223 protein-coding genes and 1 pseudogene (1 of these 224 only partly in view) are annotated in these 222,780 nt (G+C 69.8%); 117 read left to right on the top strand and 107 right to left on the bottom strand.

The window, feature by feature from the left end; genetic code table 11:
- The 10 genes from BM228_RS04910 to pobA form a co-directional block, all read right to left on the bottom strand.
- On the bottom strand, positions 1-150 hold the beginning of the coding sequence (locus BM228_RS04910; RefSeq protein ID WP_092037720.1) for an amidase. It extends 1,260 nt beyond the left edge of the window; 150 of the gene's 1,410 nt are visible here — the first part of the coding sequence; its start codon is at positions 148-150; the stop codon falls past the left edge of the window.
- Positions 151-294: 144 nt separating this feature from the next.
- The gene (locus tag BM228_RS04905; RefSeq protein WP_092037719.1) at positions 295-978 is read right to left on the bottom strand and encodes a type 1 glutamine amidotransferase domain-containing protein; all 684 of its coding nucleotides are present in this window, start codon (positions 976-978) and stop codon (positions 295-297) included.
- 77 nt (positions 979-1,055) lie between these two features.
- On the bottom strand, positions 1,056-1,289 hold the full coding sequence (locus tag BM228_RS04900) for a hypothetical protein (RefSeq protein ID WP_092037717.1): 234 nt from the start codon (positions 1,287-1,289) through the stop codon (positions 1,056-1,058).
- A gap of 132 nt (positions 1,290-1,421) precedes the next feature.
- Positions 1,422-2,024 (bottom strand): TetR/AcrR family transcriptional regulator, encoded by a 603-nt coding sequence (locus BM228_RS04895; RefSeq protein WP_092037715.1) that lies wholly within the window; start codon positions 2,022-2,024, stop codon positions 1,422-1,424.
- A gap of 162 nt (positions 2,025-2,186) precedes the next feature.
- Complete coding sequence (pcaDC, locus tag BM228_RS04890; protein WP_092037713.1) at positions 2,187-3,380, bottom strand: bifunctional 3-oxoadipate enol-lactonase/4-carboxymuconolactone decarboxylase PcaDC; 1,194 nt, start codon at positions 3,378-3,380, stop codon at positions 2,187-2,189.
- Positions 3,371-4,750, bottom strand: a complete 1,380-nt coding sequence (locus tag BM228_RS04885) for a lyase family protein (protein ID WP_092037711.1) — start codon at positions 4,748-4,750, stop codon at positions 3,371-3,373. Before BM228_RS04885 ends, pcaDC begins: the two co-directional genes overlap by 10 nt.
- Positions 4,747-5,460 (bottom strand): protocatechuate 3,4-dioxygenase subunit alpha, encoded by a 714-nt coding sequence (gene pcaG, locus BM228_RS04880; RefSeq protein WP_092037709.1) that lies wholly within the window; start codon positions 5,458-5,460, stop codon positions 4,747-4,749. The genes BM228_RS04885 and pcaG overlap by 4 nt, the downstream gene beginning before the upstream one ends.
- 1 nt (position 5,461) lies before the next feature.
- Positions 5,462-6,169, bottom strand: a complete 708-nt coding sequence (gene pcaH / locus BM228_RS04875) for a protocatechuate 3,4-dioxygenase subunit beta (protein ID WP_092037707.1) — start codon at positions 6,167-6,169, stop codon at positions 5,462-5,464.
- Positions 6,170-6,213: 44 nt separating this feature from the next.
- Complete coding sequence (locus BM228_RS04870; RefSeq protein WP_167367651.1) at positions 6,214-7,584, bottom strand: MFS transporter; 1,371 nt, start codon at positions 7,582-7,584, stop codon at positions 6,214-6,216.
- A complete protein-coding gene (pobA, locus tag BM228_RS04865) occupies positions 7,581-8,789 on the bottom strand; it encodes a 4-hydroxybenzoate 3-monooxygenase (RefSeq protein ID WP_092037705.1) in 1,209 nt (402 codons plus the stop codon). Before pobA ends, BM228_RS04870 begins: the two co-directional genes overlap by 4 nt.
- Positions 8,790-8,922: 133 nt before the next feature.
- On the opposite strand from pobA, the gene BM228_RS04860 reads away from it, so the two are divergent.
- The gene (locus BM228_RS04860) at positions 8,923-9,786 is read left to right on the top strand and encodes a helix-turn-helix domain-containing protein (protein WP_092037863.1); all 864 of its coding nucleotides are present in this window, start codon (positions 8,923-8,925) and stop codon (positions 9,784-9,786) included.
- Between the two features lie 76 nt (positions 9,787-9,862).
- Here BM228_RS04860 and BM228_RS04855 read toward each other — a convergent pair whose 3' ends face one another.
- Complete coding sequence (locus BM228_RS04855; protein ID WP_092037703.1) at positions 9,863-10,240, bottom strand: hypothetical protein; 378 nt, start codon at positions 10,238-10,240, stop codon at positions 9,863-9,865.
- Between the two features lie 133 nt (positions 10,241-10,373).
- On the opposite strand from BM228_RS04855, the gene BM228_RS04850 reads away from it, so the two are divergent.
- Positions 10,374-10,751 carry a PH domain-containing protein gene (locus BM228_RS04850; protein WP_092037701.1) on the top strand — a complete coding sequence of 126 codons (378 nt, stop codon included), beginning with the start codon at positions 10,374-10,376 and terminating at the stop codon, positions 10,749-10,751.
- A gap of 480 nt (positions 10,752-11,231) precedes the next feature.
- Here BM228_RS04850 and BM228_RS04845 read toward each other — a convergent pair whose 3' ends face one another.
- From BM228_RS04845 to serA, 3 genes are all read right to left on the bottom strand, one after another.
- Positions 11,232-11,792 (bottom strand): cytochrome b, encoded by a 561-nt coding sequence (locus BM228_RS04845; RefSeq protein WP_092037699.1) that lies wholly within the window; start codon positions 11,790-11,792, stop codon positions 11,232-11,234.
- Positions 11,789-12,844 (bottom strand): catalase family peroxidase, encoded by a 1,056-nt coding sequence (locus BM228_RS04840; protein WP_092037697.1) that lies wholly within the window; start codon positions 12,842-12,844, stop codon positions 11,789-11,791. The genes BM228_RS04845 and BM228_RS04840 overlap by 4 nt, the downstream gene beginning before the upstream one ends.
- Positions 12,845-13,058: 214 nt before the next feature.
- On the bottom strand, positions 13,059-14,282 hold the full coding sequence (gene serA / locus BM228_RS04835; protein ID WP_092037695.1) for a phosphoglycerate dehydrogenase: 1,224 nt from the start codon (positions 14,280-14,282) through the stop codon (positions 13,059-13,061).
- A 536-nt stretch (positions 14,283-14,818) separates the two neighbouring features.
- Here serA and BM228_RS04830 point away from each other — a divergent pair.
- The 6 genes from BM228_RS04830 to groL all read left to right on the top strand — a co-directional run bounded on the left by BM228_RS04830 (position 14,819) and on the right by groL (position 20,200).
- Positions 14,819-15,847 carry a taurine ABC transporter substrate-binding protein gene (locus BM228_RS04830; RefSeq protein WP_167367650.1) on the top strand — a complete coding sequence of 343 codons (1,029 nt, stop codon included), beginning with the start codon at positions 14,819-14,821 and terminating at the stop codon, positions 15,845-15,847.
- Positions 15,844-16,623: an ABC transporter permease gene (locus BM228_RS04825; RefSeq protein ID WP_208611981.1), complete on the top strand. Its 780-nt coding sequence runs from the start codon at positions 15,844-15,846 to the stop codon at positions 16,621-16,623. The genes BM228_RS04830 and BM228_RS04825 overlap by 4 nt, the downstream gene beginning before the upstream one ends.
- A gap of 3 nt (positions 16,624-16,626) precedes the next feature.
- On the top strand, positions 16,627-17,448 hold the full coding sequence (locus BM228_RS04820; protein WP_208611980.1) for an ABC transporter ATP-binding protein: 822 nt from the start codon (positions 16,627-16,629) through the stop codon (positions 17,446-17,448).
- 137 nt (positions 17,449-17,585) lie between these two features.
- A complete protein-coding gene (locus BM228_RS04815; protein WP_092037691.1) occupies positions 17,586-17,858 on the top strand; it encodes an usg protein in 273 nt (90 codons plus the stop codon).
- A gap of 393 nt (positions 17,859-18,251) precedes the next feature.
- Entirely contained in the window at positions 18,252-18,542 is a 291-nt protein-coding gene (groES, locus tag BM228_RS04810; protein WP_092037690.1) for a co-chaperone GroES, read from the top strand.
- A 35-nt stretch (positions 18,543-18,577) separates the two neighbouring features.
- Positions 18,578-20,200 (top strand): chaperonin GroEL, encoded by a 1,623-nt coding sequence (gene groL, locus BM228_RS04805; RefSeq protein ID WP_092037688.1) that lies wholly within the window; start codon positions 18,578-18,580, stop codon positions 20,198-20,200.
- 193 nt (positions 20,201-20,393) lie between these two features.
- Here groL and BM228_RS04800 read toward each other — a convergent pair whose 3' ends face one another.
- From BM228_RS04800 to BM228_RS04780, 5 genes are all read right to left on the bottom strand, one after another.
- Positions 20,394-21,395 (bottom strand): 4-hydroxyproline epimerase, encoded by a 1,002-nt coding sequence (locus tag BM228_RS04800; protein ID WP_092037687.1) that lies wholly within the window; start codon positions 21,393-21,395, stop codon positions 20,394-20,396.
- 10 nt (positions 21,396-21,405) lie between these two features.
- Positions 21,406-22,662 (bottom strand): NAD(P)/FAD-dependent oxidoreductase, encoded by a 1,257-nt coding sequence (locus BM228_RS04795; protein WP_092037685.1) that lies wholly within the window; start codon positions 22,660-22,662, stop codon positions 21,406-21,408.
- Positions 22,663-23,059: 397 nt separating this feature from the next.
- Positions 23,060-23,458, bottom strand: coding sequence for an MliC family protein (locus BM228_RS04790; protein WP_092037684.1), 399 nt, complete (start codon positions 23,456-23,458; stop codon positions 23,060-23,062).
- Between the two features lie 307 nt (positions 23,459-23,765).
- Positions 23,766-23,951 (bottom strand): hypothetical protein, encoded by a 186-nt coding sequence (locus BM228_RS04785; protein ID WP_092037682.1) that lies wholly within the window; start codon positions 23,949-23,951, stop codon positions 23,766-23,768.
- Positions 23,952-24,648: 697 nt separating this feature from the next.
- The gene (locus BM228_RS04780) at positions 24,649-26,124 is read right to left on the bottom strand and encodes a protein adenylyltransferase SelO (protein WP_092037681.1); all 1,476 of its coding nucleotides are present in this window, start codon (positions 26,122-26,124) and stop codon (positions 24,649-24,651) included.
- A gap of 11 nt (positions 26,125-26,135) precedes the next feature.
- Between BM228_RS04780 and BM228_RS36060 the strand changes: the two are divergent.
- Both BM228_RS36060 and BM228_RS04775 read left to right on the top strand, forming a co-directional pair.
- Positions 26,136-27,032: pseudogene (locus tag BM228_RS36060) on the top strand (PAS domain-containing protein); the annotation flags it as partial.
- Positions 27,024-28,700: a PAS domain-containing hybrid sensor histidine kinase/response regulator gene (locus BM228_RS04775; RefSeq protein WP_425284904.1), complete on the top strand. Its 1,677-nt coding sequence runs from the start codon at positions 27,024-27,026 to the stop codon at positions 28,698-28,700. The pseudogene BM228_RS36060 and the gene BM228_RS04775, both read left to right, overlap by 9 nt.
- Before the next feature lie 10 nt (positions 28,701-28,710).
- Here BM228_RS04775 and BM228_RS04770 read toward each other — a convergent pair whose 3' ends face one another.
- From BM228_RS04770 to BM228_RS04750, 5 genes are all read right to left on the bottom strand, one after another.
- A complete protein-coding gene (locus BM228_RS04770) occupies positions 28,711-29,766 on the bottom strand; it encodes a zinc ribbon domain-containing protein (protein WP_092037858.1) in 1,056 nt (351 codons plus the stop codon).
- Positions 29,767-29,849: 83 nt separating this feature from the next.
- Complete coding sequence (locus BM228_RS04765) at positions 29,850-31,163, bottom strand: MFS transporter (protein ID WP_092037678.1); 1,314 nt, start codon at positions 31,161-31,163, stop codon at positions 29,850-29,852.
- A gap of 410 nt (positions 31,164-31,573) precedes the next feature.
- Positions 31,574-32,068: a Ros/MucR family transcriptional regulator gene (locus BM228_RS04760; protein ID WP_092037677.1), complete on the bottom strand. Its 495-nt coding sequence runs from the start codon at positions 32,066-32,068 to the stop codon at positions 31,574-31,576.
- 335 nt (positions 32,069-32,403) lie between these two features.
- Positions 32,404-32,700, bottom strand: coding sequence for a hypothetical protein (locus BM228_RS04755; protein ID WP_092037675.1), 297 nt, complete (start codon positions 32,698-32,700; stop codon positions 32,404-32,406).
- Between the two features lie 60 nt (positions 32,701-32,760).
- Positions 32,761-33,132, bottom strand: a complete 372-nt coding sequence (locus tag BM228_RS04750) for a hypothetical protein (RefSeq protein ID WP_208611985.1) — start codon at positions 33,130-33,132, stop codon at positions 32,761-32,763.
- A gap of 248 nt (positions 33,133-33,380) precedes the next feature.
- Here BM228_RS04750 and BM228_RS04745 point away from each other — a divergent pair, with 248 nt between their 5' ends.
- Positions 33,381-33,701: a hypothetical protein gene (locus tag BM228_RS04745; RefSeq protein ID WP_244537019.1), complete on the top strand. Its 321-nt coding sequence runs from the start codon at positions 33,381-33,383 to the stop codon at positions 33,699-33,701.
- Between the two features lie 9 nt (positions 33,702-33,710).
- On the opposite strand, the gene BM228_RS04740 is transcribed toward BM228_RS04745, so the two are convergent.
- Positions 33,711-33,944, bottom strand: a complete 234-nt coding sequence (locus tag BM228_RS04740; protein ID WP_092037671.1) for a DUF2171 domain-containing protein — start codon at positions 33,942-33,944, stop codon at positions 33,711-33,713.
- Between the two features lie 156 nt (positions 33,945-34,100).
- Between BM228_RS04740 and BM228_RS04735 the strand changes: the two genes are divergently transcribed.
- The gene (locus BM228_RS04735) at positions 34,101-34,343 is read left to right on the top strand and encodes a hypothetical protein (protein WP_208611979.1); all 243 of its coding nucleotides are present in this window, start codon (positions 34,101-34,103) and stop codon (positions 34,341-34,343) included.
- Positions 34,344-34,436: 93 nt separating this feature from the next.
- On the opposite strand, the gene BM228_RS04730 is transcribed toward BM228_RS04735, so the two are convergent.
- A complete protein-coding gene (locus BM228_RS04730; protein ID WP_244537018.1) occupies positions 34,437-34,775 on the bottom strand; it encodes a hypothetical protein in 339 nt (112 codons plus the stop codon).
- Between the two features lie 147 nt (positions 34,776-34,922).
- On the opposite strand from BM228_RS04730, the gene BM228_RS04725 reads away from it, so the two are divergent.
- Complete coding sequence (locus BM228_RS04725) at positions 34,923-35,279, top strand: hypothetical protein (protein WP_092037669.1); 357 nt, start codon at positions 34,923-34,925, stop codon at positions 35,277-35,279.
- A gap of 76 nt (positions 35,280-35,355) precedes the next feature.
- Positions 35,356-35,637, top strand: a complete 282-nt coding sequence (locus BM228_RS04720) for a hypothetical protein (RefSeq protein ID WP_092037667.1) — start codon at positions 35,356-35,358, stop codon at positions 35,635-35,637.
- 22 nt (positions 35,638-35,659) lie between these two features.
- Here BM228_RS04720 and BM228_RS04715 read toward each other — a convergent pair whose 3' ends face one another.
- Both BM228_RS04715 and BM228_RS04710 read right to left on the bottom strand, forming a co-directional pair.
- Positions 35,660-36,400: a DUF4336 domain-containing protein gene (locus BM228_RS04715; RefSeq protein ID WP_092037665.1), complete on the bottom strand. Its 741-nt coding sequence runs from the start codon at positions 36,398-36,400 to the stop codon at positions 35,660-35,662.
- 106 nt (positions 36,401-36,506) lie between these two features.
- Complete coding sequence (locus tag BM228_RS04710; protein WP_092037663.1) at positions 36,507-37,085, bottom strand: YgjV family protein; 579 nt, start codon at positions 37,083-37,085, stop codon at positions 36,507-36,509.
- A 456-nt stretch (positions 37,086-37,541) separates the two neighbouring features.
- Between BM228_RS04710 and BM228_RS04705 the strand changes: the two genes are divergently transcribed.
- Together BM228_RS04705 and egtD are read left to right on the top strand one after the other, a co-directional pair.
- Positions 37,542-38,492 (top strand): methyltransferase, encoded by a 951-nt coding sequence (locus BM228_RS04705; RefSeq protein WP_092037661.1) that lies wholly within the window; start codon positions 37,542-37,544, stop codon positions 38,490-38,492.
- Complete coding sequence (gene egtD, locus BM228_RS04700; protein ID WP_092037660.1) at positions 38,489-39,433, top strand: L-histidine N(alpha)-methyltransferase; 945 nt, start codon at positions 38,489-38,491, stop codon at positions 39,431-39,433. The genes BM228_RS04705 and egtD overlap by 4 nt, the downstream gene beginning before the upstream one ends.
- A 220-nt stretch (positions 39,434-39,653) precedes the next feature.
- On the opposite strand, the gene BM228_RS04695 is transcribed toward egtD, so the two are convergent.
- The 5 genes from BM228_RS04695 to BM228_RS04675 form a co-directional block, all read right to left on the bottom strand.
- Positions 39,654-39,884: a BrnA antitoxin family protein gene (locus tag BM228_RS04695; protein WP_092037658.1), complete on the bottom strand. Its 231-nt coding sequence runs from the start codon at positions 39,882-39,884 to the stop codon at positions 39,654-39,656.
- Positions 39,871-40,146, bottom strand: a complete 276-nt coding sequence (locus BM228_RS04690; RefSeq protein WP_092037656.1) for a BrnT family toxin — start codon at positions 40,144-40,146, stop codon at positions 39,871-39,873. Before BM228_RS04690 ends, BM228_RS04695 begins: the two co-directional genes overlap by 14 nt.
- 738 nt (positions 40,147-40,884) lie before the next feature.
- The gene (locus BM228_RS04685; RefSeq protein WP_092037654.1) at positions 40,885-41,118 is read right to left on the bottom strand and encodes a hypothetical protein; all 234 of its coding nucleotides are present in this window, start codon (positions 41,116-41,118) and stop codon (positions 40,885-40,887) included.
- Positions 41,119-41,197: 79 nt separating this feature from the next.
- Entirely contained in the window at positions 41,198-41,944 is a 747-nt protein-coding gene (locus BM228_RS04680) for a Crp/Fnr family transcriptional regulator (protein WP_092037652.1), read from the bottom strand.
- A 352-nt stretch (positions 41,945-42,296) separates the two neighbouring features.
- Positions 42,297-43,256: a helix-turn-helix domain-containing protein gene (locus BM228_RS04675; protein WP_092037650.1), complete on the bottom strand. Its 960-nt coding sequence runs from the start codon at positions 43,254-43,256 to the stop codon at positions 42,297-42,299.
- A 329-nt stretch (positions 43,257-43,585) separates the two neighbouring features.
- Here BM228_RS04675 and BM228_RS04665 point away from each other — a divergent pair, with 329 nt between their 5' ends.
- The 3 genes from BM228_RS04665 to BM228_RS34485 all read left to right on the top strand — a co-directional run bounded on the left by BM228_RS04665 (position 43,586) and on the right by BM228_RS34485 (position 46,396).
- Entirely contained in the window at positions 43,586-45,574 is a 1,989-nt protein-coding gene (locus BM228_RS04665; RefSeq protein ID WP_092037648.1) for an OPT family oligopeptide transporter, read from the top strand.
- A gap of 178 nt (positions 45,575-45,752) precedes the next feature.
- On the top strand, positions 45,753-46,244 hold the full coding sequence (locus BM228_RS04660; protein WP_092037646.1) for a DUF2243 domain-containing protein: 492 nt from the start codon (positions 45,753-45,755) through the stop codon (positions 46,242-46,244).
- Positions 46,241-46,396 carry a hypothetical protein gene (locus tag BM228_RS34485; protein ID WP_167367649.1) on the top strand — a complete coding sequence of 52 codons (156 nt, stop codon included), beginning with the start codon at positions 46,241-46,243 and terminating at the stop codon, positions 46,394-46,396. The genes BM228_RS04660 and BM228_RS34485 overlap by 4 nt, the downstream gene beginning before the upstream one ends.
- A gap of 3 nt (positions 46,397-46,399) precedes the next feature.
- Here the strand turns inward: BM228_RS34485 and BM228_RS04655 are convergent, their stop codons facing one another.
- The 3 genes from BM228_RS04655 to BM228_RS04645 form a co-directional block, all read right to left on the bottom strand.
- A complete protein-coding gene (locus BM228_RS04655; protein WP_092037645.1) occupies positions 46,400-47,155 on the bottom strand; it encodes an amino acid ABC transporter ATP-binding protein in 756 nt (251 codons plus the stop codon).
- On the bottom strand, positions 47,152-47,832 hold the full coding sequence (locus tag BM228_RS04650) for an amino acid ABC transporter permease (protein ID WP_092037643.1): 681 nt from the start codon (positions 47,830-47,832) through the stop codon (positions 47,152-47,154). Before BM228_RS04650 ends, BM228_RS04655 begins: the two co-directional genes overlap by 4 nt.
- A 399-nt stretch (positions 47,833-48,231) precedes the next feature.
- Positions 48,232-49,008 carry an amino acid ABC transporter substrate-binding protein gene (locus BM228_RS04645; protein WP_092037642.1) on the bottom strand — a complete coding sequence of 259 codons (777 nt, stop codon included), beginning with the start codon at positions 49,006-49,008 and terminating at the stop codon, positions 48,232-48,234.
- A 662-nt stretch (positions 49,009-49,670) separates the two neighbouring features.
- Between BM228_RS04645 and BM228_RS04640 the strand changes: the two genes are divergently transcribed.
- Positions 49,671-50,597: a dihydrodipicolinate synthase family protein gene (locus tag BM228_RS04640; protein WP_092037641.1), complete on the top strand. Its 927-nt coding sequence runs from the start codon at positions 49,671-49,673 to the stop codon at positions 50,595-50,597.
- Positions 50,598-50,729: 132 nt separating this feature from the next.
- Here BM228_RS04640 and BM228_RS33580 read toward each other — a convergent pair whose 3' ends face one another.
- Both BM228_RS33580 and BM228_RS04635 read right to left on the bottom strand, forming a co-directional pair.
- On the bottom strand, positions 50,730-51,185 hold the full coding sequence (locus BM228_RS33580; protein ID WP_139234042.1) for a hypothetical protein: 456 nt from the start codon (positions 51,183-51,185) through the stop codon (positions 50,730-50,732).
- 690 nt (positions 51,186-51,875) lie between these two features.
- Entirely contained in the window at positions 51,876-53,084 is a 1,209-nt protein-coding gene (locus tag BM228_RS04635; protein WP_092037640.1) for a pyridoxal phosphate-dependent aminotransferase, read from the bottom strand.
- Positions 53,085-53,320: 236 nt separating this feature from the next.
- On the opposite strand from BM228_RS04635, the gene BM228_RS04630 reads away from it, so the two are divergent.
- Genes BM228_RS04630 through BM228_RS04615 form a run of 4 tightly spaced genes read left to right on the top strand, consistent with a single transcriptional unit; the run spans position 53,321 to position 56,513 of the window.
- Complete coding sequence (locus BM228_RS04630) at positions 53,321-54,739, top strand: cytochrome ubiquinol oxidase subunit I (protein ID WP_092037639.1); 1,419 nt, start codon at positions 53,321-53,323, stop codon at positions 54,737-54,739.
- Positions 54,740-54,746: 7 nt separating this feature from the next.
- Entirely contained in the window at positions 54,747-55,754 is a 1,008-nt protein-coding gene (gene cydB, locus BM228_RS04625) for a cytochrome d ubiquinol oxidase subunit II (protein ID WP_092037638.1), read from the top strand.
- On the top strand, positions 55,754-55,876 hold the full coding sequence (locus BM228_RS04620) for a DUF2474 family protein (protein WP_007569138.1): 123 nt from the start codon (positions 55,754-55,756) through the stop codon (positions 55,874-55,876). The genes cydB and BM228_RS04620 overlap by 1 nt, the downstream gene beginning before the upstream one ends.
- 58 nt (positions 55,877-55,934) lie before the next feature.
- Positions 55,935-56,513, top strand: a complete 579-nt coding sequence (locus BM228_RS04615; RefSeq protein WP_092037636.1) for a GbsR/MarR family transcriptional regulator — start codon at positions 55,935-55,937, stop codon at positions 56,511-56,513.
- A 15-nt stretch (positions 56,514-56,528) separates the two neighbouring features.
- Here BM228_RS04615 and BM228_RS04610 read toward each other — a convergent pair whose 3' ends face one another.
- Both BM228_RS04610 and BM228_RS04605 read right to left on the bottom strand, forming a co-directional pair.
- Positions 56,529-57,221 (bottom strand): GntR family transcriptional regulator, encoded by a 693-nt coding sequence (locus BM228_RS04610; protein WP_092037634.1) that lies wholly within the window; start codon positions 57,219-57,221, stop codon positions 56,529-56,531.
- A 592-nt stretch (positions 57,222-57,813) separates the two neighbouring features.
- Entirely contained in the window at positions 57,814-58,734 is a 921-nt protein-coding gene (locus tag BM228_RS04605) for a LysR family transcriptional regulator (protein ID WP_092037633.1), read from the bottom strand.
- A 123-nt stretch (positions 58,735-58,857) separates the two neighbouring features.
- On the opposite strand from BM228_RS04605, the gene BM228_RS04600 reads away from it, so the two are divergent.
- From BM228_RS04600 to BM228_RS04580, 5 genes are all read left to right on the top strand, one after another.
- Positions 58,858-59,784, top strand: coding sequence for a ring-cleaving dioxygenase (locus BM228_RS04600; RefSeq protein WP_092037631.1), 927 nt, complete (start codon positions 58,858-58,860; stop codon positions 59,782-59,784).
- 216 nt (positions 59,785-60,000) lie between these two features.
- On the top strand, positions 60,001-60,645 hold the full coding sequence (locus BM228_RS04595; RefSeq protein WP_092037630.1) for an alpha/beta hydrolase: 645 nt from the start codon (positions 60,001-60,003) through the stop codon (positions 60,643-60,645).
- Positions 60,646-60,681: 36 nt separating this feature from the next.
- On the top strand, positions 60,682-61,089 hold the full coding sequence (locus tag BM228_RS04590; protein WP_092037628.1) for a DoxX family protein: 408 nt from the start codon (positions 60,682-60,684) through the stop codon (positions 61,087-61,089).
- Between the two features lie 32 nt (positions 61,090-61,121).
- The gene (locus tag BM228_RS04585) at positions 61,122-61,943 is read left to right on the top strand and encodes an alpha/beta fold hydrolase (protein ID WP_092037626.1); all 822 of its coding nucleotides are present in this window, start codon (positions 61,122-61,124) and stop codon (positions 61,941-61,943) included.
- A gap of 88 nt (positions 61,944-62,031) precedes the next feature.
- A complete protein-coding gene (locus BM228_RS04580; RefSeq protein WP_092037624.1) occupies positions 62,032-63,009 on the top strand; it encodes a Gfo/Idh/MocA family protein in 978 nt (325 codons plus the stop codon).
- 38 nt (positions 63,010-63,047) lie between these two features.
- On the opposite strand, the gene BM228_RS04575 is transcribed toward BM228_RS04580, so the two are convergent.
- Genes BM228_RS04575 through argJ form a run of 3 tightly spaced genes read right to left on the bottom strand, consistent with a single transcriptional unit; the run spans position 63,048 to position 65,436 of the window.
- Entirely contained in the window at positions 63,048-63,476 is a 429-nt protein-coding gene (locus BM228_RS04575) for a (deoxy)nucleoside triphosphate pyrophosphohydrolase (protein WP_092037622.1), read from the bottom strand.
- Positions 63,473-64,189 (bottom strand): SIMPL domain-containing protein, encoded by a 717-nt coding sequence (locus tag BM228_RS04570; RefSeq protein WP_092037620.1) that lies wholly within the window; start codon positions 64,187-64,189, stop codon positions 63,473-63,475. Before BM228_RS04570 ends, BM228_RS04575 begins: the two co-directional genes overlap by 4 nt.
- The gene (argJ, locus tag BM228_RS04565) at positions 64,186-65,436 is read right to left on the bottom strand and encodes a bifunctional glutamate N-acetyltransferase/amino-acid acetyltransferase ArgJ (protein ID WP_092037618.1); all 1,251 of its coding nucleotides are present in this window, start codon (positions 65,434-65,436) and stop codon (positions 64,186-64,188) included. Before argJ ends, BM228_RS04570 begins: the two co-directional genes overlap by 4 nt.
- A 230-nt stretch (positions 65,437-65,666) precedes the next feature.
- Here argJ and BM228_RS04560 point away from each other — a divergent pair, with 230 nt between their 5' ends.
- Positions 65,667-66,104: a response regulator gene (locus BM228_RS04560; protein ID WP_092037616.1), complete on the top strand. Its 438-nt coding sequence runs from the start codon at positions 65,667-65,669 to the stop codon at positions 66,102-66,104.
- A gap of 404 nt (positions 66,105-66,508) precedes the next feature.
- Positions 66,509-68,512: a HAMP domain-containing methyl-accepting chemotaxis protein gene (locus BM228_RS04555; RefSeq protein WP_092037614.1), complete on the top strand. Its 2,004-nt coding sequence runs from the start codon at positions 66,509-66,511 to the stop codon at positions 68,510-68,512.
- Positions 68,513-68,538: 26 nt separating this feature from the next.
- Here BM228_RS04555 and BM228_RS04550 read toward each other — a convergent pair whose 3' ends face one another.
- The 7 genes from BM228_RS04550 to BM228_RS04520 form a co-directional block, all read right to left on the bottom strand.
- On the bottom strand, positions 68,539-69,345 hold the full coding sequence (locus BM228_RS04550; RefSeq protein ID WP_092037612.1) for a TetR family transcriptional regulator: 807 nt from the start codon (positions 69,343-69,345) through the stop codon (positions 68,539-68,541).
- A gap of 94 nt (positions 69,346-69,439) precedes the next feature.
- Positions 69,440-70,270, bottom strand: coding sequence for a pyrroline-5-carboxylate reductase (gene proC / locus BM228_RS04545; protein WP_092037610.1), 831 nt, complete (start codon positions 70,268-70,270; stop codon positions 69,440-69,442).
- Entirely contained in the window at positions 70,267-70,776 is a 510-nt protein-coding gene (locus BM228_RS04540) for a type III secretion system chaperone family protein (protein WP_007569163.1), read from the bottom strand. The genes proC and BM228_RS04540 overlap by 4 nt, the downstream gene beginning before the upstream one ends.
- Positions 70,777-71,065: 289 nt before the next feature.
- Positions 71,066-71,350, bottom strand: a complete 285-nt coding sequence (locus BM228_RS04535; RefSeq protein WP_092037608.1) for an accessory factor UbiK family protein — start codon at positions 71,348-71,350, stop codon at positions 71,066-71,068.
- A gap of 145 nt (positions 71,351-71,495) precedes the next feature.
- A complete protein-coding gene (locus BM228_RS04530) occupies positions 71,496-71,717 on the bottom strand; it encodes a hypothetical protein (RefSeq protein WP_092037606.1) in 222 nt (73 codons plus the stop codon).
- 132 nt (positions 71,718-71,849) lie between these two features.
- Positions 71,850-72,566, bottom strand: a complete 717-nt coding sequence (locus BM228_RS04525; protein WP_092037604.1) for a PhoH family protein — start codon at positions 72,564-72,566, stop codon at positions 71,850-71,852.
- Positions 72,567-72,996: 430 nt separating this feature from the next.
- A complete protein-coding gene (locus tag BM228_RS04520; protein ID WP_092037602.1) occupies positions 72,997-75,354 on the bottom strand; it encodes an ATP-dependent helicase in 2,358 nt (785 codons plus the stop codon).
- A 175-nt stretch (positions 75,355-75,529) separates the two neighbouring features.
- Here BM228_RS04520 and BM228_RS04515 point away from each other — a divergent pair, with 175 nt between their 5' ends.
- Positions 75,530-78,976, top strand: a complete 3,447-nt coding sequence (locus tag BM228_RS04515; protein ID WP_092037600.1) for an AsmA family protein — start codon at positions 75,530-75,532, stop codon at positions 78,974-78,976.
- Between the two features lie 110 nt (positions 78,977-79,086).
- Here BM228_RS04515 and BM228_RS04510 read toward each other — a convergent pair whose 3' ends face one another.
- The 3 genes from BM228_RS04510 to BM228_RS04500 all read right to left on the bottom strand — a co-directional run bounded on the left by BM228_RS04510 (position 79,087) and on the right by BM228_RS04500 (position 83,255).
- Positions 79,087-79,725: a VOC family protein gene (locus tag BM228_RS04510; RefSeq protein WP_092037598.1), complete on the bottom strand. Its 639-nt coding sequence runs from the start codon at positions 79,723-79,725 to the stop codon at positions 79,087-79,089.
- 80 nt (positions 79,726-79,805) lie between these two features.
- Positions 79,806-80,765: an aminoglycoside phosphotransferase family protein gene (locus BM228_RS04505; RefSeq protein WP_092037596.1), complete on the bottom strand. Its 960-nt coding sequence runs from the start codon at positions 80,763-80,765 to the stop codon at positions 79,806-79,808.
- A 354-nt stretch (positions 80,766-81,119) separates the two neighbouring features.
- On the bottom strand, positions 81,120-83,255 hold the full coding sequence (locus tag BM228_RS04500; RefSeq protein ID WP_092037594.1) for a S9 family peptidase: 2,136 nt from the start codon (positions 83,253-83,255) through the stop codon (positions 81,120-81,122).
- 395 nt (positions 83,256-83,650) lie between these two features.
- Between BM228_RS04500 and BM228_RS04495 the strand changes: the two genes are divergently transcribed.
- From BM228_RS04495 to BM228_RS04485, 3 genes are all read left to right on the top strand, one after another.
- On the top strand, positions 83,651-84,064 hold the full coding sequence (locus BM228_RS04495) for a Ros/MucR family transcriptional regulator (RefSeq protein ID WP_244537016.1): 414 nt from the start codon (positions 83,651-83,653) through the stop codon (positions 84,062-84,064).
- A gap of 115 nt (positions 84,065-84,179) precedes the next feature.
- Positions 84,180-84,392 (top strand): hypothetical protein, encoded by a 213-nt coding sequence (locus BM228_RS04490; RefSeq protein WP_092037591.1) that lies wholly within the window; start codon positions 84,180-84,182, stop codon positions 84,390-84,392.
- A 91-nt stretch (positions 84,393-84,483) separates the two neighbouring features.
- Complete coding sequence (locus BM228_RS04485; RefSeq protein WP_092037589.1) at positions 84,484-85,332, top strand: DUF6456 domain-containing protein; 849 nt, start codon at positions 84,484-84,486, stop codon at positions 85,330-85,332.
- A gap of 200 nt (positions 85,333-85,532) precedes the next feature.
- Here the strand turns inward: BM228_RS04485 and BM228_RS04480 are convergent, their stop codons facing one another.
- The 4 genes from BM228_RS04480 to BM228_RS04465 all read right to left on the bottom strand — a co-directional run bounded on the left by BM228_RS04480 (position 85,533) and on the right by BM228_RS04465 (position 88,256).
- Positions 85,533-85,964, bottom strand: a complete 432-nt coding sequence (locus BM228_RS04480; protein WP_092037587.1) for a SufE family protein — start codon at positions 85,962-85,964, stop codon at positions 85,533-85,535.
- A 111-nt stretch (positions 85,965-86,075) separates the two neighbouring features.
- Positions 86,076-87,167, bottom strand: coding sequence for a sensor histidine kinase (locus tag BM228_RS04475; RefSeq protein WP_208611978.1), 1,092 nt, complete (start codon positions 87,165-87,167; stop codon positions 86,076-86,078).
- Between the two features lie 408 nt (positions 87,168-87,575).
- The gene (locus BM228_RS04470) at positions 87,576-87,941 is read right to left on the bottom strand and encodes a response regulator (protein ID WP_092037585.1); all 366 of its coding nucleotides are present in this window, start codon (positions 87,939-87,941) and stop codon (positions 87,576-87,578) included.
- 21 nt (positions 87,942-87,962) lie between these two features.
- Positions 87,963-88,256: an STAS domain-containing protein gene (locus tag BM228_RS04465; RefSeq protein WP_092037583.1), complete on the bottom strand. Its 294-nt coding sequence runs from the start codon at positions 88,254-88,256 to the stop codon at positions 87,963-87,965.
- Between the two features lie 447 nt (positions 88,257-88,703).
- Here BM228_RS04465 and BM228_RS04460 point away from each other — a divergent pair, with 447 nt between their 5' ends.
- The 9 genes from BM228_RS04460 (at position 88,704) to BM228_RS04420 (ending at position 101,752) form a co-directional block, all read left to right on the top strand.
- Positions 88,704-89,828 (top strand): methyl-accepting chemotaxis protein, encoded by a 1,125-nt coding sequence (locus BM228_RS04460; RefSeq protein WP_092037581.1) that lies wholly within the window; start codon positions 88,704-88,706, stop codon positions 89,826-89,828.
- A gap of 399 nt (positions 89,829-90,227) precedes the next feature.
- On the top strand, positions 90,228-92,273 hold the full coding sequence (locus tag BM228_RS04455; RefSeq protein ID WP_092037579.1) for a chemotaxis protein CheA: 2,046 nt from the start codon (positions 90,228-90,230) through the stop codon (positions 92,271-92,273).
- Positions 92,273-92,734, top strand: a complete 462-nt coding sequence (locus BM228_RS04450) for a chemotaxis protein CheW (protein WP_092037577.1) — start codon at positions 92,273-92,275, stop codon at positions 92,732-92,734. The genes BM228_RS04455 and BM228_RS04450 overlap by 1 nt, the downstream gene beginning before the upstream one ends.
- Positions 92,735-92,752: 18 nt before the next feature.
- On the top strand, positions 92,753-94,921 hold the full coding sequence (locus BM228_RS04445) for a HAMP domain-containing methyl-accepting chemotaxis protein (RefSeq protein WP_092037575.1): 2,169 nt from the start codon (positions 92,753-92,755) through the stop codon (positions 94,919-94,921).
- Between the two features lie 168 nt (positions 94,922-95,089).
- A complete protein-coding gene (locus tag BM228_RS04440; protein WP_244537015.1) occupies positions 95,090-97,027 on the top strand; it encodes a methyl-accepting chemotaxis protein in 1,938 nt (645 codons plus the stop codon).
- A 69-nt stretch (positions 97,028-97,096) separates the two neighbouring features.
- Complete coding sequence (locus BM228_RS04435) at positions 97,097-99,175, top strand: HAMP domain-containing methyl-accepting chemotaxis protein (protein ID WP_092037573.1); 2,079 nt, start codon at positions 97,097-97,099, stop codon at positions 99,173-99,175.
- Between the two features lie 138 nt (positions 99,176-99,313).
- Complete coding sequence (locus tag BM228_RS04430) at positions 99,314-99,787, top strand: chemotaxis protein CheW (RefSeq protein ID WP_092037570.1); 474 nt, start codon at positions 99,314-99,316, stop codon at positions 99,785-99,787.
- Positions 99,788-99,809: 22 nt separating this feature from the next.
- Entirely contained in the window at positions 99,810-100,655 is an 846-nt protein-coding gene (locus BM228_RS04425; protein WP_092037568.1) for a CheR family methyltransferase, read from the top strand.
- Positions 100,652-101,752 (top strand): protein-glutamate methylesterase/protein-glutamine glutaminase, encoded by a 1,101-nt coding sequence (locus BM228_RS04420; protein ID WP_092037566.1) that lies wholly within the window; start codon positions 100,652-100,654, stop codon positions 101,750-101,752. The genes BM228_RS04425 and BM228_RS04420 overlap by 4 nt, the downstream gene beginning before the upstream one ends.
- Before the next feature lie 14 nt (positions 101,753-101,766).
- Here the strand turns inward: BM228_RS04420 and BM228_RS04415 are convergent, their stop codons facing one another.
- Complete coding sequence (locus BM228_RS04415) at positions 101,767-102,657, bottom strand: LysR family transcriptional regulator (RefSeq protein ID WP_092037564.1); 891 nt, start codon at positions 102,655-102,657, stop codon at positions 101,767-101,769.
- A gap of 125 nt (positions 102,658-102,782) precedes the next feature.
- Here BM228_RS04415 and BM228_RS04410 point away from each other — a divergent pair, with 125 nt between their 5' ends.
- Positions 102,783-103,169, top strand: a complete 387-nt coding sequence (locus BM228_RS04410; RefSeq protein WP_092037562.1) for a DUF4260 family protein — start codon at positions 102,783-102,785, stop codon at positions 103,167-103,169.
- Between the two features lie 27 nt (positions 103,170-103,196).
- Here the strand turns inward: BM228_RS04410 and BM228_RS04405 are convergent, their stop codons facing one another.
- Complete coding sequence (locus BM228_RS04405) at positions 103,197-103,502, bottom strand: hypothetical protein (RefSeq protein WP_092037560.1); 306 nt, start codon at positions 103,500-103,502, stop codon at positions 103,197-103,199.
- Positions 103,503-104,199: 697 nt separating this feature from the next.
- Here BM228_RS04405 and BM228_RS04400 point away from each other — a divergent pair.
- The 8 genes from BM228_RS04400 to BM228_RS04365 all read left to right on the top strand — a co-directional run bounded on the left by BM228_RS04400 (position 104,200) and on the right by BM228_RS04365 (position 110,845).
- Complete coding sequence (locus BM228_RS04400; RefSeq protein WP_208611977.1) at positions 104,200-104,442, top strand: hypothetical protein; 243 nt, start codon at positions 104,200-104,202, stop codon at positions 104,440-104,442.
- On the top strand, positions 104,439-104,726 hold the full coding sequence (locus BM228_RS04395; protein ID WP_092037555.1) for a DUF3761 domain-containing protein: 288 nt from the start codon (positions 104,439-104,441) through the stop codon (positions 104,724-104,726). The genes BM228_RS04400 and BM228_RS04395 overlap by 4 nt, the downstream gene beginning before the upstream one ends.
- A gap of 112 nt (positions 104,727-104,838) precedes the next feature.
- Entirely contained in the window at positions 104,839-105,501 is a 663-nt protein-coding gene (locus BM228_RS04390; protein ID WP_092037553.1) for a hypothetical protein, read from the top strand.
- A complete protein-coding gene (locus BM228_RS04385; protein WP_208611976.1) occupies positions 105,467-106,771 on the top strand; it encodes a DNA-packaging protein in 1,305 nt (434 codons plus the stop codon). The genes BM228_RS04390 and BM228_RS04385 overlap by 35 nt, the downstream gene beginning before the upstream one ends.
- Positions 106,772-106,875: 104 nt before the next feature.
- On the top strand, positions 106,876-107,130 hold the full coding sequence (locus BM228_RS04380; RefSeq protein ID WP_092037551.1) for a hypothetical protein: 255 nt from the start codon (positions 106,876-106,878) through the stop codon (positions 107,128-107,130).
- Between the two features lie 655 nt (positions 107,131-107,785).
- Complete coding sequence (locus BM228_RS04375) at positions 107,786-108,973, top strand: phage portal protein (protein ID WP_092037549.1); 1,188 nt, start codon at positions 107,786-107,788, stop codon at positions 108,971-108,973.
- Between the two features lie 64 nt (positions 108,974-109,037).
- Positions 109,038-109,553 (top strand): HK97 family phage prohead protease, encoded by a 516-nt coding sequence (locus BM228_RS04370; RefSeq protein ID WP_092037547.1) that lies wholly within the window; start codon positions 109,038-109,040, stop codon positions 109,551-109,553.
- Positions 109,550-110,845 carry a phage major capsid protein gene (locus BM228_RS04365; protein WP_092037545.1) on the top strand — a complete coding sequence of 432 codons (1,296 nt, stop codon included), beginning with the start codon at positions 109,550-109,552 and terminating at the stop codon, positions 110,843-110,845. Before BM228_RS04370 ends, BM228_RS04365 begins: the two co-directional genes overlap by 4 nt.
- A 328-nt stretch (positions 110,846-111,173) precedes the next feature.
- On the opposite strand, the gene dps is transcribed toward BM228_RS04365, so the two are convergent.
- From dps to BM228_RS04350, 3 genes are all read right to left on the bottom strand, one after another.
- Entirely contained in the window at positions 111,174-111,704 is a 531-nt protein-coding gene (gene dps, locus BM228_RS04360) for a DNA starvation/stationary phase protection protein Dps (protein WP_092037543.1), read from the bottom strand.
- Positions 111,705-111,884: 180 nt separating this feature from the next.
- Positions 111,885-112,790 carry a S1 family peptidase gene (locus BM228_RS04355; protein ID WP_092037541.1) on the bottom strand — a complete coding sequence of 302 codons (906 nt, stop codon included), beginning with the start codon at positions 112,788-112,790 and terminating at the stop codon, positions 111,885-111,887.
- Positions 112,791-113,176: 386 nt separating this feature from the next.
- Entirely contained in the window at positions 113,177-113,914 is a 738-nt protein-coding gene (locus BM228_RS04350) for a trypsin-like serine protease (RefSeq protein ID WP_092037540.1), read from the bottom strand.
- Between the two features lie 28 nt (positions 113,915-113,942).
- Between BM228_RS04350 and BM228_RS04345 the strand changes: the two genes are divergently transcribed.
- The 7 genes from BM228_RS04345 (at position 113,943) to BM228_RS04315 (ending at position 117,192) form a co-directional block, all read left to right on the top strand.
- Entirely contained in the window at positions 113,943-114,503 is a 561-nt protein-coding gene (locus BM228_RS04345; RefSeq protein WP_092037844.1) for a head-tail connector protein, read from the top strand.
- 41 nt (positions 114,504-114,544) lie between these two features.
- A complete protein-coding gene (locus BM228_RS04340; protein WP_092037538.1) occupies positions 114,545-114,898 on the top strand; it encodes a head-tail adaptor protein in 354 nt (117 codons plus the stop codon).
- A complete protein-coding gene (locus BM228_RS04335; protein WP_092037537.1) occupies positions 114,895-115,311 on the top strand; it encodes a DUF3168 domain-containing protein in 417 nt (138 codons plus the stop codon). Before BM228_RS04340 ends, BM228_RS04335 begins: the two co-directional genes overlap by 4 nt.
- Positions 115,312-115,537: 226 nt before the next feature.
- Positions 115,538-115,948, top strand: a complete 411-nt coding sequence (locus BM228_RS04330) for a phage major tail protein, TP901-1 family (RefSeq protein WP_092037535.1) — start codon at positions 115,538-115,540, stop codon at positions 115,946-115,948.
- A gap of 3 nt (positions 115,949-115,951) precedes the next feature.
- The gene (locus BM228_RS04325) at positions 115,952-116,284 is read left to right on the top strand and encodes a gene transfer agent family protein (RefSeq protein ID WP_092037534.1); all 333 of its coding nucleotides are present in this window, start codon (positions 115,952-115,954) and stop codon (positions 116,282-116,284) included.
- Between the two features lie 5 nt (positions 116,285-116,289).
- Positions 116,290-116,511 carry a phage tail assembly chaperone gene (locus BM228_RS04320; protein ID WP_092037532.1) on the top strand — a complete coding sequence of 74 codons (222 nt, stop codon included), beginning with the start codon at positions 116,290-116,292 and terminating at the stop codon, positions 116,509-116,511.
- Positions 116,512-116,613: 102 nt separating this feature from the next.
- The gene (locus BM228_RS04315; RefSeq protein ID WP_092037531.1) at positions 116,614-117,192 is read left to right on the top strand and encodes a phage tail tape measure protein; all 579 of its coding nucleotides are present in this window, start codon (positions 116,614-116,616) and stop codon (positions 117,190-117,192) included.
- Between the two features lie 7 nt (positions 117,193-117,199).
- On the opposite strand, the gene BM228_RS04310 is transcribed toward BM228_RS04315, so the two are convergent.
- The gene (locus tag BM228_RS04310; RefSeq protein ID WP_092037529.1) at positions 117,200-118,108 is read right to left on the bottom strand and encodes a TauD/TfdA dioxygenase family protein; all 909 of its coding nucleotides are present in this window, start codon (positions 118,106-118,108) and stop codon (positions 117,200-117,202) included.
- 240 nt (positions 118,109-118,348) lie between these two features.
- On the opposite strand from BM228_RS04310, the gene BM228_RS04305 reads away from it, so the two are divergent.
- The 3 genes from BM228_RS04305 to BM228_RS04295 all read left to right on the top strand — a co-directional run bounded on the left by BM228_RS04305 (position 118,349) and on the right by BM228_RS04295 (position 120,648).
- Entirely contained in the window at positions 118,349-118,990 is a 642-nt protein-coding gene (locus BM228_RS04305; RefSeq protein ID WP_092037527.1) for a DUF2460 domain-containing protein, read from the top strand.
- A 297-nt stretch (positions 118,991-119,287) separates the two neighbouring features.
- Positions 119,288-120,163: a DUF2163 domain-containing protein gene (locus BM228_RS04300; RefSeq protein ID WP_092037526.1), complete on the top strand. Its 876-nt coding sequence runs from the start codon at positions 119,288-119,290 to the stop codon at positions 120,161-120,163.
- Complete coding sequence (locus BM228_RS04295; protein ID WP_092037524.1) at positions 120,160-120,648, top strand: NlpC/P60 family protein; 489 nt, start codon at positions 120,160-120,162, stop codon at positions 120,646-120,648. Before BM228_RS04300 ends, BM228_RS04295 begins: the two co-directional genes overlap by 4 nt.
- A gap of 150 nt (positions 120,649-120,798) precedes the next feature.
- Here BM228_RS04295 and BM228_RS04290 read toward each other — a convergent pair whose 3' ends face one another.
- A complete protein-coding gene (locus tag BM228_RS04290; RefSeq protein WP_092037522.1) occupies positions 120,799-121,080 on the bottom strand; it encodes a helix-turn-helix domain-containing protein in 282 nt (93 codons plus the stop codon).
- Positions 121,077-121,430: a type II toxin-antitoxin system RelE/ParE family toxin gene (locus BM228_RS04285; protein WP_244537014.1), complete on the bottom strand. Its 354-nt coding sequence runs from the start codon at positions 121,428-121,430 to the stop codon at positions 121,077-121,079. The genes BM228_RS04290 and BM228_RS04285 overlap by 4 nt, the downstream gene beginning before the upstream one ends.
- 84 nt (positions 121,431-121,514) lie before the next feature.
- Between BM228_RS04285 and BM228_RS04280 the strand changes: the two genes are divergently transcribed.
- The 3 genes from BM228_RS04280 to BM228_RS36055 all read left to right on the top strand — a co-directional run bounded on the left by BM228_RS04280 (position 121,515) and on the right by BM228_RS36055 (position 126,841).
- On the top strand, positions 121,515-125,411 hold the full coding sequence (locus tag BM228_RS04280; RefSeq protein WP_092037518.1) for a baseplate multidomain protein megatron: 3,897 nt from the start codon (positions 121,515-121,517) through the stop codon (positions 125,409-125,411).
- Positions 125,412-125,585: 174 nt separating this feature from the next.
- Positions 125,586-126,596, top strand: a complete 1,011-nt coding sequence (locus BM228_RS04275; protein WP_244537013.1) for a DUF2793 domain-containing protein — start codon at positions 125,586-125,588, stop codon at positions 126,594-126,596.
- Complete coding sequence (locus BM228_RS36055; protein ID WP_425284903.1) at positions 126,497-126,841, top strand: gp53-like domain-containing protein; 345 nt, start codon at positions 126,497-126,499, stop codon at positions 126,839-126,841. The genes BM228_RS04275 and BM228_RS36055 overlap by 100 nt, the downstream gene beginning before the upstream one ends.
- Positions 126,842-127,032: 191 nt before the next feature.
- Here the strand turns inward: BM228_RS36055 and BM228_RS04270 are convergent, their stop codons facing one another.
- Positions 127,033-127,602 carry a GDSL-type esterase/lipase family protein gene (locus BM228_RS04270; RefSeq protein ID WP_244537011.1) on the bottom strand — a complete coding sequence of 190 codons (570 nt, stop codon included), beginning with the start codon at positions 127,600-127,602 and terminating at the stop codon, positions 127,033-127,035.
- 45 nt (positions 127,603-127,647) lie between these two features.
- Between BM228_RS04270 and BM228_RS04265 the strand changes: the two genes are divergently transcribed.
- From BM228_RS04265 to BM228_RS04170, 21 genes are all read left to right on the top strand, one after another.
- A complete protein-coding gene (locus BM228_RS04265) occupies positions 127,648-128,193 on the top strand; it encodes a phage tail tip lysozyme (RefSeq protein ID WP_092037516.1) in 546 nt (181 codons plus the stop codon).
- Positions 128,190-128,819, top strand: a complete 630-nt coding sequence (locus BM228_RS04260; RefSeq protein WP_244537010.1) for a hypothetical protein — start codon at positions 128,190-128,192, stop codon at positions 128,817-128,819. The genes BM228_RS04265 and BM228_RS04260 overlap by 4 nt, the downstream gene beginning before the upstream one ends.
- 360 nt (positions 128,820-129,179) lie before the next feature.
- Complete coding sequence (locus tag BM228_RS04255; protein ID WP_244537009.1) at positions 129,180-129,500, top strand: hypothetical protein; 321 nt, start codon at positions 129,180-129,182, stop codon at positions 129,498-129,500.
- A complete protein-coding gene (locus BM228_RS04250; RefSeq protein WP_092037514.1) occupies positions 129,497-129,697 on the top strand; it encodes a hypothetical protein in 201 nt (66 codons plus the stop codon). The genes BM228_RS04255 and BM228_RS04250 overlap by 4 nt, the downstream gene beginning before the upstream one ends.
- 213 nt (positions 129,698-129,910) lie before the next feature.
- Positions 129,911-130,282: a PepSY domain-containing protein gene (locus BM228_RS04245; protein WP_092037512.1), complete on the top strand. Its 372-nt coding sequence runs from the start codon at positions 129,911-129,913 to the stop codon at positions 130,280-130,282.
- A 35-nt stretch (positions 130,283-130,317) separates the two neighbouring features.
- Complete coding sequence (locus tag BM228_RS04240) at positions 130,318-130,995, top strand: response regulator transcription factor (RefSeq protein WP_007565778.1); 678 nt, start codon at positions 130,318-130,320, stop codon at positions 130,993-130,995.
- 5 nt (positions 130,996-131,000) lie between these two features.
- Positions 131,001-132,155: a 2-methylaconitate cis-trans isomerase PrpF family protein gene (locus BM228_RS04235; RefSeq protein ID WP_425284899.1), complete on the top strand. Its 1,155-nt coding sequence runs from the start codon at positions 131,001-131,003 to the stop codon at positions 132,153-132,155.
- 14 nt (positions 132,156-132,169) lie between these two features.
- Positions 132,170-133,588, top strand: a complete 1,419-nt coding sequence (locus BM228_RS04230; RefSeq protein WP_092037510.1) for an ATP-binding protein — start codon at positions 132,170-132,172, stop codon at positions 133,586-133,588.
- Between the two features lie 105 nt (positions 133,589-133,693).
- Entirely contained in the window at positions 133,694-134,212 is a 519-nt protein-coding gene (locus BM228_RS04225; RefSeq protein WP_092037508.1) for a hypothetical protein, read from the top strand.
- Between the two features lie 38 nt (positions 134,213-134,250).
- Positions 134,251-134,424, top strand: coding sequence for a hypothetical protein (locus BM228_RS34480; protein WP_167367648.1), 174 nt, complete (start codon positions 134,251-134,253; stop codon positions 134,422-134,424).
- 190 nt (positions 134,425-134,614) lie between these two features.
- Positions 134,615-136,084, top strand: coding sequence for a c-type cytochrome biogenesis protein CcmI (gene ccmI, locus BM228_RS04220; protein WP_092037506.1), 1,470 nt, complete (start codon positions 134,615-134,617; stop codon positions 136,082-136,084).
- A 146-nt stretch (positions 136,085-136,230) separates the two neighbouring features.
- Positions 136,231-136,737 carry a cytochrome c maturation protein CcmE gene (gene ccmE, locus BM228_RS04215; RefSeq protein WP_092037504.1) on the top strand — a complete coding sequence of 169 codons (507 nt, stop codon included), beginning with the start codon at positions 136,231-136,233 and terminating at the stop codon, positions 136,735-136,737.
- Positions 136,738-136,746: 9 nt separating this feature from the next.
- Positions 136,747-138,753, top strand: a complete 2,007-nt coding sequence (locus tag BM228_RS04210; RefSeq protein ID WP_092037501.1) for a heme lyase CcmF/NrfE family subunit — start codon at positions 136,747-136,749, stop codon at positions 138,751-138,753.
- 152 nt (positions 138,754-138,905) lie between these two features.
- Positions 138,906-139,406, top strand: coding sequence for a cytochrome c-type biogenesis protein (locus BM228_RS35250; RefSeq protein ID WP_280142313.1), 501 nt, complete (start codon positions 138,906-138,908; stop codon positions 139,404-139,406).
- Between the two features lie 96 nt (positions 139,407-139,502).
- Entirely contained in the window at positions 139,503-140,159 is a 657-nt protein-coding gene (locus tag BM228_RS04200) for a glutathione S-transferase family protein (protein WP_092037836.1), read from the top strand.
- 257 nt (positions 140,160-140,416) lie between these two features.
- On the top strand, positions 140,417-140,902 hold the full coding sequence (locus BM228_RS04195; protein WP_092037497.1) for a formate dehydrogenase subunit gamma: 486 nt from the start codon (positions 140,417-140,419) through the stop codon (positions 140,900-140,902).
- Positions 140,899-142,458, top strand: a complete 1,560-nt coding sequence (locus tag BM228_RS04190) for a formate dehydrogenase beta subunit (RefSeq protein WP_092037495.1) — start codon at positions 140,899-140,901, stop codon at positions 142,456-142,458. The genes BM228_RS04195 and BM228_RS04190 overlap by 4 nt, the downstream gene beginning before the upstream one ends.
- A 10-nt stretch (positions 142,459-142,468) precedes the next feature.
- Positions 142,469-145,330, top strand: a complete 2,862-nt coding sequence (gene fdhF, locus BM228_RS04185) for a formate dehydrogenase subunit alpha (protein ID WP_092037834.1) — start codon at positions 142,469-142,471, stop codon at positions 145,328-145,330.
- A gap of 4 nt (positions 145,331-145,334) precedes the next feature.
- Positions 145,335-145,628, top strand: a complete 294-nt coding sequence (locus tag BM228_RS04180) for a formate dehydrogenase subunit delta (protein WP_092037493.1) — start codon at positions 145,335-145,337, stop codon at positions 145,626-145,628.
- 135 nt (positions 145,629-145,763) lie between these two features.
- Positions 145,764-147,425 carry an OFA family MFS transporter gene (locus BM228_RS04175; protein WP_092037491.1) on the top strand — a complete coding sequence of 554 codons (1,662 nt, stop codon included), beginning with the start codon at positions 145,764-145,766 and terminating at the stop codon, positions 147,423-147,425.
- Between the two features lie 82 nt (positions 147,426-147,507).
- Positions 147,508-148,431, top strand: a complete 924-nt coding sequence (locus BM228_RS04170) for a LysR family transcriptional regulator (protein WP_092037489.1) — start codon at positions 147,508-147,510, stop codon at positions 148,429-148,431.
- A gap of 7 nt (positions 148,432-148,438) precedes the next feature.
- Here BM228_RS04170 and BM228_RS35780 read toward each other — a convergent pair whose 3' ends face one another.
- The 7 genes from BM228_RS35780 to BM228_RS04140 all read right to left on the bottom strand — a co-directional run bounded on the left by BM228_RS35780 (position 148,439) and on the right by BM228_RS04140 (position 154,247).
- Complete coding sequence (locus BM228_RS35780) at positions 148,439-148,567, bottom strand: hypothetical protein (protein WP_280142311.1); 129 nt, start codon at positions 148,565-148,567, stop codon at positions 148,439-148,441.
- Positions 148,568-148,793: 226 nt separating this feature from the next.
- Complete coding sequence (gene rpmG, locus BM228_RS04165; protein WP_007565747.1) at positions 148,794-148,961, bottom strand: 50S ribosomal protein L33; 168 nt, start codon at positions 148,959-148,961, stop codon at positions 148,794-148,796.
- Positions 148,962-149,067: 106 nt separating this feature from the next.
- Complete coding sequence (locus tag BM228_RS04160) at positions 149,068-150,258, bottom strand: MFS transporter (protein WP_244537006.1); 1,191 nt, start codon at positions 150,256-150,258, stop codon at positions 149,068-149,070.
- Positions 150,255-151,004, bottom strand: a complete 750-nt coding sequence (locus BM228_RS04155; protein WP_208611975.1) for an NUDIX hydrolase — start codon at positions 151,002-151,004, stop codon at positions 150,255-150,257. The genes BM228_RS04160 and BM228_RS04155 overlap by 4 nt, the downstream gene beginning before the upstream one ends.
- Positions 150,955-151,425, bottom strand: a complete 471-nt coding sequence (locus BM228_RS04150; protein ID WP_092037487.1) for a DUF983 domain-containing protein — start codon at positions 151,423-151,425, stop codon at positions 150,955-150,957. Before BM228_RS04150 ends, BM228_RS04155 begins: the two co-directional genes overlap by 50 nt.
- Before the next feature lie 23 nt (positions 151,426-151,448).
- Positions 151,449-153,770 (bottom strand): ribonuclease R, encoded by a 2,322-nt coding sequence (gene rnr, locus BM228_RS04145; protein WP_092037485.1) that lies wholly within the window; start codon positions 153,768-153,770, stop codon positions 151,449-151,451.
- Between the two features lie 138 nt (positions 153,771-153,908).
- Positions 153,909-154,247: a hypothetical protein gene (locus BM228_RS04140; protein WP_092037828.1), complete on the bottom strand. Its 339-nt coding sequence runs from the start codon at positions 154,245-154,247 to the stop codon at positions 153,909-153,911.
- Positions 154,248-154,362: 115 nt separating this feature from the next.
- Here BM228_RS04140 and ydiJ point away from each other — a divergent pair, with 115 nt between their 5' ends.
- Together ydiJ and BM228_RS04130 are read left to right on the top strand one after the other, a co-directional pair.
- Positions 154,363-157,449, top strand: a complete 3,087-nt coding sequence (ydiJ, locus tag BM228_RS04135) for a D-2-hydroxyglutarate dehydrogenase YdiJ (protein WP_092037483.1) — start codon at positions 154,363-154,365, stop codon at positions 157,447-157,449.
- Positions 157,446-158,342 carry a ketopantoate reductase family protein gene (locus BM228_RS04130; protein WP_092037481.1) on the top strand — a complete coding sequence of 299 codons (897 nt, stop codon included), beginning with the start codon at positions 157,446-157,448 and terminating at the stop codon, positions 158,340-158,342. The genes ydiJ and BM228_RS04130 overlap by 4 nt, the downstream gene beginning before the upstream one ends.
- A gap of 76 nt (positions 158,343-158,418) precedes the next feature.
- Here BM228_RS04130 and BM228_RS04125 read toward each other — a convergent pair whose 3' ends face one another.
- The 5 genes from BM228_RS04125 to BM228_RS04105 all read right to left on the bottom strand — a co-directional run bounded on the left by BM228_RS04125 (position 158,419) and on the right by BM228_RS04105 (position 164,039).
- The gene (locus tag BM228_RS04125; protein WP_092037479.1) at positions 158,419-159,384 is read right to left on the bottom strand and encodes an alpha/beta fold hydrolase; all 966 of its coding nucleotides are present in this window, start codon (positions 159,382-159,384) and stop codon (positions 158,419-158,421) included.
- A gap of 133 nt (positions 159,385-159,517) precedes the next feature.
- Positions 159,518-159,832 carry a plasmid stabilization protein gene (locus BM228_RS04120; protein ID WP_092037477.1) on the bottom strand — a complete coding sequence of 105 codons (315 nt, stop codon included), beginning with the start codon at positions 159,830-159,832 and terminating at the stop codon, positions 159,518-159,520.
- Between the two features lie 17 nt (positions 159,833-159,849).
- Positions 159,850-161,466, bottom strand: a complete 1,617-nt coding sequence (locus tag BM228_RS04115) for a hybrid sensor histidine kinase/response regulator (protein WP_092037475.1) — start codon at positions 161,464-161,466, stop codon at positions 159,850-159,852.
- A gap of 132 nt (positions 161,467-161,598) precedes the next feature.
- Positions 161,599-163,572, bottom strand: a complete 1,974-nt coding sequence (locus BM228_RS04110; protein WP_092037473.1) for an AI-2E family transporter — start codon at positions 163,570-163,572, stop codon at positions 161,599-161,601.
- 86 nt (positions 163,573-163,658) lie between these two features.
- Positions 163,659-164,039: a response regulator gene (locus tag BM228_RS04105; RefSeq protein WP_058192055.1), complete on the bottom strand. Its 381-nt coding sequence runs from the start codon at positions 164,037-164,039 to the stop codon at positions 163,659-163,661.
- 240 nt (positions 164,040-164,279) lie between these two features.
- On the opposite strand from BM228_RS04105, the gene BM228_RS04100 reads away from it, so the two are divergent.
- Positions 164,280-164,927, top strand: coding sequence for a glutathione S-transferase family protein (locus BM228_RS04100; RefSeq protein WP_092037471.1), 648 nt, complete (start codon positions 164,280-164,282; stop codon positions 164,925-164,927).
- Positions 164,928-164,934: 7 nt separating this feature from the next.
- Here BM228_RS04100 and BM228_RS04095 read toward each other — a convergent pair whose 3' ends face one another.
- Together BM228_RS04095 and BM228_RS04090 are read right to left on the bottom strand one after the other, a co-directional pair.
- Positions 164,935-165,852, bottom strand: coding sequence for a pyridoxamine 5'-phosphate oxidase family protein (locus BM228_RS04095; RefSeq protein ID WP_092037469.1), 918 nt, complete (start codon positions 165,850-165,852; stop codon positions 164,935-164,937).
- A gap of 8 nt (positions 165,853-165,860) precedes the next feature.
- Positions 165,861-166,487 (bottom strand): glutathione S-transferase family protein, encoded by a 627-nt coding sequence (locus tag BM228_RS04090; protein ID WP_092037467.1) that lies wholly within the window; start codon positions 166,485-166,487, stop codon positions 165,861-165,863.
- A gap of 98 nt (positions 166,488-166,585) precedes the next feature.
- Between BM228_RS04090 and BM228_RS04085 the strand changes: the two genes are divergently transcribed.
- The 3 genes from BM228_RS04085 (at position 166,586) to BM228_RS04075 (ending at position 169,877) form a co-directional block, all read left to right on the top strand.
- Entirely contained in the window at positions 166,586-167,485 is a 900-nt protein-coding gene (locus tag BM228_RS04085) for a LysR substrate-binding domain-containing protein (protein WP_092037464.1), read from the top strand.
- A 162-nt stretch (positions 167,486-167,647) separates the two neighbouring features.
- Positions 167,648-168,559 carry an amino acid ABC transporter substrate-binding protein gene (locus BM228_RS04080; RefSeq protein ID WP_092037462.1) on the top strand — a complete coding sequence of 304 codons (912 nt, stop codon included), beginning with the start codon at positions 167,648-167,650 and terminating at the stop codon, positions 168,557-168,559.
- A 76-nt stretch (positions 168,560-168,635) separates the two neighbouring features.
- The gene (locus BM228_RS04075; RefSeq protein ID WP_092037826.1) at positions 168,636-169,877 is read left to right on the top strand and encodes an MFS transporter; all 1,242 of its coding nucleotides are present in this window, start codon (positions 168,636-168,638) and stop codon (positions 169,875-169,877) included.
- A 10-nt stretch (positions 169,878-169,887) separates the two neighbouring features.
- On the opposite strand, the gene BM228_RS04070 is transcribed toward BM228_RS04075, so the two are convergent.
- Both BM228_RS04070 and BM228_RS04065 read right to left on the bottom strand, forming a co-directional pair.
- Entirely contained in the window at positions 169,888-171,129 is a 1,242-nt protein-coding gene (locus BM228_RS04070) for an NAD(P)/FAD-dependent oxidoreductase (RefSeq protein WP_092037460.1), read from the bottom strand.
- Positions 171,126-172,067: a LysR family transcriptional regulator gene (locus BM228_RS04065; RefSeq protein ID WP_092037458.1), complete on the bottom strand. Its 942-nt coding sequence runs from the start codon at positions 172,065-172,067 to the stop codon at positions 171,126-171,128. The genes BM228_RS04070 and BM228_RS04065 overlap by 4 nt, the downstream gene beginning before the upstream one ends.
- 182 nt (positions 172,068-172,249) lie before the next feature.
- On the opposite strand from BM228_RS04065, the gene BM228_RS04060 reads away from it, so the two are divergent.
- The 6 genes from BM228_RS04060 (at position 172,250) to BM228_RS04035 (ending at position 176,748) form a co-directional block, all read left to right on the top strand.
- Entirely contained in the window at positions 172,250-173,305 is a 1,056-nt protein-coding gene (locus tag BM228_RS04060) for a class 1 fructose-bisphosphatase (protein WP_092037456.1), read from the top strand.
- A gap of 21 nt (positions 173,306-173,326) precedes the next feature.
- A complete protein-coding gene (locus BM228_RS04055) occupies positions 173,327-174,187 on the top strand; it encodes a phosphoribulokinase (protein ID WP_092037454.1) in 861 nt (286 codons plus the stop codon).
- A 287-nt stretch (positions 174,188-174,474) separates the two neighbouring features.
- The gene (locus BM228_RS04050) at positions 174,475-174,888 is read left to right on the top strand and encodes an NUDIX domain-containing protein (protein WP_092037452.1); all 414 of its coding nucleotides are present in this window, start codon (positions 174,475-174,477) and stop codon (positions 174,886-174,888) included.
- Between the two features lie 76 nt (positions 174,889-174,964).
- On the top strand, positions 174,965-175,651 hold the full coding sequence (rpe, locus tag BM228_RS04045; RefSeq protein WP_092037451.1) for a ribulose-phosphate 3-epimerase: 687 nt from the start codon (positions 174,965-174,967) through the stop codon (positions 175,649-175,651).
- The gene (locus BM228_RS04040) at positions 175,645-176,394 is read left to right on the top strand and encodes an HAD-IA family hydrolase (protein ID WP_092037450.1); all 750 of its coding nucleotides are present in this window, start codon (positions 175,645-175,647) and stop codon (positions 176,392-176,394) included. Before rpe ends, BM228_RS04040 begins: the two co-directional genes overlap by 7 nt.
- Before the next feature lie 105 nt (positions 176,395-176,499).
- A complete protein-coding gene (locus tag BM228_RS04035) occupies positions 176,500-176,748 on the top strand; it encodes a hypothetical protein (RefSeq protein ID WP_092037448.1) in 249 nt (82 codons plus the stop codon).
- Between the two features lie 48 nt (positions 176,749-176,796).
- On the opposite strand, the gene BM228_RS04030 is transcribed toward BM228_RS04035, so the two are convergent.
- On the bottom strand, positions 176,797-177,894 hold the full coding sequence (locus BM228_RS04030) for an SDR family oxidoreductase (protein WP_280142310.1): 1,098 nt from the start codon (positions 177,892-177,894) through the stop codon (positions 176,797-176,799).
- Positions 177,895-178,075: 181 nt separating this feature from the next.
- Between BM228_RS04030 and BM228_RS04025 the strand changes: the two genes are divergently transcribed.
- Positions 178,076-178,822, top strand: a complete 747-nt coding sequence (locus BM228_RS04025) for a YebC/PmpR family DNA-binding transcriptional regulator (RefSeq protein WP_092037444.1) — start codon at positions 178,076-178,078, stop codon at positions 178,820-178,822.
- A 7-nt stretch (positions 178,823-178,829) separates the two neighbouring features.
- On the opposite strand, the gene BM228_RS04020 is transcribed toward BM228_RS04025, so the two are convergent.
- Complete coding sequence (locus BM228_RS04020; protein ID WP_092037442.1) at positions 178,830-179,819, bottom strand: alginate O-acetyltransferase AlgX-related protein; 990 nt, start codon at positions 179,817-179,819, stop codon at positions 178,830-178,832.
- Between the two features lie 168 nt (positions 179,820-179,987).
- On the opposite strand from BM228_RS04020, the gene ada reads away from it, so the two are divergent.
- The gene (gene ada, locus BM228_RS04015; protein ID WP_092037824.1) at positions 179,988-181,052 is read left to right on the top strand and encodes a bifunctional DNA-binding transcriptional regulator/O6-methylguanine-DNA methyltransferase Ada; all 1,065 of its coding nucleotides are present in this window, start codon (positions 179,988-179,990) and stop codon (positions 181,050-181,052) included.
- Between the two features lie 8 nt (positions 181,053-181,060).
- Here the strand turns inward: ada and BM228_RS33565 are convergent, their stop codons facing one another.
- Positions 181,061-182,389, bottom strand: a complete 1,329-nt coding sequence (locus tag BM228_RS33565) for a DUF5666 domain-containing protein (protein ID WP_139234039.1) — start codon at positions 182,387-182,389, stop codon at positions 181,061-181,063.
- An 11-nt stretch (positions 182,390-182,400) separates the two neighbouring features.
- On the bottom strand, positions 182,401-183,246 hold the full coding sequence (locus BM228_RS04005; RefSeq protein WP_092037441.1) for a DUF6502 family protein: 846 nt from the start codon (positions 183,244-183,246) through the stop codon (positions 182,401-182,403).
- Positions 183,247-183,491: 245 nt separating this feature from the next.
- Here BM228_RS04005 and BM228_RS04000 point away from each other — a divergent pair, with 245 nt between their 5' ends.
- From BM228_RS04000 to BM228_RS03995, 3 genes are all read left to right on the top strand, one after another.
- Entirely contained in the window at positions 183,492-183,728 is a 237-nt protein-coding gene (locus tag BM228_RS04000) for a hypothetical protein (protein WP_092037823.1), read from the top strand.
- Positions 183,725-183,859: a hypothetical protein gene (locus BM228_RS35775; RefSeq protein WP_280142309.1), complete on the top strand. Its 135-nt coding sequence runs from the start codon at positions 183,725-183,727 to the stop codon at positions 183,857-183,859. Before BM228_RS04000 ends, BM228_RS35775 begins: the two co-directional genes overlap by 4 nt.
- 305 nt (positions 183,860-184,164) lie before the next feature.
- The gene (locus BM228_RS03995) at positions 184,165-184,557 is read left to right on the top strand and encodes a phospholipase A2 family protein (RefSeq protein WP_092037439.1); all 393 of its coding nucleotides are present in this window, start codon (positions 184,165-184,167) and stop codon (positions 184,555-184,557) included.
- Between the two features lie 13 nt (positions 184,558-184,570).
- On the opposite strand, the gene grpE is transcribed toward BM228_RS03995, so the two are convergent.
- From grpE to BM228_RS03980, 3 genes are all read right to left on the bottom strand, one after another.
- Positions 184,571-185,185 (bottom strand): nucleotide exchange factor GrpE, encoded by a 615-nt coding sequence (gene grpE / locus BM228_RS03990; protein ID WP_092037821.1) that lies wholly within the window; start codon positions 185,183-185,185, stop codon positions 184,571-184,573.
- A 103-nt stretch (positions 185,186-185,288) separates the two neighbouring features.
- On the bottom strand, positions 185,289-188,081 hold the full coding sequence (locus tag BM228_RS03985) for a [protein-PII] uridylyltransferase (RefSeq protein ID WP_244537005.1): 2,793 nt from the start codon (positions 188,079-188,081) through the stop codon (positions 185,289-185,291).
- A gap of 129 nt (positions 188,082-188,210) precedes the next feature.
- Entirely contained in the window at positions 188,211-189,635 is a 1,425-nt protein-coding gene (locus BM228_RS03980) for a TAXI family TRAP transporter solute-binding subunit (RefSeq protein WP_092037436.1), read from the bottom strand.
- A 155-nt stretch (positions 189,636-189,790) separates the two neighbouring features.
- On the opposite strand from BM228_RS03980, the gene BM228_RS03975 reads away from it, so the two are divergent.
- The 6 genes from BM228_RS03975 to polA all read left to right on the top strand — a co-directional run bounded on the left by BM228_RS03975 (position 189,791) and on the right by polA (position 197,246).
- Complete coding sequence (locus BM228_RS03975; protein WP_092037435.1) at positions 189,791-190,387, top strand: RecX family transcriptional regulator; 597 nt, start codon at positions 189,791-189,793, stop codon at positions 190,385-190,387.
- Positions 190,388-190,486: 99 nt separating this feature from the next.
- The gene (locus BM228_RS03970; protein WP_092037433.1) at positions 190,487-191,698 is read left to right on the top strand and encodes a putative DNA modification/repair radical SAM protein; all 1,212 of its coding nucleotides are present in this window, start codon (positions 190,487-190,489) and stop codon (positions 191,696-191,698) included.
- A gap of 89 nt (positions 191,699-191,787) precedes the next feature.
- The gene (locus tag BM228_RS03965; protein ID WP_092037431.1) at positions 191,788-193,317 is read left to right on the top strand and encodes a UdgX family uracil-DNA binding protein; all 1,530 of its coding nucleotides are present in this window, start codon (positions 191,788-191,790) and stop codon (positions 193,315-193,317) included.
- Positions 193,318-193,434: 117 nt separating this feature from the next.
- Positions 193,435-193,731, top strand: coding sequence for a nucleotidyltransferase family protein (locus BM228_RS03960; protein WP_092037429.1), 297 nt, complete (start codon positions 193,435-193,437; stop codon positions 193,729-193,731).
- Positions 193,712-194,071, top strand: coding sequence for a HepT-like ribonuclease domain-containing protein (locus BM228_RS03955; protein ID WP_092037427.1), 360 nt, complete (start codon positions 193,712-193,714; stop codon positions 194,069-194,071). Before BM228_RS03960 ends, BM228_RS03955 begins: the two co-directional genes overlap by 20 nt.
- A gap of 22 nt (positions 194,072-194,093) precedes the next feature.
- Positions 194,094-197,246: a DNA polymerase I gene (gene polA / locus BM228_RS03950; RefSeq protein ID WP_092037425.1), complete on the top strand. Its 3,153-nt coding sequence runs from the start codon at positions 194,094-194,096 to the stop codon at positions 197,244-197,246.
- A 27-nt stretch (positions 197,247-197,273) separates the two neighbouring features.
- Here polA and BM228_RS03945 read toward each other — a convergent pair whose 3' ends face one another.
- Complete coding sequence (locus tag BM228_RS03945) at positions 197,274-197,798, bottom strand: GrpB family protein (protein ID WP_092037423.1); 525 nt, start codon at positions 197,796-197,798, stop codon at positions 197,274-197,276.
- Between the two features lie 95 nt (positions 197,799-197,893).
- On the opposite strand from BM228_RS03945, the gene BM228_RS03940 reads away from it, so the two are divergent.
- The 3 genes from BM228_RS03940 (at position 197,894) to BM228_RS03930 (ending at position 202,911) form a co-directional block, all read left to right on the top strand.
- A complete protein-coding gene (locus tag BM228_RS03940; RefSeq protein ID WP_092037422.1) occupies positions 197,894-199,981 on the top strand; it encodes a hybrid sensor histidine kinase/response regulator in 2,088 nt (695 codons plus the stop codon).
- 67 nt (positions 199,982-200,048) lie between these two features.
- The gene (locus tag BM228_RS03935) at positions 200,049-201,020 is read left to right on the top strand and encodes an NADPH:quinone oxidoreductase family protein (RefSeq protein WP_092037420.1); all 972 of its coding nucleotides are present in this window, start codon (positions 200,049-200,051) and stop codon (positions 201,018-201,020) included.
- Positions 201,021-201,228: 208 nt separating this feature from the next.
- Entirely contained in the window at positions 201,229-202,911 is a 1,683-nt protein-coding gene (locus BM228_RS03930) for a methyl-accepting chemotaxis protein (protein WP_092037419.1), read from the top strand.
- Between the two features lie 9 nt (positions 202,912-202,920).
- Here the strand turns inward: BM228_RS03930 and BM228_RS03925 are convergent, their stop codons facing one another.
- The 8 genes from BM228_RS03925 to BM228_RS03890 all read right to left on the bottom strand — a co-directional run bounded on the left by BM228_RS03925 (position 202,921) and on the right by BM228_RS03890 (position 211,709).
- Positions 202,921-203,934 (bottom strand): adenosine kinase, encoded by a 1,014-nt coding sequence (locus tag BM228_RS03925; RefSeq protein ID WP_092037418.1) that lies wholly within the window; start codon positions 203,932-203,934, stop codon positions 202,921-202,923.
- A gap of 52 nt (positions 203,935-203,986) precedes the next feature.
- Positions 203,987-204,541 carry a Uma2 family endonuclease gene (locus BM228_RS03920; RefSeq protein ID WP_244537004.1) on the bottom strand — a complete coding sequence of 185 codons (555 nt, stop codon included), beginning with the start codon at positions 204,539-204,541 and terminating at the stop codon, positions 203,987-203,989.
- A gap of 88 nt (positions 204,542-204,629) precedes the next feature.
- Positions 204,630-205,160, bottom strand: coding sequence for a Uma2 family endonuclease (locus BM228_RS03915; RefSeq protein WP_244537003.1), 531 nt, complete (start codon positions 205,158-205,160; stop codon positions 204,630-204,632).
- A gap of 66 nt (positions 205,161-205,226) precedes the next feature.
- Positions 205,227-206,636: an MFS transporter gene (locus tag BM228_RS03910; protein ID WP_092037413.1), complete on the bottom strand. Its 1,410-nt coding sequence runs from the start codon at positions 206,634-206,636 to the stop codon at positions 205,227-205,229.
- A gap of 77 nt (positions 206,637-206,713) precedes the next feature.
- On the bottom strand, positions 206,714-207,643 hold the full coding sequence (locus BM228_RS03905) for a glutaminase (protein ID WP_092037412.1): 930 nt from the start codon (positions 207,641-207,643) through the stop codon (positions 206,714-206,716).
- Positions 207,644-207,667: 24 nt separating this feature from the next.
- The gene (locus BM228_RS03900; RefSeq protein ID WP_092037819.1) at positions 207,668-209,437 is read right to left on the bottom strand and encodes an ABC transporter ATP-binding protein; all 1,770 of its coding nucleotides are present in this window, start codon (positions 209,435-209,437) and stop codon (positions 207,668-207,670) included.
- A 203-nt stretch (positions 209,438-209,640) separates the two neighbouring features.
- Positions 209,641-211,011: an MFS transporter gene (locus BM228_RS03895; RefSeq protein ID WP_092037410.1), complete on the bottom strand. Its 1,371-nt coding sequence runs from the start codon at positions 211,009-211,011 to the stop codon at positions 209,641-209,643.
- Positions 211,008-211,709 (bottom strand): PRC-barrel domain-containing protein, encoded by a 702-nt coding sequence (locus BM228_RS03890; RefSeq protein ID WP_092037409.1) that lies wholly within the window; start codon positions 211,707-211,709, stop codon positions 211,008-211,010. The genes BM228_RS03895 and BM228_RS03890 overlap by 4 nt, the downstream gene beginning before the upstream one ends.
- A gap of 320 nt (positions 211,710-212,029) precedes the next feature.
- Here BM228_RS03890 and BM228_RS03885 point away from each other — a divergent pair, with 320 nt between their 5' ends.
- Positions 212,030-212,431 carry a hypothetical protein gene (locus BM228_RS03885; protein ID WP_092037407.1) on the top strand — a complete coding sequence of 134 codons (402 nt, stop codon included), beginning with the start codon at positions 212,030-212,032 and terminating at the stop codon, positions 212,429-212,431.
- A gap of 311 nt (positions 212,432-212,742) precedes the next feature.
- Here the strand turns inward: BM228_RS03885 and BM228_RS03880 are convergent, their stop codons facing one another.
- The 3 genes from BM228_RS03880 to BM228_RS35770 form a co-directional block, all read right to left on the bottom strand.
- A complete protein-coding gene (locus BM228_RS03880; protein ID WP_092037405.1) occupies positions 212,743-213,177 on the bottom strand; it encodes a PRC-barrel domain-containing protein in 435 nt (144 codons plus the stop codon).
- Positions 213,178-213,262: 85 nt separating this feature from the next.
- Positions 213,263-213,748: a DUF2721 domain-containing protein gene (locus BM228_RS03875; protein ID WP_092037817.1), complete on the bottom strand. Its 486-nt coding sequence runs from the start codon at positions 213,746-213,748 to the stop codon at positions 213,263-213,265.
- 50 nt (positions 213,749-213,798) lie between these two features.
- A complete protein-coding gene (locus BM228_RS35770; RefSeq protein WP_280142308.1) occupies positions 213,799-213,921 on the bottom strand; it encodes a hypothetical protein in 123 nt (40 codons plus the stop codon).
- Positions 213,922-214,165: 244 nt separating this feature from the next.
- Here BM228_RS35770 and BM228_RS03870 point away from each other — a divergent pair, with 244 nt between their 5' ends.
- Positions 214,166-214,528 (top strand): SWIB/MDM2 domain-containing protein, encoded by a 363-nt coding sequence (locus BM228_RS03870; protein WP_092037403.1) that lies wholly within the window; start codon positions 214,166-214,168, stop codon positions 214,526-214,528.
- Between the two features lie 97 nt (positions 214,529-214,625).
- Here BM228_RS03870 and BM228_RS03865 read toward each other — a convergent pair whose 3' ends face one another.
- From BM228_RS03865 to BM228_RS03845, 5 genes are all read right to left on the bottom strand, one after another.
- The gene (locus tag BM228_RS03865) at positions 214,626-215,423 is read right to left on the bottom strand and encodes an SDR family NAD(P)-dependent oxidoreductase (protein ID WP_092037401.1); all 798 of its coding nucleotides are present in this window, start codon (positions 215,421-215,423) and stop codon (positions 214,626-214,628) included.
- Between the two features lie 85 nt (positions 215,424-215,508).
- Entirely contained in the window at positions 215,509-216,906 is a 1,398-nt protein-coding gene (locus tag BM228_RS03860; RefSeq protein WP_092037399.1) for an MFS transporter, read from the bottom strand.
- Positions 216,907-217,068: 162 nt separating this feature from the next.
- Positions 217,069-218,415 (bottom strand): ATP-binding response regulator, encoded by a 1,347-nt coding sequence (locus BM228_RS03855; RefSeq protein ID WP_092037397.1) that lies wholly within the window; start codon positions 218,413-218,415, stop codon positions 217,069-217,071.
- Positions 218,412-219,629, bottom strand: coding sequence for an FIST signal transduction protein (locus BM228_RS03850; RefSeq protein WP_092037395.1), 1,218 nt, complete (start codon positions 219,627-219,629; stop codon positions 218,412-218,414). Before BM228_RS03850 ends, BM228_RS03855 begins: the two co-directional genes overlap by 4 nt.
- 147 nt (positions 219,630-219,776) lie before the next feature.
- Positions 219,777-220,370, bottom strand: a complete 594-nt coding sequence (locus BM228_RS03845) for a c-type cytochrome, methanol metabolism-related (RefSeq protein ID WP_092037393.1) — start codon at positions 220,368-220,370, stop codon at positions 219,777-219,779.
- A gap of 262 nt (positions 220,371-220,632) precedes the next feature.
- Between BM228_RS03845 and BM228_RS03840 the strand changes: the two genes are divergently transcribed.
- Both BM228_RS03840 and BM228_RS03835 read left to right on the top strand, forming a co-directional pair.
- Positions 220,633-221,325 (top strand): transglutaminase-like cysteine peptidase, encoded by a 693-nt coding sequence (locus BM228_RS03840; protein WP_092037391.1) that lies wholly within the window; start codon positions 220,633-220,635, stop codon positions 221,323-221,325.
- 152 nt (positions 221,326-221,477) lie between these two features.
- Positions 221,478-221,795, top strand: coding sequence for a hypothetical protein (locus tag BM228_RS03835; protein ID WP_092037390.1), 318 nt, complete (start codon positions 221,478-221,480; stop codon positions 221,793-221,795).
- Between the two features lie 672 nt (positions 221,796-222,467).
- On the opposite strand, the gene BM228_RS03830 is transcribed toward BM228_RS03835, so the two are convergent.
- Positions 222,468-222,780, bottom strand: a 313-nt coding sequence (locus tag BM228_RS03830; protein WP_139234037.1) for a transposase, incomplete at its 5' end; no start/stop codon positions are given.

Below are 222,780 nucleotides of genomic sequence, written 5' to 3'. Positions count from 1 at the left end.
CTCCGCCACGGTGACCATGGCGTTGACCTTGGGGTCGACCGCGGCGATGCGGTCGAGATGGGCCTGCACGACCTCCACCGGCGAGACCTGGCGGGTGCGGATCAGTTCGGCGAGTCGGGTCGCGTCTGAGAAGACGATGTCGGTTGTCATGGGTCGGTGTCCTTCGCGATGATTGCCGAGGGCAGGACGCCTCCGGGTTGATCCGGGCGTCTGTCGGACCGCCGGCCCAGGGGAGGCTGCCACCGACCGCGCGGATGCCCGGTCTGTGGTGTTCAGGGGCGGCTGACGGAGACGTCAGCCGTTCGCGAGATGCCCGAGGAGCCGCTCGGCGGCGGGCCTGGACGAGGCCGGGTTCTGACCGGTGATCAGCAGGCCGTCGGCCACCACGTAAGGCGCCCAGTCGTCGCCCCTGGAGAACCGGCCGCCGTTCCGCCGGAGTTCGTCCTCGACCAGGAAGGGCACCACCGCGGTGAGGCCCACGGCCTCCTCCTCGGTGTTCGTGAACCCGGTGACGGACTTGCCCTGGACAAGCGCCGTCCCGTCGGGGGCCTTCGCGCGGCGGAGGACACCGGGGGCATGGCAGACCAGGGCAACGGGCTTGCCGGCCTCGAGCGTGCTCTCGATCAGCGTGATCGAGACAGGGTCCTCGGCGAGGTCCCAGAGCGGACCGTGCCCGCCCGGATAGAACACCGCGTCGAACGCCTCGTGGGTGACGGCATCAAGCTTGGTCGTGTTCGCCAGCGCCGAGACGGCCTCCCCATCCGCCTCGAACCGGCGCGTCGCGTCGGTCTGAGAATCCGGCTCGTTGCTCTTCGGGTCCAGGGGCGGTCGGCCACCCTGCGGCGAGGCGAGCACGATCTCCGCACCCGCATCCTTGAACGCGTAGTAGGGCGCGGCGAGCTCCTCCAGCCAGAAGCCGGTCCTGCGGCCCGTGTCGCCGAGCCGATCGTGCGAGGTCAGCACCATCAGGATCTTCATCGTCGCTCTCCGTGGTTTCCAGGGTCAATCGGGTTGGGTGACGGGCGTCGGGTGGGGTGCGGAAAGACGGGGCGGCGTTACTGCGCCTTCGACGGGCGCTCCACGATCTGCTCGCGTGCGGGCCTCGTCGCCACCGACCGGATTTCCGGGTTCGCGCGGCGGATCTCCTCGGCCCTGGCCATGCGGACGGCGCCGATGGTTTCCAGGGTGATCCTCTCCTGCGCCGAGGCAGCAGGGGGGCCGAGCAGGGCCGCCCCCAACCCGGCGATGCCGAGGAAGGGGATGGCAAACGTCGTCGTGCGGTACGGCATGAGCTTTCTCCTTGTTGAGTTCCGGGTTCCTCGCCGACCTCGGCAAGGCGTCGTCGAACGGCTGTGAGTAGACCAGTCGTCTTGAATTCGAGTACAAGCGTGCTGGGTCCGGTGCTTCCCTTCTGCTTCGGGTTAGCGAGAGGAAAGCCCGAGGATCTGTCGTGTCGTTGCCATCGCTGCGTCGAACGGTGCGTCGGTCCGCACGATCTTCGCCATCAGGCTCGCGCCGAGCCAAACGTGATAGAGTGTCTCGGCGGTCGTATGCGGCTCTCCGGCAACGGTAAGCGAGCCTTCCGCAACGCCCGCTTCGATCGCCCGGGCCAGCCGCTCGATGATCCCGGCGGTCCCGCCCTTGAGGGCGCGACGCATGGTTTCGGACAGGTCCGAGACTTCCGCGGCGAGCTTCACTGCCAGGCACTTGCGCTGGTAATCGGCGCTGCCCTGCGTCGCCTGCCATTTCCGCCAGTAGTTCATCAGGCGCTCGGCATGGCTCAGGCCCAACTCGGCGAGAGTCGTGTCGAGATCGGCAAGATAGGTTTCGAAGTAGTCGTCGAGCAGCGCCTCGCCGAAAGCCTCCTTCGAGCCGAAATAGTGATAGAACGACCCCTTCGGCACCCCGGCCGTAGCCAGGATCTCGTTGAGCCCCACGCCGGAAAACCCCTTCGCCCCCACCAGACCATAGGCGGTGTCGAGGATCTCCTGCCGGGTGTCGGTATGTGCGTTCGGGCGTGCCATGACGCTGAGATAGACCTGATTAGACCGGTCGTCTAGTGGCGGACGGCAAATTTTTGGCCTGCAATCCAAAATGGACCGCAGGCGATGTCCGTGTCCAATGCACGTTCGCGCGCCGGACCGATCCGCCGCGCAGCGGCAGTCCGCCCGCCCTGTCCCTGCTCCTCAGGTCGTCGGGACATCCCGAGCGTCGGTGCCCAGCGTGTCGCGCACCCAGCGGAACGCACCGTTGGCGGCCGGTACGCCAGCGTAGATCGCGATCTGCAGGAGCAGCGCCTGCAACTCCTCCAGATCGACACCGTTGGCGAGCGCGGGGCGGATATGGAGCTTGAACTCTTCCTCGTGCCCGAGGGCCACCATCAGCGCCAGGGTCACGAGCGAGCGCGTCTTCCAGGGCAGGCGCGGGTCGCCCCAAACCTCGCCCCACGCGGTCCGAGTGATGAAATCCTGCCACGGCCCGGCGAAGGCCCCCGCGTTGGCGAGCGAGCGCTCCACATGCGACTCGCCGAGGACGGCCTTGCGGTTGGCGAGGCCGGTGTCGAACGGCACCGCTCCGGCCGATGCGGTTGCGCCCTGATGGCGGTCGAGGAAGCCCAGCAGATGGGCCGCGGCCGCCTCCGGGTACTCGACCGCCAATAGGTGTGCGGCCCGAGGAATCAGCACCAGCTCCGCCTGGGGGATGCCTGCACAGATCTCCTCGGCCATCGCCGGCGGCGTCGCCGGGTCGTCCCGCCCGGCAATCACCAGCGTCGGCGCCGTGATCCGGCCGAGCACCGGCCGCAGATCCATCCGGCCGATCGCCCCGCAGGCGACCGCGTAGCCGGCCCGATCGCAGGCCGTGAACGCCTCCCGGATCGGCGCCACCACCGTCGGCGCCCGCTCGGCGAAGCCGGGGGTGAACCAGCGCCCGAGCGTCGCGTCGACGATCGCCGCCGTGCCCTGTGCGCGCACCGTGGCGGCCCGCTCGTTCCAGCTCGCCTCGCTCGGCATGTAGGCGGCGGTCGCCATCAGGGTCAGGCTCAAGACCCGATCCGGCGCCGCGGCGGCCAGGGCCTGCACCGTCATGCCGCCGAGCGAGAGCCCGACGAGATGAGCGCGGTCGACGCCGAGCCCGTCGAGGAGGCCCAAGAGGTCGCCCGCGAGGTCGGCGATTTCGGCCGGGGCATCGCTTGTGGCCGAGGCGCCGTGGCCGCGGGTGTCGTAGCGCAGCACCCGATAGCGCCCGCGCAAGGCGGCAGCCACGCCGTCCCACATCGCCCGGGTCGTGCCGAGCGAGTTCGAGAAAGCGACCACCGGCGCGCCGCTCGGGCCGGTGAGGTCGTAGGCGATGTCGAGGCCGTTGACGGGGATCAGGGGCATGTCGGCTCCGGGGTCGAAGGGGTGAGGCGGGCGGCGAGCCGGTCGAGCTGCGCCAGCGCCCGATCGGTCGCCGCGGCGGCGGCCGCGACCGGGCGGTCGATGTCGAAGGCGCGGTCGAGATCGACGCCGCTCGTCTCCGGCATCCCGGCCAGGACGCTGCGCAGGTCCCGGCTGGTGTCGCGGACCTCTCCGGCCGCGCGCTCCACCAGGGCGTGGGCCGCCCCGGCGCCAAGCGTCCGGGCGCAGGCCGCGGCGGCCGCGTCGGCGAAGAGCAGGCCGCGGGTGAGGTCGAGATTGGCGGCCATGCGCTCCGGCGCGATCACCAGGCCCTCGGCGAGGCCGCGCGCCTCGCGCAGCGCGCCCGAGGCGAGGCCGAAGAGCTGCGGCAGGGCGTGCCACTCCGCATGCCAGGGGCCGGCCGCGCGCTCGTGGGCGCTCGCCATCGCGTCGAGCAGCGTCGCTGCATGGCCCTTGGCGGCACCGAAGGCGGCCAGGATCACGGTGGCGGAGACCGGGTTGCGCTTGTGCGGCATCGCCGAGGAGCCGCCCCGGCCCGGCACGTGCGGCTCCAACACCTCGCCGACCTCGGTCGAGGCGAGGTGGGCGACGTCGCCGGCGAGTTTCGCCAGGCTGCCGAGCAGCCGGGCGAGCCAGGCGCCCGCCTCGGCGATGCGGGCGCGGCGGCTGTGCCAAGCCACGGTCTCGGGGGCGAGGCGGAGATGCGCGGCGTAGGACAGAGCCACCGCCTCGGCCTGCCCACCGAGGCCCGCCAGCGTGCCGACCGGGCCGCCGAGCGAGGCGGTCAGCAGGCGCGTGCGCAGCTCAGGCAGGTGCGAAAAAACCTCGGCGAGGCCGAGCGCCCAGGTCGCCGCCTTGTAGCCGAAGCTGATCGGCGCCGCGTGCTGGCCGTAGGTGCGCCCGGCGCAGGGCGTCGCGCGATGCGCCTCCGCCATCCGCCGGAGGCCGGCGACCACGGCGGCGCTCTCGACCGCGATCAGGTCGAGGCCGTCGCGCATCTGCAGGACCAGCGCGGTGTCGGCGATGTCCTGGGTCGTGGCGCCCTTGTGGAAGCCCGCTTCCAGCTCGGCCGGCAGCAGCTTGCGCACGGCCGACACGAAGGGGATCACCGGCACGCCCGCGAGCGCGGTGCCGGCGCCGAGGGCCTCCAGGTCGAGCGCCGCGGGCGTGAGTGCGTCGAGGGCGTCGGCGAGGGCGGCCGGCACGAGGCCGGCCTCCGCTTCCGCCCGCGCCAGGGCCGCCTCAGCCCGCAGCATCGCGGCGATGCGCGCCTCGTCGGAGAACACGGCGCGCATCGCCGCGGTGGCGAAGAGGGGCCCGAGCAGGCCGGAATCGAGGGCTGAGAAGGTCATAGGTCGAAGAACACGGTCTCGCCATCGCCGCTCAGGACGATATCGAACCGGTAGGTCGGCGGATCCTCACTGACGCGGGGCGCGACCAGGGTCTGCCGGCGCGCCTCGGGAACGAGGGCGAGGATCGGATCCTCGTCATTCGCGTCGGCATCGGCGAAGTAGACGCGCGTGACGAGTCGCTTGAGCAGGCCGCGCCCGAACACGCCGACGGCGAGGTGGGGAGCCTGCCAGCGGTTGCCGCCGACCTGGATCGGCACCGGGCCCGGCTTGACTGTGAGGAACCGGAAGGTGCCCTCGGCGCTGACCGCGGCCCGGCCGAATCCGATGAAGCCAGGATCGAGCGCCACGTCCGCGCGGTCGTCGGCCGCCCCGTGATAGCGCCCAGCCGCGTTGGCACCCCAGATCTCGATCATCGCGTCGGGGACCGGCCGGCCCTCGCCGTCGCGCACCGTGCCGACGAGCGCGATGGTCTCCCCCCGCACCGGTCCACGTGGTGGAGCGAGGTGAAGGACATCGTGCTCCTCCGGGAACAGGTCGGTGCGCGCGCCGATGTCGCTGCCGCCGACGAGGTCGGCACCGCCCTTCCAGGGCAGGCCGTAATGGAAGAACGGGCCGACCGTCTGCCAGGGCGTCTGGCCGAACAGGGCCGGATCCTGGTTGTCGGGCCGCGGGTCCGGGTTGTGGGGCAGGCCGATGGGATCGTCGGTCATCTCAGGGCTCCCAGGGCGTCGCGTCGCGCCCGCGCAGGACGATGTCGAAGACGTAGCCGAGGGCGTGGTTCGGCTCGGTCGTGTCGATGTCGAACCGCGCCACCAGCCGGTTGCGGTAGGGCAGCGGCACGGCGTTGGCGATCGGATCGATCTCGATGAGCGGGTCGTCGGGGAAGTAGAGCTGGGTCACCAGACGGGTCGCGAAGGCGGGGCCGAGCAGCGACAGGTGGATATGGGCCGGCCGCCAGGCGTTGCGATGGTTGCCCCACGGATAGGCGCCGGGCCGGATCGTGGTGAAGCGGTAGCGACCCTGTGCATCGGTGACCACGCGGCCCGTGCCGGTGAAGTTCGGGTCCAGGGGGGCGTTCCACTGGTCGTTGCGGTGGATGTAGCGCCCGGCGGCGTTGGCCTGCCAGATCTCCACGACGGTGTCGGGCACCGGCCGGGCGTCCTCGTCGAGCACCCGGCCGGAGACGATGATCCGCTGCCCGATCGCCTCGCCCAGGCCGCGCGCGTGGCAGGTGAGGTCAGCGAGCGCCGGCCCCATCAGCGCCTCCCAGGTGCCGGCCGGCCCGGTGATCTCCGTGAGCGTCTGCGGCACGCGCACCAGCGGCTGGCGCGGGCTACGCAACGCCGTCGAGCGATAGGGCGGGAACAGCGAGGGCGGCTGGCCCGGATCCTCGGCTCTGTAGGGTCTGGCATCCGGCATGAGAATCCTCCTGTCCGGCGGGTGGTGCGAGGGATGATGTATTCTCAGTGGCCGAGCGCGTCGGCCGGCCCGGGGGCCGCCGCGTTCGGGCGACCGCCGGCGAGACGCTTCACGACGATGGCCAGGGTGGCGAGCACGGCCGGGATCGCCACGACCGCGAAGGTCGCGCTCAGGCTCCAGTCGGATAAGCCCCCGACCAGGAAGGAGCCGGCGATGCCGCCGAAGCGGCCGAGCCCCAGCATCCAGGCCACGCCGGTGGCCCGGCCCCGCGTCGGGTAGAACGCCGCCGCGAGGGCGGGGAGCGAGGATTGCGCCATGTTCATCAAGGTGCCGGCGACCAGCACCGCCGGGATCAACAGGGCGAGATGCCCGACCGCCTGCCCGATCAGCGCGACTGCGAGGGCGGTCAGCGCGAAGGTGGTCGCCACCACGATGTCGGCGTCGAGCCGGTCCATCAGCGCGCCCAGCAGGACGGCCCCGACGCCACCCAGCGGGAACAGGGCCGCGATCAGGGCCGCCGAGCGCGGGTCGAGGCCGGTCTCGCGAAAGAGGATCGGCATCCAGTTGACCAGGGCGTAGAAGATCGTGAGGCCGCAGAAATAGGTGATCCACAGCATCACCGAACCGAGGCCGTAGGCCGGCGAGAGGACGAGGCGCAGACCGCCCGGCCCGTCCGCGGCGGCTCCGCCGGGTGTGGCTTCGCCGAGCGTGTAACGGCTGGCGGGGGCGATGCCGGGCACCACCCGCCGCAGGATCGCCGCCACGCGCTCCGCCGGTGCCCCATGGGCCACGAGGTGGCGGATCGATTCCGGCAGGAGCGCGCCGAGCAGCAGGGCCAGCAGCAGGGGCGCAACGCCGCCCAGGACCAGGACGCTGCGCCAGCCGAAGGCCGGGATCATCCAGGCGGCGAGAAAACCGCCGAACGCCGCCCCGAGGGGGAAGCCGGAGAACATCAGGTTGATCAGGAGCGCCCGGCGGCAAGCCGGGACGTACTCACTGGTCAGCGTCACCGCGTTCGGCATCGCCGCCCCGAGGCCGAGGCCGGTCAGGAACCGCAGGAGGCAGAGCCAGGTGATGTCCGCCGCGAAGGCGGAGGCGAGGCAGGCGGCCCCGAGCTCCGCGACCGCGGCGACCAGGACGGCCTTGCGGCCGTAGCGGTCGGCGACGGGGCCGGCCGCCAGCGCCCCGAGCGCGAGGCCGAACAGGGCCGCGCTGAGCACCGGCGCCAGCGCCCCGCGCGGCACGCCCCACTCGGCCATGAGCGAGGGCGCGACGTAGCCGATCGCGGCGGTGTCGAACCCGTCGAGCAGCACGATCAGGAAGCAGAGGCCGAAGGTCAGGCGTTGCAGGCCCGAGACCGGGCTCGCGTCGATCAGGGCCGGCACATCAATGGCCGGTGCCATATCGCGGATCATGGGCGCGCCTCCGTCGAGAGCCGTCCGGTGCTCTGATCGAGCGGCAGGCCGATATAGTTCTCGGCAAACGCCGTCTGGGCCGCGCGCGAGGTCCGCAGATAGGCGAATTCGGCCACCTGCATGCGGCGGTCGAAGCCGGTCGCCTCGGGGAAGCGGTGGGTCAGCCCGGTGAACCACCAGGAGAAGCGTTCGGCCTTCCAGACCCGGGCCAGCGCCCGCGCCGAGTAGCCGTCGAGGCCGGATCGTTCGTTCCGGGCGTAGAAATCTTCCAGGGCTTCGGCCAGCATGAGCACGTCCGACACCGCGAGGTTCATGCCCTTCGCGCCGGTGGGCGGCACGCTATGGGCGGCGTCGCCCGCCAGGAACAGGCGGCCATATTGCATCGGCTCGCCGACGAAACTGCGCAGCGGCGCGATGCTCTTCTCGAAGGCCGGCCCGCGCACGACGCCTGCGGCGGTCTCGGACCCGAGGCGCAGGCACAACTCGTCCCAGAAGCGCGCGTCCGGCCAATCCTCAATGCGCTCCTCGATCCCGCACTGGATGTAGTAGCGGCTGCGCGTCGGCGAGCGCATGCTCGACAGCGCGAAGCCGTTGGCATGGCTGGCATAGATCAGCTCGTGCGCCGCCGGCGGCACCTCGGCCAGGATGCCGAGCCAGCCGAACGGATAGACCCGCTCGAAGGTCTTTCGGACGGCCTCGGGGATGAATTGGCGGCAGATCCCGTGGGAGCCGTCGCACCCGGCGACGACATCGCAGGCGAGATGCTGCGGGCCGGCAGCGGTCCGGTAGCTGATTGACGGGGACGCGCCGTCGATGTCGTGCAGTTGCACATCCGCCGCCTCGAAGACGATCGGCATCCCGTGCGTCTCGGCCGCGTCGAACAGATCGCGCATCACCTCCTGCTGGCCGTAGATCGTGACGGCGCCGCCGGCGAGGTCGGCCATGTCGATGCGAAAGGTCTCCCCGTCCATGGCGAGAGTCGTGCCGGTATGCACCAGGCCCTCGGTGCGCAGACGCCGGTCGAGACCGAGCCGGGCGAGCGCCGCGACGGTGCCCTGCTCCAGCACCCCGGCCCGGACGCGGCCCTCCACGTAGTCGCGCGTGCGACGCTCGATCACCACGCTCGCGATGCCCGCCGCGCGCAAGAGATGCGCGAGGACGAGACCCGCCGGCCCGGCGCCGACGATCGCCACCTGCGTTCGCATGGTTCCTCCCGATTCGTGCCGATCTCTGACGGATCGGTCTCCGGCTTCATCCTGCCGGGGCGGGCGGCCCTTGGGGATGGAGACGCGTGCGATTCCCTTGTACTTTTTTACCGATTCCAACCGCGCCGCACCGATGCCGAGACCCCTCGTCCCGCACTATTTCCTCTACGGCGAGCCGCCCCAGGCGCCCGACGATCGCTTCCTGCACGTCGAAGACCTGGACGATCGTAGCCGGGCCGCGGCGTGGCGGATCACGCCGCACGCCCATGCGGACCTGCACCAGGTGTTCCTGATCCGGCACGGGCATGGAACCGTGACCGCGGAGGGGGAGGCGACCGCGTTCTCGGCGCCCTGCGCGCTGATCATCCCGGCCGGCGTCGTGCACGGCCTCGTCTACGAGACGGTCAGCGCCGGCCGGGTCGTGTCCATCTCCGATACGTTTCTGCACGCGCTGACCCGCGAGGAGCAGGCCCTGTCGGGCCTGTTCGGTTCGGTGCGAAGCCTCGCGCTGTCGCCGCAATGCCCGCTCGACGCCGCGATCGAGGCGCTCTGGGCCGAGCAATCCAGGGTGGCACCGGCCCGCAGCGCGGCCGTGGCGGCCCGTCTGACGCTGCTTCTCATCGAGATGGCGCAGCTGATGGACGAAGCCGGCGCCGGCGTGCCGACGCAGCTCGCCGCCCAGACGCGGATCGTGGCCCGTTTCCGCAGGGAGATCGAGACCAGCTTCCGGACCGGCATTGATCTCAAAACCTACTGCGACCGGCTCGGCACCACCCCGGGCCGACTGCGCGCGGCTTGCCGGTCCGTCGCCGAGACCACGCCGGGCCAGCTCATCACGGACCGGATCGTCCTCGAGGCCAAGCGGGGCTTGCGCTACTCGACCCTGCCGGTCTCCGAGATCGCCTATGCGCTGGGCTTCCAGGATCCGGCCTATTTCTCCCGGTACTTCGCCCGCGTCGTCGGCATGCCCCCCTCGGCCTTCCGCAACGCCGCGTGAACGCGCACCGCCGGTCCCAAACAGGCGGCCGTCGCCATGGTGGCGAGGCCGTGTCAGGGCACGCGCCTCCGTCGCGTCATGCGGCGACGGGCCTGACCACCACGTCCTCGGCGTCGACAAAGGTCGCCATGACGCCGGACTGGATCCGAGCGAAGACCTCATCGAGATCGCCCGTGCTCTGCATCAGCACGGCGCAGGAGAGGGCGATGACGTGCGGAGTGCGGTCAGGCCCTTCAGCGAGGAACTCACGGATCGCCTCGGCCAGGGATGCGTTCGGATCCTCCTCCGGCAGAGTGCTCAGGACATGCGCGCAATCCTGCCGCAGCGATGCCATCTCGGTGTCCACGACCGAAACCCAGTGCCGGGCCTCGTCATAGATGAGCCAGCGCACCGAGCCAGGAGCCACCGGGGCCAGTCCCGCGAGATAGCGCCGAGCGGATGCATCGTCGAACATGCCATGGGCTTTAGCGCCGGTCCTCCGAAACGCCAACGCGTCGGATGGCCGGTTCGGAGCGCGCCCTGTTGCCGGCGCGGAACCCGGACGGCATGGTGCCGGCCCCGGAACAGGCGAAGCGAGCGTGCGAGCCATGGGTTTGCTGGACGGATTGCTCGGCCATGGCAGCGAGGTCGACGCCGCATCCCTCGAGCGGCGGCTCGCGGGCATCCTGATCGAGGGCGAGACGGCGCGCTTGGCGTTCAAGATCATCCGGGACGTGTTCGTGTTCACGGAGCGCCGGATCATCCTGATCGACGTGCAGGGCGTCACCGGCAGCAAGGTCGAATTCACCTCGATCCCCTACCGGGCGGTGGTCCGCTTCTCGGTGGAGACGGCCGGCACCTTCGACCTCGATGCCGAACTCAAGATCTGGGTCTCGGGCACGCCCCAGCCGATCGAGCGCACCCTGAAGAAGGGGGCCGACGTGCGCGGCATCCAGCGCGCCCTGGCGGAGGGCGTGCTGCGCTAGTGGTCAAAATCTAACGGATGGAACCCGCCAACAACGTCCGAGAAGGGTGGAAAGCAATTATTCGCTCTTTTAAGGAAGATTATGTTCGAAGCTCTGTCTGTGCTCGTTGCGCCGCCGGTCCTGATCCTCGCATCCGCTATCGGACTGCGTTACAGATGGCCGGTTCTACCCACTGTCGCCTTCGACGGCGTTATAGTTGCTATGGCTGCGTATTTTCTCTACGGGGGAGTTCAACAGAGTTGCCGCATAAACGAAAGTGAGTGCATCGGCGCAACGGCTACCGCTTACATTATCTTGCTCTTCTGGTTTTTGGCAATTGGAGCACTAATTGTCAGCATTATCCTGACCATGAGAGAACGGCGTAAGCACACTGCACGCAGACCCTAACTGTCTGCCATGGGCCGGAAGTTGACCCAGAGCATGGGTTTGATCCGTCAGATTTCGACCACTAGAGCCTCGTCCCGACCGCCGGACGCCGGCTCACCGGGACGGCGTGCCGCTCCGCGATCCGACGGGGGCCATCGCCTCGAACACGCCGTCCCGGCGCACCAGCGCGTGGAACAGCGCCGCCGCGACATGGGTCAGCACCAGGGCAAAGAACGCGAAGGCGAGGTAGGAATGCGCGTTCCAGAGCAGCGTATGGAGCGCGGCGTTCTGCGGTAGGATCGCGGGCAGCCGGATGTCGCCGTAGAGCACGACCGGGTAGGCGCCAGCCGAGAGCATCGCCCATCCGAGCAGCGGCATCGCGAACATCAGCCCGTAGAGCCCGTAATGGGACAGGTGCGCGGCGAGCCTCATCGGAGCCGGCAGGTCGGCCGGCAGGGGCGGCGTCCCGCTTCGCGCCCGCACCGCCAGCCGGACCAGGGCGAGGACGAAGATCGCGACACCCAGGGTCTTATGGGTCGCGAGCAGCGGCACGTATGTCGGCATGATCGTCGAAACCATGCCGACCCCGATGAAGAACATCGCGATGATGCACACGGCCATCGCCCAGTGCAGGAGCCTCTGGCCGCCCGTGAAGCGCTTCCGGTCGGTCGTCATCGCCCCGCCTCCGAGGTGCGCTTGGGATAATCCTTCGCCTCCGCGGTGCGCAGATCGTAGGATCGCGCGTAGGCCGCCGAGCGCGCCGCCGGGAATGGGTCGTCGGAGACCCGGATGCCGTCCGGTAGGATTGTCGGATCGAAGTTGATGTCGCGGCACGGGCCGTCCGCCTCGGGCTCGATGCGCTCGACCACCAGGGTGCCGGCCTCGACGCTGCGCCGTCCCTCCGGCCAGGCGCGGCTCGGATCCGCGGTCGGGTCGCCGGGGTCGGCGACCGTGAGGATCAGGCTCCAGCGCTGCGGCGCGGCCGCGACCCGCTCGGTGATCTCCCGCTCCAGATAGGCCTCGCCGCGCTTGGCGAGGTCCTCGGGCGTGATCCGCTCGGCCTGCGCCTGCGGACGGAACGACCAGCGCACCGCCTGCTCCGTGCCGGACGCGTTGGTGAACAGGAAGGCGTTGAGGCCGTTGTAGGGCTCCTGCGCGTAGCTCGCGGTCCAGTCGGGGCTCTTGGCCCAGGCGCCGAACGGGGCGAATTCCGGATGCGCGGCGACGAAGGTCGCCATTGCGTTCGGCTCCTTGCTCGCCGGGACCCGCAGGAGCTCGTAAAACGCCGCCGGGGTGGCGACCGGGAAGACCGGCGCGTTGATCATGGCGGCGCGCCACACGGCGCCATCGTCCGTCGCGATCTGCAGGCCTAAGCCCCGCACCCTGACGGTGGCGTCCGCCGCGCCGGGATTGGGGGTGCCGAGGTTGAACCGCCCCAGGGCCGGATGGCGCCCGGTTGCGAAGGCCTTGGCGCGTGAGAGCGCGGCACCGTTGCCGTTGGCCTCGAAGACGCCCGTGAAGCAGATGCCCTTGGCGTGGTTGCGTCGATACCCGGGAACCGGCCCCGTCGGCGGCGCGAGGGCGTCGACGAGCTTCGTGGGCGTCAGGCGGTCGGGCGAGAGCCAACCTGCCGTGTAGGCGAACGCCCCGGTGGCGCCGATGCAAACGGCGCCGATGATGGCGAGGGAGGCCAGGGTCGAGCGTGGCCCCGACGGCGGAAGCGGCATACGCGGATACTCCCTTGGCCGTCGCCCGGCGCCAGCCGAGGACGGCCAAAGCGCGGCGACGAACGATCCCGGTTTCGACCGCCGGCAAGAACGAATCTGCCAGCGTTCGAGGCCTCGTAGGCTGCCAGAAATTTTGAATTCAGGAAAGCAAAGCTTCAGAGCCCCGTCGAATACGGGCCGCGGTCGCGGAAAGACGGGTTTTGGCCCGCGCCGCTCAGGCCGCCCGTTGCGCGAGGTGCCGCGCGCGCACGGTGCCGTCGATGCTCCGAAGCGCCTGGAGAACCGCGTCCGCCTCCGGCAGCTGCACCGACGCGTCCACGACGACGTAGCCGAAATCGCCGTCGGTCTGCAGGTATTGCGCATCGATGTTGAGCGCGCGTCCCGAGAAGATCGCGTTGATCTTGCCGAGCACGCCCGGCACGTTCCGGTGCACGTGGAGGAAGCGCGCACCGGACAGGCGCGGCGGCAATTGCACCTGCGGGAAATTCACGGCGCCGAGGGTGGAGCCGGTCTGCGCGTAATCGACCAGCTTGCGGGCGACCTCCGCGCCGATGCGGTCCTGCGCTTCCTCGGTGGACCCGCCGATATGCGGGGTGAGGATGACGTTCGGGAGGCCCTGGAGCGGCGAGACGAAGCGCTCTGCGTTGGATTTTGGCTCGACCGGGAAGACGTCGATCGCCGCGCCGCCGAGACGGCCGTCCCGCAACGCCTGCGCCAGAGCCTCCAGATCCACCACCGTGCCGCGGCTGTTGTTGATCAGATAGGCTCCGGGTTTCATGGACCGGATGCGGTCCGCACTCATGAGCCCGTGCGTCGCAGGCGTTTCCGGGACGTGCAGGCTGACGACATCGCTGGCGGCGAGCAGGCTGTCCAGGCTGTCCACGGGCTCGGTGTTGCCGTGGCGGAGCTTGTCGGTCAGGTCGTGGAAGATGACCCGCATGCCCATCGCTTCGGCGAGATTGGACAGCTGCGAGCCGATATTGCCGTAGCCGACGATTCCCAAGGTCTTGCCGCGGACCTCGAAGGATCCCGAGGCCGATTTGTCCCATCCGCCCTCGTGGGCGGAGGCCGAGCGGGGCAGGATGCGCCGGAGCAGCATGACGATCTCGCCGATCGTCAGTTCGGCGACGCTGCGCGTGTTCGAGAACGGCGCGTTGAAGACCGGCAAGCCGCGGGCGCGGGCGCTCTCGAGATCGACCTGATTGGTGCCGACGCTGAAGCAGCCGATCGCGGTCAGGTTGGGCAGCGCGTCGAGAAGTTCGGGGGTGATCTTCGTCCGCGAGCGGATCCCGAGCACGTTGGTGTCGGCGATGCGCGGCGCATCGGCGACGCCGATGGCGTGCGACAGCTGCTGCACAGCGTCGAGGCCCGCCTGCGCGAAAACCTGACGGGCCGTGGCGGCGATATTCTCGGTCAGGACGATACGATCCGTGGGCAAAACCGGTACCTCTGTGGACGGGGGGCGCAGATTATCACGTTCCCGGCGCTTGGCTTCGCCGGCAATTTTCTTCCAATAGGCGACAGGAGCCGGTTATAGGATCACTGTGCTTCTCAGTTGTATGATCGCATTGATGTGATCGGTGTCGCTAAGATCATCCGGCGGTGGAGTTATCGGTGAGGTTTGACGACTCAACGACGGCACAGATCCGCGTCCGCACCGTAACGTGGCGCTGGAAGAAGGACATGCCAAATGTATGTCCGGACGGGACAGAGATTTTCAGCTTGGTCGTTTGATACGAAGAACACATTCTGTTGACCTGGGGGGTGGTTGGGCGAGAATGCCGCCGATGCCTCCCCGCGCTTTCTTCCGCAGCAAGGCCCCTTTCTTCGGGCTCAACCGATTGCAGGATCGGGATTGCTGAAAGCAGCCGGTCGAGCGTCGGCATTCCGGTTTTTTCGCGCCTTCCGAGACCCCGGCCTCAACGGACAGACGCGCTTGCGCATCCAAGGCAGCTCCCCATGACACGTGATCGCATGAATCTGTCCCGCCGGCGCGTGCTGGCGCTCGGCGCGGGCGCGCTCGGGACCGTGACCCTTCCGGGCACCGGCGGCGCTCAGCAGGGTGCGAAGCCTTCTGTCGTCCGGATCGGTTACCTCACGGCGCCCCGGGCCTGGGTGATCGGCAAGCATGACGGCGCGTTCGAGACCGCCCTCGGCACGCGGGTCGAGTGGATCCCGTTTCCGTCGGGCGGGCCGGCACTGCAACTGCTCGCCGCCGGGAAGCTCGACCTCGCGATCTTCGGCAGCACCCCGATCGCGGCGGGCATCTCTCGCGGGCTGCCGATCCAGATCCTCGGCTCGCCGGAGGTGGTGGCGACCAGCGAACGCCTCGTGGTCAAGCCCGAGATCACGGAGGTCAAGCAGCTCGAGGGCAAGCGCATTGCCGTGGCGCCGTCCTCCACCATGGCCTTCGCCCTGGAGGCGGTGATCCGGATCAACCGGCTCGATCCTGCGAAGGTCAAGCGCCTGCCCCTCGGCCAGCCCGAGACGATCGCCGCCTGGAAGCGCGGCGACATCGACGGCACCTACATCAACGGGCCGTTCTGGGGCGACCTGCTCGGCTCGGGCGGAAAACAGCTCCTGGTCTCAGGCGATCTCCAGCCGCACGGCTTCTTCTTCTGGAACTCCGCGGTGGTGCGGACGGACTTCGCCCAGCGCTACCCCGAGACCGTGGTCACGTGGCTGCGCACCGTGCAGGCCCAGTTCGAGCGCTACAGGGCGGATCCCGAGGGCGTGGCCCGAACCCTGGCCGAGGATTTCGGCGCGCCCTTCGAGGCTGTCCGGGACACGCTGGTCGGCCTGTCCTATCCGACGTTCCAGGAGCAGCTCGGCCCGAAATACTGGGGCCGCACGGCCAAGGCGAGCGACGCGCCGTTCCTCAAGGCGCTCTCGGACACCGCCGACTTCCTGGCGGAGACCGGCGAGATCAAGCGCGGCGGCATCCCGGCCTCCTTCGGGCCGTTCGTGAACTACGATTTGCTCAACCGCGCCTTTCCCGCGTGAGCCGGCTCTCGCTTCCCCACCGCGCCCTGCTGGGTGCGGTGTCGGTGCTGCTGATGCTCCTGGTCTGGGAGGCGGCCTCCCGCCTGTCGCTGGTCGATGCGCTGCTCGTGCCGCCGCCCTCGGAGATCTTCGCGACGGCGGCGGACCTGATGCGCGACGGCTACCGGCAGACGCCCCTCTGGGACCATGTGCTGCTCAGCCTCGCGCGGTCGCTCGCCGGCTTCGGCGCGGCGATCGTCATCGGCATCCCGCTCGGCATCGCCATGGGCATGGCGCCGGTCTTCGGCGCGCTGATCGACCCGTTCGTCCAGTTCCTGCGCCCGCTGCCGAAGCTCGCCCTGATCCCCCTGGTGGTGCTCTGGTTCGGCATCGGCGAGACCTCGAAGATCCTGCTGATCTACCTGTCCACCGTCCTGACGATCGTCGTCGGGGCGGCGGCCGCCGTGAGCCAGGTTCGGCGACAGCAATTGCGCGCCGCCCGTGCCCTGGGTGCGCGCGGCTTCACGATGTTCCGGTTCGTGATCCTGCCGGCGATCCTGCCCGACCTGTTCGTGACCGTTCGGCTCGCCTTCGGCATCGGCTGGACCACCCTGATCGCCGCCGAGATGATCGCCTCCGAAGCGGGCCTGGGCTGGATGGTCGTCAATGCCGGCGCCTATCTGCGCACCGACGTGGTCATGCTCGGCATCGTGCTTCTCGGCGCCACCGGCTACGCCCTCGATCTCGCCCTCGTCGGGCTCCAGCGCTGGGCCACGCCCTGGGCCGGCAGGAGCTGATCCGTGACCGTGCACATCCTACCGCCCGACCTTCAGGCCACCCGGCCGCCGCCGTCGCCTGACCCGCTGATCGTCGTGGAGGATGTGGCGAAGCGCTTCGTCGACGGGCGGACGGGGCGCGTCACCGCGGCCCTGGAGCACCTCTCCTTCGCGATCCGGGAAGGCGAGTTCGTCTGCCTGCTGGGACCCAGCGGCTGCGGCAAGTCCAGCGTGCTGGATCTGCTCTGCGGCTTCGAGCAGCCCAGCGCAGGGCGCATCCGCGTCGAGGGCGGTCCGGTCCGGGAGCCCGGGCCGGATAGGGGCATCGTGTTCCAGGAGGCGTTGCTGTTCCCCTGGCTCTCGGTGCTCGACAACATCACCTTCGCGCCCCGCCTCGCCGGCGTGCCGGCCGCGCTCTACCGTCCCCGGGCGGCCCGGCTGATCGCCCTGATGGGCCTCGACGGTTTCGAGAACCACGCCCCCTACGAGCTGTCCGGCGGCATGCGGCAGCGGGCGGCCATCGCCCGGGCCTGGATCTCGGAGCCGCGCATCCTGCTCATGGACGAGCCCTTCGGCGCGCTGGACGCCCAGACGCGGCTCGGGATGCAGGAGCAATTGCTGATCGCCCGAGAGGCCACGGGCGCGACGGTGCTGTTCGTCACCCACGACATCGAGGAGGCGCTGTTTCTGGCCGACCGCATCCTCGTCCTGAGCGGCCGGCCCGGCCGCGTCGCCCGGGAGATCCCGGTGCCGTTCGGCCGGTCGCGACGCTATTCGGCGCTGCTGACCGACGAACGCTTCGGCCGGCTCAAGCGGGAGATCGTCGAGGAGTTCCGCGCCGGCTGACGGAGGCCGTGCGCCGGGCCTTCCCGGTGGCACAAGCATCTGTCGACACGCGGGAATATGGCGAACCGTTTCCTTGAGGCGGCAAATCGCTCGGGTTAGCTTACTGTCTCGGTCAACCGGCTTCAGTGAGTTGGGTGATGGTGACCTCGAAAAAGCGTCCTTCCTGGATCGAAGGCTACAGTCTGACCACGGCGGAAATTTTTTATCACCTCCCCGATTATCCGCATCTCCTCCAGACCTTCGTCTGGCAGCAGCTGGACCTGTTCCCCCATCTCCCCGAACTGAAGAAGTTCCTGGCCTTCTGGCAGGACCAGCTCGACGGCCCCGTGCATTCCGTGAAGGTCATGCATTGCCAGCTCCTGAAGCCGGCCGAACTGCGCGCCGTCTCCGGAGATTTTTTGCTTCACTGAGAGCTTGTTCGACGGTCTGGCCCGTCCTCATCCTCAGCCCGGCGTGCTGCGCTGAAGCCTCCTTCGAGGCCGCGGCACAGCGTGTCGCCTCAGCGATGAGGGCAGCATCGGGATCTCCGTCGAGCAGGATTACCATGCGATTGCGATCGCGCAGTCGAACAGGCTCCGAGATCCGGATGTGAAGCGCGGCACGAACCGCGTGCATGGGTAGAGGCGGCTGCGGGAAAATATTTCCGGTCCCATCGGCTTTGCTGTTCGAACACTCTGCCGAAGCGCGTTCTTTTAAAAGAACATCTCCGTTGACAGAAAGAACGTCTCTGGACACCTTATTCGGTGTCGGCGCGCCGGGATCAGGGCGCGCCTGAGGCTCGTCAGACTGGAGATTCGATCCCGATGGCCCTTCGACCCCTGCACGATCGCGTGCTGCTGCGCCGCGTCGAGAGCGACGAGAAGACCAAGGGCGGCATCATCATTCCGGACACCGCCAAGGAGAAGCCGCAGGAGGGCGAGGTCGTCGCCGTCGGCCCCGGCGCCCGCGACGAAACCGGTCGCGTGACTCCGCTCGATGTCAAAGCCGGGGACCGCGTCCTGTTCGGCAAATGGTCGGGGACCGAGATCAAGGTCGATGGTGAAGACCTCCTGATCCTCAAGGAATCCGACATCCTCGGCGTCATCGCGGCCTGAACAGGCGTCGCAACCTTAGACTTGGGAGATTGGACATGGCTGCAAAGGACGTGAAGTTTTCCGGCGATGCGCGCGAGCGGCTGCTGCGCGGGGTCGATATCCTGGCCGATGCCGTGAAGGTCACGCTCGGTCCGAAGGGCCGCAACGTCGTGATCGAGAAGAGCTTTGGCGCCCCGCGCATTACCAAGGACGGCGTCACCGTCGCCAAGGAGATCGAGCTGGAGGACCGCTTCGAGAATCTCGGCGCCCAGCTCCTGCGCGAGGTCGCCTCGAAGACCAACGATCTGGCCGGCGACGGCACCACCACCGCCACCGTGCTGGCCCAGGCGATCGTCCGCGAGGGCGCCAAGGCGGTCGCCGCGAACTTCAACCCCCTCGACCTGAAGCGCGGCATCGACCTCGCCACCGCCGCCGCCGTGAAGGACATCACCGAGCGCGCCCGCAAGGTGACGGCCTCCGACGCGATCGCGCAGGTCGGCACGATCTCGGCTAACGGCGACAAGGAGATCGGCCGGCTCATCGCCGAGGCTGTGCAGAAGGTAGGCAACGAGGGCGTGATCACCGTCGAAGAGGCCAAGACCGCCGAGACCGAACTCGACGTGGTCGAAGGCCTGCAATTCGACCGCGGCTACCTCTCCCCGTACTTCGTCACCAACGCGGAGAAGCTGATCGCCGAGCTCGAGGACCCGTACATCCTCATCCACGAGAAGAAGCTCTCCACCCTCCAGCCGTTGCTGCCGATCCTGGAAGCGGTGGTGCAATCCGGCCGGCCGCTGCTGATCATCGCCGAGGATATCGAGGGCGAGGCTCTGGCGACCCTGGTGGTGAACCGGCTGCGCGGCGGCCTCAAGGTCGCGGCCGTGAAGGCGCCGGGCTTCGGCGACCGCCGCAAGGCGATCCTAGAGGACATCGCGATCCTCACCAAGGGCCAGACCATCTCGGAGGATCTCGGCATCAAGCTCGAGAACGTGACGCTGCCCCAGCTGGGGCAGGCCAAGCGCGTCCGCATCGAGAAGGAGAGCACCACGATCGTCGACGGTGCCGGCGACAAGTCGGACATCGCCGGCCGGATCGCGCAGATCAAGGCGCAGATCGAGGAGACGACCTCGGATTATGACCGCGAGAAGCTCCAGGAGCGCCTGGCCAAGCTCGCGGGCGGCGTCGCGGTGATCCGTGTCGGCGGCGCGACCGAGGTCGAGGTCAAGGAGAAGAAGGATCGGGTCGACGATGCGCTCAACGCCACTCGGGCGGCAATCGAGGAGGGCATCGTCCCGGGCGGCGGCACCGCGCTGCTGCGCGCCAAGGCGGTGGTCTCCGCCATCAAGACCGACAATGCCGACGTGAAGGCCGGCATCGCCATCGTGCTCAAGGCCCTCGAAGCACCCATCCGCCAGATCGCGGCCAATGCCGGCGTCGAGGGTTCGATCGTGGTCGCGAAGGTCATCGAGAGCGGCTCCGACACTTACGGGTTCGACGCGCAGACCGAGGTCTACGGCGACCTGATCGAGGCCGGCATCGTCGATCCGGCCAAGGTGGTGCGCACCGCCCTGCAGGACGCGGCCTCGGTGGCCGGCCTGCTCGTCACCACGGAAGCCCTTATCACCGAGCGGCCGAAGGATAAGACCCCGCTCCCGGCCCCGGCGGGGGCGGATTTCTGATCCCCACGCCATAGGCCGGCGCGTTCGGCAGACCCCGGACACGGCGACCGCCCCCTCACAGGTTCGAGGGGGCGGTCGCGCTACGAGACGGAGGGGGCTTGCCACCTCGCGGGATCTGTTGCCGTCGTTCGTGCCCTTCCGATCGGAATCGCTTTTTTGCCGAAAGCCGGCCGTCCCCTATCGAATCGCCGCGCTACGCCACGACGAAGCCGTGTGCGAACGGATCGCGATCGTCGATGAAGATCGTGTTGATGCCGGTCTGGCGCGCCCAGCCCGCCACCGAAGGCACGATTGCCGGCTTGTCGCCCAGCGTCGTGGCAGCTTCGACCCGGCCGCGGAACAGAGAGCCGATGATCGATTCGTGCACGAAATCATCGCCGACCTTCAGCCGGCCCTTGGCGGCGAGCTGCGCCATCCGGGCTGAGGTGCCGGTGCCGCAGGGCGAGCGGTCGATCGCCTTGTCACCGTAGAACACGGCGTTGCGGGCCTGGGCCTCGGGATGGCGCGGCGCGCCGGTCCACAGGATGTGGGACAGGCCCCGGATCTCCGGGTGCTCCGGATGGACGAAATCGTATTGGGCGTTGAGCGCCGCCCGCAGGCGCGGCGACAGGGCGATGAGCTCGCCGGCGGAATAGTCGGCCATGTCCCGGAAGTTTTTTTGCGGCTCGACGATTCCGTAGAAATTGCCTCCGTAGGCGACGTCCACCGCGATCTCGCCGAAGCCCTCGACCTGCGCGGTCAGCCCTTCGGCGTGGAGATAACCCGGCACGTTGCGCAGCCGCACCTCCTCCACGAAGCGGCCCTCCTGCCGGTAGGTTACGTCCACCTTGCCGGCCGGCGCATCGATGGCGAGTCGGCCCGGCTCCCGCGAGGTGACCAAGCCGTTCTCGATCGCCATCGTGACCGTGCCGATTGTGCCGTGGCCGCACATCGGCAGGCAGCCGCTGGTCTCGATGAACAGGATTGCGACATCGCAATCGGGCCGGGTCGGCGGATACAGGATCGCGCCCGACATCATGTCGTGGCCGCGCGGCTCGAACATCAGTCCGGTGCGGATCCAGTCGAAGGCGCGCAGGAAATGGGCGCGCTTCTCCAGCATGGTCGTGCCTTCGAGGATCGGGCCGCCGCCCGAGACCAGGCGGACCGGGTTGCCGCAGGTATGGCCGTCGAGGCAGGAGAAGGTGTGGTTGGCCATGGTCAAAGCCCTATCGGAAGCGCTGGGGCGAGAACGGCGCGAGGTCGATCGCCGGCGGCGCGCCGGTGACGAGATCGGCGACGAGGCGGGCGGTACCCGCCGACTGGGTCAGCCCGAGATGGCCGTGCCCGAAGGCGTAGACGATCCGGCGCGTGGCCGCAGCATGGCCGATCGCTGGCAGGGAATCGGGCAGCGACGGGCGAAACCCCATCCAGGGCCGGCCGCCCTCGGTGTTCAGGCCAGGCAGGAAGCTTTTCGCCTTGCGCAGCATCGCCGCCGAGCGCCGGAAATCCGGCGGCCGGTCGAGGCCGCCGAGTTCCACCGCACCGCCGACCCGGATGCCGGACGACAGGCGCGTCACCACGAAGCCGTGGCCGCCGAAGGTGATCTGCGTGCGCAGGTCGAGGGCGCCCGCGGGCAGGGTCGTGTTGTAGCCGCGCTCGGTCTCCAGCGGGATCTGCTCGCCGAGGCTGCGGACGATCCGGTGCGAGAACGCCCCGGCCGCGACCACCACCTGGGCGGCCCGGCGGGTCCCGGCTTGCGTCAGCAGGGCGACGCCGTCCGCTGTGGGCCGGAGCGCCGTCACGGCGGCGCGCTCGATCGTGCCGCCCTCGGCCCGCAGGCGCTCGGCCAGGGCGAGCACGTAATCTTTCGGGTCGGCGATCGAGAACCAGCCGGGGGTGAACGTCCCGTGCGTAAAGCGCGATGACAGGCCGGGCTGGATCGCCGCCATGCCGGCGGCGTCGAGATGCGTGAAGGCGATGCCGTGATCGGCCCGCACCTGCCAGCCGGGCAGGGTGGCCTCGAACTCTGCCTGCCCTTCGTAGACCTGAAGATTGCCGTCCGTGCGCAGCATCGCCCGGGTGCCCGTGGCGTCGAGAAACGGCTCCAGCGCAGCCCGCGACAGATCCATGAGCACGGACTGGGCTTCCGTTGCCCGGCGGACGCGCTCGGGCGCGCAGGCCCGCCAGAAGCGCAGCATCCAGGGCAGGATCCGCGGGGCGTAGGCTGGCGGCACCGAGAGCGGCCCGAGCGGGTCGAGCAGCCAGCGCGGCGCCTTCCGCAGGGTGCCCGGCGAGGCCAGGGGCAGGATGTCGGTGAAGGCGAAGGCCCCGGCATTGCCCGCGCTCGCCCCGGCTGCCGGGCCCTCGCGGTCGAGCACCATGACGGACAGGCCCCGGGCGCGCAGGGCGAGCGCGGCGGACAGGCCGATGATTCCTGCGCCAATGACGACCACGTCGGTCGGTTCGGAGAGGGAGGCGCCCATTTCTAGCGCACCGCTGCCGGGAGCCGGCGTGTCCTGCAGGGCATGATTCCGGCCGTGACACCCCGGTGGAAGATGATCATTGCGTCCGTCATGCAGATCGTCAGGTCTCTGAAGGTTCAGGACGCATATTCTGGGCCGTCGGAGGCGTCCGGATCGCATGCGCCTTCTGTTCGGGGCAAGTTGTTTTTATGTCAAAGATTTTTTGGGATATGTAGGACAGATAGATCTGCAAAATTGCCTTTGTGGTTGCTTGTTTAAGTTATATATTTTGACGTGAAATACTTACGATGGATGTTTTTTAGCTTCGCGGCGATCAGAAGCACGCCTCCGTTCTAAGTGGTTTAATGCCGCCTGCGAGCGCAGAGACGTTCGCGCCCATGCCGGCCAGAGGGGAGCGCTATCGCGGTGCCGTGCCGGAGGGGGCCGACATCTGCTCGGTGCACACGATCGGGCGCTTGGACGCGTCGGTCCAGATCACCTCCTGGCCCTTGCCGCGCAATTCGTGCGTCTCGTCCGCATAGCGGAAGCCGGAACCGCTCGGCTTGATCGGGAGCGTCACGCTGGGGCCGCTCGGCGGCTGGACAACGGCTTGCTCCGCTTGGCCTACAGTGACGAACGCCACGCTCAAGGTCTGGTCCCTGGGGCAGGAGAAGACGACCCGGTGCGGCTGGGCCGGTTCGGGGCGCGCCATGTCGTTCTGTGCCTGCGCGGGCTCTTCGGCGGCGAGCGCTCGGGTGGTGCCGGTCCAGGCCGATACTTCGAAGAGAAGGCATAGGGCTTGCGCGATTCTTCGCATCGCCAGATCTCCTGCGCGCGGGGTTCAAGGCCTGCGGGTGAACGCGCGGGATCGCAATTTCGCGGCACCGGCCCGTCACGCGATCGGCTGCCGGGCGAAAGCCTACGCTCGTCAGGCATCGAAACTGGGCGGGACAAGCGAGAGGTGCATACCGGTTGTCAGTCGATCGGGGATCCTTCCGGTCGGCCGAGGGCCGCAGGCGCCGGGTTTCCCGCCGTTCACCGCGATGCAGACCGGGACGCCGAGCTAGTCCCCAGCGGCGCGCGGATGCGGATCGAGCTTCACGAAGCGGAAGCGCCCCCGTGTCTCAGCGTCGGGGGTCGGCGTGCTCCTTCAGCTCGCCCAGCAGGGCCAGGATCCGGCCCAGGAGGGCCCGCGCATGAAGGGCGACGCCGCTGCCGGTGCGGTCCTCGGCCTGGCCCGCGCTTGCCTCGTAGGCCGCCCGCAGGGCGGCAAGCTGGCGAGCGCGCAGCTCGGGATTGTCGGAGCCCATGGGCTTCCTCGCCGACAGGCCGATGTCTGCGGTGCGTCCCCGCGGACATGCCTCCTCAACCACCCTAGTCGGGGAGTTGGAAAACCGTGTCTGAACGGTCCCTACGACCTTTAGTGTCGGAACACCTGGACATACGCCGCAGGCTCCCCGACCACGCGGTCAAGGATTCCGGTGCCATCGCGGTTGGCACCAAACCGTCAGACAAGGGGTTTCCACGCCCCGGAGCGGCACGTTACCGCCCCGGGCGGGCGGGTAGCCCATTCTAGGAAGCAAATCCAGGCCGATGTGCGCGTTTCGCCGATGCGACGTGCGGGTGATCCGCTGGCGTACAGACGTGCCATGCGATCAATAAAATGTCGAACGCGATCTCAAAGTCTGCGCTCTCTGACTTCTACAAGCGATGAGCAAACGCGATCTGATCGAGATCTGATCTTGGAAATTATGTCGATTGAACAAAAATTATTGGCACAGGGCGGCGCGAAGCGTCCCTGTCCGACGAGGCCGTGTCGCTGCGCGGCGCATCGGTGGCGGTATTCCGGGTCAGCTTCCAGGAAGGTTGCACGCATCTGGAAAGGGGCCCCGTTTCGTAGGCCCGGGACCGCGAAGTCGGTCGCAACGCCTGCCGTCCCGATCCAAGGTCTCGGCTGCATCGTCACGACGCGCTGAGCGAAATGGCCCGAGGCCGCGCGAGACCGCCTCAGGTGCCGCAGAAGGTCCGGTAGCCGACTCCGCCGCCCTCGGGCGCCTCGGCGTAGTGGGCCATGGCGGGCTGGTCGTCGTAGGGGCGCGACAGCACCGCCAAAAGCTCCTCGAACGGCCCGAAATCGTTGTGGTCGACTGCCGCCGCGATCATCGCCTCGACGCGATGGTTGCGCGGGATGAAGGCCGGGTTGGCTCGGCGCATCGCCGCCTCCGTCGCGGCCGGGTCGCGGGCCTCCTGGGCGAGGCGCTGGCGCCAGGTCTGGGCCCAGGCGTCGTAGGCGGTCGGATCGACGAACAGGTCGCGCACGGCGCTGTCGGCCTCCGGGTTCGCGGCGGCGGCGCACAGGGCCCGGAAGGTGCGGGTGAAGTCGGCCTGGTTCTCGGCCATGCGCTTGAGGAGGTCGCCCGCCAGCGCCGGGTCGCCGTCCCGGAGATCGGTGAGCCCGAGCTTGGCGTTGAGGCCGGCATGGTAGGCGGCCTCGAAGCGCGGCGCGTAGCCGGCGAGCGCGGCCTCGGCCTCGGCGACCGCCTCGGTCTCGTCGGCGGCGAGCAGCGGCAGCAGGGTCTCGGCCAGGCGCGTCAGGTTCCACAGGGCGATGCGCGGCTGCTCGCCGTAGGCGTAGCGCCCGTGCTGATCGATCGAGCTAAACACCGTCCGGGGATCGTAGGCGTCCAGGAAGGCGCAGGGGCCGTAATCGATCGTCTCTCCGGCCACCGACATGTTGTCGGTGTTCATCACCCCGTGGACGAAGCCGACCAGCAGCCAGCGCGCCACCAGGGCGGCCTGGCGGGCGACGATGCCTTCGAGCAGCGCCCGATAGGGCTTCTCTGCGCCGGCCGCCTCGGGATAGTGCCGGGCGAGCACGTGATCGGCGAGCGCCCGTAGGCCCTCGACATCGCCCCGGACGGCGAAGAACTGGAAGGTGCCGACCCGGATGTGGCTCGCGGCCACACGGGTCAGCACGGCGCCGGGCAGGAGGGTCTCGCGTATCACCGGCTCGCCCGTCGCCACGGCGGCGAGCGCCCGGGTGGTCGGGATGCCGAGCGCCGCCATGGCCTCGCTGACGAGGTACTCACGCAGCACCGGCCCGAGCGCCGCGCGGCCGTCGCCCCGCCGGGAGAACGGCGTCGGGCCCGATCCCTTCAGCTGGATGTCGCGGCGCTGTCCCGACCGGTCGACCACCTCGCCCAAGAGAATCGCCCGGCCGTCGCCGAGCTGCGGCACGAACTGGCCGAACTGGTGCCCGGCATAGGCGGCGGCCAAGGGCGTCGCGCCCTCGGGAACCTGGTTCCCGGCCAGCGCCGCCACCCCCTCGGGGCCGGCGAGCCAGTCCGGATCGAGGCCGAGGTTTTCGGCGAGCGCCCGGTTGAGCCGGATCAGCCGCGGGGCCGCCACCGGCGTCGGTGCCCGGGCGGCGTAAAAACGCTCCGGCAGGCGGGCATAGCTGTTGTCGAAGGGAATCGGGGTCATCGACGCCATCTATGAACGCGCCCGGCGACCAGCAAGCGCGGCCGCCATCCAGAGAAGACGGTTCAGGCCGCGCGGCGTTCCCCTCAGGGGTCATGATGCCCCCGGCACAGTCAAGGCACCGAACAGCCGGCGAGTTTTGCGACCGAAACGCCGGGATGCGCGTTCGCTCCAGGCATAGGGCTCTCCGCATCCCATCCGGAGCCGCCGATCCGCACTGTGGCAGGCAGGTCTCAGAATGGTGTCTCTGGACGGAAACTTGCCGGCACGGCCGACCGGATGCTTGTAAGACTTGTCCCCACAGGCGATGCCGCTCCCATGGCTATGCCCGGACCTGTATCGATCTTGCCGAAGCCCGTATCGTGGGCGGCACTGCATGGCCGCGAGACCCGCGACCGGGTGCGGGCGGCCGCGCGATCGCGTCGGCCAAGCCAGCCATGAGCGTCACGGCCGCATTTCTGCCCGGGGGCGGCGAACTCGGCGCGATCGTCCGGGCCTATGACTGGGCGACCACGCCGCTCGGCCCGATCGACACCTGGTCCCAGAGCCTGCGCTCGGCGGTCGGCACCGTGCTGCTGTCGCCGGTGCCGATCGTGCTGCTCTGGGGGCCGGACGGCATCATGATCTACAACGATGCCTACTCGGCCTTCGCGGGCGGCCGGCACCCGCAACTCCTCGGCTCGAAGGTGCGCGAGGGCTGGCCCGAGGTCGCCGATTTCAACGACAACGTCATGCGGGTGGGGCTCGCCGGCGGCACGCTGTCCTACAAGGACCAGGAACTCACCCTGCACCGCTACGGCCGGCCCGAGCAGGTCTGGATGAATCTCGATTACTCGCCGGTGCTCGACGAGGCCGGGCAGCCGGCCGGCGTCATCGCCGTCGTGGTCGAGACCACCGAGCGGGTGCTCGCCGAGCAGCAGCTGAAGGCGAGCCAGGCGCTGGCCCAGCTCTACGCCGACCGCATCCAGCTCGCCCTGTCGGCGGGCGCGATCATCGGCACCTGGGTGTGGGATCTCCAGGCGGACGAATTCACGGTGGACGAGGCCTTCGCCCGCAGCTTCGGCCTCGACCCGGCCCTCGGGCGGGTCGGGCTCAGACTGGAGCAGGTGATCGCCACGGTCCATACGGAGGACCGGCAGGGCCTGATCGCGGCGATCAACGAGGTGATCGCCCGCGGCGGCGCCTACGCGCACCAGTACCGGGTCCGGCGCACCGACGGAAAATATTACTGGATCGAGGCCAACGGCCGGGTCGATCTCGCGCCGGACGGGACGCCGCTCAGCTTCCCGGGGGTGCTGATCAACGTCGAGGACCGCCGGGCCGTCGAGGCCGAGCGCGACCGCGCCATCATGATGCTGCGCACCCTGACCGACACGCTGGAGCAGCGCGTCGCCGAGCGGACCAGCGAGCTGATGCGGACCGAGGACGCCCTGCGCCAGTCGCAGAAGATGGAGGCGGTCGGCCAGCTCACCGGCGGCGTCGCGCATGATTTCAACAACCTGCTGACCATCATCCGCTCCTCCGTGGACTTCCTGCGCCGGCCCGACCTGCCGGAGGCGCGCAAGGCCCGCTACCTCGACGCCGTCTCCGACACGGTGGACCGCGCCGCCAAGCTCACCGGCCAGCTCCTCGCCTTCGCGCGCCGGCAGGCGCTGAAGCCAGAGGTGTTCCATGTCGGCCAGAAGGTCCGCGGCATCGCCGACATGCTCGACACGGTAATCGGCGCACGGATCCGGGTGGTCGCCGAGGTGTCGGACGAGCCCTGCTACATCCGGGCCGATGTGAGCCAGTTCGAAACCGCCCTGGTCAACATGGCGGTCAACGCCCGGGACGCCATGGACGGGGAGGGCACCCTGACCCTGCGGCTGGCGGGCAACCGCACCATGCCGGCGATCCGGGGCCATGCCGGGGCGGACACCGCCTTCGCGGCGGTGTCGCTGACCGATACCGGCGCTGGGATCTCGCAGGCCGATCTCGGCCGCCTGTTCGAGCCGTTCTTCACCACCAAGGAGGTCGGCAAGGGCACCGGGCTCGGCCTGTCCCAGGTGTTCGGCTTCGCCAAGCAATCGGGCGGCAACGTCGACGTGACCAGCGCGCCGAGGCAGGGGGCGACCTTCACCCTGTATCTCCCGCAGGTCGACGTGGACCGCGCGACCGACGCGGCCGAGACCGCCCCGGCGCCGACCCTGCCCCTCGGCGCGGGGCAGCGGGTCCTGGTGGTCGAGGACAATGTCGAGGTCGGGCAGTTCGCCACCCAGATCCTGCAGGATCTCGGCTACGAGACCGTCTGGGCGGCCAATGCCGAGGCGGCGCTCGACCTGCTCGGCCGGGACGGCGGCGGGTTCGAGGTCGTGTTCTCGGACGTGGTCATGCCCGGCATGGGCGGCCTGGCGCTGGCCCAGGAGCTGGCGCGCCGGCTGCCGGACCTGCCGGTGCTGCTGACCTCCGGCTACAGCCACGTCCTGGCCCAGGAGGGCACCCACGGCTTCGAGCTGCTGCACAAGCCCTATTCCGCCGACCAGCTCGGGCGGGTGCTGAGCCGGGTGGTCGGACGGCCGGCGCCGGCCTCCGCCGAGTGACGGCTTCGCCCTAGGCGGCCGGCACCGCGGCGCCCGCGCCCGGGGTGCCGCAGGTGTGGCAGAACCGCTCGAAGGTGCTCTTGCGCTGCGTGCAGGCCGGGCAATCCTCGAACAGGCCGAGCCCGCAATGGGGGCAGAAATTCGTGTTCGGATCGCCGAGCGCCACCGGCCGTTCGCAGCCCGGGCAGACCTTCTTGGCGAGCCGCGCCAGAGCCTGATCGGTGGCGATCTCGGTGCGGCGCTCCGCGTCGGGCCGCGCCTCGACCTGCGCCTGGCGCGCACGGTAGGCGTGGAGCGCGTTGATCGCCGCGCGCCCGCCCACCAGCGTGACGATCACGCCGACGCCGTACTGCACGTAGCCGCCGTAGCTCGGCATGTACGGCACCAACTCGACGAAGAACGCGAAGGCGGCGGCGAAGGCGAAGCCCCAGACGAACGGCCAGTTGCGCGTGTGCCGCCGCTTCATCAGCAGCCATCCGGCGAGCGCCAGCAGCGGCAGCGTCAGGGCGAGCCGGTAGCCGAACACCCGTAGCTCCTGGCTCCGCTCGGCCGCATCCAGCTTTTGCTGGGCCTCCATGCGTTCGGCATCGTCCGCGCGGATCTGGTCCCGCTCCCGCTCGGACAGGTCGGCTTGCGCTTGGGCCAGCTCGGTCAGCCGGTCCTCCACCGCCCGCTCGGCGTCCTTGAGGGCGTCGAGCTGCTGGGTGCGGGCGATCAGGCCGGGATCCTGGTCGACGCGCTGCGTGGCGTCCCGGGTCTTCAGCCAGTTGGCGAAGGTCTCGCGGGCGCCCTCGGTCGCCCCCTGGGCCGCGTCGAGGGCGAGCCGGTCCTGCTCGATCCGGCGCCGGTTGTCGTCCATCGCCCGGCGGATCTGCTTGAGCGTTTCCGCCGAGGTCCGGGCCTGGTCGGGCTCCAGGAACTGCTCGAGCGTGTAGCGCTGCTCCACCTGCGGCAGGTCGCCGACGACCAGCGAGCCCAGTCCGATCAGGAACCACGCGAACAGCAGCGCGACGAGCCAGAGGGCGGCGTTGAACCAACGCTCGGACAATCGGGACCCCGCACGCACGCCGTCACCTCCCCAGAACCCGTTGGCCGCAAGCTCTAGCATAGGCCGGCAGCCGCCGAACCCGGTCGGGTGGCGTATCCGCCTCAGCGGGCCGGCGCGGCCCGCGACGTGGGCGCCGCCGCGCGCACCCGGCCCGGTACCAGCGACAGCCCGGCCGAGATCAGGGCGAACAGGATCAGCGGCGTCAGGGCCAGGGTGAAGCTGCCGGTGCCGTCCTTGATCGCGCCGATCAGGTAGGGGCCGAGGAAGCCGCCGAGATTGCCCACGGCGTTGATCGCCGCGATGCTGGCGGCCGCCGCGGCGGGCGGCAATTCCTCGGTGGCCAGGGCCCAGAACGGCCCTTTCAGCATGTAGACGCCCACCGCCGCCACGGTCAGCGCGCCGACCAGCGGCAGGATGCCGGACAGGACCGTGCCGCCCGCGAGCCCGGCGGCCAGGACCAGGAACGGGATCGCCAGGTGCCAGCGCCGCTCGCCGACCTGATCGCTGTGCCGGCCCCACAAGATCATCGCCACGGAGGCGACGCCGTAGGGGATGCTGTTCAGGAGGCCGGTCTCGACATTGGTCAGGCCGTAGCTCTTGACGATCTGCGGCGTCCAGAAGGTTAGGCCGTAGCTGCTGGCGGTGGAGCCGAAATAGATCGCGGCGAACAGGATCAGCCGCCGGTCGCGCAGCATCGTCCCCAGCGAGGGCGAGCCGGTCCCGCCGGTGCGGGCGGCGTTGCGGGCGGATTCCTCCCGCAGGCGCCCCTCCAGCCAGTCGCGCTCGGCCTCGGGCAGCCAGTTCGCGTGCCGCGGCCCGTCGGGCAGGAACCACAGCACGGCGCCCGCCATCAGGACGGCGGGCAGGCCTTCCAGGATGAACAGCCATTGCCAGCCGGCGAGCCCCAGGCCGTTCAGGCCGAGCAGCGCCCCGGAGATCGGCGAGCCCAGGAACGACGAGATCGGGATCGAGATCATGAAGATCCCGACGATCCGCGCCCGATAGGCCGAGGGGAACCAGTAGGTCAGGTACAGGATCACGCCCGGGAAGAACCCGGCCTCGGCGACGCCGAGGAGGAAGCGCAGGCCGATGAACGACCACGGCCCCTGCACCAGCGCCATCGCCATGGAGATGACGCCCCAGGTCGCCATGATCCGGGCGATCCAGATCCGGGCGCCGAAGCGCTCCAGCATCAGGTTGCTCGGCACCTCCATCAGGAAGTAGCCGAGGAAGAAGATGCCGGCGCCCCAGCCGAACACGGTCGCGGTCAGCCCGACATCGTGATTCATCTGGATAGCGGCGAAGCCGACATTCACCCGGTCCAGGAAGGACACGAAATAGGCGAGGATCAGGAACGGCACGAGCCGCCACCCGATGCGGCGCATCGCCGACCGTTCGAGATCAGATTCGGCCATGGTGATCCTCCTCGTCGGCAGCCGTCTCCGGCCGCTCACGGGTGCGGGCGCAGGCTCCGGGAACGCCGGTTCGGCGATCCGGCGACGAAGATTTGGATATCGGAGTGGGAGGCGGTCGCGTGGATCGCACCGAACAAGGCGGCATGGTCGCCCGCGCCGGGATCGGTTCCGGACGCCATCAGAGGGTCGCCGCGGCGCATCGCGTGCGGATCATCTCGGGTTTCCTCGCGGCCGGTCGGTTCGAATGCCGATCCTGGCCAGCCGATCTACCGCGAATGCCCGATGTTCGGAAGTCGTTACCGGGTGACGACTTCCGATTTGTTTCAGCTTTTCCGGAACGGTGCGCGAAGCGAGCGCGCTCACGCAAGGACTTGAAGGCGAGCCCGGTCGCAACGCGATCGGGAACGGCTCTAGGCGGGCTTGCGGCTCCGGGCCGGCTTGGCCGCAGGAGCCTCGTCGGTCTCGGCGGATTTCGGGGTCGACTTCCGGCGCTTGTGACCGAGGCCCGCGGTCCGAGCGAACTCGGCGCGCATGGCCGAATAGTTGGCCGCCGTGGTCGGATAGTCGCGCGGCAGCCCGAAGCGCTCCCGATAGGTCTCGATGGTGAGGCCGTGCCCGGTGAGGTGCCGCTTCAGGGTCTTGTACGGCTTGCCGTCGATGAAGCTGATCAGCGCGTCGGGGGTGATCGACTTCCGGACTTGGGCGGGGGTGAGCCTCTTGGGCTCCGGATCAGCCGGCGCGCTGGCCTGACCCAGCCCGGTCAGAGCCTCATGAACACGCGACAGCAGGGTCGGCAGTTCCGGCATCGGCACGGAGTTGTTGGACACGTAAGCCGACACGATGTCGGCGGCCAAAGCGATGGCATCGACCTGATTGTCTTGCGGAAACGCGGTGTCGTCTTCCATGGGCGGCTCTCGATGCGGAACTGCGCGATGAACGTCGCTCTGTCTGCCGCTAGTCAAGCACCTATCCGAGCAAAAACAAGTGATCACCCCTGTAAATGGTCAAGGTATCTGTTGAATACCAGCATAAAGTGGTTATCCCGCAACAGCGGCTCCGGCAGAGCGCTGTTCTGCCCATGCGATAGGCAACTCGCGCGGATCGACCGCGCCGCGGCGCCGTTCAGGAAGTCTTAACGGCGCTGTGGTCTCTCGAAGCGTCGCTGCGGCTTCGAGGGGTAGGAAGCCGAACGACAGGCGGGCCGAGCCCTGCCCTTCATGCTCGGCCCGCGCCCTTCGGCTCAGGCGTTGGCGGCGCGCGCGATCGGCGTCGGGATCGCCCCGCGCTTGACCGGCGTCGGGATCGCCTGCGGCGTCGCGCCGGACGCGTAATCCGCCCGGTAGGTGCGCTCCAGGTTCATCAGCGTGCGCATCGGCGCTTCCGCCAGATCGAGCAGCCGCGCGTCGCGCCAGCGAAGCTTGGTCAGAGGCCGGCGGTTGAACCACCGGGGCTTCTCTTCCTCGACGAGCAGGACCAGCTTGCCCGTCCAGGTTCTTCGAAACCAGAACCGCCCCGTGAGCTTGCCTGCGCCGAACATGGCAGCACCTCGCATGAGAGTCCGGGACGACAACGTCCCGGAAGCGCGGCGGTTTCCGCCTCAGCCGCTCGTGCGGGCCTGCAGGTGCCGGGCCGTCCAAGAGGCTATCGCCAGGCCGACGATCCCGCCAGCGACGGCCGCCGCCGCCTTCACTAGGAAATCGTCGAACCGGCCGTGGCGCGTACCGGTCAGCATCTGCCCGGCCTCCAGGCCGCCGGCCAGCAGGACCACGCCGAGTAGGATCCAGGGCCAGCGACGCGGGTAGCCGAGCGTCAGGAGCAACCCGGCCAGCGCGTAGGCGGCCGCCCGCTCGAAACTCGGATTGGCGGTCACCACCGGGCGCAGGCCGATCGGCACCAGCGTGATCGCGACGATCGCCGCGACGAGGATCCAGGCTGCAAATCGCACCAGGCTCAGCACCCACTTGTCCATCATGAGCCTCGCGTCTCGAAACACCGCGCCGACCTCTCCCGCATACAGAACCTGCGGACCGGAAGCTGTTGCAGTTCGGTGGCCCGGACACGGAAAGCCGACGCAGCATCGGCTCGTTGGCGAGTCCGACGTGATCGCAAAGGGTTAGGCTGCGCGGGATCGAGCGGGCTCCCGATCGCGCCACTGTTGCTCGTTCGTTCTAGGCAAAGGATCGGCGAATCGGGCATAAGAACGGGATGCGCAGGCCCGTGCTCAGCTCACTCGCGATACTCGTGCTGATCGATGTCGGGTCGGTCGCGATGGCGGCTGCGCCGGCCGATCCGCGCGCGCTCGAACTGGCCTGGCACCGCTGCCTGCGGGAATCCTACGCCCACCAGCCGCCCGGCCAGAGCCGGGCGGGGGACGAACGCAACGCCCTCGACGAATGCAAGGCCCAGGAGGATGCCTTCGTGGCCTCGCTCATGGCCGCCGGACCCGCGCAGGACGGCCGGACCGGGACCGTCTGGTCCCGGACCTGGGCGGCGTTCGTGGAGCCGCTCACCGCCTGGATCGGCGGCCTCCGGCGCTGACGGCGCCGGTCAGGAGGTCGACCACTCGCGCTTCACCTCGTCGGCCGGCCGGTCGAGATGGACCTTCCCGCCCTCGACGGCGCGGACGAAGTCGAGCGGGATGTAGTGGTGCAGGCCGCCCGCCGCCGCGTCGCGCTTGGTCAGCTTGATTTCGCCTTTGTCGATGTGGTCGACGGTGCCGACATGGGCCCCGTCCGAGCCGACAACTTCGGCGTGTTCCTGAATCTGGGCGGCATCAACCATCGGTTTTCTCCCTGTCGTGCCGCGTCAAACCGCGCGCCGGGCGGCGCAGTTCCAGGTTGCGCCATCCAGACCCAGGCCGTCCAATGAGCCGGGCTCCGCGGCGTCGCACCGCGCGGGCGCCGCTGAACCGGTCCAGGCCCGGATCGTTGAACCGCCATGACCGATTCGACCCCCGCCCCGCTGGACCAAGTCGCCGACGCTCGTCGGCACGAGATGGCAACCGAGCACCTGCTGTTCGGCACGATCCGCTTCCTGGCCCAGCGCCATCCAGAACTGTTGGACGAACTCGACCGCAGCCTGGATCACCTGTGGGACCGGGCCGAGGGTGCGGAGCGGGATGACGAGGCCGTGCGCAAGATCGCTGGCCGCATCATCAAGAGCCTGCGGGCGGAAAGCTAGAGATCTGGCGCGCTCGCCGACGCCGAACCAGTATCCGCTTCGGCGGCGAGCGCTCCAGCAGGACGATCGGATCGCCCTGCATTCCGGAGATCATTAATGGCGTGTGCAGCCGATGCAGATGCCGCGGGTGATCGCGTCGTTGCGCTGCTCGGTGGGGCTGCGGCGCTCGATGCTGCCGGTCTCGTTGGGGCCGAGCGCGCTGGGGTTCGGCACCGTCTGGCCGGTGGCCGCGGTATGAGGCGCCTTCGCGGCCGTGGCCGGGCCGCCGCCGGTTCCCGTCTGACTCACGGATTGGGCCCAGACGGGCTGCGTGCCCAGGGCTAGAACGACGAGCGTGGCGATCTTCAGGGGCGCGCGCATAGTGACCTCCCGGCGCTTTTTATCTGCGTGGAACTGACGCACCTGCTCGTCGAAAGTTCCGGTCTTGCCCATGAGCGGATTGCAAGGATCACCTTCGCGCGGCGCTCGGCTGGCCGGGATTACGGCCCCGCCATCCGGGGTATTGGCTAAGCCCTATTGAGGCTTGCCGGCTAAGCTCGAACGCCGGTTACTGGCACCCTCACGATCGAGGGGCTCACCATGAACCCGACCGTCAAGGCCGTGCTGCTGAACGAGCGCGCCAGCGTCCTGGCCGCCATCGCGGCCCGCGAGGGGACTGTGTCCGATCTGCTGGTTCAGTTGAACGGCGTCGAGAACGACATCTGGCGCCTGCGCCACCGCCTGATCGATCTGGAAGCCTTTTTGGTCGGCCAGCGGATCGACTTGCCGGAGGATGCGTCACTATCGGAAGTCGCCATCGTCGAGGCCCCGAGCGACGCGCCCGGCCTGCCGGCCTGCAAGCCCCTCGACGATTTCGTCCGCCATCGGTCCGGCAAGCGGAAGCTCCTCGCCGAGGCCGCGCCCCGCCGCATCGAGGATGCGCGCCGATCGAGCTGAGCGCGCCGACGGGATTGCCCTGCGGCCCCGTCATGGGGCCTATCTAGACCCCGCAAGGATCCGGAAGGGGTGAGGGATGGGCAACCGGGATGGCGCCGGCGCGTCGAGCGCACGGATCGCAGAAGTCCAGCGCCTCGCGACCGCCCTGGCGGCCCGGGTCCGGTACGCGCAACTGGTCCGGCGGCCGGTCTACGAGGAGCAGATCAACGCCCTGGTCGGCGCCGCGCGGCTCCTCGACGAGGAGAAGGTGCCGTGGCCGCCCATGGTCGAGGAGGTGCTGATGGAGCTGGCCAAGTCGCTGGACGGCTCCGGTGCGGAGGAGGCCGAGGCGCCGGAGTCGGACCGGGGGGACATTTAAGAGGCCGCGAGCCGCTGCGGGCTCACGAAAAATCGCCGAGCCAACGCAGGGAGCCCCGGAGGCGGTCGGTGCCGCCCTGGGCGAACCACAGCCCATGCGCGAAGATCACGACCGCGGGATTCAGCGCGACGAGTTCCGCCGCGGCCCGCGCCGCGTCGCGCCGGCGCAGCTTGATCACGAGCCGCAGATAGGGCGGCGGCTGGCCCTCCGGCGCGGTCATACGGGCCAGGCGCAGCAGCGGCCGCAGGAGCGCCGGCATCTTGGCTGGCTCCAGGTTGAGCACGAGATCGGTCAGCAGCAGCGTCCGGCTGTGCCCGTGGAAGAACGCGACCTCGCGGAAGCCGAGGCCGCCCGGGACCACGATCTGGCGCAGGTCCGCGGCCCATTCGGGCGGCGCCGCGTCCGCGAGCACGCGGTCGATGCGCAGGCCGGCGCGGCGGACCTGGCGGCGCTGGCGCAGGTTCGGGGCGGCCCAGGTCAAGGCCTCCGGGCACTGGCTCTGCCAGTCCTTCAGAAAGGTCCAATGCGCGATGTTGGGCGCGACGAGGTGGCGGATCGGCCCGAGCGCCGCGATCGCCCGGTGCAGGGCTGGGTCGTAGCGCGTCGGCGAGTGGAGCCACAGGCTGCCGTCGCCGAGCCGGACCACCGTCATCCGGACGGGGAGCGGCATCCCGAGGATCCGCAGGGGGCCGCTGTCGACGATCCAGACGCCCTCGGCCACGGGCTTGAGCACGTCGAGCGGCGGATACGTCGCCTCAGACAAATCCCATTCCTCTCGGCTGCCTCCGGCGCCAGGGCCGGAAAGTCAGGCAACCGGCGGCGGGCACAGGGTTTCCCGGATGGATCGCCGCAGCGGCGGTTTCTGTCGGTCAGGCCTGGAGATAGCCGGGCGCGGCGACCGGGCGGGCTGGGAGGGCGCGCCACAGGGCGATGCCGAGGCCCAGGAGGGTCAGGAGATCGCAGGTCAGCCCGAAGACCGAGCCGACCAGGAGGTTGTGGCCGGCCCAGCTCAAGGACGCGCCCAGGAACAGCAGGCGCATCGCCTGGGGCGCCGCCTGCAGGCGGGCCGCCGTGGCCAGCAGGGTGCCGAGCGCCGCGCAGGCCGAGGGCGCGCCGCTCCAGGTGGTGATCGTCAGCCAGGCGGCCAGCAGGGTGGTCGCGGCAAACAGGGGATGGACCCAGCCGCTCCGGCGGGGCGCGCCGATGCAGGTCAGGGAGACCAGGCTCTGCACCACCGAGATGGCGCACATCGCGGTGCCGGTGAGGGCCCCGAGGGTCAAGTAATGCGCGCCGAAACAGGCGGCGCAGGCGGCCGAGCCGGCAAGCATCCACGACCGCCGCGGCATGATTCCGGCCGTAAAACCGAGGGTCAGGCCCAAAGATCCAAAGATGTCGAGATGGGTCCCGGCCAGGTGGGACCAGGTCAATACGGAATCGGCGGCAATCATCGGTCGCGCTCAGGCGGCGCGGAGGGCGCCGTGTCCGCCGAATGCGCTAAGTTCGCATGGTAATCGGAACGTTAACGCCCCGGCGCCGGGCGATCACGACGATGCGAGGGTGGCAGAAGCGCCGCAATGCCCACCGGGTGGCCGATCAGTATTCGGTGGCGGTTGTTGCAAAATAACATAAGTTATTACTACGTCACGCCGATCAATGGCGGGAACAATACCTAGAAAGGTCCGGTTTTCCGGGCGTTCACACCCGGGCGAGGCCGCGGCCGATATCGGCCGTGATCGCGTCCGCCCATGCCGCCTGTCGGCAGCCCCGAGCCCGCGCCGGATTGTGCCGGTCACTTAGCCGAGATGCGGCGTCCCGTGGCCGTTCGCTTCGAAGAGCCGCCGAAGTGAGGGCCTCGAACCGTCGGGGCTCGGTCTTGCGCCGAAGAGATTGTCGAGACCAGGCCGATGACGCGATCAGACCCGTTCCCGCACAACCAGGAGGCGTTGCTGGCCCTCGGCCACGCGCTGCGCGAAGCCGGCTACGGGTTCACCACCGTGACCCCCACCACCCACGCCATCGTCAACGCCCGGTCGCAGAACGCCGAGGCGCACACGTTGCGTGACGTGTTCGGCTGGAGCCGGCCGTTCCGGGCGGATCTGCTCCCCGGGCCGATCTTGGCGCTGATGCGCGAGGCCGGGGCCGTGGTCGCGGACGGCGAGCTTCTGCGCCCGTCCGTCCGGTTCTCCAGCCTCGACGGCGAGCTGTTCGCCCATTCCGCCTACCCGCCGAGCGCGACCGATGCGGTGTTCTTCGGGCCCGACACGATGCGCTTCGTCTCCGCGGTGCTGGCCCATCTCGAGGGGCGGAGAGCCCCGATGCGCCGGGCGGTCGATCTCGGCTGCGGCTCGGGGGCGGCCGGGATCTGCATCGCCAAGCGGTCGCCCGGGGCGGAGGTCGTGCTGGTCGACATCAACCCAGCCGCCCTGCGGGCCGCCGGACTCAATGCCCGGCTCGCCGGTACCGACGGCGTCGCGGCCCGGCACAGCGACATGCTGCGCGACGTCGACGGTGCCTTCGACCTGATCGTGTCGAACCCGCCCTTCATGATCGACCCCGCGGCCCGCGCCTATCGGCATGGCGGCGGACCCCTCGGGGCCGGCCTGCCGCTGGCCGTGGTCGAGCAGGCGATCCCGCGGCTCGCCCCCGGCGGCAGCCTGGTCCTGTTCACCGGCGCGGCGATCGTCGCGGGGTCGGATCCGTTCCGGGACGCGGTGGCGGCGGCCTGCGCCCGGGCCGGCCTGGACTGGACCTATCGCGAGTTCGATCCGGATGCCTATGGCGAGGAACTGGCCCATGCCGGCTACGCCGATGTCGAGCGGCTCGCCCTGGTGGTGCTGACGGTGACGCGGCCATGAGCGACCCCATCGACCCGCGCCGGGAATTCCTGCGCGATGCCCTTTTGGGCCTCACCGCCGAGGCAAAGACGCTGCCGGGCAAGTATCTCTGGGACGAGACCGGCTCCGACCTGTTCGACCAGATCTGCCACAACCCGGATTACTACCCGACCCGCCAGGAGATGGCGCTGCTGCCCCGGGTCGCCGCCGAGCTGGCGGCCCGGGTCCGGCCGGGGGTGACCGTGGTGGAGTTCGGCAGCGGCGCGAGCCGCAAGATCCGCACCCTGCTGGACGCCTTGCCCGAGCCGGCGGCCTACGTGGCGATCGACATCTCGGGCGCTTACCTCGAAGATGCGATCCGCCGGCTGGCGCCGGATTATCCGGACATCGCCATGGTGCCGGTCTGCGCCGATTACACGAAGCCGGTGCAGCTGCCGGTGGCCGCGGGCCCCGGCGGGATCCTGGGCTTCTATCCCGGCACCAGCATCGGCAACTTCGCGCCCCCGGAGGCTGCCCTGTTCCTGGAGCGGGTGCGGGCGACGCTCGGCCCCAGCCTGTTCCTGGTGGGCGCCGACGCCACGGTCGAGCCCGAGCGCCTGCAACGCGCCTATGGCGGCGCCGACGGGCTGATGGCGGCGTTCCACCGCAACATCCTGGTCCGGCTCAACCGCGAGCTTGGGGCCGATTTCGACATCGACAATTTCCGGCACGTCATCGAACTCTATCCCGATCCGCAGCGGGTCGAGGCGCATCTCGTGGCGCTCCGCCCGGCCACCTACCGGCTGGGCGATCAGGCGATCGCGTTCGCCGCCGGCGAGCGCATCCGCACCGACACGTCCCACAAATACGCCCCGTCGGTCTTCCAGTCCCTGGCCAGCCAGAGCGGCTGGCGGCCGCGCACGCTCTGGCAGGCGGAGGAGGGGGACTTCAACCTGCACCTGCTGGAGAGCACGGGCGGATAAGAATTTTTGTCTGCAAGATGGTGGATCGGAAATCGCTGCTTTTTCTGATTTCTCATCTTCCGGACGCACCCGTGGACATTCGGAAGCAAGTCGGTTCGCATGGAATCGTTCACGAGGCGCAGCGAATGCGCCGGTGTCACCGGGATCGCAAAGCCCATTTCGTCTTCCGGCGCGAAACCGCGAAAGTCCGTATCCTCGGATAAAGGAATGTCGCGATCCATCAGATTTGTCCGGCCGCCACCATCCTTTCCAACAGGGCATTGACGCGCGTCTGCCATCCAGGACCGCTGCCTCGCAAATGCTCGACCGTCTTGGCATCAAGGCGGATTTTAATCTCGACTTTGGGAGTGGCCGATTTGGGCCGTCCGCGCCGCGAGGGCTTCATTCCGGCCATGAACGCCGCATCCATCGGCGGGTTGTCGTCGTGAATATCCGGGTCAAATTTGGTCATGATAGAACCTCACCTCGTGCTTTTCTGCCAGGCGCAGGCTGATGGCGCGAATTGCGTCGTCGTGGGAACCTTCGGTGAAGGCCAGCACATGCAGGCGACCACCGATCATCCCCAGGGCGACGAACCGAACCTCTCCATAATCGAAGCGATCATCCTCGCGCTCGAACGCTGTGCCCCAATCGAAACCTTCGGCAGCCTGAAACGACACGCCATGCTTGGCGATATTCCTCGCATCCTTGGCTGGGTCGAACTCGATTTCCATTGCAATCCCGTACACCCATAAAATGAAGGGTGCAAATTTATCGTGCACCCATCAATGGGTAAGAGGCAGCCCTTTCAAGGTGTTTGCAGCGGCGGTCGGTATCGGACCGTCCCGCTTGGCCGGCGCCCCATGGTCCTTGCACAGGCCGATCTGAAAACAACCCCGTCATCCCGGGGCCGCGAAGCGGAGACCGGGATCCAGAACCAGTCTCGGATCAACGACTTGCGCCGTCGGCGGATCTGGATCCCGGGCTCGCCTGCGGCGCCCCGGGATGACGGGGTGGAGGCTGGAGCGTCCGCGGAAACCCGGGATCCGTGGAGGAAGGATAGCCCTCTGCGCCCCATCTTTCGCTTCCGCGCTGCCTTCTCGGCTGTCATCCTGGCGAGAGATGGGCGCATGCCATCGGGCCTAGCCTGTGCGGTCTGAAGCGCTTGATCTCATGGGCAGAACGCTCCGCGCACAACCTGATCCAAACACCTTGAAAGGGCTGGGTAAGAGACCGGAATCGGGATCGTGCTGGCAGTGAGGGCGTTATTGGGTGTCGTTTGCCTGCGTGGCTGACAGCCGCCACCCCGTGCAATCGGTGTGGGCTCGGTCCTGACGCGTGCGATCCCGGGTGCACGGCGGGTGCACGGATTGCGGGTCGGACCCCGCAATCCGTGCAATGATCGCGGGCACGGTCCGCCGATGATTGTGATCCCATGTCCCGATGATTGCCGTTCGCTACAGACAGGCCGTTCACCCCGCCTGGAACGGCTGGTGTTTGTCGTCGGCGGTATCCGTCGCCGCGCCCTTCGGTACGGCGCTGGTGTCGACCATCGTGCGCTGGTCGCGTTGGGGATCCGGGAAATCCGTCAGCGCCCGCCAGGGCGTGGCCGGCACGCCCATCCGGAAGCCGCCCGACGAGCGGAACAGCCAGGCCGCGACCAGCATCCAGGGCACGACGAAGAAGACGAAAGCACTGAGTCCCACGGCGATCCTCCAGGGGCGGCAAGTCCACGGCAAGCCTACTGGAAGAACGCGGGAGGAGCCGCCATCGATCCTGGGCCGCCTAGGAAGGCGCGACCGGGATGCCGCCGTCGTCGCCGAGCCCATCGATCAGGCGGTCATACTCGGCCTCGGCCATGCCGTAGCTGTCGCCCGCGAGGTCGAGCAGCCCCTCCCGGTCGACGATCTCGACGAGGCCGCGGTGCTTGCGCACGAAACCGTCCCGCTCCAGCATTCTCAGGGCAGCGGTCACGCCGGGGCGTTCGACGCCCAGCATCAGCGACATGAACTCGTGCGTGACCATCACGGTGTCGCCGTCGCTCCGGTCCTGGTACATCAGCAGCCAGCGGGCGAGCCGCATGGCGGTGTTGCCGCGCGCATTAGCGAAGGCGGTGTGCGCGGTCTGCGCGAAGTAGGTGTGGATGTAGCGGAGCAGCGGAAGGCGCACGGCCGGGCGCTCCTCCATCACCCCGAGCAACACGCGCGCCTCGATCGACAGCATGAGCCCGGGCGCCTGCACGAAGTGCGTATAGGGGGTGCGGTCATCCCCGAGCAGGATCGGGGCGGCGCCGACCAGGCCTTCCCGGCCGATCAGCCCGATCTCCACGCGGCCGCGCGCGCCGTCATTCGTCACCGAGACGATGCCGGCCTCGAGGAAATGGACGGTCTCGATCGGCGTGCGGGGGGCGATCAGGATCTGCCGGATAGCCATATCGTCCGGGCGCAACGCCGGCTGCAAGGCCGCGAAATCCTCCGGTGCGAGCGCCCGAAGGAGGCGATTGCGCAGGTCGGCCTGCTGAAGCTGTGGCACGGGAGCTCATGCATATCGGGCAAGGGCACAAGCGGTCCCCCAATCGTCAGCGCCCAGGATTTAGCTAACAACGCCTCCCCGATAAGGCATCGGCTCGGGATGTGCCAATATAATATATTTGTCGGCGATGAGACACATTTGCTGTCCTTTCAGAACGTAATTTTTTTACATTCAATGCTTCAGCCGATAAAGAAAATAATGTCCAATTGATCTGAAGGGGATGACCGTATACCGGCGCGCCCGATTTGGCTCGGCACGTCCTGGCTCGGTCGAAGGCACGTTGTCCGCTGGCGCCCCCGGGGTTGGATGTCGCCCGGGCGGACGGCTCGCGCGCGATCGGGCTCGGATCTGCCTACGGCGACTGCGCCTGGGCGGCTTGCCGATACGCGCTCGGGCTCAGGCCGTAGCGCTCCTTGAAGCGACGGGCGAAATGCGCCTGGTTGGCGAAGCCGCAGCCATAGGACAGGTGACCGATCGGGATGTGGGCGCAGCCCGGATCCGACAGGCGCTCGACGGCGGCCTCCAGGCGGCGCTGCCAGATCCAGTCCGAGATGTGCTGGCCGCGCTCGTGAAACAATTCCTGCAAGCGCCGGAGCGAGACCCCGACCGCTGCCGCGAGATGCGACGGGTCCAGGGTCGGGTCACTGAGATTCGCTTCGACGAACGCCTTGGCGCGCTGGACCAGGACGGTGCCATGGAGGGGCCGCGGCACGTCCTGGGCCAGGCGCTCGGCGAGACCTGCTACGATCAGATCGGTGCCGATGCTGGCCATCCGCTCCGCGGAACTGGGCGTGAGCGTCTCGTGAACGCGAACGAGTCCCTCGAAGAACGACCGGATCAGCGGACCGGTGCCGCCTTTGGTCCCGAAGGTCAACGCCGTGAATTGCCGGGTCGGGCCGAGCATGCGCTCCAGCGGCACGACCGGCAGTTCGAGGACGAGGGACCGATCGTTCGCCCCCGAGACGTGCACGTTCGGCCGGTCGGCCAGCAGCACGATCTCGCCGGCCCTCTGCACGGCCTCCCGGCCGTCCTGGACATTGATCGAGCCGCCTTCGAGTTGGATCAACACGAAGACGCTCTGGGTCCGCTCGCGCCGGCGCAAAGTATCGGCCGTTATTTCCGACCGCACGCAGCTTTCCCGGATGCGCGTGATCCGCAGGGTGCCGATATCGGCCGCCTGTATTAATCCTTCGAAAGGCTCATCGGAGAGATGGCTTAGTTCGATCGGGCCCATCCGATCAAACAATACCTCGCGCCAGAGTTTAAAGCGGGATTTTTGATCTGTTTCTCTTGTCGATAGGACTGTATGCAAGGGTCGACAACCTAGATAATCTGGCTCTGTGTGTCCGATGCGACCATCGCAGAAACGATCGGCTTCGCAAGCCCTATAAGAACCTCTTCGACCGGTCGTTCCCCTCTCGCCCTCATCCTGAGGCGGCGTAACGCAGCGGAGGCCTCGAAGGAGTCCTCCAGCCAGCCGCGCGATCCCTGGAGAGCGCCTTCGCAGCTGCTGCGCAGCACCGCGGGATGAGGGAAGCGTGGAATCCACGTCGGTCAGAACACCCCGAACCCGTCGCAACGCCGCAGGCGGGATAGCTTTCGCGACCCGTGCGGTTTGCGAGACGACATCACGGGGGCAGGATGGACGCCCGCAATCCCACAACAGCATTCCAGCAGGCCGAACTGACCCTGCGCGGCATCGTGCTCGGGGCGGCCATCACGGTCGTGTTCATGGCGGCCAATCTCTACATGGGCCTGAAGACCGGGATGACGTTCTCGTCCTCGATCCCGGCCGCGATGATCTCGATGGGCGCGTTCCGGCTGATGGGCGGGGCCGGCATCCTCGAGAACAACATCGTCCAGACCCAGGCCTCGGCGGCTGGCACCCTGTGCAACGTCGTGCTGGCGCTGCCGGGCCTCGTGCTGATCGGCCATTGGCACGGCTTCCCGTTCTGGCAGACCACGGCGGTCTGCGCGCTGGGCGGGCTGCTCGGCGTGGCCTTCTCGATCCCCCTGCGCCGGGCGCTGGTCTCGGGCAGCGACCTTCCCTATCCCGAGGGCGTCGCCGCCGCCGAGGTCCTGAAGACCGGTCAGGAGGAGGCTGGGGGCCACGGCCTGCGCGACTTGCTGGCGGCGGCCGGACTCGCCGGAGCGATCGGGTTCGCCACCACCGGCCTCAAGGTTCTGGGCGACGGGCTATCCGGCGCGATCAGCCTCGGCGGCGCCGCCTTCCGCACCGGCACCGGCTTTTCCCTGGCGCTGGTCGGTGTCGGCTACCTGGTCGGCATCGGCGCCTGCCTCGCCCTGCTCACCGGCGTCGTGATCGCCTGGGGGATCGCGGTGCCCGTGCTCACCGCCCTCGCGCCCGATGCGGGCAAGACCGCCGGGCAGGCCGCCGAGGCGGTCTGGTCCGAGCAGGTGCGGCTGATGGGGGCCGGCATCATCGCGGTGGGCGGCCTCTGGACGGTGGCGTCCCTCGCCCGGCCGATCGCGGCCAGCATCCGCACCGCCCTGTCGAGCACCGGCAGCAGCCTGGGCTCCGATCACCCGCGCGAGGAGCGGGACCTGCCGATCGCCTGGGTCGGGGCCGGGGCGCTCGCCCTGTGCGTGCCGCTGGCGCTGCTGTTCGGCGCCTTCGCCGGGCCGGCCGGGCTCGGCAGGACCCTGACCGTGCTGGCGCTCGCCGCGACCCTGTTTACGGTGCTGTTCGGCTTCCTGATGGCCGCCGCCTGCGGTTACCTCGCCGGGCTGCTCGGCTCCTCGTCGAGCCCGATCTCGGGAGTCGGCATCCTCACCACCATGGCGACGGCGCTGCTCCTGCCGTTGCTCCTCGGCCAGGTCGGCGGGCCGGACGGCGAACGGTTCGTCACCGCCATGGCGCTCCTCCTCACCGCGGTGATCATCACCACGGCCTCGATCGCCAACGACAACCTGCAGGACCTCAAGACCGGGCAGGTGGTGGGTGCCACACCCTGGCACCAGCAGGTCGCGCTGATCATCGGGGTCGGGGTCGGCGCGCTGGTGATCGCGCCGCTGCTGGAGCTGCTCTACCAAGCCTACGGTTTCGTCGGCGCGCCCTCGCGCGAGGGGCTCGACCCGGGAAGCGCCATGGCGGCGCCCCAGGCCGCCCTGATGACCCAGATCGCCAAGGGCATCACGCAAGGCGAACTGCCCTGGATGATGGTGCTGATCGGCGCCGGGCTCGGCGTGGTGCTGGTGGCGGTCGAGGCGTGGCTGCGGCGGCGCGACCTGACCTTCCCGGCGCTCACCGTCGGGATCGGCATGTACCTGCCGCTGTCAGTGGAGATGACCATCGCGCTCGGCGGCATCCTCGGCTGGCTCGCCGAGCGCCGGCTGCGCGCCCGGGTCCCGGGGCCCGAGCGGGAGTCGGTCCTCGGCTCCGCCCGCCGCCGCGGCGTGCTCCTGGCCTCGGGCTTCCTCGTCGGCGAGAGCTGCGTCGGCGTGCTCCTGGCCGGCGCCGACCTGATGGCCGGGCACAGCGGCGCGCTCGCCATCGCCGGGCCGGGCTTTGCCTCGACGGCGACCTGGCTCGGGCTGGCGGTGTTTCTTGGGGGGCTGGGGGTTTATTTTTGGCTGGTGTCTGCGGTGGATGCGGAAGCGCGCGTGTGAGACCGCTGCGCGCTCATGCGTTGCTTCATGAACCGCATCGTCATTGCGAGCGCAGCGAAGCAACCGAGGGATACGCTACGCTCGGAGATCGCGCGCCGCTCTGGGTTGCTTCGCTGCGCTCGCAAGGACGGGTTATGAAACAGGCGCCGTTGTCCCATCCCCGCTCCGGGAGATCGCCATGAGAACGGCCGCATCCGAGACCCGGGCGTTCCCGCTCAGCGCCGGCATCCTGTTCGGGCTGGGGCTCGGCGGGTTCTTCGACGGGATCGTGCTGCACCAGATCCTGCAATGGCACCACATGCTGAGCAGCTGGTACCCGATCGAGTCCATCGCCAATCTCGAGCTGAACACCCGCTGGGACGGGATCTTCCACAGCGCCACCTACGTGTTCGTGGTGCTCGGGCTGTTCATCCTCTGGCGTGCCGCGCATCGCGGGCACCTGTCCTGGTCGAACAAGCTGCTGGCCGGCTCGCTGTTGTTGGGCTGGGGCCTGTTCAACAGTGTCGAGGGCATGATCGACCACCAGATCCTCGGCGTGCACCACGTCAACGAGGCGATGCCCCGGGATCAGTGGATCGTCTGGGATCTCGGCTTCCTGCTCTGGGGCCTCGCCATGCTGATCGTGGGCTGGCTGCTGGTCCGGGCCGGCCGCCGGGAGCGGGCGGCGTGAGGCTTCAGCGTACCGCCCTGCCGGCGTTCGTCCCCTGGCTCGTCCTCGGCGCGGCTCTGGTCCTGGCGACGATGCCGGCCTGGCGGCCCCTGGTCTTCGGCACCGCGCTCACCCTCGACGACCTGCTGAGCCTGCGCTGCCTCTCCGGCTGATCCTCAGGCGCCGACCTCGCCGAGCAGCGTCTGGACGAAGCGGCGGGTGCGCGGATCCGTGGGCCGGGCGAACAGCTCGGCGGGCGGGCCCTGCTCCACGAAGGTGCCGCCGTCGAGGAAGACCACCGCGTCGGCGACCCGGCGGGCGAGGCGCAGGTCGTGGGTCGCCATCAGCATGGTCATGCCCTCGCGGGCGAGGCCGGCCAGCACGTCCACCACCTCGGCGGCGAGTTCGGGATCGAGCGCCGAGGTCGGCTCGTCGCAGAGCAGCAGGCGCGGGGAGGGGGCCAGCGCCCGGGCGATCGCCACCCGCTGCTGCTGGCCGCCGGAGAGGCTCGCCGGCCACGCCTCGGCCTTGTGGGCGAGGCCGACCCGCTCCAGCAGCTCCAGCGCCCGGACCCGGGCCGCCTCCTTGGGCCATTGGCCCACGGTGATCAGCCCCTCGGTGATGTTCTCGATCACCGTGCGGTGGGGGAAAAGCTGAAAATTCTGGAACACCATGCCGGTCTGGCGGCGCACCGCGAGCACGTCCCGCCGGGGCGGCGGCGCGCCGGGCCGGAAGTCGAGGCGCTGGTCGCCCAACACCAGGGTGCCGGCCTGCGGGATCTCCAGCAGGTTCACGCAGCGCAGCAGGGTCGATTTGCCGGAGCCCGACGGGCCGATCAGCGCTGTGACCTTCCCCTCATGCACCGTCAGGTCGATGCCGCGCAGGATCGGGGTGTCGCCGAACCGCTTCTCGATCTTCTGGAGGGCGATCATGCCCGGGCCTCCAGGTAGCCGCCGTAGCGCCCGAGGCGCCGCTCCAGCCCGCTCTGGAGCCAGGACAGGACGGAGCACAGCACGAGGTAGATGAGCGCCGCCTCGACATAGAGGATCAGCGGCTCGTAGGTCACCGCGACGATGCGCTGGGCCGCCTGGAACATCTCCGGCACCGTGATGGCGGCGGCGAGCGAGGTGTCCTTTACCAGGGCGATGAAGGTGTTGGACAGGGACGGCACCGCCACCCGGGCCGCCTGGGGCAGGATCGTGCGGCGCATGGCCTGGGCCGGGGTCATGCCGGTGGCGTAGGCAGCCTCCCACTGCCCCTTCGGGATCGACGCGATCGCGGCGCGCACGATCTCGGACGCGTAGGCGCCGATATTCAGGGTGAAGCCGATCACCGCCGCCGGGAACGCATCGATCAGGATGCCGACGCTCGGCAGGCCGTAGAAGATCACGAACAGCTGGACGAGGAGCGGCGTGCCGCGAAAGATCCAGACATAGGTCCAGGCCAGAGCCGCCAGCGGCCGTGGCCCGAACAGGCGCGTGAGGGCGATCACCAGGGCGAGGCTCAGCCCGAGCACGAAGGCGATCAGCGTCAGCGGTATCGTGAACCGGAGACAGGCTTCGAGCAGCGGCCCGAGCGACTGGAGCATGAGGTCGAGCCAGTGCGGCACGGGACGGTGTTTCCTGCGAGATCGGGCGACGGTCTATACGGCTTTGCGACGCGGATCGCGCGGGGGATTTTTGGCTGGGCTGGTTGGGGATAGGCCGTGGTGCGAAAGGGCGCCCGGTCCGGCGATGCCACGGGCGCTTCCTCACCCCGCATAGAGAACGGACTCACGCACGGCGCGACGCGCTCTCCTCCCCCTTGTGGGGAGGAGTTGGAGGTGGGGGTGGTTCAGAAGGCACCGCGGCGCTCGATCCTGCACCACCCCCACCCCTGGCCCTTCCCCACAAGGGGGAGGGGAAAACGCGTGGTGTTTCCGGTGCTTGCTGCCGAATGCAACGTGTAAATCCGGTCGCCTTTATGGATGGCGCGCGTGTTCAGCCGCTGCCTTCAGGCGAAGACCCGCCTACTTTGAAACGTCAGCCCCAAAATACGTCTGCGCGATCGCCGCGTAGCTGCCGTCGGCCTTGATCTCAGCCAGCGCCTTGTCGATCGCCGCCTTCAGGGCGGGGTTGTTCTTGCGCAGGAGGATGCCGGAGGCGTCCGCGTCGTCCTTCTGGGCGACGATCTTCACCGGCGCGTTCGGCTGCTTCTTGTGGAAGTCGAGGAACGACACGTTGTCGTTGAGGGTGGCATCGGCGCGGCCGGTGACGACCAGCTGGATCGACTGGTCGAACCCGTCCGTGCCGACCAGCTCGGCCCCGGCCTCCTTGGCCAGCTGCGCGAAGTTGCTGCTCAGACTCTGCGCGGCTTTCTTACCCTTCAGGTCGGCGAAGGACTTGATCGCGGCATTATCGGCCCGAGTGATCACCACGGCCCGGGAGCGGATATAGGGCTCGGAGAAGTCGAACTTCGCCTGGCGCTCCTGGGTGATGCTGACCTGATTGATCACCACGTCGTAGCGCTTGGCGTCGAGCCCGGCGATCAGGCCGTCCCATTTGCCCTCGACGAATTGCGGCGCGACGCCGAGCTTCTCGGCGACCTTCCGGCCGATCTCCACGTCGAAGCCCACCAGCGCCCCGGAGGCGTCGTGGAAGCTGAACGGCGCGTAGGTCCCCTCGGTGCCGATCCGCAGGGTCTTGGCGGCCCGGATCGCGTCGAGGTCGTCGGCCCGCGCCGGCGCGCCGAGGAAAAGCGCTGCTGCGGCGAGAACGGCCGCGAAGGAGGCGGAAATACTACGCATCACGATGAACTCCAGATCGATCGTCTTGAACCTCGTCCGGACCGCCTGTCGGAAGGCCGCGAAGACTGGGTCGGGACGGGAAAACGGGGCGGCTCGTCGCCGAGTCGTCACCGAGGGCGCAAAACCAAGGGTCCTATACCAAGCGTGGCCGTTGGCGCCTACGCCGCCCCGGGGCGGGTCCATCGCCGGAAAGCAAGGTCTTCCAAGATGCTGCGGGATTCCCGCGGATTGGTTCTTCCGGCCCGTGAACAGGCCCAGCATTTCGCGTGGGGTGGACCGGCTCGGCAGCTTGAGCTGTCAATGGGGCAAGGCGTTGATCGGCTGATGTTTTCCGAGTGCTGGGCCCCGCTTCGCGATCTCGGATTGACGGGGGATGATCTGGCGTCGATCGAACATTCAAGCTGTTGGTAGGGAATAATATTTCTTGCACCCATTTCGGGTTGTCTTGATGGCGTAAGGCTTGCGCCATCCGTGCCGGCACCGCGCAAACACATCGCGGCTTTTGTCGAGCCCGCGCCGGGACGGGCGTTGATCTCGGATGATCCTTCGGCACAGTGCCGGCGTGTCGCCGATCCGGGGTGGCCGCGTGGCCCCGGAGCCGGCCCGGACCGGTCTATTCCTGTGAGCCGGGGCGTGCGGCCCGCCCCGGCGGAGGATCGCGCATGAGCTTGCCAGCCCAGCCCTACCGGGGCGTCTTCCCGGTCGCCCCCACGGTGTTCGACGCCGCGGGCGCCCTCGATCTCGACGGGCAGCGCCGGGCGATCGACTTCATGATCGACGCCGGCAGCCACGGCATCTGCATCCTGGCGAACTTTTCCGAGCAGTTCGTGCTCACCGACGCCGAGCGCGAGACCGTGATGCACGCGGTGCTCGACCACGTGGCCGGCCGGGTGCCGGTGATCGTGACGACCACGCATTTCGCCACGCAGGTCTGCGCCGAGCGCTCGCGCCGGGCGCAAGACGCCGGGGCCGCCATGGTGATGGTCATGCCGCCCTATCACGGCGCCACCATCCGGGTGCCGGAGCTCGGCATCTACGATTTCTTCCGCGGCGTCTCGGACGCGATCTCCATCCCGATCATGATCCAGGACGCGCCGGTGGCGGGCACGCCGCTCTCGGCCGCGTTCCTCGCGCGCATGGCCCGGGAGATCGCAAACGTCTCCTACTTCAAGATCGAGACCCCCGGAGCCGCGGGCAAGCTGCGCGAGCTGATCGCGCTCGGCGGCGACGCGGTGGTCGGCCCCTGGGACGGCGAGGAGGCGATCACCCTGATGGCCGACTTCGATGCCGGCGCCACCGGGGCGATGACCGGCGGCGCCTATCCGGACGGCATCCGCCAGATCACCGACGCCTACGCGGCCGGCCGCCGGGGCGAGGCGCTCGACGCCTATGCGCGCTGGCTGCCGCTGATCAACCACGAGAACCGGCAATGCGGGCTCTTGGCCTGCAAGGCGCTGATGGCCGAGGGCGGCATCATCGCCCACGAGACCGCCCGCCTGCCGCTCCAGCCGCTCCATCCGGACACGCGGGCCGCGCTGATCGAATTGGCCCGGCGCAACGATGCGCTGGTGCTGCGCTGGGGGCGGTGAACGCAAGATGCCGATGTGCGGCGTCGTTAAGGCGCCTCACAGAACGCCTGTTCTTCGGACGTTCTTCCACCCAATCCGAGTGCGCTTCGATGTCGAGCGAAAAAATCATCTGCATCGCTGCACATCAATCCATCAGAAACCAAAAATTCTTTGACACGCCGACTCCTGCCCGTGAATAAATGGGGCATTATCAAGCATGATGGCGAAATCTTCTGTCGTTTCTAATAAAGAAATCGAATTTTCTTGGATTTTTATCTTCACTGAGCAATTTACTTGCGCATCGTGAGCCGGAACGAACCATATATTTGTAACTCGGAACCCCGCGGGTCCAGTATAGCTTGACTCATCATGTCCAGCGATATGCGCGGTGATTGTCTTTCTCCAGATCGGGTCCCCGTCCTCGCTCTGGCTCGTCGGCGGTCCATATCGATTCTGAAATTCGACGATTGATTTCCCTCTCCACTGATATTCTATTTTACGATATGGAGAAAGTCGAGTAACTTCTATAATATTTACTGCGGCGGCGGCCATGGAGTGGATGGAATTGGTGCTATTGCATGCTGTCATTGGTAAAATGAAAATCGTCATCACGACTTTCGCGGCAAAGTATCTATTTATAAGTTTATTCATTATTTCTGACTCTCAGTCATCATGTAAGTCATAAATCCGGCTGAATATAATTTTGTATTTTTGATATAGCTATGGTTTAAACTTCATGATCTCTTAAAGAACCTTTATCATCGGTAAAAGACGTTTAAATTTTCAGCATTCGAAGTAAAGAGCAAAAATACGCAAATTAATCCCGCTAATCGAATATAGATCTAATATACCGATCAGAAATACAATAGATACGCACCGGTATCAGAACAGAAATACGGTCTGTATTGTAAAAGATCTAGTATAGTACCCCAAACTTTGCTGTGGAAAAATGTTACGTCAGGCGCTCCATCGTCTGACAGAAATTTTGAGCGATCTGACCATACCAATATGGAGCTACGTTCCCTTTCTAATGAAACACAACCGATCCCCAAGTCGGTATCTCCGACGCTATCGCTGTTGTTCATCTTCCCGGCGTTCTTAAACGGATCCGAGACAATGGGCCGTTTACAGGGTGTCAAACGTTGTGCTGTCCGCGACTCACTACGCTTCGCCTCCAGTGTGCTTCTCCGTTAGACGCTCCGCTTTGCGGCCAGAGCGGGTGGGACGATCGCATGACCGCATCATTCCCTGTCTCAGCCTTGTGCGGCAAAGATAAAGTACGCGTACGCGGGGACGGGGTCAGATCCGCCCCAGCACCCGTGTCAGCCGGTCCACCGCCTCGCGTGCCAGCTCCGGGCTGATGGCGAAGCAGATCCGCACCAGACCCTCGCCCTCCGGCCCGAAGGCGGTGCCGGGCGCCACGCCGACCTTCGCCTCCCGCAGAAGGCGGTAGGCGAGTTCGAGGCTCGGCTCGTCGCCGGCGATCCGGGGCATGAGGTAGAAGGCGCCGTCCGGCGGGGCCACCGTCACGCCGGGCAGGCTTGCCAGCCCATCCACCAGGATCGTGCGGGCCTCGGCGCAGCGGTCGACCATGGTGCGGATGAAGCCGTCGCCCTCCTCGAGGGCGGCGACGCAGGCGTGCTGGATGAAGGTCGGGATCGAGGTGGTGCTGTACTGCCCGAGCTTGGCGAAGGTCGGCGCCAGGCCCCGGGGGAAGATCACCCAGCCGGCGCGCCAGCCGGTCATCGCCCAGTTCTTCGAGAAGGTGTTGGTGACGATCAGGCGGTCGTCCTCCGTGCAGATCTGCAGGAAGGACGGCGCGATCTGGTTGCCGTAGGTGAAGTGCGCGTAGACCTCGTCCGACAGGATCCACAGGCCGCGCGCGCGGGCGAGATCGCGCAGAGCCGTCATCTCCGAAAGCGGCATGGTCCAGCCGGTCGGGTTCGAGGGCGAATTGACCATGATCACCCGGGTGCGCGGGGTCAGCGCCGCCTCGATGTCGGCGAGCGGCAGCGAGAACCGCCCGTCCGGCTGGATCCGGTAGGGCACGGTCACCGGCACGCCGCCGGTGATGCGGACTGCCTCGGCGAGGTTCGGCCAGGCCGGGGCGGGGATGAGGATCTCGTCGCCCGGCTCCAGCAGCGCCTGCGCGGCCTGCATGATCGCGTTCATGCCGCCGGCCGTAACGGCGAACCTGTCCGCCGGGACGTCCACGCCCCAGTGCCGGGCGTGATAGGCGCTGAGCGCCGCCCGCAGGGCCGGCAGGCCGAGCGACGTGGTGTAGCGGGTATGCCCGGCCTGCATCGCCCGGTGCGCCGCCTCGACGATGAAGGGCGGCGTCGGCAGGTCGCCTTCGCCGATCCAGAGCTTCACCACATCGGGGTCGTCCCGGCCGCGATCCGCCACCAACCCGATTTGGCTCGTGCCGATCCCGCGGATGCGCTCCGAGAGCGCGGCGGCGAGGTCGACGGGCGCGTCGATGGAGACGGCGGCAACGGGTTCGGCCATGGGGCGACGGGTCTCGTGGTGTCCGGGGAGCGGCGTGTCGCGCGACGCGGTGGCCCGAGGGCGGGCACCGCGCTTGCAAGCTCCCGACCGTACGGGGAATCGCCCCGAACCTGCCGTGTCCGGCCGCGCGCGTCCAGGCCTGCACGGCCGCCGCGACAGCCCTGTGATTATCGACTTTTCAGAAATTTCTGAAATTGCTATAAGTCGAGTCGCAGATCCCGAGCCGGAGATTCGTCGTGCTCGACACCCTCGACCCCCTCATCCTCGCCCGCATCCAGTTCGGCTTCACGATCGCCTTCCACATCGTGTTCCCAGCCTTCTCGATCGGGCTGGCAAGCTTCCTCGCCGTGCTGGAGGGCCTGTTTCTCGCAACCGGCCGGCAGGTCTTCATGGACCTGTTCAAGTACTGGCTGAAGATTTTTGCCATCGCCTTCGCCATGGGCGTCGTCTCCGGCCTGGTGATGTCCTATCAGTTCGGCACCAACTGGTCGGTCTTCTCCGACAAGACCGGACCGGTGCTCGGCCCGATGATGGCCTACGAGGTACTGTCGGCGTTCTTCCTGGAGGCGGGCTTCCTCGGGGTCATGCTGTTCGGGATGAGCAAGGTCGGGCCGCGGCTCCACTTCGCCGCGACCCTGATGGTGGCGTTCGGGACCTTCTTCTCGGCGTTCTGGATCCTGTCGGTGAATTCCTGGATGCAGACGCCGGCCGGCTACGGCACCAACGCCGAGGGCCAGTTCGTGCCGCTGGACTGGTGGGCGATCGTGTTCAACCCGTCCTTCCCGTTCCGCCTCGTCCACATGGTGCTGGCGGCCTACCTGACGACCGCCCTGGTGGTCGGCGCGGTCGGCGCCTGGCACCTGCTGCGCGACCGCACCAACCCGGCCGCCCGGACGATGTTCTCGATGGCGATGTGGATGGCCGCCCTGGTGGCGCCGGTCCAGATCTTCGCCGGCGACGCCCACGGGCTCAACACCCTGGAGCACCAGCCCGCCAAGGTCATGGCCATGGAGGGGCACTTCCAGAGCCATCCGGACGGGGCGCCGCTCGTGCTGTTCGGCCTGCCCGACCAAGAGGCCGGCACGATCCGCTACGCGGTGGAGATCCCGAAGCTGTCCTCGCTCGTGCTCAAGCACAGCCTGGACGCGCCGCTCGCCGGCCTCGACAGCCTGCCGCGCAAGGATTGGCCGCCGGTGCCCATCGTGTTCTGGTCGTTCCGCATCATGGTCGGGCTCGGCATGCTGATGCTGCTCCTCGGCGCGATCAGCCTGCTCGCGCGCTGGCGCGGGGCGCTCTACCGGTGGAGCCCGCTGCACCGCTTCGCCATCGCCATGGGTCCGGCCGGGTTCGTGGCGGTGCTGGCCGGCTGGATCACCACCGAGGTCGGGCGCCAGCCCTACACGGTCTACGGCCTGCTGCGGACCGCCCAATCCGCCTCGCCGCTCCACGGTCCGGCCGTGGCCGCCTCGCTCACCGCCTTCGTGGTGATCTATTTTTCCGTCTTTGCCATGGGGGTTCTGTACATCCTGCGCCTGATGGCCAAGCCGCCCCATGAAGGTGAGAGCGGGATCGAGCCCGGCGTGCCGATCCGCACCGCCGGCATCACCCCCGCTCCCTCGGTCGATCCCGACCGCGCCCTCCAGCCGGCCGAGTGAGGCAGCCATGATCCACAGCGTCGATCTCACCGTGATCTGGGCGTTCGTGATCGCCTTCGCGGTCTTCGCCTACATCGTCATGGACGGCTTCGATCTCGGCATCGGCATCCTGTTCCCGGCCCTGCGGCCGGGGCCGGAGCGCGACACCGCCATGAACTCGGTCGCCCCCGTCTGGGACGGCAACGAGACCTGGCTGGTTCTGGGCGGCGGCGGCCTGTTCGCGGCCTTCCCGCTGGCCTACGCGGTGATCCTGCCGGCGCTCTACGCCCCGATCATCGCCATGCTGCTCGGGCTGATCTTTCGCGGCGTCGCCTTCGAGTTCCGCTGGCGCGATCCCGGCCACCGGGCGGCCTGGGATATCGCCTTCACGGGCGGCTCGGTGGTGGCGGCGCTCGCCCAGGGGATCGCCCTTGGGGCCCTGTTGCAGGGCATCGCGGTCGAGGGCCGCGCCTATGCCGGCGGCTGGTGGGACTGGCTGACCCCGTTCAGCCTGCTGGTCGGCGCGAGCCTCGTGGTCGCCTACGCCCTGCTCGGGGCGACCTGGCTGGTGATGCGCACCGAAGGGCTGCTCCAGATCCAGGCCCGCCGCCTCGCCCAGCGCCTGACCATCGCCACCGTGGCGGCGATCGCGCTGGTCAGCGCCGCGACGCTGTTCCTGCAGGGGCGCTACTTCGAGCGCTGGCTGGCGATGCCGAACGTCCTGGTCTCGGCGCAGGTGCCGCTGCTCGTGGCGCTCGCCGCCGTCGCCCTGTGGCGGACCCTGCGGGGCGGGGGCGAGCGGGCCCCGTTCCTGATCGCACTCGGCCTGTTCGCCCTGTCGTTCCTCGGGCTCGGGATCAGCATCTTCCCCGACGTGGTGCCGGGCCGGATCACGATCTGGCAGGCCGCCGCCCCCGAGGCGAGCCAGGTGTTCCTGCTGGTCGGCGCCTCGGTCCTGGTCCCGATCATCCTGATCTACACCGCGTATTCCTACTGGGTGTTCCGCGGGAAGGTCGACGCGCACGGGTATCACTGATGGCGCCTGCAACCCCGCTCCCCCTCTGGAAACGCCTCGCCTGGTTCGCCGCGATCTGGGCCGGAAGCATCCTCGGCCTCGGCGCCGTGGCGACGCTTCTCCGGTTCTGGCTCAAGAGCTGATAAGCGGGCGACGCCCCCCGCTTTCCCCGGGGCCTGAACCGTTCGACGGATCGCCGCCGTGCACCTGCCTCCCCTGGTCCAGACCTTCGTCCTGCATTTCGGCGAGATGGGCTCGCGCTGGGGCATCAACCGGACCGTGGGGCAGATCTACGCCCTGCTGTTCGTGGCCGAGCGGCCGCTCAACGCCGACGAGATCGTCGAGCGGCTGGGCGTCTCGCGCTCCAACGTCAGCATGGGCCTCAAGGAGCTGCAGGCCTGGAACCTCGTGCGGCTCCAGCACGTGCCCGGGGATCGGCGCGACTACTTCGCCACCCCGGAGGATATCTGGCAGATCGTCCGCACCCTGGTCGAGGAGCGCAAGAAGCGCGAGATTGACCCCACGCTCACACTCCTGCGTGAATTGCTGATGGTGGAGGCCGGGACCGAGGCCGAGCGCCACGCCCAGGCCCGGCTCCGGGAGATGCACGACCTGTTCGAGCTCTTTGCCGGCTGGTACGCCGACGTGCGCCGCCTCGACACCGAGCGCCTGGTCCAGCTCCTCACCCTCGGCTCGAAGGTCCAGAAGGTGCTGGCGATGAAGGACCGCCTGACCGGCCTGCCCGGCCGGCTCGCGGGGCGCACGGACAAGGGCGCGTGAGGGGCAGCTGCCGCCTCACGCGCTGAGCGCACGCCGATAAATCGCGATCAGGGATTGCGCGGCGTGCTCGATATGGCTGCGCAGGTGATCGGCAGCGGCTTCGATCTTCCCGGCCTCGCACAGGGCGAGGATCTCCCGGTGCTCCCGGTCGGCCCGGGCGACGTCCCCGGAGGCCGAGAGCTGGAGCCGGGTCGGGCGGTCGCAATCCTGCAGCAATCCGGCGACGATGTTGAGCGAGCGCGGGCGCTCGGCGTGCTGCAGCAGATCGAGGTGGAAGCGGCGGTTCAGCTCGCCCCAGCGCAGGATTTCCCCGGCCTCAAGGGCGGCGCTGTATTCCTCGGTGAGGCTGCGCAGCTCCAGGATGTTCTCCTCGGAGAAACGCCGCGCCGAGAGGGCCAGCAATTCCGGCTCCAGCTGGACCCGGAGGGTGAAGATGTCTTCCACCTCCTCCACCGACAGGCCCGAGACCACGGCGCCGCGATGCGGCATGATCTTGATCAGGCCGGTGGCTTCGAGTTGCAGCAGGGCCTCCCGGATCGGGATCCGGCTGATCCCGAACTCTTCCGCCAGCGCGTCCTGGCGCAGCTGCGTCCCGGGCGGAAGCTCGCCGATCAGGATCCGCTGCCGCAGCGACTCGGCGACGGCCGCGGCCACGGTCTTGTGAACCAGCCGGTCCGGTGCGGATCGAACATGGGCCGCAGGGGACATCAGGGCCTCGCCGGAGCGGATGAATATGCCCCGAACCGGGCAGTGCGCGCGCCGTCGCCGGGCCGCTGCCCGGTTCGGAGGCGCGTGAAAGTCGACAGGCTCACGAGGGAGCAGCGCAACGCGCGCAGGGCCCGTCTCATCGCGGGACTGCGAGGACGCGCGGCGGCAGCCCTGCCTTCAAGACGGTTCGGGGGTCGATCAAGCAACGTATCCGCCCAGACAAAGCGCCCATCAACTGCCTAGCGGACGCCAGGATCGGACGTAGACCGACCGCTTCCAGACACCGATGCCTATAAGTAACTGAAGGTATATAAGCTTTTACAAGCAGGCCAGATACGATCTGGCAAGTCAAGAATATTTGTATAAAATCATTTGCGGCGTGGGGACGGTACGATTCCGACATAACGGTCGTGCTCCCTCTGGGCCCGGACGGGCGCTGGCTCAGCGCCATCGGCGGGCGGAGACGCGGATCGAACGTCGACAGGATGCGCGCGAGGCCCATCGCTTTCCTCCCTCGCTCAAAGGGGTGCGGCGATGCGTGCACGCCGAGCCGCTGCCGGCGTTCGGCGGCCCTGTCCGAAAACCGCAGCTCCTATCGGTTCGCCGGCCCGGCCCAGGGAGCCTGGGCCAGCGTCTGACCGAGATACAAGATCAGGGCCGTGATCCGGGCCGGCCGTGGCTCGCCGGGGGGCGTCACGAGGTGGAGCGCGATCGGCGGCGGCGACCAGCCGGGCAGGACCCGCTCCAGGCGGCCGGCTTCGAGGTCGTCCCAGATCATGAAATCCGGCTGCAGGGCGAGGCCGAGCCCGGCCCGGAGCGCGGGCGCCAGCGCCTCGGCGTTGTTCGCCCGCAACTGGCCGCCGGGCACGACCACCACCTCGGTGCCGGCCGCGTCCACGAACCGCCAACGATCCGGCGTCGGCAGGTAGGCGTAGCCCAGGCAGGCGTGGCGGGCGAGGTCGTCCGGATGCGCGGGCCGTCCGTGCCGGTCGAGATAGGCGGTCGTCGCCACCAGCGAGCGCCGGATTGCGCAGAGCCGCCGGGCGCGCAGGGACGAATCCGGCAGGGCCGCGATCCGCAGGCCGATATCGAAGCCGCCGCCGACAAGATCGACCACCGCATCCGAGAGATGCAGGTCCACCGACACGGCCGGGTGCTTTCGGAGGAAATCCGGCAGGAGCGGCGCGACATGCATCACGCCGAACGTCATCGGCGCGGCGAGCCGGACCAGGCCGCGCGGCTCCGCGGCGCCCGCGATGGCCAGCGCTTCGGCCGCCTCGCCCTCGGCCAGGATCCGCGCGGCGTTGGCCTTGGCGGCGTGCCCGGCCTCCGTCAGGGCGAGCTTGCGCGAGGTGCGGTTGAACAGCCGTGCGCCGATCCGCGCCTCCAGCCGCCCGACCGCCTTCGAGACGGTGCCCTTCGACAGACCCAGATCCTCCGCGGCCCGGCCGAAGGAGCCCGCCTCCACCACCTTGGCGAAGACCGCCCAGGCCTCGAAATCGGGGAGCCGCATGGGTCGTATTCCGGAAACGATGGGTTTCCATCGTTTCTATTTTCTGGCGCGACGGCAAGGGCCAGATTGCCGTCATCGCAAACGCCCCGCGCCCGGCGCGGCGGCTTCTCGGGAGATAGCGTCATGGTGCAGAGCGGCCTCCATCACGTCACGGCCTTTTCCGGCCCGGCCCTGCGCAACCTCGATTTCCACACCCGCGTGCTCGGCCAGCGGCTGGTGAAGAAGACCGTCAACTTCGACGATCCCGGCACCTACCACCTCTATTACGGCGACGCGGCCGGGCAGCCCGGGACGATCCTGACCTTCTTTCCGATCGAGCACGCGGCCCCCGGCCGGGTCGGGATCGGCGAGACCCAGGAGACCGCCTTCCGGGTGCCCCGCGGCTCCATCGGCTGGTGGACCCACCGGCTGATCGAGAAGGGCGTCGCCCACGAGCCCCTGGTCCAGGTGTTCGGCGCGCCGACCCTGCGGTTCCGCGATCCCGATGGGATGATGCTGGCGCTGGTCGGCATCGACGACGCCGAGGCGGAGGCCGGCTGGGCCTCGGATGAGGTTCCCGCCGAGCACGCGATCCGCGGCCTGCACGGGGTGACACTCCTCCTGGAGACGGCCGATCCCACGGCCGCGATCCTCACGGAGGTGCTGGGCCTGCGCGAGGAGGCCCGGGAGGGCAACCTGATCCGGTTCGCCGGCAGTGCGGGGCTCGGCAGCTTCGTGACGATCCGGGCGGTGGGCGGTTTCCTGCGCGGCCGGCAGGGGGCGGGCTCGGTCCACCACATCGCGTTCCGGGCGGCGGACGATGCCGCGCAGGCCGCGATGGCGGACAAGCTGGCCGCTCTCGGCCTCCAGGTCACCGAGCAGCGCGATCGGCAGTATTTCCGGTCGGTCTACTTCCGCGAGCCCGGCGGCGTGCTGTTCGAGATCGCCACCGACGCCCCCGGCTTCGCCGTGGATGAGCCGGCCGACGCCCTCGGCACCGCCCTGAAGCTGCCCGCCGGGCTGGAGCCGCACCGAGCCCAAATCGAGGCGGTGCTGCCGAAGGTCGCCTAACCGAGGCCTCCGAAGAAGACGCTTTCCCCTCCCCCTTGCGGGGAGGGGGCAGGGGTGGGGGTGGCGCCGGATCAGGCGCAGCGGTGCCTTCTGAGCCACCCCCACCTCCAACTCCTCCCCGCAAGGGGGAGGAGAGCGCGCCTCATGCAGTCGAAGATGAGTCAGTCCGCCGCCCATTAGGGCGAAGATCCCAAGCATTCCACCAGCGAGGTCGCCATGACCCAGGAATCCCTCACCCAAGACGCTTTCACCCTGATCCACCGTTTCGAGCCCGGCGCGGCCGCCCGGCCGTTGCTGCTCCTGCACGGCACCGGCGGCAACGAGCACGATCTCCTGCCGCTCGGCCGGATCGTCGCCCCGGGCGCTGCCCTGCTGTCGCCCCGCGGGGCGGTGTCGGAGAACGGCATGCCGCGCTTCTTCCGGCGCCTCGCCGAGGGCGTGTTCGACGAGGCGGATCTGCGCCGCCGCACCGCGGATCTCGCGGCTTTCGTGGGCGCGGCCCGGGCACGCTACGGGATCGGCGCGCCGCTCGCGCTCGGCTTCTCGAACGGCGCCAACATCGCCGCCGCGCTGCTGATGCTGCACCCGGAGGTGCTGGCCGGCGCCGTACTGATCCGCCCGATGGTGCCGCTGGCCGAGCCGCCCGCTGCCGACCTCGCGGGCAAGCCGGTGCTGATGCTCTCCGGCGCCATGGACCCGATCGTCCCGGCCGAGAATGCGAGCCGTCTCGCCCAGCAGCTCACCGCGGCCGGCGCCGCAGTCACCCACCGGATTCTTCCTGTCGGCCATGGCCTGTCGCAGGCCGATGTCAGCCTCGCGACCGACTGGGTCCGCGGCCTCGCCCTTCCGGACGCGGCCTGATCGTCAAACCTCTCCCTGCTGAATCGGAGTCCCCCCATGGCATCCTCGATCGCCCCCGCGCTGGCGCTTCTGCCCGTGACCGGCCGGGTCCTGATGAGCGCGCTGTTCCTGGTGAGCGGGGTCGGCAAGCTCGCCGCCCCGGCCGCGACGCTCGCCACCATCCGGGCGGCCGGCCTGCCGCTGCCGGAGATCTCCTTCGGCGTGGCGGCGCTGGTGGAGATCGTCGGCGGCCTGCTGCTCATCGCCGGCTACCGGACCCGGCTCGTCGCCTTGGGGCTCGCCGGCTTCGCGGTGGCGACAGCGCTGACCTTCCACACCGCGCTGGCCGATCCGAACCAGATGTTCCATTTCCTCAAAAACCTCGCCCTGGCGGGCGGCTTGCTTCAGGTCGCAGCCTTCGGGGCCGGCCCGTTCAGCCTCGACGCGCGGCAAGGCCGGCCCTGACCGGACGACACCTCCAGCCACAGGAGCGGATCATGCCAACCCACACGACCCAGGACGGCACGCCGATCTATTTCAAGGACTGGGGCAGCGGGAAGCCGGTGGTGTTCAGCCACGGCTGGCCGCTCAACGGCGACGCCTGGGAGGACCAGATGCTGTTCCTGGCCCAGAACGGCTACCGGGTGATCGCCCATGACCGGCGCGGGCACGGCCGCTCCGGCCAGCCCTGGACCGGCAACGACATGGACACCTATGCGGACGATCTCGCCGGGTTGATCGCCGAACTCGACCTGCGGGACGCCGTGCTGGTCGGCCATTCCACCGGCGGCGGCGAGGTCGCCCGCACCATCGGCCGGCACGGCACGCAGCGGGTCGCCAAGGCGGTGCTGGTCGGCGCTGTGACGCCCCAGATGGTCAAGACCCCGTCCAACCCGGGCGGCCTGCCGATGGCGGTGTTCGACGACATCCGCGCCTCGGTCCTGCGCGACCGCGCGCAGTTCTTCCAGGATTTGAGCGGCCCGTTCTACGGCGCCAACCGTCCCGGCGCCGCGGTGAGCCAGGGCCTGCGCGACACGTTCTGGCTGCAGGGCATGATGACCGGCCTGAAGAACGCCTACGATTGCGTCGCCGCCTTTTCGGAGACGGATTTCACCGAGGATCTGACGCGCCTCACCGTGCCGACCCTGATCATCCACGGGGACGACGACCAGATCGTGCCGATCGACGCCTCGGCCCGCGCCGCCGCCAAGCTCGTGCCGACCGCGACGCTGACGGAATATGCCGGCGCTCCCCACGGCCTTGCGACCACCCACAAGGACCGGCTCAACGCCGACCTGCTCGCCTTCATCCAGGGTTGAGCGTGCGGCAGCCTTTCCCGCCTCGGTCCCTATCCCGTAAGGCTGCGGCGGGCGGCCCAGCGGGGCCTGCCAGCACACGGGATCCGGCATGACAACCACCGACGATCGGCTCGCCCTCGGGATCATCGGCGCCGGCATCATGGGCGAGCGCCTGATCGGCGCGATCCACGGGGCGCCGGATTCACCGGTGCGGGTCGCCGCCTTGTGGGATCCGGCTCCGGCGGCGCTCGACCGGATCGGCGCCGCCTTCCCGACGGTGCCGCGCGTCTCGGACGCCGCCGCCGTGGTGGCCGCGAGCGCCTGCGTCTACGTCGCCTCGCCGCCGGCCTCGCATCTCGGCTACGCCCGCGCCGCGCTCGCCGCCGGCCGGACCGTGTTCTGCGAAAAACCCCTGGCGATCGATCGCGCCGAGGCCCGGGCCTTCGTGGCCGAGGCCGGGGCGTCCGGCGCGGTGAATTTTCCGTTCGCCTCGTCGCCGGGCGTCGCGGCGCTGGAGCGCTGGATCGCCGAGGGCGCGGTCGGGACGCCCCGGCGGCTCACCATCGCGGTGGCCTTCGCCCGCTGGCCGCGCCCCTGGCAGGCCGATGCGGCGCGCTGGCTCGACGCCCGGGCCGAGGGCGGCTTCACCCGCGAGGTCGTCTCGCACTTCCTGTTCCTCGCCCGCCGCCTGCTCGGGCCGCTGGACTGGCTCGCCGGCCGGGTGGATTTCCCGGAGGCCGGCCGCTCCGAGCGGTCGATCGACGTGACGCTGAACGCCGGCGGCATCCCCGTGACCCTGACCGGCCGGGTCGGCGGCGTCCCGGAGGACGACCACAACACCTGGACGTTTGAGGGTGAGGCCGGCGCAATCCGCCTGCGCGACTGGGCCATCGCCGAGCGCCTTGGTCCGGACGGCCGCTTCACCCCGGGCCCCGACGCGCTGCCCAACGCCCAGGCCCGCCCGATCGCCCTGCGCCGCCAGCTCGACGGCGTCGTCCGGATGACCCGGGGCGAACCCCACCACCTCGCTACCTTCGCCGAAGCGCTCGCCGTGCAGGAGGTGGTGGAGGGGATTCTTACGCTTTGAAGGGTTCGGCGCGTCCTGCGCGTCATCGCGAGCCCGCCTCAGCTCCCCAGAAGCTCCACCAAAAACGGGATCAGCGGCGCGTCCGCGGGGGGCATGGCGAGGTCGCGCAGGGCTTTTGGGCGGACCCATTTGAGCGCCTGGCCCTCCATCGGGCGGGGCGTGCCCGACCAGCGCCGGCAGACATAGAGCGGCATCAGCAGGTGGAAGTCCGGATAGGCGTGGCTGGCGAAGGTCAGCGGCGCCAGGCACGGCTCCTCGACCCGGATGCCGAGCTCCTCGGACAGCTCCCGGATCAGGGTCTCCTCCGGGCGCTCGCCGGCCTCGACCTTGCCGCCGGGGAATTCCCACAGGCCGGCGAGCTGCTTGCCCGCCGGACGCTCGCTCACCAGCACCCGGCCGTCGACGTCGACCAGCGCCACGGCGACCACGAGCAACAGGCGCAGGGCAGGTGTCTCGGGCCCGCTCACGGCGCCACTGCGAAGGTGGCCGAGACCTCGGAGGCGAGCTGGATCGTGCCGGCCTCGATCGGAACGCGCCGGCCTTTCGCCGCCATCGGGGCCGCGAGGGCGCGATTCTGGATCGGGTACGGCGCCGGGGCGCCGGTGTTGCCCAGGGTGCAGAGCGGCCCGAGCTTGGCGCCCAATGCCTCGGCCAGGGCCTCGGCCCGGGTCCGGGCATCGCGGGCCGCCGCGACCTGGAGGGCCGCCTCGGCCTTGTCGGGATCGCGCAGGCCGAAGCTGACCCCGTCGATCCGGTTCGCGCCCGAATCGAGGGCCTGGCGCAGCAGGTCGCCGAGGCGGTCCATGTCGGCGAGGCGGACGGTCACGAGGTTGCCGGCCCGGTAGCCGTCGGGCTCCTCGGTGACCAAGCCCCCCGGACGGGTCACGCTGCGCGAGCCAGCCTGGAGCGTCACCGCGGCGGTGCCGATATCGGCGGGCGGCACACCCAAAGCGCGCGCCTGGGCCGAGACCCCGGCCACCGCCTTCGAGGCGGCGTCGAGGGCCGCGGCCGGGGTCGCGCCCCGGGCCTCGATCCCGACGGTGATTTCGGCGAAGTCCGGCGCCCGCGTCTCCGCGGCGCGCCCGACGACGCTGATACGCCGCTTGCACTCCGAATCGTCGGCCTGCGCCCCGGCGGGCAGCAGCGCCAGCAGGAGCAGCCCGGCGAGACCGGCCCTCACGAGCGGTAATCCCCGTTGATCTCGATGTAGGCCTTGGTCAGGTCGCAGGTCCAGACGCGGGCCTGACCCGCGCCCAGGCCGAGATCGACCCGGATCTCGATCTCCGGCTCGCGCATCACCGCGCTGGTGGCGTCCTCGCTGTAATCCGGATCGCGGGCGCCCTGGACGGCCACGCGCACGTCGCCGAACCAGATCGCCAGGCGGTCCCGGTCGGCGGGCTCGCCGGCCTTGCCCACCGCCATCACCACCCGGCCCCAATTGGCGTCCTCGCCGGCCACCGCGGTCTTCACCAGCGGCGAGTTGGCGATCGACATGGCGATCTTGTGGGCGGAGGCGTCGCTCTCGGCGCCGGTGACCCGGACGGTGACGAACTTGCGCGCGCCCTCGCCGTCCTTGGCGACGAGCTGGGCCAGCTCGATCAGCAGGCTGTCGAGTGCCGCCGTGAAGCCGGCCAGACGCGGGTCGGCCGCGTCGGCGATCTCGGCATTGCCGGCCTTGGCGGTGGCGAACAGCAGCAGGGTGTCGGAGGTCGAGGTGTCGCCGTCCACCGTCACGCAGTTGAAGCTGGTCTTGGTGCCGGCCGTGAGCAGGGCCTGGAGCGCCGCCTGGGGCAGAGCGGCGTCGGTGAACACGAAGGCCAGCATCGTCGCCATGTCGGGGGCGATCATGCCGGCACCCTTGGCGATGCCGTTGATGGTGACGCGCACGCCGTCGATCTCGGCGGTGCGAGTCGCGAGCTTGGGGAAGGTGTCGGTGGTCATGATCGCCCGGGCGGCCTCGGCCCAGGCGGAAGGCCCGTCCGTTGCGCGGGCGGCGCAATCGGCCAGAACGCCCTCGAATCGCTCGGCCGGCAGCGGCTCGCCGATCACCCCGGTGGAGGCGACGTAGACCTCCCGGTCGCTGCAGCCGGCTGCCTGCGCGGCGATCTGCACGGTCTTGGCGACGGCCTCCCGTCCGAGCCGGCCCGTGAAGGCGTTGGCGTTGCCGGAATTGACCACCACGGCCCGGGCTCCGCCATGCGCCAGGGCCTCGCGGCACCAATCCACCGGTGCCGAGGGGCATTTCGAGCGGGTGAACACGCCGGCCGCCCGGGTGCCCGGGGCGAGATCGACATAGAGCACATCGGTCCGGCCGCTGTAGCGGATGCCGGCCTGGGCGGTGGCGATTCGGACCCCCGGGAGCGGCGGCAGCTCCGGCACCGCGCTCGGCGCCAGCGGGGAGACGGGCGGGGATTTCGCGGACGACATCGGCTGAAAGCTCCGGCAGCGCGCGGGGCCTCCCGCGGCGGCCCGGTGTTGCCCGCGCGACCCCGGCGCCGTCAACCGTGCGCCCACGCTCTGCTCATGTGCGAGGCTGCATGCGCTTTGGGCAAGAGCGGCGCGGAATGCGGCGTCTTCGCGGCGCCGGGCTTGCGCGAGCCTTGCTTCCCGGAATAGCATGCTGCATCGCAAAGCCAGAGCGAAGTCGAGTGCGGACCATGCCCACAACCGACGTCGAGACGGCCTCCAGCACATTGCCCCAGGGCGTCTGCTACCGGATCCAGGTGCTGGTCGTCGGCCGCCACAAGCGCTGGCGCGACGATCTCTCTGCTGAGATCCGGATGCTGGGCTATCAGGTGACCGCCTGCGACCGGGGCGTCGACGCCATGACGGTCCTGGCGCTTGGGCTGCCCGTAGACGTGATGGTGGTGGATGCTGCGCTGCAAGGCGGCAGCCTGTGCTGCGCGCAGCTCGCCGTCGAGGCACGAGCCCTGCGCCCGGGCCTGCGCATCGTCCTCTCCAGCGATCCGTTCGACCCGCCGGAGCAGGAAGCCTCGGTGCTGGTCCCGGACGCGCTGTTCATCCAGCGCGAGCAGTTCCAGACCGGCATGGTCGCGACCCTGATGCGCGAAGCGCTGGCGAATCGCGTGGCCTGAGGATTTTTCTGCCGGGCCAGAGGCGGCGGCTTGAGAGCCTGTGGAACGAGTCTTTCCCATCCTCGCATCTGTGGCCGCTGCGCAGCAGCTCAGGCCGAGGGGCAGGGCTGGGGCATCGGTCGAGCCGCAGCCGTCTCGACCGAAGCCGCCGGACCCACGCCGCCGCGCCGCAGGCGGGGGATCGAGATCTCATCGTCGCGATCAAGTGTTCTGGCCTGGGCGGGTGTTCATGTGCCGCTCTCGAGCCAGTTCATCGTCGCATCATCGTCGCTATAGATCTTGATCGAAAGCTTGTTTTCGAAAAGCATACTTCGCAAAACTGATCGCGTGTTGACATATCGGCGTCATCCAGCGGATTTCTAAAGGCGATGTGCCTGTCGACGGCACGGCCTTGTACGAGTCAGATGTCCGTGAAACTGGGAATTCGCTACCGGCTCTATGCCGGCTTCGCCCTGCTCGTGCTGATTGCCGCCAGCATCGGCGTGTTCTCGCTCTACCAGCAGAGCGTTCTCAACGAGCAATACGCGCTGCGCTCCCGCTTCGAATCGAGCGCGCGGGCGATCCTCACGATCAGCAACCTGGCGGCTCGCCTGACGGCGGCGGCCGAATACTACCGCCTCGATCCGGATCCCAAGCAGATCGTCGAGATGGAGCAGACGCGGGCCGTGATCGAGGAGATGAGCGACTCGTATGTCGCGCGCGCACTGAGCGATGATCGGCGCAAGCTCTACCAAGACATGCGGGACAACGCCCGGGCTCTGAAGCCGGAGCTGGAGCGTCTCACGGCGGCGGCCGGCGACCTGGGCCGAGCCAAGACGGACATGTTCAAGGCCGGCGACGGGCTGACTCGCGCGACGGAGGCCCTGATCGCTGGCGTGCGGGCCCGCGCCGACGACGGACTCCTCTTCCGCGCCCAGGTCATCGAGAACGCCATGCTGCATGCCCGGCTCGCCGCCGCACGCCTGACGATCCGGATGGGGGCAGAAGATCGTGCGGCGTTCCCGCCCAGCATCGACCGGGCCCGCACGGCCCTCGACGCGTTCCGGAAGGGCGAGGGCGGTGCGACCTTCGCAGAGCCGGTCAAGGTCGTCGGCGAGGCGCTGGACGCCTATGCCCACGATATCGGAACGTATGACAAAGCGTTCGGCGCGTCGAAGGCGGTTCTGGAGGCGGGGATCAAGCCGCTCTCCGACACGATCGAGCGTACCACCGCGACGGTGCGCGAGAAGGTTCTGACCATCGTCGCCGACATGTCGGCCGCGACGGCGTCCACGGTGGCGCGTGTCGAGCGGGTGCAGGTCGCGATGATCGGCCTGGCCGTCATCCTCGGCGGTCTGCTGGCCTTCCTGATTGCCCGCAGCATCATCCGGCCCATCATCGGCACGACGAACGCGATGAAGCGCCTGGCCGAGGGCGACACCACGATCGCGGTTCCGGTACCCGAGGTGCGCGACGAGATGCGCGAGATGGCCGAGGCGGTGGACGTCTTTCGCCAGAACGCCATCGCCCGGGCCGAGCTGGAGGCCGCCCAGGCCGCCGAGCAGGCCGCCCGCCGAAGCCGGGCCGAGCGCGTCGACCAGCTGGTCCGTACCTTCCAGCAGAACGTCGCGGCCTCTCTTGAGGTCGTCACCGGGGCCGCCACCGAACTCGACGCGACGGCGCGCTCGATGACCCAGGTCGCCGACGACACCAATAACCAGGCGGTCGCCTCCAGCGCCGCAGCCGAGCAGGCCTCGACCAACGTCCAGACCGTGGCGGCGGCGGCCGAGGAGATGGTGTCGTCGCTGCAGGAGATTGAGCGGCAGGTGATCCGCTCCAACGAGGTCGTCGGACACGCCAGCCACGAGGCCGAGGCGACCAACGCCGCCATGGCCAGCCTGCGGCTCGCCTCCGATCAGATCGGCGCGGCGGTGACGACGATCTCAGGCATCGCCGGCCAGACCAATCTGCTGGCGCTCAACGCCACCATCGAGGCCGCGCGCGCCGGTGAAGCAGGAAAGGGCTTCGCGGTGGTGGCGTCCGAGGTGAAGGAGCTCGCCGGTCAGACGGCCCGGGCCACGGAAGAGATCGGCGGCCAGATCGCAGCCATCCAGGCGGCCACCGGCCAAGCCGCGGAGGCGATCGAGCAGATCGCCCGCACGATCGCGGCGGTGAACGAGATCAGCGGCTCGATCGCCTCGACGGTGGTGCAACAGACGGCGGCGACCAGCGAGATCTCACGCAACGCCGGCGAGGCGGCCCGGGGCACCCGGGACGTGTCCGCCAACGTCGCCCAAGTTCTCGCCTCGTCCAGCGAGACTGGCAGCGCCGCCACGCAGGTGCTGAACGCGGCCTCCCAGCTGGCGACGCAATCCCAGAAAGTCCGGCAGGAGGTCGACGGCTTCCTGCGGGATATCCAGGCGGCCTGAAGCGTGGCCCAACGCCCTGACAGCGATTAGATCGCCGCCGCGGGGTCGGTCTCGTCGCCGTCCGGTGCGCTGCGTCTGCGTGGGCGGCGGTCGAGGAGCGAGCGGCCGAGGGCGCGCAGCGGCGCGGTGAGCCGCCGGGCGTCCTCGGCGCGCTCCATGAGGCGCTCGCCGCTGCGGATCTCCTTGTCGAGTTTGGCCATGGTCCGGGCAAGCGCCGGGTCGTCGTCGTCGAGCCAGACCTGGGTGACGCGGGTGAAGGCGATCACCACGCCCTGGAGCTTGAGCTGGCCTAGCGGCCCCTCGGTGTCGATCCCGGCCGCCGCCAGCATGTAGCGGTGGGAATTCAGCATCACGCCGTTCAAGGCCAGCATCGACAGCGGGTCGCCGCGCAACGCGTAGGCGATCCGGCGCAGGGCCGGCTTGTAGGGGGTCATCGCGTCGAGCCGGCGCATCAGCACGTCGAACAGGCGCTCGCGGGTCGGCTCCTCTTCGAGGCCGGCGCTGTCGCCCTCCAGCACCTTGCGGTCGATGATCCGGGTGAGGCCGCCGAGCACCGCGCCCTTGGAGGGGAACAGGTCGCGCAACTCGGCCAGCGTCAGCCCGGCCTCCCGGGCGATGTCGCCGATCTCGATGTCGTTCCAGGGCTGCTCGGCGGCGAGCCGCATCAGCGCCTCGACCGCGGCCTCGCGGGGCGGCAGCTTCGGCGGGCTCTCGGCCTGTGCCGGGCCTTCTTGCGCCGGACCTTCTTGCGCCGTGCCGGCCTGGATCGCGTCATCCGGCACGGCACCTGCGGCCTTGCGGGTGCGCTTCGACGGGGCTCTGTTCTCGGTCATGGGTCTGTCGCCCGCTCCTGTCGGTCGTCCGCGCCTCATGTAGGGATAGCGGCGGCGATGGGCAGACCCGTCGCGCGGCGATGCCGCACGGATGTCAGCCCGCGAGCTCGGCCGCCCGGCTTTTGGCCGCCGCCACGGCCTCGCGCAGGAGCGGCGCCAAGCCGTCCGGGCGCATCAGCACGTCGAGGGCCGCCGCGGTGGTGCCGCCCGGGGAGGTGACGTTGCGGCGCAAATCGGCCGCTTCTTCGGGGCTCGCCTCGAGGAGTGCGCCGGCGCCCGAGATTGTGGCCCGCGCCAGCGTGCGCGCCACGTCCGGATCGAGCCCGGCGGCGATCCCGGCCTCGGCCAGGGCCTCGACCAGGAGGAAGACATAGGCCGGTCCGGAGCCCGAGACGGCGGTCACGGCATCGATCTGCGCCTCGTCGGCGAGCCAGGCCACGGTACCGTTGGCGGAGAACAGGGCGTCGGCCGCGTCGCGCTGAGCCGGGGTCACCTCTGGGCTCGCACACGCGCCGGTGGCGCCCCGGCCGATGCTGGCCGGCAGGTTGGGCATGGCCCGGACCACGGCCCGCGCCCGGGGCAGCCGGGTGCGCAGGTCCGCGATGGTCTTGCCCGCCAGGATCGAGACGAGGAGCGTGTCGCGGCCGACCAGCCGGTCGAGTCCGGGAGCGGCCGCTTCCAGGCCCTGCGGCTTGATCGCCAGGACCAGCACCGCCCCGGGCACGGGATTCGTCGGGTTGAGCCGGATGCCGCACTGCGTGCAGAGATCGACGATCGCGCGGGCCGGCACCGGGTCGATGATCGTGGTGGAATGGGGATCGAGGCCCGCATCGAGCCAACCCGCCAGCATCGCGCCGCCCATCTTGCCGGCCCCGGCGAGGACCAGGGAGGCGGGCATCCGCGTCACGTCGGGGGCCGCCGTCACGCCTCGCCTTCGGTCTCGAACAGCACGGCGTCCAGCGCCTCCCGGGCGCTCTTGCCGGCCCAGAGCACGAACTGGAACGCCTGGAAGTAGCGCTCGCAGGCATCCACCGCGGTCTTCATCATGGTGGCGCATTGCGGGTGGGTCGGCACCGCGCCGCCGGCCAGCAGCAGCGCGTGCCGGAACATCACCACGCTGTCACTCGACCACAGGTCGAAATGGCCGATCCAGAGCTGCTCGTTGATCATCGCGATCAGCCGCAGCACCTCGGTCCGCTGCCGCTCCGGCACCTTGAGGTCGAAGGCGCAGGCCACGTGCAGGGCCTCCACGTCCTCGATCCAGGTGAAGGCGACATGGTAGTCGGTCCAGCGGCCGGGGCTGGTGATCGACATCTCGTCGGTCTCGGCCCGGTCGAAGATCCAGTCGCGCAGGGACGCCAGACGCTCGACGACGTCGAGCGGATGCTCGTTCCGGTCAGGGTCGTGGAAGTCGACGTGGAGAAGCGGCATGACGATCCAAAAGGACGGCCCGGAATCGACCCGGACCGACGTGACGGGGACGCGAGAAGAGTGTGAGAACACTCCGAGAACTTGATACGACCGGCGAAGACAGGCCGGGGGTGACGCGATCGACTGTCGAAGCTCTGCGGACATCGCCCCGCAGCCGCCGAATCACCCTATGCCTGACTATAGACCGGCCGTGACTCGCGACACAAAGTGCAGGTCATGCTCGGTGAACAGGAAACGAAATCATCGGCTGCGCTTCCTGTGCAAAAGCCTGAAGCGTTGCCGCGGGGACTCAGACCACCTCGCTGAGCCCCGCCGCACCGGCCCCGGCGGTGCCGGATTTCGCCTCCAGGGCGGCGACGCGGGCGGCCAGGGCCTCGTTCTGGGTCCGGAGATTGGTCACCAGGTCGCGCAGCACGTCGAGCTCCTCGCGAGAGGCGATGTCGAGGTCGCGGACGAGGCGCTCGACCTGCGCCTTGACCACCGTCTCCGCCTCGCGGCGCACGCCCTGGGCGGCACCGGCCGCATCGGTCATCAGGCGGGCGAGATCGTCGAACAGTCGGTTCGAGGGGGGCATCGTGGTCTCCCGGATCGGCCGGCTGCCGCTTCGGCCGCCTGACTGCGCGATTCACGATGACGAGATAGGAATCTGCGGGGTGCGGAGCAACGCCCAAAGCGATCTGCACAGGGAAACGGGGCCCGAAGGCCCCGCATCTTGAAAATCACATGCGGTGCATGCCGCGGTGATGCATGCGCCGATGCATCATCCGGCGGTGCATGCGCCGATGCATCATCCGACGCTCCATCGGGTGCATGCGAACCTGCGTGACGGAATCGGGTGCGGAGATCCCGGAGGGCAGGCCGGGGGCGGCGCTGGCCGGCTGGATGAGGGCGGCGCCGCCGATCGAGGCCAGCACGGCAAAGGCGAAGGTCAGTTTCCTCACGAGGAGACTCCAATTCTCTGGTAGCCGGGCGTGGCGCCCGGTTCATCCTCCCAAACGGGAGGTTCGGAGAGTCGTCTCGTGCCGGTGAGGGCACGGCGGACCCGTGAGGGTCCGCCGCCAACAACTTCTGGATTAGAGATTCGTTTCCTCGAACGCCTTCACCCATTCGGCGCAGATGCCGGAGCGGACGATGTCGTCGCGGGTGAACTCGACCACCGGGATCGGCATCATCCGGCTCTTGATCAGGTGCATGACCGTGCGCAGGCCCGAGGTCTCGCGCAGGTCGGTTTGGGAGACGTCGCCGTTGATGATGACCTGGCAATCGTCGCCGATCCGGGTCAGGAACATCTTGATCTCGGCCGTGGTGGTGTTCTGCGCCTCGTCAAGGATCACCAGGCAGTTCTTGAAGGTGCGCCCGCGCATCACCTCGAACGGCACGATCTCGATATCGCCGGTCTTGAGTGCGATCTCGAAGGCGGCCTGGCCCATCCGCTCCTTCATGGCCTCGGTGAGCGGGGCGACCCAGGGGGCGATCTTCTCTTCCAAGGTGCCGGGGAAGAAGCCCAGCGAGCGGCCCGATGGCACGTTCGGACGGGTGATGACGACCTTGGAGATGCGGCGCTGGCGGAGCTGGTCGGCGGCGCGGGTCCCGGCGATGAAGGTCTTGCCGGTGCCGGCGGGCCCGAGGACGATCACCTGGGCGGAGCTGGCCAGGGCGTCGAGATATTCGGCCTGGCGTTCGGTAAGCGGTTGTATGGGGCTGAGGTTGCGCTCTTCGTCGAAGCGGGTGCGATGAATACGGGGCGTACGGTCTTCAACCAGTTCAAGTCGTGTGCGGCGTCTCTTCATGGATCAACACTCCAACGGGACTTGCCAACCTGGATCTGTCGATGAACTACCGTTTACCTAAGTGCTCCCGGATTTATTCTATTGCGAAACTAATTCCGGCGCCATGCCGAAGGTTCCGCCCCGTGCTTGTTCGCCTGTGGAGAGCGTCACGCCGCCTCGCCCGGGGTCGAATACGCAGTGCAAGCGTCGCACCAACGTGATTCGCGACTGACGTTTGCTCGGAGGGTGTGACCAGGGGGTGACGGTTGGTTCTGCGGTGCGGAAAAAGCCCGGAGGCTGGCAAGGCTGCATCAGGCCGAAGGCCGGAGAACTGGCCGGGGACACGGGATGACGCGGCACCCTGCACGACCTCGATCCTCCCCGCCCGCACGGGCGAAGCCGGCCGATCCTGCCGCCCTGAAACGTCCGGGCTTGATCGGCGGGAAAGCTGTCATCCTGGTTGGATGAAGCTGTCGAGAACCATCTTCCGGCCGGCTTTATCGAAGTCAACGGTGAGTTTGTTGCCATCGACGCCGGCTACGGTTCCAGGGCCGAACTTCATGTGGAAGACCCGCTGGCCGTCCTGGAACGCGGAGGGCGCGCCGGTCGATTTGGCGATCAGCTCGCCCTCGATCTGGCGCGGACCGCCGGCCCGGCCGCCCGGCGCGTTGCCGAAGCCGGACCGGTTGCCGGCCCCCGCGGCGGTGTTGGCCTGGGCGCGCTGCCAGCCGGGCGTGCCGTAGCTCGATCCGAACGGCGTCGGATTGCGGTCGAACCGGGAGGCGCCGGCCGAGAAATGCGCGGGCGCCTCGACCACGTCGACGGCCGATTCCGGCAATTCGTCGATGAAGCGCGAGGGAATCGTCGAGGACCACAGGCCGTGGATCCGCCGGTTGACCGCAAACGACAGCTTGGCCCGCTTGCGCGCCCGGGTGAGCCCGACATGGGCGAGGCGGCGCTCCTCCTCCAATCCGGCCCGGCCGCTCTCGTCCAGCGCCCGCTGATTGGGGAACAGGCCGTCCTCCCAGCCGGGCAGGAACACGGTGTCGAATTCCAGCCCCTTGGCGGCGTGGAGCGTCATCAGCGAGACCCGCTCGGCGCCCTCGGCCTCGGAGGCCTCCATCACCAGGGAGACGTGCTCCAGGAAGGCCGCCATGTCGGGGAACTCCTCCATCGAGCGGACGAATTCCTTCAGGTTCTCCAGGCGGCCAGCGGCGTCGGCGGAGCGGTCCTTCTGCCACATCTCGGTGTAGCCGGACTCCTCCAGGATGGTCTGGGCGACCTCGCTGTGCGGCTGCGTCTCGATGAGCCGGGCCCATCGCGAAAAGCTCTCGGTGAGCGCCCGCAGGGTGGCGCGGACCCGGGGCTTCAGCTCGTCGGTCTCGCACAGGCGCTGGGCGGCGATCAGCAGCGGCAGGCGGTTGGCCCGGCCGTAGGTGTGAAGCTGCTGCAGGGTGGCGTCGCCCAGGCCGCGCTTGGGCGTGTTCACGATCCGCTCGAAGGCGAGGTCGTCGCTGACATTCATGGTGACGCGCAAGTAAGCCAGCGCGTCGCGGATCTCCGCGCGCTCGTAGAAGCGCGGGCCCCCGATCACCCGGTAGGGCAGGCCGAGCTGGACGAAGCGATCCTCGATCTCGCGCATCTGCGCCGAGATCCGCACCAGCACGGCGATCTCCGACAGGGGATGCTGCTTGGCCTGGAGCGACTCGATCGACTCGGCGAGCTGGCGGGCCTCCTCCTCGGAATCCCAGGCGCCGGTGACGGTGACGCGCTCGCCCGGCTCGTCCTCGGTGCGCAGGGTCTTGCCCAGGCGGCTCTCGTTCTTGGCGATCAGCCCGGAGGCGGCGGCCAGGATATGGCCGGTGGACCGATAGTTGCGCTCCAGGCGCACCACCACGGCGCCCGGGAAGTCGTGCTCAAAGCGCAGGATGTTGTCGACCTCGGCGCCGCGCCAGCCGTAGATCGACTGGTCGTCGTCGCCCACGCACGCGATATTTTTGCGACTTTGCGCGAGCAGCCTCAGCCACAGGTACTGGGCGACGTTCGTATCTTGATACTCGTCCACCAGGATGTAGCGGAAGCGGTCCTGGTAATTGGCCAGGATGTCTGGGTTCTCGCGCCAGAGCTTGAGGCAGAGCAGCAGCAGATCGCCGAAATCGACGGCGTTCAGGGTCGCGAGCCGGGCCTGATAGGCGGTGTAGAGCGCGCCGCCCTTGCCGAACGCGAAGGAGGTCGCCTCGCCCGGCGGCACCTGCTCGGGGCTCAGGCCGCGGTTCTTCCAGCCGTCGATGGTGTGGGCCAGCGCCCGGGCCGGCCAGCGCTTCTCGTCGATGTTCTGGTCGGCGATCACCTGCTTCATCAGGCGCAGTTGGTCGTCGGTACCGAGGATGGTGAAGTCCGACTTCAGCCCGACCAGCTCGGCATGGCGGCGTAGGATCTTGGTGCCGATGGCGTGGAAGGTGCCGAGCCAGGGCATGCCCTCGCCGGCCGGGCCGATCAGCGCGCCGATCCGGAGCTTCATCTCCCGGGCGGCCTTGTTGGTGAAGGTCACCGACAGGATGTCGTAGGGGCGGGCGCGGCCGGTGGCGATCAGGTGGGCGATCCGGGTGGTCAGCACCCGGGTCTTGCCGGTGCCGGCCCCGGCCAGGACCAGCACCGGGCCCTCCGTCGCCTCGACGGCGCGGCGCTGCTCGGGGTTGAGCCCTTCGAGATAGGCGGCGGCGTCCCGCCGGAGGGCGCCCATGGCGCGGGCGGCGATGGAGGTCGGAGCGCCGTCCCCGGCGGGCTGCGCGTGCGGGCCATTCTGCATTCCGCTTCCCTGGACCAAATCGCGAACGGCGTCGAGGCCATTCGATCCCGGGGCCGCCTCTGGCGCCGTCCGGGACTTATCGTGCTATGGCCCATCTCAGTTTGCCCAGGGGGGCACGCGACGGCGGGGCATCACGGTGCCGCGACCGCGCGGGGTGGTTCGCGGAACGGGTAGCGTGCGTGATCTTCTGACCGCGCTGGCGGGCGCCGTCATCCTGGTTCTCGTCGCGGCTCTGGCCGTCCCGCCCATCATCGATTGGCAGGCCCAGCGCGGCCTCGTCGAGCGGGCGCTCGCCCGGTCCCTGGGCGTGCCGGCCCGGACCGACGGCCGGATCGAGGTCCGGCTCCTGCCTTCGCCGCGGCTGCGGATCGACCGGCTGCATCTGGGCACCGACCCGAACCGGCCGAGCCTGGACGCCCGCTTCGTCAAGGCCGAGATCGCCCTGGCGCCGCTCCTGAAGGGCGAGTTCCGCTTCACCGAGACGCGGATCGGCCGCGCCGAGATCAAGCTCCCGGTGGCCGGCGGCGACGCCCTGCGGATCCCGCCCGAGCTCGGCGAGGCCCTGCGCGCCCGCGACCTCGCCATCGAGGACCTGCACGTCCAACAATTCCTCGTGACCACGCAGGTGCCGGCCACGGGCCGGACCGACCAGCTCTACGTCCAGGACCTGCGCCTCCAGGCCCCCGCCCTGGTCGGGCCCTGGCGGGTGGAGGGCACGACCGGCGGCGTCCCGTTCCGGGCGGTGAGCGGCACACCGGGGGCGGATGGCCGGCTCGCCGTGAAGATCGCGGGCGGCGGCGACATGCATCCGCGCTTCGAGGCGGATGCCCGCCTCGGCCTGGTGCCGAACGAGGCCGACGGGGGCGCGCTGATCGAATCCGAGGGCTCGGCCCGCCTCGTGGTCGGGCCGCCGACCCAGGCGGCGGGTCCCTATCTGCCGTTCTCGCTCGGCGGGACGTTCAAGGCTCGCGGCACGCAGGTGCGGTTCGAGGGCGTCGAGCTCGCGATCGACCCGGGCGGGCGCGCCCTGCGGTTCGCGGGAACCGGCCGGCTCGACCTGCGCCAGTGGCGCGCCGCCCTGAACCTGGACGGCCGCCGCCTCGACCTCGACGCCTTCCTGGCCTCGCCCGAGGGCCAGGCCCTGATCGCCCGCGGCGTCCCGGATCTCGGGCGCGGCCTGCCGGCGATGCTCGACCTCGACCTCGCGGTGGGCACCCTGGTGCTCGGCGGCGAGGAATGGTCGAACCTTGCGCTCGCCGGCACCGTGGAGCGCGCGGGCGGCCTGCTGCTGCGGCGCCTGTCGGCGGTCGGGCCCGGCGACGCGACCCTCACGGTGAGCGGGCAGATCGAGGCGGCGCCGTTCCGCCTCACCGGCCCGGTGGCGCTGACCGCCGCGGATTCGGACCCGCTCGGACGCTACCTGCGCCGGCTCGGCCTGGACGGGCCGCTGACCGCGCTCCTCGACGGGCGCCGGATCGAGGCGGCGGCCGACCTGTCCGCGGCCGCCTCCAGCCTGTCCCTGCGCAACCTGCGCCTCGGCCTGGGGCCGGCGCGCATCACCGGCAATGCCCGCTACACCGCCGCGGAGGCGGGCGCGCGCGGACGCTTCGACGCCCAGATCCGCGCCAGCGGCATCGACATCGCCGCCCTGCCGCCGGTGGGGACGACGCTGGGCAGCCTGCGCGACCACGACCTCGCCCTGACCCTCGAGGCCAAGGACGTGCGCTACGGGCCGGCGGGCTCCGGCAACGGCACGATCGCGGCGAGCATCCAGTCGGACGGGTCGAGCCTCGTGGTCGACAGCCTCGATGTCACCGATCTCGCGGGGGCGAGCGCGAAACTGTCCGGCCGGATCGGTGCGGATGGGACCGGCCGCGTCTCCGGGCGGCTGAAGGCCCCGGTGGCGGCGCCGCTGCTCGGCCTGCTCGAACGGGTCTGGGTCGGCGAGATCCGCCTGCTGCCTGCCTTCCTGCGCGAGGCGCCCCTCGACCTCGCCGTCACCCTGGACCGGGAGGGCGGCGCGGCCGATGCCCTGCGCAGCCAGGCCCGGGGCAATGCCGGCGGCGGCACCCTCGACCTGACGCTCGCGAGCCGCGGCACGCGGATCGAGGGCGGGAGCGCGACGCTCACCGCGCCCCGGGCGGGCGTCTGGTTCGGACGCACCGACATCGCCGGCCTGCAGCAGCCCGCAGAACTCCACCTGAGCGCCGAGCGGCCGGACGCCGACACGCTCGCGCTGACCGTCAACGGCACCCTCGCCGGCCTGAAGCTCGCCACCGCCCGGCCGATCCTGGTCGGCCCCGACGCCCTGCCGAATGCCGGCGCAATCCGGGCCGACACGGCCGACCTCGGCCCATTCCTGACCCTGGCCGGCGCCGCCCGGCTCAGCCCCGGCGCCTGGCCGGCCGACCTCACCTTCGTCCTCGCCAAGGACGGCGGCGACATCGCCGCCGACACCACGGGCAAGATCGCCGGCGCGAGCTTGAGCGGCAGGCTTCTGCGGGCGCCGGGCGGGGCGCTGCGCGGCCGTCTCAGCCTCGACCGCCTGTCAGTGCTGCAGCTGGCCACCGCCCTGCTGCTTCCGCCGGACCCGGCCAAAGCCGACCGCTTCGGAGCCGCGCCGCAGCCCATCGCGCCCCTCGCCCTCGATGCCCGGGTCGCGAGTCTCGACCTCGGCCGCGGTCTCACCGCCACGGAGGCCAGCGTCGCCCTGGGACTCGCCGACGGCGCCCTGACCCTGCGCAACCTTACAGCGAACTTCGCAGGCGGCCGGATCGCCGGCTCGGCGACGCTCACCCGCCGCGGGCCCGAAGCCACGATTGCGGGGGAGGGCGGTCTCGACGATGTCGCGCTCGCGGCCCTGGCCGGGTCCGGCCCGATCGGCGGGCGCCTGACCGCGTCCCTGCGCTTCACCACCAATGCCGAGACCCTTCCGGGCCTCGCCGAGAATCTCTCCGGCAGCGGCAACCTCACCCTCAAGGATCTGAGCGTCCCGGAGGCCGACCCATCGGCCCTCGGCCGTGCGCTCGCCCGAGCGGTGGAGATCGACGATCCCCTGCGGGAGGGCCGGCTCCAGGCCTTGGTCGCCGAGGAACTCGCCAAGGGCGGCGCGCAGGCGAAGGCCCCGGCGAGCAGCCCGGCCACGATCGTCGGCGGCCAGATGCGGGCCGGACCCCTCGACCTGGATTTCGGGACCGTCCGCTGGTCCGGCACCCTCGGCTACGACCTGCGCAACCAGCGCCTCGACGCCCGGGGGATTCTCTCTGGCGGCCCGGTACCCCGGGGCTGGAGCGCCGGCTCGCCCTCCGTCCAGTTCGGCTTCACCGGCTCGCTCGGGGCACCCGAGCGGGTGCTCGATGTCGGCGCCCTGTCGAACGGGCTTGCCGCCTTCGTGCTCCAGCGCGAGCTGGAGACCATCGAGCTGACCGAGGTCGACCAGATCGAGCGCCAGCGCCGCCGCGCCCGGATCGAGATGGACCGCGCTCGCGCCGCCGCCCTCAAAGCCGCCGCCGACAAGGCCGCGGCGGACGAAGCCGCCCGGCAGGCCCGGGCGCGGAGCGAGGGGACAGGCGAGGGGCAGCCCAGCGGCGCTGAGGGCGCGCCGCCTTCAGGCAGACCCTGATCGCGGCATCGGACGTTTTGGCCTGAATCCCGGTCCCACCCTCTCCCTCATCCTGAGGTGCCGCGCAGCGGCCTCGAAAGAGCCCTCCAGGGATCGCGAGGGTGGACGGTTCAAGCCAGCTCCTTGAGACCGCCCGGCGTCTCGATCTGCGCACGATACCGAAGCCCAGCCCCCTGGGTGACGACCGGCGCCCGATCTATGGCCAAGTCCTGCAACAAGGCTGCAATGAGAGCGGCCTCAGGGTGTTCGAGCGTAAACCCCTTTAGACGCGCGTCACGATCGGCGATGGCATCCATCGCGCGCGGCTTGCCCCGCCGGTCGATGATGGAGGGAACGCCGCCATCCATGGGGAGGGAGCCATCGTCTGGGATCGTGAAGTGGAATGCGGGGGCTTCGATCGGCAGCCCGACCTTTCGGCCGAAGATGGCCTCGCGACCTTCGAGCACGCGGTCGATGTCATCGGTTCTCGCGACCCAGCCACGGAGGCGGCGGCCAGCATCCCAATCCCGTTTGACCCGCAGGCGATCATCGAGGCCGAACCAGCGGGTGCGGTCGGGGCGCTCGGCATCGGGATCGACCGTAACGATCTCCAGATAGATCTGGTCACCGAGCTGTAGCAGATGGTTGTAGGTGCCCATGTAAGCGTGCCGCTGCCCGAATGGCACGTCGAGGTCGAGGCAGGCACGAACATGCTCGACGCCCTCCGACAAGGTTGGAGCGATGACGGTGAGATGATCGAGCGTAAGCATCGTTGTCTACCGTGGGCTGCCTCCGCCTGCGACCCGCCGCGATTCTTGCGTGAGTCATCTCTCCCCCAAGAACAGATCTTCTAACGTCCACCGTCCGCGGGCCACACGACGTTTTCGAGATCGACCAACCGGCCGACCCTGGCTTCCCACCCGTCGATATCGATGTGCCGCACATCGCTCGCGCGATGCAGCAGCATCAGGGTCAGCAGGCGCCGCCGCATGGCGGCATCCAGGGCATTCGGTCCGAGGCCATACCCGCGCATCAGGCTCGCCACACGACCGGGCAGGCCCGCGCACATGAAGGCACTTGGGCCGAGGAGATCATACTCGCGCCAGCCCGTCATCACGTCGCCAAAGTCGATCAGCGCCGCGAGATGCCATCGACCGTCGGTTTCCGCGAGCAGGAAGTTCTCGGGTATCCACTCCCCCGTAAGGATCACCGGCGGCGCATCGAGCGGGACGACAGAGGGGACTTGCTGGAGGAGTTCGTCGAGATCGGCCAGAAGGTTCGGTGCGAGGCCCTGCCGACGATGCCGCTCGATACAACCCTCCACCTGCCGCGCGATGAAGTCCGGCCAGGTCGGTTCGATGGCTGCGAGGTCACCCGGCGGGACCGCCTGCACCTCCGCGATCGTGCGGCCGATCTCGGCGAGGACGCGCCCCTTCTCGGACTCGGACAGGGTCGGCCAAGCCTCCGACCCGAGAATCCCGTGCAGACGGGTCATGATGAGGTAGGACCAGCCGCTCTGTTCGCCCTCGGCGACGAGCTGAGGAATGGGCACGGAGAGTTTTTCGCCCAAGAGACGGAGCGTCGCGCGCTCGGAGATGAACTGACTGCGGTAGATCGGCGGAAAGAGTTTCAGAATTACGCTGTCGTTCAGGCCAACGACGAGATTTGTTCCGGTCTGGAAAGGTGTGATCTCGTCCGAAACAACGTTCGACGCCCGCGCAATGGCGTTGACGAGGGCGTGCCAGTTGTTGGGCGCCGAACGCCAGCTTGTGAAAGCTTGCTTGTCGGCGATGACGGGAAACGCGATCATTCTTGATCTACAGCCGTGACGCTTCGCTCGACTTGGCGGGCCGCCAGCAAACTACCCTCCACGGATGGTGTCGAGCGTCGGATGTCATGCTCGGAGTGCCGATTTGTCCGCGCGACCCCGAGGCATGACGGCTCTGACGATGGGTATCCCAACTTTCCCCTCATCCTGAGGTGCCCAGCGATCGAAGATCGCTGGGCCTCGAAGGAGCCCTCCAGGGATCGCGCGGCTGGCTGGGGGGCTCCTTCGAGGCTCGCTGCGCTCACGCCTCAGGATGAGGGCGTGGGTGGGAAGGGTCGGTCAGACGGGCCTCAAGGGCGCCGATGACCGACCGTTTATCCGCCTCCGGATGATCCCCTACGCCCGCTCCACCACCATCAGCGCGAAGGCGTAGATCAGCGCCACCTCCTCCAGCCGGTCGAAGCGGCCGGCGGCGCCGCCGTGGCCGGCTTCCATGTTGATGCGCAGCAGGATCGGGCCGCCGCCGGTCATGGTGGCGCGCAGGCGGGCGACCCATTTCGCCGGCTCCCAGTAGGTCACCCGCGGGTCGGTGAGGCCGCCGAGCGCCAGGATCGCCGGGTAGGCCTTCGCGGCGACGTTGTCGTAGGGCGAGTACGACAGGATCGTCTCGAAGGCCGCGACGCTCTCGGCCGGGTTGCCCCATTCGGGCCATTCCGGCGGTGTGAGCGGCAATTCCGCGTCCAGCATGGTGTTGAGCACGTCGACGAACGGCACGTCGGCGACGATTCCGGCGAACAATTCGGGGGCGAGGTTGGCGACCGCGCCCATCAGCATGCCGCCGGCCGACCCGCCATGGGCAACGATGCGCTTTTCCGCCGTGTAGCCGGCCGCGATCAGCGCCCGCCCGCAGGCGATGAAATCCGTGAAGGTGTTGGGCTTCTTCTCGCGCTTGCCGTCGAGATACCAGCGCCAGCCCTTCTCGGTGCCGCCGCGGACATGCGCGATGGCGTAGACGAAGCCGCGATCGACCAAGCTCAGCAGGTTGGTGCGGAAACCGGCCGGCATCAGCGTCCCGTAGGAGCCGTAGCCGTAGAGGAGCAGCGGCGCGGAGCCGTCGAGCGCCAGGTCCCGGCGGTGCAGGAGCGAGATCGGCACCTGCGCGCCGTCCGGGGCGGTGGCGAACAGCCGGCGGGTGACGTAGGCGGCCGGATCGTGCCCGCTCGGGATGGTCTGGCGCTTGCGCAAGGTCCGGTCGCGGCTGTCGCAGGCATAGTCCCAGGTCTCGGACGGCGTCGTCATGGACGAGTAGACGAACCGGATCGTCGCCGTGTCGAACTCATGCCCGCCGCGCAGGCCCAGCGCGTAGGCCTCCTCGGCGAAGGCGACCGTGTGCTCGGACTCGTCGGCCAAGTCGCGCACGATGATCCGCGGCCGGGCGTTCTCGACCTCGAGGCGGATCAGGTGGCCGGCCAGCAGGTGCAGGTGGCGGATCATCACCCCCGGCCGGTGGGGCACGAGGTCGGTCCAGTTGGCCCGGCCCGGATCGTCCAGGGGGGCGGTGACGATCTTGAAGTCCTCGGCGCCGTCCGCGTTGGTGCGGATGTAGAGCCGGTCGCCGCGATGCTCGACGTCGTAGATCAGCAGCGGCTCGCGGGGCTGCACCAGCCGTAAGGAGCCGGAGGGCGCGTGCCGGTCGAGGAGCCGGACTTCGGAGGTCTCGTGGTCGCTGGCGGTCACGTCCAGGAAGGCGCCGGACTGGGTGCGGCCGATATGGACGAAGTAGCCGGCATCCGGCTCGGTGTAGACGGTCTCGTCCGAGGATTGGGCGGTGCCGAGGCGGTGGCGCATGACCTTGGCGGGCCGGTGATTGGCGTCGAGGGCCACGTACCAGAAGCTGTGACCGTCCGCGGCCCAGACCGCCTCGCCGGAGGTCGCCTCGACCCGGTCGTCGCGGTCGAGGCCGGTGGCGAGGTCGCGCACCTTGATCGTGTAGAGTTCCGAGCCCTTGGTGTCGGCGCTCCAGGCCAGCAGCCCGTGGTCGTCGGAATGGACCGCGGCGGCGATCTCGAAGAACGGCAGGCCCTCGCCCTCGCGGTCGCCGTCGATCAAGATCGTCTCGTCCGGGTCGGGGCCCGATTCCGGCACGTTGGGCGAGGAGGCCGGGCGCCGGCAGACCAGCGGATGCTGCCCGCCCTCGCGGTGGCGGGTGTAATAGGCGTAGGGCCCGTCCGGATCGGGCACGCCGCTCTCGTCCTCCTGGATGCGGCCGCGCATCTCGGAGACCAAGGTCTTGCGCAGGTCGGCGGCGCCGTCGAGGGCGGCTTCCGCGTAGGCATTCTCGGCCTTGAGGTAGGCGGCGATGTCCTCGGGCAGGGCGGCGGGGTCCTTGAGGACCGCCTGCCAGTTCTCCGCCTTCAACCACGCGTAGTCGTCGACGATTTCCCGGCCGTGGACGCTGAAGCGCCGCGGCCGGATCTCGGCCACCGGCGCTTCAGTCCGGTGAGCATGAAAGCCGCGCCCGATCTCCGTCATCGTATCTCCCGCCGGGTCTCGTGCGCCCGGTCTGGGGATGTGTCCCGCCGGAGCCCGCGACGCAAGCCGCCGCGACCCCGGGGCCGGCCGGTGCATCGGCGTGGTGATAACTTTAAGTTAGATACAAGCAGAGTTCCGTCTACTTCTGGATGGGCGACCTGAGCTTGAAGTATCCCGGAGACGATCGAACCGCGGGTTCCGGTAACGTCCTTCCAACTTGTAATACAAAACCTCCTGTTGTATCTTGGTGCAAGGGATCGATTGGTGCACGCATGGCTTGGGGCCGCAGGTTTGCGCCGGGTACCACTCTGTCCCGATGTCTGTGTCGGACGATGCTTGGGACGACGCGGGCAGGAGCGAGACGTACGCTTCACTCTGAAGTCGGGGGTCACGTGGTGAGAGAGAACGAAAACGCGATCGATCTCGTGGGTGCGACGACCGATGTCGTGGCTGCCTATGTCAGCAAGAATTCCATTCCGGTGAGCGAGCTCCGGCCGTTGGTCCACGCCGTCTACGCGGCCCTGAAACGGGTCACGGAGAGCCATCCCGTTGCGCCGTCGGACCCGGCTGTGCCGGTGGAGGGCTCGGTGACGGCGGATTACATCGTCTGCCTGGAGGATGGCCGGAAGTTCAAGTCGCTCAAGCGGCATCTTCGGTCGAAATACAATATGAGCCCTGAGCAGTACCGCGCGAAGTGGAACCTGCCCGCCGATTACCCAATGGTGGCGCCGAACTACGCCAAGACCCGCTCGGACCTCGCCAAGGCGATCGGGCTCGGCCGGCCGGACACGCTCCGGGACGCCGCCTGACAGCGTCGGACCCGCGCGGCAAGGGAGGGATACCGGGGCGATATCGGGCGTTGGGTTGCGATGGCTCGTTATGTGCGATGCGATCGAAACCGCCCGTCCGGCGCCGAGGTGCTGCATGACCGCGTTTCCCGACTCCCAGAACGATGATCCCGCGGAGGATCTCGAGCGGATGAATGCCGTTCTCGCCGAATGGGCCGCACGATCCGCCGCCGACAGCGCCACGCTGATCGATCGCTTCGAAGACTTGGGCTACGCGGTCCGCGGCAAGTCGGAGGACGAGATCGCCGAGATCCTGCGCCAGCCGCCGACCGGACCGCGCCGGACCTGAATCTTGCGATAGGTAAAAAATCTTTGACTTGATGAAGCGATTCTGCGATGGCCGCGGCGGTCGAAGCTGCGTGCCGGGGTTAGAACAAATCATGAACAAAAAATCGAGATCCGGCCGGGCCAAGGCTTCGGCGTCCCGCGAGTCCACCGGAGGCGCCGCCTTGACGGCAGAGGCGGCACGGCTTCTGGCGCGGCTCGGCGAGGCGGGGGCCTATGCCCGGCGCGATCCCCTGAGCGAGGACGGCCTGCTGGTCCGGCGGGGCGGAGACGGGGTCTCGGTGGGCAGCGGGCGGTTTTCGGAGACGGCCGGCCGGGCGCTGGTCGATGCCGACCTCGCCGCCTGGGACCCGGCGGGCGCGAAGCTGACGATCAGCCCGGCCGGGCAGGCGCGTCTGCGGCGCGCGCAGGCCCCGGACGGGATGGCCTATCGCGCCCAGCACCACGACCTGACCGTGATCGAGGGGGGCGGCTCGGAGCCGACCCTGCGCAACGCCTCGGAAAATCCCCTGGCCTGGATGGTCCGGCGCCGGGGCGGCGACGGCGCGCCGCTGATCGACCCGGCCGCCTTCGAGGCCGGCGAGCGACTGCGCCGGGACATCACCACGGCGGCGATGCTGCCCCGGATGGGGGCGGAACTCGGCGCCCCCCGGGTCGATGGCGGCGGCGCCCGCGACCCGGCCGCCGCCTCCGACCAGGTGATCGCGGCCCGTCAGCGGGTGCGCGGCGCCCTCGACGCGGTGGGCAGTGATCTCTCAGGGCTGCTGATCGACCTCTGTGGCTTCCTCAAGGGCCTGGAGCGGATCGAGGCCGAGCGCCGCTGGCCGGCCCGCTCGGCCAAGGTCGTGGCCCGCATCGCCCTGGGGCGTCTGGCCGAGCATTACGGCCTGGCGCGCGAGGCGACCGGGCCGGATCACGGGCGGTTGCGCCTGTGGCGGGCGTGAGGGGAGGGGTCCGAGGCCAACAACACCAACTCAATCCCCCTCATCCTGAGGTGCCGCAGCGAAGCGGAGGCCTCGAAGGAGGGCTCCAGGGATCGCGCGGCTGGCTGGAGGGCTCCTTCGAGGCTCGCTTCGCTCACACCTCAGGATGAGGGGATGGGTGGGAAGACGTCTTCGAGCAGAGGCGGGGCCGGCCCCGCCTCCTACCGCTCCGCCCCCAAAAACCGCACCGCGTCCCGGTGCACCCGGTCGGCCATGGCGCGGACGCCGTTGGAGCGTTGCGGGGTCAGGTGCTCGCCGAGACCCAGCTTGGTGTAGAGCGCGAAGGCGTCGGTCTCGGCGGCCTCGCGGAGCGGCTTGCCGTCGAACAGGGCGATCATCAGCGCCACGAGGCCGCGCACGATATGGGCGTCGCTGTCGCCGCGCATGCGCAGGCGGGGCTCGCTGTCCGAGCGGTCGACGTCGAGATCGATCCAGACCTGGCTGGCGCAGCCCTGGACCTTGTTGGTCTCGGCATGCAGCGCCGGGTCGGCGGGCGGCAGGGCGCGCCCGAGCTCGATGAGGTAGCGGTAACGCTCTTCCCAATCGTCGATGAACGCGAAATTCTCGACGATGGTGTCGATCGGGGGAACCATGGTGGACCGGATCTGGGGTTGGTCGGGGCCGATATAAGGCCCTGGGGAACATCTGGCGACTCGGATACGGAGCACCAGGGGGCGCGGCGCCGAAGATCACGCCTCCGAAGATCACGCCTCCGGCGGCTGCGTCGGCGGCAGGGTCAGGACCAGCGGCTCGGTGGTGCTGGCATCGCCGGTCACCCGAATCTCGGCCTGAGCCGCGTAGGCGGCGATCAGGCGCGGCCCGAGCTTCGGGATGTTGGACCGGCCGGTGGCGGCCATCTCGCTCACCCCGGAGACGATCGAGACGCGCAACGGATGACCCTGCTCTGATTCGATCTCGATCACGATGGAGCAGGCGACGTGCTCGGCGGTGGCGTCGAGGCATTCCGCCACGATCTCGGCGACGATCATGCCGAGCGCGTTGGCGGTGCGCGGCTCGACCAGCCCGGTGCCGGAGCCGCCGACCTGAACGCTGATCCGCCCGGCGCGCCGGAGCTGCCCGAGGCCCGAGGCCAGGCGGTGGAGGTAATCGTGCAGGTCGATCGAGGCGATGTGCGGCGCCTCGTGCAGGTGCTGCTGCACCAGCGCGATCGCCCGCACCCGCTGCCCGAGCGCCTCGAAGCTGCCGCGGCACGGGTCCGGGGCGGCCCGGCCGTAGAGGCCGATCAGGCTGACCATCACCTGGAGGTTGTTGCGCACCCGGTGGTAGACCTCGGCGAGCAGCGCCTCCTTCTCGGCGAGCGCCTGCTCGATATGCTCCTCGGCATGCTTGCGGTCGGTGATGTCGAAGCAGGAGCCGAGATAGCCCTGGAAGCGGCCGTCCTCGATCAGCGGGCGGGCGGTGTCGAGCAGCCAGCGGTAGACGCCGTCATGCCGCTTCAGGCGGAATTCCACGGTGAACGGCGCCCGGGCCGCGAAGGCCTCGGCGACGATCCGGGCGTGGCGCTCGAAATCCTCGGGATGCAGGCCGCTGCGCCAGCCGACGCGCAGCTCCTCCTCCAGGGGACGCCCGGTGAAGTCGAGCCAGCATTCGTTGTGGTGGACGGCGTGGCCTTGCTCGTCCGAGCGCCACAGCATCAGCGGCACCACGTCGGCGAAGCGCCGGAAGCTGTCGCTCAGCGCGATGGTGCCGGCCGCCCCCGGCCCCTGGCCCGCATCCCCAGCGGGGACCGTTGCCTGCGGCGCAGCCGTTCCGGACCCTGGTGGCTGACCGCCCATTCTGTACCCGACCCGCTGTACCGAACTGTGTGAGACGCCGTGATTGCATCGTGATGGCGCCGGTCAACGTGCCGGTGGGGGTCCCGTTCCGGTCCCACGTTGCCGCTGCGGTGCTCATCCACACGCGGATCTGATTTTAGGGACGAGACCGGATTTCGAGAGGGGTTTTTGCGGGCTTTAGCGCGGGTTGCACCACGTGTTACAGATCATCCGTGGTGGGAGCGGATTTTTGGTTTTGGCGTTGCGGGCGCGCTTTCGCCCGCCCGCAAGCGCTGAAGACGCCACGCATTTCCCCTCCCCTGAAGGGTGAGGAGCGCGCGTTCCCTCCTACAAGACACGATGTATGAACGTCGTAGCCCACCCGCAGAGGGGGGAGGGAGGGCGCGCAGCCTCCTGGGCGCCGCCCGCTCAGGCCCGGATCAGCTTCGCCACCACCGCCAGCAGCTGCTCCGGCTTGAACGGCTTGGTGATCCAGCCGGTGGCGCCGGCGGATTTCGCCTGCTGCTTGATGGTCTCGTCCGATTCCGTGCTTAGGAACAGGATCGGCACGCCCGCGCAGGACGGCACCGTGCGCAGCTGCTTGATCATCTCGATGCCGTTCATCACCGGCATGTTGAGATCGGTGATCACCAGGTTGATCGCCTCGGCCTTGGCCTTGGCCAGGCCCTGGGCGCCGTCCTCGGCCTCGATCACCGTGTGGCCGGCGGGGCCCAGCACGATCTTGATCATCTGCCGGATGCTGGGCGAGTCGTCGACGGCGAGAACGGTGGCCATGTCAAAAATCCGGTTCTGGAATCAGGGGGCGGTGGCAGTCGCGTACGGCGCGTGCGGCACGAAGCCGGCGCGCCGGAAGGCCGCCGCGACCGCGTCGGGCAGGTTGGTCAGGTCGAGGGTGACGCCGCGCGGCGCGGCCGACCGGGCGGCGGTGACGACCAGCTGGACGAAGGTGACGTCCACCGTCTCGATCGCCGCGCAATCCAGCGCCAGGCCGGACGCGCCGTCGAGCGCCGCCAGCAGATCGGCCTGGAGCGCCTGGGCCGTCCGGAGCGTGCAGTCCGGCGGCATCGTGAGGGTGACAGGTTCGGCCATGAGGAATCCGCTGCTGGTGCGCGGCCAGACTGGCTGCAGTCGACCGCTTTAAGAATCGGGGCCGTTAAGTTTCCCTTGAGCTGATCATAATGGCCCAACAGGACCGAGGATTCATCCCGCAATTCCTGTTGAAAACTGCTCATCTGGCGCCGGAAGGCGATTTTGTATTGGGGGCATTTTGCGGAGATCATTTCCGGCTGTGGATCTGTTTCGACTGATATTCGAACGATAATCCGAGCTGATGTGCGACATGTATTGATATTCGTAAATCAAAGATCAGAGACAATCATTGGGCGGTCTGGATCGCATGAATTGCGTCATGCGATCCACATAGAGGGCACGGCATAACTGTTCATTCAGATGCCCGGCTTAGAAACCGGCGGCTCACGGCCGTCAATTCGAGCCTGTCCCCGGCGAGAGCTGGCCGAGTCCGAGGAATACAGATTGATGGCCTTCTGGGCGCGCGGGAATCTCAAGTCGGATCACGAGGCGGTCTCGGATTCGCGCGCCGTGCTCGCCGCCGCCGGGGACGCGGATGGCGCCGAACCGGCCGGGGCGGCGGCGCGCCCGCTGCTCGGAGCCGCCGACCTGCTCCAGGCGCGGCTCGGCCTGTCTGAAGTCCAGCGCAAGACCCTCGACGCGCTGATCGACGAGCTCGGGATCATCTCGGCGGATGTCGAGACGGACGTGCACGGCCTGTCGGAGCGGTTCCAGCGCATCGCCGCGACCACCCGGGGCCAGTCCGAGATCGTGCAGGGGCTGGTGACGGCGATCCAGTCGGTGCGGATCGACGGCGCCGAGCGGCCGCTGGCCGAGGTCGCGGCGGCCCTCGGCGAGATCCTGGCGATGCTCAACGACAAGATCGGCTTCATGTCGTCCCGCGGCGGCACCATGGAGGACGCGCTGAACGGCGTTCTGGGCGAGTTGTCGTCGGTGGATGGCAGCGTCGCCGAGATCGAGAAGATCAACCGGCAGACCAACCTGCTGGCGCTCAACGCCAAGATCGAGGCGGCGCGCGCCGGGGAGGCCGGAAAGGCCTTCGCGGTGGTGGCCGACGAGGTGCGCAGCCTGGCCGGCACGATCAACGCCCTGTCCGGGGTGATCAAGCAGCAGATCGGCTCGATCGCCACCGGCCTGCGCAGCAGCCACGCGCTCCTGCACGACATCGCCACCATCGACATGTCGGAGGAGAGCCGCAGCGCCGACGCCCGGGTGCGCCTGGTGATGCAAGCCCTGGTCGAGCAGAGTTCGCGCTTCGCGGGCGTGCTGACCCAGACCGTGCAGACTACCGAGGCGATCACCCAGGACGTCTCGGGCGCGATCGTGGCCATGCAGTTCCAGGATCTCGCCAAGCAGCGGATGCAGAACCTGCAGGCGATCCTGCGCGCCCTCCGGGCCGCCCCGGAGCGCCCCGCCGACGCCGCCGGGGCGGAGCTGGACTGGATCGCCGCCACCATCGCCGGCTGCACCCTCGGGGAGGTCCGGGAGCGGATGTCCCGGCGCCTGCTCGGAACGGCGGCGCCGGTCCAGGACAACGACGACGACCCCCTGGCCGGGATCGATCTGTTTTAAGTCGGCAACAGTCTTCGCCGTTGCGCGGAAATATTGATCGTATCTACCTCAGGTAATGCAGCGCAACTACCTCTACATCCGGTGGTTTACTTGCGCACAATCGATATTGCGCCGGATTGGCGAAATAGAGCTCCCGAATCTTTGCGCTAATATATAGATTTCATTTCATCGAGTTACAGACTGTTGCCCGAAAGATTCCGATAACGCGGATTTTTTAACGACGTTAGGACTTCTTTTCTTAAAGATTTCCAAGTACGGTGATTCCCGATCGATGGCCGAGTCTGATGTCGACCGGGCGTCAACCCGGATGATCGCGACATCTAGCCTCCGGTCGGCGACCTCACGGGCCGGTGATCGCCCGGATGCCTCGGAAGACGGCACAACTGGATCTGCTCGACGATGACTGACCACGATCCAAGAGAGGTGTTCCTGGCGGAGGCCAACGAGCTTCTCGACCGGCTGGAGACGACGCTGCTCGACCTCGGCGACCGGCCGGGCGACTCGGCGCTGATCGACACCGCGTTCCGGGCGCTGCACACGATCAAGGGATCGGGGGCGATGTTCGGCTTCGACCGAGTCGCCGCCTTCACGCACGATTTCGAGACCGCCTTCGACCTGGTCCGGCGCGGCGAGGTCCCGATCAGCGCCGATCTGGTCAACGTGTCCCTCTCGGCCAAGGACTATATCCGCACGCTGATCGAGGATCCGGATTCCACCGCCCCGGTGATCGGCGAGGCCATCCTGGGCGAGCTCGAGCGCTTGGTGGGCCGGGCCTCGGCCCAGCCGAAGCCGCAGCCCGAATCCGAGGCGCCGCACCCGGAGGCCGCCTCCGAGGGGTGGCGGATCGGGATCGCCTTCGCCCCGGAGGTGCTGCGCAACGGCACCAACCCGCTGGCGCTGATCGACGAGCTGCGCGACCTCGGCCCCTGCACGGTGGTGCCGCGGCTGGCCGACCTGCCCGACCTCGCGGCCCTGGACCCGGAGAGCCTGGCGCTCGGCTGGGACGTGACCCTCCGCGGGGCCGCGACCCGGGAGGCGATCGAGGACGTCTTCCTGTTCGTGCGGGACGACATGGTCCTGACCCTGGCGCCGCTGGACGCCCTCGAGCCGGCGCCCGAGCCCGTCCCCACACCCGCCGTCGTCGCGGCGCCCGTGCCGGTTCCGGCCCCGGAGCGGTCCGCCGCCACGGCTGCGGCCACGCCGGCCGCGAAGCCGGAGGCCGAGCGCCGGGGCCCGGCCCGCGGCGGCGAGCCGCGCGCGGCCAGCACCATGCGGGTCGAGGCCGAGCGGCTCGACGAGCTGCTCGACCGGGTCGGCGAGCTGGTCATCGCCCAGGCCCGGCTCAGCCAGCTCGCCGGCCTCCACACCGATGGCGGGCTCCACACCATCGCGGAGGAGATCGAGCGGCTGTCGGCGCAGTTGCGCGACACCACCATGAGCATCCGGATGGTGCCGATCGGGGCGCTGTTCAGCCGGTTCCGGCGCCTGGTCCACGACCTGTCGGGGGATCTCGGCAAGCCCGTGACCTTCGTCACCGACGGCGAGGAGACCGAGCTCGACAAGACCGTGATCGAGCGCCTGGCCGATCCGCTGGTGCACCTGATCCGCAACGCCATCGATCACGGCATCGAGGACCCGGCCCACCGGGCCGCCTCCGGCAAGGACGCCACCGGGCGCATCTCGCTCGCCGCCGAGCATGTCGGCGCCCAGGTCCTCGTCACCGTGCGCGACGACGGCGCCGGGCTCGACGTGGCGCGCATCCGCGCCAAGGCCGAGGAGCGCGGGCTCGTCGCCTCCGGCGCCGTGCTCACCGACCAGCAGGTCTACCAGTTCCTGTTCGCCCCGGGCTTCTCCACCGCGCAGCAGATCTCGGCCCTGTCGGGCCGCGGCGTCGGCATGGACGTGGTCAAGAAGACCATCGAGGCCCTGCGCGGCTCGATCGACATCACCACCGAGCCGGGGGCGGGCACCGCCATCGTGCTGCGCTTGCCGCTGACGCTGGCGATCATCGAGGGCCTGCTGATCCGGGTCGGCGACGGCCGTTACGTGCTGCCGCTGTCGGCGGTCGAGGAATGCGTCGAGCTGCCCGAGGGCGACCGCAGCGAGCGCGGCCGGGACTTCCTCAACATCCGCGGCGACCTCGTGCCGTTCCTGCGCCTGCGCAGCCTGTTCGAGGCCACCGACGCGCCCGACCCGTACCAGAAGGTGATCGTCGTCTCGGTGGGCGAGGCCCGGTTCGGGCTCGTGGCCGACCAGATCCTCGGCAACCACCAGACGGTGATCAAGTCGCTGTCGAAGCTGCACGCGGACGTGACGACCTTCTCGGGAGCCACGATCCTCGGCGACGGAACCGCGGCGCTCATCATCGACCCGGCCCAGCTGATGACCGGCGGCCATATCAGCGCCGCCCCGGACGGGCTGCGCGACTACCGTGAGGTGGCGTGATGACCGATTTCGTCGAGGCCATCGAGCAGGGCCACGCCCTGCAGGTCGTGATGATGCGTATCGGCACCGAGACCTTCGCCCTCGGGGCCGGGATGGTGCGCGAGATCATCGACCCGATCCCGACCACCCGGGTCGCCGGGGCGCGGCCGCATCTCGGCCACGTGGTCAACGTGCGCGGCAACGTCGTGCCGCTGGCCGATATCCGCGAGCGCTTCGGCATGCCGCTCGCCGCCGCGACGCCGGACACCCGCTTCGTGGTGATCGAGCTCGATCTCGACGGCGATCCGACCCTGGTCGCGCTCGTGGCCGACAAGGTGTTCGAGGTGACCGCGGTTGCCCTGGAGACCCGCCAGCCGGCGCCGAAGATCGGCACGTCGTGGCGGCCCGAATACATCCGCTCCATCGTCAAGTCCGGGGATGACTTCGTCATTATCCCGGACATGCAAGCAATCTTAAACTGATCGGCAGGAACTGAAGCGATGCGGGTTTCGATCAAGGCCAAGCTGGCGGGCGGGTTCGGCGCCTTGCTGATTCTCGCGGGCTTGGCCGGTGGTGTGGGCTACCGGGGCCTGATGGAGTCCGACAGGAGCCTGGCGTTCCTCCGCGACCGCGCGGCGACGCAGGCCGTGGTGCTGGAAGCCAAGGCCAACGCCATCCGCAGCACCGCCAACCTGCGCGCGGCGGTGATCACCGTGGACGACGCCCAGATCGCGGATTCCCTCAAGCGCGCCCTCGACATGCGCAAGCGCGCCCAGGAGACCATCGCCAAGGTCAAGGCCAGCCCCTCCACCGAAGAGGGCGGCCGGCTCGTCCAGGATCTCGAGCAGAAATATGACACGCAGGTCGCCCTGGGCAACAAGATCGCGGAGCTGGCGCGGATGAACGCCAACGCTCGGGCCTGGGCCGAGATCGTCGGCGTGGGGCGCCCGGCCATGGCTGTGCTGCGGACGGAGCTGGCGGCGCTCACGGCCAAGGCCGACGGGAACGTCCTCGATCTGATCAAGGCGGTGATGGCGTTCCAGATCCCCCTCGAACGGGCCTGGGGCCGCCTGCAAGCCGCCACGGGCGCGGTCAGCGTCGCCGGGCTGGACGAGCACGTGACTGCGACCAAGCAGATGCACGACGAGATCGCGCGCAGCCTGGAGAACCTGCTCCGGGTCGGTGCGGCCGTGAAGGTTCCCACCGAAGCGGTCCGGCAGAGCTTCGAGACCTGGTTCGCCTCGTTCCAGAAGGCCCTGGCCACGATCGAGCCGGGCGCGCCCATTCACGCGATCGAGCTCGTCGCGGGCGAGTACAGCGTCGCGTCCATCGCGACCAACAAGGCCTTCGACCTCCTGGTCGATTACCAGGGCCGCCAGATGGCGGAGGCGGTCGAGCACTCGAAGACGGCGTCGCAGGAGAGCCAGACGCTGATGCTCGCCACGTTGGCCGGCGCGCTCCTCCTCGGCCTCGGGATCGCCGGGTGGCTCGCGGTCTCGATCGCACGGGGGATGGCGCGGGCCGTGTCGCTCGCCGAGGCCGTCGCGGCCGGCGATCTGGGCCAGACGATCACGGTGACCTCGAACGACGAGGTCGGCGACTTGGTCACCGGCATGAACCGCATGACCGACAATCTCAGGCAGACCGCCGCCCTCGCCAACGCGATCGCGGGGGGCGACCTCACGGTCGAGGCCGCGCCGCTCTCCGACAAGGATACGATGGGTCTCGCTCTGCAGACGATGCTGGCGCGGCTCCGGGCCGTGGTGACGGATGCGAACGCCGCGGCCGGCAACGTCTCGGCGGGCTCACAGGAGCTGTCCTCCTCGGCCGAGCAGCTGTCGCAGGGTTCCACCGAGCAGGCGGCCTCCACGGAAGAAGCCTCGGCCTCCATGGAAGAGATGGCCGCCAACGTGAAGCAGAACGCCGAGAACGCCAGCCAGACCGAGGCGATCGCGCGTCAATCGGCCAGGGACGCCGAGGCCAGCGGCGTCGCGGTCGGGCAGGCGGTCGACGCCATGCAGACCATCGCCCAGAAGATCACCATCGTTCAGGAGATCGCCCGCCAGACCGACCTGCTGGCGCTGAACGCCGCCGTCGAGGCGGCCCGGGCCGGCGAGCACGGCCGCGGCTTCGCGGTGGTGGCCTCGGAGGTGAGGAAGCTCGCCGAGCGTTCGCAGGCGGCCGCGGCCGAGATCGGCACCCTGTCGGCGGACACGGTGAAGGCGGCCCAGCAGGCCGGCGAGATGCTCGGGCGTCTGGTGCCGGACATCCGCAGGACCGCGGTGCTGGTGGAAGAGATCTCGGCGGCGTGCCGGGAGCAGGATGTCGGCTCGGCGCAGATCAACCAGGCGATCCAGCAGCTCGACAAGGTCACCCAGCAGAACGCCAGCGCCTCTCAGCAGGTCTCGGCGACCTCGGAGGAGCTGGCCACGCAAGCCGAGCGGCTTCAGGCGACCATCGCCTACTTCCGCATCGACGAGGCCGAGACGGGGCTCGACACGGCGGTCTCGCGGCTGCGGACGACGGCGGCCCGGATGGGCGTGCCGACGACCGCCCCGGCCAAGGCGAAGGCCCGCCCCGGCCGGGCTCTCCCGGCCTCGGGCGGGGGCTTCGCCCTCGAAATGGGCGACGGTGATGCTCGCGATGCCGAGTTCATCCGCGCCGCCTGAGCGGCGCCGAGCGCCTCGTCCCGGATCCGGTTTCCGGGACGGCACGCGAACCAACCGGCCTGCGCCCATGGGCGCAGCGGCCACGATCAGATCCGCACCCGGGTTCGCCCGGACCACACCAGCCGCAGGGTGCTCCCGACCGAGATCCCCGCTTCGAAGGACAAGGCCATGAACATGCTCGACAACATCTCGATACCGCGAAAGCTGTTTCTGGCCTTCACGCTGATGCTGCTGGTCGGCCTCGGCATCAACGGCGTCGTGTACTGGAAATCCTCTGAGATCCGTCAGTCGGTGAACTGGACGGACCACACCATCAAGGTGATCGACGCCGCCGACCGCGCCCTGTCCGGCATGGTCAACCAGGAGACCGGCTATCGCGGCTTCCTGCTGTCCGGGGATGCCAAGTTCCTGGCGCCCTACCAGAAGGGCTGGGAGACGTTCAACACCGCCTGGCGGCAGGCCAAGGAGCTGACCTCCGACAACCCGACCCAGCAGGAGCGGCTGGAAAAGATCCGCCGGCAGGCCGAGGCCTGGCATAACGGCGTCGCCGAGAAGGGCATCGCCGCCATGGCCAATCCGGAGACCCGCGAGGCCGCGCGCCAGACCGAGATCGCCGGCGCCGGCAAGGAGGCCATGGACGGCCTGCGCGCCGAGGTCGCCGACCTGGTCGGCGTCGAGAACACGCTAATGCGGACCCGCCAGGACGCGCAGAACGCGGCCTTCGACACCACGACGCAGATGATCCTGCTCGGCATCGCCGCCAACCTGGTGATCGCCGTCGCCATCGGCCTGCTCCTGGTCCGCACCGTGGCGAAGCCCGTGACCGCGATCAGCACCCGCCTGGCGACCCTGGCGACGCCGTTCGAGACCGGCCGCCTCGACGAGGTCGGCCGGATCCAGGGCACCGCCCAGGCGGTGGAGCAGGCCTTCCGAGAGATCTCGGAGGTCCTGGCGGCCGCCTCGGTGGGCGACTTCACCAAGACGCTGTCGAAGGATTTCGGCGGCCTCAGCAGCGAGGTCCAGGCCAATCTGCGCGCGACCACCGACAACCTGCAGGTGCTGGCCGGCGTCGCCACGTCGATCGCGGCGGGCGACCTGACCGTCGAGGCCAATCGCCTGTCCGACAAGGACGTGCTCGGCATCGCCCTGGAGCAGATGCTGGACAAGCTCCGCGCCGTGGTGACCGAGTCCGCCCTGGCCGCCGGCAACGTCTCGGCGGGCGCGCAGGAGCTGTCCTCCTCGGCCGAGCAGCTGTCGCAGGGTTCCACCGAGCAGGCGGCCTCTACGGAAGAGGCCTCGGCCTCGGTCGAGGAGATGGCCGCCAACGTCAAGCAGAACGCCGAGAATGCCAGCCAGACCGAGGCGATCGCGCGGCAATCGGCCAAGGATGCCGAGGCCAGCGGCGTCGCGGTCGGCCAGGCGGTCGACGCCATGCAGACCATCGCGCAGAAGATCACCATCGTTCAGGAGATCGCCCGCCAGACCGACCTGCTGGCGCTGAACGCCGCCGTCGAGGCGGCCCGGGCCGGCGAGCACGGCCGCGGCTTCGCGGTGGTGGCCTCCGAAGTGCGCAAGCTCGCCGAGCGTTCGCAGGCTGCGGCTGCCGAGATCGGCACCCTGTCGGCGGACACGGTGAAGGCGGCTCAGCAGGCCGGTGAGATGCTCGGGCGTCTGGTGCCCGACATCCGCAAGACCGCGCTGCTGGTGGAAGAGATCTCGGCGGCTTGCCGGGAGCAGGATGTCGGCTCGGCGCAGATCAATCAGGCGATCCAGCAGCTCGACAAGGTGACCCAGCAGAACGCCAGCGCCTCCGAGCAGGTCTCGGCGACCTCGGAGGAGCTGGCCACGCAAGCCGAGCGGCTGCAGCAGACGATCGCCTACTTCCGCATCGAAGACACCGGGGCCCGGATCGACGTGGCGGCGACGCAGCTGCGGGCGACGGCGGCCCGGATGGGCGCGCCGGCGCCTGCCCCGGCCAAGGCCAAGCTCGGCAAGGCCAACGGCAAGGCCCGCGGCAGCCGCGCCGCGGCGGCCCAGAGCGGCGGTTTCGCCCTCGACATGGGCGAGGGCGACGCCCGCGACGCCGACTTCATCCGGGCCGCCTGAGCGGCCCCGCTTCCCGCGCGGGACTCAGCCCGCGCGGCGCAGTTCCAGTTTCACCCAGCAGGCTGACCCATGCGTTTCACCATTCGAGCCAAACTGGCTCTGAGTTTCGGCCTGATCCTCGTCCTTCTGGGCGGGGCCGGCTACCTCGCCATCGCGAGCCTCGGCGCCTCGAACGAGCGCATGCAGGCCTTCGCGACCGGGCCGTTCGCGCAGGTCCAGCGCGTCCTGCGCGTCGAGACCTTGGCGGTCGAGGCGGCGCGCATCATGAACCGCACCCTGCTGGAGCCGACCGATGCCGGCCGGGCGCAGCTCACCCTCGACTTCAAGGCCCAGGACAGCCGGTTCCGCGCCCTCGTGGCGGAGTTCACCGACCGGGCCTCGCTGGAGGAGCGCGCCCGGATCAAGCCCCTGCAGGACCATTGGAACCAGCTGAACGAGATCGCCGGTAAGAGCTTGGAGTTGTCGGCCAAGAACGGCAACAACAATGCCATCGGCATCGCCGGCAATGAGCAGATGGCCGCCTACGGGACCGTGATGGCCCGGATCGAGGAGCTGGCCGCCCGCCCGGACCTGTCGGTGGAGAACCGCCGCCTGGTCGACGCCATCGAGCTGCGGGTGACCCGCCTCCTGGCCGAGGTCTATCGCGAGGTGATGATCAGCGACGACGCGATGCTCGCCAAGTTCGCCAGCGAGTACCAGGAGCATCGCCGCCAGCTCAATCAGGATCTCGCCCGGCTCACCGAGGCCGGCCGCGCCGACGGCTTCCTCGACGGGGTCAAGGCGATCGCGGCCGCGGTCAAGACCTGGGAGCCGATCGGCGAGCGGATCTTCGCCCTCGGCCTGGCCAACACCGACGCCAAGGCGCTGCTGATCATCGTGGGTCCGTTCACCCAGGCCCGGGCGGCGGTCACCGAGGAGGCCGCGAAGCTGCGCGCCTACGAGGAGGACGTGGCCCAGAACTTCGTCCGCGACACCCAGGCCGCCTACGAGACCACCCGGCTGCTGCTGGTCAGCGTCATCGCCGGCGCGGTGGCGATCGGTCTCGCCATGGCGATCTGGCTGTCGCTCTCGATCTCCCGGGGCCTGAATCGGGCGGTCGAGGCCGCGAGCCGCGTCGCCGAGGGCGACCTGAAGCAGGACGTGGTCGCGACCAGCCGCGACGAGATCGGCGACCTGCTGCGCGCCGTCCAGGCGATGAACCTGAAGCTGCGCGAGGTCGTGGGCCAGGTCATCCTGGCCTCGAGCAACGTCTCGGCCGGCTCGCAGGAGCTGTCCTCCTCGGCCGAGCAGCTGTCGCAGGGCTCCACTGAGCAGGCGGCCTCTACCGAAGAAGCCTCCGCCTCCATGGAGGAGATGGCCGCCAACGTGAAGCAGAACGCCGAGAACGCCAGCCAGACCGAGGCGATCGCCCGGCAATCCGCCAAGGATGCCGAGGCCAGCGGCGCCGCGGTCGGCCAGGCGGTCGACGCCATGCAGACCATCGCGCAGAAGATCACCATCGTTCAGGAGATCGCCCGCCAGACCGATCTGCTGGCGCTCAACGCCGCCGTCGAGGCGGCCCGGGCCGGCGAGCACGGCCGCGGCTTCGCGGTGGTGGCCTCCGAAGTGCGCAAGCTCGCCGAGCGTAGCCAAGCCGCCGCGGCCGAGATCGGCACCCTGTCGGCGGACACGGTGAAGGCGGCTCAGCAGGCCGGTGAGATGCTCGGGCGTCTGGTGCCCGACATCCGCAAGACCGCGCTGCTGGTGGAAGAGATCTCGGCGGCTTGCCGGGAGCAGGATGTCGGCTCGGCGCAGATCAATCAGGCGATCCAGCAGCTCGACAAGGTCACCCAGCAGAACGCCAGCGCGTCCGAGCAGGTCTCGGCGACCTCGGAAGAGCTGGCCACGCAAGCGGAGCGGTTGCAGGCGACGATCGCGTATTTCCGCATCGACGAGGCGGATGCCCGGATCGACGTGGCGGCGACGCAGCTGCGGGCGACCGCGGCCCGGATGGGCGTGCCGGCCAGGGGTGCCGCCGTGAAGGGGGCTCCCCTCAAGGGCGCAACCAAGGCCCGCCTCGGCCGGCCCGGCCGGGCCGTGGGCGGCGGCTTCGACCTCGACATGGGCGAGGGCGACGCTCGCGACGCCGACTTCATCCGCGCCGCGTGAGCGGCCCCGACACCGCGCGGGCTTTTCGTCCGCGCGGTGCCGTCCCTGAAACGACCGATTCCCAAGTCGCCGCGGCGCAAGCCCGTGTCCCCCGGTACGGGCAGGACCCGACCGGCAGCGGCCCAGCCGGAGACCAGCATGTCCAGCGTGTGGCAATACCTGACCCTCGGCCTCGATCGCGAGATCTTCGGGATCGACATCGAATCCGTGCACGAGATCCTCGATTACCGGGTGCCGGCGGCGCTGCCGCACGCGCCCCCGTTCCTGGTCGGCATGATCGATGTGCGCGGCCAGAGCTATCCGGTGATCGACCTGCGCACGAAGCTCGGCCTGCCGGCGATCGCCGTGACCCAGGCGACCCGGATCATCCTGCTCAACATCCCCATGGGCGACCGGGAGATGCGGGTCGGCTTCGTGGCCGACCGGGTGATCGAGGTGGCCGAGCTCGACAGTGCCGAGCTGGAGCCGGCTCCGGATGTCGGCGGCCGCTGGCGCTCGACCTACATCGCCGGGATCGGCCGCAAGGGCGAGGCCTTCGTGGTCGTGTTCGACCTCAAGGCGCTGATGGCGGGCGACGACCCCGCCCTGCTCATGCCGTCGCTGGCGGCCTGACCGCCGCATAAGGACCGATGCCATGCCGCGCCTGAAAGACCGCCATTTCGACACCGTCGCGGAGATGATCCAGGACCGGGTCGGGATCCAGATTCCCCCGGCCAAGCGGACCATGGTGGAGGGGCGGCTGCGCAAGCGCATGCGCGCCCTCGAGATCGAGTCGCTGTCGGATTACGGGCGCCACGTCTTCGAGGAGGGGCACCTCTCCGAAGAGTTCGTCCACATCATCGACTGCGTCACCACCAACAAGACCGATTTCTTCCGCGAGCCGGCGCATTTCGACCAGCTCCGGGACGAGCTGGTGCCGATGCTGCTCCGGGGCGCCGCCGCGCAAGGGCGCCTCAAGCTCTGGAGCGCCGCCGCCTCCACGGGGGCCGAGGCCTACACCCTCGCCATGGTGCTGCACGAGATGGCGATGGCCGGGCACGCCCTCGACTACGCGATCCTCGGCACCGACGTCTCCACGGAGGTCCTGCGGGTCGCGGCCGACGGCATCTACCCGGAGGACGTCCTCCAGGCGGTGCCGCCGCATTTCCGCAGGCGCTACGTGATGAATGCCCGGGACCCATCCTGGAAGGTCGGGCGGATCGTCCCGGAACTGCGCAGCCGGGTCCGCTTCAAGCACCTGAACCTTATGAACGCCCAGTACGCGGTCGATCGCGACATCGACATCATCTTCTGCCGCAACGTCCTGATCTACTTCGACAAGGACACCCAGCGGGCAGTGCTGTCCCGGCTCGCCACACATCTCCAGCCCGGCGGCTTCCTGGTGGTCGGCCACTCCGAATCGATGGCCGGGGCGGGGGTGCCGGGCTTGGTGCAGGTCTCCTCGACGATCTTCGCCCGGTCGAAGGGCGCGATCGGATGAAGCGGACGGCACCGATCCGCGTTCTGATCGTCGATGATTCCGCCTCGGTCCGCCAGACCCTGGTCAGCATCCTGGAGGCAGCCCCCGACATTGCCGTGCTCGGCACCGCGGCCGATCCGTTCATCGCGGCGCGGCGCATCCACGACGAGGTCCCGGACGTCATCATCCTCGACCTCGAAATGCCCCGGATGGACGGGCTGACCTTCCTGCGCAAGATCATGGCGCAGCGGCCGATCCCGGTGATCATCTGCTCGACGCTCACCGACCAGGGCTCGCGGACCCTGTTCGAGGTGCTGGAGGCGGGCGCCGTCGACGTCCTGCCCAAGCCCCGCATCGACACGCGCCAGTTCCTGATGGAATCCTCGGTGCGGGTCTGCGACGCCGTCCGGGGCGCCGCCGGGGCGAAGCTGCGCCCGAGCCGCCCGGCTTTCCGGGCGGTGGAGAAGAAGCTCACCGCCGACGCCGTGCTGCCGCCCGCGGGCCGCCGCCGGACCCTGGCCGGGACCGAGCCGATCGTCTGCATCGGCGCCTCCACGGGCGGCACGGAATCCCTGCGCGACGTGCTCGAAGGGCTGCCGGCCGATTGCCCGGGCCTCGTGATCGTCCAGCACATGCCCGAGCATTTCACCGCCGCCTTCGCCAAGCGGCTGAACGGGCTCTGCACCATCGCGGTGAAAGAGGCGGAGGACGGCGACGCGGTCGAACCCGGGCGAGCCCTGATCGCCCCGGGCGGTCGGCACCTGCTGCTCCAGCGCAGCGGCAACCGCTACACCGTGGCGGTGAAGGACGGCCCGCTGGTCTCGCGCCACCGCCCCTCGGTGGACGTGCTGTTCCGCGGGGCCGCGCAATGCGCCGGCGCCAACGCGCTCGGCATCCTGATGACCGGCATGGGCGACGACGGCGCCAACGGCCTTCTGGAGATGCGCCGGGCCGGCGCCCTCACGGTGGCGCAGGACGAGGAGAGCTGCGTGGTGTTCGGCATGCCCAAGGAGGCGATCGAGCGCGGCGCCGCCATCAAGATCCTGCCGCTGGACCGCCTGCCCCACGAGATCATCCGGTTCGGCCTCGCCCCGGTGCAGCAGCGCCAGCCGGCCTGAGGCGAGGGACTTCGTCAGCCGCCGCGCAGCACATCGATGAGCGCGCCCGACACAAAATCGGCGACCCGCCGGATCCGGGCGTTGCCGCGCACCTCCTCGTGCAGGACCAGCCAGACGGGCAGGGGGGCGATGTGCAGGCCGATCTCCGCCTGCTCCAGCTCGGGCTGGCGCCCGGCCAGAAGCACCTGGGCGAAGCCGAGGCCGGCCCCGGCCAGCATCAGGTTCCAATAGACCATCTGGTCGTCGCAGCGGATCGAAAAATCCTCGCGCGCCGCCCGGAGCCCGTGGGCGGCATAGGCCCGCAGGAGGGCATCGTTGCGGTCGAAGCCGAGCACGTCGTGCCCGGCCAGATCCGCCACAGTGCGGGGCCGTCCGCGGCGCTCGAAATAGCCGTGCGTGCCGAACAGCCCGAGCGGTGCCTCCCCGAGCCGGCGGGCGATCAGGGCGTTCTGGGTCGGGTCGAACATGCGGATCGCGATGTCGGCATCCCGCCGCAGCAGATTCTGGGCCTGATCGGAGGCGACCAGCTCGATCTGGATGCGCGGCTCGGCCGCCCGCAGCTCCGCCAGGATCGGCGGCAGCAGGAGGTTGGCGACCATCACCGAGGCGGTGATCCGCACGGTGCCGCTCAGGCCCTGCGCCCGGCCTTGCGCCTTCAGCGCCAGCGCCTCCGCGGCGGCACCCATGGCGCGGGCATCCGCGATCAGGCTCAGGGCCGCCTCGGTCGGTTCGAGCCCTCGCGCCGTGCGGGTGAACAGGGTGACGCCGAACGCCGTCTCCAGAGCGCGGATATGCCGGCTCAGGGTCGGCTGGGTCGCCCCGACGCGGGCGGCCGCCGCCGACAGCGAGCGCATGTCCACCACCGCGAGGAACGAGCGCAGCAGGGTCCAATCGGGGGTATTCATTTTTCGGACTATGCCATGCGAAACGTCTGTCTCGCCATGCACGCATAGATGATCGAGTCTTCGGCCGTCCACCCGGCGCGTCGTCCCGAATGCCGGATCCGGGACGACGCGCCGGGAGATTCATCATGGCCGGAACCGTAACAGGCGCGCCGCGGCGGCTCCTCCGCCTGGAAGGCTTGGTCGTCCTGATCGCCGCCTCGGTGACGTATGGCCGTCTGGAAGCGAGTGGGTGGCTTTTCGGGCTGCTGTTCTTCGTCCCCGACCTGACCCTGCTCGGCTACGGCGCCGGGCGCGCCGCGGGGGCCGCGTTCTACAATGCCGGGCACTGGTACGGCCTGCCGGCGGCGTGCCTGGCCTGGGGCGTGCTCGCGCCGGCGCCGGAGATCCTGGCGGCGGGCCTGATCTGGGCCGCCCATATCGGCTTCGACCGCGCGCTGGGCTACGGGCTCAAATATCCGGCCGGTTTCGGCCTCACCCATCTCGGGGCGATCGGGACCGGCTCCAGCGCCTAGTCCGGACAGGCGCTGGCCGGCGGCCGATCACGCCCGGCGGCGGTGACCCGCCAGCGTATCGTTGGCGATGACGGGCGGCGCTTCGGGCTGCGCGCCCAAGACCGGCTTGTGCAGCGTCGCCGGAGGCCGGCTCCGCAGGGCGGCCAGCAGGAGGCCGGCGAAGACCGCCGCGCTCCCCGCCCCGAACGGTGCCAGAAGGAGCGCGCCGAGGCCGAACCAGGGCCAGGCGCACAAACAGGTCAGGATGCCACCCGCCAGGGTCGCCAGCACCAGAACGAACACTTCGCCCCCGTATTCGCTTTCGAACGCGTCGCCGCCAAGCGGCTGATGCAAGTTAACGCCACATACAGGCCCGCGGCAATCCCAGTATTTTTGCAGGGCGCCGCGCGAAAACCGGCCGCGCCATGCCCGTTACGCAGCCGGGCGAGGGATTTTCATCCCAGGGGCTCCAGGCGCGTGGGATTATAGAGGGCGAAATCTGAGCGGGGCCGGACCGCCGCGATCGGTTGCTGTCCCAGAAGACTGCATGCGCCGTCCCGACCGGACGCCCGTGCACCTCACGGCCGTTCCGGGTGCGGCACAGGTCCTCTCGCCCGTGCGGGCTAGCAGCTTCACACATCGTACTCGGTGATGCGCGACGCGCTCTCCTCCCCCTTGCGGGGAGGCGTGGGAGGTGGGGGTGGCGCAGAAGACCCCGCTGCGCCCCATCCGGCACCACCCCCAACCTCTGCCCCTCCCCACAAGGGGGAGGGGAAAACGCGTGGTGTTTCAGGTTCTTGCTACCGAACGCGATGTGTGAATCTGCCAGCCCGCGCGGGAGCGGGGGCGCGACGCGGCCTGCACAAGCGGATCTGTGACCATCGTCGGCAAGCGGGGCGAGGGGCCGCCTGATCCGCTCTCCGGCCTCGCCAATCAACAACCTGTAGGAGGTTTAAGCCTAACCAGAAATAGCGCGTGACGGCCGAGTTTAGGTTGTGTCTGATGCTGGCAGACACAACCTTGAGGGTGCGCCGTGAGACCGATCCTGATCGTGACCGTCCTCTTGCTGACGGTCGGGGGCGCCCGCGCTCGGGGCGGGGGTGGTCATGGTCTGAGCGGAACCGGGTCGAGCGGCGCGAGCCATGCGGTGTCCGGCTACACCACCTCCCGCGGGACCGTCGTCGGGCCCTACCACGCCACCAACCCGAACGGCACCGCGCGCGACAATTTCGGGACCCGGGGCAACGTCAACCCGTATACCGGCGCCGTCGGCACCCACGGGGCCGACCGATGATGCGCCTCGCCTGCCCACGGCTGGCCCTAGCCGGTGCCGTGCTCCTCGGCCTCGCCGGGGGAGCCAGCGCCCGGGAGTTCCGCGAGCCCGACGAATCGACCCTCGACCGGCACGGCCATTATCGCAACCGCGACGGCTTCGAGGTCCATCGCCCGGCCAAGACCCGCGACGGCAACAAGCCGGCCGGCGCCACGGCCAAGTGCCGGGATGAGACGTGGAGCTTCAGCCGCAACCACCGGGGCACCTGCTCCGGCCATGGCGGCGTGGCGCATTGGGAGGGCTGAGCGAACGCAAAAATCTCGGCCTAAAATCCAAAGATAGGAATTTTTAGGTTGACACCGTCCCGCTTCTCGGGTACATCCAGGGCACGGTCGAAAAGTGTGCGGAGCGGCGGCGATGCGGACACTTGAGGCCCTGCCGGCCGAGCGGCGCGCGGCGGTCGAGCGGCTGCTGCGCGAGACCGCGCTGTCGGTCGAGGAGATCAGCACCCGCACCGGCGTGAAGCCGGCCACGATCCTTACCTGGAACGCCCGGTCGGGCTGGCTGCGGCCGCGCCGCTGGCGGCATGGTGTCGCCGCGCGCTGGCCGGAGGCGCGGCGGGCCGCGCTCGCCCGGCTGCTGGGCGAGGCGCGCAACGATCCGGAGGACGTCGCCGAGGCGGCCGGTGTCGGGCGCGAAGCCGCCGCCCGGCTCCTGGCGCTCTGCGGCGTCGCCCGCCCCGAGCCCGCGGCCGAGCCGGAGGCGGCGGTCGAGCCCGGCCTCCTCGATCCCGACGCGGCGGCGGACCCGCCGACCCTGCGAGCGCATCTGCGCGCCCATATCGCCCGGCAGATCGCCGCCTTCGACGCGGCGCTGAACGGGGAGGGCGCGGCCGTGCTCGATTCCGCCCGAGTGCTGCGCGACCTCGGCGGCCTCAAGCGGCTGCTCGACGAGATCGGTTCGGGACACGGGCGAGAGAGCGGGGAGGGCGGCGATGGCACCGAGCCCGATCTGCCGGCCCTGCGCGCGGAGATCGCGCGCCGCTATGCTGGCTTTGTCCGCGGCCGGACAGCTGCCTGACTTCCTGGCGACCCTGCCGGCGCCGCTGGTTACTGCTCTCGCCGAAGACTGGCTGCACCAGGCCCGGCCCGACCAACTGCCGCCTTCGGAGACTGCCTGGACGACCTGGGCGGTGATCGGCGGCCGTGGCAGCGGCAAGACCCGCACTGGGGCCGAATGGGTCGATGCGATCGCCCGGGGCGATCCGGCCTTCACGCCCGAGCCGGTCGGGCGCATCGCGCTCGTGGGCGAGACCCATCTCGACGTGCGCGACGTGATGGTCGAGGGACCGTCCGGCCTGCTCAACCTGCCGGGCCGGGGCTGGGCGCGGCCGCACTGGTCGCCGAGCCGGCGCCGGCTCGCCTGGGACAACGGCGCGGTGGCGCTGGCCTTCTCGGCAGAGGAGCCCGATGCGCTGCGCGGCCCGCAATTCGGCGCCGCCTGGTGCGACGAGGCCGCCAAGTGGCGCCGGCCCGAGGCCGCCTTCGACATGCTGCAATTCGGGCTGCGGCTCGGCGCCCGCCCGCGCAACCTCGTCACCACGACACCGCGGCCGGTGCCCCTGATCCGCCGCCTGCTCGCCGATCCGCGTACCGTGGTGAGCCGCGCCCGCACCCACGACAATGCCGCGCACCTCGCCCCGGACTTTTTGGAGGCAGTGGTCGGGCGCTATGCCGGCACCCGGCTCGGCCGCCAGGAGCTCGACGGCGAGTTGATCGCCGACCGGGACGATTCCCTGTGGGACCGGGCCGCTCTGGAGGCTGGCCGTCTCTCCGCCACGCCGGAACTCGCCCGGATCGTCGTGGCGGTGGACCCGCCCGCGACCTCGGGGGCGCGCTCGGATGTCTGCGGGATCGTGGCCGCGGGCCGGGCCGGCGCCCGAGCCTACGTGCTGGCCGATGCCAGTCTCGCCCGGGCGAGCCCCCAGGCTTGGGCCGGAGCCGCGCTGGCGCTCTATCACCGGCTCGGGGCCGATGCCCTGGTGGTCGAGGTCAACCAGGGCGGCGAGATGGCCGCCGCGGTGCTGGCCCAATGCGACCCGGCGGTGCCGGTCACCCCGGTCCGGGCGAGCCGCGGCAAGTATCTGCGCGCCGAGCCGGTCTCGCTGCTCTACGCACGCGGCCTCGTCCACCATGTCGGGGCGTTTCCGGCCCTGGAGGACGAGCTGTGTGATTTCGGGCCGGACGGGTTGTCGAGCGGCGCCTCGCCCGACCGGCTCGACGCCCTGGTCTGGGCGATCACCCACTTGATGCTCGACGGGGCGCGGGAGCCGCGGATCCGCCGGCTGTGAGGGGCGCGTGCGGCCTCACACGGGAACGTGACGCACAGCTGCATCCATAAATTGCATACATTCCGCCCGGCTGATAGTGTCGACCACATATCGGAGGGCGGCCCGTGAACGCGGATCCTGATCCTGAGAGCAGCTGTCTGCCCGACAGCGCCCATCGCCGCCTGCGGTCGATCGCCGAAACCCTCGGCTGCTCGGTCTCCGATTTCTTCGGTCCGACGACGAGCCGTTCCGACCTGAGCGCCACGGTCGAGTTGCTGCGTCTGTGGAACGCGATCACCGACGAGGCCGACCGCGCTGCCGTGCTCCGCCACGCCCGGGAAGCCGCCGGTGTCGTCGCGCGCGAGGTCGAGACCGTTTAACGGCGGGACTTTATGTCCGACCGTTGAGCAGGGTGCCATTCTTGCTCAACAGCCGACGGCTGGCGATTGCATCGTGATTTTATTCAAGACCATTCGTTTCAAGCCCGACGCTGATCTTCAAGCCGTGACGCGAGGGGCGACCGTATAGATCACGCTGTCATTCCGGGGCGCCGGAGGCGAGCCCGGAATCCAGAACCGCCGACGGTGCAAGATCGTGCGCCACCTCCGTGTCTGGATCCCAAGCTCCGCTTCGCGGCCCCGGGATGACAGGGCGGGTGATGGGACGCTTCGGGGATCCTGCGATCGATGGGAGAATAAGACTCCCCGCTCGATCGCGAACGGTGTTCCACCGAGACCGCACAATCAGGCTGCCCGCCCGCTTCCGCGCGCAAAACAATACGGCGCGCCTCGGTGAGAAGCGCGCCGGGAGTCGGTTCGTGGTCTCTGGAACGAACTGAATCCTGAATACACGACTCGGCCGATCATGGCTGTGACAGCGTAGCCACGGTGACGGCTCGGGGTGCGGCGAAATCACCGCACCCACTCGGCCGCGTGGTGGCACGCCAACCCGAAAACCGCATCGCCGAACGCTGCCCCGGCCCGCGAGCCGGCGGGCGGATCGGAGCCTCACACCCTAGCCCAGGATCGCACCGGCATGGCGACTCTCCTCGATCGGCTGGCACGGGTTGCGCGTCACGCCGCCCGCCCGGCAGGGCCGGATCTCGTGACCAAGGCCGCCCCGGCCTTCGCGCTCTACACCGACGGGCGGGCGAGCTGGACGTCCCGGGACCCGGCGGCGCTGGCCCGGGCCGGGTACCAGGGCAACCCGATCGTGCACCGGGCGGTCCGGCTGGTCGCCGAGGGGGCGGCGAGCCTGCCCCTCGTCGCCACCGGCGCCGGCGCCGCGCGGGCCGGGGACCTGCTGGCCCTGCTCGCCCGGCCGAACCCGCGCGAGAGCGGCGCGCGCTTGCTGGAGACGCTTTACGCCGATCTCCTGCTCAGCGGCACGGCCTATCTGGAGGTGGTCAGCCTCGACGGGCGGGTCGCCGCCCTGCAGGCCCTGCGGCCGGCCCGGATGCGGATGGTGCCGGGCCCGGACGGCTGGCCCGTCGCCTATGTGTACACGGTCGCCGGGACCAGCCGCCGGTTCGACCTGCCGCCCCCCGGCGCCCCCGAGGTGGCGCCGATCCTGGCCCTGACCCTGTTCCACCCGGACGACGATTATGCCGGCCTCGCCCCGATCGAGGCGGCCGCCACCGCGCTGGACATCCACAACGCCGCCAGCGCCTGGAACAAGGCGCTCCTCGACAATGCCGCCCGGCCTTCGGGGGCGCTGGTCTTTGCCGGGGCCGCGCTCACCGAGCCGCAATTCGACCGGCTGAAGGCCGAGCTGGAGGCCAATTACCAGGGCGCCGCCAATGCCGGCCGGCCGCTGCTGCTGGAGGGCGGCCTCGACTGGAAGCCGCTGGCCCTCTCGCCCAAGGACATGGACTTCGTCGAGGCCAAGAACGCCGCCGCCCGGGAGATCGCCCTGGCCTTCGGGGTGCCGCCTCTGCTGCTCGGCCTGCCCGGCGACAACACCCACGCCAACTACGCCGAGGCCAACCGGGCGCTCTACCGCCAGACCCTGATCCCGCTCGCCGCCCGCACCGCCCAGGCGCTCGCCGGCTGGCTGGAACCTGCCTTCGGCCCCCTGGACCTCGAACCCGACCTCGACCGGATCGAGGCCCTGTCGGGCGAGCGGGAATCCCTCTGGCGCCGGGTCGAGGCGGCCGGGTTCCTGTCGGCGGCCGAGAAGCGCGAGGCGGTGGGCTACCCGCCAGTCCCGGGGTCCGGGGCCTGAGGCCCCGGCGGGTCCGGGCGGAGCCCGGGTCTCGGTTCGTAGCACTCAGTCTCGGAGCCTTTCGATGGATGGCCATTTCTCCGGCTACGCCAGCGTGTTCGGCGTGCCCGATCTCGGCCGCGACGTGGTGGTGCCGGGGGCTTTTGCGGCGAGCCTGGCGCGCCGGGGGGCCGCGGGGGTGCGGCTGCTGTTCCAGCACGATCCGGCCGAGCCGATCGGGCGCTGGCTGACGCTGCGCGAGGATGCCCGCGGCCTGTTCGCCGAGGGACAGCTCAACCTCGCGGTCCAGCGCGCCCGGGAGGTGGACGCGCTGCTGCGCGGCGGCGGTCTCGACGGGCTGTCGATCGGATTCCGCACGCTCCTAGCCCGCAAGGGCGCCGGGGGCGAGCGCCGGCTCCAGCGGGTCGATCTCTGGGAGATTTCCCTGGTGACCTTCCCGCTGCAGCCCGGGGCCCGGGCGAGCCCGAGCCCGACCCCCGACGACATCCGCGGCCTCGCCCGCCGGATCGCCCCCGCCGTCCGCCCGAGCGCGGCGGCTCGTTTTCGCTTCGCCCACCCCAGCCACGAGGTTGCCCGATGATGTCCCACGCCATCGCCCCGTCGAACCCCGCCCCGGAGACCAAGGCTGTGCTGCCCGGCCTGGAGAACAAGGCCGGCCGCCCCGGGGCCGAACCGGTCCAGCCGGCGCTCGACGAGCTCGCCACCGCCTTCGAGGCCTTCAAGGAGACCAACGACACGCGCATCGCCCAGATCGAGGGCCGCCTCGGCACCGACGTGCTCACCGAGGAAAAGCTCGCCCGGATCGACGCGGCGCTCGACGCCGCCCGGACGCGGCTCGACCGGATCACCCTCGACCGCGCCCGGCCGCCGCTCGGCCAGCCCGGCCCCCGGGAGGATGCGGCTGCGCAGGAGCACAAGGCCGCCTTCGACCTTTATGTCCGGGCCGGCGAGAGCGCCGGGCTGAAGCGCCTGGAGGCCAAGGCCCTATCGGCCGGATCGGGGCCGGACGGTGGCTATCTCGTGCCGCAGACCCTGGAGCGGACCGTGCTGGCGCGCCTGGCGAATGTCTCGCCGATCCGGTCCATCGCCAGCGTGCAGCAGATCTCCGGCGCCCAGTACAAGCGCGCCGCCTCGGTGGGCGCCCCGGCTACCGGCTGGGTCGCCGAGACCGCACCGCGCCCCGGCACCGACGGGCCGGTGCTCGCCGAGATCGCGTTCCCGGCCATGGAGCTCTACGCCATGCCGGCCGCGACCCAGACGCTCCTGGACGACGCGGTGGTCGATCTCGACGCCTGGCTCTCGTCCGAGGTCGAGATGGCGTTTGCCGAGCAGGAGGGGGTGGCCTTCGTCACCGGCAACGGCGCCAGCCGCCCGCGCGGCTTCCTGAGCTACGACATTGTGGCCAACGCCGCCTGGGCGCCGGGCAAGCTCGGCTTCGTTGCCACCGGGGCGGCCGGGGCGTTCCCGCAGAGCAACCCGTCTGACGTGCTGTTCGATCTGGTCTACGCCCTGCGGGCGGCCTACCGCCAGAATGCCGGCTTCGTCATGAGCCGGCGCACCCAGAGCGCGATCCGCAAGTTCAAGGACGCGCAGGGCAACTACCTCTGGCACCCGCCGCTCACCGCCGACCGCTCCGCGACGCTGATCGGCTTCCCCGTCACCGAGGCCGAGGCGATGCCGGAGATCGCGGCCAACAGCCTGTCGGTGGCCTTCGGCGACTTCCGCCGGGGCTACCTCGTGGTCGACCGCACCGGCCTGCGGGTGCTGCGCGACCCGTATTCGGCCAAGCCCTACGTGCTGTTCTACGTCACCAAGCGCGTCGGCGGCGGGGTGCAGGACTTCGATGCGATCAAGGTTTTGAAGTTTGGGTGAGGCTGATTCTGTGTGCCTAAGCTGGCGTTTGCTCGCGGCCAGCCCGGCTCGTCTGCCAACAGGATGAGAGGCGTCTGTATAAATCACCCTGTCATTCCGGGGCGCCGCAGGCGAGCCCGGAATCCAGATCCTCCCTCGGTGCAAGACCTGGCTTCGCTGGCGTTTCTGGATCCCGGGCTCCGCTGCGCGACCCCGGGATGACAAAGCGGGTGATAGGAGGGCGAGAAAACGCTCAAACCCTTGGAGAAACGCCATAGCCAAATGCAATCGCCCTCCCCGTTACCGGGGAGGGCGATGTGACCAACGCTTTTGAATGCTGGGACGGGTCTTACCGGCCCGGGTTGCCGTCGCGCAGGGTGCCGGTCGGCTCCTGGACGTGGGCCTCAAGGAACCAGAGCTGCTTGTCGACCGCGCGCGAGATCTCGGTGAACAGGTCGGCCGTGTCGGGGTCGCCCGCCTCGTCGGTCTCGTCGATGTTCTCGCGCACCGCGTTGGCATAGGCGGCGTAGCTGTCGATCAGCGCCGCGATGTGGTCGGCGATGGCGTAGATGCCGGTCGGGTAGGGCGGCAGCTTGGTCTTCTCGGCGACCACCTGGGTCGAGCCGAACGCGGTGGCGCCGAGCTGCACGGCCCGCTCGGCGACCTTGTCGTTGAGGTCGTCGAGCTCGGTGCGGAAGCCGTCCAGCATCAGGTGGACGCCGATGAACTGCGGACCCTTGAGGTTCCAGTGGGCCTGCTTGACCGCCAGCGCCAGATCGATGCCGTCCGCCAGCCGGGCGTTGAGGGCACCGATCGAAACCTGCTTGGCGTTCGAGTCGGTGTTGTTGCGGGTCTTGTGCGCCCGGACGGTGTCAGCCATGAAAATGCTCCGTGAACATGCGATCGGGCGGCCGCGAATAGGCCGTTACGGCCGCGATGCCTCGCCCGACGCGATTGCGTTGCACAACGCGACGGCTCGCCCGGTGTTCCGAGCCGCAGGTCTGACCTGCTTCAGCCGCGACTGGTATTGGGAGCTTGTAACCGCCCTGCGGACCGGGCCTCAGCGGCGCCGGCCGGGCTTGGCCATCCAGTCGGAGCGGTTGCCCCGGGGCAGGGCCTCGCCCACCGGCATCCGCGCGAGTTCGGCCGACCGGGTGGCGATCCAGCCGGTATGCTCGGCCACCGGGGTCACCGCGGTGAAGCCGCCGCAGGCGGTCCGGCGCGCGCCCTGCTGCAGGGCGCCGCTCGACCAGCTGACCACGCCGACGATCCGGTAGCCCCCGGGGCCGCCGGCCAGGATCGGGCCGCCGGAATCGCCCAGGCACGCCCCGGCGCCGGAGGTCTCGGCCATCCGCCGCCGGTCGGTCACCACGGTCACCCGGTTGGCGACCTGCAACGAGCCGATCGACACGAGATGGGCGAGCCGCAGGGTGCGGGCCGTGTCCCGCCGGTTCTCGGCGACCACGCCGAAGCCGGCGATGTCCACCGGGGCGCCGGTATCGATCGAGGCGGCGCCGCGCGGATCGAGGGGAACGAAATCAGTGCCGAGCGGCGCTTCGAGCTTGAGCAAGGCGAGGTCGACGCCGGGCTGGTCCTCGGGCGTCGTGCCGGGCACGAAATCCGGGTGCATGGTCGCGGCGATGACCTGGGTGCGGTGCTGGCGGAAGCCGCGGTCGACGCTGATCACCGTGTAGCCGGCCGGGCGCATCACGCAATGGGCGGCGGTGAGCACGAGGTCCTGGGCGATCAGGGTGCCCGAGCAGATCTCGCCCTCGGTGCTCTCGATCCGCACCGCGAAGGTCCGCGCACCGTTGGGATCGCGGGTGGTGGTGCCGTTGATCACCGCCGCGGCCGGGGCCGGCATCAGGCCGGCCAAGGATCCGAGCAGGGCGCTCCCGAGCAGCCCGGCGCCGAGCCCCCAGCCATGGACGCGCGGGCCGGCCTTGCGGATCAGGCGACGGGACATCGGGCACTCCGGGGGCGCCGTGTCGGCGCGAGAGGGGACGCTGCGGCGAAGACGCGGCGCCAGGTGAGCCTAGAGCAAGCCAATGTCCCGGCCAAGCTGCGGTTCCGAACGGGCCGGTGATGGTGGGGAAGAAGCAGGTTCAAACGGCCTGTTCGACTGGTCTTCCATCCCTGCTTTGGGGGCGAGGGCAGAGATCGGGGGACCGCAAGGCCGACTGACTTCGCCCACCGTCATTGCGAGCGCAGCGAAGCAACCCAGGGAAACGCTCCGTCCGGGGGTCGCGCGCTGCCCTGGGTTGCTTCGCTCCGCTCGCAATGACGGCGTGCTGAAGCGGGGTCGACCGCTGCGGCTGCGACCTCGCAATTACCTCACCCGGTGACGGCCCGTCAGCCGCCCCAGCGCGCGCCGCGGCCCCATCCATCCAGCACCCGGTCGATCCAGCCGCGCTGGGGCCCCACGAGAACACCCTGGGTGAGGCCGCCGCAGGCGCCCCCGATCCAGGCGGCGAGCGCCAGGACAGCGCCGTCCGGACCTGTGATCGGGCCGCCGGAATCGCCCTGGCAGCCGCCGCCCGCGCCGCCCTGGAGCCAGACCAGGATGCGGCTCGGACCGTGGGGTTCGATCACCGGCAGGGCGACGCTGCGATAGGTGCCGGTCGTGCGCGGGTCGCCGGGTTTGGCCGCGCCGTAGCCCGCCAGGGTCAAAGACTCGCCGGCCCGCGGCTGCGCGGCGCTTAAGGTCACCGGGGGGAAGCGCGGCGGCAGCGGCGTCGCGGTGCGCAGGAGCGCGAGGTCGATGGAGCGCCTCCGGCCCGAGGCGGCGCCGGCATCGTAGCCCGGATGGATCGCCCGGCCCGCGACCTCGACCAGGACCGGCGCCCCGGACTCATCGCGAAAATGGATCCGGTGCTCCCGCCCGGCGGCGACGCAATGGGCGGCGGTGAGCACCGTGTCGGGGGCGAGCACCAGCCCGGTGCAGACGCCGCCGTTCGAGGACAGGACCATCACGGCCCCGCCGGACGGCGCCTCCGCGCCCCCGACGATCGCGCCGGCCGGGCCGGCCGCGAGCCACAGGGCCGCCGCCAGGACGATGAGGGGCGCCCGGCGGCGCTTCGGGACCGGCATTCGAGACATCCAGCGAGGGGGCAACGCGATGATCCCGATACGCGCCGACGGGGCCGTGGTCGAGCCGGTGAGCGTGGCCGAATTGCGCGCCTATCTGCGCCTCGACTCCGACGATGGCGGCACCGAGGACGGCCTGCTCCAGGCCCTGATCACCGCCGCCCGGGCCAGCCTGGAGATCGAGGCGCGCCGGGTCCTGGTGCCTGGCCGCTACCGGATCGCCCTCGATGCCTGGCCGGCGAACGGCCGGCTGACCCTGCCGCTGAGCCCGCTCGTGGCCCTGGTTCGCGCCGGCCTGTCCGACGCCAAGGGCGTCACCGAACTCGCCGCCGGCCTCGTCCGCCTCGGGCCGGACCCGATCGAGGCGCCGGGCCTGCTGATCGACCCCACGGTGCCGGACCCGGCCGGCCGCACGATCCTGATCGAGGTCGCGGCCGGGTTCGGGGGCGACGGGCCGCCGCTCCCGGCGCCGCTCCGGCTCGCGATCCTGCGGCTCGCCGCTGCCCGCTACGAGCATCGCGGCGACGAACCGGATGCCGCCCGCACCGACGCCGCCGACCTCGCCGCACCGTTCCGCCGGATGCGCCTGTGAGCCGGCTCACTCTTCGTCCGAGATCCACTGGAGCTTCGCCGATGGCGACCAGCCTGCATCACCCGCCGCTGGGCGCCCGGCGCCGCCGCTTCGTGCTCGAACGGCCCCTGGAACAGCCCGACGGGTTCGGCGGCGTGCTGCGCCGCTACGTGGCCGGCCCGGTTCTGTGGGGCGCGATCAGCCCGTCCGGCCTCGCAGACCGTCTGGAGGGCGGCCGGACCGACACGCTCCCCGCCTACCGGGTCACCCTGCGCGCCCGGGTCGCCTTCGACCCGACCATGCGGCTCGCCGCCGGTCCCCGCCGCTTCGCGATCCGCGCGGTCAGCGAGCCCGACGCCAAGGGCCGCGACCTGATCTGCCATGTCGAGGAACTGGCCCGGGAGAGCGCGTCGTGACCGACCCGAGCCCGCTCCTGGCCCTGCGGGCCGGCCTGATCGCGCGCTTCGCCCCTGATGCCGCCCTCGCCGCCCTGCTCGGCGGAACGGTTCGGCTCCACGATGAGCCGCCCCGGGGTTCGGTGCCGGTCTATGCCCTGTTCGGCGAGGCCGAGATCGTGGACGATTCCGTCGCCGGCGCCGAGCGCCATCGCCACAACCACGTGATTGCGGTGATCGCCAAGCCCGGCTCGGTCCGCACGGCGCTGGACGCCGCCGAGCGCATGGCCGCGCTCCTGACCGACGCCACGCTACCGCTCCAGGGCTGCCGCCTCGTCACCCTGCGGGTGCGGGTGATCAAGGCGACCCGAGACGCCCGCACCGGCGAGGCCCGCGCCACCCTGACGCTCGAGGCCGTCACCGAAATTCTTTGAGACAGGCAGGGTGCCTGACCCGCCCCCTTTCCCGGACGCCTGGAACGTCAGTGGAAGGCGATCCGGGACCCAGGAGAGACCGCGCTGCGCAGCGGCACGATACGTAACCGGACGCTGCGCAGCGTCCCGTGCTCGGTCCCGGGTCGCATTCCGCTGGCGCTGCATGCGCCCGGGAAAAGGGCGGTGCGCCCGGCGACGTTCGATTCCAAAGCATGAGGAGGGCCCGATGGGCGCACAGAAGGGCAAGGACCTGCTGCTCCGGGCCGGCGACGGCGCGGGCGGCTTTGTGGCGGTGGCGGGCCTGCGCACCCGCCAGATCACCCTCAACGCCGAGACCGTGGACGTCACCAACGCCGATTCCACCGGCCGCTGGCGCGAGCTGCTGGCCGGCGCCGGCGTGCGCCGGGCCGCGATCGCGGGATCCGGGGTGTTTCGCGACCAGGCCTCGGATGTGCGCCTGCGGCTGATCTTCTTCGAGGGCGCAATCGAGACCTTCCAGGTGGTCGTGCCGGCCTTCGGGACCCTGGAGGGGCCGTTCCAGATCGCCAGCCTCGAATACCGCGGTGACCATGCCGGCGAGGTCACCTTCGACATCAGCCTCGACTCGGCGGGCGTGCTCGCCTTTACGGCGGCCTGAACCATGGTCAACCGGATCCGCGGCGAGGTGCCGCTCGTGCTCGCCGGCCAGCGCTACACCCTGTGCCTGACGCTCGGTGCGCTGGCCGAGCTGGAGGGCGCGCTCAAGGCCGGCGACCTGATCGGCCTGGCCGAGCGCTTCGACGGCGGCCGGGTCTCGGCCCGGGACCTGATCGCCCTGCTGGGCGCGGCCCTGCGCGGCGGCGGCCACGCCCTCGACGACGACGCCGTCGCGCGCCTGCCCCTGGCCGGCGGCTTGGAGGCGGTGTCCACCGCCCTGGGCGAGGTCCTCGCCGCCGCCTTCGGGGAGGCGCCGGGCCCCGCAAACCCTCGGTAGAGCCGGTGCCCGACGCTTTTGCGTCGGCGCCGGCTCGAACCTCTCCCTTCCCCTGGGACGACGCCCTGACGCTCGGCCTCGGCGCGCTCGGCTGGAGCCCGGCCGGCTTCTGGGCGGCGACGCCCCGCGAATTCGCTGCCGCTTTGGGGCGGCGACGCGGCCCGGAGCCCCTGAGCCGCGATGCGTTCGAGCGCCTGCTCGCTGCCTATCCGGACCCGGGCCAGTGACCGGAGCCGGGGCTCCGCCCCAGACCCCGCCAAAGGGCTGAGCCCTTTGGTATCTCGGGTTTTGGCACCGTGCCGAACCTAAGCACAATGGAGGGGTGCTCGATGAGCGACGCCGATCCCGATCCGCAGGATGCCGCCCGGATCAAGCAGCTGGAGACCCTCGACCAGCTCGCCAAGAATTTCGGCCGCAGCCTGGATTCGGCGCTCACCCGTGGCGCTGCCTCGGGGCGCACCCTCGACGGCGTGCTCGGCACGATCGGCAGCAAGCTCGCCGGCGCGGCCGCCCGGGCGGCCACCGGCCCGATCCGCTCCGGCATCACCGGCCTGGTCAACGCCGTGCTCGGGGCCGGCGCCGGCAGCGAGACCGGTTTCGCCCGGGGCGGACTGTTCCGGGGCGGCCGGGTCCAGCCCTTCGCGACCGGCGGCGTGGTGGCCGCGCCGACCTACTTCCCGATGGCCGGCGGCACAGGCCTGATGGGCGAGGCCGGCCCCGAGGCGATCCTGCCGCTCAACCGCGGACCGGACGGCCGCCTCGGCGTCGCGGCCGGCGCCGCCGCATCCCGCCCGGTCGCCGTCACGGTCAACATCGCCACCCCGGACCCCGGCGCCTTCCGCCGCTCGGAGGCGCAGGTAACGGCGAGCCTCGCCCGCGCCGTGGCCCGGGGGCAGCGGTCGACGTGAGCCCCCCTTACGCCGCCTTGCTGGCCGCGGCTTCCCTGGCCCGGCTGCGGCGTCCGTCCACGCTGACCGGGGGGACGCCCTCGATGGTGACGCGGCGGACCACCCGGGGCTGGTCGCCGTAATCGTCCACCGCCCGGTGCACCGTCGCGCGGTTGTCCCAGATCGCCACGTCGCCAATCCGCCAGGACCAGCGCACCGTGTTCTCCGGCCGGGTCGCGTGGTCGTTGAAGATCGCGAGCAGGTGCTGCGAATCCGAGGTCGTGAGCCCGAGGATGCGCTGGATGAAGTGCCCGACGATCAGCGAGCGCTCGCCGGTCTCCGGATGCACGTGCACCAGCGGGTGTTCGGTCTCGTAGACGGTCTTGGTGAACACCTCGTTGTAGCGCTGGCGCCCGGCCTCCGGGGCGTTCACGCGCCCGCCCACGTAATCGTAGACGTTGGAATGCAGCGCCCAGAGCCGGTCGGCCAGCTCCCGCAGGGGCTCGGGCAGCTCCGCATAGGCTGCCGCCGTGTTGGCCCAGAGGGTGTCGCCGCCATAGGCCGGCAGGGTCACGGCGCGCAGGATCGAGATCGCCGGATAGGCCGGCACGAAGGTCACGTCGGTGTGCCAGGAGCTCGCCCGCTCGCCCCGGCTGCCGTCGAGGTCGAGGACGCCCGTAGTCCCGGCTAGCGACGGTACGGTCGGGTGCGGGACGAGGTCGCCAAGCCGCCGGCCGAACGCCTCTTGGGCCCCCTCGTCCAAGTCCTGGTCGCGGAAGAACACCACCTTATGGGTGACCAGGGCCTGGCGGATCGCCGCCACCGTCGCGGCGTCGAGATCGCCCGAGAGCGCGACGCCGCGGATCTCCGCGCCGATGCGGCCGGCGACCCGGCGGATGTCGAGAGTGGGGTGCAGCGGCTGCGGGACGGCGCTCATCGGAAGGCTCCTCAGTGAATCGGCGACGAGGCACGTCTCCCGGCTAAGATCTTTTGAGATCGGCCGCAGATAAAAATCTTCACTGAAACGTCCGTCGTCTTCGATGATCTTTGCCCGCTGGCGACCGGTTGTCGATGAACGGCGTTTCCGAAGTTTCGCCCGTTCCCAAAAGACTCTTCCTGGTCCTCCGCGGCCGGGAGGACGGGCCTTCTCCCTCCCCCTCTCCGGGATCTTCGCGCCATGGCCGACGCCTTCCACGAGGTCCTGTTTCCCCTCGACGTGTCGCTGCGCGGCAGCGGCGGGCCGCAGCGGCTCACCGAGATCGTCACGCTGGCCTCGGGGCGGGAGCACCGCAACGGCCGCTGGGCCGATTCCCGCCGCCGTTACGATGCCGGGTTCGGAATGCGAGGGCTCGATTCGCTTCACGCGGTGCTGACCTTCTTCGAGGAGCGGCGCGGCCGGCTCTACGGCTTCCGCTACCGCGACCGGGTCGATTTCCGCTCCGGACCCCCGGGCCGGGCGATCGGCCCCCTCGACCAGCCGCTCGGCATTGGCGACGGCGCCACCGCGTCGTTCGCGCTGACCAAGACCTACGGCTCCGGCTTCGCACCCTATCGCCGGCGCATCGCCAAGCCGGTGGCGGGCAGCGTCCGGGTGGCGGTGGCAGGCCGGGAGGTCGGCGTCGACGCCTTCGCCTGCGACCCGACAACCGGGCTCGTCACCTTCGCGGCCGGCCACGTCCCGGCCAAGGGGGCCGCTGTTACCGCGGGCTTCGCCTTCGACGTCCCGGTCCGCTTCGACACCGACGACCTCACCATCGACCTCGCGGCCTTCACGGCCGGCGAGATCCCGAAGGTGCCCCTCGTCGAGATTGTGCCGTGAGCAACCTCTCGTGCGTGCGACCAGCCTCACGCATTGGGTCCGGTGGCAAACAACTGAAACACAACGCGTTTTCCCTCCCCCTTGTGGGGAGGGGCAGGGGTGGGGGTGGTGCCGGATGAGGCGCAGCGGTGCCTTCTGAGCCACCCCTACCTCCAACTCCTCCCCACAAGGGGGAGGAGAGCGCGTCGCGCATCGCCGAACACGACGTGGGAACGCTGTAGCCCGTGCGGAAAGGGGACCGACGCGGCCTGCAACGGCGCTTGTGCCTCAAACTTCGGGTGCCCTGAAGGTTAAACGATGCGCGATATCCCGAATGCCTTCGCGGCCCATCTCGCGGGCGGCGTCACCACCCTGTGCCGCTGCTGGTCCTTGCGTCGGCGGGACGGCGTGGCGCTGGGCTTCACCGACCATGACTGCGACTTGGGTCTCGCGGGCCTCGTCCACGCCGCCCGCACCGGGCTGGAGGCCGCGGAGGCCAGCGCCGAATCCGGCTTCGCGGTGTCCGGGGGCGACGTCGCCGGGGCGCTGAGTTCCCTCGGGCTGACCGAGGCCGACATCGCCGGCGGCCTCTACGACGGCGCGACGGTGGAGACCTGGCTGGTCGACTGGACCAACCCGAAGACGCGCCTGCTTATCGATGTCGGCACGATCGGCGAGGTGCGCCGGGAGGGCGACGCCTTCGTGGCGGAGCTGCGCGGGCTCGCCCACCGGCTCGGGGCCGAGCGCGGCCGGACTTTTCGGGCGACCTGCGGCGCCGATCTCGGCGACGGGCGCTGCCGGGTCGACCTCGCGGCTTGGCAGACCACCGGCCGGGTCACGGGCCTGCCCGAACCCGCGACTCTTAGCGTGACTCTGGCGGGCGGCTTCGCGGACGGGCTGTTCACCGGCGGGATGCTCACCTGGACGGAGGGCGCCAATGCCGGGCTTAGGGCCGACATCCGGCTCCAACTGGGCACGCTCCTCGAATTGTGGACCGTCCCGCCCCGTCCCGTGGCGGCCGGGGATGCGTTCAGCCTCACCGCCGGCTGCGACAAGCGGCTCGCCACCTGTCGGGACCGCTTCGCCAACGCGATCAACTTCCAGGGCTTCCCGCACATGCCGGGCAACGACGCGGTGATGCGGGCGGTGCCGGGCTCGGAGCCCGTCCTCGACGGTGGGAGCCTTTTTCGATGAGCGCGATGCGGCGGGACATCGGCGTGACGGCCCTCGGCGAGGCGCGGCTGTGGCTCGGCACGCCCTACCGGCACCAAGCGTCTCTGCGCGGCGTCGGCTGCGACTGCCTCGGGCTGCTGCGCGGGGTCTGGCGTGGGCTCTACGGAACCGAGCCGGAGCCGGTGCCGCCCTACGCCGCCACATGGGCGGAATCCGCCGCCCCGGGCACCGACCCGCTCACCGCAGCGGCGACTCGGCACCTCGTGCCGGTGGCCGGCGCGACGCCTGAGCCCGGCGACGTGCTGCTCTTCGCCTTCCGGTGCCATCTCCCGGCCCGCCACTGCGCGATCGCCACCGGCGACGGCGCCATGATCCACGCCCACGACCACGCCGCCGTAGCCGAGGTGGCCCTCACCGCCTGGTGGCGGCGGCACATGACGGGTTTGTTCCGGTTTCCGGATGAGCCGGTCGCCACGGTCGGCTTGACGCCGGGCACGTGCAAGTAGGGTCATTGCCGCCGTCACTGTGAGCGCAGCGAAGCAACCCAGTGCAGCGCGCGATCCTCGAATGTGGCGTATCCCTAGGTTGCTTCGCTGCGCTCGCAATGACGGTGGAGGCAGCGGCGAGCGCTTCGATCCCAAACCGCATCAAGCCGATCAGGCCGCCGCGGCGACGCGCAGCTCGACCTGTAGTCCGGCCGCAGCGAGCATCGCGACCAGCGAGTCGATCGCGAACAGGTCGATCTTGCCGCGCATCAGGTCCGAGACGCGCGGCTGCGTGACGCCGAGGATTTTTGCCGCCTGGGACTGGCTCAGGCCGGAGCGCTCAATGTGATCCCGCAGCGCCATCATCAGCTGCGAGCGGACACGCATATGCGCAGCCTCGGCCGGTGTGTCCTCGATCGCGTCCCAGACGCTGTCGAAGTTTGTCTCAGTCATCGTTGTACCTCCTGCACGAAGTCGGCGTAGCGGCGTTTGGCCGTGGCGATATCGGCGAGAGCCGTTTTTTGGGTCGTCTTGCGGAAGCAATGCAGGACGACCACTGCGCCGGGGAATTTCGCCACGTAGATCACCCGGAAGGCACCATCCGGCTCCCTGATACGGATCTCGCGGACGCCCGAACCGACGGTCGGCATCGGCTTCCAATCGTCCGGATCAAGGCCGGACTGAACGCGGTCGATCTGATGTCCTGCCGCGCGTCGCGCATCCCTGGGAAAGGCGCGCAGGTCGTCGAGTGCGCTTCCGCGAAATATTACGCCCTTGGGTCGCTCAACCACGACACCGCCCAACTTATCAAAACCTCAGACCCTATCCATACAAAAATTTGTATACCCTCGCAATCGCTGCTGCCCACCCCCACCCCGGAGCCCGCCATGGCCACCCTGATCCTGTCGACGGCGGGCGCGGCGGTGGGGACCGCTCTGGGCGGGCCGATCGGGGCCGTGGTGGGGCGCGCGCTCGGGGCGGCTGCGGGGGTGGCGATCGATGGCAGCCTGTCGGGCTCCGGGCGGCACACGCGCTTCGTCGAGGGGCCGCGGCTCGCCGACGTGGCCGGCCTGTCCTCCACCGAAGGCGATCCCATTCCGCGGGTCTACGGGCGGGCGAAGATCGGCGGCAGCCTGATCTGGGCGACGCGGGCCCGGGAGGTCGCCAACACCACGGTGGAGCGCGCGGCCTCCGCCTCCAAGGGGGCGGGCGGGCAGAAGACCGTGCGGACCCGCTACGCCTACTTCGCCAATCTCGCGGTCGGCCTGTGCGAGGGCGAGATCGCCATGGTCCGCCGGATCTGGGCGGACGGCAAGGAGATCGATCAGGTCGGGATCACCCTGCGGGTCCATACCGGCGGCGCGGACCAGGCGGCGGACCCGTTGATCGTCGCCAAGGAGGGCGCCGAGAACGCCCCGGCCTATCGCGGCCTCGCCTACGTGGTGTTCGAGAACCTGCCGCTCGCCGATTTCGGCAACCGCGTCCCGCAATTCGCCTTCGAGGTGGTGCGCCCGGTCAACGGCTTGTTCCGCCGGATCCGCGCCGTCGACCTGATCCCGGGGGCCGGCGAGTTCGCCCTCGACCCGAACCTCGTCACCGTCGATCTCGGCCTCGGCCGGACGCAGGCGGCCAACCGGCATCAGCTCCAGCGCGCCACCGACGTCACCGCCTCCCTCGACGCCCTGCAGGCCCTGTGCCCGAACCTGCGCCGGGTCGCCGTGGTGGCGACGTGGTTCGGCACCGATCTGCGCGCCGGCGCCTGCCGGGTGGTGCCGAAGGTCGAGACCCGGGGCAAGCGCACCAAGCCGGAGGCCTGGAGCGTCGCCGGGATCACCCGCGACAAGGCCGAGGTGGTCTCGACCCTGCCGGACGGCACTCCCGCCTATGGCGGCACGCCCTCGGATGCCGGTCTGACCCGGCTGGTGGCCGACCTCGTGGCCCGGGGCCTCGAGGTGCTGCTCTACCCGTTCGTGATGATGGACGTGGCCGCAGGCAACGGCCTGCCCGACCCGCGCGTGCCCGGCGCGACCCAGCCGCCCTATTCCTGGCGCGGGCGCATCACCTGCGATCCGGCCCCGGGCGTCTCGGGCAGCCCGGACGGCACCGCCGCGGCGGAGGCACAGATCCAGAGCTTCTTCGGGAACGGCTACCGCACGGAGATACTGCATTATGCCGGCCTCGCGGCGCAATGGGCGGCAAGCGGCGTGCGGATCGCCGGCTTCGTGATCGGCAGCGAGTTCGTCGGCCTCACCCGGGTACGCGGCGCCTCGGGCTATCCGGCCGTGCAGGCGTTCAAAAGCCTCGCCGCGGAGCTGCGCGGGCGCCTCGGCACCGGCGTGACACTCGTCTACGGGGCGGACTGGACCGAGTACGGCGCCCATGTCCGCGACGGCGGCGCCACGATCCGGTTCCCCTTGGACGACCTGTTCGCCGACCCGAATATCGGCGCGATCGGGATCGACTGGTATCCGCCGATCTCCGACTGGCGCGACACGCCGGACCATGCCGACCTCGCGGTCTCCGGGGACATCGCCGACCGCGCCTACCTGAAGGCCCGCGGCGCCTCCGGCGAGGCCTATGACTGGTACTATGCCGACGCGGCCGGGCGGGCGGCGCAAACGCGCCTGCCGATCCAGGACGGCGCCGCCGGCAAGCCCTGGATCTTCCGACCCAAGGATCTGGTCGGCTGGTGGTCGAACCCGCATGTCGAGCGCGACGGCGGCGTCGAGACCCGCGCCACCGCCTGGGTGCCGAAGGCCAAGCCGATCTGGCTCACCGAGGTCGGGGTGCCGGCGGTGGACAAGGGCACGAACGGCCCCAACGTCTTCCCCGATCCGAAATCCGCCGAGGGTGCCTACCCGCCGCATTCCCGGGCCTTGCGCGACGAGCTGATCCAGTTGCGCGGCGTCGAGGCGGTGATCGCCCGGTTCGATCCGGCCGCGGCGGGTTTTTCGGACTCCGACAACCCGGTCTCGCCGGTCTATGGCGGCCGGATGGTCGATCCGGGATCGATCTTCGTCTGGTCCTGGGACGCGCGGCCCTACCCGGCCTTCCCGGCCGTGCAGGCGGTCTGGGCCGACACCGCCAACTGGCGGGTCGGGCACTGGATCACGGGCCGGATCGAGGGCTGCGACCTCGACCTATTGGTCCTGAAGATCCTGGCCGATTTCGGCTTCGACGCGCCGGTCGCCGTGGAGGCTGCCGCCTTCCTCGACGGCTACGTCATCGACCGGCCGCTCTCGGCGCGCGGCGCCCTGGAGACCCTGGCGCAGGTCTACGGCCTCGACGTCTCGGCGGTGGCCGGCGCCCTGCACCTGCGCGGGCCGCGCCGCGACAGGCCGGTGGTGCTGGCCGAAGCCGACCTCGTCAGGCTGTCCGAGGAAAAACCGGTCCTGCGCCAGGTCCGGGCCGAGGAGAGCGCCCTGCCGCGCTCGGTCGAGCTCGGGCTCACCGAATCCGAGAGCCCGGATTACCGCCGCGCCTCGGCCGCCGCGATCCGCCCGGTGGGCGAGCGGCGGCGCGAGACCCGGATCGAGGCGGCAATCGTCACCCGCCGGGAGAGTGGCGACGGCCTCGCCGAGGCGATGCTGGACCGGGTCATCGCCGCCAGGGACAGCGCGGTCTTCACCCTGAGCCCGCGCCGCGTCGAGCTGGAGCCCGGCGACCTGCTGGCGGTGCCGGCCGACGTGCCGGGCGGGACGGTGCTGCGCAAGATCGACCGGATCGACGACGCGCCCACCGGGCGCCGGATCGAGGCGAGTGGCGTGCCGCCCCGGGGCGGGCCCGCGCGCGGCCTGTCCCGCAGCCAGGCCCTGCCGGCCGGCGCGACCCCGGCCTTCCCGGGGCCGCCCTTCGCCGTGGTGCTCGACCTGCCGGTGGATCGCGGCAGCCCGACGGTGCTGCAATACCTCGCGGTGGCGGCCGAGCCCTGGCCCGGGGCGGCGGCCGTCTGGCGGGCGGAAGGCGCAGGCGCGCTCGCGCTTCACAGCCTCGTCGACTACCCGGCCTGCCTCGGCCGGACCCTCACGGACCTGCCGGCCGGGCCGCTCTGGCGGCTGCAGCGGGGCGTTCCCCTCGACGTCACCCTGCGGCGGGGCGGGGCCCTCGGCTCCATCGGCGAGGCCGCGATGCTGGCGGGCGGCAACCTGTTCGCGCTGATCGGGCCGGACGGCGCCGTGGAGCTGTTCTCCGCCGCCAACGCGGTGCTGACCGGCCCCGACACTTACCGGCTCTCGGGGTTGTTGCGGGGGCTCGCGGGCAGTGAGGCGTCGGCCGGCCGGGCGCCCCCGGCGGGCAGCCTGATCGTGCGGCTCGATGACGGCGCGGTGGTGCCCCTGGTCGAGCGCCTGGACGAGGTCGGCCGCGGCTTCCGCTACCGCGTCGGCCCGGCCGACCGGGACCCGGGCGATCCCGCCTGTTCGGAATTTGCCGCCACGGCCGGGCTCGCGGCGCTTCGTCCCCTGCGGCCGGTTCACCTGCGGGCGCGCCGGGAGGCCTCGGGGGTGCGGCTCTCCTGGATCCGCCGGGCGCGCCGGGACGGCGACGCCTGGGAGCCCGCCGAGATCCCGCTGGACGAGCCGGAGGTTTACGCGGTCACGGTCTATTCCGGAGCCGGCACGCCCCTGCGCACGATCCGGGCCGTGGCGCAGCAGGTCCTCTACGCCGACGAGGCGGCCGATTTCGTCGGCAAGCAGACCAGCCTCGACGTGGCCGTGGCGCAGATCGGCGCCGTGGCCGGCCCCGGCCCGGCCAGCCGCGCGCGCATTCCCGTCCGCTCGGCCTGATCCCGTCTCGCGTCGAAGCCCTCACCGTCATTGCGAGCGCAGCGAAGCAACCCAGGGCAGCGCGCGATCCCAGACCGTGGCGCGTGCCTGGGTCGCTTCATTGCGCGCGCGATGACGGCAAAGCACATCCGGCCGGGCGATCCGATCGGACACTGAAAGCCTTCCGGAGCTCCCATGACTGACGCCACGCCCCGCCTCGGCCTGCCGCTGATCGCGGCGAGCCAGGCCCAGAAGCACGTCACCCACAACGAGGCGCTCGGCCTCCTCGACGCCCTGGTCCAGCTCGCCTGCCTGGACAAGGACCTCACCGCCCCGCCCCAGAACCCCGCCGACGGCGACCGCTACCTCGTGGTCGCGTCGAACCCGGGCGGCGCCTGGGCCGGGCTCGCCGGCCAGGTGGTGCGCTACGCGGACGGCGTCTGGATCGGCGCCGTGCCCCGGGCCGGCTGGTTCGCCTACCTGATCGACGAGGCCGACCTCTATGTGTTCGACGGGACCGCCTGGAGCAGCTTCCGCCGGACGCTCACGGCGATCCAGAGCGTCAGCCGGCTCGGCATCAACACCGGGGCGGATGCCACCAACCGCCTCGCAGTCAAGTCCGACGCGGCCCTGCTCACCTGGGACGACACGACGCCCGGCTCCGGCGACATGCGGATGTCGGTCAACAAGCAGGCCGCGTCCCGGGACGCCGGCCTGATCCTCCAGACCGGCTATTCCGCCCGCGCCCTGCTGGGCCTTTTGGGCAGCGACGATTTCTCGCTGAAGGTCTCGCCTGACGGGTCCGCCTTCGCCACTGCGCTCACCGCCTCCGCGGCGAAGGGCGGGATCGATTTCGCCTCCACGGAGACCGCGCTCGCCTCGGCGGCGACCACGGATCTCGGCGCGGCCGGCACGCGGCGCGTGCTGGTGACCGGCACGGCCCGGATCACGCGCTTCGGCACCGGCGCCGACCGGGAGCGGCTGGTACGCTTTTCCGGTGCCGCTACCCTGGTCCATGATGCCGAGCAGCTGGCCTTGCCGACCCGGGCCGACATCGTCACGGCCGCTGACGACACGTGCCTGGCCACTTCGGACGGCGCCGGCCGCTGGCGCGTGCGCACTACCAGCGCGCCGACGGCACGCCTCTGGCGCTCGGCACGCAGGCGCTGGCTCCGACCGGCTATGCCCGGCTCTCCAACGGCCTGATCCTGCAATGGGGGATCGCCACGAGCGCGGACGCGGACGTCTCCGTGTCGTTCGCCACGGCCTTCCCCAGCGCCTGCTTGGGCGTCTGGACGCAGCCGGTCGCCCGGGATGCCGGGACGCTCTACGCCAGCCAGGTCAGCGACGTAACCGCCGCCGGCTTCACCCTCCGCAACCGCCGCACGACCGGCGGCACGGTGACCGGCGCCGGGAGTATTTCAACGTATTGGTTGGGATTGGGGGCTTGAGGGGCTCAGTCCAGAGGGGGGATGTAGCCCCCCTGAGTTCCCTCCGTGTCATTCCGGGGCGCCGCAGGCGAGCCCGGAATCTAGATACGCCGGGGGTGCAAGGTCTTCATATGTCGGCGTGTCTGGATTCCGGGCTCCGCTTCGCGGCCCCGGAATGACAAGGCGCTGGAAAAGGCCGCCGCTTTGCGGCTTCACTGGCCCGACACCTCATGATCCGCCAACGCCGCCAGCATCACCGGCTCGATCGCTGCGTAGCCGGTGGCGTTGAGGTGGATGCCGTCCTCGGTGAATTCCGGCCGGAGCGCGCCTGACGGGGTGGCGAGCGGCGCGTGATAATCGATCAGCGCCGCGGCGCTGGCGGCGCAATGGGCGCGAATCCAGCGGTTCAGGGCGTCGATGCGCGCCACGGGTCTTAGCTCCGGGCGCCACCCCCAGAAATCGCTCGGCATCACGCTGCCGATCCAGAGCGGAAGTCCGGCCTCGAAGGCGAGCCGCGCCATGGCGGCGATGTTGTCTCGGATCGCCCCGTCCGAGACCGGGCCGCCGATCTCGGCGATGTCGTTGATCCCGCACAGCAGATGGATGCCCCGGGCGCCGGCCGCGTCCCGCAGGAACCGGGTGCGGATCTGCCCGCTCGTCTGGCCCGGCACGCCCCGGGCGATGAAGTCCTGCCGCGCGAACGTCTCGGCCCGGGCGACGCCCCAGCCGGCGGTGATCGAATCGCCGATGAACACCAGCGGCCGGTCCTGTCCGTGTCCCACGTGTCCCCCGTTCGCGCCGCGCGGACCCATGCCCGGAGAAGACCCATGCCCGCAACCACCGGTCCGGCCCGGGGGCCGAGCGACGCCTTCGCGGCCGGGTGCCGGAGCCTCGGGCTGCGCCTCATGCGCGATCTCGGGCTCACCGACCTCCAGGCCGCCGGCCTCCTGGGCAATCTCGGCCACGAGAGCGGCGGCTTCCTCCGGCTTCAGGAGGTCGCCCCGGTGGTGGCCGGGTCGCGGGGCGGCTGGGGGCTGGCGCAATGGACCGGCCCCCGGCGCGTGTCCATGGAGGCCTGGTGCCGGGCGCACGGTCTCGATCCGGCATCCCTCGAGGTGCAGTACCGCTACCTCTGCGTGGAGCTGCGCACCACCGAGGCGGTGGCGCTCACCGCCCTACGGCAGGCCCCGACCTTGGAGGCCGCCACCGAGACCGTGTGCCGGCTCTTCGAGCGGCCCGGGGTGATCGCGCTGGCGAGCCGGCTGGACTGGGCCCGCCGGGCCCTCGCCGCCCTGCGCGACGGCGCGCCGCCCCCATCCGAATCCCGAGCCGGCCGGGTCCGCCGTGCGCGCAACACCGGAGATCGATCATGACGCAGCTGTTCCGTACCGGGCTGGCGCCAGAGCGCTCGTCGCCGAAGTGGATACCGGTTCGGCGTAAACGAGCGCGTCAAATCAAAGATCTAGAGCCGTTCCCGGTCGCAGCGCGATCGGGAACGGCTCTAGCCAGCGCCGCGATCCCGTTCGTCGCCCTCGTTTCCCCGGCTCTGGCCGCTGCGCCGGCGGGCGGCGTCGCGATCCCCTGGGGCGACTGGTTGGTGGGCCTGCTGCAGCCGGTCTCGGCGGTGCTGGTGCCGATCGCTGCCGCAGCGGTCACCGCCGGTGTCGCTCGGGTCGCGCCCTGGGCGGCTTCGCTGCTGACCCGGGAGCGGGTCGAGGCGGCGATCCGGGCCGGGGCCGAGTACGGCCAGAACGCTGTGGCCGGCGCCGCAAGGGGCCGGACCGTGAGCGTCGATCTCGGCTCCGCGGTGGTGGCGGCCGGCGCCCGGCATGTCCTGGCGACCGCCCCAGCCCACGTCGTCCGGCAGGCCGGCGGCGCGGAGGGCGTCGCTGCCCGGATCTTCCGCGCCTTGCCGCTCGATCCGCAGGCCAGCGTCGGCAACGTCCTGACGCCGGCGCTGGCGGCTCTGCGCGCGGGGGATGCAGCCCATCGGGCCTGACGACGCGCCGCGCTCTCCGTCCGCGAGCGGGCGATGTCGCTCCATGCCGGATGTGGCGCAGGCTCCCTGTCTAGGGGCCTGCGATGTTCACACACCGGCTTGTGAAGGCCGCACCGCGCTCTCCTCCCCCTTGTGGGGAGGAGCCGGAGGTGGGGGTGGTTCAGACGGCACCATCACGCTTGATCCGACACCACCCCCACCCCTGACCCCTCCCCACAAGGGGGAGGGGAAAACGCGTGGTGTTTCAGGCGCTTGCTGTCGGGGCGGATGATTAGATCCGCCCGCCCTCAACGCAGGGGCGCGACGCGGCCCGCGCACGACCGTGTGCGGGTCCGACCAGGCTCCGAGGGGCAGAAAACCATGACCGCCGCCCGTCACCCCGCGCGCCATCCGCCGGACCCCGACGACCGGGCGCGCACCATCCGGTTTCCGCCGTTCTGGCACGCCTATGTCGCGCGCCAGACCGAGCCGCGGCTCGCCGTCCTCGACGCGCTCGTGGATGCCCATGTCGAGCGGCGGGTGCTGCGCCGCTATCTCCGGCGCCTCAAGCACGCGACCCTATTCGCCTTCGTCACCGCGGCGACCGCCGCGCACTGGTTCTCGGAGCAGATCGCGTGGCTCACCGAGCGCATGCCCGCCCTGCGGGCGTTCTGGGCCCTGATCACGGGAGGGTCGCGATGAGCCGACACTGGGACCGGATCCTTGATCGGATCTGGCTGGCCCTGTCCGGGGCGGCCGCGATCGCGATCATGCTCCAGCTGGGCGCACAAGTCGGCGCGCGGCCCTGGTCGATCGACGCCGTCCTGGCCGCCCACGCGGCCGCGCCGGCGAGCCTGGTCCGGCCGTCCCTGCCAGCCGGTTGCCGGGACGCTCGCTAGGCGCGCGGGATAGGCCCTGCAATCGCCTGTGTGGCGCGTCGCGAAGGGTGGGGTGGAACCCGAAAAGCCCGTCGGCCGTAGTGCCGGACGATGCCGTCCGCGATCAGACCCTTCACGCTCACCCGTTGCCGACAGCCGGTCGAACGCGCGTCGTCGGACCTCCAGCTCCGTATTCAGGGCGCATTCAGTGCCCTCGGCGCTACGTGTCTGGCAATGCGCTACGCCATCGCCCTCGTTGCCATCAGCCTGACCGCCGCGGCGCTTGCCGCCAGCGGCCTCGGCTCCATGGCCGATGACGGACCCGCTCCGCAGGCGGCTCCGGTGGCGGATCCGACGCCCCTGCGGATCGAGACCTGCCTGTCGCCGGCCGACATGCGCGAGGAGGTCGGTGAGCGCCGGGTGATCGCCCCGGTGGCGGCGATCCGGGCGGCCCGCACGGTGATCCCCAGGGCCGAGATCCAGCGCGCGAGCCTGTGCCGTCACGAGGACGGCCTCGTCTACATGCTGACCGCCTTGCGCCGGGATGGGCATTTCGTGCACGTGATCGTGGATGCCCGCACCGGCAAGGTGGCGGGCCAATATTGACCGGGCTTCACACCCGCAGCGGAATGGAGTGAGCCGTGCGACTGCTCGTCGTGGAGGATGACCGGGACATCAACCGGCAGGTGGTCGCTGCGCTGGAGGAGGCCGGCTATGTCGCCGACAAGGCCTATGACGGCGAGGAGGGCGGCTATCTCGGTGAGAGCGAGCCCTACGACGCGATCATCCTCGATATGGGCCTGCCCAAGGCCGACGGCGTCTCGGTGCTGCAGAAGTGGCGCCGGGCCGGGGTGAAGACGCCGGTGATCATCCTCACCGCTCGGGACCGCTGGTCAGACAAGGTCGATGGCTTCGATGCCGGCGCCGACGATTACGTGACCAAGCCGTTCCACATGGAGGAGCTGATGGCCCGGGTCCGGGCGCTCCTGCGCCGGGCCGCCGGTCACGCCTCCAGCCAGATTGCCTGCGGGCCGGTCACCCTCGATACCCGCTCCGGCAAGGTGTTCGTGGACGGCGCCCAGGTGAAGCTCACCAGCCACGAATACCGGCTGCTCTCCTACCTGATGCACCATACCGGCCGGGTGGTCTCCCGGGCCGAGCTGACCGAGCACCTCTACGACCAGGATTTCGACCGGGATTCCAACACCATCGAGGTGTTCGTCGGCCGCCTGCGCAAGAAGCTCGCCGTGGACCTGATCCAGACCGTGCGCGGGCTGGGTTACTTGGTGGATCCGAACCAGCCGCCGGCCCGGGTGTGACGGGTTTGCCCAGCCCCGGCACACTCCGGGCCGTGTTCATGCGCGGCGGCACCAGCAAGGCGCTGATGCTGCGGCGGCAGGACGTGCCCGGGGATATCGCCGCCTGGGAATCCGCCTTCCTCTCCGCCATGGACAGCCCCGACCCGTTCGGGCGCCAGCTCAACGGCATGGGCGGGGGCGTGTCCTCGGTGTCAAAAATCTGCATCGTCGAGCCCTCGACCCGGCCGGATGCCGATATCGACTACACCTTCGTGCAGGTGGTGGTCCGCGAGGGCCGGATCGACCTGTCCGGCAATTGCGGCAACATGCTTTCGGCGGTGGGGCCCTTCGCGGTGGACGAGGGCCTGGTGGAGGTCGCCGACGGCCCGGTGTGCCTGCGGATCTTCAACACCAATACGCGCAAGCAGATCGTCGCCGGCTTCGAGGTCCGCGGCGGTCGCGCCGTCTATGGCGGCGACCTGGCGATCCCCGGCGTCACCGGCACGGGCGCGCCGATCCGCCTCGACTTCGTCGATCCGGGCGGCGCCACCACTGGAAAGCTGCTGCCCACCGGCGCCGTCCGGCAGATCCTCGACGTGCCGGGCCTCGGCCCGATCGAGGCCTCGCTGGTGGACGCGGCCAATGCCTGCGTGTTCATCCGCGCCGCCGATCTCGGCCTCACCGGCACCGAACTGCCCGCCGCCCTGGAGGCGATGCCCGGCCTCCTCGACTGGCTGGCGCGGATCCGCGTGGCCGCCTCCGTGGCGATGGGCATCGGCCCCGATCCCGACGCCGCCGCGCGGATCGTGCACGTGCCCTTCGTCGGCCTGGTCGCGCCGCCCCAAGATTCGTCCAGCCTGTCCGGGGCGGCGATCCGCGCCGGAGACGTCGACCTGACCGCCCGAATGATCTCGAACGGCGTTCCACACCAGGCGCTCCCGCTCACCGCCACCCTGTGCCTCGCCGTTGCCGCGCGGATCGAGGGCAGCCTGGTCCATGAGGCCGCCCGCGCCACCGGCGACGCGGCGCTTCGGGTCGGCATGCCCTCGGGCATCCTCACCGCCGACGCCGCCGTGGCGCGGGACGGCGCCGGATGGCGGGCGGAGCGCGGCTCGTTCTTCCGCACCGCGCGGCCGCTGATGCGGGGCGCGGTGTATTATGATGCGGTGACGCCGGGGTGAGTGCGGTTGTCCCGATGAAAACCCTGATCGGTCTCTTCTCCCTCCGCCGCCGCTCGATCGCGGTGCGGCTTGCCGTGTCGGCGTTCCTGTCGAGCTCGGCGATCCTGCTGATCGCGGCCTGGATCCTCACGACGCTGTACCGGGAGAACACCGAGCGCGCCTTCGATAGCCGGCTCCTGGTCTTCACCAACAACCTCGCCACCGATCTCGTTTCGCCCAACGATCCCGAGAGCCGCAGCTTCGCGCTCGGCGATCCGCGCTTCGACCTGCCCCTGTCCGGCTGGTACTGGCAGGTCGGCAAGCCCGATGCGAAGCCCCGGGACCTGCGCACCTCCCGCTCGCTGGTCGGCGTGCCGCTGGGGCCGGCCACCGATTCCGACGGCAAGGTCGGGGTCGGGCAGATCCGCCAGGGCTACGGCAAGGCCCAGGACGGGCGGCTGCTGCGCATCATGGAACGCGACGTCGATCTCGGCGAGGAGGGCCGCTACACCGTGCGGGTCGCCGGCCCCGCGGACGAGATCGTCAACGATGTCGACCGGTTCCGGAATTCGCTGACCATCACGTTCGGGCTGCTCGGCCTGTCGCTGGCGATCACCACCCTGCTGCAGATCCGGTTTGGTCTCGCGCCCCTGAAGAAGATGCGCGCCGCGCTCGGCGCCGTGCGCCGCGGCGAGGCCGACCGTATCACCGGCACCTATCCCCGCGACATCGCCCCGCTCACCGGCGAGGTGAATCTCCTGATCGAGACCAACCGGGAGATCCTGGAGCGCGCCCGCACCCAGGTCGGGAACCTCGCCCACGCGCTCAAGACGCCGCTCTCGATCATCGTCAACGAGGTCGGCGCCTCGGACGCCCCCGAGGAACTGTCCCAGAAGATCCGCGAGCAGGCGGCGGTGATGCGCGACCAGGTGAACTACCACCTCGACCGCGCCCGCGCCGCGGCACTCGCCGGTACGCTCGGCACCTCCACGGAGGTCGAGCCGGCCCTGGCCGGCCTCGTGCGCACCTTCGGCAAGATCTATCGGGACAAGGACATCGCCTACGATGTCCACGTTCCCCCGGGCCTGCGCTTCCGGGGCGAGCGCCAGGATTTCGAGGAGATGGTCGGCAACCTCGTCGACAACGCCTCGAAATGGGCCCACGGCCGGGTCGCGATCCGGGCCGAGGCGGTGGCCAAGCACGATTATCCCCACCTCGTCGTCGCCATCGAGGATGACGGCCCGGGCCTGCCCCCGGAGGCCCGTCAGGCAGTGCTCGGCCGCGGCCGGCGCCTGGACGAATCGAAGCCGGGCTCCGGCCTCGGCCTTTCCATCGTGGCGGATCTCGCCGCGCTCTACCGGGGCCGCTTCACCCTGGAACAGGCGACGCTCGGCGGCCTGCGGGCGGTTTTGGAAGTGCCCGGCGACGCGCCCGTTGGGGCGGCCAGCCATTGATGGGATTCAAGTCGAGCGGCAAAGACTGCCGTGTTGACGCCGGCGATCTTCGGGTCTGACAGTGCCGCAAAGCTTGCCGCGTAGGCTGCTCAGTGGAATCAGATCTTGGCGTTCGTCTCCCTCATCTCGGAGATGCCGGACTCATTCAGCATCGAAGCCGACGGCGACGGGGCGCACGTGGTTCTGGTGCCGGTCGCCTATTGTGATGTCACCGACAGGCTGGTTCAGGTCGAATCGCGGCTGACATACACGCAGGCAACTTTGCCGCGCCTGAACATCGCTTCCTTCCACGAATTCTCCTTTACGATCCTGGTCGTCAGCCTGTCGGACGACGCGCCGACCTATGAAACACAGGATCGAACCTACGCACGGCTCTACCTGCCTGATGGATGCCGGCCCCTGATCATGCCGATCGTTTCGGCATGTCTGAAAGCACTCGTCGCTCATGTCCGGCCGACGGTGATCTACCGCGTCACAAAGTCTCGCAATCCGCCCGAGAAGGCGCTGCGGAAAGATGTCTTGCTGACACGAACGCTGGAAGATGAAGGCTATGCGGTCATAGAGACCGGAACAGATCTGTGGGGGCGAAGGTTTTGGGTCCTGAGCAGAGCGTTGACAGTCTGAGATCCGTGTGGAGGATATCGGTCGTTCAGGAGGATGCCATGACCACCACCCTGCGGCATCCGCGCAGCGACGATCATTACGTCAGTGACCGCGTTTTCGATGGCATCCGGACACGTGATGCCGACACGTCGGCCCGGGATCGCGAGCGGGCCGTGAAGCAATTGGACCGTCTTCGTGCCGGGCGCCGGGCGGATGGCGATAAGCGTGCCTGATTACGGCGATGTCTCACGCCGCGACATATGAAGACCCCGCCCGAGCGGGGTTTTTTATTGCTTTTGCGGGACCGGGCCCGCAAGCGAAGTCTCGCGCCGACCGGGGTAAACGGCGAAGCGATCAATCCTTCCTGCGGCCTATCGTGTTAGGCCTTCCCCGACTGGGCCACGGCAGAGTTTCCGAGTTTCGATGACGGCGATCTGGTTCATCCTGGCGGGCATGACCGCGGCCTGCGTGCTCGGCCTGCTCTGGCCGATGTCGCGGCGCTCCGCCGTTCCGGTCGGCGAGGCGGGCGGCTCCGCCGTCGATACCGAGACCGCCTTCTACGAGGATCAGGTCGCCGAGATCGCCCGCGACCAGGAGCGCGGCCTGATCGCGCCGGACGAGGCGGAGACCGCCCGCGCCGAGGCGGCCCGCCGGCTGCTGCGGGCGAGCCGCGAGGCCCGGCGCGATGCGTCGGATGCCGTCGCGGACGAGGCCGCGCGTCCGGCCGAGCCGCGGCTCCGCCGGCGCCGGGCGGCCTCCGCCTTCGCGCTGTCCACGATCCCGCTGGTCGCGCTGATTGCCTACGGGCTCTACGGCTCGCCGGAGCTGCCCGCGCAGACCGATGCCGACCGGCAGGCCGCCCGGGGCGGCACCGAGGACCTGATGAAGGCGGTCGGCCAGATCGAGGCGCGCCTCGCCCGGGATCCGAACGACGCCCGCGGCTGGGCCGTGCTCGCCCCCGTCTACATGCGCACCGGCCGGTTCGACGACGCGGCCCGCGCCTTCGCCAACATCGCCCGGCTGAAGGGCGAGACCGCCGACACCCTGGCCGATTGGGGCGAGGCCCTGACGGCGGCCGGTGAAGGCACCGTCTCGCCGGAGGCCAAGGCGCTGTTCGAGAAGGCGCAGGCCAAGGAACAGAACGCGCCGAAACCCCGCTTCTATCTCGCCCGGGCGGCCGAGCAGGCCGGCGATACCGGCGAGGCGATCCGCCAGCTCAGCGCGCTGGAGGCCGTGAGCCCCGCCGATGCGCCCTGGCTCGGGCTGGTCCGGCAGAACCTCGCACGCCTCAAGGGCGAGCCGGCGCCGGCCGCCGCGCCTCCGGCGTCCCCAAAGATCCCGGCCGAGCAGCAGGCTGCGATCCGCGGCATGGTCGATGGGCTCGATGCCCGGCTCAAGGCCGGCGGCGGCACGCCCGATGAGTGGCTGCGGCTCACCCGGTCCCGGGCCGTGCTCGGCGAGCGCGATCAGGCGGTCGCCGCGCTCGCCCGCGCCCGGGTGGCTTTGGCCGGCGACCCGCAGGGGCTCGCCCAGGTCGAGGCGGGCGCCCGCATCCTCGGCCTCGAGCCCGGAGAGGCGCAGCCGCGGGGTCCCGCCGCACCCCGTGCCGACACCGAGTCGGCCGCCGGCGCCATTCAGGCGATGGCCCCGGCAGAGCGCGACGCCGCGATTCGCGGCATGGTCGACGGCCTCGACCGGCGGCTGGCGGCGCGGGGCGGCACGCCGGACGAGTGGCTGCGCCTGGTGCGCTCCTACAGCGCGCTGGGTGACCGCGATCAGGCGATCAAGGCCCTCGACCGCGCTCGGATGGCACTTGCCGCCAACGCCGAGGCGGTGAACCGGCTCGACGGGCTCGCTCGGGAGCTCGATCTAGCACCCAAGTCCAATCCCTGACGGCTGCGCCGGCTGTTCGTACGACAATCGGTCCTGGCCGACGCCCTTGACCGGCGCGGCTACCGAGCCGACACCCTGCAAGGCTAGAATGAGAACGGTTTAGGTCTGAACGGGCACAAGCCCGACGGACCCGGGGTGGAAGAGACGTGACGCGCAAGAGCCGCCGCCTGATCCTGATCGCCGCTTGCGGCAGCGTCCTGGCGCTCGCCGTGGGGCTGATCCTGTTCGCCATGAGCGGCTCGATCGTGTTCTTCCGCTCGCCCACCGACATCGCCCAGCAGGGCATCGCCCCCGGCACCCGGATGCGCCTCGGTGGCCTGGTGAAGGACGGCTCGCTCAAGCGCGGGCCCGACCAGACGGTGGATTTCGCCGTCACTGACACGAACGCCACCGTCGAGGTCCAGTACAAGGGCCTGCTGCCCGACCTGTTCCGCGAGGGCCAGGGCGTCGTGGCCGAGGGCATGCTGGAGCCGGGCGGCCGGTTCCGGGCCGACACCGTGCTGGCCAAGCACGACGAATCGTACATGCCCCGCGAGGTCGCCGACGCCCTGAAGGCGCAGGGGCGCTGGCAGGAGGGGGGCAGCAAGGGCGCCGGGCCGAAGCCCGCGACCGCCTCCAATGGCGGCACCCTCGGCCCCCGCAGCGAGCGGTAAGGAAACCGGATGATCGTCGAGACCGGCCATTTCGCGCTCGCGCTCGCGCTGGCGATCTCCCTTGTCCAGATGGTGATGCCGGTCTGGGCGGCGCGCTCGGGCGACCCGGCCCTGCGGCAGGTCGCCTCGCAGGCGGCGCTCGGCGCCTTCGCCTGCGTGCTGTTCGCCTTCGCGGCCCTCACCTGGGCGCACGTGACCTCGGACTTCTCGGTCCAGAACGTGGTCGAGAACTCGCACACCCAGAAGCCGCTGATCTACAAGTTCTCCGGCGTCTGGGGGAACCACGAGGGCTCGATGCTCCTGTGGGTCCTGATCCTGACCCTGTTCGGCGCCTGCGTGGCGGCGGCCAAAAACTCCGTGCCGCCGCGGCTGCGCGCCAACACGCTGGGCGTGCAGGGCCTAATCACCTTCGTGTTCGTGCTGTTCATCATCACGACCTCGAACCCGTTCAGCCGCGTGGTCCCGGCCCCAATGGAGGGCAACGACCTCAACCCGCTGCTGCAGGATGTCGGCCTCGCGATCCACCCGCCGCTCCTCTACATCGGCTATGTCGGCTTCTCGATCAGCTTCGCCTTCGCGGTCGCCGCCCTGATCGACGGGCGGATCGACGCGGTCTGGGCGCGGGCCGTGCGGCCCTGGACGCTGGCCGCCTGGTCGTTCCTGACGCTCGGCATCGCGATGGGCTCGTACTGGGCCTATTACGAGCTCGGCTGGGGCGGCTGGTGGTTCTGGGACCCGGTCGAGAACGCCTCGCTGATGCCCTGGATCGCCGGCACGGCGCTGCTGCACTCCACCGTGGTGATGGAGAAGCGCGACGCCCTGAAGGTGTGGACGGTCCTGCTCGCCATCCTGACCTTCTCCCTGTCGCTGATCGGCACCTTCCTGGTCCGCTCCGGGGTGATCACCTCGGTGCATTCCTTCGCCACCGATCCGACCCGCGGCGTCTTCATCCTGGCGATCCTGGTTCTGTTCATCGGCGGCTCGCTGACGCTGTTCGCTTGGCGGGCGCCGCTGCTGCGCCAGGGCGGCCTGTTCGCCCCGATCTCTCGGGAAGGCTCCCTCGTCCTCAACAACCTGTTCCTGGTGGCCGCCTGCGCCACGGTGCTGGTCGGAACGCTCTACCCGCTCCTCTTGGAGATGCTGACCGGCGAGAAGATCACGGTGGGGCCGCCCTTCTTCAACGCGACCTTCATCCCCCTGGCGATCCCGCTTCTGCTCATCGTCCCGTTCGGCCAGGCGCTCGCCTGGAAGCGCGGGGACGTGCTCGCCGCCTCGCAGCGCCTGTTCGCGGCGCTCGCCGTCGCCCTGGTGGTCGGCTTCACGGTGATGGCTCTGACCTGGGGCGGCCCGGTCCTGGCACCGGTCGGGATCGGGCTCGGCGCCTACCTGCTGATCGGCTCCGCGCTGGAGATCGTCTCCCGGGCCCGGGGCTACGGGTCCAGCCGGACCCGCGACCTCGGCCAGATCGGGCGCCGGGCCATCGGCCTGCCGCGCTCGGCCTGGGGCACCGCGCTCGCCCATGCCGGCGTCGGCGTGGTGGTGATCGGCATCGCCGCGCAAGGGTGGGCCACCGAGGGGCTGGCGACGCTCAAGCCCGGCCAGACGCTCTCCACCGGCCCCTACACGGCGACCCTTGATCGGGTCGCGCCCCGGGCCGGCCCGAACTACGAGGAGGCCGCGGCCTTCCTGACGATCCGCACCCGCTCCGGCGACGAAATCGGCCGGGTCGAGACCGGCAAGCGCTTCTATCCGAGCCGCAAGATGTCGGTGACCGAATCGGGCCTGCTGACCATCGGGGCCAGCCAGGTCTATGCCAGCCTCGGCGAGATCGGCCAGGACGGCGGCGTCGGCCTGCGCCTCTACTACAAGCCGCTGGTGCTGATGATCTGGCTCGGCGCCGTGGTCATGGCGCTGGGCGGCGGGCTGTCGCTCACCGACCGCCGGATGCGCGTCGGCGTCCCGGCCAAGGCGCGGGGGCGGGCCATGCCGTCCGCAGCCGCGGTACCGGCCGAGTGATGGTGAATATGAAGGCCCGTGCAGCTCTCCCTCCCCCCTCTGCGGGGGAGGGTACCCTGCGAAGCAGGGGGGGAGAGGGGCAGCGCGACGGTTCAGGTTATGACACCCGTCGCGACCCGTCTGGATACGGCGCTCCCCTCTCCCGACCCCTGCTGACCCAGGGGCCACCCTCCCCCGCAGAGGGGGGAGGGCGGGCGCGTGGCTGCCTTGCCTTCGCGCTCCTCGCCGCCCTCGCGTTCGCTGCCCCGGCCCATGCTGTCCAGCCCGACGAGGTGTTGAAGGACCCGGCTCTGGAGCATCGCGCCCGGGAGATCTCGTCGGAGCTGCGCTGCCTCGTCTGCCAGAACCAGTCGATCGACGATTCCGACGCCCCGCTCGCCAAGGACCTGCGCGTGATCGTCCGCGAGCGCCTGCAAAAGGGCGACAGCGACCCGGCGGTGCTGCGCTACGTCGTCGACCGCTACGGCGAGTTCGTCCTGCTGCGGCCGGTCTTCGCCCTGCACACCCTGCTGCTGTGGCTGACCCCGATCCTGGCGGTCCTGCTCGGCGGGTTCGGGATCTGGCGCCTCGCCCGCCGCCGGCCGGCCGCGCCCGTCCGGACCCTATCGGCGGCCGAGGAGGCGGAGGTCGCGGCGCTGCTCCGACGGGAGTAGGATCGGGTATATCGCGATTCGCCTGCTCGATTCGGCACGAGTCTTGGATCCGGCACAGCAGATCGCATGATCGGCGACGCGCCCGGGGTGAAGACGATGACCGCCGCCACGCTCACCATCTCCAGCCGCAACTACTCGTCCTGGTCCCTGCGGGGCTGGCTGATCTGCCGGATGGCCGGGATCGACTTCGACACCGAAGTCCTGTCGGGCACGGACGCCACTAGCCGCGCCGAGCTGCTGCACCTGTCGCCGTCCTTCCTGGTGCCGCGCCTGCGCCACGGCGACGTGGTGGTCTGGGACACCCTCGCCATCGCGGAGTATCTCGGCGAGACCTTTCCGGAGGCCGGCCTGCTGCCCCGCGACGTCGCCGAACGCGCCCATTGCCGCTCGATTTCCGGCGAGATGCATTCGGGCTTCGTCAACCTGCGCTCGGCCCTGCCGATGAACCTGCGCGCCTTCCATCCGGGCTTCCGGGTGTTCAACGGCGCCAAGGCCGATATCGAGCGCATCGTCACGATCTTCGACGATTGCCTGGACCGCTACGACGGCCCGTTCCTGTTCGGCGCGCGCCCGACGCTCGCCGACGCGCTCTACGCCCCGGTCTGCACCCGGTTCCGCACCTACGACGTGGCGCTGCCGCCCCGGGCCGCCGCCTACCGGGACACGATCCTGCACTGGCCGCTGATGATCGAATGGGCCGAGGTCGCCGCCGACGAGCCGGACGAGATCGAAGAGCTGGACATGGAATTCTGAGGCGCCGTCTGCCCGCCCGGATGCAATTTCGTGCATGGCACAAATCGATGTTGCGATGCACGCAAGATTTCCCGACGGCCCACTTGCATCGGAAACGAAAGCTTTAAGAAAGACTTATCGTGGCTTTCCGCCGCGACCATGGTGCGGGTGACAGGTCAACAGAGATCCTTTGTCGGCCGACCGGACTGCGCCATTGATGGGGTTCGGCATTTCTGTTCCACTTCGCATTAGAAGAAGAACAGACTGGGCTGGAAACCATGGCGGGTCACGAGCCCTGGAGTGCGGAACGCGCGACCGGGATCATTGCTGAGCACACCCATCTCGAAGGCGCGACGCTGCCGATCCTGCACGCGTTGCAGGAGACCTTCGGGTACGTCGATGGCGGCGCCGTGCCGCTCATCGCCGACGCGCTGAACCTGTCGCGCGCCGAGGTGCATGGCTGCATCACCTTCTACCATGACTTCCGGGCTCATCCGGCCGGCCGCCACGAGGTGAAGCTGTGCCGGGCCGAGGCCTGCCAGGCCATGGGCTCGGACAAGCTCCACCGCGAGATTTTGAGCCGCCTCGGCTGCGGCTGGCACGAGACCACCGCCGACGGCAGCGCCACGGTGGAGCCGGTCTACTGCCTCGGCCTCTGCGCCAACGGCCCCGCGGCCCTCATCGACGGCGAGCCGGTGGCCCACCTGACCGCCGACGCCCTCGACGAGGCGCTGGCCGAAACCAAGCGGGAGACCCGCCAGTGAGCGTCACCCTCTACGTCCCCCGGGACGCCGTGGCCCTCGGCCTCGGCGCCAACAAGGTCGCCCGAGCCCTGTTCGCCGGCGCCGAGCGCCGCGGCCTCGACGTGACCATCGTGCGCACCGGCTCGCGCGGCCTGTTCTGGTTGGAGCCGATGGTGGAGGTCGCCACCCCGGAGGGCCGGATCGCCTACGGGCCGGTCAAGGTCTCGGATGTCGACGCCCTGCTCGATGCCGGCCTCGCCACCGGCGGCGAGCATGCCCTGCGCCTCGGCGACCCGGAAAAGATCCCGTTCCTCGCCCGGCAGCAGCGCCTGACCTTCCATCGCTGCGGCGTGATCGATCCGGTCTCGGTGGCCGATTACCGCGCCCATGGCGGCTATCGCGGGCTCGAGGCGGCGCTGAAGCTCGGCGCCGAGGGCATCGTCGCGGCGGTGCGCGATTCCGGCCTGCGCGGCCGCGGCGGTGCCGGCTTCCCGGCCGGCATCAAGTGGAACACGGTGATGCTCGCCAAGAGCGAGCAGAAATACGTCGTCTGCAACGCGGACGAGGGTGATTCCGGCACCTTCGCCGACCGGATGATGATGGAGGGTGACCCCTTCAACCTCATCGAGGGCATGACCATCGCGGCCGTCGCCACCGGCGCGACCCGCGGCTACATCTACCTGCGCTCCGAATACCCGCAGGCCTTCGCGACCTTGAAGGAAGCGATCGCCAACGGCATCGAGGCCGGCGTCCTCGGGAACGACATCCTTGGCTCCGGCAGGACCTTCCATTTGGAGGTCCGGCTCGGGGCCGGCGCCTATATCTGCGGCGAGGAGACCTCGCTGCTGGAGAGCCTGGAAGGCAAGCGCGGCATCGTGCGGGCGAAGCCCCCGATCCCGGCGCTCAAGGGCTTTCTGGGCAAGCCGACCCTGGTCAACAACGTCATGACCTTCACGGCCGTGCCGTGGATCCTCGAGAACGGCGCCGGTGCCTATGCCGATTACGGCATGGGCCGCTCGCTCGGCACCCTGCCGATCCAACTCGCGGGCAACATCAAGCATGGCGGCCTGATCGAGCTCGCCTTCGGGGTGACCCTGCGCGAGGTGATCGAGGATTACGGCGGTGGCACGCGCTCGGGACGGCCGGTGCGGGCCGTGCAGGTCGGCGGGCCGCTCGGGGCCTATTTCCCCGACCATCTCCTCGACACGCCCCTCGATTACGAGGCGATGGCGGCCAAGAAGGGCCTCGTCGGGCATGGCGGCATCGTGGTGTTCGACGACACCGTCGACATGGCGAGCCAGGCCCGCTTCGCCTTCGAGTTCTGCGCCACCGAATCCTGCGGCAAGTGCACCCCCTGCCGCATCGGCGCGACTCGTGGCGTCGAGACCATGGACAAGGTGATCGCCGGCATCCGGCCGGAGACGAACCTGAAGCTGATCGAAGACCTCTGCGAGGTCATGACCGATGGGTCGCTCTGCGCCATGGGCGGGCTTACGCCGATGCCCGTGATGAGCGCGATCACCCATTTCCCCGAGGATTTTGTCCGCGCGGGCTCGCTGCCTGCCGCGGCCGAGTGAGGAGGCTTTCATGGCCCTCATCAAAGAGATCGACTACGGCACGCCGATCCGCGTCGCCGAGCAGACCGTCACCCTGACGATCGACGGCATGGACGTGACGGTTCCGGCCGGCACCTCCGTGATGGCGGCGGCGATGCATGCCGGCACGCAGATCCCGAAGCTCTGCGCCACCGACAGCCTGGAGCCGTTCGGCTCCTGCCGCCTCTGCCTCGTGGAGATCGAGGGGCGGCGTGGCACCCCGGCCTCCTGCACCACCCCGGCCGAGAACGGCATGGTCGTGCGCACGCAGACCGACAAGCTCGCCAAGCTCCGTAAGGGCGTGATGGAGCTCTACATCTCCGATCACCCGCTGACCTGCCTGACCTGCGCCGCCAACGGCGATTGCGAATTGCAGGACATGGCCGGCGTCGTGGGGCTGCGCGACGTCCGTTACGGCTACGAGGGCGACAACCACGTCGTGCCGACGGCCGAAAAGTATCTGCCGAAGGACGAGTCGAACCCGTACTTCACCTACGATCCGTCGAAGTGCATCGTCTGCAACCGCTGCGTGCGCGCCTGTGAGGAGGTGCAGGGCACCTTCGCCCTGACCATCGCGGGCCGCGGCTTCGACAGCCGCGTGGCGGCCGGCCCGACCAACTTCATGGAATCGGAGTGCGTTTCTTGCGGGGCCTGCGTGCAGGCATGTCCCACGGCCACGTTGCAGGAAAAATCGATCCACGAGTTCGGCCAGCCTGAGCACGCCGAGGTGACGACCTGCGCCTATTGCGGCGTCGGCTGCTCGTTCAAGGCCGAGATGCAGGGCACCCGCGTCGTCCGCATGGTGCCCTACAAGGGCGGCAAGGCCAACGAGGGCCACAGCTGCGTCAAGGGCCGCTTCGCCTACGGCTACGCCACCCACAAGGACCGCATCACCAAGCCGATGATCCGCGCCAAGATCACGGATCCGTGGCGCGAAGTGTCCTGGGAGGAGGCGATCAGCCACGCGGCCTCCGAGTTCAAGCGGATCCAGGCCACCTACGGCAAGGACTCGGTCGGCGGCATCACCTCGTCGCGCTGCACCAACGAGGAGGCCTACCTCGTCCAGAAGCTCGTGCGCGCCGCCTTCGGCAACAACAACGTCGATACCTGCGCCCGAGTCTGCCACTCGCCCACGGGCTACGGCCTGATGTCGACGCTCGGCACCTCGGCCGGCACCCAGGACTTCAAGTCGGTCGAGAATTCCGACGTGATCCTGGTGATCGGCGCCAACCCGACCGACGGCCACCCGGTCTTCGGCTCGCGGATGAAGAAGCGCCTGCGCCAGGGCGCCAAGCTGATCGTCGCGGATCCCCGTAAGATCGACCTCGTGAAGTCGCCCCACATCAAAGCCGACTATCACCTGCCGCTGAAGCCGGGCTCCAACGTCGCCTTCATCAATTCGATGGCGCACGTCATCGTCACCGAGGGGCTGATCGACGAGGCCTATGTCCGCGAGCGCTGCGATCTCGCCGAGTTCGAATCCTGGGCCCGGTTCATCGCCGAGGAGCGTCATTCCCCGGAGAGCCAGGAAGCCTTCACTGGCGTGAACCCGGCCGATCTGCGGGCGGCGGCCCGCCTCTACGCCACGGGCGGCGCGGCCGGCATTTATTACGGCCTCGGCGTCACCGAGCACAGCCAGGGCTCGACCATGGTGATGGGCATGGCCAACATCGCCATGGCCACCGGCAATATCGGCAAGCTCGGTGCCGGTGTGAACCCGCTGCGCGGCCAGAACAACGTCCAGGGCTCCTGCGACATGGGCTCGTTCCCGCACGAGCTCACCGGCTACCGCCACGTCTCGGACGACGCCACCCGCGAGAGCTTTGAAGCCCTGTGGGGCGCCAAGCTCGACAACGCGCCGGGCCTGCGCATCACCAACATGCTGGACGAGGCCGTGGATGGCGCGTTCAAGGGCATGTACATCCAGGGCGAGGACATCGCGCAGTCGGATCCCGACACGCACCATGTCACGTCCGGCCTGAAGGCGATGGAATGCATCGTCATCCAGGACCTGTTCCTGAACGAAACCGCCAAATACGCCCACGTCTTCCTGCCGGGGGCCTCCTTCTTGGAGAAGGACGGCACCTTCACCAACGCCGAGCGCCGCATCTCCCGCGTGCGCAAGGTCATGCCCCCGATGGGCGGCTACGGCGACTGGGAGGGCACGGTGCTGCTCTCCAACGCGCTGGGCTACAAGATGGAGTACAGCCATCCGTCCGAGATCATGGACGAGATCGCGAGCCTGACCCCGAGCTTCACCGGCGTCTCCTACGCCAAGCTCGACGAGCTGGGCTCGGTGCAGTGGCCCTGCAACGAGAAGGCGCCGCTCGGCACCCCAATGATGCACGTGGACCGCTTCGTCCGCGGCAAGGGCCGGTTCATGATCACCGAGTTCGTGGCCACCGAGGAGCGGACGGGAGCGAAGTTCCCGCTGATCCTCACCACGGGCCGGATCCTGTCCCAGTACAATGTCGGCGCGCAGACCCGGCGCACCGAGAACTCGCGCTGGCACGAGGAGGACGTGCTGGAGATCCACCCGTTCGACGCCGAGCTGCGCGGCATCGTCGACGGCGACCTGGTCTCCCTGGAGAGCCGGTCCGGCGACATCGCCCTCAAGGCCAAGGTCTCGGAGCGGATGCAGCCGGGCGTGGTCTACACCACGTTCCACCACGCCAAGACCGGCGCCAACGTCATCACCACCGACTACTCGGACTGGGCGACCAACTGCCCAGAATACAAGGTGACGGCGGTGCAGGTCCGGCGGACCAACCGGCCCTCTGACTGGCAGGCGAAGTTCTACGAGGAGGACTTTTCGCTGACGCGCATCGCCCAAACTCTCGACGCGGCGGAGTGAGCCGATGAGCGCGCAGACCCAGGAGGACAAGCTCCTCCGGATGGCGAATCAGATCGCCACGTTCTTCCGGTCCTACCCGGAGGACGAGGCGGTGGCCGGGGTGCACAAGCACATCACGGCGTTCTGGACGCCAAAGATGGTCTCGAAGCTCGAGGCCGCCCTGCCGGAGATGGGCGACCGGGCCGATAGCTTGGTGCAGCGGGCGCTCCGCGGCGCCGAGCCCCAGGCCGAGAGCCCGGTGCGCCCGGCGACCCGCGATCCGCAGAAGCTCGGCGAGGGCGCCAGCGACGCCGGCTGATCCGGGCGCCCCGCAGTCGAGCCAAGAACTGGATCGCGCTCCAGATGGTTGCGCGTTCTGGCACCCGGCAGCCGGAACCGTTAAGATTGCGTCGCGGCAAGACTCGCTCAAGAGAGTCGGCCCGGAGGAGTCGCGATGCATTCAGAACTAGCGGGCGCGGTCGCGCCCGGGAGCGATCACGGCTGGCTGTCCCGTGAGCGCATCGTCGCCAAACCAGGCTTCAACCGCTGGCTGGTCCCACCCGCGGCTCTGGCGATCCATCTCTGTATCGGCATGGCCTACGGGCTGTCGGTGTTCTGGCTGCCGCTGAGCCGGGCCCTCTCCATCGGCCAGCCCGCCCCGGCCGCCTGCCCCGACATGGGCGTGATCACGGCCCTGGTCACCACCACCTGCGACTGGCGGGTCAGCGACCTCGTCATCGTCTTCTCGATCGGGATCGTGATGCTCGGCCTCTCGGCCGCCGTGTTCGGCGGCTGGCTGGAGCGGGCCGGGCCGCGCAAGGCCGGTATCGCGGCGGCCCTGTGCTGGGGCGGCGGATTTCTGATCGGCGCTCTCGGCGTCTACCTCCACCAGCTCTGGCTGGTCTGGCTCGGCATGGGCCTGATCGGCGGCATCGGGCTGGGGCTCGGCTACATCTCCCCGGTCTCGACGCTGATCAAGTGGTTCCCCGACCGGCGCGGCATGGCCACCGGCATGGCAATCATGGGCTTCGGCGGCGGCGCGATGATCGGCTCGCCCTTGGCCGACGGCTTGATCAAGACCTTCCGCAGCGCCGAGTCCGTCGGCGTCTGGCAGACGCTTGCGGTGATGGGCGTCGGCTACATCGTATTCATGCTGGGCGGCGCCTTCGGCTACCGGGTGCCGCCGTCCGGCTGGCGCCCGGACGGGTGGACGCCGCCGGCCGCCAAGAACGCCATGATCGCCTCGGGCCACGTCCACCTGCGGGACGCGCACAAGACCTTCCAGTTCTGGATGATCTGGCTGGTGCTCTGCCTCAACGTCTCGGCCGGCATCGGCGTCCTGGCGCTCGCCTCGCCGATGCTCCAGGAGATTTTCGGCGGCGCGCTGATCGGGCTGCCCGGCACCGGTTTCTCCGCCCTCGACGCCGGGCAGAAGGCGCAGATCGCCGCGATCGCGGCCGGCTTCGTCGGCCTGCTGTCGCTGTTCAACATCCTGGGCCGGTTCTTCTGGGCCTCGATGTCGGACCGGATCGGCCGCAAGCTCACCTACGCGATCTTCTTCGCGCTGGGCGGCGTGCTCTACGCCGCCGCCCCCTGGGCCGCGGGGATTGGTTCGCAGGCGCTGTTCGTCGGGTTCTTCTGCGTGATCCTGTCGATGTATGGCGGCGGCTTCGCGACGATTCCCGCCTACCTCGCCGACGTGTTCGGCACCCAGTTCGTGGGCGCCATCCACGGCCGCCTCCTCACCGCCTGGTCGACCGCCGGCATCGTCGGGCCGTTCGTGGTCACCAAGATCCGCGAGATCCAGGCCGCCGCCGGGGTGCAGGGCGCGGATCTGTATGGGCGGACCATGTACGTGCTGGCGGCGTTCCTCGGCGTCGGGTTCGTCTGCAACCTGCTGATCCGGCCGCTGGCCTCGCGCTGGTTCATGTCCGAGTCCGAGCGCGCCGCCCTCGATGCTCAAGCCGGCACCGCGTCGGCGCGCGCGTCGGGCTCGTTCGGCATCGGCCGGGGTGGGTTCAGTGCCGGGGCTGCGCTGGCCTGGGCGGTGGTCGGCATCCCGATCCTCTGGGGGATCGGCATCACCTTGTCGAAAGCGTTCATCCTGTTCCGCTGATCGGCCTGTTGTGGCGGGACCTGCCGGTGATTACGTTCTGGCATGCCAAAGCCTGCCGGCATGAGTCGTTCGGAATGCCCGCGTGATCGACAAGCTGGATTTCCTGCTCGCGCTCGCTCGCGAGCAGCATTTCGGCCACGCCGCCGAGACCTGCGGGGTGACGCAGCAGACCCTGTCGGCCGGGGTGAAGCAGCTGGAGAACCGCTTCGGCGTGCAACTCGTGCTGCGCGGCTCGCGCTTCCAGGGCTTCACGCCCGAGGGTGAGCGGGTCCTCGAATGGGCGCGCCGCATCGTGGCCGATGCGCGGGCGATGCACGAGGAGGTCACCGGCTTGCGCCGGGGCCTGACCGGGCACCTGCGCATCGCCGCGATCCCCACGGCCCTGCCGATGATCGTGAGCCTGACCACCCCGTATGGCGAGCGCCACCCGGATGTCCGGCTCACCGTCGAATCCGCCGCCTCGGCCGACATCTTCTCGCTGATCGAGAATTTGGAGGCCGATGCCGGGCTGACCTATCTCGACAACGAGCCCCTGGGCCGGGTCGTGTCCGTACCGCTCTACCGGGAGCGCTATCGGCTGGTTACGGCCGATGGCGGCCCGTTCGACGGCCGCAGCAGCGTCACCTGGGCGGAGACCGGGCAATTGCCGCTCTGCCTGCTGACGCCGAACATGCAGAATCGGCGGATCATCGACCAGCAGATCCGCGAATCGGGCGCGGAGCCGGCCGCGACCCTCGAATCGAACTCGATGATCGTGCTGATGACCCATGTGCGCACCCTGCGCTGGGCCTCGATCATGCCGGAGATCCTGGTCGACGCCCTCGGGCCGATGGCGGGGGTGCGGGCGCTCCCGATCACCGCCCCGGACCTGGAGCACACGATCGGCCTCGTCGCCCCGCGCCGGGAGCCTTCGACCCCGATGGTCACCGCCCTCGTCGCCATCGCCCGGACCCTGGCGCGGACGCTCGATCCCGAACTGTCCGGGGCGGTGCCGCCGGGCGCGTAAGGTCCGCTTAGGCTGGTGCGGAGAGGCTCCGCACCAGGAACCGCGCGGCCCGATAGGGCAGCAGCGGCAGCTTGAGGACGATGCGGATCGCCAGGACCGCCAGGACGATCACCATCGTCAGCAGCATTTTGGACATCGTGCGCGCGCTCCAATGACCGGTCAGGCCAATGCGGGGGGATGCGAATCCCTGCGCTGCGTCAGGCAGCGCCCGAATCGCGGCGACACTAAGGTGCGGTGCTGGGCTGGCGCCGTCCACCAGGGGGCGGATCGGTGCGCGCAAAGAAAAAGCCGCCCCGTCCCCGGAGCGGCTCGGCGGATCGGCTGAGGCCTGAGTAAGGCCCCAAGCCTTGCTCGATCTTGCCTTACTTGATCTTGGTTTCCTTGAACTCGACGTGCTTGCGCGCCACCGGGTCGTACTTGCGCATCGTCAGCTTCTCGGTCTGCGTGCGGGAGTTCTTCTTGGTGACGTAAAAGTAGCCGGTGTCGGCGGTGGAGATGAGCTTGATCTTGACGGTGACGGCCTTGGCCATGGCGCGGCGCTCCTGCAGGGTGCGGCATTCCGCGTGAGCGAAACGCAAATGGCCGGGAAAGCCCGGCCGAATACGGGCGGGTCAATGCCCGATCGGACCGGTCAGGTCAAGACCGGGCGGCGGGTCGCTCCATCGTAGCGAGGCTTACCGAGAAGGCCAGGAACAGGGCGAGCAGCGCCCAGGCGAAGCCGTGCGGGGGCACCAGGTCGAGGCCGCCGCCGATCAGGGGCGGCCCCAGCATCAGGCCAACATTGTACAGGACCACGAAGGCGGCGTTGGCGCCCGCGAGGTCGGTGGCCGGCACCCGGTCGCCCAGAGTGGTCAGGCCGACCGTGTAGAGCGTGCCGGCGATGCCGCCCCAGGCGAACAGGACGAGGCCGAGGGCCACCGGCGAGCCGGAGGCCAGGGGGATCAGGGCTGAGCCCGCGGCGCCCCCAAGGCTCGCGCCGAGCAGCACCGTGCGCCGGTCGAAACGGTCGGCGAGCCAGCCGAACGGGATCTGGAACAGCACGTTGCCCAGCGCAATCAGGCTGACGAGGCCGGCCGCCCCCTGTGCGTCGTAGCCGAGGCGCAGCCCGTAGAGGGGCAGGATCGCGAAGATCCCGGTCTCCACCGCCCCGTAGGCGAGGGCGGCGAGCAGCGCCCCGGGGGCGAGGCGCAGATAGGCGATCAGGCTGCGGCCGGAGCCGTGCTCGATCGTCGGCGATAGCCCCCGCGCGAGGACGATCGGTAGGCCGCCGGCCAGCATCAGGGCGGCCCCGGTCAGGTAGGGCGCCAAGCCCTCGGTTCCGACAAGCGCTAGCAGGGCCGGGCCGACCGCGAAGCCCGCCGCCAGCACGGTGGCGTAGATGCCCATCACCAGGCCGCGCCGCTCAGGCGGGGCGGCCGCGTTGATCCAGTACTCGGACAGCACGAACAGCGCGCCGAGCGTCATCGAGAACACGAAGCGCAGCGGGAACCACAGGGCGATGCCCGGCAGGACCGGGAAAGCCGCGAGGCTTACAGCCCCCACGATCAGCGCCAGGCACAGGAGCCGCGCGACTCCGATCCGCGCCGCGAGCCGCGGCACGAACGGCACCGTGCAGATGCTGGCCATGCCGGCGACCGCGGTGTTGAGCCCGATCAGCGTGCTCGACGCGCCGCGCCGCTCCATCTCGATCGACAGGAGCGGGATCGACAGGCTCAGCCCGATCCCGACGACGGTGACGCAGGCGATGGCGGCGGTGATGGCCGCCACGGTGTCCGGCCCGATCCCGCTTGCTGCGGCGATCCGGTCCGGCCTCTCGGAAACATTCACAAAGCGATCCGTTCGCGGCGGCCGTAGCGCTCGTAGTGGAAGGGAATCATCCGGTACGGCGCGAAATCGACGGCGATCTGCGCCTCGAGATCGTCCAGGACCGCCCGGGTGATGAATGGCAGGTCGAGCTTGCGCGCCGCGTCGAGGCGGACCCAGGCAAGCTCGGTGAACTCGGAATCCGGGCTGACCCGGCCGGGCTCCTCGGCCGCGACCATGCGGCGATCGATGGCGAAGAAGCGCGTGTCGAACCGGCGCACGCGCTTGGGCGGGGTGATCGCCCGGGCCACGAGGTGCAGCGCCTCAAGATCCGGCAGGATGCCATGCCGGGCGAAGGCCTCCCAGCCCGCCGGGGTGGTCTCCGGGGCGCCGTGCTCGGTCGTACCCAGCAACAGGCCGGTCTCCTCGTAGGTCTCGCGGATGGCGGCAAGCGCCAGCGCCCGACCGAGATGGTGTGGCGGCCGGGAGACCTGGCGGGTCAGCGCGGCCTCGGCATAGTCGGGCAGGGCGCCGGCCACCGGCATGTGGCGGTCGCCGAGCTCGATCCGGCCGCCCGGGAACACGAACTGCCCCGGCATGAAAGCGAGCTTCGAGTTCCGCCGGCCCATCAGGACCTTCGGGCCGCCCTTGCCGCGCCGATCGAGCACGATCAGGGTCGCGGCGTCCCGCGGGCGCAGGCGCGCCGGGGAGGGCTTGGGCTCAGGGCTGGTCGGGATCTCGGATTCCTGCTGCGGCTCCGGCTGCGGCAAGGCGTGTCTCCTTCAGCCCCGAGACGGGGCCGCCCCGCGGTAACGTGGCGAAGCCGTGCATGCCAAGGGCGTATTGCAACCCGACGACGGCACCCTTGACCGGCTGGAGCAACGCGAGGGCGAACAGGAGCGTGAAGACCGGCCAGACGCCCATCTCGACCCAGAGGGGGACGTCGTAGGCGCTCTCGGTCTCCAGGATCAGGTAGCCGACCACGTGGGCGACGATGAAGATCACCACGTAGGGGGGCAGATCGTCGGCCCGGTGATGGTGTAGTTCCAGGCCGCAGACATCGCATTCCGGGCGCACCTTGAGGAAGCGCCCGAAGATCCGGCCCTGGCCGCAATGCGGACAGCGGCCGATGAAGCCGCGCGCCATCGCGGGGATCAGGCGGGTGCGCACGGGAATCGCGTCGGTGGCCATGTCCAGGGTCTACACCGGCCGGGTCACCGGCGCGACCCGCGATGGCGCGTCCCAGAGTTGCGGATGCCGGGCGGACGACCCGACGGCGCGGCCTTGAACGGGCGGCCGCCGGGCTTCCGGCCGCCGCTGTCCTTGCCGGACCCGGCGCGGGTCTTGCCCTCGCTGAGCAATTCGAAGCGCAGTGCGCCGGCCACCGGCGCGGCCTCCACCAGGCGAACCTCGACCCGGTCGCCGAGCCGGAACGTCTCCCCGCTGCGCTCGCCCACCAGGGCGTGGCGGGCCTCCTCGTGGCGGAAATAGTCGGCGCCGAGCTGCGAGATCGGCACGAACCCGTCCGCCCCGGTCTCGTCGAGCTTGATGAACAGGCCCGATCGGGTGACGCCCGCGATCTGGCCCGCGAAGGTCGCGCCGATCCGGTCGACCAGATGGTGGGCGATCAGCCGGTCGATGGTCTCGCGCTCCGCCGCCATGGCGCGGCGTTCGGCTGCCGAGATCTGCTCGCCGACCTGCGCGAGTTCGCCCAAAGACACCTCCGGCGGCAGGCCGTCGGAGCCGAGGCGGCAGGCGGTGATCAGCGCCCGGTGGACGATCAGGTCGGCATAGCGGCGGATCGGCGAGGTGAAATGCGCGTAGCGGCGCAGGTTCAGGCCGAAATGGCCGAGATTCTCGGCGGCGTACACCGCTTGCGCCTGGGAGCGCAGCACCACCTCGTTGATGAAGGTCGCGTGCTCGCTGCCCGCCACCGAACCGAGGATGCGGTTGAACAAAGCGGGGCGTAGGGCCCCTTCCTTGGGCAGCTTGATCCCGACCGAGGCCAGGACTTCCCCCAGAGCCTGCATCTTCTCCTGCGCCGGCTCGTCGTGGACGCGGTAGATCAGCGCCTGCTTGGCCGCCTCCAGGGTCTCGGCCGCGGCGACATTGGCCTGAATCATGAACTCCTCGATCAGCCGATGGGCGTCGAGGCGTTCCGGCACGATCACCCGGTCGACCGCGCCCTCGGGCGACAGCAGGACCTTGCGCTCGGGCAGGTCGAGGGCGAGCGGGCCGCGGCGGTCACGCGCCTCGCGCAGGGCGGCGTAGGCCGTCCAGAGCGGGCGAAGCGCCGTTTCAAGCAGTGGCCCCGTCGCGGCGTCCGGCTGGCCGTCGATGGCGGCTTGCGCCTGCGCGTAAGACAGCTTGGCGCGCGAGCGCATCATCACCCGGTGGAACGTGTGGCGGCGCTTCACGCCGTCGGCGGCGATCACCATCCGCACCGCGATGGCCGGGCGATCCTCGCCCTCGCGCAAGGAGCAGAGATCGTTCGAGATCCGCTCCGGCAGCATCGGCACGACCCGGTCGGGGAAGTAGACCGAGTTGCCGCGCTCCAAAGCCTCGCGGTCGAGGCTCGATCCGGGGCGGACATAGGCCGCGACATCCGCGATGGCGACGGTGACGATGAAGCCGCCCGGATTGGCCGGGTCGGGATCGACTTCCGCCATCACCGCGTCGTCGTGGTCCTTGGCGTCCGGCGGGTCGATGGTCAGCAGCGGGCGGTCGCGCCAATCCTCCCGACCTTTGAGCGAGGCGGGCGCGGCGGCGTCGGCCTCCGCCAAGGTCGCGTCCGAAAAAACGTGCGGGATGTTGTGCAGATGGAGCGCGATCAGGCTCACGGCCTTCTCGGAACCGAGCGAGCCGAGCCGTTCCCGGACCCGGCCCCGCGGCAGGCCGAAGCGCGTCTCGCGCTCCAGCGAGACGCTGACGAGGTCGCCGTCCCGGGCCTGGCCCTCCTCGCCGGGCGGAATCAGGATCTCGCGCCCCTGCGAGCGCTTCTCAACGGGGACTATCCGGCCGCCCTGCGCGCCGGCGCGGTAGACGCCGATGATTTCGGCCTTGTTCTTGCCGATGACCTTGATGACCCGGCCGGTATAGCCGCCCTCGGCATCGCGCTCGACGCGGACCAGGGCGCGGTCGCCGATGCCGGCAGCCGGCCGGCCGGCCTTGCGTGGGCCGCGCTGTTGCGTGAGCAAGATGGCCGGTGGCTTGCCGGTGCCGGTCCACTCCACCGGGATCGCCAGGAAGTCGCCGTGCCGGTCGCGGCTGCGGATATCGGTCAGCACCACCGGGGGCAGGCGGCCCGCGGCCGCGAGGCCGCCGCGCCCACGATCGATGGCGCCCTCCTCTTCGATCTCCTTGAGGATCCGCTTCAGGTCGATCTTGGCGGCGCCCTTGATGCCGAACGCCTTGGCGATCTCCCGCTTGCCGACGGGTTCGGTCGCCTCGGCCACGAAGGCGAGGATCTGCTCGCGGGTGGGGAAGGGCGGGGGAGCGGCGGGCTCGGCCGCCTCTGCGCTGATGCGTCGTGCCAAAAGGTGGTGCCGGACGGTTCTCGAAAAAGAAGTGCGCCCGCGATCGGGCGCCGGACCGCTGATTCGGTCTTGTCACCACAAGATGGGGTTCCGGCCGGTCCGCGGCAACGGTAACCGCCGCGTCCTCAACAGGCGCGATCAGCCCGTGGAGGCCGATTTGCGGATGCGGTCAACCGCCAGATCCACGTCGAACCCGGGCGTTACGATCTCGTCGAGGCTGAACGGGCAGGCGCGCGGCAGTGTCAGGTTCACCTGGCCCTCTTCGGCTGCCAGCTCCGGCGTCTCCGCCTGCTGGATCGCCAGCATCCAGGCGCCGTCCATGCGCAGGTTCTCCGCTTGCGGCGGGTCGGACGCCAGGGCGGCGAGCTTTTCCCGCCCGGCTTCCCGGCAGGCGAGGCTCTTGCCGTCGTCGGAGATGAGGGCCGCCTTGATCAGTTCGGCCAGGGCATCCCTGACCCGTTCGACGCTCGCGTTCATGAATTTCCGCTCCGCAACTGCATCCGACATGGCAAACCGAGTGCCAGCCTGTTTCGGCGCAGCGTGACATAAGCGCCGATCTTTCCTCGCGCGTGGCCGGGTGTAGAACGCTTCCATGATCCCGGTCCTGACCCGCCAAACCGAGGCCGTGCCGCTCTACGAGGCGGCTGTCGCCGAACTGCGCCTGCGCGGCTTCGAGGGCGATCTGACTCTATCGGCCGCCGACCGGACGGTCTTTTCCACCGACAACTCGATCTATCAGGTCGAGCCGGGGGCCGTGGCCTTCCCGCGCTCGCGCGACGACCTCGTGCGGATCGCCAAGCTGTTGGACGATCCGCGCTTCACCGAGATCGTGATCCGTCCCCGCGGTGGCGCCACCGGCACCAACGGCCAGTCGCTCGGCCACGGCCTCGTGGTCGACACCTCGCGGCACATGAACCGCATCCTGGAGATCGACGTCGCGCACCGCACCGTCCGGGTCGAGCCCGGGGTGGTGAAGGACCAGCTCAACCGCGCGCTGGCTGCGCACGGCCTGTTCTTCGCCCCCGAACTCTCGACCTCGAACCGCGCCACCCTCGGCGGCATGATCTCCACCGACGCCTGCGGGCAGGGCTCCTGCCTGTATGGCAAGACCCGCGACCACGTCCTGGCCCTGACCTGCGTGCTCGCCGACGGCACAGTCTGGGAAGCCGAGCCGCTGGACGAGGTGGGTCTCGCTGCCGCCAAGGCGCGCAACGATCGCGTCGGCGAAATCCACCGCACCGTCGACACCGTCGTCACCGAGAACGCGGCGCTGATCGCCAAGCGCTTCCCCAAGCTCAACCGCTGCCTCACCGGCTACGACTTGGCCCATCTGCGCGACGCGTCAGGGCGCTTCGACCTCAAGAGCGTGCTCTGCGGCTCGGAAGGCACCCTGGCATTGATCGCGGAGGCGCGGCTCAACGTGCTGCCGATCCCGAAGGCCTCAGTGCTGGTGGCGCTCTCCTACGTGGATTTCGACGCGGCCCTGCGTGACGCCCAAGCCCTGCTACCGTTCGGCGCCGCCTCCGTGGAGACCATCGATTCCACCGTGCTGGGGCTCGCCCGCCAGGACCCGATCTGGGCCGAGGTGCAGGCCTTTTTCCCAGACGATCCGGGCGGCCGTCCGGTCCACGGCATCAACCTCATGGAGTTCGTCGGCGACGATGCGCAGGCCGTGGACGCCGCCCTGGCGCGGCTCACCACGATGCTGGCGGCCGAGCGCGGTACGGAGACCAAGCGTCTGGGCTTCACGATCGCCCGCGGCGAGGCGATCGAAAAACTCTGGACGATGCGCAAGAAGGCGGTCGGCCTGCTCGGCGCCGCCAAGGACGACGCGCGCCCGATCCCGTTCGTCGAGGATACCGCCGTGCCGCCGGAGCGGCTGGCCGACTTCATCGCCGAGTTCCGGGCGCTGCTCGATGCCAAGGGGCTGCGCTACGGCATGTTCGGCCATGTCGATGCCGGCGTGCTGCATGTCCGCCCAGCCATCGACCTGAAGGACCCAAACCAGAACGCCCTGATCCGCGAGGTGACCGAGGGCGTGGTCGCCCTCACCGCCAAGTATGGCGGCCTGCTCTGGGGCGAGCACGGCAAGGGGTTCCGCTCCGAATTCGTGCCCGCGACCTTCGGGCCGCTGATGCCGGCGCTGGAGGCCATCAAGCGCGCCTTCGATCCGGGCGACCGGATGAACCCGGGCAAGATTGCCTCGGCTCGGGGCGGCGCGCTCACCCAGATCGACGGCGTGCCCCGCCGGGGCGAGCAGGACCGCACGATCCCGCCGCCGGTCCGGCAGGATTTCGACGAGGCCCTGCACTGCAACGGCAACGGCGCCTGCTTCAATTACGACCCGGACGACGCGATGTGCCCGTCCTGGAAGGCAACCCGGGAGCGGCGGCACTCGCCCAAGGGCCGCGCCTCGCTGATGCGCGAGTGGCTGCGCCTGGCCGCGCAGGCGGGCATCGACCCGGCCGTCGAGCTGAAGCGTCAGCGCGCCGGCTGGCTGCCCGATCTTTTTGCGACTCTGCGGAGCGCTGTTCGGCGCGCGCCCGACGACGGCGACTTCTCGCACGCCGTGAAGGAGGCGATGGATGGCTGCCTCGCCTGCAAGTCCTGCACGGGTTCCTGCCCGATCAAGGTCGACGTGCCGACCTTCCGGGCCAAGTTCCTGGCGCTCTACCACGCCCGCTACGCCAGGCCCCTGAAGGACCATCTCGTGGCGGCGCTCGAGCCGCTTCTGCCGCTGGCGGCCCGGATGCCGCGCCTGAGCAACGCGGCCTTGACCAACCCGGTCGCCCGGAGGCTGCTCGCCAAGGCCGGCCTGGTCGAGATCCCGGCCCTGTCGCCCGGCGACCTGAAGGCGCGGCTCGCGGCGCTCGGCGTCGCCACCGCGACCCCGGCGGCGCTGGACCGGCTCGCCCCGGCGGAGCGCGAGCGCGCGGTCCTGCTGGTGCAGGACGCCTTCACCAGCCATTTCGAGGCGGCCCTGGTGGTGGATGCCTGCGCGCTCCTGATCGCGCTCGGCTTCCAGCCCTGGCTCGTACCCTACAGGCCGAACGGCAAGCCGCTGCACGTCCACGGCTTCCTGGCCCGGTTCGCCGCGGTGGCGTGGTCTAACGCCGCGATGCTGCGGACGCTCGCCCGCTCGGGCGTGCCGCTCATCGGTCTCGACCCCTCGATGACGCTGACCTACCGGTCCGAATACGCCCAGGCGCTCGGCGGCGACGACCTGCCCAAGGTCCAGATCCTGCAGGAATGGCTGGCCACCCAGCTCGACCGGATCGCGCCCCGTCAGGGCGGCGCGACCCTGCGGCTGCTGCCCCATTGCACCGAGCGCACCAACGCCCCCGGCGCGGTGCGCGACTGGCAGGCGGTGTTCACCCATCTCGGGCTGCGGCTCGACGTGCCGGCGGCGGGCTGCTGCGGCATGGCCGGGACCTACGGCCACGAGACGCGCAACCGCGCCACCTCCGAGGCGATCTACGGCTTGAGCTGGGCGCACCACGTGGCCGATGCCCCTGCCGGCACCCTGCTGGCGGACGGCTATTCCTGCCGGTCGCAGGCGAAGCTCGTCGATGGCGTGCGCCTGCGCCACCCGGTCCAGGCCCTGCTCGACCATGTCCGGACGAGCGCGGTCGGCGCCGCCCCGTTCCATTCCGAGCGCGCCGCGGCGGCGCCCCGATGAAGATCGCGATTCTCGGAGCCGGGGCGGTCGGCTGCTATTACGGCTTCCTGCTGGCCCGGGCCGGCCACGCGGTCACGCTGATCGGTCGCCCCGCGCTGGTCGAGGCGGTTCGGTCCGACGGGCTTGTGCTGGAGAGCGCGGCCGGGCGCGAGACTGTCCCAGTCCAGGCGACCGCGTCCGGCCAGGGCGTCGCAGGCGCCGATCTGGTGCTGGTCTGCGTCAAGTCGGGCGACACGGAAGCCGCCGGGGCGACGATCGCCGCACATCTCAGCCCCTCGGCCGCGATCCTCAGCCTCCAGAACGGCGTCGACAATGCCGAGCGCCTGGGCGCCGTGCTCGGGCGGCCCGTGGTGCCGGTGGCCGTCTACGTCGCCACCGAGATGGTCGGGCCGGGCCACGTCCGCCATAACGGAAGGGGCGACCTGGTGCTTGGCGCCTCGGAGGCGAGCCCGACGATTGCCGCCGCGTTCGATGCGGCCGGGATCCCGACCACCGTCTCGGACCGCGCCCTGGATGCGCTCTGGGGCAAGCTGATCCTGAACTGCGCCTACAACGCCCTCTCGGCCCTGACCCAGCTGCCCTACGGCCGCCTAGTCCAGGGGGCGGGCGTGATCGCCGCGATGACCGACGTGGTGCAGGAATGCGTCGCAGTGGCTCGCGCCTCTGGCGTCTCCGTGCCCGACGACATCCGCGACACGGTGCTCGCCCTCAGCACCAGCATGGCCGACCAGCGCTCCTCCACCGCCCAGGACCTCGCCCGGGGCCGGCCCAGCGAGATCGACCACCTCAACGGATACGTCGTGCGGCGAGGCGCGGCGCTGGGCATTCCGACGCCGGCGAACCGAATGCTGCACACGTTGGTCAAGCTGGTTGAGCGGCGGGATCGGGCGTGAGGTGCGAGGGGGGATGGGACGGATGATGGAGTCCGTTGTTGACACATCTCGGACGTTCGATCGGGCGCCCTAGGTTCTATTGAGGCGCGGACGCGGGAGCTTTCGCAGTCTCGATATGCCGAGCAAGAAAGTCGCGTGTTAGCCGCGCGACCTCATCCGTCGCCTCGTCCAGCGCGAAGTGTCCGGCGTCGAGGATATGTAACTCCGCCGTCTGCATGTCGCGTCGATAGGCTTCCGCCCCGGGCACGAGGAAGGACGGGTCGTAGCGGCCCCACAGCACAAGGGTCGGCAACGGATGACCGCGCATCCATTCCTGCCAGACCGGGTAAGACGCCACGTTCGTGCGGTAGTCGTAGAGAAGGGCAGCCTGGATGACCCGCTCACCCGGCCGGGACAGGTTGGCGTACTCATCCGCCCAGGTGTCCGGGTTGTACCGTTCGGGGTTCGGGCTGGTGCCGAGATGGCGCTGCTTGGCTCCTTCAAGGGATGTGAAGGCGTCGACCTGCTCAGGGTGAGTTGCGGGGTCGGCCCAGAACTTGGCAATGCCCTGCCACTTCGGCCCGAGCCCCTCGGCGTAGGCGTTGGCATTCTGGACGATCAACGCACGCACCCGCTCGGGGTGGGCGAGCGCCATGCGGAACCCGACCGGGCCGCCGTAATCCTGCATGAAGAGCGTGTACCGTTCGATGCCAAGATGCGCGATCAAGCCCTCGATCGTCGCGGCAATGTTGTCGAAGGTATAGGAGTACTGTTCGGGCGATGGCGCATCGCTGTGGCCGAAGCCGGGATAGTCTGGCGCGATCAGGTGGTAGCGGTCGGCGAGCAGCGGCAGTAGCGGGTCCCACTGCCGCGACGACGATGGATAGCCATGCAGCAGGAGGATCGTGGGTGCGGCACGCGGACCAGCCTCGCGATAGAAGACACCCACGCCGTTGATTTCGGCCCTGTGGTAGCTCGTCGTGGCCGAGACGGAGGGAAGTGGCTGCGGCGAACCGTGTGCAAGTGCCAGCGCGGCGGCGGCGAGAACGGTCTGTGTCGGCATGGCCCAGTTCCTTCGCGCGCGAGAAAGGGCGTTTCGCCTGGACGATCAGTGGTCGAAGCGCCGTAAGGACTGCTTTCCACCCCACTTTCGGAAGTAAGAATGACTGGGGCCAGTTCGATCCCACGTCGTCCGATCACGCGCTCGCTGCAGCATTCGCCTTGCGCGTCGCCGCAGCCTTCTTGGCCGAGGCCGAGCGCTGTTCCGGTGTTCGGCCGGCGGAGGCCTTGCCGCCCGTGGTGCCGCCCTTGTGGGCTGCCGGATGGCCGGTGGCCTTGCCGCGGCCGGAGCCGCCCGGCTTCTTGCCGCCGCCGTCGTCTTTGTTGACGGTGGCCCAAGCGCGGGACTCCGCCTCCTGCTCCGGCACGCCGCGGGCCTCGTAGGATTCCGCGATGTGCTCGGCCTTGCGCTTCTGCTTGTCGGTGTATTTCGCTTTGTCTCCCTGCGCCATCGCGCCTCTCCTCAGGCTCAGCCTACGCCGGTCGGACCGTCGAGGATCGCCCGCACGCGGCGGACCAGCTCCGTGCGCCGGTAAGGCTTGTTGAGCAGGTCAAACTCCGAACCGCCGATATCGGTTCGCTCCAGGCTCGCCTCCGCGTAGCCCGTGGCGAGCAGAACCTTGAGCTTGGGCTGGCGGCGGCGCGCCTCCCGGGCGAGCAGCACGCCGTTCATGCCGCCCGGCATGATCAGGTCGGTGAACAGCAGGTCGATGCGCTCGCTGGAATCCAGGATCTCCAGGGCCTCGCGGGCATTGCTGGCCATCAACGTCGTGTAGCCGAAATCCCGCAGGATGGTGCGGGCGAGCTCGGCCACGTCCTCGCGGTCGTCCACGATCAGGATCGTCTCGGTGCCCTGCCGGTCCACCGCCCGGTGCGAGACCTTGGACGGGGCATGCGCGTCGCTGTCGGTGGCCGGGAAGGACAGGCGCACCGTCGTGCCGGCGCCGACCGCCGACTCGATCTGGGCGGCACCGCCCGATTGCTTGGCGAAGCCGTAGACCATCGACAGGCCGAGCCCGGTGCCCTTGCCCTCTTCCTTGGTGGTGAAGAACGGGTCCATCACCCGGGCGAGCACCGCGGGCGGGATGCCGGTGCCGGTGTCCCGGATGGCGATGCTGACGTAGCGGCCGGGGCGCAGCGGCCCGATCTCGCCGCCCGCCACGATCTCGGTGTTCTCGGTGGTGATCTTGACGGTGCCGCCCTCCGGCATCGCGTCGCGGGCGTTGATCAGCACGTTGAGGATCGCGACCTCGGCCTGGGTCGGATCGACCCGGCAGTTCCAGAGGTCCCGGGCGAGATCCAGCTCGATCGTCACCACCTCGCCCACCGAGCGGGCGACCATCTCGCGCATGCCCTCGACGAGGGTGTTGAGGTTGACGGCACGCCCGTCCAGCCGCTGCTTGCGGGCGAAGGCCAGGAGCTGCTGCGTCAGCGTGGTCGCGCGCTCGGCCGCTTGCCGGATGTTGTCGGTGGCGCGCCCCAGCCGGGCCCGGTCGGCATCCGGCTTCTCCAGCCCGGACGCCAGGATGTCGACATAGCCGACGATCACCTGCAGCAGGTTGTTGAAGTCGTGCGCAATGCCGCCGGTGAGCTGGCCTAGCGCCTCCATCTTCTGCGCCTGGCCCAGGGCTTCCTCGGCGTCGCGGCGGCGCGAGACGTCGAGCTGCGAGCCGAAGAAATACACCAGCTCGCCGGCCGAGTTGTACACCGGCGAGACGAACAGAGCGTTCCAGAAGGTCGAGCCGTTCTTGCGGTAATTCAGGATCTCGGTGGCGAATTCGCGCCGCTCGGCGATCGCGGCGCGGACCTGGTCGACGGTCTCGCGATCGGTCTCCGGGCCTTGCAGGAACCGGCAATTGCGCCCGACCAGTTCTTCCGGCGTGTAGCCGGTCATGGCCAGGAAGGCGCGGTTGGCGAAGATGATCGGGTTGTCCGGCTGGCGCGGATCCGTGACGATCATCGGCATCCGGGTGGTTTCCACCGCGGCGAAGAAGATGTCGCTCGTGCGGTCGGCGACATCGCTCGCCGCACCGTCTCTGACCACGGCGCTCGGTCCGATGGGGGGCTTTTCGGGAGAATCGGACATGCCGCGCGGTCTTGTTTCTTTCGATCCTGAAGAATGCGGATCCCGGCCTGATACCGGTACCCGGCTGCGACTTTAGGGGGCCGATCGACGTTGTCGATGGCACCAATGTCGCGCTTCGTGTGCGCCCTGAGGCTAGGCCGCCGCCGTTTGGGCCGCGCTCGGCAGGGCCTTGGCGGGCGCCGGCGCGATTCGCGGGGGCGCCGGGTCCCGGCAGGCATTCAGCACTGCGGAGAGCGCCTCGTTCAGCGAGGTCACCAGGAAATCGGCCGAGGTCGCCCGGCGCAGGCGATCCAGGGTCGCCGGGTCGCGCTCGCGCCAGAAGCCAACCAGGATGCGCACGCCCGGCACCGCGGCCCGGGCCTGCCGCACGGTGAAGCGGATCTGCGACAGGCTGACCGGCTCCAGGTAGGAGAAGCAGATCAGCGCCAGGCCCTCCGGATTCGCGGGCCGCTCGCCGGCCCGGATCGCGGCCATCGACAGGGTCTGCGAGGCCAGCCCGTGCCGGGCCAGGATCTGGCTGAGCATCAGGGTCGCCGCCTCGTCGAACGGGCCGCGGCTCGACACGCAGAGCACCGGCGTCTCGCTGCGCCAGGCCGGATCGAGTTCTTCCCGAGCGAGCACGATGCCGGCGACCTGCCGGTCCGGCCCGACGGCGGCCAGCGCCGCCGCGGTCTCGGTGTCGGGCGAGCGCGCCGAGCCCCGCCAAGTCCGCCGGGCCACCGGCGCGGTCCCGAGCCGCGCCACCACGGTGCGGATCGCGGCGCCGACCTCGTCCTGGCGGGCGCGGTCGAGCGTACCGCGCGAGAGATCTTCCTGCGCGAGCAGCAGCCCGGCCAGGGCGACCTCGTCGTAATAGGTGACGAGCGCCCGCTCCTTGAGGAACTGCCAGCCCTGGTCGATCGCCTCGGCCGGATCGCCCGCCAGCATGCGCTGGTAGAAGATCTCGGGCGGCGCCAGGGCGGGCCGGTCGCCGAGCAGCACGTCGAGATACCAGAGCCGCTCCACGTGGCGCCCGAGCACGACCAGGCAGACGGTGAGCGGGGTGGCGAGCACGAGGCCGATCGGCCCCCACAGGAAGGTCCAGATCGTGGCCGCCAGGATCACGGCGATCGGCGAGAGGCCGGTGGAGTGGCCGTAGAGCAGCGGCTCGATCACGTGGCCGGCAATCGGCTCCACCACCAGGAACAGGGCCGCCGTGGCGATCACCATGGTCCAGCCGGGATCGACCGCGGCGGCGAGGATCAGCGGCAGCAGTGCGCTGATCGCGGCGCCGATATAGGGGACGAAGCGCAGGATCGCCGCGAGCACGCCGAACAGCGTCGGGCTCGGCACGCCGATCAGCCAGAGGCCCACCCCGATCACCACCCCGAAGGCGATGTTGAGGGCGAGCTGGGCCAGGAAGAACCGGCTGAGCCGGCTGGTGGCGTCGTCGATCGCCGCCGTCACCCGGCGCAGGTCCCCGGAGCCGCCCGCCAGCCGGATCGCCCGGTTCCGCAGGTCCTCGCGCTGGAGCAGGATGAAGATCGTGAAGATCAGGATCAGCCCGGTGGTGGCCAGCGGATGCAGGATCGGCCCCGCGAAGGTCTGAAACGTCTCGACCACGCTCGCCCGGGCCGGGCTGATCTCCACGGTGAGCGGGTGCGTGCGGGTTCCCGGCTCGCCCTTGACCTCGATGGCCGCGGGCGGCTGGAGCGTGGCGCTCAGATCCTGGACCATGTCGACCATCCGCGACAGGGTCCCGGTCCCTGCGGTAGCACCGCGCAGGTCCTTGATCTTGGTGCGCATCACCTGGGTGTAGCGCGGCAGGTCGGAGGCGAGCTGCGATGCTTCGGTGGCGATCAGGCTGCCGATCCCGAACAGGCCGCCGAACACGATCACCACCACCAGCATCACCGCCGCCGCCCGCGGCACGCGGATCCGCCGGAGCACGCGCACCGCCGGCACCAGGACGAAGCTCAGCAGGATCGCCAGCGTCACCGGCACCAGGATCTCACGCCCGAGATACAGGGCCGCCATGATCGACACGACCAGCAGGGTCGAGGCGAGGGCGACGATGACCGGCAGGCCCTGCTTAAGGCGCTGGGCGGTGACGGGATCCTCGCTCACGGATACGCTCCAAACTTCATCGAACTCGGGGACGCTGCCGCCCGCGACAGCGGGGCGGTTCGGGGAGCCTATCGTGCCGGCCGGCCTCAGCCGGCTTGCGCGGTCTCGCCCAGGGCGGCGCTGATCTGGCTGAGCAGCTTGGAGAAATCGACCGGCTTGGGATGGTAGTCGTCGCAGCCCGCCTGGATCGCCTTGTCCCGGTCCCCGGACATGGCGTGGGCGGTGAGCGCGATGATCGGGATCGCCCGCGTGTCGGATCCGGATTTCAGCGCCCGCGCCGCCGACCAGCCGTCCAGCACCGGCAGGTTCATGTCGAGCAGGATCACGTCGGGCTGGCCCGACCGGGCCTGCTGGACGCCGGCCTCGCCGTCATGGGCCAGGATCACCTCGTAGCCGCGGCGCTTGAGGCGTCGGGACAGGAAGTCCCAGATCTCTTCATGGTCCTCGACCAACAGTATCTTCGCCATCAGAACTCAAATCCCCGGGTCGCGTCGCGCCGGCCGGCACCCCAACGCGCGGCATCGCACAATCGCCCAACGTCCCTGCCGCGATTCCGGTCCCGGCGGAAGAGAGCGACCCGTATAGACCGGCCTCGGTCGAATCCGGATGTTCCGTCGCGCCGAACCAGTGCGCTGCACGATTGACCCGATCCTGCGGCCGGACGAAGCGTATCGCCGCGCCAATCATAGATATTGGGAGGATGCCGCATGGCGAATACGCCGGAGATCGCGTTCTATCACGCGCCGAATACCCGCTCGACCGGGGTGCGCGTCCTGCTGGAGGAGCTCGGCGCGCCACATCGCCTGCACGTCCTCAACATGCGGGCGGGCGAGCATCTCGGAGACGCCTATCGCGCGATCAACCCGATGGCGAAGGTGCCGGCGATCCGCCACGGCGAGGCGCTGGTGACCGAGCAGGCGGCGGTCTACCTGTATCTCGCCGACCTCTTTCCCGAAGCCGGCCTGGCGCCAGCGATCACCGATCCCGGCCGGGGGACGTATCTGCGCTGGATGGTGTTCTACGGCTCCTGCTTCGAGCCCGCGGTGATCGACCGCCATCTCCAGCGGGAGCCCGGGCCGCGGGCCATGTCGGCCTATGCCGATTACGACAGCGTGATCGCGCGGATCGCCGAGGCGCTGAAGCCGGGCCCGTACCTGCTCGGTGATCGCTTCAGCGCGGCGGACATCCTCTGGGGCAGCGCGCTCGGCTGGACGATGGGCTTCGGCCTGGTCGCGCCCGATCCGGCACTGTCGGCCTATGTCGAGCGCGTCCGCGGACGCCCGGCCTTCCAGAAAGTCGCCGCCGCGGATGCCCAACTCGCCCAGGCGCACGAGGCGGCGGCCGGCACGGCCTGACCCATGATCAGACCCTCTCGGCCTCGGCCCAGATGCCGGTGCGCGCGAGTTGCGGCGCCGGCTCCGGCTCGCTCCAGCGCAGGGGAACGGCCCCCCGGCGCCGCCAGCCGCTTGTCACCGTGAAGGACCAGGAGCGCTGCGAACCCAAGAGCCCCGCGGCGCCCGTCCAATCGATCTCGGTGCGGCCCTGCAGGACCAGCAGGTCGCCTGAGGCGAAATCGAGGATCAACAGCGCCGCGCGGGGCTCGCCGATCAGGTTGCCGAGCGTGTTGAAGTAGCGGTTGCCGGAGAAATCCGGCACCGTCAGCACGTCGCCGCGGCGCCGGACGAAGCCCGGCCGCCCGCCCCGGTGCGAGATGTCGGCGCCGCCCTCCCGGAGGCCGTCTCGCGACCGGGTCGCCACGAACAGCGTATCGGCTCCGTCGATCAGCGCCCCGGCCTCCGCATCAAGGGCCGTCAAGATCTCGGTCGGGCCCGGCTGGCGCGGCGCCGGCTCGACCGCGCGCCGCTGGATGTATTGCGGGCAATTGCCGAAGCTCTGCGCGACGGCCACGGTCAGGCCGGTCCCGTCGCGACGGACGATGCGGCCGTTGGCGCGGTTGCGCCGCCGCGTCGCCAGATCGATGCCCAAGATCCCGGCCTCGGCACCCGGCACCAGGAACTCGGCCGCCGGGTCGGCGGGGTCGAGCGCCGCGGCGATAGCGAGGTGCGTCGCGTCCGGGCTCTGCACGAAGCCGGGCGCGCCGGTCAGCAGGGTCGCGACCGGCGCGCCGGCGGCGTCCGCGGTCCCGATCAAGAGATAGGGCAGGCCCGCGAAGAACAGGCGGTGCTGATCGGGCATGAAGCTCCGGATCGCCGGGGTGCCGCCGAGGACATGGCCGGCATGGGCCTGCGCGATCAATTCGTCTGCGTGGAAATCGGCCATGGCGCACCTCACGCCTGTTCGGGGATGGGTGAGGACGGCATCGGGATGAAGCCCGGCAGGGCCTCCACCCGGGCGATCCAGGCCCGGACGGCCGGGTAGGGAGCGAGCGAGACGCCGCCCTCGGGGGCGTGGGCGACGTAGGAATAGCAGGCGATGTCGGCGAGCGTCGCCCGCTCGGTCGCGAGATACGGGCGCTCGGCCAGATGCCCGTCCATGAAGGTCAGGATCCGCGCCGCGGTGGCGTGCACCGTCGCCCGGTCGGCGGTCGCGCCGAACACCACCATCAGCCGGGCGAGCGCCGGCCCGGTGCGTATCTCCCCGGCGGCGATCGACAGCCAGCGCTGGACCGAAGCGGCAGCCAGCGGGTCGGCCGGCATCCAGCCGCCGTCGGGCGCGTAGCGCGCCGCCAGATAGGCCAGGATCGCGTTGCTGTCCGGGATCACAGCCGCGCCGTCGGCCAGGACGGGGATCTGGCCCAGCGGATTGAGGCGCTGGAACGCGGTGGCGGCCCGCTGCTCCGCGCTCGCCACCTCGACGAAGCGATAGGGCAGCCCCAGCAGCGACAGAAACAGTTCCGCGCGGTGCGAATGGCCTGAGAGGCGCAGGCCGTAGAGGGTCAGGTCAGGGTCGGACATGGTCGAGGTCTCCAGCGAGGCCCGGACTATGGCTCTTGCAAAGCCTGACGATAATCCGGAGGCTCTGACACTCAGAATTTCAGTTTCTGAAATGATCCATGGACCGGCTGGACGAACTCGCCCTCTACGTTGCGATCATCGACGCCGGCAGTCTCGCCGGGGCCGCGCGCCGGTCGCGCCGCTCGGCCGCTGCCGCGACCCGGGCGCTGGCTAGCCTGGAGGCGCGGGCCGGCACGCGGCTGGTGGAACGCACCACCCGGCGCCTCGCACCGACCCCGGCGGGGCTCGAACTGGCCGAGCGCGCGCGCTTCCTGCTCGCGGGCTACGAGGCGGCCGTCTCCGGCGCGGCGGGCGACGCGGTGCGCGGCCTGGTGCGGGTGACGGCTCCGGTCCTGTTCGGGCGCAAGCACGTCGCGCCGGTCGTGTCCGGCTTTCTCGATGCCTACGCGGAGGTGCAGGTCGAGCTGGTGCTCGCCGACCGCAACCTCGACCTCGTGGAGGAGGGGATCGACGTCGCCCTGCGGATCGGGCAACTCGCGGAATCCCGCCTCGTCGCGCGCCGGGTCGGGCAGGTGAGCCGGGTGGTCGTGGCGAGCCCGGGCTACCTCGCGGTGCGAGGAACGCCGCGGACGCCCGCGGACCTCGCCGACCACGACACCATCCTGGGCACGGTCCGCGCGAACATCCGCGAATGGCGCTTCGGTGCCAACCGCGTCCGCCTCACACCGCGCCTCATCGTCAACGAGGTCGAGGCGGCGCTGGTCGCGGCCCGGGCCGGGCGGGGCATCGCCCAGGTGCTGTCCTATCAGGCCGCCGAGGACATCGCCGCCGGCCGCCTCGTGCGCTTGCTGGTGTCGCACGAACCGCCGCCGGTGCCGGTGCAACTCGTCACCCCGAGCCAGGGGCTCCGGCCGGCCCGGGTCAACGCCTTCCTCGACTACGCCACCGATGCGTTGCGCGCCTTGCCGGTCCTGCACGCGGCCAAATCGGAGGGATGATCAATATCCCGGCGTTCGGTTCGGTCGGAAACCGGTCTTGGTTCCGCCATCCGGCATCCCCGCGGCCGGACTCTTGCTGAGCGGTAATCGGAAGTCTGATCCGGCTTCCCGCCGCCCGTCTCGGCCGGCGCCTCGATGCACGACCCCGGAGCCTGCCAGCCCATGCGCCTGCTCACCCCGATCCTCGCCGTTCTGCTCGCGGCCCTTCCCCCGGCGGCCCAGGCCGATGCGCTCACCGGCACCCTCAAGAAGATCAAGGACAACAACCGGATCGTGCTCGGGGTGCGCGATACCGCGCCGCCCTTCAGCTACCTCGACCAGAACCAGAAGGTGGTCGGCTTCGCGGTCGATATCTGCCGGACGATCGCCGACGCGGTGAAGCGCGAGCTGAAGATGCCGGGTCTCGAAATTGCAATGGAATTCGTGAACTCCTCGTCCCGCATCCCGCTGATGACCAACGGCACCACCGACCTCGAATGCGGCACCACCACCAACAACACGGAGCGCAAGAAGCAGGTCGACTTCGCCAACACCCACTTCCTCACCGCGACCCGGTTCATCTCCCGGAAAGACCAGGCAATCGGCAGCCTGGAGGATCTGCGCGGCAAGTCGGTGTCGTCGGTGGCCGGCTCGACCAACATCCTGATGCTGATCAAGGCCAACAATGAGCGCAAGCTCGGCATCAACGTGATCGCCGCCAAGGACGTGCCGGAAGGTTTTTTGCTGGTCGAGACCGGCCGGGCGGCGGCCTTCGTCATGGATGACGTGCAGCTCAGTGTCGTGGCCGCCCAGTCGAAGGATCCCGCGGCTTACGTGATCAGCCAGGAGACTCTGTCCAACCCGGAACCCTACGGGATCATGCTGCGCCGGGACGATCCGGCCTTCAAGGCGGTAGTCGATAAGGCCACGGCCGATCTCTACCGCAGCCCCGAGATTACGAAGATCTACGAGACCTGGTTCCTCAAGCCGGTGCCGCCGCGGGGGCTGACCTACAACATCCCGCTCTCCTCGGCGCTCCGCTGGGCGTTCGAGCATCCGAGCGACAATTCGGATCCGGCCTTCTACGCGCATTGATCCGGGTGGGTTTCGCTCCGGCCGCGGAGATGCGATGCCGCGGACCTTGAGTCCCGCCGCGGCGCGAATCCTCTCCATGCTCGACAGACAAGAGCCGGCGCTCACGCCGCCCGCGACCGTCACACAGGCGCCGGCCGCCTCGATCCCACGGCTGATCGTGGTCCTCGCCTGCGCCGGGTTCGGCAGCACCTTCGCGCTGCGCTCGGTCGAGCCCCTGGTCGGCGTGCTCGCCCGGGATCTCGGCAGCGACGCGCACACGGTGGCGCTCCTCTCCACCGCCTTCGCGCTGCCCTACGCCTTCATCCAGCCGGTGCTGGGCCCCGTGGGTGACGCGCTCGGCAAGGAACGGGTGATGAGCGTCTGCCTGGCGGTGCTGGCCGGCGCCCTGGTCCTGTGCAGCCTCGCCCCGGATATCGGCAGCCTGTTCGGCCTGCGGATGCTGGCCGGGGCGGCGGCGGGGGGCTGCATCCCGCTGTCGCTGGCGCTGTTGGGCGACCGGGTGCCCATGGACCGGCGGCAGGTGGCGATCGGGCGCTTCCTGGTGGCGGTGATCCTCGGGCAGCTCACCGGCTCGACCTTCGCGGGGCTGATCGAGGCGGCGATCGGCTGGCGCGGGGTGTTCGCGGTAACCGCGCTCGTCGCTGCCATCGCCTGTGCCGCGACGGTGTTCGGCTTCGACCGCACTGGCCGCCTTCCGGCCCGGCGCCCGGCCTTCGGGCAGGCGGTGCAGCGCTACCGCACCATCCTGGCCAATCCGCGCGCCCGGATCTTGTTCTCCGCGGTGTTCGTCGAAGCGATCGCGATCTTCGGCGTGTTCCCGCATCTCGCCCCGCTGATCGAGGCCCGCGGCGAGGGCGGCCCGCGGGAGGCCGGCCTGGTGCTCGCGGGCTTTGCCATCGGCGGCCTGCTCTACTCCGCCTTGGTGGGGCTGCTGGTGCGGCTCCTCGGCATGCCCCGGATGCTGATCGGCGGCGGCCTGATCTGCGGCGCCTCGCTCACCGTCGTCGGGCTGGCCGGAAGCTGGCAGGTCGATTGCGCCGCCCTGACCGCCATGGGGCTCGGCTTCTACATGCTGCACAACACCTTCCAGACGCAGGTGACCGAGGTCGCGCCGACGGCCCGCGCCTCCGCGGTGGCCCTGCACGCCTTCTCGTTCTTCTGCGGTCAGGCCCTCGGGGTCGCGGTCCTGGGTCAGGCCTTGCTGCAACTCGGGCAGTTCGGGGCGCTGGCGGCCTGCGCGGTCACGATCTTGGGCCTTGGGATCGCCACGGCGGTGGCTCTCCAGCGGCCGGGGCCGAAGATCACCTTCTCGAATTGACCGGCCCAGGTCAGGGCCGCGCCATCGCCAGGGCCTTGAGATCAAAGCCCGGATCGGCCGCCTGCTCGGGGGTGAGCGGCGTGCCGGCCGCCAGCAGGCGCCGGGCGATCATGTGGTCGCCCGCCCGGTCGACCGATTCCACGGCCCTCAAGGCCCCGTCCCGGAAGCGGAACACCGAGAACGCCGCGCCGGACCCCCGGACCACGCTGGCATCGCCGGGGCCGGACAGGCCGGCGATCTGCAGCTTGTGCGGACCCTGGTCGCTCCAGAACCACGGCAGCGCCCCGTAGGCTGCCGGTTTCCCGTTGAGCCGCGCGGCGAGGCAGCGGCCCTGGTCGATGGCGTTCTGCACCGACTCGATCCGCACGGTGCCGTCCGGGGTGAGCCCGTGGGCGAAGGGGCTCGGGAAGCGGACGCAATCGCCGATCGCCGAGATCGCGGGATCGGGCGTCGCCAGGAAGGCGTCGACCCGCACCCCGTCCTCCGCTGGAAGGCCGGCCTCCGCGGCGAGCTCCCGGTTCGGCAGCACACCGATGCCGATCAGGATGAAATCGGCGGGGAGTTCCCGTCCGTCGGCCAGGACGATGCCGGTGGCGCGGCCCGCCCGACCCGTGATCGCGGTCACGCCGGCCCCGAAGGCGAAGTGCACGCCCATGGCTTCGTGGGCGGCTCGAAAGAACTGCCCGATCTCCGGCGAGACAGCTCTGGCCATCGGCCGGTCGGCCGACTCCACAACGGTCACCGACAGGCCCCGGGCGGCGGCCACGGCAGCGAATTCCAGCCCAATGAAGCCTGCGCCGACCACGACGATGGCCTTGGCCTCGCCGAGCGCCGCCCGCAGTGCGTCAGCGTCTGCGAGGCCGCGCAGCTGCTGCACGTTCGGGAAATCCGCGCCTGGCACCGGCAGCGGCCGGTTGCGGGCGCCGGTGGCCAGCACGAGGTGGTCGTAGGCGAGGCTCTGGCCGTCCGAGAGCTGAAGGCTCCGCCCCGCCCGGTCGATCGCGACGGCTCGGATCCCCGGCCGATGGGTGATGGCATGCTCGGCGAAGAAGCCGGGCTGGCGCAGGAACAGGCCCTCGGCATCGGTCTTGCCCGCCAGATACGCCTTCGACAGGGGCGGGCGCTGGTAGGGCAGGGCGGTCTCGTCGCCCACCAGGGTGATCGGGTCCCGGAAGCCGCCCTCGCGCAGGGAGGCGGCGAGCTGGAAGCCTGCTTGCCCGGCCCCGGCGACGACGATGCCGGGAGTGCTCACGCCTTGGCCCCCGCGACTTCGAGGAGCGTGACGCCCGGCAGCATGCGGGCGCCGTCGCTCATCAGGTAGGACCAGACCGCGGAGGCCGCCGGCCCCAAGACCTTGTCGGCCCGGCGCACGGCGTACCAGTCGCGCCGGATCGGCAGGCCCTTCACGTCGAGGAGGGCGAGGCGGCCGCTCTCGACCTCGGCCGCCACGGAATGCACCGACAGGAGCGCGATGCCGAGCCCGGCCATCACCGATTGCTTGATGGTCTCATTGGATCCGGTGTCGATGTCGAGGAGTGCGCGCTTGACCAGGATGCCGCTCATGAACTCTTCGAAGACCGTGCGCGTGCCGGAGCCCTCTTCGCGGAAAAAGAACGGCTGGTCGGCCAGATCTTCGCGGGACAGGCCGGTCCGGCCGGCGAGGGGATGGCTCGGGGCCGCGACCAGCACCAGCGGGTGGGGACCGAAGGTGGCAGCCTCGATCGGGAAGTCCCGGGGCGGGCGGCCCATCACGGCGAAATCGATCTCGTAGCCGCGCAGCGCCTCGACGGTCTGGCCGCGGTTGCGCACCGACAGGCTGATCTCGACCCCGGGATGCTTCTTGACGAAGCCGGCGATCACCTGGGGGGCGAAGTACTTGGCCGTCGAGACGACGCCGAGCGCCACCCGGCCACCCTCGGCGCCGCGCAGGGTTCGCAGCCGGTCGGTGCAGGTCTCGAGCACGGTGTTGATGCTATCGATCGCCCAGAGCATCTCGCGCCCGGCATCGGTGGGCTTGAGGCCGCCCGGCGTCCGGTCGAACAGCAGCAGCCCGGCCTCCTCCTCCAATTGGCGGATGCGCGCGTAGAGGGCAGCCGAGGTGACGTTCAGCTCCTGCGCGGCCCGGGTCATGGTACCCAGGCGGGCCACCGCCGCTACCGCCTGAAGCTGCTTGAGGGAGAGATTGCGCATGGCGGAGGTGTCGTTTTTTTTGTCCTATGACACAAGATCCCCCAGAAATCTTGAGCGTGACGCCTCCGGTTGTTGTCGATCGGGGCGCGCCGCCCGCTATCATGGTGCTAGAGGGGCCGGTACAGACCCGACGCGGAACGCGCGATCCCGGCAGGCGGGATCCGAGCAGGAGAGATAGGCCGATGGCAATTTCAGCAGCGATCGGGACGCCGCTCGAGACCTGCCTGGCGCAGGCGGTCGAAGCCAACCCGGCCTTGAAGGATGCCGCCGCGGTGATCCGTGCAATTGCGGGCTCGGCGGTGGAGATCAGCACCCTGATCGGGCGCGGCGCGCTCGGCGGCGATCTCGCGGCGGCCGGCGATCACAACAGCGACGGCGACGTCCAGAAGGCGCTGGACGTGATCGCCCACGAGAGCGTCACCGCTGCCCTGCAGGGCGCGCCCGTGGCCGAGGTCGCCTCCGAGGAGGCCGAGGATGTGATGCGGCTGAACCCGGACGCGCCGCTGGCGGTCGCCATCGACCCGCTCGACGGCTCGTCCAACATCGGCGTCAACATGGCGGTGGGGATGATTTTTGGCATCCGCCCCTCCATCAAGGACCCGGCCAACCCCCTGGCCTCGTTCACCACCCCCGGCACCGCCCAGATCGCCGCCGGCTTCGTGACCTACGGCCCGGCCACCGCGCTGATCCTGACCCTGGGCGAGGGCACGCAATCCTACGTGCTCGACCGCGCCGAGGGCGTGTTCCGCCTGACCAGCCCCGCCATGTCGGTCCCGGCCTCGGCCAAGGAATTCGCGATCAACGCCTCCAACGTCCGGCACTGGGACGCCCCGGTGAAGGCCTATATCGAGGATTGCCAGCGCGGCACCGAGGGGCCGCGCGACAAGGACTACAACATGCGCTGGCTCGCCTCCCTGGTGGCCGACATCCAGCGCGTGCTGACCCGCGGCGGCGTGTTCCTGTATCCGGGCGACGCCCGGAAGAACTACGCCCGCGGCCGCCTGCGGCTGCTCTACGAGGTCGCCCCGGTGGCGATGCTGATCGAGCAGGCCGGCGGCGCCGCGACCGACGGCCAGACCCGGATCCTCGACCTGGTCGCGACCGGGATCCACGAGCGCGCCCCGCTGGTCTGCGGCTCCACCGAGGAGGTCGATTGCGTCGCGACCTATTACGGCGGCGGCAAGCCCGATGCCGGCCGCTCGCCGCTGTTCGGCCAGCGCGGCCTGATGCGCTCATAGGCAGGACGCCAAGCAGAAAAAATGTCGGCGCGTCACCCCATTATCTCGGTGACCGGCTCCTCCGGAGCCGGAACAACCTCGGTGCGCAACACCTTCGAGCAGATTTTTCGCCGGGAGGACGTGCGCGCGGTGTTCATCGAGGGCGACGGCTTCCACGCCTTCGACCGGGACACGATGCGGGCCATGATGGCGCGCGAGCCGACCCTGTCGCATTTCGCGCCCCGGGCGAACCTGCTGCCCGAGCTGGAGGCGGTGTTCCGCAGCTACGCCGAGAGCGGCACCGGCCGGACCCGCCACTACGCGCACGACCAGCACGACGCCCGGGCCTACGGCATCCCCGAGGGCAGCTTCTCCGAGTGGGAGGCGTTCCCGCCGGATTCCGACCTGCTGTTCTACGAAGGCCTGCACGGCTGCGTGGCCGACCAGGATGTCGACATCGCCCGCTACGCCGACCTGAAGATCGGCGTCGTGCCGGTGATCAACCTCGAATGGATCCAGAAGCTGCACCGGGACCGCTCGTTCCGCGGCTATTCCACCGATGCCGTCACCGACGTGATCCTGCGCCGGATGCCCGATTACGTGCAGACCATCTGCCCGCAATTCTCGTTCACGGACATCAACTTCCAGCGGGTGCCCACCGTCGACACCTCGAACCCGTTCATCGCCCGCTGGATCCCCACCGCCGACGAATCGATGGTGGTGATCCGGTTCAAGGACCCGAAGGGGATCGACTTTTCCTATCTCGTCTCGATGATCCACGACAGCTTCATGAGCCGGGCCAATTCCATCGTGATCCCGGGCGGCAAGCTCGACCTCGCTATGCAGCTGATCCTGACGCCGATGATCATGCAACTTGTGGAACGCCGCCGCCGGCTGGCGTGAGTTTTTTGGGATGGGGCCTTCCTGACTGCACGAAGTGGGAATCGCCTCCGTCGCTTCGGAATGACGAAGCCATGCAACTTGCCTTTGGTCCTGCGCTGATCCCTCAGCCGATCATTCCCCGCCGTCATTGGGAGCGCAGCGAAGCAACCCAGGGCAGCGTGCGCTCCCGAAACGTGGCGGATCACTGGGTTGCTTCGCTGCGCTCGTAATGACGATCCGGGTCGCCGGCCCTGGCGACTCGGTCCTCCGCGTGCCACCAGCAAAATCCCAAAAAAGGATGTCGGATCGTGCAGGTGGAGCCACGGGTCGGGTGCGGGGCCGCCATCGTCGTCGATGGGAGCATCCTGCTGTTGCGCCGGAGAACCGAGCCGGAGGCCGGGTATTGGGGGCTGGCGGGCGGGAAGGTCGACCTGTTCGAGCCCGTGGCCGACGCGGTGAAGCGCGAGGTCGCCGAGGAACTCGGCATCGGGATCGAGCCCGTCACGCTGCTCTGCGTCGTGGATCACATCGATCGGAAGGCAGGTATCCACTGGGTCGCGCCGGTCTACCGGGTGGATGCCTATTCCGGCGTGCCGCGGCTCGTCGAGCCGGACAAGCACGACGGCCTGGACTGGTTCGCCCTGGAGGCACCGCCCGAGCCCCTGACGCTGGCGGCGAAGACCGCCATCGCGCTCATCCGGCAGGGCCACACGCGGGGGTAGGAACCGCCAGCGAGGCGACGTAAACGGGGCGAAACCTGTCGGCCTCTACGCGCACACGCCCGATCCCGGATATCCCATGCTGCCTCCCGTCATCTCCCCGTCGATCCTGTCCGCCGATTTCGCGCGCCTCGCGGAGGAGACCCGCGCGGTGGACGTGGCCGGGGCCGACTGGATCCATCTCGATGTGATGGATGGTCACTTCGTGCCCAACATCACCTTCGGACCCCCCGTGGTGAAGGCGCTGCGCCCGCACACGCAAAAATTCTTCGACGTGCACCTGATGATCGCGCCGGCCGATCCGTATCTCGCGGCCTTCGCGGAGGCCGGGGCCGACGGGATCACGGTCCATGCCGAGGCCGGGCCGCATATCCACCGCTCGCTCCAGACCATCCGCGACCTCGGCAAGCGCGCCGGCGTGGCGATCAACCCCGGCACCCCCGCGTCCCTGGTCGAGCCGGTGCTCGACATCGTGGATCTGGTGCTGGTGATGACCGTCAATCCCGGCTTCGGCGGCCAGAAATTCCTGAAGAGCAGCATGGAGAGCGTGGCGCGGATCCGCGCCATGGTGGCCGGCCGTGACATCCGCATCCAAGTCGATGGCGGCATCGACGCCGAGACCGTGAAGGCGGCGAGCCGCGCCGGCGCCGACACGTTCGTGGCCGGCAACGCGGTCTTCAGCGGCGGTCCCGCCGCCTATGCGGAGCGCATCGCGGCGATCCGGGCCGGCGCGGAGGGCGCCTCCGGCCGCGACCTCTCGTGCTGAGGGCGCTGATCTTCGACGTCGACGGCACGCTGGCCGAAACCGAGGACCTGCACCGGCAGGCGTTCAACCGCGCCTTCGCGGCGCTGGACCTGCCCTGGCGCTGGGACCCGGCGCTCTACGCCGAGCTGCTCACCGTGATGGGCGGCAAGGAGCGGCTCACCCACTACATCGATACCCGCCACCCGGGCGACGCAGCGTCCTTCCACGCGCAAGCACCTGAGATCCACGCCCGCAAGACGATCGCGTATGGCGACCTGATGGCCGAGACCGGGCTGCCGCTACGCCCGGGGATCGCCCGGCTCATCGCCGAGGCCCGGGCTGCCGGGCTCCGGCTCGCCATCGCCACCACCACCAGCCGGCCGAATGTCGATCGGTTGCTGGCCGCCAATTTTCCGGCCTCCGACGCGCCCTTCGCGGTGATCGCGGCTGGCGACGAGGCGGACCGCAAGAAGCCCGCCCCCGACGTCTTCCTGCTGGCCCTGGATCGTCTCGGGGTGCCGGCCACGGAGGCGATAGCCTTCGAGGATTCCGCCGCCGGCATCGCCTCGGCCCGCGCCGCCGGCCTGCCGGTCCTGGCGACACGAAGCCGCTACACCGACAGCCACCGCCTCGACGGCGCCTTCTCGGCGGTCTCGGATCTGGGCGAGCCCGGCCACCCGCACCGGCACCTCGCCGGCTTGGAATGGCCGGGCCAAGTGGTCACGCTGGCCGCTTTGCGGGATTGGCACGCGGGGTTGCGCTGAGGCGCGGCCGCAGAATTGCCCGGATGATGCCAGGGAATTCGGGCCGATCGCCGCCTCGATTCGTCGGGCGCGATCGATGCGGCCCTCGTGCTTTGAGCGGACCCGATGCGGATATTCACCCTGCTCGCCCTATTCATCGGCACCTCCGGCGCGGCGCTGGCGCAGGATGCCGATCTCGACTGGCGGACCCCCAGCTTCATCTGTCTCATCGATGCGCCAAACCCCGATGCGGGGACTTCTCCGCCGGCTGCCGGCCCACACCTCAAGGGCCGGCAGGGCTTTCCGCGCTGCCTGGCTGACGCGACAATCTGGGTCGGGCCGCTGTTCCGCTTTCCCGGCGGTCAGCGTTTTTAGAGCGGGGTGTGAAATGAGGAGATCCAGGCTCTCACCAACCGCGCGCGATCACGATCGGGGAATGCCGCCGTGCGGATCATCTTGTGCGTCGGCATCGCGCACGCGGATGGGTGAAGCCGCCGAGCGCCGCCGTGCCTCCGACCGTCCCTTGGCCTCGGTGGCGAACAGCATCGTACCACCGGCGACGCCGAGCAGCGCGGCGATCCCGAGCTTGAGCCAGCGCGGGTCGGCGGCGGCCACGTGCGCCGTCGCCCGGGCGTCGAAGCGCCCGTGGGCACCGGGATCGGTGTCGACGGGCTCGTAGAGGTTGTCCGGACGGTTCTTCTGAGCTTGCACGCTGGTCATCTCCCCGCGATAGCCGTGTCGGGCCAGGTAGCCGTCGATCCATCCCGGGATCAGCATCGTGCCGAGTATCGCCTCCCAGGCCGAAGCGCCGATCCACAATTCCCGCGGCACGTCGTGGGCGGCCCGGAAGACGTGCCGGGCGATGGCCTCGGGCTGGTAGATCGGCGGCACCGGCTCGAGCTTGCGGGGCAGCCGCGAGCGCGCCCAATCGAATTGCGGCGTGTTGACCGCCGGGAGCTGAACCATCGTCAGCCGCACTCGGCTGCCATCGTGCCGCAACTCGCTGCGCAGGGAGTCGACGAAGCCGCGCACCGCCGCCTTGGCCGCGCAATAGGTCGCTTGCAGCGGAATCGACCGGTAGGCGAGCGCCGAGCCGATATGGACGATCGTACCCCGGTCGCGCGGCACCATGTGGCGGAGCGCCGCCAGCGTCCCATGCACCTGGCCGAGATAGGTCACCTCGGTGACGCGGCGGAACTCCTCCGGGCTCGTTTCCTGGACGGGCGCGTAGATCGTCACCATCGCGTTGTTCACCCAGACGTCGATGCCGCCGAAGTCCCGCGCGAGTGAATCGGCGACGCGCGAAACGGCATCCGCGTCGGCCACATCGATCGCGAAGGCGCGGGCGCGGCCGCCGGCACGCTCCACGTCGCGGACGGCGCCGGCAAGCCCGGCTTCACCCCGGGCGATGAGCCCGACGTTCCAACCGTGCCGGGCGAATTCGTGCGCCACCGCCCGGCCGACGCCGGCGCTGGCGCCCGTCACCATCACTGTCCTGCTGTATTCGGTCCGGCTCGGCATTGGGCTTCCACGTGAAAGAGACCCCCGCCAACGCCCGGCGCGGGCGATCTTTCCGTGAGCGCGACGATCCCCGGGCGCGTTGCTTCGTCGGAAGCCGGCGGCCTATAACGCGGCGACCTCACAGCCGCGACGGCGGGGTCCCGCACGCCCGCCCTCGCCAACGAACAAAGTCTCACACGCCATGGCAGGCCATTCGCAGTTCAAGAACATCATGCACCGGAAGGGCCGGGTGGACGCGGTCCGCTCGAAGGTGTTCGGCAAGCTCGCCCGCGAGATCACCGTGGCGGCCAAGCTCGGCACGCCGGACCCGGCCATGAACCCGCGCCTGCGCGCGGCGATCATCGCGGCCCGCGCCGAGAACATGCCCAAGGACAATATCGAGCGCGCCATCAAGAAGGCGGCCGGAGCGGAGGGGGAGAACTACGAGGACATCCGCTACGAGGGCTACGGCCCGGGCGGCGCCGCGCTGATCGTCGAGGCGCAGACCGACAACCGCAACCGCACCGCCTCGGACGTGCGCTCGGCCTTCACCAAGTCCGGCGGCAGCCTCGCCGAGACCGGAGCCGTGGCGTTCATGTTCGACCGGGTCGGTGTGATCGGCTTCCCGGCGAGTGTGGCCGATGCCGACACGATGCTGGAGGCCGCGATCGAGGCTGGGGCCGACGATGTCAGCTCCAGCGAGGAGGGCCACGAGGTCGTCTGCGCGCAGGACTCCTACGGCGAGGTCGCCAAGGCCCTGGAGGCCCGGTTCGGCGAGCCGACCCGCACCGGCCTGGTCTGGAAGGCGCAGAACACGATCGATGTCGACGACGAGACCGGTGAGAAGCTGATCCGCCTGGTCGAGGTGATCGAGGACCAGGACGACGTGCAGCACGTCTACGTCAACTTCGCCCTGTCCGACGCGCTGATCGCGAAGCTGGAAGGCTAAGCGCCGTTCAGGTCTGAGCTGCCAGCTCGGCGCCGAACCGCTCCTGCACGTAGGCGTCGAGCGAGAACCTGTCATCCGGCAGCTGAGCCATGAAGCGCTCGGCCACCTCGGTCAGGACCAGGTCCGGCTTCGCCCGGTCGATGTAGGACCAGTCCAGCGACGTGTTCCAGACGAAGTGCACCTCGCGGAAGGTCTCCGCGAGCAGGATCGTCAGCATGTACGGCATGACGTGCGAGAACGAGTCGCCGAACAAAGCCAGCCGGCGCGGGTCGGTCGCCTTGGCGTTGCCGTAGACGACGTTGGCCCCGACATGGAGCGTGTGCAGCAGGCCGGCCTTCTCCCGCGCTTCGACGATCGGGCTGGCATAGATCCGCACGGCATCCCGCTGGATCCGATAGGCCCGTGACGGTGCCCGGCGGGGCGGGTCGAAGGCGCTGCCGAGGTCGCCGTCATGGTCGATCTGGGCGAAGGGCCGGTCCCGGAGATCCGCCCGCGGCTCCGCTCCGAAGGCCCGACAGATCTCGGCATAGGCCAGGTAGCAGCCGTCGAAGCTCCAATGGGTGTCGGTTCGGCAGTAGAGGTCGGCCGCATCGCGGGCGGCGCGCATCGGCCTGACTAGGTCGATGCAGGTCTCCCGCCAGCGCTTGCGCCGCCGCCAATCCGTGTAGAGGCCGGTGAGGCCCCGCCGCCACGGGCTGCCGAGCGGCGGCTCGGCGTGAAGCAGCCGGTAGGCCGGGGAGGCGGTCGGCGCGATGGCGATGCCGTCCAGATGGTTGTCGTAGATCAGCAGCTTGTCCGGCGCGACCACGTGGCGGTAGCCGATGCCCAGCGCCCGCAGCCGCCGCTCCCGGGTCGCCACGAGGCTGCGCCAGGCCCAGATCAGGTCGGTGGTCTCCTCCGGGCGCTCGAACTGCCCGAGGATGTCGTTGGTCCCGGTCTTCAGGAACAGCCAGCCGTCCCGCCCGACATGGATGTGATCGGTGTTGTTCGACGCCATGGCGCACTCAGGGGAGGGATCGGGAATTTGGCAGCAAGGCGCGGGATGCGGCCTCGGCCGCGGGACGGCAGGGTGACGGGCATCCGATATACGCACCCGGCAGGTCCCGTCATGTCCGCCTCCGCCAAGCCCCTCCTCAACACACCGGCCACGCCGCATACTGCGCTCATGGCCCCGCTCTCGACCGCCAACTCCGAAAATACCGAGCGCTGGGCGGCGCTCGCCGCCCGCGATGTGCGGGCGGATGGCCGCTTCGTCTATGCTGTCCGCACCACCGGTGTGTATTGCCGTCCGAGCTGCCCCTCCCGGGCGGCAAGGCCCGAGAACATCACCTTCCACGCGACCTGCGCGGAGGCCGAGGCAGCGGGCTTCCGGCCCTGCCTGCGCTGCCGGCCGAACGAGCCCGGTTTGGCCGAGCGCCGGGCCGAGGCGGTCGCCCGGGCCTGCCGGCTGATCGATGTTGCCGAGACGATGCCGCCGCTCGCGGACCTCGCCCGGGCCGCGGGTCTGAGCGCTTTCCATTTCCACCGGGTGTTCAAGGCCGCCACCGGGGTCACCCCGAAGGCATACGCCGCCGCCCGCCGGGCTGAGGCCGTCGCCGCCGGCCTGCCCAAGGCGGCCACCGTGACGGAGGCGCTGTATGATGCCGGCTACTCCACCGCGAGCCAATTCTACGCGGATGCCGCCGGGCGCCTCGGCATGGCGCCGGCCGCCTACCGCAAGGGCGGGCTCGGCATCCGCATGAGGTTCGGCGTCGGCGCCTGCACGCTCGGCGCGATCCTGGTGGCCGCCACCGAGGCGGGGCTCTGCGCGATCCTGCTCGGCGACGAGCCCGAGCCCCTGGTTCGCGACCTGCAGGACCGGTTCCCGGGGGCGGAGATCGAGGGCGGCGACCCGGATTTCGAGGCCTGGATGGCCAGGGTCATCGGCCTAGTCGAGGCGCCGGGCACAGGCCTCGACCTGCCCCTCGACATCCGCGGCACCGCGTTCCAGCAGCGCGTCTGGGCGGCGCTCCGGGCGATCCCGGTGGGCGCGACCGCGACTTACGCGGACATCGCCCGCGCCATCGGAGCGCCCACCGCGATGCGGGCGGTCGCCCAGGCCTGCGGGGCGAACCACTTGGCCGTGGCGATCCCGTGCCACCGGGTGGTCCGCTCGGACGGCTCCCTGTCGGGCTACCGCTGGGGCGTCGCCCGCAAGCGGGATCTGCTCGCGCGGGAGGCGGGGGGCTGAGCGCCCTCCTAGCGCCGACCCCCGCCGGGTGGGCCGCCGAAGCCGCCTGGGCCTCCGGGGCCGCCGCCAGGGGCACCAAAGCCTCCAGGCCCACCCAAGCCCCCGGGACCGCCCGCCGGTGCGCCCGGGAACGTGCCGGGGCCGCCCGGTGCGCCTCCGAAAGGACCGCCGCGCGGCGCCCCGAAGCCGCCGGGGCCATCCGCACCCGGAATGCCGCCCGCGCCGGGGCGGGTGTCGATCGTCGGGCCGTGGCTGCCACCGAGGCCGCCGAACGGGCTCTGACGGTTGCCGGGGTCGGCGCCGAGGCGGCCGGGCATCTCCGGCAGGTCGGGCAGCTTCTGGAGGTCGAGGCGGTCGCGCTCCCGCTCGAACCGGGGCGCGTCCGGCCGGGACGGTTCAGGGGCGAGCCTGTCCTCGACCCGGAGCCGCTCCAGGGTGAGCACGCCGTCCGGCGCGATGTCGGCGGTGAGCACGCCGCGCACGCTGCCCTGGCGCGGTACCCGCAGCCCGGCATAGCCCGACACCGCGAGGCCCGAGCCGAGATCGAGGCCGGCACCGGCGCGGCCGATATAGGCCTCGATCGAGACCCGCTTGAGGCCCGGCGGGAACGGCAACCCGACCTGGGCGGCGTTGGTCACGCTCAGAACGCCGAGCTCGGTCACGCCGGTCACCACGGCGCGCCGGCCCGGGGGCAGGGCGTCGGCGCCCCTCAGGCGCAGGCCGCCGATGGCGAGACCGCCGCCCGCGTCGCGGCGCACCGGCCCGGCGACGCGATCGGGCCCGGAGGTGCGCGGCTCGATCAGGCTCGCCACGATCACGCCGTCCGGCCGGCGCAGGCCGCTCACCGCCACCCGAGCGCCCGCCTGCCAGTCGCCCGTGAGGCTCGCGGTATCGACCCGCTGGCCGAGCACGATCATCCGCCCCGGGGCGACCGACTCCACCTTGCCGACCACCTCGCTGGTCACGTCGATGCGGCTTGTGCCGAGCCCGCCCCGTTCCGGCCGGGCGACGACGTGCACGACCTGCCCGATCTTCAGGTCCGCCGCCTTGGCGAGTTCCCCGTCGATCCGCACGGCGACCTCCGGGGGATAGGCGATGCGCAGGTCGTTGACGACGATCGAGCCGAACCGGCGGATCGTCCCGATCACACCGGTGCCGCCGATGCCGCGATCGCCCTCGCCGAGGGCGCCGTCCTTCGGCTCCTCGATCATCTTCATGCCGGTGCCGCCGATCCCCTGATCGCGCGGATTCTCCTGCGGTCGGGCGATGCCCGGCAGCAGGGTGGCGGCGCCCGCGAGCAGGCGCAGGACGAACCGGCGGTTCGGAGAGGATCGCACCGGCCGGCCTCTCAGCGCTCGTCCGCGGGCCGGGCCGGCGGCGCGGCCTCGGCATAGACGTAGACGCCGAAATTCCAGCGGTACGCGCCGCCGGGATCGGTCTGGCAGGCGGCATGCGCCTCGCGGTTGGCCTGCTGCAGGGCCTCCATGGCGATCTCGCGCGCCCGCGCCTCGAGCTTGGCCGCCAGCTCCTTCGACAGCCCGTCGTAATGGACCGCACGTTCCAGAAAGCGCGGCGTGTCGCCGACGATGTTGGCGACGCTCGCCGCGATATGGTCGTGGAGGTTGCGGCCGAAATAGTAGAGCTGCGGCTCGCCCGAACCGTCCCCGCGCGGCACGTAGGCGGCTTCCGCCAGCACGATCCGGTCCCGCGCATCCGTGAAGGCGAGCCCGCGGTCGAGCCACTCGTCCAGCACCGCCCGGGGGCGCAGATCGCGGGTTACCCCGGAGACCAGCGCCTCGAAGGACGGCGCGCCCGCATCGGCCGTGCGCGGCAGCGGCAGGGGCTGGCCCTGCGAGTCGGTGAAGGCCGGGTCAGCGATCCAGCGGGCGATGATCCGGCTCGTGCGTGAGACCACGGCCGGTACGACGCTTACCGGCGCCCCGGCCCCGCGCAGGCGCCGGACCTCCTTGCGGTGGATGCCCGTGAGCAGGGAGACGCGGCTGTCCGTCTGCTCCTTGCCCGGCAGGGCGAAATCATACTCGGCCACGTTCACGTAGAGCTCGCGCAGCAGGTCGGTGAGCGCCGGAAACGTGATGCCGCGGGCCACGAGTAGCCGCACCAGCGGCCGCAGCAGCCGCGCGAGCGGCGCGTGCAGGCTGGCGCCCTCCGGTTTTGTGTCGGTGCTCTCGGACATGGCGTCATCGTTAGCGGATGTGTCGTGGGAGACAATCCCACGGCGTGCGCCTCCGCACGCTAGAGCAGCGATTTCCGGTTGACGTGGGAATTTTGCACACGTAACTCGGCGTCGTGGTCAAAATTCCCACGCAGACGACGGAGCCCGGGACGATGCGAGCCAACACGCGCAGACTGGTAACGGAAGCCCTGCCGCCCCTGACGCTCCCCAAGACCGCGCCCTGCCGGTCCGGGCAGACCAGCCCCATGGCGCGGCTGAAGCGCATCCTGTGCGTGCTCGCCGCCCTCGCCCTGCCCGCCCTCGGCATCACCGTCGCGGACACGGTCCACCGTGCCGGTGAAACGAAGGCGTTGCAGGCCGCCGCTCCGGCTATCCCCTCAGGCGGGGCGGCGGCACCTTCCGACCCTGTCACGCCCGCCCGCGCCGCGCGGGCAGAAAAGACCGCTGCCGTTGCTCGGGTCGATATGGAAGCACGGTCGTGAGCGCGATGATCCCGGCGGTGGATGACCGCACCCGGCAGACGCCCACCTGCGGCGGTGCGCCGATCCTTGACCTCGCACTCTGCCTGATCCTCTCGGTAACGGTCGTCGGCCTGCTGCTCCTGGCCCTCTGACCCACGGCACGGTCGCGGGGTCCGTCGGAACGGCATACGACGACCACCGCCCCTTCGTATTACCGTGCCGGCAAACAGAATTCGCGGCCCGTGTCGGCCAGGATCGGTAAGGATTGCCGAGTCTGTGCAATATTCGTAACCGGCGATCTTGACGATATCATCGCGTTCGGTCGCAATGCTGGGTGTTCGGCTTCGCGAATCCGTGTGCCGGTCGGGATCTCCGCCGCGCGCCGGGATGCGGCCGCCGAATGCCGCGTCGGTATCGCCGCGCGGCGTCAGGAGGCATCTCCGACGCAGGATCGGCCGTGAACGCTCCCAGGCTCAACCCCATCGCGGCGGCTCTGTTCGCCCTCGGACTCGCCGTCTCCACCGCGACGGCGCAGGAAATCGTACCGCCCGGGCCATCCGGGCAGGGCGCCCTCCTGATCTACGGCAATTTCTGCGGGCCCGGGAGCCGCGGCCCGGGTTATCCGCCGATCGATGCCCTGGACCGGGCCTGCGCGCACCACGATGCCTGCTGGCCCGATGCCGCCTCGGGCCGGCTGCCGGCTTGCGCCTGCAACCGGCGCCTCCAGGTCGAGGCGGGCGTGGTCGCCCGTGACCCGCGCACGCCGGCCGAGACCCGGCAGACGGCGCGGTTCATTTCCGACTTCGCCACGACGCTACCCTGCGAGGAAGCTTCCGCGCAGGTACGCTGACGCGGCTTGACGATCAGGCGGCGTCGGCGGGGCTCGCCGCCGCCTTCGGACCGCCCTTGGCGACACCGACCAGGGCCGGGCGCAGCACGCGCTCGCCGATCACGTAGCCGGTCTGCACGACCTGCACGACGGTACCGGCCGGGACATCCGGGTTCGGCACCTCGAACATGGCCTGGTGCCGGTTTGGGTCGAACTTCTGGCCCTGCGGCTCGACGGGCTTCACCCCGTGGCGCTCCAGGGTCTTGACCAAATCGCGCTGGGTCAGCTCGATCCCGTCGATCAGGCCCTTGAGGGCGCCGTCCGCCGAGGCCTTGGCGTCCGCCGGGACGCTCTCGAGGGCGCGGTGGATGTTGTCGGCCACGTTGAGCACGTCGCGGGCGAAGTTGGTGACCGCGTAGGCGCGGGCATCCGCGATCTCCCGCTCGGTGCGGCGGCGCAGGTTCTCCATCTCGGCCAGCGTGCGCAGCATCCGGTCCTTGAGCTCGTCGCGCTCGGCGGTCAGCAGGGCCAGGGCCTCGGCGACCGGATCGACGGACTGCGTCTCGGCATCCTTGGCGGGCGCGGTCTCCTGGGCCGCGCCGCCGGCACCGGCCTCGACCTTGGTCTGGCGCTGGTCATCCTGGGACATGTCGTTGCTCGTCATCACGTTTCAGTCGTCGGCAGGGATAGGTGTGGGTAATGGGATTCGGCGCTGATATCTGACCCGGGACGGCCGAAATCAACCCGTACGCTCACGCCTCGCGCGGCGGCGGCGCGGCGACCAGAGCCTCCAGCCCCTCGGCCTTGAGGGCGGCCACGTCGCCCGCGAACACGTCCAGCATCGCCTTGCGGATCGCCGCCTGCCGGTCGGGCTGCGTCACCCGCGTGCCCGTGAGGTCGGTGACGTAGAAGACGTCCACCGCGCGCTCGCCGAAGGTCGCCACATGCGCCGAGGTGATGTTGAGCGACAGCCGGCCGAACGCGGTGGTCAGCTCGTAGAGCAGGCCGGGCCGGTCGAGGCCGGTCACCTCCACCACGGTCTCGCGGGAGGACAGGGCGTTGTCGATTCCGACATCCGGCGGCACCAGGAAGGTCTTGGCCCGAGCGCTGGTCGGTGGGTGCTTGTCGGCGACGAGGTCGGCGATGCGGATCTCGCCCTTCAGCGAGCGCTCGATCGCCGCGGTGATGCGCTTGCTCCGGCGCAGCTCGTCCTCGTCGCGCTCGAAGGCCCGCGAGATGAAGATCGTGTCGAGGGCGAAGCCGTCCGTGGTCGTGAAGATCTGCGCGTCGACGATGTTGCTGCCGGCCGCCGCGCAGGCCCCGGTGATGATCGCGAGCAGGCGCGGGTGGTCCGGCGAGTAGATCGTGATCTCGGTGACACCCCGCACCGGATCGAGGGCCACGTCGGTGGCGCTGGTGCGGCCCTCGCTCAGCACGTCGCGCAGGAAGATCGCGTTCTTGAGCTGGCGCGTGCTGTCGACCTTCAGCCAGTAGGCCTGGCCGTGGCGCGCCGCGTAGGCATCGAACTCCTCCGAGGCCCATTCGGGCAGCTGCTCGCGCAGGCTCATCTGGACGAGCCGCACCCGGTCGGTGCGGGCGATCTCGGAATGGCCGCCGGAGAGGAACACCTCGGTTTCGTCGTAGAGGGTGCGGACCAGAGTGCCCTTCCAGGCGGTCCAGACCCCGGGACCGACCGCGCTGATATCGGCCACCGTCAGGATGGTCAGGAGCTTCAGCCGCTCCAGGCTCTGCACCACCGAGGCGAAGCGCTCGATCGTCTTGGCGTCCGACAGGTCGCGACTCTGCGCGGTCATCGACATGAGCAGGTGATGCTCGACCAGCCAGGTCACGGTCTCGGTCTCGGCCTCGGTGAGGCCGAAGCGCGGACAGAGTTTTTCCGCGATCGCGGCGCCCGCGATGGAGTGGTCCTCGGGCCGGCCCTTCGCGATGTCGTGCAGCAGGATTGCCACGTAGAGCGCCGTGCGGTTGTGGATCGTGTGGATCAACCGCGAGACCAGCGGATAGGCCTCCTCGGCGCGGCCCGACTCGATCGCCGCCAGCACCCCAACGGTGCGCAGCAGGTGCTCGTCCACCGTGAAGTGGTGGTACATGTTGAACTGCATCATCGCGACGATGCGGCCGAAATCCGGGATGAACCGGCCGAGCACGCCGGCCTCGTTCATCTCGCGCAGGGCCTCCTCGGGGGCGTTGCGCGAGGTCAGGATTTCGATGAATAGCCGGTTGGCCTCCGGATCCGCCCGCAGGGTCGGGGTGATGAGGCGCCGGGACCGGTTCGCCAGCCGCTTGGCGTCCGGGTGGATCGCCAGGTTGTGCCGGTCGGCCAGCCAGAACAGGCGGATCAGGTTGACCGGATCGCGCTCGAACGCGTCCTCGGCGCGGAGATTCACCCGGCCGTGGTCGATCCAGAAATCCTCCGCCTCGATGGCGGTGGCGCGGAAGCGGTCGCGGAACCGGACGATCCAGCGGTCGAGCACCGGCGTGCGCTTGGCGTGGCGCGCCTCCAACTCGGCGCAGACGATGGCGGTGAGATCGCCGACATCCTTGGCGACGCGGAAATACGCCTTCATGAAGCGCTCGACCCCGGATAGGCCGCCCCGCGCCTCATAGCCGAAGCGCTCGGCGATCCGGGGTTGCAGGCCGAAGGACAGCCTTTCCTCCGACCGCTTAGTGACGAAGTGCATGTGGCAGCGGACCCGCCACAGGAACTCGTCGCAGCGCTCGAACAGCGCGTATTCCTCTTGCGTGAACAGGCCGGCGCCCACGAGCTCGATCTGGTCGCGCACCCGGTAGGTGTATTTGGCGATCCAGAACAGCGTGTTGAGGTCGCGCAGGCCGCCCTTGCCGTCCTTGACGTTGGGCTCGACCAGGTAGCGCGACAAGCCGGCCTTCGAGACCCGGGCGTCGCGCTCGCGCAGCTTCGCGTCCACGAACTCGGCGGCCGAGCCGACGACCAATTCGGCGTCGAAGCGGGTCACCAACTCCTCGAACAGGATCCGCGTGCCGAACAGGTAGCGCGCCTCCAGCAGCGCGGTGCGGATCGTCATGTCGGCCTTGGCCTCGCGGAGGCATTCCTCCACGGAGCGGGTGGCGTGGCCGACCTTAAGCTTCAGGTCCCACAGCACGTAGAGCATCGCCTCGACGACGCTCTCCGACCACGCGGTCTGCTTGTAGGGCAGCAGGAACAGCAGATCGATGTCGGAGCCGGGCGCCATCGTGCCCCGGCCGTAGCCGCCGGTGGCGACCACCGCGAGCTGCTCGCCGGTGGAGGGGTTGTCGTTGGGGTAGAGTCGCCAGACCACGGCGTCGTGGATCGCCCGGACCACGGCGTCGGTCAGGGCGGACAGCGTCTGCGCGCAGGCAAGCCCGTTGCGGTCCTGGAGCAGCTGCGCCTCTGCGGCGCGGTGGCCCTTCTCGATGACCCGGCGCAGCTCCGGCACCAGGGCGGCGCGCAGCTTCGTCGGCTCGCGGGCTTCGCGGTCGAGATTTTCGAGAACCGTTTCGAGGGCGGCGACGGGATCGAACATGCCCCCCGTTAGCATGATATGCCTACGCCGCCAGCTTTGCGGAGATGCGGAGCGCGAGGCAACGCCTTCCGTCCCGCCGCCCCGCCTGATCGGAAACGACGTCTGAGGCGGTGCGGGAAAAGGCCATCGTTACTCCGCCGCCGGCAGGTTGAGGGCCAGGAGCCGCGCCGTGCGCGGTCGGCTGGTCGCTGCGGGCGCCGAGTCGTCGGCGCGCCGCCGCGCGTCGGCGATCGCCGCGTGGACGCCGTCCACCGCCAGGATCAGGGCACTGACCGTCCGGGAATCGATGCTGCGCTCCCGGGCATAGCAGACGACGTCGGCCACCAGCCCGTCGGTCTCGATCGCGATCTCATCGAGCTCGGCTGCGCTGGTGGCGGCGCGGACCTCGTGCATGATGTCGAGCAGGCGGTCGAGCACGATGTCAATGCGCTCCCGGCGCTTGCGCGCGAGCCGTTGCCCGATCCAGGCGATGCCGGAGCCGATCGTGCCGCCGAAGAAGGCCAGCAGGTAGATGTAATCCTCGTAGCGATCGAGGAAGGTCTGCTGCTCGCGCTCGAAATAGTCGACGGCGCCCGGGTGGTTCGGCAAGCGCGCCGAGGTCGCCGCGACCGTTGTGTCGAAATCCGGCGCCTTCATCAGCTTGGCGGCCGGGGCCGCGGCGGCGAGCCGCGAGCGCCATTCGAACAGGTGCTGCGTCGCCGAGGCGATGGCGACCCGGCTGACCGAGCCCCGGGCCATCAGGCGGTAGGAGGCGCCGACGGTGCGGACCTCCTCGTCGGGGCGCTTCGGGCGCCCGCCGAAGGTCCCGGCCGGGATGGTCACCGCCTGCAATTCGGGGAAGCGCTGCAGGATCGCATCCCCGTCCGGGATCGATACAAACCCGATCTTGCGGTCGGGGGAGCCCTGCTCGATGGCGCGCACGACGGCGCCGGTGATCTTTGAGGCCGGGCTCGCGATCACCGCCACTGCGTCGACGCGTTTCTCGGTGAGCGCCGCCGTGACCTCGCCGATCTTCAACGGCACCACCTGCACGTGGCCGGCGGCGATCTCGGTCTCGGCCGCAGGATCGCCCTGCGGTGCATCCGCGGCCGGGCTGTCCGGCAGAAGATCGTAGAAGGAGAGCAGGTTCGTCAGGAACGGCAGGTCGGCGCCGTGGCGCACGACGATGCCGAGGCGCTTGCGCGCGAGCGCCGGTACGTCCTCGATCTCGGCCCCCTCGGGCGCCGCGATCACCAGGGCCTCGTCGTGCAGGATCGCCAGGGTCAGGCCGTTCTCGGGCAGGAACACGTCCGGCCGCACCACCGCGAGGTCGGCACGGTTGCGCTGGAGCGCCAGGGCGCTGTCGCGCACGTCGCTGAATCGGACGACCCGGAGGCGGACATCCTCACGGCTCCGGTCGAGGGCGTTGGCATAGGCCTCGATCAAGGCGGCCTCGGCCCCGTCCTGGGGGCCGACCGCCACCGTCAGGGTGGTGGGGCGCGACAGATAGACGATGCCGGCCGCGACTGCGGCCAGCCCGAGGGCTACCAGAACGAGGAGCCACTCGCGGCGCATCAGGATCGTCGCCGCGACGCGCAGGCGTCTCCGCCACGGGCCGTGGGTGCGTTCGGGCGAAGGACTTTGCTCCGGACCATGGCCGAGCCTGTCGCGTTGCGCGCGTTCCATACCCAAGTCATGGAACGCAAACCTGTCGAGATCGTGAAGAACCGGTGAAACCACCAAACGTTGCAGAATCCGGGCCAGGAACCCGCAATGCGGAGCGTCGGCCGCCCGGCCCGGTCAGTGCGGCCTGGCTGCAGCGCGTCGCGCTCTATTACTTGGAGCGCTACAGCGCCTCGACCGAGATGCTGCGCCGGACCCTGGCGCGGCGGGTCGACAAGCGCGCCCGGCTGCGCGGCGAGGACCCGTCCGCCTTCGCCGAGATGATCGCCGCCACCGTGGCGCGGGCGGTCTCGGCCGGTCTCGTGGACGATGCCCGCTTCGCCGATACCCGGCTTGCCACGTTGCGCCGACGGGGCACGTCGACCCGGGGCGCCGCGGCGAAGCTCGCCGCCAAGGGGGTGCCCCGCGACGTGGTCGAGGCCACGATGCGGGCCGAGCGCGAGGCGATCCCCAAGTCGGAGGCTGCCGATATCGAGCTGCAGGCGGCCCGCGCCTACGCCAAGCGGCGACGCCTCGGCACGCATCGCCGGCCCGACACGCGGGCGCTCCACCGCGACCGCGACCTCGGCGCCCTGGCCCGGGCCGGTTTCTCTTATGATCTTGCCCGCCGGGTGGTCGATGCCGAGTCGGATGAGGTGGAGTGAGGAGATTCTGCCCGGCTATCAGTCGGGTGCGGCATCGCGGACGGGGGCCGGGCGCGGGTCGGCCTTGCACCTTCAGGCCTCTCGTTCATTGTCTGTTCGATGGACGAAACCCTGGCCAAGAAACTGCGCATCCTGGCCGATGCCGCCAAGTATGATGCCTCCTGCGCCTCCTCGGCGGCGCCGAAGCGCGCGGCCGGGAAGGACGGGCTGGGCTCCACCACCGGGGCCGGCATCTGCCACGCCTACACGCCGGACGGGCGCTGCGTCTCGCTGCTGAAGATCCTGCTGACCAACTGGTGCCTGTTCGATTGCGCCTATTGCATCAACCGGCGGTCCTCGAACGTCCGGCGGGCGAAGTTTTCCGTCGAGGAGGTCGTGAACCTCACCCTCAATTTCTACCGGCGCAACTACATTGAGGGCCTGTTCCTGTCGTCCGGTATCATCAAATCGCCGGACCACACGATGGAGCTGCTGACCCGGGTGGCGAAGTCGCTCCGACGCGACCACGGCTTTGCCGGCTACATCCATCTCAAGTCGATCCCGGAGGCGAGCCCCTGGCTGATCGAGGAGGCCGGCCTCTACGCCGATCGGCTCTCGATCAATGTCGAATTGCCCACCGAGGCGAGCCTGGAGCGCCTCGCCCCCGAGAAGGACGGCGCCGCGATCCAGAACGCCATGGCGCAGATCGGCGAGCGCATCGTCGAGGCCAAGGCGGAGAAACGGCGCTTCTCCCCGGCCGGGCACTCGACCCAGGTGATCGTCGGGGCAGATGCCACCACCGACGAGGCCCTGATCCGCAAGAGCGCGCATCTCTACGGCAGCGTTGGTCTGAAGCGGGTCTATTACTCGGCCTTCAGCCCGATCCCGGACGGCTCGGCGATCCTGCCGCCGAAGCCGCCGCCGCTCCAGCGGGAGCACCGGCTGTACCAGGCCGATTGGCTGCTTCGGTATTACGAGTTCACCCCTGACGAGGTCGCTGATGCCTCGGAGGGCGGCATGCTCGCCCTCGACATCGACCCGAAGCTCGCCTGGGCGCTCAAGCACCGCGAAAAATTTCCCGTGGACGTCAATAAGGCGGACCGGGAATGGCTGCTGCGGGTGCCGGGCCTCGGCGCCAAGGCGGTCGACAAGATCGTCACGGCGCGCCGCCACGCGACCCTGCGCCTCGACGACGTCGCCCGGCTGACCTCCGGTCTGAAGCGCGCGCGCCCGTTCCTGATCGCGGCCGACCATCGCCCGGTGGGGCTCACCGACCGGCTCGACCTGCGCGAACGCCTAGTCGAGCCGGCCCGGCAGCTGAGCTTGTTTTGATGAAAGCCGGAACCGCGCCTTTCCCTCCCCCCTCTGCGGGGGAGGGTGGGCCGGCCGTCAGGCCGGGTCGGGAGAGGGGCAGCGCGACGATGCAGGATGGCGCGGTCGTCGCGACTCTTCCGGAAGCGGCGCTCCCCTCTCCCGACCCCCTCCGGGGGCCACCCTCCCCCGCAGAGGGGGGAGGCGATCCGCGTCGGCCGCAGAGCATCCTCCTGCGCCCGGGCGCCGATCTCACCGGCTTCCGCGATGCCGCGCGCCGGCTCGTCGCGCAGGGCGTCCCGCCCGAGGCGGTGACGTGGTCGGTAACGGATTCGCCCGGGCTATTCGGCGCCGAACCGGTTCAGGCCGCAAGCGCGCCGCTCGCCCTGCCCAAGGCCGTCGCCGGCCTGATCCCGCAGGTGATCCCCCATCGCGATCCTGAACGCTACGGCCTGCTCTACGCCCTGATCTGGCGGGTCTGCCAGGGCGAGCGGCACCTGATGGAGGTCGGCAGCGATCCCCTGATCCACCGCCTGCACCGGATGGCGAAGGCGATCGGGCGCGACCTGCACAAGATGCACGCCTTCTTGCGCTTCCGCCGCGCCGAGGATTCGGGCGGCGAGCATTTCGTGGCGTGGTTCGAGCCCGACCACCACATCCTGGAGGCGGCCGCGCCGTTCTTCGTCGCGCGCTTTCGCGGCATGCGCTGGTCGATCCTGACGCCCGACGGCTCGGCGCATTGGGATACCGAAACCCTGACCTACGGACCGCCGGGCGACCGGGCCGCGCTGCCCGAGGGCGACGGCTTCGAGGCCGGCTGGCAAACCTATTACGAGAGCACGTTCAACCCGGCCCGCACCAACCTGAAGGCCATGCGGGCGGAGATGCCCAAGAAGTACTGGCGCAACATGCCCGAGACCGCCGCGATCCCCGCCCTCGTCCGGGCGGCGGCGGGACGGACCGAAGCCATGATCGAGAGGGAGCCGACCTTGCCCACACGCCGCGAACCCGCCCGCGCCGTTGCCGCCATGGCCGACCAGGATCCAAAAAACCTCGACGAACTGAACGCCATCATCAAGCGGACCGAGCCGCTGGTGCCGGGCGCCACGCAGGCCGTCCTCGGCGAGGGGCCGGTCGGCGCCACCATCGCCTTCGTGGGCGAGCAGCCCGGCGACCAGGAAGACCGGCAGGGCCGGCCTTTCGTCGGACCCGCGGGCCAGCTGCTCTCGCGGGCCATGGCGGAGGCTGGGGTCGACCGCGGGGCGAGCTACCTCACGAACGCGGTGAAGCATTTCAAGTTTGAGGAGCGCGGCAAGCGCCGCATCCACCAGAAGCCCACGGCCGGCGAGGTCAGCCACTACCGCTGGTGGCTCGACCGGGAGCTCGACTTCGTGGCCCCGAAGCTCGTGGTGGCCCTCGGCGCCACCGCGGTGCTGGCGCTGACCGGTAAGGCGATCCCGATCACCCGGGCGCGCGGCCCGTTCCGGTTCGATCGGCTCGACAACCGCTTCCAGGGCTTCATCACGGTCCACCCGTCCTACCTGCTGCGCTTGCCCGACGAGGCCAAGGCGGAGGCCTACGCGGCTTTCGTAGACGACCTGCGCCGGGTGCAGGAGATCGGGCGCGAACTGGCCGCCTGATCGGCCGTCGCGGCTGAGCCTCGCCAATCCGGCGGGGATGTGGGCGGTAAGGCTTGAGTCCTGCCGCCTCGTTTCTGTTAACCTGCCGGCGTTCTGCATCCGCCCGGCCCCTCCGACATGGACCGCCACTCCGCCCTCGCCATCCTGCGTGCCAACGAGGCCGAGCTGCGCCGCCGCGGCGTCCGGCACGCGGCCCTGTTCGGCTCCGTCGCCCGCGGCGAGGCAGGTGCCGACAGCGACCTCGACGTGATGATCGAGATCGATGCCCCGGTGGTGGGGGGCGTCTACGGCTATGTCGGGCTGTGCCGCTTCATCGGCGACCTGTTCCCGATCCGCGTCGATGTTGCCAACCGTGCCGGCCTGAAGGACCAAATCCGGCAGCGGGCCGAGCGCGATGCCCTTGTCGCCTTCTGAGCGCGACCGTGCCGCCTGCGCGGATATCGTCGCCAACGCGCAGCGGGCCGTCGCCTTCGTGGCCGGATTCACGTTTGCGACCTTCGCGGCGGACGACCGCACCCATTACGCCGTCGTGCGCTGCCTGGAGATCATCTCTGAGGCGAGCCGCCGGCTCAGCCCTGCCGCGAAGGCCCGGCATCTGGACGTACCGTGGCGACTGATCGCGGGGGCGGGCAACGTCTACCGCCACGGCCACGACAGCGTGACTCTGGACATCGTCTGGCTCACCGTCCACGACGAATTGCCCGTTCTCGTCGCGGCCTGCCGGGCCGAACTCGCCCGCGCGCCCGACCCCTGATCGCCCCGAGACGCCTGCGCCCATGACCGTCGAGACCGCCGCCGCAAGTCCCAAAAAAGTCGGCCCGGGCGATCAGGTGATCCTGGTCGACGGCTCCTCGTTCATCTTCCGGGCCTATTTCCAGTCGATCAACCAGGACCAGAAGTACAATTCGCGTCCCTCGGACGGTCTGCCCACCGGCGCCGTGCGGCTGTTCTGCACCAAGATCGCGCAGTTCATCCAGGAGGGGGCCGCCGGCACGATGCCGACCCATCTCGGCATCGTCTTCGACAAGTCCGAGGGCTCGTTCCGCAAGGAGATGTTCCCGGATTACAAAGGCCACCGCCCCGACGCCCCCGATGACCTGAAGCGCCAGATGCCGCTGATGCGCGACGCGGTGCGGGCCTTCGGCCTGCACGCTGTGGAGCTGCAGCGCTACGAGGCCGACGACCTCATCGCCACCTACACAAGGCAGGCGGAGGCAAGGGGCGCGGGGGTCATCATCGTCTCGTCCGACAAGGACCTGATGCAACTCGTCGGGCCTCTGGTCCGGTTCTACGATTTCGAATCCGGCGCCAAGGGCAAGGCCGGCTACCGGCCCGAGCGCAACCTCGATGTCGAGGCGATCATCGCCAAGTGGGAGGGCCTGCAGCCCAACCAGATCGGCGACGCTTTAGCGCTGATCGGCGACACCTCCGACAACGTCCCCGGCGTGCCCGGCATCGGCCTGAAGACCGCCGCGGCTTTGATCAAGGAGTTCGGCAGCCTTGAGGCGCTGCTGGAGCGGGCCGGTGAGATCAAGCAGCCCAAGCGCCGCGAGACCCTGCTCGCCAATGTCGAGCAGGCCAAGCTGTCGCGCAAACTGGTGGCTCTGGTGGAGGACGTGCCGGTCCCGGTCGACCTCGACGACCTGCGCGTCCCCGAGCCCGACCCGCAAAAACTCGTCGGCTTCCTCAAGGCGATGGAGTTCAACACCCTGACCCGCCGCATCGCCCAGATGCTGCATGTCGATCCCGAGGCGGTGAAGCCCGATCCGGCGCTGCTGCCCGGCGCCAAGCCCCACGGCTACAGCAACGGCGCCGGCGGTAGCGACGCGGTGCCGTTCTTCGGCGATTCCGTTCCGCCGGACCCGGAGACCGAGGCCGCCGGGGCCGAGCGGCCGCCGGGCGCCGCCCCGCCCGAGGGCGGCGAGGTCGATCCCTTCGCCGATCTCGACCTGCCGGACGCGCCGGCCAAGCCCCGGGCGCCGATCGAGGCGACGCCGGGCAACGTGGTGGCCGCCCGCGCCGCGGAGGCGGTGGCGCCGTTCGACACGGCCGCCTACGAGACTGTCGCGTCCCTGGACCAGCTCGACGCCTGGATTGCCGAGGCCGAAGAGGCCGGGGTGGTCGCGGTCGATACCGAGACCGATGCCCTCGATGCCCACAAGGCCGGGCTCGTGGGTGTCTCGCTGGCCACCGCCACCGGGCGGGCCTGCTACATCCCACTGGCCCATATCCAAGCCGCGAAGGTGCAGGCCGACGCCACCGACCTGTTCGGCGAGGGCGCAGCCGCCTCCGACGTGGCCGAGCCCGTCCCCGGCCAGATCCCGCTGGACGCTGCCATCGCCCGCCTGAAGCCGCTCCTCGAGAATTCCGGGGTGCTGAAGGTCGGCCAGAACCTGAAATACGATTGGGTCGTGCTCGCCCGCTACGGCATCGAGATCGCGCCGTTCGACGATACGATGCTGATCTCCTACGTGCTCGATGCCGGCAAGGGCGGCCACGGCATGGACGAGCTGGCCCGCCGCCATCTCGGCCACCAGCCGATCACGTTCTCCGATGTGGCCGGCACCGGCCGCAACAAGGTTAGCTTCGATCGCGTCGCCATCGACAAGGCCACAGCCTACGCGGCCGAGGACGCGGACGTGACCTTGCGCCTGTGGCGGATGATGAAGCCGCGCCTCGTCGCCGAGCACCGGGTCGCCGTCTACGAGACCCTGGAACGGCCGCTCCTGCCGGTGATCGCTCGGATGGAGCAGCGCGGCATCCGGGTAGACCGCGAGATGCTGAGCCGGCTCTCGGGCGATTTCTCGCAGATCCTGGTCCGCCTGGAGGAGGAGATCCAGGAGGATGCCGGCGAGAAGTTTTCGGTGGGCTCGCCCAAGCAGATCGGCGACATTCTGTTCGGAAAGATGGGCCTGCCGGGGGCCAAGAAGACACCCTCCGGGCAGTGGGCGACGCCCGCGACCCTTCTCGAAGAACTAGCCCAGGCCGGGCATCCCCTGCCCAAAAAGATCCTGGAGTGGCGCCAGCTCTCGAAGCTGAAATCCACCTACACGGATTCGCTCCAGACCCATGCCGACCGGGAGACCGCCCGGGTCCACACCTCGTTCTCGCTGGCGGCCACCACGACGGGCCGCCTGTCCTCCTCGGAGCCGAACCTCCAAAATATCCCGATCCGCACCGAGGAGGGTCGCCGCATCCGCCGGGCCTTCGTGGCCGCGCCGGGCAACCGGCTGATCTCGGCGGATTACTCGCAGATCGAGCTGCGGCTCCTCGCCCACATGGCCGACATCCCGGAGCTGCGCAAAGCGTTCGAGGACGGCATCGACATCCATGCGGCGACCGCCTCGGCGATGTTCGGCGTACCGCTCAAGGACATGACCCCGGACCTGCGGCGCCGGGCCAAGACCATCAATTTCGGCATCATCTACGGCATCTCGGCCTTCGGGCTGGCCGACCGCCTCGGCATCGGCCGGGAGGAGGCGTCGGCGTTCATCAAGCAGTATTTCGAGCAGTTCCCCGGCATCCGCGACTACATCGACAGCACCAAAAAGATCTGCCGGGACAAGGGCTACGTCACGACCCTGTTCGGCCGGGTCTGCCACTACCCGCAGATCCGCTCCAACAACCCGTCCGAGCGCGCCAGCGTCGAGCGCCAGGCGATCAACGCCCCGATCCAGGGCTCGGCCGCCGACATCATCCGCCGGGCCATGACCCGGATCGAGGGGGCGCTCACCGCCCAAAAACTCAAGGTCAGCATGCTGCTGCAGGTGCACGACGAGTTGGTCTTCGAGGCCGCCGAGGACGAGGTCGATCGGGCGATCCCGATCATCCGCGGCGTCATGGAGGAGGCGCCGGCGCCGGCTCTGACGCTGCGCGTGCCGCTGGTGGTGGAGGCCAAGGCGGCGGGGAATTGGCAGGAGGCGCATTGAATCGCCCGCCCGCGCCATCCCGGCGGTCTAAGCGTCGTCGTGCGACGAAGGCGGCGGGCAGGATCGCAGGACGTCGGCGATGAACGCGTCCTTCGCGGCGCGGTACAGCGTCATCGGCTGGTCGTGGTGGGCGCGCTTCAGGGCGTTGTAGCGGACCACCCGTTCGGGATCGGCGCGCAGGGCCGCGGCGAAAAGGTGGAAGACATCGAGCGGCCCGCCTTTGACCGTGAGCTGGATCCCGAGATGAGGCGTCCGGCCAGCATCCGTGAACGCCGCGAAGTCGTCCGTGCGGACCGATCCCGCGTTGCGCGTGAAGCGCGCCGCCAGCCGGCTTTCAGCTTCGGCGAAGGCCGGGCCATCGACCCGCACCACAAGGTCGAGATCTCCTTTGGTCAAGCAGCCCGGTATGGCTGTGGCGCCGACGTGCAGGATCTCAGTCGCGGGCGGCAGGACCGGCTTGAGTGCGACCCGGACCACCGCGAACAATCGGTCCGCGGCTGCACGGGCCGCGTCATTGTCTTCGGTCAGACGGAAGCGCTCAACGTCGATCATGCCGGTCGATCTTCAAAATACGCCTGGCAGTCTTGGAAGTACGGTCGAACACAGCCATACGCGGCATCACCCATGATGCAGATCACCATCGCCCCGTGACCGATCCCCTGGCCTTCCTCTCCGGCGGCGGCGAGGCCGCGCGGATGATTCTTGCACGCGATTGGTCCGGCCATCCCCTCGGCCCGCCCGAGACTTGGCCGGCGGAGTTCCGCGCCGCCCTGTCGCTCGTGCTCAACTCGCCGGAATCGATGATCCTGGCCTGGGGGCCGGATCTGCATTTCTTCTTCAACGACACGTACTTTCCCTTGCTCGGGCCGAGGCTGCCCTGGGCCATGGGCGCGCGGTTCGACGAAGTCTGGGCCGATGCCTGGGCTCAAGCCAAGCCCATCATCGAGGCCGCCATGGAGGGCCGGCCCGAGCGGTTCACCGACCTGCCGTGGCGGCTCGACACCGACCGGGGCGCGCAGGACACGTGGTGGACCTTCTCGTATTCGCGGGTGCTCGACGCGGACGGCAAGGTCGCCGGCCTGTTCATCCTCACCAATGAGACCACCGGCCGGGTGCTGGCCGATGCCGCCCTCGCGGGTAGCCAGGCCCGGCTGGAGACGGCGCTCGCGGAGCTGCGCGACCTCAACGCATCCCTGGCCCGGCAGGTCGAGGAGCGCACTGCCGACCGCAACGCCCTGTGGACCCTCTCCTCCGATATGATGCTGCGCTGCCTGTTCGACGGCACCATCACGGCGGTCAACCCGGCCTGGACGGAGGTGCTGGGCTGGCACGCCGACGAGCTCGTCGGCACCAACCTCATCGACTTCGTCCATCCGGACGATCTCGACCGCACCGCCGAGGGCGGCCGGCAGCTCGCCGAGGGTCGCAGCCACGCTCGGTTCGATAATCGCTACCGACATCGGGACGGAAGTTACCGCTGGATCACCTGGGCGGCCCGGCCCGGGGACGGGGTGATCAACGCGGTCGGGCGCGACTTCACCGGGGAGCGCGAGCGCGCCGATGCGCTGGCGACCGCCGAGGAGGCGCTGCGCCAGTCGCAAAAGATGGAGGCGGTGGGCCAACTCACCGGCGGCATCGCCCACGACTTCAACAACCTGCTCGCCGGCATCTCGGGCTCGCTGGAGCTGATCCAGACCCGGCTGGCCCAGGGCCGCGTCATGGATGTCGACCGCTACATCAACGCCGCCCAGGGCGCGTCGAAGCGCGCCGCCGCCCTCACGCACCGCCTGCTCGCCTTCTCCCGCCGGCAGACCCTCGATCCGAAACCCACCGATGTGAACCGGCTGGTGCACGGCCTGGAGGAACTGATCCGGCGCACGGTCGGCCCCGCCGTGACCGTGGAGGTGGCCGCCGCCCCGGGCCTGTGGCCGGCCCTGGTCGATCCACCTCAGCTCGAGAATGCCCTGCTCAACCTGTGCATCAACGCCCGGGACGCGATGCCGGAAGGCGGCCGGATCACCATTGAGACCGTCAACACCCGGCTCGACGCGCGGGAAGCCCGCCGCCGGGACATGCCGCCGGGGGAGTATCTCGTGCTGCGCGTCACCGATACCGGCACCGGCATGCCGCCGGAGATCGTCGGGAAGGTGTTCGAGCCGTTCTTCACCACGAAGCCGATCGGCCAGGGCACCGGCCTCGGCCTGTCGATGATCTACGGCTTCGCCCAGCAATCGGGCGGGCAGGTCCGGATCGTCTCCGAGTTCGGCCAGGGCACCAAGGTTTGCCTGTTCCTGCCTCGCCATGGCGGCGCCGTGGCGGAGGAGGATCCGCACACCGCCGTCGGGGCGCCGGCCCGGGCGGCGCCGGGGGAGACCGTTTTGGTGGTCGACGACGAGCCGACCGTGCGCATGCTGGTCACCGAGGTGCTGGAGGATCTGGGCTACACGGCGATCGAGGCGGCCGACAGCATCGCCGGCCTCAAGGTGCTGCAATCCGACGTGCGCATCGACCTGCTGGTCAGCGATGTCGGGTTGCCCGGCGGCATGAACGGGCGCCAAATGGCCGAGGCCGGGCGGGCCACGCGCCCCGGCCTCAAGGTGCTGTTCATCACCGGCTACGCGGAGAATGCGGTGCTGGGCAACGGCCAGCTCGACCCCGGCATGCAGGTGATCACCAAGCCGTTCGTGGTCGAGGTGCTGGGCGCGCGCATCCGCGAGATGATCGGGACGGCTTGACCGCGCGGCCGGTCTTTGCCTGAACCTTCGCCTGAACAGAGACAAAGACATCGATCGGGAGGACAGGATGCGGGCGCTGCTGTGCACGAGGCTCGATGGGCCGGAGCATCTGGAGATCGTGGAGCGTCCCGATCCGGTGCCGGGCCCCGGGCAGGCCCTGGTGCGGATCCGGCTCGCCGCGCTCAACTTCTTCGACACGCTGATCGTGGCCGGCCGCTATCAGGTGAAGCCGCCGCTGCCATTCTCCCCAGGGGGCGAGGGCGTCGGCGTGGTCGAGGCCCTGGGGGAGGGGGCCTCGGGCGTCGCGATCGGCGACCGGGTGATCGTCCATGCCGGCCACGGCTGCTGCGCGGAGCTGATCGCCATCGACGCCGGCAAGCTCACGCCGGTGCCAGAGGCCGTGCCGGACGCGCAAGCTGCGGGCCTCACCATCACCTACGGAACCTCTCTCCATGCGCTCGCAAACCGGGCGCGCGTCCAGCCCGGCGAATGGCTCGCCGTGCTCGGCGCCTCCGGGGGCGTCGGCCTCGCCGCGGTGGAACTCGGCCGGCTGATGGGCGCCCGGGTGATCGCCTGCGCCTCCTCGGAGGAGAAGCTCGCGGTGGCCCGCGCCCACGGCGCCGAGGCGACGCTCGTCTACGATCCCGCGACCCTGAAGGACGAACTGCGCCGGATCAGCGGCGGCGGGGTCGACGTGGTCTACGACGCGGTCGGTGGCGACTACGCCGAACCCGCTCTGCGGGCGCTCGGCTGGCGCGGCCGCTACCTCGTGATCGGCTTCGCCGCCGGCGGCATCCCGCGGCTGCCGCTCAACCTGATGCTCCTGAAGGAGCTCGACGTGCAGGGCGTCCATTGGGGCGCCTTTCTCGACCGCGAGCCGGAGGCGCACCGGGCCGACCAGCGCCGGCTCCTGGCCTGGGTCGCCGAGGGCAAGCTCACGGCGCAGGTCCACGGCACCTACGCACTGTCCGAATTTCCTGAGGCCTTCGGCCTGCTGACCCGCCGGGCGGCGGTGGGCAAGGTGCTGCTGCGGCCGTGATCGGCAGGCCGCTGCGGCGATCGCGGTTTCTCTACTTCCGATTGGGCTCAGGCGGGTCTGATCATGCTATAAGTCGAGCCTGCGAAAGAATTTTCTCGACATTCCGTCTGTCAGTCGCCAGATTTTTAAATCAAATCGCCGTCTTAAAATCCATCATGTCATGCTGGCGCGATAATATCTTGCGCCATGACGTGGGGTGGAGAGTGAGATGCGGTTCGGTCGCAGCATAACGGTCCGGTTGTTCTTGGTTTCGTTTATCGGACTGGTCCTTCTGGTCGTAAACTCATTATGCAATATCGTGAGTATCAAAGACGTGCATGATTCGGCCCGGGAGATGCGGGATGTCTGGACCGTGAAGAACCACGAGCTGGACGACCTTCAGTTCCTGGCACTCCGCTACCACACCACGACGATCCGCAAGGTCATTGCCGAGGACAGTGCCGAGAACCGCGACCTCGACGCCGAATTCACCGAGATGGATGCGGCCATTCCGGAAAAATTCAATCAGTACCGGTCGCATATCGGATCGCCGCGCGAGACCGGCCTGTGGAACGCGTTCGAGGCGCGGTGGCAGGCCTATCTGGCGTCCCGGGAGGCCATCGTGGCCGCGCTCAAGCGCGGTGACCGCACCGCGGCCCGCGACGCCATCGCGCCGGCCCGCGCGCCGCTGGTGGGCGCCTTCGGGGCGCTGGCGGATCTCGCCAAGGTCAATGCCGAGGGTACGCAGACCGCGACGAAGCGTGCCGAGGACGCCTACACCACCGCCTGGACGGTGACGGCCGCCGTGCTGATCGCCGGTCTAGCCGCGACGGCGGGCGCCTTCTGGCTGATCCTGCGAGGCGTCGCCCGCCCGATCCGCACCATGACGGACATCATGACCCGGCTGGCCGCGCAGGACCTGTCCGTCGCCGTTCCCTATGCCGAGCGGCAGGACGAGATCGGCGCCATGGCGGCCTCGGTGCAGGTCTTCAAGGACGGCCTGAACCGGGCGCGCGCCCTGGAGGCGGAGACCGCCCAGGCGCGGCAGGCCGCCGAGGAACAGCGCAAGACCGGCATGCGCCAGATCGCCGACGCCTTCGAGGGCGCCGTCGGCGGCATTATCGGGACGGTCTCGGGGGCCGCCGCGGCGTTGCAGGCCACCGCCACGACCATGACCAGCACGGCCTCAGGCGCCGCCAGCCAATCCCTGCGGGTGGCGAGCGCGGCCGAACTCGCTGCCGCCAACGTCAACACCGCCGCCTCGGCCGCGGAGGAACTGGAAAGCTCCGTCCAGGAGATCGGCCGCCAGGTCTCGAATGCGGCAACGCTGACCCAGGCCGCGGTCGAGGATGCGGCCTCGACCGCTCATCTCGTGCAGGAGCTGAGCGGCGCCGCCGCCCGGATCGGCGACGTGGTGACGATGATCACCACCATCGCCGGCCAAACCAACCTCCTGGCGCTCAACGCGACCATCGAGGCGGCGCGCGCCGGCGAGGCCGGGCGGGGTTTTGCCGTGGTGGCCGCGGAGGTGAAGGAGCTGGCGAGCCAGACGGCCAAGGCCACCGACGAGATCAGCGATCATATCGGGCGGATCCAGGCCTCCACTGACGATGCGGTTTCGGCGATCGGCCGCATCGGCGGGCGGATCCAGGAGATCAGCGCGGTGGCGACCCTGATCGCCGCCGCCGTCGAGGAGCAGGGGGCCGCGACCCAGGAGATCGCCCGCAACGTCACCGAGGCGGCCTCGAGCGCCGGCGAGGTGACGAGCAGCATCTCGGGGGTCGCGGGCGCCGCCAACGAGACCGGGGCGGCGGCCAATCAGGTGCTCACCTCGGCCTCCGAACTGTCGCTCCGGTCCGAGCATCTCCGGAGCGAGGTGACCCATTTCCTCGCGACGGTGCGGGCCGCCTGAGCAGCCGGATCAGAGCAGCTTGCGCTCTTTGGCCAGACCAACGAGGTCGGCCTGGGGGCGTGCGCCGATATGCTGGATCACCTCGGCGGCCGCCAGCGCGCCGAGGCGGGCGCTGGTGACGTTGTCGAGGCCGCGGGCATGGCCGGCCAGGAACCCGGCGGCGAAGAGGTCGCCGGCGCCGGTGGTGTCTAGCACCTCGCGCACCGGGCTCGCCTCGACGGACCGGACCTCGCCACCCTGCACCACCAGGGCGCCCTCCGACGAGCGGGTCACCAGGCCGAGCAGGTGCCGGCCGCGGGCGTTGCGCTCGTCACGGAGCGCGGCCACGGCGGCCTCGGGATCGTCGGTTTGGTAGAGGCTCTGAAGCTCGCCGATATTGGCGAACAGGATGTCGATGCTGCCGTCGCGCACGAGCCCCAAGAATTCGTCCCGGTAGCGGCCGACGCAGAACGCGTCCGAGAGGGTCAGCGCCACCGCGTTGCCGGCCTGGTGGGCGATCTGGACCGCCTTGCGGAACGCCTCCTTGGCGGCGGGCGGATCCCACAGATAGCCTTCGAGATAGACGACCCGGGCCGAGGCCACGAGCGCACGGTCCACGTCCTCGGGCTTCAGTCGCTGGCAGGCGCCGAGATAGGTGTTCATCGTGCGCTCGCCGTCCGGCGTCACCAGCACGAAGCAGCGGGCCGTGGCCGGCCCCTCGCTCGCCGGCGGCACCGTGAAGCCGACGCCCGTGGCCTTGAGGTCGTGCCCGAACAGGCCGCCGAGCTCGTCGTTCCGGACCTTACCGACGAAGCCGGTCTTGGCGCCGAGCAGGGCCGCGCCGACCGCGGTGTTCGCCCCCGAGCCGCCCGAGACGATCGTGGCCGGCCCCATCGCGGCGAACAAAGCCTCCGCCCGCTCCTCGTCGATCAACTGCATCGCGCCCTTGGTCACCCCCTGGGCGTCCAGGAAGGCGTCGTTCGTGCGGGCGATCACGTCGACGATGGCGTTGCCGAGCACGAGGAGATCGAGGGGTGTGGTCATCCGGGCGTCCTGATTCGCGTTTGCGCCGCTGTGACATCCGCCTCGGATCGGATCAAGCCGCGGGGTCTGCGGGGGGCGGGAGATCGGCGAACAGCTCGGCGACGGATAGGCTCATTCCGGGCGGCGTCAGGTCGAGGGCGCCCTCGGTGGCGATCCGCGTCGCGATCAGGCCTCCCGCGCCGCGCGCATGGTGGATCACGAGGCGCTTGACCGGGTCGATCATCAGATAGTGCGCGACGCTGGCGACGCTGAAATAGCCGGCGAGCTTGCGGCCGGAATCGACTGTGACCGTGCTGGGCGACAACACCTCGACCACGAGGATGGGATTGGGAATCTCGATCGCGTCCGGATCCGCACGCGCGCCGCAATAGACGAGGGCGTCGGGCTCGAAGACCGTCGTGTCGTCGATGCGCACGCTCATCCCGTCCGGCAGGGCGCGACAGGGAAGCGGCGTCCGGTTCAGTGCGGACCGGAGGGCGAGATAGGCCGAGGCCTTGACCTCGGCGCGCCGGACCCGCTCCGGCGACATCGCGACAACTCGGCCTTCGACCAGCTCGTAGCGTCCCGGCTGGTCCTCGGCCCAGACCAGGAACTCATCGACCGTCATCCGGGGCTTCGGCTGCGCGACCATGTCGTCAGGCTACCACGATTCGGCACTGTGCGAGATGGTGGAGCTTCAGCTTAGGACTCAGAAGCTAAACCCGAACGAACAGGTCGGCGACGGCGATCTGCAGGCCCGGTGGGGTGAGATCCAGGACGCCATCCGAAACGATGTGGGTTTCGACGCTGCTGCCTTGCCCGCGCCGATGATGGATCAGGAGGCGTTTGACCGGATCCAGGATTAGGTAGTGGCACAGGCTCGCAACCTGAAAATAGCCGATCAGCTTGGTTCCGGAATCCACGGATCTGGTCCCCGGCGAGAGCACCTCGACCACGACGACAGGGTTGGGCACCTCGATCGCATCGAGATCGACCGGCGGTCCGCAATAGACGAGCGCGTCCGGCTCGAAGGTCGTCGCCGCATCGATGCGGACCGTCATCCCGTCCGGCATCATGTGACAGGGGAGGCCTGCGGTTTCGATCGCACGGTTCAGCGCGGTCTGAGCCGCGTACTTGACGAGACCGTGCCGAGCTCGCTCCGGCGACATCGCGAAAACCTCGCCGTCGACCAGTTCGTAGCGCCCCGGACGGCCCTCGGCCCAGGTCAGGAACTCGTCGACCGTCATCCGGGGCTTCGGCTGTGCGACCATGGGCGCAGGCTACCACGATTCGTTATTGCGCGGATGCGGGCCTCACCCCGCGATCTTCTCCAGAGCCACGTCGCGCGTGCGGGGTCCGAGAAGACCGACCAGAAGCCCGGCTGCCAGCATCGCGGCGGAAATGAATAAAAAGACGCCCGGAGTGCCGGCCTCGCGCAGCACGAAGGCGATGACGAAGCCCGTAAAAATTGCTGAGAAGCGGCTCCAGGAATAGACGAAGCCCACGGCTCTGGCCCGGATGCCGGTGGGGAACAGCTCGGCTTGGTAGGCGTGGAAGCTGTAGGACATCACGTTGGAGGCGAGCGTCAGGCCGATCCCGAGCGCGACGATCACCGACACGTCCCGGGTCTGCGCGAAGGCCAGCCCGCAGGCGATGTAGACCAGCGCGGCGGCCACGATGACGTGCTTGCGCTCGAACCGGTCGGCGATGGCGAGCCCGATCAGCGGTCCCACCGGGGCGGCGAGCGCGATCAGCGCCGTGTAGGCGAGGCTCGACGTGATGGTGATGCCCTGCGCCACCAGCAGGGTCGGCACCCAGTTGGCGAAGCCGTAGAAGCCCACCGTCTGAAAGACGTTGAAGCCGGCCATCATCAGCGCCCGGCGGCGATAGGGCGGCACCCAGAGGTCGCCGTAGGTGCCGCGCCGCTGCACCGGCTCCGATGCCGCGGGTGGCGGCAGGGGGCGGCCGTACTCGGCGGCGACTTGGCCTTCAAGGCGCCGCAGAACCGCGTCGGCCTCCGCGAGCCGCCCGCGCTCGACCAGCCAGCGCGGGCTCTCCGGCAGGCCGGCACGCAGCCACCAGACCCCGATCGCCGCGGTGGCGCCGATCAGCACGACCCAGCGCCAGCCGTCGATCCCGAGCGGCGCCGTCGGGATCAGCAGGTAGGACAGGAACGCCACCACCGGCACGGCGGTGAAGCCGATGCCCTGGCACAAAGCGAAGGCGCGGCCGCGGATCCCCTTCGGCACCAGCTCCGAGAGGTAGCTGCCGATGGTCACCATCTCGAGGCCGAGGCCGATCCCGGCGATCAGCCGCCACAAATTGAGCCCGAACGCCTCGGTCTGGCAGGCCATCACCACGTTGGCGGCGGTGTAGGACAAGAGCGACCACGTGAAGATCGCCCGGCGGCCGAACCGGTCGGCGAGCCAGCCGCAGACCAGGGTGCCGATGAACAGCCCGGTGAACAGGGCCGCCACGAAGCTCGCGACACCGCTCGCGCCGAACAACCCGGGGGTCGTCGGCGTAAGGATCCCGGCCTTCACAAGTCCCGGGGCGACGTAGCCGGTGAACAGCAGATCGTAGAGCTCGAAGAAGAAGCCGAGGCCGAGCAAAGCCACGAAGCGCCAGATCGTGCGCGTCGGCGGCAGCCGGTCGAGGCGGGCCAGGATGGCGCCCGGATCGAGATCGCTGCCCGACGTCCGTGCCACCGTACTCGTTGTCATGTGCCACGCCCTGCCTCAGGCGCCGCAGCACCTTACGGGCGCAGTGCCGTGGAAGGCGACGCCGCGCAAGGTGTTGGTCAGGCCCCGAACACCGACCAGCCCATGCGCTGGGTCAGGCGCTCCAAGGCGACGCGGCCGAGATGTGAATTGCCCGCGGCGTCGAGACCCGGCGACCAGACCGCGATCGAGGCCTTGCCGGGGGCCACCGCCAGGATGGCGCCGCCGACGCCGCTCTTGCCCGGCAGGCCGACCCGGTAAGCGAACTCGCCCGAGCCGTCATAGTGGCCGCAGGTCAGCATGATCGCATTGATGCGGCGCGCCCGCTCGGCCGAGACGACGTTGTGCCCTGTCGAGGGGTTGCGGCCGTTATGGGCCAGGAACCGCCCCGCCGTCGCGAGCTGGCGGCAGGTCATCGCGATGGCGCAGTGGTGGAAGTAAACGCCGAGCGTGTAGTCCACCGGGTTCTCGATGACTCCAAAGGACTTCATGTAGTTGGCGAGTGCGGTATTGCGAAAACCCGTGCGCTTTTCCGAGGCCGCCACGCGCTCGTCGATGGTGATGCTCGGGTCCTGGGCCAGGAACTGCATGAACCGCAGGATCTCGCCCAGCGCCTCCCGGGGCTCGTGACCCGAGAGGATCACGTCTGTCACCGCGATGGCGCCGGCGTTGATGAACGGGTTGCGCGGCACGCCGCGCTCGCGCTCCAGCTGGACGATGGAATTGAACGGGTTGCCCGAGGGCTCGCGGCCGACCCGCTTCCACAGCCGGTCGCCGGCCATGCCGAGTGCCAGGGTGAGCGTGAACACCTTCGACACGCTCTGGATCGAGAACGGCGTCTCGCTGTCGCCGCCGCTGATGACCCGGCCGTCGGCATCGATCACCGCGATGCCGAACTGGTTCGGGTCCACGTGGGCGAGTTCGGGGATGTAGTCGGCCACCGCGCCCCGGTCGGGGCGCTGCGCCATCTCCTCCGCGATCTCCCGGACGACGCTGTCGAGGTCGGGCACGGCCGGCTTCCCCGGGCGCCCCGCTCAGGCGGCGGCCAGGGACATCGACATCGATTCCTTCTTCATCAGCTCGCGGAAGAAGCCGTCGAGATGGGTCAGGTTGTCCGGCGAGCCGTCCTGGATGATGCGGCCGCCCTCCAGCACGACGATCCGGTCGAAGTCCTGAAGCGTCGAGAGACGGTGCGCGATGGCGATGACGGTCCGGCCCTTCATCAGGTTGGCGAGCGCCTGGCGGATTGCCTGCTCGGATTCCGCGTCCAGTGCCGAGGTTGCTTCGTCCAGGAGCAGGATCGGCGAGTTCTTCAGGATCGCCCGGGCGATGGCGATGCGCTGGCGCTGGCCACCCGAGAGCTTGACGCCGCGGTCGCCGACCATGGTGTCGAACCCCTCCGGCAGTGCCTGGATGAACTCGGTGCAGCGCGCCGCCTCGGCGGCCTGCCAGACCTCCTCGTCAGTGGCCTCCGGCCGGCCGTAGCGGATGTTTTCGCGCAGGGAGCGGTGGAACATCGACACGTCCTGCGGGACGACCGTGATCGCCTCGCGCAGGGATTCTTGGGTGACGCGCTCGATGTTCTGGCCGTTGATGCGGATCTCGCCGCTCTTCACGTCGTAGAAGCGCTGCAGCAGCGAGAACAGGGTCGACTTGCCGCCACCGGACTTGCCGACGAGGCCGACCTTCTGGCCGGGCTCGATCACCAGGTCGAAATCGGTGAAGACCGGGCGGCCATCCGGGTAGTTGAAGGCGACGTGGTCGAACTCGATCTTGGCCCCCTGGCCGGTGAGCGGCTTCGCCTCCGGATGGTCCACGAGGTCGTGCGGCTGGAGCAGGGTGTGCAGCGCCTCGGCAAGGCGGGCGGTGTGCTGGGTCGCGTCGACCAGGGCCACCGCGAGATCGCGGGTGGCCGCCAGGATGCGAATACCGAGCGTGCAGACCAGCACCACCTGACCGTTGGTCGCCTGCCCGGCCTCCCACATCTGGATCGCCCAGTAGAGCAGGCCGAAGACCGCCAAGACTGTCAGCACCGCGTGCACGATGCGCAGCTTCTCGAGATAGAGCAGCGACGAGCGCCGGGCGCGCATCTCGGTGGCGATGGTGCCCTCGAAGCGCTGGCCCTCGCGCTTGAAGCCCGAGAAGGCGCGCACCAGCGACATGTTGCCGACGAGATCGACCATCTCGCCATCCACGGAGGCCGCCTTGGCGGCGAAGTCGTGGTGCAGCGGCTTCCCGGCGGACGCCATCTTGAACATCAGCACGACGACGGCCGCGAAGACGGCAGCCAGGATACCCGCCATGGTGGTGTTGACGGTAGCGATGTAGCCGATCGACCCGAAGGCCGCGACCGTCGGCGGCATCACGTTGAACACGAACATGTTCTCGACCGTGAAGATCGCGTTCGAGGTCGCCGTGATGCGGGACGCCAGGGTGCCCGGCTGCCGGTCTGAGAAGAAGGTGGGGGAATGACCGGTCATGTGCCGGAACAGGTCCCGGCGGATGTCGCCGGTGACGCCCACGAAGGTGAAGGCCCCGGTCAGCGCCGCCACGCGCCAGAGCATGTTGTCGGCCGCAATGAAGCCGATCAGGACGGCCAGCGCCCCCCAGACCAGGGTGTTGCCCGGTCCCGGCCCCTTGGTCAGCGCATCGACGACGCCCTTAAGGGCGTAATCAGTCGAGACCGAGAAGCCGACCGCGCCGAGCACGGAGATCAGGATCACCAGGTGGGGCACCCAGCGGCGCCGGAGGTATCGCCCGACGAAGGCGAAGGGCCTCTCAGCGTATTGGTGCAGCTCTTCCATCGCGGTGACCATTCCGTATTCACGCGGCACTGGCGGGTGCGGGCTGAGGCGGAGTGCAACGCGGGCGCAGACAGACCCGCAGCGGCAACGCGACAGCGTTGCCATATGTTGCACCGGCCCGCACCTCCCGCGCGCTTTTATCGATCAAACCTGAACGCCGCTTGAGCGGCGCGGATACACGCAAGCGAATCTGGTGCCGCGGATCACGCCTCCTCGGCGGGTTGGCGCGTCTCAGGCATGATCAGCGCCACCAGCATGAACGCGGCAAATCCCATCAAGGCCAGACCAAGGAAGGCGCTGTGGCTGCCCAGGCGGTCGGCCATGATCCCGGCGAGCGAGGTCGAGAGGGCGGCGCCGACGCCCATCGCGGTACCGACGGCGCCGAGCGCCAGGTTGAAACGTCCCGTGCCCCGGGTGAGATCCGAGACCACGAGCGGAACCATCACGCCGAGCACCGAGGCGGAGATGCCGTCGAGAACCTGGATGGCGACCAAGCCGTAGGGGTTGGTTGTGTAGGCGAGCATCAGGCCGCGCACCGGCAGGGCGCCGAAGCCAAGGAGCAGCACCGGGTAGCGGCCGAACCGCTCGGCCGCCCTGCCGACCGCGGGGGCGCTCACCGCCAGCACCGCCTGGGGGACCATGATGCAGGCGGCGACCAGGGCGGTGGCGGTCTCACTCGCTCGCAGGGTCAGCACGCTACCCACCAGAGGCAGCATCGCGGCGTTGGCGAGGAAGAACAGGACCATGCAGGCCGAGAAGCACAGGAGCCCGCGATTAGTCAGCAACGCCCGGACCCCGTCCTTCCCGGAGGCGCGCGGCGCCTGCGCCGAGGCCGCTTCCTTGAACACGTTGGCGTCGATCTCCCGGGCGCGGATGCGGCTGAGCGCGATGATGGTCGGCACCACCAGGGCGGCCGTCAGGTAGAACACCGCGCCGTTCGAGAGGTAGTAGCCGATCGCGCCCATGCCGGCGGCGCCGAGCGCGTTGCCCAAGGCTGCGAAGCTGGCGTTGCGGCCGAGGCGCTCGCCCGCCCGGGCGCGGCCGACGAGCCCGATGCTGATCGCCGCGATCGCCGGGGTCAGGACGCAGCTCGCCCCTGAATGGACCGCCATCGCGAGCAGAACCACCGGGAAGCTCGGCCAGACCGCCAGCGCGAAGGCGCTGCCCGAGATGCCGATCACGGCCACCGCGGCGGCGAAGCGTTTCGAGCGCACCACGTCCACGAAGGCGCCCCCCGGCACCTGGCCGAGCAGGGCGACGAGGCTGCCCACGGTCAGGGCGAAGCCGATATCGGATTGCGTCCACTTCGCCTGCGAGAAGTAGACTGCCAGGAACGGCCCGAACCCGGTCTGCAGGTTGGCCACGAAGAACGCGAACGCGTCGAGGCCGTGGCGGCTCACCGCCGACACCGTTCGGTCCACCGGCGCGGCCTCCGCGGCGGCCCGGGCCGGCTCGCGGGCGACCTCGGCCGAAGAATCCTTCAGGCGGACGGGCCGCGACCGCGGATCCTGTCGGGACACGTCGCGCTCGCGGGGGGAAACGGCGGGTCTTGCCTTCAATCGGGCCACCGTCACTTATCCGGGGCCTTTTCCGGAGGGGTGGCGGGGGCCGGCGCGGGCGACGGGGCTGCCGGCATCGGCGTCGCGGCGGGCGGGGCCGGAGCGGCGGTCGTGGGCGCGGCGGGATTGGACGGTGCGGCCGGGGTGGCAGCCTGGTCGCCCTCGGTTCCGGGGGCGGCGGGGCTCGCCGGGCCGAGCACGACGATCGGCTCGCCGGCCTTGTATTCCGGCGACACGCGGACCTGGTTGCGGCTCAGCGCGACGGAGAGCTTGCGCTCCTTGTTGCCGTCGGCGGTGAAGCGCAGGGCGCGCCAATCCACGGCGATCTTGCGGGTGCCGACGCCAAGGAAACCGCCGAAATCGATGATCGCGGCCCGGGGATGCCCGTCCTTGTCGATGATGATGTCGATGACCCGGCCGAGCTCGTCGCCGCCGGCGCTGCGCACGCTGCGGCCGAGCAGGCTCTCGTAATCCTGGGTGTCGAGGACCGTAGCCGGGGTGCCCTGCTGCTGTTGCTGCTGCGCGGCATTCGCCGGGGGCGCCTGCGTCGCAGGGGCTGCCGCGGGCGCGGCCCCTGTCGTCGCGCCCGGCGCCGGCTGGACGGCAGGCGGGCTCGCAGGCGGAGCCTGGCCGGATGCGCCGTCGCTCCCGGTGGACGGGGCTTGCGCCACGGCTCCCGACGCCCACAGGGCAAGCGTCACGGCCGCGATCATCCGGTTGGTTCTGAACACGCTGCGTCCTCTGAGGAAGGGCCGGGCCGAGCCGACGCGCCGGCACGACCGCGACCGTATCGGTCGGGTTCGGGCCCGCCGCCGGCGTGACCCCGCCTGCGGACAGATCTCTGCCGAAGGACCTGGGCGAAGTTATGGATCGTCGCAGCCGGTCCGCAAGTTCCGCGCCGGTGCCGCGCGGCAACCTCCGGTTCGTACCGCCGCACGGGCGTCTGGTTTTCGCCGCAACCCCAGCGTAGAGATCGGACCAGAAACCCATGCGAGCCGTGGAAAACACCGCGGCCTGTTGCGAGGACCACACGATGTCGACCCTCACCTCGTCGGGATGCGCCGCAGCGCGCGGCCTCGCGCTCGGCGCTGCCCTGGCCGGCTTGGTGGCCGGCTGTCAGGCGCTCGGCGGCGGGGGCGGTGTGATGCCGGAGACGGAGGTCGGGCTGCCGCCGTCGCTGCGCGGCTCCCTGCCCAACCGCGAGGCCAAGAACGCTGCGGTCGATGCCGACGGTCAGCCGCTCCAGACCACCCCGACCAAGCAGCTCGCGATCCCGCGGAGCGCCGGCGGCGCGACGCAATCGGCCAGCGCCGGCGAGCGTCGGATCCGGCGCGAGGATATCGAGGGCGGCAACGCGTCGAGCGGCAGCGGCAGCAGCTCGATGGGTCCCATGCTCTCCCCCGGCGGCAGCGTCGGGCTGGGCGGGAAGTTTTAAGGGCGGTATTCGGGACGGGCGCGGTGCACAGGCGGGCCGCGCTCTCCGTTCCCTCGCGGGGGACCTACGGGCTACGCAGGTTTCCCGCGCTGAGCAGGTCACGGCGTATTTCGTGACGGGCGAGGGTCTCCTCTTCCGTGCGGGAGAGGGACAGAGTGAGGGATGCGACTTCTCCGGATGAACCTCGTCCCTCACCCCAACCCTCTCCCGCACGGGAGAGGGGGCTCGTAAGGACCTGTAAAAGCGACAGCGCTTAGATCCGTGCAGGTGGTAGCCGCGGGGGTGGAAACGCGTGTTGCCCACCACTCAGCTCACAGCGTCGGCGCGCGGACCCCGTAATAATCCTCGATCTTCCCGCGATAGTTCGGATCGGCGAAGGCGTCCTCGCCCGGGCCGTGGCTCGGCGCACCGGCGAGATTGCCGGGATCGATGTCGACCACGTAGCCGCCGAGTTCGGTGCTGTAGGTCAGCGCCTTCCAGGGCAGGGGATGATGGTTCTCGCCGAGCCCCAGAAAGCCCCCGAAGGCCAGGACCGCGTAGGCGACCTGACCGGTCACCTTGTCGACCATGAAGTTGTGCACGGCCCCGAGGTGCTTCCCCTCGCGGTCGTAGACCGCCGTGCCCTCGACCTTGTTGGACGCGATCAGGCGGGCGGTCTCGTCGATGGCGATGCCCTCGCCGGTGGGATCGAGCTCCAGGGAGCCTGTCTTTCTCACGGGACGCTCGGTGGGCAGATCCGTCGGCATGGTGACTCCCGGGTTACGCAGACCCGACCGGACGTGCCTCCGGCCTTCGTCACTAAACGCCGGGGCGGAAGTGGGTTCCGGTGGATCACAGATCCGCGAGCATCCCGGCATTGGCCCGGCGCTGGTTGATCCGGTCCCGGACCGAGCGGCTGGCCAGCAGCATCTCGAACCCGAAGGCACACAACGCGCACAGCGTGCACAGGATCGCGGCGCCGAACAGGCCGAACAGCAGGCTCGCCACCGTGCTGTCGCGCAGGGCCCCGACGAACAGGGTCAGCACCGAGCCACAGGTCGCGACACCTCCGAGCGCGGCCAGGAAGACGGCCGCATCCAGCGCCAGAGAGCGGGTGTGCAGCCGGTCCAGGCGCTGGCCCAGGATGATCCGCTCGGCCTCGCCGGCGCCGGCCAGCCGCGTCGAGACGCGCTCGGCCTGATCCGCGACCCGGGCGAGCCGGGCGCCGAAGACGTTGAGCAGCGTCGCGATGCCGGACAGCAGGAAGACCGGGCTCAGCGCCACCTGGACGACGTGGGCGGTGCTTTCCAGGGTAGTGGGTGTGATGGGGTCGATCATGGCGCCGGGCAGATGCACCGGACGGCCCAGCACCGCAATACCGCCGGCACTCAGACCAGGTGGCGGCCCGGTTCCAGGCCGGGTACGGCCGGTTCGGCCCGGATACCCAAACCAAGACCGAGCACGAGCCCGGTGGCGAGCAACAGCGCGAGCGTGAGAACCGGGGTAAACATGACTGTATTGCTGGAGCGCGACCGTTAAGAGCAGGTTTCGATCGGCCGATTCTGACGAAATCATCTTCGCCGCGGTGCAAATCGGCCGGTTCCGGTGTGGATTTCCGCGCCTGCCCTGTGGATGATGCCCCTCCGAAGGCGATTTCCCCTTGGAACGGCGGCAGCACCGCTTAGTTGCTGCTATGCTGGCTCGGCCGTGGGGCGCTCATGCCCCGGCCTGCGGCCCGAGAACCGGAGGAAGTTTATGGCCACGAAGACCGAGAAGGCTGCGCCGAAGGCGGCCAAGACCACCAAGGCTGACGAGAAGGCCGCGAAGCCGGCGAAGGCCGCGAAGGTCGCCGCCCCGAAGGCTGCCGGTGCCAAGCCGAACGCCCTGCAGCAGCCGCTGAAGCCGTCCGCCGATCTCGGCGCGATCGTCGGCACCAGCCCGCTGCCCCGCGGCGAGGTGGTCAGCAAGGTGTGGGACTACATCAAGAAGCACAACCTGCAGAACCCCGAGAATAAGCGCGAGATCCTTGCCGACGACAAGCTCAAGAAGGTCTTCGGCAAGGACAAGTGCTCGATGTTCGAGATGAACAAGCATCTCGCGGCTCACCTGAAGTCTTGATCCCTTAGGGCCGCGTCCGGCGCTCTCGCCGGACCGACGCTCTGGATCGACCGGGGCCTGCCGGCCCCGAGCCGACGACCGTTTCGTTCGAGGCGGTCTACGCGAGACCTTGCAGGACACCGCCATCCACCCGCAGCGCAGCGCCCGTCGTGGCGCTCGCTGCTGGGCTGCAGAGATAGGCGACGAGGTTTGCCACCTCCTCCACCGTCGCGAGACGCTTGATCAGCGACGACGGGCGATGCTCGGCCACGAAGGCCCGGCCCATCGCGTCGAGGTCGGCATCGGCCGCGCCCCCGGCCATCTGCTTCATGAACTCTGCGACGCCCTCCGACAGGGTCGGCCCGGGCAGCACGCTGTTGACCGTCACGCCGGTGCCTGCGACCGTCTGCGCGAGCCCGCGGGAGATCGCGAGCTGCGCGGTCTTGGTCATGCCGTAATGGACCATCTCGGTGGGCGTGTTGATGCCGGATTCGCTGGAGATGAAGATGACCCGGCCCCAGCCGCGCTCGGCCATGGCCGGCGTGTAGGCGCGCGACAGGCGCACGCCGCTCATGACGTTCACGTCGTAGAAGCGCTGCCAATCCGCGTCCGGGATCTCGAAGAACGGTTTTGGCTCGAAGATCCCGGTGTTGTTGACCAGGATGTCGACCGCCGGAAGCGCCCGGACGAGGGCATCGACCCCCTCGGCGGTGGCGACGTCACCCGCCGCCGCGAAGGCGCGGCCGGCCTTGGTCTCGCCGCGCAGCTTGGCGAGCGCCGCCTCGACACGCTCGGCGGTGCGGCCGTTGATCCCGACCTCGGCGCCGAGATCGCAGAGTTCCTTGGCGATGGCGTAGCCGATGCCGCCGGTCGAGCCGGTGACGAGGGCCTTCTTGCCGGTGAGGTTGAGGTCCATGGGCGGAGGCTCCGGGGCGTGGATCGTGCGGGTATCGATCTCGGCCCAACGCGTGCCACGCTGGTCGGTGGCATGCCGGGTCCGCCTAACCGCCCTTACCCCGCCGCAGGACGCTGGCGCAGCCGCCGATCGTGGCGAGCGCCACCGCGCAGGACAGCGACAGGGTCACGGCCCGCTCGGGCCCAAGCCCGTGGGTCAGCCCGAAGATCACCGCCACCAGGGCCGCACCCAGGGACTGGCCAGTGAGCCGGGCGGTCGATTGCATGCCGCTGGCGCCGCCGGCGCGCTCCCGCGGCGCCGAGGTGACGATCACCTTGTTGTTGGGCGATTGGAACAGGCCGAAGCCGAGCCCGCACAGGGTCAGGCGCCAGACCACATCGAGGGTTGCGGGCGCGGCCGGCAGCAGCGTGACGCAGACGAGGCCGGCGGCCAGCATGGCGAGGCCGATGCCGCCGAGCAGCCCCGGCGGGTAGCGGTCGGCGAGCCGCCCGGAGATCGGCGCCATGGCGGCCACCGCGATCGGCCAAGGGGTGAGCAGGAAGCCGGTCTGGGTGCTGGAGAGGTGCAGCACATCCTGGAAGTAGAACGGCAGCGCGACGTAGGACACCATCTGGGCGGAGAACGACGCCACGGACGTCGCCATCGATAGGGCGAAGGCCGGGATCCGCAACAGGTCCACCGGCAGCAGCGGCGCTGGCAGCCGGATCTGGCGCCGCACGAACACGGCGCCGATCACCACGGCGCCCACGAGTTCGGCTACCGCGATGGCCTGGCCCTCCGGGTCGCCCAGCCCGTCGATGCCGATGATCAGCAGGCCGAAGGTCAGCGCGTTGAGCACGGCGCTCACCAGGTCGAAGCGCCGCCCGCTCGCCGGCGTCACCGGCAAGGTGCGCGTTGCCACCGCCAGGGCGAGCAGCCCCACCGGGACATTGACCAGGAACAGCCAGGGCCAGGTCGCCACCGAAAGGATCGCGGCCGCCACGGTCGGGCCCGCGGCCGAGGCCACGGCCACCACCAGGGCCACGTTGGCGACCCCCTGGCCGATCATCCGATGCGGGTAGATGAAGCGCACGAAGCCGATATTGACGCTCATGATCGCCGCAGCGCCGAGCCCCTGGACGATGCGCCCGACAATCAGCAGCGACAGGTTCGGCGCGACCGCGCAGGCGAGCGACGCGGCGACGAACACAGCGAGCCCCGGCAGGTAGACCCGCCGGAAGCCGAAGATGTCGCCAAGCGACGCGAAAGGCAGCAGGCTCGCCGTCACGGCGACCTGATAGGCGTTGACCACGAAGATCGCGTCGGCCGGCTTCACCGCCAGGTCCTTCGCCATCACGGGCAGCGCGACGTTGACGATCGCCCCGTCGAGCACCGCCATGGTCATGGCGAGCCCGATCGCCGCCATCGCCAGGACCCGCTCGCGCGGCGGCAGGCCATCATGCTGCTGCGCGGGGGCGCCTGTACCGGCCGGGACCTGCACCATGCGCGCGCGCTCCTGCGGCGTCCCGGTGGGGCCGGTGACGTCGATTGCGTGGGAAACCCGGGCGCAGGACGCACCGCGGATGCCGGCTTCCTCTCGCGCAGCCGCGGCACAGCGTCGAGGGCTGCGGCGTGTCCTATGTCACGGCGCGGGTGGGATTGTTCGTCAGGCCAGCATATAGGTCAGGAGCGAGCGGAGCTGCGCGGGCTTGATCGGCTTGTGGACCAGCTCGGCGCCGGCCGCCGCCACCCGCGCCTCGATCGCCTCGGAATGATCGGCGGTGGTGACGATCGCGGGGAGCGGGCGCGCGGACCGTCCGCGGAGATAGGCGGCCACGTCGAGGCCGCAGGCGCCGTCGTCGAGATGGTAGTCGAGCACCAGGATGTCGGGCGGTGCAGCCCCGGCCTCGATCGCCCCGCGCACGCCGGCGAGATCCCGGAACGTCGAGACCCGGGCATCCCAGTTCTGCAGCAGGCGCGCCATGGCGTCGGCCGTGGAAGCGTCGTTCTCGACCACCAGGACATGGGCGCCCGAGAGCCGGGTCGCCACGGGGGCCGGGGGCGCCGTGGCGGCCGGGATCAGGCTCAGGGGCAGGCCCAGGGTCACCCGGGTGCCGTGGCCGGGCCGGGAGGCCAGGGTGAGGGGATGGTCCAGGGCCTGCGCCATGCGGCGGACGATCGAGAGGCCGAGTCCGAGGCCCGGCTCCTCTGCGCTGCCGGTCCGGGCGCCGCCCCGGAAGAACTCCTCGAAGACGAGGTCGCGCTCCTCGGCGGCGATGCCGCAGCCGGTGTCGGTCACGTCGACCCGGATCCCGCCGGCCCGTCGCCGCGCCGCCAGCACGACGCCGCCGGTGGTGGTGTAGCGAATGGCGTTCGAGACCAAGTTCTGGAGGATCCGCTGGAGCAGCATCAGGTCGCTGGTGACCGTGAGATCCGGGCAGCGCACAGCCAGCCGCAGGCCCTTGCGCTCGGCGAACGGCTTGAAGCTCTCCGCCAGTTCCGCCAGCAAATCGGGCAGAAAGACCGGCTGCAGCTGCGGCCGGACGATGCCGGCATCGAGCTTGGAGATATCCAGCAGCGTCTTGATCAGATCCTCGATCGTCTGCAGGCCGCGCTCGACCTGGCCCGCGATGGTGCGGGCCTCGGGCGGCAGCGGCAGGTCATCCAGCGCCGAGATCGACAGCCGGGCGGCGTTCACGGGCTGCAGCAGGTCGTGGCTCGCCGCCGCCAGGAAGCGGGTCTTGGAGCGGTTGGCGGTCTCGGCCTCCTCCTTGGCCGCCGCCAGCGCCTCGTTCGAGCGCTCCAGGCGATGCATCAGCCCGGTCAGCTCCTCGGTGCGGGTGCGGACGCGGCCCTCCAGCATGATCGCGGTCTGGAACAGCGAGTAGGCGCTGCCGCGCTGGTCCATGCTGCGCTCGACATGGGACATAAGCGCGGCGTTGATCCGCTCCAGCTTCTCGATCCGGCGGCGCAGGGATTCGTCGGTCTCGAGACCGCTCGGGTGCAGGGTCATAACGCGACCGGCACGTCGCCGGTCTCTTCACGCCCGGAAAGCCCCTTGCCGATGGCGATGCCGGTGAACGTCTGGTTGAGGTGCATGGCCCGGTACTGCTCGCCGAAGGTCTCGAAGCCGACGACGTTGTAGCGGCGGTACAGGTCGGCGATGCCGTGGCCCACCTGCCGGCTCTCGGCATCGAGCCGGCGCAGCACGCATTCGAAGCCGATGATCAGGTCGACGCCGCCCAAAGCCGTGTCGAGGCGCGCCAGCTCGTCCCGGGTGGAGGCAACGATGTCGCGCGGCTCGGCGAGCGTCAGCACCACGCCCTCGTCGATGGCGCAGAAGAAGCTGAGCGACCCGTCCTCGTTCATGCGGCGGATCGAGCGGCAGAAGTACTCGCCGCCGACCTTCACAGCGAGCGGGTAGGCGGCGAAGCTCATCGGCGACAGGCCCTCGGGATCGAGCCCGATCGCCATCGCGTATTCCCGCGCCGCCGGCTCGGCGTTGAGTTCGTGGACGGTGCGACGCTCGCCGTCCGAGGCGGTGACCACGAACTTTGTCTGGGTCGGCTCGAAATTGTCGCTCTTGAAGATCTCGAACGGCCAATCGGTCTCGACCAGGACCAGCACCGCCGCCTTGCGGTGGATCCGGCCGCCATGCAGCAGCACCGCGTCCCGGAAACGCAGGTCGTCGCCCGCCGAGCCGCCGACGATCGGAATGCCGTCGAGGGCCCAGGCGATGGCCGAGACGACGGTCTCCTCCGCGTTGGCAAGCCCGTCGATCAACGACAGGGCAAAGCGGCGGTCGGCAGCCGGCGCATCGGCCTCGCGGCAGGGACCCGCCGGGTCGAGGGTCCGGCGCAGAGCGCGCACGGCCGAGGCGGTGCGTTCGACATCGAGATGGTCGATGGCATCGAGCACCGTCGAGACGATGCGGAAACGCTCGGCCGGGAAGGCGATGACCACGAGGCCGCGATCGAGTCCGCCGGCCGGGGCGATGCCCCCCGACATCGAGCAGCCGGCCACCGGCACGCCGGGGAACTGTTTTGTTAAGGTGTCGGCCAGGATCTCGGGATCGTAGTCAGCCGAAAAGAACGCCACGATCTGGGACAGGGACGCCGTACCGATGGCCTGCGCAATGTCGGAGACCGCGTCGGAAGCCGAAGCTGCCTCCGTCCAGGCCGTCCAGATACCGCACAGATGGCGGCGTCCTCCCGTCCCTCGAGCCACGTTTCACCCCCTGGCGTCCCCCCTTGACGAGTTTTGCGCTCGCTCTTCAGAGTCTTGCCGGGAGTATGTCGTGCACAACCGAGCGGCGCAACGGGGCGTCGCGCCGCCGGCATCGCAGCGCTGGGGAGCGCCGCTCCGCGTCGCGCCTCACTTCATGCAGGCATCTTCCGCCTTGGCGAAGGCAGCGGGCTTCGGCTCGTGCTCGGCCGGACGGTTTCGGCCGATTGCCCCGTCCGAGCGGGCGCGCAGGTAGGTGTAGATGTCGGGCATGTAGCACATGACGTTCCGGTTATCCCCGAAGGCCGGCATGACCAGCTCCTGGGATGCGTTCACGTCCTTCTTGCCGCCGCTGATGATGCCGGCAAAATGGGCGTAGTCCATGCCCTTGAGCGCATCGACCAGGGAGGGCGCATAGGTCGAACCCATGCCGTCGGGACCGTGGCAGACGATGCAGTTGGAACTGTACCGGAGGTACCCCGACATCGTGTACCAATCGACCTTCTTGCCGCCCTCGGTGACGTGATAGGTCGGATCCCCATTCGCGTCGGTGTATTGCCCGTCCTGCAGCTTGGCCGGCTGCGTCGGGCCGTCGCTCTTGAGATCGCCCGCGCTCGCGCTGCCCTGGGCCGGTTGCGGCGGCGGATCGGCCGGGTTCGCGGCCGCGGCGGGACCGGCCGCCAGGATTCCGATCACGAGTCCCGCGCGGGCGAACCCCGCGAGCACATCGGCTGTGCATGGCATGAGCGTTCCTCCAGCCGCCCACGGGTTCCGTTTTTAGGATGGCGGCGAAGATCAACGGCGATCACCGTCTGCGAAGACCGTTGGAAATCTTCACGTTTTCGCGCGGACTCGGCCTGCTCGAAGGCGCCGCCGCCACAGGCTCGGATATTCCTACGTCATCCGCGTTGCGCACAGCATTAACCTTTTGTTAATCCGCCGATTGCCGCCGGCCCCCCGGCGTGAGAGCTTTCGTTAACGAGAGCTTAACGGTTGGGTCACGGCGATGCGGTTCGCGGCTTCCATGGTGCAGGGTTCTGTCCCCAGCGCTGCACCTCGTCGGGCTTCCCGCAGCCGTCGGGTTCTGGCCGGGTTCATCGGGGCGGCCCTGTGCTTCGCCGGGCTCGGCGTCGGTGCCGTCCAGGCGCAGACCTTCGCGAGCCTGCCGTCCCCCCAGATCGGGGCCGAGCCGCAGGGTGCGGCGCGCCCGATCGCCGCCTGGGTGACGTTCTGCCAATCCTACGCGGAGGAATGCGCGGTGGACCGGAGCGAGCCGGCCCGCATCAGCCTCACCCCGGCGACCTGGGCGACCATCGTCTCGGTGAACCGTCGGGTGAACAAGTCGGTCGAGCCGAAGACCGACATGGAGCATCTCCACGTCGCCGACCGCTGGGACCTCGCCGAGGACGGCATCGGCGATTGCGAGGATTTCCAGCTGCTCAAGCGCCATCTGCTGGCCGAGGCCGGCCTGCCCCGCCGGGCGATGCGGATGACCGTGGTGATCGATGAGAAGGGCGAGGGCCACGCGGTCCTGACCCTGATCACCGATCGCGGCGACTTAGTCCTCGACAACAAGACCAACGCGATCGTGCCGTGGCACAAGACCGGCTACGTCTTCATCAAGCGCGAGAGCCAGGACGCGACGGCCTGGGTGTCGCTGGGCGGCGTCACCTCCCCGGTCACCACCGCCAACCGCTGATCGCGCCAGCCCTATCGGTTTCGAGGACCGAGCTGGCTGAGGTTCGCAGCTTGCTCATCTGTCCGTGCAATTTGGCGTCCGCTCCGCACTGAGGCTTAACCCTTCGCTAACCCTGTCGGCGTCACCCTGTCCCCGGACCGAGTGCCCGATCCATGCCCCCTGCGTCTCTCAGATCGCTCCTGCTTCTCGCGGCGACGCTGCTCGTCTCAGGTCCGGTTCGCGCCGACAGCGAAACCGAGATGCGGCATGGCGGCTGGCGCGACTGCCTCAGCCGCAACTTCCGGATCCAGGCCGCGCTCACGGATCCCGATCTCGCCGCGGATGCCGCGTTCCGAGCCTGCCGCGGCGCCGAGGAGGCTTATCTCGCGGCCCTGGCCCGTTCCCCGCTCCTCGACGACGACGACATCGCCCGCGCCCGGCCGATGCTCGCCGGCCGCATCCGGGCCTGGCTGGTCGGCAGTAGGGGGTGACGCGCGGTCGCGCCGGGTCTCCATGGCATCCGCGCCAGCTGACGCGAGGGGGCGCCGTTCACCAAAATCTAAAACCCTATATCCCGCAGGCGCAGCACGACCGAACATTGGCGATCCGCTGCGCGGGTGTGCCGAAACTCGGCCGGGTCGTGCCGTAATGGGTCCAGTGTATGATCCATTGTTTGATGTAGTGCCGCCCGTTGCGCGCGGCTGCGAGCTGATGCGCCGCCCAGCAATCCGCCAACCGATCCGATGTCGTTTGGATGGCCAGAAGACCGTATTCGTGGACGATATAGAAATGACTGGCGTCCTGGACCTGAGAATCGATCAGTTCCGCCCGGGTTGGGCAAAGAAAGAGGCCATCGGGCTTTGCGGATGCGACAGACCCTGACGTCTGATTGCAATCCTTTGTGACCGGAACATTTAATAGGCTTCCGGCTGGACTCCATTGCGCGCCTGCGGGTGCGCAATAAAATAATACAGCGAGCGCAGTTATTGAAAACAACCGCAGATTGACCATGGAATTATTCCAAACAACAGTTCCTTGCTCAATCTATATCGGGATCTGGGACCTGAGAAACCGTGCGCGGGGTCGACGGTTATCGGTTGGTGACACGGGATGGCGAAATGTCTGCACCGTCGTGGGTGGTTGATCTCAGGGACTTAGAGCGCCTAACAGAACCGTCTGATCTGGTTGAGTGTGATGAGGCTGGCAGCGAGGCTGGTGAAGGCTTTGTAGATGTCTGCACGTCGCTCGTAGCGCACGGGCAGCCGACGGAAGCGATTGAACCAAGCGTGCGTGCGCTCCACCACCCACCGATGCCGGCCTAGCCTCTCGCTGCTCTCGATGCCGCGGCGTGCGATGCGCGGTACAATCCCACGCGCCCGGCACTCGTGTCGGCGCGGTTCAGCGTCGTAGGCTTTGTCGGCGTGCAGTTTGTCCGGGCGGTGTCGCGGCCGGCCCCGCCGACCGTTGCGCACGGGT

This window comes from Methylobacterium pseudosasicola (assembly GCF_900114535.1).
In the GTDB taxonomy this organism is placed as follows: Bacteria; Pseudomonadota; Alphaproteobacteria; order Rhizobiales; family Beijerinckiaceae; genus Methylobacterium; species Methylobacterium pseudosasicola.
Note: the sequence above shows the minus strand (reverse complement) of the source record. Positions and strands in the feature narration are given on the sequence as shown.

What these genes read in the sequence shown, in the direction of transcription:
- BM228_RS03930 (WP_092037419.1), top strand. Translation starts at nt 201,229, where the DNA reads ATGCGGTTCGGTCGCAGCATAACGGTCCGGTTGTTCTTGGTTTCGTTT.
- BM228_RS04635 (WP_092037640.1), bottom strand. Translation starts at nt 53,084, where the DNA reads ATGGCCGAACCCGTTGCCGCCGTCTCCATCGACGCGCCCGTCGACCTC.
- BM228_RS04435 (WP_092037573.1), top strand. Translation starts at nt 97,097, where the DNA reads ATGCGTTTCACCATTCGAGCCAAACTGGCTCTGAGTTTCGGCCTGATC.
- BM228_RS35780 (WP_280142311.1), bottom strand. Translation starts at nt 148,567, where the DNA reads ATGTCCAAAATGCTGCTGACGATGGTGATCGTCCTGGCGGTCCTGGCG.
- ada (WP_092037824.1), top strand. Translation starts at nt 179,988, where the DNA reads ATGGCCCCGCTCTCGACCGCCAACTCCGAAAATACCGAGCGCTGGGCG.
- BM228_RS04610 (WP_092037634.1), bottom strand. Translation starts at nt 57,221, where the DNA reads ATGTCCCCTGCGGCCCATGTTCGATCCGCACCGGACCGGCTGGTTCAC.
- BM228_RS04905 (WP_092037719.1), bottom strand. Translation starts at nt 978, where the DNA reads ATGAAGATCCTGATGGTGCTGACCTCGCACGATCGGCTCGGCGACACG.
- BM228_RS04535 (WP_092037608.1), bottom strand. Translation starts at nt 71,350, where the DNA reads ATGCCCCCCTCGAACCGACTGTTCGACGATCTCGCCCGCCTGATGACC.
- BM228_RS04175 (WP_092037491.1), top strand. Translation starts at nt 145,764, where the DNA reads ATGCATTCAGAACTAGCGGGCGCGGTCGCGCCCGGGAGCGATCACGGC.
- BM228_RS04475 (WP_208611978.1), bottom strand. Translation starts at nt 87,167, where the DNA reads ATGGGCGGTCAGCCACCAGGGTCCGGAACGGCTGCGCCGCAGGCAACG.
- BM228_RS04550 (WP_092037612.1), bottom strand. Translation starts at nt 69,345, where the DNA reads ATGACCGAGAACAGAGCCCCGTCGAAGCGCACCCGCAAGGCCGCAGGT.
- BM228_RS04690 (WP_092037656.1), bottom strand. Translation starts at nt 40,146, where the DNA reads ATGGAAATCGAGTTCGACCCAGCCAAGGATGCGAGGAATATCGCCAAG.
- BM228_RS04420 (WP_092037566.1), top strand. Translation starts at nt 100,652, where the DNA reads ATGAAGCGGACGGCACCGATCCGCGTTCTGATCGTCGATGATTCCGCC.
- BM228_RS04850 (WP_092037701.1), top strand. Translation starts at nt 10,374, where the DNA reads ATGGGTTTGCTGGACGGATTGCTCGGCCATGGCAGCGAGGTCGACGCC.
- BM228_RS04365 (WP_092037545.1), top strand. Translation starts at nt 109,550, where the DNA reads ATGATGTCCCACGCCATCGCCCCGTCGAACCCCGCCCCGGAGACCAAG.
- BM228_RS04095 (WP_092037469.1), bottom strand. Translation starts at nt 165,852, where the DNA reads ATGGCCGATTTCCACGCAGACGAATTGATCGCGCAGGCCCATGCCGGC.
- BM228_RS03870 (WP_092037403.1), top strand. Translation starts at nt 214,166, where the DNA reads ATGGCCACGAAGACCGAGAAGGCTGCGCCGAAGGCGGCCAAGACCACC.
- BM228_RS04500 (WP_092037594.1), bottom strand. Translation starts at nt 83,255, where the DNA reads ATGACGGAGATCGGGCGCGGCTTTCATGCTCACCGGACTGAAGCGCCG.
- BM228_RS04735 (WP_208611979.1), top strand. Translation starts at nt 34,101, where the DNA reads ATGACCGATTCGACCCCCGCCCCGCTGGACCAAGTCGCCGACGCTCGT.
- pcaG (WP_092037709.1), bottom strand. Translation starts at nt 5,460, where the DNA reads ATGACCGACGATCCCATCGGCCTGCCCCACAACCCGGACCCGCGGCCC.
- BM228_RS03915 (WP_244537003.1), bottom strand. Translation starts at nt 205,160, where the DNA reads ATGACGGTCGACGAGTTCCTGACCTGGGCCGAGGGCCGTCCGGGGCGC.
- BM228_RS04695 (WP_092037658.1), bottom strand. Translation starts at nt 39,884, where the DNA reads ATGACCAAATTTGACCCGGATATTCACGACGACAACCCGCCGATGGAT.
- BM228_RS04260 (WP_244537010.1), top strand. Translation starts at nt 128,190, where the DNA reads ATGACGCAGCTGTTCCGTACCGGGCTGGCGCCAGAGCGCTCGTCGCCG.
- BM228_RS04525 (WP_092037604.1), bottom strand. Translation starts at nt 72,566, where the DNA reads ATGAAGAGACGCCGCACACGACTTGAACTGGTTGAAGACCGTACGCCC.
- BM228_RS04455 (WP_092037579.1), top strand. Translation starts at nt 90,228, where the DNA reads ATGACTGACCACGATCCAAGAGAGGTGTTCCTGGCGGAGGCCAACGAG.
- BM228_RS04750 (WP_208611985.1), bottom strand. Translation starts at nt 33,132, where the DNA reads ATGGACAAGTGGGTGCTGAGCCTGGTGCGATTTGCAGCCTGGATCCTC.
- BM228_RS04115 (WP_092037475.1), bottom strand. Translation starts at nt 161,466, where the DNA reads ATGTCCGATTCTCCCGAAAAGCCCCCCATCGGACCGAGCGCCGTGGTC.
- BM228_RS04725 (WP_092037669.1), top strand. Translation starts at nt 34,923, where the DNA reads ATGAACCCGACCGTCAAGGCCGTGCTGCTGAACGAGCGCGCCAGCGTC.
- BM228_RS04840 (WP_092037697.1), bottom strand. Translation starts at nt 12,844, where the DNA reads ATGCCGCTTCCGCCGTCGGGGCCACGCTCGACCCTGGCCTCCCTCGCC.
- BM228_RS03880 (WP_092037405.1), bottom strand. Translation starts at nt 213,177, where the DNA reads ATGCCGACGGATCTGCCCACCGAGCGTCCCGTGAGAAAGACAGGCTCC.
- BM228_RS04600 (WP_092037631.1), top strand. Translation starts at nt 58,858, where the DNA reads ATGGTGCAGAGCGGCCTCCATCACGTCACGGCCTTTTCCGGCCCGGCC.
- rpmG (WP_007565747.1), bottom strand. Translation starts at nt 148,961, where the DNA reads ATGGCCAAGGCCGTCACCGTCAAGATCAAGCTCATCTCCACCGCCGAC.
- BM228_RS04340 (WP_092037538.1), top strand. Translation starts at nt 114,545, where the DNA reads ATGGCGACCAGCCTGCATCACCCGCCGCTGGGCGCCCGGCGCCGCCGC.
- pcaH (WP_092037707.1), bottom strand. Translation starts at nt 6,169, where the DNA reads ATGCCGGATGCCAGACCCTACAGAGCCGAGGATCCGGGCCAGCCGCCC.
- BM228_RS04315 (WP_092037531.1), top strand. Translation starts at nt 116,614, where the DNA reads ATGAGCGACGCCGATCCCGATCCGCAGGATGCCGCCCGGATCAAGCAG.
- BM228_RS03960 (WP_092037429.1), top strand. Translation starts at nt 193,435, where the DNA reads ATGGACCGCCACTCCGCCCTCGCCATCCTGCGTGCCAACGAGGCCGAG.
- BM228_RS04540 (WP_007569163.1), bottom strand. Translation starts at nt 70,776, where the DNA reads ATGCCGCTTCTCCACGTCGACTTCCACGACCCTGACCGGAACGAGCAT.
- BM228_RS04355 (WP_092037541.1), bottom strand. Translation starts at nt 112,790, where the DNA reads ATGTCCCGTCGCCTGATCCGCAAGGCCGGCCCGCGCGTCCATGGCTGG.
- BM228_RS04645 (WP_092037642.1), bottom strand. Translation starts at nt 49,008, where the DNA reads ATGCGTAGTATTTCCGCCTCCTTCGCGGCCGTTCTCGCCGCAGCAGCG.
- BM228_RS04120 (WP_092037477.1), bottom strand. Translation starts at nt 159,832, where the DNA reads ATGGCGCAGGGAGACAAAGCGAAATACACCGACAAGCAGAAGCGCAAG.
- BM228_RS04885 (WP_092037711.1), bottom strand. Translation starts at nt 4,750, where the DNA reads ATGACCTTCTCAGCCCTCGATTCCGGCCTGCTCGGGCCCCTCTTCGCC.
- BM228_RS04510 (WP_092037598.1), bottom strand. Translation starts at nt 79,725, where the DNA reads ATGCTTACGCTCGATCATCTCACCGTCATCGCTCCAACCTTGTCGGAG.
- BM228_RS04065 (WP_092037458.1), bottom strand. Translation starts at nt 172,067, where the DNA reads ATGCGCAATCTCTCCCTCAAGCAGCTTCAGGCGGTAGCGGCGGTGGCC.
- BM228_RS04755 (WP_092037675.1), bottom strand. Translation starts at nt 32,700, where the DNA reads ATGTTCGGCGCAGGCAAGCTCACGGGGCGGTTCTGGTTTCGAAGAACC.
- BM228_RS04560 (WP_092037616.1), top strand. Translation starts at nt 65,667, where the DNA reads ATGCCCACAACCGACGTCGAGACGGCCTCCAGCACATTGCCCCAGGGC.
- BM228_RS04485 (WP_092037589.1), top strand. Translation starts at nt 84,484, where the DNA reads ATGAACAAAAAATCGAGATCCGGCCGGGCCAAGGCTTCGGCGTCCCGC.
- BM228_RS04580 (WP_092037624.1), top strand. Translation starts at nt 62,032, where the DNA reads ATGACAACCACCGACGATCGGCTCGCCCTCGGGATCATCGGCGCCGGC.
- BM228_RS04200 (WP_092037836.1), top strand. Translation starts at nt 139,503, where the DNA reads ATGACCGCCGCCACGCTCACCATCTCCAGCCGCAACTACTCGTCCTGG.
- BM228_RS03920 (WP_244537004.1), bottom strand. Translation starts at nt 204,541, where the DNA reads ATGACGGTCGATGAGTTCCTGGTCTGGGCCGAGGACCAGCCGGGACGC.
- BM228_RS04080 (WP_092037462.1), top strand. Translation starts at nt 167,648, where the DNA reads ATGCGCCTGCTCACCCCGATCCTCGCCGTTCTGCTCGCGGCCCTTCCC.
- BM228_RS04480 (WP_092037587.1), bottom strand. Translation starts at nt 85,964, where the DNA reads ATGGTTCCCCCGATCGACACCATCGTCGAGAATTTCGCGTTCATCGAC.
- BM228_RS04370 (WP_092037547.1), top strand. Translation starts at nt 109,038, where the DNA reads ATGGATGGCCATTTCTCCGGCTACGCCAGCGTGTTCGGCGTGCCCGAT.
- BM228_RS04595 (WP_092037630.1), top strand. Translation starts at nt 60,001, where the DNA reads ATGACCCAGGAATCCCTCACCCAAGACGCTTTCACCCTGATCCACCGT.
- BM228_RS04100 (WP_092037471.1), top strand. Translation starts at nt 164,280, where the DNA reads ATGGCGAATACGCCGGAGATCGCGTTCTATCACGCGCCGAATACCCGC.
- BM228_RS04870 (WP_167367651.1), bottom strand. Translation starts at nt 7,584, where the DNA reads ATGATCCGCGATATGGCACCGGCCATTGATGTGCCGGCCCTGATCGAC.
- BM228_RS04730 (WP_244537018.1), bottom strand. Translation starts at nt 34,775, where the DNA reads ATGGGCAAGACCGGAACTTTCGACGAGCAGGTGCGTCAGTTCCACGCA.
- BM228_RS03900 (WP_092037819.1), bottom strand. Translation starts at nt 209,437, where the DNA reads ATGGAAGAGCTGCACCAATACGCTGAGAGGCCCTTCGCCTTCGTCGGG.
- ccmI (WP_092037506.1), top strand. Translation starts at nt 134,615, where the DNA reads ATGACGGCGATCTGGTTCATCCTGGCGGGCATGACCGCGGCCTGCGTG.
- BM228_RS04605 (WP_092037633.1), bottom strand. Translation starts at nt 58,734, where the DNA reads ATGCGGCTCCCCGATTTCGAGGCCTGGGCGGTCTTCGCCAAGGTGGTG.
- BM228_RS04020 (WP_092037442.1), bottom strand. Translation starts at nt 179,819, where the DNA reads ATGGCGTCGAACAACACCGATCACATCCATGTCGGGCGGGACGGCTGG.
- BM228_RS04445 (WP_092037575.1), top strand. Translation starts at nt 92,753, where the DNA reads ATGCGGGTTTCGATCAAGGCCAAGCTGGCGGGCGGGTTCGGCGCCTTG.
- BM228_RS03935 (WP_092037420.1), top strand. Translation starts at nt 200,049, where the DNA reads ATGCGGGCGCTGCTGTGCACGAGGCTCGATGGGCCGGAGCATCTGGAG.
- BM228_RS04395 (WP_092037555.1), top strand. Translation starts at nt 104,439, where the DNA reads ATGATGCGCCTCGCCTGCCCACGGCTGGCCCTAGCCGGTGCCGTGCTC.
- BM228_RS04075 (WP_092037826.1), top strand. Translation starts at nt 168,636, where the DNA reads ATGCTCGACAGACAAGAGCCGGCGCTCACGCCGCCCGCGACCGTCACA.
- BM228_RS04330 (WP_092037535.1), top strand. Translation starts at nt 115,538, where the DNA reads ATGGGCGCACAGAAGGGCAAGGACCTGCTGCTCCGGGCCGGCGACGGC.
- BM228_RS04350 (WP_092037540.1), bottom strand. Translation starts at nt 113,914, where the DNA reads ATGCCGGTCCCGAAGCGCCGCCGGGCGCCCCTCATCGTCCTGGCGGCG.
- BM228_RS04780 (WP_092037681.1), bottom strand. Translation starts at nt 26,124, where the DNA reads ATGACCCCGATTCCCTTCGACAACAGCTATGCCCGCCTGCCGGAGCGT.
- BM228_RS04460 (WP_092037581.1), top strand. Translation starts at nt 88,704, where the DNA reads ATGGCCTTCTGGGCGCGCGGGAATCTCAAGTCGGATCACGAGGCGGTC.
- BM228_RS04275 (WP_244537013.1), top strand. Translation starts at nt 125,586, where the DNA reads ATGACTGACGCCACGCCCCGCCTCGGCCTGCCGCTGATCGCGGCGAGC.
- BM228_RS04035 (WP_092037448.1), top strand. Translation starts at nt 176,500, where the DNA reads ATGCGGATATTCACCCTGCTCGCCCTATTCATCGGCACCTCCGGCGCG.
- BM228_RS04830 (WP_167367650.1), top strand. Translation starts at nt 14,819, where the DNA reads ATGAATCTGTCCCGCCGGCGCGTGCTGGCGCTCGGCGCGGGCGCGCTC.
- BM228_RS04860 (WP_092037863.1), top strand. Translation starts at nt 8,923, where the DNA reads ATGCCGAGACCCCTCGTCCCGCACTATTTCCTCTACGGCGAGCCGCCC.
- BM228_RS04325 (WP_092037534.1), top strand. Translation starts at nt 115,952, where the DNA reads ATGGTCAACCGGATCCGCGGCGAGGTGCCGCTCGTGCTCGCCGGCCAG.
- BM228_RS03965 (WP_092037431.1), top strand. Translation starts at nt 191,788, where the DNA reads ATGCAGGATGGCGCGGTCGTCGCGACTCTTCCGGAAGCGGCGCTCCCC.
- BM228_RS04585 (WP_092037626.1), top strand. Translation starts at nt 61,122, where the DNA reads ATGCCAACCCACACGACCCAGGACGGCACGCCGATCTATTTCAAGGAC.
- BM228_RS04855 (WP_092037703.1), bottom strand. Translation starts at nt 10,240, where the DNA reads ATGTTCGACGATGCATCCGCTCGGCGCTATCTCGCGGGACTGGCCCCG.
- BM228_RS04385 (WP_208611976.1), top strand. Translation starts at nt 105,467, where the DNA reads ATGCTGGCTTTGTCCGCGGCCGGACAGCTGCCTGACTTCCTGGCGACC.
- BM228_RS35770 (WP_280142308.1), bottom strand. Translation starts at nt 213,921, where the DNA reads ATGTTTACCCCGGTTCTCACGCTCGCGCTGTTGCTCGCCACCGGGCTC.
- pobA (WP_092037705.1), bottom strand. Translation starts at nt 8,789, where the DNA reads ATGCGAACGCAGGTGGCGATCGTCGGCGCCGGGCCGGCGGGTCTCGTC.
- BM228_RS04490 (WP_092037591.1), top strand. Translation starts at nt 84,180, where the DNA reads ATGACCGCGTTTCCCGACTCCCAGAACGATGATCCCGCGGAGGATCTC.
- BM228_RS04300 (WP_092037526.1), top strand. Translation starts at nt 119,288, where the DNA reads ATGCGCGATATCCCGAATGCCTTCGCGGCCCATCTCGCGGGCGGCGTC.
- BM228_RS04895 (WP_092037715.1), bottom strand. Translation starts at nt 2,024, where the DNA reads ATGGCACGCCCGAACGCACATACCGACACCCGGCAGGAGATCCTCGAC.
- BM228_RS04230 (WP_092037510.1), top strand. Translation starts at nt 132,170, where the DNA reads ATGAAAACCCTGATCGGTCTCTTCTCCCTCCGCCGCCGCTCGATCGCG.
- BM228_RS04555 (WP_092037614.1), top strand. Translation starts at nt 66,509, where the DNA reads ATGTCCGTGAAACTGGGAATTCGCTACCGGCTCTATGCCGGCTTCGCC.
- BM228_RS34480 (WP_167367648.1), top strand. Translation starts at nt 134,251, where the DNA reads ATGACCACCACCCTGCGGCATCCGCGCAGCGACGATCATTACGTCAGT.
- dps (WP_092037543.1), bottom strand. Translation starts at nt 111,704, where the DNA reads ATGGCTGACACCGTCCGGGCGCACAAGACCCGCAACAACACCGACTCG.
- BM228_RS04450 (WP_092037577.1), top strand. Translation starts at nt 92,273, where the DNA reads ATGACCGATTTCGTCGAGGCCATCGAGCAGGGCCACGCCCTGCAGGTC.
- BM228_RS04140 (WP_092037828.1), bottom strand. Translation starts at nt 154,247, where the DNA reads ATGAACGCGAGCGTCGAACGGGTCAGGGATGCCCTGGCCGAACTGATC.
- BM228_RS04390 (WP_092037553.1), top strand. Translation starts at nt 104,839, where the DNA reads ATGCGGACACTTGAGGCCCTGCCGGCCGAGCGGCGCGCGGCGGTCGAG.
- BM228_RS04250 (WP_092037514.1), top strand. Translation starts at nt 129,497, where the DNA reads ATGAGCCGACACTGGGACCGGATCCTTGATCGGATCTGGCTGGCCCTG.
- cydB (WP_092037638.1), top strand. Translation starts at nt 54,747, where the DNA reads ATGATCCACAGCGTCGATCTCACCGTGATCTGGGCGTTCGTGATCGCC.
- BM228_RS04660 (WP_092037646.1), top strand. Translation starts at nt 45,753, where the DNA reads ATGAGAACGGCCGCATCCGAGACCCGGGCGTTCCCGCTCAGCGCCGGC.
- BM228_RS04440 (WP_244537015.1), top strand. Translation starts at nt 95,090, where the DNA reads ATGAACATGCTCGACAACATCTCGATACCGCGAAAGCTGTTTCTGGCC.
- BM228_RS04845 (WP_092037699.1), bottom strand. Translation starts at nt 11,792, where the DNA reads ATGACGACCGACCGGAAGCGCTTCACGGGCGGCCAGAGGCTCCTGCAC.
- BM228_RS03985 (WP_244537005.1), bottom strand. Translation starts at nt 188,081, where the DNA reads ATGTTCGATCCCGTCGCCGCCCTCGAAACGGTTCTCGAAAATCTCGAC.
- BM228_RS04085 (WP_092037464.1), top strand. Translation starts at nt 166,586, where the DNA reads ATGGACCGGCTGGACGAACTCGCCCTCTACGTTGCGATCATCGACGCC.
- BM228_RS04125 (WP_092037479.1), bottom strand. Translation starts at nt 159,384, where the DNA reads ATGCCGACACAGACCGTTCTCGCCGCCGCCGCGCTGGCACTTGCACAC.
- BM228_RS04290 (WP_092037522.1), bottom strand. Translation starts at nt 121,080, where the DNA reads ATGACTGAGACAAACTTCGACAGCGTCTGGGACGCGATCGAGGACACA.
- rpe (WP_092037451.1), top strand. Translation starts at nt 174,965, where the DNA reads ATGCTGCCTCCCGTCATCTCCCCGTCGATCCTGTCCGCCGATTTCGCG.
- BM228_RS04105 (WP_058192055.1), bottom strand. Translation starts at nt 164,039, where the DNA reads ATGGCGAAGATACTGTTGGTCGAGGACCATGAAGAGATCTGGGACTTC.
- BM228_RS04255 (WP_244537009.1), top strand. Translation starts at nt 129,180, where the DNA reads ATGACCGCCGCCCGTCACCCCGCGCGCCATCCGCCGGACCCCGACGAC.
- BM228_RS04280 (WP_092037518.1), top strand. Translation starts at nt 121,515, where the DNA reads ATGGCCACCCTGATCCTGTCGACGGCGGGCGCGGCGGTGGGGACCGCT.
- groL (WP_092037688.1), top strand. Translation starts at nt 18,578, where the DNA reads ATGGCTGCAAAGGACGTGAAGTTTTCCGGCGATGCGCGCGAGCGGCTG.
- BM228_RS04195 (WP_092037497.1), top strand. Translation starts at nt 140,417, where the DNA reads ATGGCGGGTCACGAGCCCTGGAGTGCGGAACGCGCGACCGGGATCATT.
- BM228_RS33580 (WP_139234042.1), bottom strand. Translation starts at nt 51,185, where the DNA reads ATGACGATTTTCATTTTACCAATGACAGCATGCAATAGCACCAATTCC.
- BM228_RS03980 (WP_092037436.1), bottom strand. Translation starts at nt 189,635, where the DNA reads ATGCGCCGCGAGTGGCTCCTCGTTCTGGTAGCCCTCGGGCTGGCCGCA.
- BM228_RS04620 (WP_007569138.1), top strand. Translation starts at nt 55,754, where the DNA reads ATGGCGCCTGCAACCCCGCTCCCCCTCTGGAAACGCCTCGCCTGGTTC.
- BM228_RS04245 (WP_092037512.1), top strand. Translation starts at nt 129,911, where the DNA reads ATGCGCTACGCCATCGCCCTCGTTGCCATCAGCCTGACCGCCGCGGCG.
- BM228_RS04705 (WP_092037661.1), top strand. Translation starts at nt 37,542, where the DNA reads ATGACGCGATCAGACCCGTTCCCGCACAACCAGGAGGCGTTGCTGGCC.
- grpE (WP_092037821.1), bottom strand. Translation starts at nt 185,185, where the DNA reads ATGTCCCAGGATGACCAGCGCCAGACCAAGGTCGAGGCCGGTGCCGGC.
- BM228_RS03890 (WP_092037409.1), bottom strand. Translation starts at nt 211,709, where the DNA reads ATGATCGCGGCCGTGACGCTTGCCCTGTGGGCGTCGGGAGCCGTGGCG.
- BM228_RS04790 (WP_092037684.1), bottom strand. Translation starts at nt 23,458, where the DNA reads ATGCGAAGAATCGCGCAAGCCCTATGCCTTCTCTTCGAAGTATCGGCC.
- BM228_RS04310 (WP_092037529.1), bottom strand. Translation starts at nt 118,108, where the DNA reads ATGAGCGCCGTCCCGCAGCCGCTGCACCCCACTCTCGACATCCGCCGG.
- BM228_RS04785 (WP_092037682.1), bottom strand. Translation starts at nt 23,951, where the DNA reads ATGGGCTCCGACAATCCCGAGCTGCGCGCTCGCCAGCTTGCCGCCCTG.
- BM228_RS04710 (WP_092037663.1), bottom strand. Translation starts at nt 37,085, where the DNA reads ATGATTGCCGCCGATTCCGTATTGACCTGGTCCCACCTGGCCGGGACC.
- BM228_RS03855 (WP_092037397.1), bottom strand. Translation starts at nt 218,415, where the DNA reads ATGACCCTGCACCCGAGCGGTCTCGAGACCGACGAATCCCTGCGCCGC.
- BM228_RS04005 (WP_092037441.1), bottom strand. Translation starts at nt 183,246, where the DNA reads ATGTCCGAGAGCACCGACACAAAACCGGAGGGCGCCAGCCTGCACGCG.
- BM228_RS04900 (WP_092037717.1), bottom strand. Translation starts at nt 1,289, where the DNA reads ATGCCGTACCGCACGACGACGTTTGCCATCCCCTTCCTCGGCATCGCC.
- BM228_RS04295 (WP_092037524.1), top strand. Translation starts at nt 120,160, where the DNA reads ATGAGCGCGATGCGGCGGGACATCGGCGTGACGGCCCTCGGCGAGGCG.
- pcaDC (WP_092037713.1), bottom strand. Translation starts at nt 3,380, where the DNA reads ATGCCCCTGATCCCCGTCAACGGCCTCGACATCGCCTACGACCTCACC.
- BM228_RS04655 (WP_092037645.1), bottom strand. Translation starts at nt 47,155, where the DNA reads ATGATCGCCCTCCAGAAGATCGAGAAGCGGTTCGGCGACACCCCGATC.
- BM228_RS04265 (WP_092037516.1), top strand. Translation starts at nt 127,648, where the DNA reads ATGCCCGCAACCACCGGTCCGGCCCGGGGGCCGAGCGACGCCTTCGCG.
- BM228_RS03910 (WP_092037413.1), bottom strand. Translation starts at nt 206,636, where the DNA reads ATGACAACGAGTACGGTGGCACGGACGTCGGGCAGCGATCTCGATCCG.
- BM228_RS04720 (WP_092037667.1), top strand. Translation starts at nt 35,356, where the DNA reads ATGGGCAACCGGGATGGCGCCGGCGCGTCGAGCGCACGGATCGCAGAA.
- BM228_RS03970 (WP_092037433.1), top strand. Translation starts at nt 190,487, where the DNA reads ATGGACGAAACCCTGGCCAAGAAACTGCGCATCCTGGCCGATGCCGCC.
- BM228_RS04375 (WP_092037549.1), top strand. Translation starts at nt 107,786, where the DNA reads ATGGCGACTCTCCTCGATCGGCTGGCACGGGTTGCGCGTCACGCCGCC.
- BM228_RS04590 (WP_092037628.1), top strand. Translation starts at nt 60,682, where the DNA reads ATGGCATCCTCGATCGCCCCCGCGCTGGCGCTTCTGCCCGTGACCGGC.
- BM228_RS04090 (WP_092037467.1), bottom strand. Translation starts at nt 166,487, where the DNA reads ATGTCCGACCCTGACCTGACCCTCTACGGCCTGCGCCTCTCAGGCCAT.
- BM228_RS04025 (WP_092037444.1), top strand. Translation starts at nt 178,076, where the DNA reads ATGGCAGGCCATTCGCAGTTCAAGAACATCATGCACCGGAAGGGCCGG.
- BM228_RS03860 (WP_092037399.1), bottom strand. Translation starts at nt 216,906, where the DNA reads ATGGTGCAGGTCCCGGCCGGTACAGGCGCCCCCGCGCAGCAGCATGAT.
- BM228_RS03835 (WP_092037390.1), top strand. Translation starts at nt 221,478, where the DNA reads ATGCCCCCTGCGTCTCTCAGATCGCTCCTGCTTCTCGCGGCGACGCTG.
- BM228_RS04060 (WP_092037456.1), top strand. Translation starts at nt 172,250, where the DNA reads ATGGCAATTTCAGCAGCGATCGGGACGCCGCTCGAGACCTGCCTGGCG.
- BM228_RS04470 (WP_092037585.1), bottom strand. Translation starts at nt 87,941, where the DNA reads ATGGCCACCGTTCTCGCCGTCGACGACTCGCCCAGCATCCGGCAGATG.
- BM228_RS04410 (WP_092037562.1), top strand. Translation starts at nt 102,783, where the DNA reads ATGGCCGGAACCGTAACAGGCGCGCCGCGGCGGCTCCTCCGCCTGGAA.
- BM228_RS04030 (WP_280142310.1), bottom strand. Translation starts at nt 177,894, where the DNA reads ATGCCGAGCCGGACCGAATACAGCAGGACAGTGATGGTGACGGGCGCC.
- BM228_RS04795 (WP_092037685.1), bottom strand. Translation starts at nt 22,662, where the DNA reads ATGGGCGCCTCCCTCTCCGAACCGACCGACGTGGTCGTCATTGGCGCA.
- BM228_RS04305 (WP_092037527.1), top strand. Translation starts at nt 118,349, where the DNA reads ATGGCCGACGCCTTCCACGAGGTCCTGTTTCCCCTCGACGTGTCGCTG.
- BM228_RS04815 (WP_092037691.1), top strand. Translation starts at nt 17,586, where the DNA reads ATGGTGACCTCGAAAAAGCGTCCTTCCTGGATCGAAGGCTACAGTCTG.
- BM228_RS04150 (WP_092037487.1), bottom strand. Translation starts at nt 151,425, where the DNA reads ATGGCCACCGACGCGATTCCCGTGCGCACCCGCCTGATCCCCGCGATG.
- BM228_RS03875 (WP_092037817.1), bottom strand. Translation starts at nt 213,748, where the DNA reads ATGATCGACCCCATCACACCCACTACCCTGGAAAGCACCGCCCACGTC.
- BM228_RS04800 (WP_092037687.1), bottom strand. Translation starts at nt 21,395, where the DNA reads ATGGCCAACCACACCTTCTCCTGCCTCGACGGCCATACCTGCGGCAAC.
- BM228_RS04640 (WP_092037641.1), top strand. Translation starts at nt 49,671, where the DNA reads ATGAGCTTGCCAGCCCAGCCCTACCGGGGCGTCTTCCCGGTCGCCCCC.
- BM228_RS04415 (WP_092037564.1), bottom strand. Translation starts at nt 102,657, where the DNA reads ATGAATACCCCCGATTGGACCCTGCTGCGCTCGTTCCTCGCGGTGGTG.
- BM228_RS04000 (WP_092037823.1), top strand. Translation starts at nt 183,492, where the DNA reads ATGGCGCGGCTGAAGCGCATCCTGTGCGTGCTCGCCGCCCTCGCCCTG.
- BM228_RS04740 (WP_092037671.1), bottom strand. Translation starts at nt 33,944, where the DNA reads ATGGTTGATGCCGCCCAGATTCAGGAACACGCCGAAGTTGTCGGCTCG.
- argJ (WP_092037618.1), bottom strand. Translation starts at nt 65,436, where the DNA reads ATGTCGTCCGCGAAATCCCCGCCCGTCTCCCCGCTGGCGCCGAGCGCG.
- BM228_RS03885 (WP_092037407.1), top strand. Translation starts at nt 212,030, where the DNA reads ATGTCGACCCTCACCTCGTCGGGATGCGCCGCAGCGCGCGGCCTCGCG.
- ydiJ (WP_092037483.1), top strand. Translation starts at nt 154,363, where the DNA reads ATGATCCCGGTCCTGACCCGCCAAACCGAGGCCGTGCCGCTCTACGAG.
- BM228_RS03865 (WP_092037401.1), bottom strand. Translation starts at nt 215,423, where the DNA reads ATGGACCTCAACCTCACCGGCAAGAAGGCCCTCGTCACCGGCTCGACC.
- BM228_RS03945 (WP_092037423.1), bottom strand. Translation starts at nt 197,798, where the DNA reads ATGATCGACGTTGAGCGCTTCCGTCTGACCGAAGACAATGACGCGGCC.
- BM228_RS04520 (WP_092037602.1), bottom strand. Translation starts at nt 75,354, where the DNA reads ATGCAGAATGGCCCGCACGCGCAGCCCGCCGGGGACGGCGCTCCGACC.
- BM228_RS04430 (WP_092037570.1), top strand. Translation starts at nt 99,314, where the DNA reads ATGTCCAGCGTGTGGCAATACCTGACCCTCGGCCTCGATCGCGAGATC.
- polA (WP_092037425.1), top strand. Translation starts at nt 194,094, where the DNA reads ATGACCGTCGAGACCGCCGCCGCAAGTCCCAAAAAAGTCGGCCCGGGC.
- groES (WP_092037690.1), top strand. Translation starts at nt 18,252, where the DNA reads ATGGCCCTTCGACCCCTGCACGATCGCGTGCTGCTGCGCCGCGTCGAG.
- BM228_RS04665 (WP_092037648.1), top strand. Translation starts at nt 43,586, where the DNA reads ATGGACGCCCGCAATCCCACAACAGCATTCCAGCAGGCCGAACTGACC.
- BM228_RS04465 (WP_092037583.1), bottom strand. Translation starts at nt 88,256, where the DNA reads ATGGCCGAACCTGTCACCCTCACGATGCCGCCGGACTGCACGCTCCGG.
- BM228_RS04180 (WP_092037493.1), top strand. Translation starts at nt 145,335, where the DNA reads ATGAGCGCGCAGACCCAGGAGGACAAGCTCCTCCGGATGGCGAATCAG.
- BM228_RS03925 (WP_092037418.1), bottom strand. Translation starts at nt 203,934, where the DNA reads ATGACCACACCCCTCGATCTCCTCGTGCTCGGCAACGCCATCGTCGAC.
- BM228_RS03845 (WP_092037393.1), bottom strand. Translation starts at nt 220,370, where the DNA reads ATGCCATGCACAGCCGATGTGCTCGCGGGGTTCGCCCGCGCGGGACTC.
- BM228_RS04055 (WP_092037454.1), top strand. Translation starts at nt 173,327, where the DNA reads ATGTCGGCGCGTCACCCCATTATCTCGGTGACCGGCTCCTCCGGAGCC.
- BM228_RS04210 (WP_092037501.1), top strand. Translation starts at nt 136,747, where the DNA reads ATGATCGTCGAGACCGGCCATTTCGCGCTCGCGCTCGCGCTGGCGATC.
- BM228_RS03955 (WP_092037427.1), top strand. Translation starts at nt 193,712, where the DNA reads ATGCCCTTGTCGCCTTCTGAGCGCGACCGTGCCGCCTGCGCGGATATC.
- BM228_RS04760 (WP_092037677.1), bottom strand. Translation starts at nt 32,068, where the DNA reads ATGGAAGACGACACCGCGTTTCCGCAAGACAATCAGGTCGATGCCATC.
- BM228_RS04505 (WP_092037596.1), bottom strand. Translation starts at nt 80,765, where the DNA reads ATGATCGCGTTTCCCGTCATCGCCGACAAGCAAGCTTTCACAAGCTGG.
- egtD (WP_092037660.1), top strand. Translation starts at nt 38,489, where the DNA reads ATGAGCGACCCCATCGACCCGCGCCGGGAATTCCTGCGCGATGCCCTT.
- BM228_RS04345 (WP_092037844.1), top strand. Translation starts at nt 113,943, where the DNA reads ATGATCCCGATACGCGCCGACGGGGCCGTGGTCGAGCCGGTGAGCGTG.
- BM228_RS04425 (WP_092037568.1), top strand. Translation starts at nt 99,810, where the DNA reads ATGCCGCGCCTGAAAGACCGCCATTTCGACACCGTCGCGGAGATGATC.
- BM228_RS04765 (WP_092037678.1), bottom strand. Translation starts at nt 31,163, where the DNA reads ATGGCCGAATCTGATCTCGAACGGTCGGCGATGCGCCGCATCGGGTGG.
- fdhF (WP_092037834.1), top strand. Translation starts at nt 142,469, where the DNA reads ATGGCCCTCATCAAAGAGATCGACTACGGCACGCCGATCCGCGTCGCC.
- BM228_RS03840 (WP_092037391.1), top strand. Translation starts at nt 220,633, where the DNA reads ATGCGGTTCGCGGCTTCCATGGTGCAGGGTTCTGTCCCCAGCGCTGCA.
- BM228_RS04130 (WP_092037481.1), top strand. Translation starts at nt 157,446, where the DNA reads ATGAAGATCGCGATTCTCGGAGCCGGGGCGGTCGGCTGCTATTACGGC.